Raw genomic sequence first — 174862 nt, 5'->3', positions numbered from 1 at the left:
TTTGGGGCCTATAGCTCAGCTGGTTAGAGCGCACGCCTGATAAGCGTGAGGTCGATGGTTCGAGTCCATTTAGGCCCATTACATTTTCAAACTGGTCCGTTGGTCAAGCGGTTAAGACACCGCCCTTTCACGGCGGTAACACGGGTTCGAATCCCGTACGGATCATGCAAACACTCTTGAGAGTGTTTTTTTATTACCCAAAAATAATCTTTTTTATCATTTTTCAACTACGAAGGGTCAAAATTTGTTATAATCAGTCCGTTGCAAGTTCCCGAAAGGATTCGCAGCTGCGAAGATGCCTTGTAACCGAAACATATATTAGGGGGAATACAAAAATGACAGAGAAACACTTATTTACATCAGAGTCCGTTTCAGAAGGACACCCAGACAAAGTAGCCGACCAAATCAGTGATGCCATCTTAGATGCGTTGCTTGCCGAAGATCCAATGGCTCGGGTTGCTTGTGAAACGTCAGTTACCACCGGATTGGTTTTAGTTTTTGGAGAAATTTCTACTTCTGCTTACGTAGATATCCAAAAAGTCGTCCGTGAAACCATCAAAGAAATCGGCTATACACGAGCAAAATTCGGCTTTGACGGCGATACGGTTGCTGTTTTAGTAGCGATCGATGAGCAATCACCAGATATCGCTCAAGGCGTTGACGATGCTTTAGAAAGTCGCGGAGAAACGGATAAAGAAGATATCGGTGCCGGTGACCAAGGCTTGATGTTTGGTTTTGCCGTTGATGAAACACCTGAATTGATGCCTTTACCAATCGCATTGAGTCATCGGTTAGTCCGTCGATTAGCAGAGTTGCGTAAAAACAATGAACTAAGCTACTTGCGTCCAGATGCAAAATCGCAAGTAACTGTTGAATATGATGATAACGATCAACCACAAAGAGTGGACACCGTCGTTATTAGTACCCAGCATGATGATGCGGCTGATAATGAAACGATCCACCGTGATGTCATTGAAAAAGTGATCAAAGAAGTGATTCCTGCCGATCTTTTAGACGAGCAGACAAAATATTATATTAATCCTACTGGTCGTTTTGTGATCGGCGGTCCTCAAGGGGATGCCGGTTTGACAGGCAGAAAAATCATCGTTGATACTTATGGCGGCTATGCTCGTCATGGTGGCGGTGCGTTTTCTGGAAAAGACGCAACCAAAGTTGACCGTTCAGCCAGCTATGCGGCTCGCTACATTGCCAAAAACATCGTAGCAGCAAAGCTAGCCAAAAAAGTGGAAGTCCAATTAGCCTATGCGATCGGTGTGGCACAGCCCGTTTCGATCAGCATCAACACTTTTGGTACCGGAACCGTCAGCAACGAGCGCTTGATCCAAGCGGTACGAGAAAACTTTGATTTGCGACCAGCAGGAATTATTGAAATGTTAGATTTGCGCCGTCCGATTTATCGTCAGACTGCCGCTTACGGACATTTCGGTCGTACAGATATCGATTTGCCATGGGAACGCACCGACAAGGTGGCGGCACTTTTGGCAAGTGTGAAGGATTAAAAGAGGCGACCTCTATTGATGACTATCAATAGGGGTTCTTTTTTTTGGAGTAAAAGGAGGAGTTACATGCGAACCAATGTAAAATTAGTCACTATTGCGGTCTTTGTCGCAACGTTTATGACCGCGATCGAAGGAACGATCATTACGACAGCGATGCCTACCATCGTTAGTTCATTGAAAGGAATCGAGATCATGAACTGGGTCTTCTCGATCTATCTTTTGACCAGTGCGATGTTGACCCCGATCTACGGCAAGTTTGCCGATAACATCGGCCGCAAACCAGTCTTTCTATTTGGTACGCTGCTGTTTATTATCGGGTCGGCTTTTTGTGGGATGGCCAACACAATGTTGACGTTGATCATTGCCAGAGCATTGCAAGGATTAGGCGCAGGGGCCATGATGCCCGTTGCCCTAACGATCATTGCGGACCTGTATCCCGTTGAAAAGCGGGCGAAAGTCTTAGGGCTCAATAGTACTGCTTGGGGGATCGCCAGTGTCGTTGGTCCCTTAGCCGGTGGATTGATCGTAGATACGATCGGGTGGCATTGGATCTTCTTTATCAACGTGCCCATCGGATTAGGGTTGATCGCCTTAATTTGGTTTTATTTTCATGAAGAAAAAAAGGCCTTTGCTGCAGTCAACATTGATTATGCAGGCAGTCTCTTGTTGATGTTGACGTTAGTAGGGCTCCTGCTAGGCTTCCAATTGCTTGGAGATTATGGGGTAAGTCTGCCTGTTATCGGTCTGTTCGTTTTTTCTGTCCTCACGTTTATCGGCTTCATTCGTGTGGAGAAAAAAGCAGCAGATCCGATTATTGATCTGAAGCTGTTCCACTCAAAATTGTTTGTGGTGGTCAACATCGTAGCAGCTTTGGCTAGCGGCTTCCTGATGGGGATCGATGTTTATATCCCAATGTGGATGCAAGGGGTCTTAGGCATGAGTGCGGGGATTGGCGGGCTTGTGTTGGCACCGTTGTCGATTTTATGGATGATTGGTTCCTTCTTAGCCAGCCGTTGGTTGACACAGCACAGTGTCAGCTGGGTCTTGACGGTTAGCTTGTTGATCACGGCTACCGGTGCTTTGTGGTTGTTTTTGACACCGGCACAGACTTCATTCTGGTTGTTCTTGGTGATTTCTTCTATTACGGGCGTCGGATTAGGGGCAACGATGGTGGTTTGTACCGTTACTGCCCAAACCAGCGTTGCACCCACCCAAGTCGGCGTGGCGACTTCTTTTAATACCCTGCTGCGAACGATCGGGCAAACCATTATGGTGGCGGTCTTCGGTATCGTTTTAAACACCAGCAATAGCGTGGGCTTGGCACAGGCGCAAGTCACTGATAGCAGTGTCATGAATCAGCTGGTAGATCCAGCCGCCGCGCGTCAGCTGCCAACAGCCTTATTAGGGCAATTACGGGAGATTCTTTATAGCGGTCTACACTGGGTTTTTGGGATCGGTGTTTTGTTGATTGTTTTAGCGATTGGTTTGACCCGCACGATTTCGCGAGAATCTGGTACAATATAAAAAAAGGATCGCAGGTGATTGTATGGCTTTTTTACAAGCAAATATCTATTCAAATGTTCTTGAAATGGAGGTAATGATCGATGTGATCTTGCCTCAAAGTACCAAGAAAAAAATCGGCACCCAAAGCCAATCGACGGGCACAGATCTCCCGGTGCTTTATTTATTGCATGGGATGAACGGAAATCATAGTGTCTGGCAGCGACGGACGTCAATCGAGCGATATGCCGCAGAGTATCAACTAGCGGTCATCATGCCGTCTACAGATCTGGGCTGGTATACCGATACGACCTACGAAATGAAGTATTGGACATTTATCGCCGAAGAATTACCACAAATTTGTCATGAACTGTTTCCTCAACTGACGCAAAAACGAGAAAAAACTTTTGCAGCAGGTCTCTCGATGGGGGGCTATGGTGCAGTAAAACTTGGGCTGCGCAAGCCTGACCAGTTTGCGGCGGTAGCGTCTTTGTCTGGCGCATTAGCGCTGGCTGAAAGCATGGATTCCTTGCTGCAGCTGCGAAGCCAAGCTTATTGGGAAGGAATCTTTGGCCCTTTAGAGCAATTCAAAGGGTCAGAAAATGATTTGATCCATCTGATTGAGACCATCGATCCAAGCACCGCGCCGCGCTTTTTTATTAGCTGCGGAACCGAGGATCAACTGTACCCGGCAAGTGAGTATGCGGTGGACAAGCTGCAAAAACGCAAAATAGCCGTAACGTTTGAATCGGGAACTGGGGATCATGATTGGAATTTCTGGGATCAATGGATCCAACGAGTCCTGCAATGGCTTTTTAGTGAATAAAAAAACCATCAGTCGATCGACACCTTAACGTGCCGAGGACTGATGGTTTTTTCGTTCGATACAAAATAAGATCGGCGGCTGGTTGCGCTGATTGATAAATTGATAGGAAAGGACATTGTATTCCTCTTGCGGCAGCTGCTGACAAAAGGAGTGGACTTCTTTCAGCTCTGCTTCGCCGCCAGCGTGTCCATAATAGCAGACGAGGATGATTCTACCTTTCGGGGCTAAACGTGTCAGTAAAGCTTCTAAAGCCGTTTTCGTTGTATCAGGCAGCGTGATGATCGCTTTGTCCCCTTTCGGCAAGTAGCCTAAATTGAAAATGGCGGCGTGAACCGGACCGCTCACAACATCTGCCAACGTCTCATGGCCTTGATGGATCAGCTGGACTTGCGCCAACAGCTCTTTTTCAGTCAAACGTTTTTTGGTGGCTTGGAGGGCTTGTTCTTGAATATCAAAAGCAAACACCTGACCAGTCGGCCCAACTAAGGAAGCCAGTAATTCCGTGTCAAAGCCGTTGCCCATCGTGGCATCAACAGCGGTATGTCCCGGTTGCACAACTTCTTTTAAAAGGGTGTGGCTATAGCGCATGGCGGTCGGCAGCATTGACAAGCTCCTTTCGCACGTTGAATTTCCCTTGATAGGAGTTGCGGCGTAGCATTTCTTGATCAATCTCATTCAAGACTTCCCATTTTTTCAAACTCCACATTGGACCTACCAGAGAATCCCATGGTGCATCGCCTGTCAAGCGATGAATGATGATCTCTGGGGGGATTATTTCTAACTGATCGCAGATCAATGACACATAGGTATCGCGCCGCATCAATTGCAAACGTCCCTCATGATAATCCCGCAGCATCCGAGTATTGCGCATCAAATGCAGCAGGTGCAGTTTGATGCCTTGGATATCAGAATCTTGAATGGTGCGGCGGACGTTTTCTTGCATCATCTCGATCGTCTCGCCTGGCAGGCCATTGATCAAATGGGTACAGACACGAATATTGTGTTTGCGCAGGCTGGCGACGCCGTCTAAGTAGGTTTGATAATCATGGGCGCGGTTGATGGCATTGCTCGTGGTTTCAAACGTCGTTTGCAGTCCTAATTCGACCCATAAATAAAAGCGTTGATTGAGCTCTGCCAGATAGTCAACGACATCTGCTGGTAAGCAGTCTGGTCGGGTCCCAATGGAGATCCCGACAACACCAGGTAGTGTCAGTACTTGCTCGAAGCGCTCGCGGATCACTGCCACCGGTGCGTGGGTGTTCGTAAAATTTTGAAAATAGACAATGTATTTGTCCACTTGCGGCCACTTTTTGTGCATCATGGCGATCTCTTTTTCAAACTGCTCTGGTAGCGGGGCTTCAGGTGCTACGATCATATCGCCAGAGCCGGACACACTGCAAAATGTACAGCCGCCTTTGGCAACGGTGCCGTCACGATTGGGGCAGTCGAAGCCCGCATCGATGGGAACTTTAAAGATTTTTTCGCCAAATTCTTGCCGCAAAGCAAAGTTCCATGAATGGTATCGTTTGTTTTTATCTTCTGCATAAGGAAATGGATTCATTTTTTTACCTTCTTTTATAATTGTTTACGGGTGAAGCGCCAGACAAAACGTTTCTGCAAGTAGTAAGGGTAGGTCAACAGTAGCCAAGACAGGCCAACACAAAAACCGCCTAACACATCACTGGGAAAATGCACGCCAACATAGATGCGGCTGATGCCGATACAACTGATCAATAGGCCTAACAGAATACGGAGTCCCCATTGCCAAAAAGGCTGCTTGAAGAAAACCGGGACCAAGAAGAGCAATGTCCCATAAAAAACCATACTGCCTGTCGAGTGTCCGCTAGGGAAACTAAAACTTGATTCCGTGACTAAGTGTTCAAGGGTTGGTCGCTCCCGTAAAAAAACCAGTTTGATCAATGGATTAAAGAGCCCGGCAATCCCGATGGTGCCGATACTGAGCCATAGTGCTTCTGCATAATATTTATTGATCACTAAAACGGCTAAAACAGCAAGAAAGAGCAAGATGATCGTGGTAGGATTCGCAAATTTTGTGACCCATAGAAAAAACGGTGTCCAAAACGGATAGCCGGTGCGGATGATGCGAGTCAAGGTTTCGTCAAAGGAGACCAACCAAGTAGGATAAAATTTCACGAGATAGCCGAGAAAAACGAACAGCAGTAAAAAGCAGCTGCCGGCAAATTGAAAATAAAGTTTTTTATGCATGGAAAAGCCTCGTTTCTAGAGAATTTCTGTCCCTTCAAGCAAAGAGACATCTAGAAGGTATTATAGCATTTATCGCAAGACGGAAAAAGCAGGGAACCATTCAGGGAGCATCCCACTGTCAAGGAATATTTTTCGTTGGGTTAAATACAAACTCTTCATTTCAATAAATGTTCGTTTGATTACAAAGAGTTTACAGTTTCTGAAATCGGCTCAAATACCTTTTATAAATTCTTAAGAAATTGTATACTAAACCTACGTTCACTATAAGGAAAAAACGGAGGAATAACGGACATGAACACGAGTCAATCAAGAAAAGTACATCGTCAAGCAGACCAATCGGGCGATAAGTATCGAGTGATCAAAAAAAGTGCAGTTGTTTTAGGAACGACACTGACTGCTTGCTCTGTTGTAGCTCCATTGGTGTCATCGGTTCAAGCAGAAGCCGTAGAGACCTCGATCGCCCAAGTTTCTACTAGCAATTTTGCCGCGCCGAATACTTCCGCATTTATTGCCGAAATCGCTACTTACGCTCAGCCCGTGGCACAAGCCAACGATTTATATGCTTCTGTGATGATCGCACAAGCCATTTTAGAAAGTGGTTGGGGCCGAAGCAGTTTATCAAAAGCACCGAATTATAATCTATTCGGGATCAAAGGCAGCTACAACGGTCAAACCGTTTATATGAGTACTTTGGAGTACTTAAACAATCAATGGTTGACTATGAATGAACCCTTTAAGCGCTACCCATCATACACGCAATCATTCGAAGATAACGCACGTACTTTACGCTCAACCTCTTTACAAAGCGGCGTTTCATATTATTCTGGCGCTTGGAAAAGCAATACGACTTCATATCTTGATGCAACCGCATGGCTAGCAGGCCGCTATGCGACTGCACCCAATTATGCTTCTTCCCTGAATGCAGTGATCCAACAATTTGGTTTGACACAATACGACACACCTGCTTCTGGCAATGCCGGTGGTGGTGCCACAGCTAGCGCATCAACCAATACTACGACTACAACGGCGGCTGTCAGCACGAGCGGCAGTCAAACGTATACAGTCGCTTCGGGCGACTCTGTATGGTCGATCGCTAACAAACATGGCATCTCCATGGACCAGTTGCGCAGCTTGAACAACATCAAAAATGATTTTGTTTATCCAGGGCAAACGTTGAAAGTCAACGGCAGCACCCAAAGCACTTCGGCAACTTCTACGGTATCGATCGTCAATCGTAATACTTCAGCAACTACATCAGGCAATACCTATACCGTAGTTTCTGGTGATTCAGTCTGGTCGATCGCCAATAAACATGGGATCTCAATGGATCAATTCCGCAGTTTGAACAATATCAAAAATGACTTTGTCTACCCAGGACAAAAAGTTGTCGTCAGCGGTGGTTCGTCTACGAATACCAGCAGTACCACGACCGTCAGCACTGCATCAACTGCTAGCCAAAGCAGCGGCGGTACCTATACAGTGGCAGCGGGTGATTCAGTCTGGTCGATCGCCAACAAACATGGGATCTCCATGGATCAATTTCGCAGTTTGAATAATATCAAAAATGATTTTGTCTACCCAGGACAAAAAGTTGTCGTCAGTGGTAGTTCCGCAACGAGTACAAGTACAACAACGAGCACGACCGTCAGCAGCCAAACCAGCAGCAGTGCTGCAGGCAACACCTATACGGTGGCAGCGGGTGATTCAGTCTGGTCAGTTGCCAATAAACACGGGATTTCGATGGACCAATTCCGCAACTGGAACAACATCAAAAATGATTTTATCTATCCAGGACAAAAGGTGGTCGTCAAGCAAGGCGGCACGGCAGCTACTACCAGCACTTCAGCGACCAATGGTACTTACAAGGTCGCATCGGGTGATTCCGTTTGGGGGATCGCAGATAAGTTTGGCATCACGACGGATCAATTTATTCAATGGAACAATATTCAAAATAACTTTATTTACCCAGGACAAACAGTTAGGGTAAAATAGATTGCTATTCCTAATGATTTTTGTTAGGATAAGTGCAAAGAAACTTTCACGTTTGAGAAGGAATAGTAGAAGTACGGTGGGACTTTTAGAGAGTGCATGGTTGGTGGAAATGCACAGCACACCTTTCGAACTCGTCTTCGAGTGATATCTGACTGAACCTGATTTGGCTAGGCAGATACGGCGATGGCCGTTAAAACATCGAGGTCTGCTTTTTTGAGGAGCAGATAAACTTAGGTGGTACCACGTTGATAACGTCCTATAAAAATCATAGCGATTTTTATAGGACTTTTTTTAAGTTTTGCTGGTTGATTTGACGAGCAAAACACCAATTTTTAGGAGGAGTCCATCGTGAATTACAATCACAAAGAAATCGAAAAAAAATGGCAAAAATATTGGGCAAAGAAAAATGAGTTCAACACCCATGATGAGCCGGACAAACCAAAATTTTATGCGCTAGATATGTTCCCATATCCATCCGGACAAGGATTACATGTCGGACATCCAGAAGGCTATACGGCTACGGATATCTTGAGCCGTTTCAAACGCAGCCAAGGGTACAATGTACTGCACCCAATGGGCTGGGATGCCTTTGGTCTGCCTGCCGAACAATATGCACTAGATACAGGAAATGATCCAGCGGAATTTACGAAGAAAAATATTGAGACCTTCCGCCGTCAAATCAATGCGCTAGGGTTCAGCTATGACTGGAATCGTGAAATCAATACGACAGATCCTGAATATTACAAGTGGACGCAATGGATCTTTACCAAGCTTTATGAAAAAGGGTTAGCTTATGAAGCCGAAGTTCCGGTAAATTGGGTACCAGAGCTTGGAACTGTGATCGCCAATGAAGAAGTCATTGACGGCAAGAGCGAACGGGGCGGCTATGATGTGATCCGCAAACCGATGCGCCAATGGATGCTAAAAATCACGGCATATGCTGATCGTTTGTTGGACGATTTAGAAGAAGTTGATTGGCCAGAAAGCATCAAAGAAATGCAACGCAATTGGATCGGACGTTCTGTCGGAGCCAACGTAACGTTTAAAGTGGCAGGGATGGAAAAAGACTTTACCGTCTTTACGACTCGTCCAGATACCTTGTTTGGTGCGACCTACGCTGTATTGGCACCAGAACATGAGCTAGTGGCCCAAATCACTACCCCAGAACAAAAAGCAGCCATTGATGCCTATGTAGAAGAAGCATCGAAAAAATCTGATTTGAACCGAACAGATTTGGCCAAAGAAAAAACCGGTGTCTTCACTGGTGCCTATGCCATCAATCCCGTGAATGGCAAAGAGATCCCGATTTGGATCGCCGATTACGTTTTGGCTTCTTATGGAACAGGTGCGATCATGGCGGTTCCTGCCCATGACGAACGTGACCACGAATTTGCCAAAACATTCGGTTTAGAGATCATTCCTGTATTGGCAGGGGGCAACGTGGAAGAATCTGCCTATACCGAAGATGGACTGCATATCAATTCAGACTTTTTGGATGGGCTAGACAAAGAGACAGCCATCGAAAAAATGGTCGCATGGTTGGAAGAAAACCACGTTGGGAAAAAAGAAGTCAGCTATCGTCTTCGCGATTGGTTGTTCTCTCGTCAACGGTATTGGGGGGAACCAATCCCAATCATCCATTGGGAAGATGGGACGACCACAGCGCTTTCTGAAGATCAGCTGCCATTGCGTTTGCCAAAAACCGACAATATCAAACCAAGCGGTACTGGGGAATCGCCATTAGCTAATGTCACGGATTGGGTCAATGTCACCGATCCAGAAACTGGGAAAAAAGGACGTCGCGAAACCAATACGATGCCACAATGGGCAGGAAGCTCATGGTATTTCTTACGCTTTATCGATCCTCATAATAAGTCTGTTTTGGCAGACTATGATAAATTGAAACGCTGGATGCCAGTCGATATTTATATCGGTGGGGCGGAACACGCTGTCTTGCATTTGCTTTATGCTCGCTTCTGGCATAAATTCTTGTATGATATCGGTGTCGTACCAACGAAAGAACCATTTGAAAAATTGTTCAACCAAGGGATGATCCTTGGGGAAAACAATGAAAAAATGTCGAAATCCCGCGGCAACGTAGTCAATCCAGATGATGTCATCAATCAATACGGTGCAGATACTTTGCGTCTATATGAAATGTTTATGGGACCATTGGATGCATCGATCGCCTGGAATGAGAATGGCCTTGAAGGCAGTCGCAAATTCTTGGATCGCGTGTGGCGCTTGATCGTCGATGAAAATGGCAAAATGCGCGACCGCATCACGACATTCAACGATGGAAAATTGTCGAAGGTGTATAACCAAACAGTTAAAAAAGTGACGGAAGATTATGAACAGCTGCATTTCAATACGGCGATTTCCCAATTGATGGTCTTCGTCAATGAAGCGTATAAAGCTGATGCCTTACCTTACGAGTATGTCGAAGGATTTGTGCAGCTATTGGCTCCAATCGCACCACATATCGGTGAAGAGCTCTGGTCGATCCTCGGAAATGACAATGGGATCTCTTATGTGCCTTGGCCAACCTATGACGAAAGTGCCCTAGTGGAAGATGAGATCGAAGTCGTCTTTCAAGTCAACGGCAAAGTTCGTGCCAAAGCAATGGTTCCAGCAGACGCAGAAAAAGCAGTGCTTGAACAATTGGCCCAAGAAAACGAACTTGTCCAAGAACAGCTCCAAGGAAAAACGATCCGCAAAGTGATCGTCGTACCCAATAAATTGGTCAATATCGTTGCAAACTAAACGCTAAAAAAGTAGCTGCCTAACAGGTCAATGGTCTGTTAGGCAGCTTTTTGGTAGCGACAAAGAAAAAAAGTGTTACTGAGTGGTTCTCAGCAACACTTTTTTGTTATTTTTTGCGAATGATACCATAGAACAAAGCGGCTGTTGCGACCAATGGAATCAAGATCACTAGTAGAAAGCCGTTTGGATACGTAGCGCGAGTGAAAATTTCTGATGAAGCATCACTTCCGCCAAATAGATGATTGGAAATCATGAACTGAGCCATCATAGCAACGATTGCGACAAAACCAATTGCAGCACCAGTACCGACGAATAATTTTTTCTTTGCGTTGTTCATTACATTTGCCCCTTTTATAGTCTCTATGTATCATTATACAAAATTTGGATACGTGTTCAATCTGATTTTGTCAAATAATTGATTCGTAATACACTTGAAATGTTTCTGACATATTTAAGGGCTAAAAAAGCCAAATTTCCGCTTGTTAGCGATCATATTATTCGCTGATCCTCACAGACTCTCGTATAATAAAGAAAGAGAAAAGAAAGAGGGGACGTACATGGAGTATCAATCATTTGAAGGCCAAACGGCTTTTTTTGAAGATTATGCACGGATTGCCAAACCTGGCTATGAAGAAGAGGCAGTCACTGCCGATGTCTTGGAACAGTTGAATCAACAATTAACAGAAGAAGAGCTGTTTTACCGTTTAGCAGCCGAAGATGCCGAAGAAGGGCAAGTCTTTTTGTTTCCTTTCAGCAAGCGAATGTTTACCGAAGACCTTGACGCTGCCATTTCAACAGAATTCCGTTATGATGGCGCACCCTATGTCTATGAGACTTACGAAGATGAACAACCTTAATCACACAGGAAAAAAGCTTTCAGATGATTTAATGGATCATCTGAAAGCTTTTTTTGTTGAGACAACTTGTTGCTATTGGTGCTTGGCTTGCTGCTGCGCTAAGGTCAAGTCACCGATGTAAGGGACTTTTTTTCCAGCGACTTTCAAGTATTGTTCGGCGCCTTTGCCCGCAATAATCACGATATCACGACCGTCTGCTTCAGCGATCGCCAATTTGACGGCTTGAGCCCGATCCATCTCATGAATGATGGCAACTTCAGGATTGGTGATAGCATCTGCAATTTCTTTTGCGATCGCAGCTGCTTCTTCAAAATCAGGATCATCGCTGGTCAGGTAGACTTTGTCCGCATATTCTCCTAGCGCTCGTCCCATATCTGCTCGGCGAGATTGGGCTTTTCCGCCAGCACTGCCAGTGACAAAAAGCAGGCGACCATCTGGGCGTAATTGACGGGCAAGTTCACTTAATGATTGGAAGCTCAGGTAATTGTGGGCATAGTCAACGATCATGACGGCGCCATTTTCTTTTTCTAAAACGATCATTCGTCCAGGGATGATCACTGTCGGCAGGACTTTCTGAGCGTCCTTACGAGAGGCACCCGCTAAGCAGGCAGCCAAAATCGCCGCTGCGGCATTCTCATGGTTGAAAGAACCTAAGATCCCCAGTTGATATTCACCAGAGACCTGCAAAACATCAGAAGCAGCTGTCAGGGCAAAACTCTTTAGGTCCATTCCTTCTTGGACGACATAATCGGCGTCTGAACGTCCGTAGGTGATATAAGGAACTTGATGGACTTCACAAGTTTCTCGCAGCAAGTGGTAGTGATCGCTTTGACGATTTAAAATCATTTGTTTGCTGTTGCGAATCAGTTCCCGTTTGCAGTAAAGATAATCATCATAAGTTGGATGTTCCACCGGTCCAATGTGATCAGGCGAAATATTCAAGAACGCGCCAATATCAAAGGTAATGCCGGCTACCCGTTTGGTTTTATACGCTTGAGAAGAAACTTCCATTACAAGATGGGTCATGCCGTTTGCAACAGCCTCAGCCATCATTTTATAAAGATCCAGTGTTTCGGGAGTCGTCAACACTGCTTCATTAAAGGTTTTTCCATCGACTGAGTTTTCCTCAGATGAAAAGAATGCTACTTTTTGACCCGTCGATTCTGCTAAAATCGCCCGAGCAAAATAGGCGCAGCTGGTTTTGCCTTTGGTGCCAGTGATGCCGATGGTCACCAGCTGTTCTTGCGGGTTGCCATAAAACGCTTGAGCGATCACTGCCATCGTTTCTCGAATGTCCGTAACAATGATCCCGTAGGTTGCGAAGTTGTCATAAGGTGTTTCTGAAATGTAGCACTGAATGCCTTGATCAATGGCGGCGGCTAGGTAGCTTTCTTTAAAAGAAGCCCCTTTACAGAAAAAAAGCGTTGCCGCATCGGCCGTTCGCGAGTCGTAACTTAAGGAGGTAAAGGCAATATCAGTCATTTCTTGCGGCACGGTATAAACCCAATCAGTGGGGGTGATGATTTCTTTTAATAGGTTTTCCTGCAATAAGAGTTTGCGGATCTGTGGCACGGTAATGAGTTCCTTTTGCATCGTTGTTCTCCTTCATTCCTCTAAAGATTTCTCTTATTATAGCATAACTCCTAAAAACCGCCGTTTAGGAGGGAAAAGTTTTCTTTTTTTTCTTCTTATTTTGAAGAAACTTTAAGATGTTGCAAAAATAGATTGCGACCAACTCTTTTTCGAATTAAAATGGAAGGGATATGTTTGTAGAAAGTTGGAGATAATGGCGATGGATAATCACATGCGTTCAGTGTCAAAAGAATTAACTACACAAGAAAAAATGGCTCAAGGATCTGCTTGGATGACAATGGGCAATATCGGTTCACGTTTGCTTGGCGCCATTTACATTTTACCTTGGTATTATTGGATGGGGGCAAATGCCGATAAAGCAAATGCGTTATTTGGGATGGGCTATAATGTTTACGCCTTATTTTTAATGATCTCAACTGCTGGGATCCCATCGGCAATTGCCAAGCAGATTTCTTTTTATAATTCTCGCCAAGAATACCGCACTAGCCAGAAGCTCTTTTTAAGGGCCTTCCAATTGATGGCAGGCTTTGGCGTGGTGACCGCCGGAATCATGTATTTGGCAGCCCCATGGTTGGCAACGGCTTCAGGAGGTGGGGAAGAATTGATTCCTGCAATGCGCTCATTGAGCATTGCACTATTGGTCTTTCCTTGTATGAGTGTTATGCGAGGATACTTCCAAGGAAACCAAGACATGAAACCTTTTGCGATCTCGCAAGTTGTCGAACAAATCGCCCGCGTCTGCTATATGCTTTTGGCGACCTTCATCATTATGCGGGTTATCGAAGGCGAATACACGGCGGCTGTGACGCAATCGACCTTTGCCGCCTTTATCGGTGTCTTAGCCAGTATTTTGGTTTTAGGCTATTACTTCCAAAAGCAACGGGTGCGGATGGACGTCTTAGTCGATATGAGCAAAGAAGAAACCGTGTTGCAAACCAAAGAATTGGTTTTAGCGACCATCAAAGAAGCGATCCCTTTTATTATCGTTGGTTCTGGGATCACGATTTTAAAATTGGTGGATCAATACACCTTTGTGCGGATCATGAGTAGTTTTACTGAATTTTCAAATGATCAGCTCTTAGAATTAATGGCGATCTTCGGTAGCAACCCTGATAAGTTGACGATGGTGGTTATCGGATTAGCTACTTCCATGGCTTCAACAGGCTTGCCTTTGATCAGTGAAGCAGTCGCCAAAAAAGACAAAAAGAACTTAGCTAAATTGATCAGCAACAACTTACAATTGTATTCCTTTGTAATGTTCCCAGCGACCTTTGGGATGATCGTGCTGTCTTATCCCTTATACACCTTGTTTTATCGTCCAGATGCGTTAGGAGCGAGCGTTTTAGTCGCTGCCTGTCTGTCTGGTCTGGTCTTGGGCTTGTTTATGCTTAGTTCTAGTATGCTGCAAGGAATGTACCACAACAAAGAAGCCGTTGTTTTCTTCTTTGTAGGGTTGCTGGTGAAGTTGATCCTGCAGTATCCAGCGATTCGGTTGTTCCAAGTTTATGGCCCATTAGTTTCCACGACGATTGCTTTAGGGATCGTCTGCTGGCTGAACATTCGCAAGATGATTCGCAAAGGCCATTTCAATGTAAACTTAACGTTGCGACGGACGTTATTGATTGGCGCGATGACGATCATTATGGTGATCGCAGCGTTGATCGCCCGCCAACTCTTTGGTCTCATCTTTAGCTCTGAAAGAAAAGTCCAAGCCTTTATCTTGAGCTTGCTAGTAGCAGGAGTCGGTGGCAGTGTGTACATCTACATTGCGCTGAAATTGCGTTTAGCTGAAAAACTACTCGGCTCATCAATGGTTCGTTTACGCCAGAAATTACACATCAAATAAAACTAGAAGCAGCCGCTGAGCCTCCTTTGTGAGACCTTGGCGGCTGTTTTATATGAAAGGAAGAAACCGATGCGTTTAGACAAGTTTTTAGCGGATATGGGTTATGGCTCCCGCAAAGAAGTGAAACAGTTGATCAAAAAAGGTCTCGTGACCGTCAATGGACAAGTCATCAAGAGTGACAAAGCGCAAGTACTAGAAACACAAGATACCGTTTGTTTTGAGGGGGAACCCATCGTCTATCAAAGCCAGTTTTATTATTTGCTGAATAAACCCGCTGGAGTGATTTCGGCAACCGTCGATTCCTATGAAGAGACGGTCTTAGATTTGTTTTCTGAAGAAGCGTTTCGCGAAGATTTGTTTCCAGTAGGACGGTTGGATAAAGACACCGAAGGCTTTTTGCTGATTACGAACGATGGCGGATTGGCGCATCAATTATTGTCGCCTAAGAAGCATGTGGAAAAAGAATATTATGCCCAAGTCGAGGGAATCATGACAGCGGAGGATCAAAAAACCTTTGCCAAAGGCATCATATTAGACGGCGAGTGGACCTTGCCGGCTGAACTGCAGATCCTCAACGTCGATGAAGACGAAACGCGCAGCGAAATCAAACTGATCCTCCATGAAGGCAAGTTTCATCAAGTCAAACGGATGGTCCATGCAGTAGGAAAAGAAGTCGTTTATTTGAAACGGATTCGCATGGGAGGCCTGTCCCTGCCAGATGATTTGGCATTAGGCGAGTATCGGGAATTGACTCCTGAGGAATTGGCGAAGCTGCAAGAGCGAGGATAAGACGATCGGCGAGCTAAAGAAATTCTTATGAAAGTTGTTATTCGGCTGCAATATTTGTAAAAAAAGCCCGTTTTATAGGTGATTTACATGAAAGTTTGCAACAATAGACTTTAAACTGTTGGAAAAACCCTCTTTTTTTTCATGAATAAGCATGTTAAAGTAGCCAAGCTACTAAAAAAAGAAGGAGTTACCTCATTGAAGAAAAAGATTTTTTTATTGCTCGCCCTTACGTTGCCGCTTTTCCAGCCAGCTATCAGTTATGCTGCTGAAACCAAGAGCAGCGAGGAACTGACGGTTTTGACCACAGAACTAGCCTCTTATGAAGACGAAGTCACCACCAGCCAACAGAAAGTCACAGCGTTGGAAAGTCAATTAGCGGATTATCAGGAAGAATTAAGCCAATTGGCAGAAGAAAGCAAGGAAGTTCAAACGCAGATCACTGCACTGAATGATCAAAAAGCCCAGCACCAAGGAAGCCAAGCGCAAAGCAGTCTGGTAGTCGATGGACCGCAAGCCACGATCCAGCAACTACGCAAGTTTAGTGAACAACAAGCGGCTTTACGGGAAGTGAACCAACAATTGGCGGAAAAAGAAGCCGAACAGCAACGAATCACTTCGTACCAAACCTTGACGCAAGCCCAATTAGTACATAGCGAAGAACAATTAGCAACAGCCAAAAAAGAATTGCAGTCCCAACAAGAGCAGCTGCAGCAGACGCAAGCCCAAGTGCAAGACCTACAAGAAAAAGTGGAGCAAGAAGCAAAAGCAGCTGAAGAAGCGAAACAAAAAGCCAAAGAAGCAGCGGAGAAAGCGGCAGCCAGTGAATTTTCACTGCCAATCACTGGCTCCGTGTCGATCTCCAGCGGTTTTGGTACTCGAGCAGACCCGACTGGTTTTTCAGGGACGCAGCATGACGGGATCGACTTCACAGGTCAAGCGGGGGAGAAGATCGTCGCCGCTCGTGATGGACAGGTAGAAGATGCTGGCTATGGCCCAAGCACTGGAAATTACGTGATTTTGGCTCACGATAATGGCTTTTACTCGTATTATTTTCATTTAACAGCTGTCAGTGTCTCAAAGGGGGCGACCGTTGCAGTCGGCGACCAAGTCGGTACGATGGGGACGACTGGAAATTCGACAGGCGTCCATCTGCACTTTGGACTGAGTAAGACGTTGTGGTCAGATTTCGTTGATCCAGCAGCTTACTTACCGCTATAAACCAAAATACCAAGTAGAAGCATGGAGAAAATCATCTGAAACCAAAAAGCATGACTGACAAGAGGGATTCCTCAAGTCGTCATGCTTTTTGGTTGCTTACCACAAGCCCGGTTGAGCGATGATCACTAACTGTTCTTTGGTAAAAGGATGCTCTAGATGCAATTCGTAGCCATGCAGCAGCAAACGTGGCGCTGGTTTGTTTTGGTAAAGCGGGTCGCCAACGACTGGATGACCGATGCTGGCAAGGTGGACGCGAATTTGGTGGGTCCTACCAGTTTCTAACACACAATACACATTGGTTGTCTTTTGTTGGGCGTGGGCGATGGTTACATGGGTGACGGCTGACTGACCGTTGCGGGAGTCAATGATCCGCTTGCGACGATCGTGACGGTCACGACCGATTTTTTTGGCGATCGTTTGATCTTGCGTAAGTTTCCCAAAAACAGTGGCTTGATAGCGACGGAAAATCTGTTTGTTTTCCAGCATTCGGCCCAAGATCGGCAACACCAAAGGATTTTTTGCAAATAAAACCACACCGCTGGTTTCTTTGTCTAGACGATGGACCACATAAGGCTGCTGCTGTTTCGGCGCAAGGTAAGCAGCTGCATCATTCAACAGAGTATCTGCTTCTAATGGCTGATTTGGGTGCGTCTTGACCCCGGCAGGCTTGTTCAGCACCAATAAGTGTTCATCTTCAAAAAGTACGTCGACTTTGTCCGCTTGGCCTAACTGGATCGACTGGTAGCTGTAATCACTGTCTTCAATGATCAAAGTGATTTGATCGCCGCCACGAACTTCTTGATGAAACATCGCGGGCTGCTGATTGACGGCCACATTTTTCCGTGTGCGCAGAAAATGGCGCACTTTTCGTGGAACGAGCCACTCCTGTTCCAACAAATCGCGAAGCGGCATGGGCGGGTGATTTTCGGGTAAAGTCATGGTGTATTCCATAATAACGTCCTTTCTTTGCTATTCGCTACCGACTATTATAGCATCTTTAAGCTTTTCTTATAAAAAAAACAATAAAAAACAGAGTATTCAATGCTAGAATAATAAAGCATTCTTTTCGAATGAAATTACGTCTAGAGCCGTATAACAAAGAAAGTCATTTATGCTACACTTAACCAAAGGAGCGTGAAGTAATGGATTGGAAACACATCCTTCACAAAATAAAGACCGGTTGGCTGACCTTTTGGCGCTGGTTAAAACCGTATTTGCAGCAATTTCATCAATGGCGCAAGCGGGTTTGGAAAAAATACCACGTAAATAAAATTTTTATTTTACTTAGTTTAGTTGCTATCTTAATCATGAGCGGGTATTTATTTTATATCGCCAAAAATACGAAAGTCAGTGAATTAGAGTCAGGTCTGAAAGAATCGACGGTGATTTTTGATGCCAATGGTGATGAAGCAGGGCAGTTGTACTCGCAAAAAGGCACGTACGTTTCTCTTGATGCCATCTCCAGTGATGTGGTCAACGCCTTGATCTCAACTGAAGACCGCAACTTCTATAATCACCACGGGTTTGATATCAAAGGGATCGCTCGGGCAGCCCTACGTATGCTGGTCAACCGCAGTGCCGAAGGCGGTGGGGGAAGTACCATCACCCAGCAGCTTGCTAAAAATGCCTATCTGTCCTTGGATCAAACCTTTAGTCGAAAAGCCAAGGAGCTTTTCTTAGCGATCGAGATCGAGAAGAAATATTCTAAAGATGAGATTTTAGAAATGTATTTGAACAGTTCCTATTTCGGTAACGGGGTTTGGGGCATTCAAGATGCCTCGCTAAAATATTTCGGTGTCAATGCTTCTGAACTAAGCGTGGGAGAAGCTGCGACGTTGGTGGGGATGCTCAAAGGTCCTTCGATCTATAACCCGATCGACAATCTGGAAAACGCCACGAACCGTCGCGACACTGTTTTGAGTTTGATGGTGGATAACGGCAAGTTGGACCAGTCCGTTGCTGACCAAGAATCACAAGTTGCCTTAGCCAATTTACTTTATGATGGATTTGGCAATTCAGAATCTGGCTATAAGTATCCTTATTATTTCGATGCGATCATCGACGAAGCCGAATCCTATGGGTTGGACGCCGATGATGTCATGAATCGCGGCTACAAGATCTATACAGCCCTGGATCAAAACTACCAAGCACAAATGGAAGCTGCCTATAAAAACGATGCCTTGTTCCCTGAAAATGCCGCTGATGGCACGATGGTGCAATCTGGCTCTGTTGCACTTGATCCGAATACCGGTGGGGTGCAAGCGGTGGTGGGTCGTCGTGGTGAGCACGTCTTTAGAGGATTTAATTTTGCCACGCAAATGAAACGTTCACCAGGTTCCACGATCAAACCGATCAGCGTCTTCGCCCCTGCCCTAGAAGCTGGGTTTGAACCGGACAGTGTCCTGAAAGACGAGCCCCTTGATTTTTATGATGCTCAAAACTTTGACGGGACCTATGCTGGCGAAGCAGTCATGTATCAAGCCCTCGCCCAAAGTTTGAATCTGCCAGCAGTTTGGCTGCTGCATGAGATCGGCTTAGATCGCGGGTATAGCAAAGCACAAGAATTCGGTCTTTCCTTGACCGAATCCGACAAATATTATGGCTTAGCATTAGGTGGTTTGGAAAAAGGGGAATCTCCAATGACGATGGCAGCAGCGTATGGCGTTTTCGCTAATGGCGGGTATTACTACAAACCGCATTTGATCACCAAAATCGTTGATTCAACTGGTGCCGTGATCGTTGACAATACGTCTGTGCAAGGCAAACGCGTGATTTCTAAAGAGACCGCTGATAAAATGACGAGCATGATGCTAGGAACCTTCTCTAACGGGACGGGGGTTAGTGCTAGTCCGTACGGCTTTACGATCGCCGGTAAGACGGGTACGACAGAGACCAACTTTGATGCTTCTAAGGTCAATGACCAATGGATCGTCGGCTATACTCCTGATATGGTTCTGTCAACCTGGCTAGGATTTGAACATGTGAGTGAAGATCATTACTTAACGGGAACTAGCGGACAAGTTGTTGGGAAAATATTTAAAGCAGAGGCCGAAAGCTTACTGCCTTATAGTCAAGGCACCCAATTCCAAGTTGCAGACGCTTATTGGACAGGCGGAAAATTAATGGCAGCCGATGAGGTACCAGATCCTGATAGCAGTACGTCACAAAATAGCAATGATTGGCAACAAACCATCGATGACTTTGCCGAAAGCGCCAAAGAAGGTATGAAGGAATTCGGCAGCAAGATCAAAGAAGGAACGAAAGAATTGTTTGGCGGCTTGTGGAATTCCATTAGTGGAAATTAAAGGAATTAGGCAACTGCTAGTCTAGAACCTGAGAAGAATGGTATACTAGAAAAAAAGAGGAGGCGTCAAAATGGCAAATATTTATGATACAGCAAACCAATTAGAACGTGAATTACGGGAGTCAGAACAATTTCAAGATCTGAAAGGTTCTTTCGACCGTTTGAAAGCAAATGAAGAAGCGTACGCGTTATTCAAAGAGTTTCAAGAGTTGCAACAAAGCCTGCAACAAAAAATGATGGCTGGCGAAGAAATGACGGAAGAAGAAGCGCAAAAAGCCCAAGAATTATCGCAAAAAATTCAACAAGACGGCATCGTTTCTGACTTGATGCAAAAAGAGCAAGCCTTCAGTTTAGTGGCCAATGACTTGAACCGCATCATCATGGGTCCTGTAAGAGATCTATACGAAGCGTAATCGCCAACAAACAAAGACCAAAGAAGCAAGTGAAACTTCAGAGAAATCGGCTGCAACTGCAAGAGTCGTTTCCAAAGAAGTTTCAAAAGCGCTTCTTTGGTTTTTTTTATGAAAAAGGCGAACAAATTTTCGTATTTTGCTGACGAAATGACTGATAAATGTTATGATAGAAGCATTAAGGAGGGAGAAAGAAATGCGATTTTTACATAGTGCAGACCTGCATATCGACCGGTCATTTGAAGGGGTCCATCTGTTATCTGAAAAAGTGAAGACCCAACTCCCTGCTATCAATCAAAAAATCATCCGTAATTTGGTGGATGTTGCTTTAGAAAAAGCGGTCGATTTTGTTTTGCTGGCTGGGGATACATTCCATCAAGTACGGCCGAGTCTAAAAGTGCAGCATGACTTTTTTGCCCAACTGCAACGACTGGGAGAAGCAGAGATCCCAGTCTATATGATTTTCGGCAACCATGATTATTATGATCCGCAACGGTATTGGTTTGCTTTTCCAGAAAACGTCATTCTCTTTTCATCGGAAGAAGTTCAAACGGTACAAGGAACAACGAAAAACGGTGAAACCTATGCAATCAGTGGATTTAGCTACCAACATCCTTGGATCGCTGAAAATAAAGTAACAGAATTTCCCGCAAGAGCAGCGGTGGATTACCATATTGGGCTTTACCACGGGGATCAAGCCGGTGAACGGTATGCCCCCTTTTCAATCAGTGAAATGAAGCAAAAAGGCTATGATTATTGGGGCTTGGGGCACATCCATGTACCTAAGACGCTCTCAGAGCAACCACCGATCCTCTATCCCGGTACGCCTCAAGGAAAGACCAAGAAAGAGCAGGCGACTGGGGTGATTTTGGCAGAATTATCGCCACAAGGACCAACAATCGAGCGCTTGGAGATCGCGGAAATCGCTTGGCAAAAGCAAGTGGTCTCCTTAGCGGATGTGACCGCCTCGAATGCCGTATTGCCAGCGATCATCGAGCGCTTAAAAAGTCCTCGTTCGCGCTTGCTGCATCTGGTGTTGACCGATGTGCAGCAGCTGCCGCCAGATTGGTTTCCAGCTGCGGAAAAAAATGAATGGCTGACCTACCTCAATGAACGGTTGGCACAAACAGAGCCGCTGCAAGTAATCTATGCCCTTGAAGTCGAGCAAGTCAATGAAGACAAGATCGCATTGGCGGTACCACAAGACTATATGCTGCAGTTTTTAGCGATGTATGAGTCACCAGAGATCTTTGCGGACCGACTGTCCGATCTATTGCAGCATCCGCTGATCCAGCGGGGGATCACCCATGAATTATTTCAAGAAGAAGTCTTGCAGCAAGCCAAGCAATTGTTGAAAGACGACTTTCAATGGGAGGAGCAGTCATGAGAATTTTAAAAGCAGAGATTACCGGTTTTGGGAAATACCATGAACAAAGCTTTGCCTTTCATCCGCAAAATCAGCTGCTCTTTGGGCACAACGAGATCGGAAAATCGACGTTGTATCAATTTATTGCCGCCATCTTATTTGGCTTTCCGAAAAAGACAGCCAAGAAAAAAGACTATACCCCCAAAAACGGTGCAGCTTACGGTGGCAAGTTATGGTTGGCTCTGGAACCCTTCGGCGAAGTGATCGTGGAACGCTATCGGCATGTAGAGCGCGGTCGTGCCAAAGTCCATGTCGCTGGTCAGACGGTCGATGAGCAATGGCTGGCACAACACCTGCAGCCCCTCAATCGAGCATTGTTCTTCGATGTCTTTACCTTTCAGCAAGAGCAATTGACCCAGATCGATAAGCTAGAAGAAAATGAGCTGCACCAAGCGTTGATTTCTCTGGGAATCAGCGGCAGTCAAAAAATGCTGCAGCAAGTGGCACAATATGAAACCATCAATCAGCAGCAATACAAGCCACGGGGGCAAAAGCTGCCTTTGAATCAGGCGTTAAAACAATTAGAAAAACTGCAAAAAACGATTGCGGAAAAAGAAAGCGAAGAAAGCTGCATCCAACAGCAGTATCAGCAGATCGCCCAGTTGCAAGAACAGATCCAAGACTTGCGACACCAGTTTCAAGCATTGAATGAAGCCTATCAGGAAAATCAGCAGCAGCTGAGTCATTGGGGGCTTTATGAAGAGTGGCAGCAAATGGCACCAGCAGATACGTTAGCCGATCCTCAGCAAGTCCAAGCCATCAAACAGTTTTATCAGCAGTATCAGCAGCTGACGGAAGAAATTCGCAAAAAAGAAGCTGAATTAGATCAGTTGGAGCAAGGAAAAGAATCAGATAAGTATTTCTTTTACCTTGATCACGAGCACCAAATCAATCACTTGCTGCAGCAGCAAGTGACGATGGCGCGTTTGGCAGATCGTGAAGCAGCGGCCAATCATCAAGAAGCCGTCGCCATCACGGAGCTGAATCGCTTGGTCGAAAAGCGCCAATGGAGCAGAGAATCGCCGCCGCTAGTAACGGCTTCGATCCATGAACAAACCACACGTTTACTACAAGAACGTGTGCAGTTAGAAGAGCTCGAAAAGCGCATGATGCGTTTAGAAGAAAAAGCGCAGCCTTTGCAAGCCACCGCAGCTCGCTTAGAACAGCAGCATCCTCAATTGATTGGCCGCAAGCCGGTTTCTCGCCCGCTATGGCCGCTAGGGATCGTCGGTGGGCTGCTAGTAGTGATCGGTATCTTTTTGCCGAGTCCGTGGCGCTGGCTTGCTCTAGGTGTAGGGATCGCAGCGATCATTGGCAGTGTTTTGCCGTTGATGAAAGCAGCGCCAAACAAACAGCAAGGCATCAAACAGGAATGGCAGACGGTTCTCATGCAGCTGGATCTGCTGGGAGAAGAGTTGGCGCAGCTGGGAAATGAACAGCAGCAAAAGCAGCAGCAGATCGATCGTGCCCACCAAGCCCTGACACCCTTTTTTGGTAATTTGCCGGTGGAAAGCTGGCAGTCGTATTTATTAGCCTATGATGAAGATGTTGCTAGCTATCAAGCCTACTCACAGCAGCGCAAACAAGCCTATCAAGAACGGCAAGCCGTCGCAGAAGAACTGGCACCCTTTGACGAGCAGTTCCGACCTTATGCTGAGTGGCTGCCGTTGCAAAACAAAACCTTGTTAGAAAAAGCAGCGATCTTGCAGAGGTTTAATGAAGAGATGCAAACAATCAAGCTTTCACGACTGCAACAACCTAGCACGCTGCTGGCCCAACAGTTGACCCGCACCCGCAATGAACGCGACCAGCTGCTTTCCCAGGCCAGTGATCTCTTGCAGCAACAAGGCTTAGATCACCCTGCAGAAATCAGCCTCTGGTTGAAGCAATGGGAAGCGGCGCAACGCACGCAGCAGCGAGCAGAAGAATTGGCGGTGATGTTAACACCGATTTATCCTAAACCAGTGACGCAAGCAGAATTGCTGCAGCAAAAAGACCAGATCAAGCAGCAGCAAACACAGCTTCAGGCACAAATACAGCAGTTGACGGAGCAAAAACAGCGTTTGGAATTAGAAGCAGCAGCTAGTCAAAAAAATGGCACCTTGAATCAGCTTTATCAAGAAGAAAGTGAGCTAAAGGCGGTCATTGAAGAACTTGCTGTGGCATGGGGGAGTCGTCAGTTGGCGGCTTCGATTTTAACGGATGTCACGACCGAGTTGTCAGAACAGCAATTGCCGCAGCTATTGTCGGCTGCTTCAACCTATTTTGAACAGCTATCAAACGGACGTTATCAAAAGATTCTTTTGGAAAATGGCTTGTTGGTAGCGGCAAATGCCAGCGAGACGTTTTCGATCATCGACCTGTCCACAGGCACGAAGGATCAGTTAATCATGGCGTTACGCTTCGGTTATCTAGCACTGCAAAAAAATCACCCATTGTGTCCAATCATTATTGATGATGGTTGGCTGCATTATGATAGTGTTCGTAAGGAACGGTTTGCCGCACTGTTAAAAGAGTTTGGGCAAAGTTATCAAGTAATTTGTTTGTCTTCTGACCAAGAAATGGTAAGCTATTATCAGAAGTACCAGCAGCCTATCCAGGATCTGAGTAAAGGAAGTGAAAGATTTGGCTGATCGGCCAAATAAGCCCATGAAAAAAATTCGTGAATTAACTGTTGATGAAACGTTTCAACTTTTCTTGCTGATCAAGAATGCCGATGTGCGGATCGCGAAAAACGGCAAAAAATTTATTGCCTTCACCTTTCAAGATACATCCGGCACGATCGACGGAAAGTTCTGGGATGCATCAGATGAAGAAATCGCCCGTTTTGAACCCGGGAAAGTAGTACTGCTAGATGGAAAACGGGAGGTCTACCAAGGCAATCCGCAAGTCAAAATCATGCATTTGCGTTTAGCGAAACCGGAAGAGCCCCATGAACCAAGCCAATACATGGAAAAAGCACCCTTGCGAAAAGAAGAGATGGAAGAAGAAATCAGTCAAACCTTGTTTGAGATCACGAATCCTCACTGGAATCGAATCGTCCGTTTCTTACTGAACAAGTATAAAAAGGAATTCTTTGACTTTCCAGCTGCGAAGCGCAATCACCATGCCTTCGCCAGTGGATTGGCGTATCATACGACCACTATGCTGCGGTTAGGAAAAGCAATCGTCAAAGAGTACCCTGAATTGAATGCTTCACTACTGTATGCGGGTATCATTTTGCATGATTTAGGAAAAGTGATCGAGTTGACAGGTCCGATGACGACAGAGTATACCTTGGCGGGGAATCTAGTAGGGCATTTGGTCTTAGTGGATGAAGAAATCACGCAAGCCTGTATGGCTTTGAAATTTGATGACAAAGAAGAAGATATCGTTGTTTTGCGGCATATGGTTTTAGCCCACCATGGCTTATTAGAATATGGGTCACCTGTTCGCCCCCGCATAATGGAAGCGGAGATCCTCCATCAAATCGATAATTTGGATGCTTCCATGCAAATGATGCTGACGTCGATTCGTTTAACGGAACCTGGTCAATACACAGACCGAATTTTTGGCATGGACAATCGGAGCTTTTATGTACCGAAAGAAGTGTAGCGGTGACCTTGTAGCACGATCAACCAAAGTGAATGACGGAAAGAACAAAAAACCACGCTAGGCTTGCTTAGCGTGGTTTTTCAGATGTTGGAAAAAGTAGCTGAATCGGCAATATTAACCTAATTAGCATAAAAAAAGAAGCGCCGTTACGACGGCACTTCTTTTTTCGTTTATTCAGCAGAAGAATCTGTAGCACTTTCACTCGTTGCAGTAGAATCATCGGTTGCATCAGTAGCAGAAGAATCTGCCGCTGAGCTGTCCGTTGCATCGGTAGCAGAAGAGTCAGCAGTTGAATCTTCTGTTTCAGCCGCTGTGATGTAATCAGAAAGCAAGTCTGCTAAGTCAGAGTCTTTCATTTTCACATTAGCTGCTTGCAATTCTTGACCGATCGTTGCTGCCATAAAGGTTGAATCATTCAACAAAGTGTTTTGAGCAATTTCAGTCAATTCATCTTTGTATTTATCCATATCATTGCCTTTGTCTTGGTTTTTCACCATTTTCACGATATAGTATTCCGTCGTGTAAGTTGACGTGTTGGTTGCAGAGATCACTTCAGAGATTTCACCATCTTTTAAATCAAAAGCGGCTGTTTTTACTTCACTTGGTACAGCTGATGAAGTAGAATCGAATTTGATCGTTCCGCCATCTTCTTTTGTTGCCGCATCCGTTGATTTTTCTTTAGCGATTTCGCCAAAGTCTGCATCATCTTTTTTCGCTTCTTCTAAGACGTCTTTGGCATCATCTTCACTTGCTACTTTGATGATTTGTGCTTCTACTTCAGGGTGGAAAGAATCCCAAGCAGTTTTCATGTCTTCATCAGTGATATCCATGTTGGCTTTTAAGCCTTCACGTAACGCAAGTTGTTGTTTCAATTCTGCACGGTAAGATTTCACCGTATAACCAGAGGCAGTCAATGTTGATTCAAAGGAATCACTGCCGCCATATTGTTCAGCCACATTATTGAATTGTTCGTCGATCATTTCTTCTGTTACGTCATCACCGTATTTTTCATCAAACACTTTTAAGACGATCATTTGACGCAACGCTTGTTGATTTTCTGAACTTGTTTTTGCTTGGTCATAAAAATCTTGAACAGTGATTTTACCGCCCTTCATTGTTGCGATTTCCTCACTTGAGTTACCACAAGCCGCTAATGCAAAAAGACTCATTGCACTGACTGCTACTAAAATTAATTTTTTCTTCATTCGTTTAAGCACTCCTAATTCTAAAAAGATTCATAATAATCACTGCACCTACTATACCACTTCTAGAAATGGTTGGAAAGAAAACAGCGGATGTTTCAAACAAAATTCATAAAAACTACAAATTTTCGATTTGTTTGTCATCCTCGGCGCTTTGGGCTTGAATCGTCGTGATGTGCTGATTCAATTGTTCCATTTGGGTTTTTATCCGAGCAAGGCGCGGTTGTGCTTGGAATTTGAAGGCTTCCAAATCTTTCGTGAAAGATTCGGTCACAACTGGGATCGTTTCGTCGATCGTTTTGCGGGTTACCATCACAGCATCTTTGAGCTGTTTGACACTGTCATTGAATTCTAAGGTCGCTTCTGTCGTGTCATCTAAATAGCGAATCAATTCTTCACGGGTTTCATTGCCGCTTTTTGGTGCAAAAAGCAAACCGCCTAAGCCGCCGGCGATGGAACCGAACAAAAGTCCTTTAAGAAAATTACCGATCATTTAGTTCACCTGCTTTCCAATTTTTTCGGCGATTGCCGCCAGCTCTTCCCCCGTGTAATTCTCTGCATGATTGCCAAAATGGATCTTGAAATCATCGTCTTTGCTGTAGCGAGGAATCAAATGGACATGGGAATGGAAGACGGATTGGTACGCCAATTCTTTATTGTTGTTGATGATATTTAAGCCTTCGATCTCAGGGAATGCTTTTTCGATCGCCCGAGCAATCTTAGGGATACGGGCAAAAACCGCAGCTGCCAACGTTTCATCGTACTCGAAAATATCCGTCACATGCGTTTTGGGAATGACCAATGTATGACCAGGGGTGACTTGGGAAATATCTAAAAAGGCATAGACTTGCTCATCCTCGTAGACTTTGTAGCTAGGAATCTCACGATTATTGATTTTACAAAAAATACAATTTTCCATTGTAAAAAACCTCCTTGATCTATTACCTCTACTTTACCATATTTTGCTTTTTTTCGTCTGGTTTCCTCTTTGAAAAAGTCGGAACAAGGCAACTGTTCCTTCAACAAAGGCGCTTTTTTAAAGAAATGCGAAAAGCAAGCGAGAAACGCTTGCATTTAGATTCCAACAACCCTAGACTTAATATCAGAAATCATTTGGAAAGAAGGAACCTATGAAACCGATCATTAAAGAAACCTTACAGAAAAAAACAACGACTTCAGCGAAGCTTCGCTACTTAGCCTATGCCTATAAAGAGTGGTTGATCGCGATCACGCTGTTTGTGGTGTTTGCTGGTTCAATCACTTATTCTCTGACACGTCCGCAAGAAGAAGTAGTCAATGCCGCCATTGTCACTGAAACAGCAATGGACCCTGCGGTGCAAAGTGAATTGGAAGCAGCCGTTGAAGCATGGGCAATAAACCAAGGGTATCAAAAAGAAGAGCTGAGGATTAGCCTGGTTTCTTATGCCGAACCAGCCGCTGTCCAAGCCTTTACCACCCGTCTTGCCGCTGGTGCCATCCAAATGGTCGTCTTTCCAGCCAGCGAAGCACAAACGTGGCAAGAGCGCTTTGGCAGCCAAGAACTAGCGCAAGAAATCATTACAGTGGGAGAAAATGAATTTATCCTGCAAGTCACGAATAAAGAAAAATAAACAACTGTTTTGCCAGCTGACTGAATTGAACAAAAAGAGCCTACGTTGACAAAGAGCCATAATCAGGCGAATCGGAGGGAAAAAATGACTTTACAAGTAGCAAACGTGACAGGCGGCTACAATCAGCTGCCAGTCTTAAAAAATATTGATTTTACGATCGGCGATGGGGAGCTCGTTGGCTTGATCGGCTTGAACGGGGCAGGGAAGAGTACGACGATCAAAGAAATCATCGGTTTACTGCAACCTCATAGCGGCACCATCACGATCGACGGCTTGACCCTTAAAGAAAACCCAGAGCAATACCGCAAACAAATCGGGTATATCCCCGAAACTCCTTCTTTATATGAAGAATTGACCTTAAGAGAGCACATTGAAGTGACGGCGATGGCCTACGATCTTCCACAAGAAGAAGCCATGAAGCGAGCAGAACGCCTGCTAAAAACCTTTCGCTTAGAAAACAAACTCGATTGGTTCCCGGCAAACTTTTCAAAAGGGATGAAACAAAAAGTTATGGTACTGTGTGCCTTTTTGATTGAGCCGAGTGTCTACATCATTGATGAACCCTTTCTAGGATTAGATCCTTTAGCGATCAATGCGTTATTGGAACTGATGAATGAGATGAAACAAACCGGGGCATCTATTTTGATGTCCACCCACATTTTAGCAACCGCAGAGAAGTATTGTGACAAATTCATCCTCTTGCATAACGGTGAGATCCGCGCACAAGGGACATTGGCGGAACTAAGAAGCCAATTTCAAGCACCAGAAGCCTCCCTTGATGATCTGTACCTCGCACTGACAAAGGAGAGTCAAGCATGAAGCAGTTTTTCTCGCAACGCTTACAGCGGCATCAAAAACAGATGACACGCTATTTGCGCTATGTCTTCAATGATCATTTTGCTTTGATCAGCACCTTCTTAGTCGGAGGTCTGGGGCTCTATTATTCTGAATTGCTAAAAACATTGCCGCGGCCGTTTCCATTAGGCGGCGTCATCGTGGTCGCTGTTTGGCTCTTTGTTTTACCGCTGGGACGCTTAGTGACACTGACGAAACCGGCAGATTTGATTTTTCTGTTAGCCAAAGAAGGGCAAATGACAAGTTATCTCAGCCAGGCGTTACGTTATTCCCTCTGGCTGCCCTTTGGGGTTTTATTTTTAGCCGTAGGGGCAACGATGCCTTTGGTCGTGGTCACAGCAAACAGCACCTTTGCCTCATTCCCATACTTTTTAGGGATGATGTGGCTCTTAAAACTGGGGGATCTTTCACTACAACGGATTCGTTTGTATCAAGAAACTCAGCAGCAAGTCAAACAGCAGCGAGGCATCTGGTTCGCAAGTGCGTTAGCTGCCACACTTGCCAGTATTTATGTAGCACCTTGGCTAGGATTGGGGACCAGCATCTTCCAAGCAATCTGGTTCCTCTTTGGACTGAAAGCCAATAGCCAGCTTTTGGATTGGGACTATATGATCCAAGCCGAACAGTCGCGCTTAATGCGTATCTATCGGTTTATCAACTTATTTACAGATGTTCCCCAAATCACGACGGAAGCCAAACGGCGCAGATACCTCGACTGGCTGCTGGCAAAGATCAAACCAGTGCACAGCAATACGTACCTCTATCTTTACTTGCGCCGAGTGATCCGTGGGGGGCAATATGGCGGGCTTTATGTCCGTTTGACTTTGATTGGTGGGTTCGTCTTATTCTTTGTCGATGAGCTTTGGATCAGTCTGCTGATCGGCTGCTTGTTTCTTTATTTGATCGGTTTCCAACTGATTCCTTTGATCAATGAGTTTCAATACATGGTTTTGACACATCTGTATCCCGTGCCAGAAAAACAAAAAGCCGCAGCGATCAAAAAAATTCTTGGGGCACTCTTACTGGTGACCGCAGTTCTTTTCGGTGTGATCTGTTGCTTGCGCTTGCCTTTTGTTTGGCAAGGCGGTATCGCGTTTCTTGGCTTCTTAGGGTTTGCGGGTCTTTTTTTAGGCATCTACTTGCCAGGGCGATTAAAGAAAATGCACGCCTGATCCACAAGTGGCCTCTCTTACAAAAAGCGAACGCATATGCGCTTGACGGCGACCCATTAGGAAGCTAGAATAAGAGGTACTGCGAAATAAGGAGAGAAGCTAGGATGGATATTCGCTTGGATCAAGATTGGCGTATGCGGCCAATCAAAGGCGACACCGGGAAAGCCTATATCGGGCTCAAGGACAACGACAAAGTCTTTATCAAACGAAATACGACCCCGATGCTTGCGGCACTCTCTAAAGAGGGCATTGCACCCAAACTCGTCTGGACGAAACGGACGGGAAATGGGGATACGCTCTCCGCACAAGAATGGCTGGATGGACGGGTCTTAGATCCCGATGAAATCGGCCAAAGAAATGATGTCATTGATGTGTTGTATCACTTGCATCATTCAAAAACGTTGGCACAGATGCTAAGCAAAATCGGCGGACAAGTCAGATCGCCTGAACAGATGCTGATGGATTATCAGGATCAGCTGCCTTCTGCGGTCGCCCAAAACCGTTTTATTCATTTGGTCACCGAGTATTTAAAAACCAATATTCCAGCTTTTGACGAGCAGAAAGCCGCGGTCGTCCATGGCGATGTCAATTATCGAAATTGGCTAGTTTGTCAAAACTATTTGTATTTAGTCGATTGGGATTCCGTGATGTTTGCAGATCCGGCAATCGATATCGGCACTATTTTAGGTCACTATGTGCCATTATCTGGCTGGTCTCATTGGCTCGTGCGCTATGGTATCCACAGCAGCAGCGAAGTGATCGAAAAGATTTATTGGTACGCATTGTTGAGTATGCTGCAAGAGGTCAAAAAATATTATCTGCGAGGCGATTACAAAGCCATGAATGCAGAGATTTTACAATTAAAACGAATTTATAGCGAATGAAGAGAAGATGGAGCGAGGCAATTTGGTTCCATCTTGTTTTTTCGGAAAGGAAGAAACATGAGAGTAAGAAAACGTGCAGGTGCAAAAGAGCTGATTGACGCTCATCCAGAATACGTCGTTGCAGAGCCTACTGAATGGAAAGGGCGTTGGCATGAACGCTTTGGCAATGATCACCCGCTGCATATCGAAATTGGAATGGGAAAAGGCCAATTTATTACGGAAATGGCGAAAGCTCATCCCGAGATCAATTATATTGGTGTGGAAATGCAGATTAGTGTCGTTTCGATCGCATTGGATAAAATGATCGAGCAGGAGATCCCGAACTTGCAACTGCTGCATGTCGATGGTTCCGCATTGACCAATTATTTTGCAGACAATGAAGTAGACCAGATCTATTTGAATTTTTCTGATCCATGGCCTAAGAAGAAGCATGAGAAGCGCCGTTTGACTTCCAAAGCCTTTTTAGCAGTCGACGAGCAGATTTTACGTCCCAACGGCGAGATCCATTTCAAAACGGATAACCAAGGATTGTTTGAGTATTCCTTAGCGAGCTTTTCTCAATACGGCATGATTATCAAACAAGTTTGGTTGGACTTGCATAACAGTTCCTTTGAGAACAATATCATGACTGAATATGAAGAAAAATTCTCAAGCCGCGGGCAGCGGATCTATCGGGTGGAAGCCCAATTTGTGGCAAAAGAACCACAGAAATAAACGAATGATGAAAGATGAAGCAAATTTGCTTCATCTTTTTTTTCTATTCTCAAAGCGTTTGCGTATTTCTTTTTAGGAGGGATAAGTCGTGGATATTCGAGCATTCTCAGACGAGTTGATTCTTTATGGAAGACAAGAACGCATGCAGGATCTGGCCATTTTGCCTAGCGGTACACAGATGGAGGTGATTTTCAGTAAAAGCTATCTCAGAAAGACCTATCAAGTACTGACCAACGAAGAAGCTCAGCAGCTGATCACCCGCTTCAAATTTTTAGGAGGAATGGAGGTGGGAGAACGGCGCAAAGCTCAGTTAGGCGCAGTCAGCTATCTGTTAGGCGATCAGCTACAGCGGTTGCGCGTCTCAACGGTGGGTGATTATCAAGGGCGTGAAAGTCTCGTGATGCGGTTTCTTTATCCTTTGAACAAGGAGCATCTGCGCTATTTTTTTGCAGAAGACGTCCAGCAGATCCAACAGACAACCAAACAAAGAGGCCTATATTTATTTTCTGGTCCCACTGGCTCAGGAAAATCGACCCTCATGTATCAATTAGCACGGGCAACCAAGGGACAAGTCATTACCATCGAAGATCCTGTGGAGATTGAAGAGCCGCATTTTTTGCAGCTGCAGACCAATTTGAAAATCGGACAAGACTATGATGAATTGATTCGCTTGTCTTTACGGCATCGTCCGGACCTGCTTTTGATTGGCGAGATCCGTAACAAAGAGACGGCGCAAGCCGCTGTACGAGCCGCTCTGACAGGTCACCGAGTATTTGCCACGATCCATGCACGAGGCGTAGCAGAAACCAAGACACGGCTGCTGGAATTGCTAGGGGCAGACGATCTTCTGGCGCACGCGTTGCAAGGGATCGTTTATCAGCGATTGTTGCCGAATGAAGTCAACGTACCCCATGGGTTGCTGGCGTATCACTTTTATGAGGGGCAAGTGGAAAAACAGTGGCAGCACGTATTAAAACGAGTGAAAGAAAGTGGGTGGATCACCGATGAAGTTTATGAAAAAGAAGCCCCAGCTACCACGCCGTGCAACTGAAGCCCTCTTGGTCACCTTCACGGTGTTATTGGAGAGTGGCTTTTCCCTACAAGAAAGCCTCCAAGTGTTGCTGCGCAGTCGCCAGTTTTCTGAACCTGTGATCGAACAGCTGATTGCCCATCTTGCCCAAGGGCAAAGCTTGGCAGCAGCAGTAGCGCCGTTGTCTTTATCGGCTACCGAAAAAAGTCAGCTTTATTTAGCAGAAAGTCATGGGAATCTCACGACGACCTTGCGGCGGATGGTCGACTACCACAAATTGGTCAACAAGCAAAAACAGCTGCTGTACAAAGTAGCGGCCTATCCGCTTTTGCTACTGGTCTTTTTAGTGGCGGCTCTCTTTGGCATGCATCGCTTTTTAATGCCTCAATTGTTAGCCTCTGGCATGATCGACGAAGGTCATTGGGGCATTCGCGCCATCACTTGGGCACCAGCAGTACTTATCCTCTTCTTGTTGGTAAGTGTGCTGCTTTTTGTGATCAGCCGCTGGGTGTTTGCCCGCCGCACTGCCTTGCAAAAAGCTGTATTCTTCAGCCACCTGCCATTGTTCGGAGCATTGTACACGAGTTATCACACGAGTTTTTTCGCATTGGAATGGGGCAAGTTGTTTCAGCAAGGGTTAGATATCCAACAGATCATTGAGTGTATGGAGCACACCAATAAAGCTACCTTGATCCAAGAATTAGCGCGAGAGTTGCGAGTGACCTTGACACTTGGCGGAGAACTCCCAGAAAAACTTCGTCATTTCTCGTTTCTCACACCAGAATTTTCTTTGATCGTCTTTCAAGGAGAAGTACGGGGAAAGTTAGGAGAAGAGCTTTTTTTATACAGTCAATTATTGATGGATCGCTTGTTTCAACGAATCGAAAAAGCTATTCACTGGGTTCAGCCTCTGATTTTTTTGTTGGTTGCTTTAATGATCGTTGGGATCTATGCCGCTATGTTTTTACCAATCTATGGAAATATCCAAGGAGTGATCGAATGATAGAAAAGAAAGTCGCATCTTCTCGCAAGCAGGGGATTTGGCGTGTCAAAAAAGGCTTTACATTGGTTGAAATGTTGGTTGTTTTATTAGTGATCAGTATTTTGGTTTTGTTGTTTGTCCCAAATCTTGCCAAGCAAAGAGGAATCATTGATGAGAAAGGAAATGCGGCCATCGTGAAAGTGGTGGAAACCCAGATCGAACTCTTTCGTCTGAATGAAAATCGGGAGCCCTCGAGAGAAGAATTGATCGCTGAAGGGTATGTATCTGAGGAGCAATATGCGATTTATGAGCAAGGGGACTAAGGGCTGTCGACGGTGCTCTTTTGCTGGTTTTACATTAATAGAAAGCCTTTTGGTCCTCATGGTCAGTAGTATGTTTCTCTTTTTTCCCGTCGTGGCCATCGAGTACTATCAACGATCTGCTGAAGTCTTAGGCTTTTGTGCACGCTTAGAAAAAGGCCTCTATACCATACAGCAATCGGCCATCATCGATAACACACAAACCCGAGCCGTTTATCAAGCAGCGCCAACGCCAACTGTTTCATTTTATGGCGCTGCAACTGAGCCGGTCACCAAGATCGAAGTCCCTCCTCAACTAGCGATGCAGGCGTTTCCCGATATTCTTTTTAGTAGTCAGTCCGGCAACAATAGTAGTCTGCGAAGGATCGTTTTCTATTGGCAGGAGAAAAAGCAAACCATCAGCTATAAGTTTTTATTTGGGAGCGGACGCTATGAAAAAATCGTTGAATAGCGGGTTCATCTTAGCAGAAAGCCTGATTGGCTTTGGGGTGTTGGCAACCTGTGTGTTATTGTTTTTAGCGATGCAGACCGCTTCACTGACGCAAAGTGCGGCATTGCAGGAAAAAGCCCAAATGCTGCGGGTGCTGTATGAAGAAGTCCAGAACCACTCCTTTGATGCGTCAACCATTACCTACACGACGCAGCGTCAGACGGTCTATCAAGTTCGCTTTTGGCAAGCAGCGCAGCATCAACAGGCACGCATCCAAAGTGGCGAACAGCTCTGGGAGATTGTGTATGAAGAGTAAAGGCTTTACTTTGTTGGAGTGTCTGTTGTCTTTATGGGTATTGGCGATCTGCTTATTGATGATCAGCGGGATCGTCAAGCACCTCGCACCGGTCAATCAGCAGATCATGGCTCGCAAAGATCAAGAATGGCATGTTTTTTTGTTTCAGTTGGAACGGGAATTAAGTACCTGTGTCTATCTATCAGTCAGCGAGAACACGCTATATTTGCGAAGCAGTCAAAACAATTCGGTAACGATCGATCGCATCAACCGCGTGTTGCGGAAACGGGACAACAATGGCTATCAACCGTTGTTGACAGAAGTGGCAGATGTGTCTTTTGAGAAAATTGGCGCAGCGATCCGCTTTACCGTTTCCTTTGAGAATGGAGACCAGAAAATTGGACAATGGAAAATACACTCACAAGAGGCGGCATAAAGGCGGTATTTTACTCACAGCATTGTTGTTTGTGCAGCTGTTGAGCTTGATGTTATTGCTGGTGTTAGAAAACAGCCGCACAACAGCCCTTTTTTATACAAAAACCATTGAAACCTATGAAGCCCGTATTATGAGTGAACTTTTCCATGCGGAATTCTTGCAAAACGAGTTGGAAGATCGAGGGACACGGTTTTATAATGTAGGAAAGTTGACTTATGAACGGCAAGGACAGAGCTTACAGATCGAATGCTATGTCAAAAGTCGGCGATTTACTTTTACCTTTTTGTTGCCTGAAGAGCAGCCTGAAATAGACACAGATGACCAAGAAGAATAGTACAGGAAAAGGATGGTTGTTTCGACCATCCTTTTTCATACAGAAATAGAAAAAGAATGTTTACAGCTTCACAAATTATTCTAAACGAAAGCGATTGATTATTTTGGATGAATCGGCTAAAATTAAACAGGTATATATGTTGTTATAGTTTTGAAAAGAGGTGCAAGATGTCCGCAGAAAAAATGGAAACGTCTTTTCATTTGACCGTTGAAGCGATCCAACTGCTTCAAAACGCATTGGAAACGTCTTTTTTTGATGCTTACGTAGAGACGATCGAAAATTTTGTTGATCAATACCAAGTTCGCGTGATCGATGGGGTACCAGATGAAGCAACTGCTGCTCGTTTAGAAACCATCTATCAAGAAATTCGAGCAATGGAACTATCGGCAGAAGAAAAACGCAAGCTTGCGCAGTTGGTTTTGTTGAAAGGCAGCCAAACGGAGCGCCTACAGGCCAATCACCAACTGACACCAGATAGTCTTGGGTTTTTATTCGTCTATTTGATCGAGCAGTTGAGTAGTGCCGACCAACCAGTGAAACTTCTTGATTTATCGGTAGGCATGGGGAATCTCTTATTGACAGTCTTGCTGAATCTGCAATTAGCGAAGCGTCCAGTAGAAGGAACCGGTGTGGATATTGACGAAACCTTGTTGGCGATCGCAGCTGCGACTGGCGAATGGACCAAAGCGCCCTTGCATTTGTTCCATCAAGATGGCTTGCAAGAGCTTTTGATCGAACCGATGGATCTGGCGATCAGCGATCTACCGGTGGGCTATTACCCACAAGATGACAAAGCCCGCAGCTTCATTACGGCGGCTCCAGAAGGGCACAGTTACGCCCATCATTTGTTGATGGAACAAGCGATGAACTATGTCAAAGCTGGCGGTTACGGTTTGTTCTTAGTACCAAGCAACTTCTTGGAAACGGAACAGAGTGAATTTTTGAAAAAATGGCTGAAAGAAAAGGTTTATTTGCAAGGAATGATTCAGCTTCCTGAAGAACTCTTTAAAAATGAACATTCACGTAAAAGTATTTTGCTTTTACAAAACCATGGAGGGACAAGCAAACAAGCAGACGAAGTCTTGCTGGTCAAGCTAGCCTCACTGAAAGAACCAAAGAACATCACAAAACTTTTTGAACAATTTGCGGCTTGGAAAGCAGCAAATCTGTAATATAATTCGGATAAGGAGATCATCATGTCAAAAACAATCGCAATCAATGCTGGAAGTTCAAGTTTAAAATGGCAATTATATCAAATGCCAGAGGAAACAGTTGTCGCTAAAGGAATCGTTGAACGAATCGGTTTGAAAGATTCTATCTTTACCATCAAATATGGGGAAGATCAAAAATTCGAACAAATCATCGACATCAACGATCACGAAGTAGCTGTAAAAATGTTATTGGATCAACTGATTGAATTAAACATTTTAGGTGCCTATGATGAAATCACTGGCGTCGGTCACCGCGTCGTTCACGGCGGAGAAGATTTCCCTGATTCAGTTGTGATCACAGACGAAGTGATGGAACGCATCCAAGCATTGGCTGAATTTGCGCCATTACACAACCCAGCAAACTTGATGGGGATCACTGCTTTCAAAAAAATCTTGCCAGAAATCATCAGTGTCGCTGTTTTTGATACTTCTTTCCATGCAACGATGCCAAAACACAATTACCTATACAGCTTGCCATTAGAGTACTATAACGAATTTAAAGTACGTAAATACGGCTTCCACGGTACAAGCCACCGTTATGTTTCTGAGCGTGCAGCAGAAATGTTAGGTAAACCAATCGAAGAATTAAAAATCATCACTTGCCATCTAGGGAACGGTGCGTCGATCACTGCGGTTGACGGCGGAAAATCAGTAGATACATCAATGGGCTTCACGCCATTAGCTGGTGTAACGATGGGCACACGTTCAGGTGACATCGATCCTGCTGTTTTGCCTTACTTAATGGAAAAATTAGATTTGAATATCGATGAAATGGTGGATGTTTTAAACAAAAAATCTGGTTTATTAGGCTTAACTGGTATTTCCAGCGACATGCGCGATCTAGAAGCAAACTACGACAAAGAAGAAGTCAAAGTTGCTTATGACGTCTTTACTGACCGCATCCGTAAATACATTGGTGGCTATGTAACGACCATGAACGGTGTTGATGCGATCGTCTTTACTGCCGGTATCGGTGAAAATGATGCCCACGTCCGCAGCGAAGTTATCAAAGGCATGACTTGGTTTGGTTGCGAATTAGATGCCGATCAAAATGCAAAACGCGGCGAAGAATTAGTGATCTCAACTGAAGAGTCAAAAGTCAAAGTACTTTTGATCCCAACAGATGAAGAATTAATGATCGCTCGCGATGTGGAACGTTTACGCGGCTAAGCGAAAACCTTCCTTAGAATAGAAGCTGAAACACATGCAAGAGAAATGCTTGCATGTGTTTTTTTGTAGGAAAGTCCGCAAAATGGGGCTAGAGAGAAAAATTGGTGAAGACCATTTTCTAATTTTTTAAACAGATAATTTAATAATTATACATATGAAAATTGGCTCATACTGCACCTAGGTGGAGGGCTTCTCATTTTGCTTTCATTTGAATTTAAATTTCCCTCCTTTTTTACAAGGTGTTCTCAGGGAAATACCCTTGTAAAAGTTGCCAAATGGGAATAAACTGGCATTTGTGAATTTTCAGAAAAATTCCGCTATTTTATTTTCATTAATTTTTATAAGGGGCCATTACATATGGAAAAAGAAAAAACATTCTTAGGTCAGCCGCGAGGGCTGTCGACTTTATTCTTCACGGAAATGTGGGAACGATTCAGTTATTATGGTATGCGGGCGATTTTGGTGTACTTCATGTACGATGCAGTTGCCAACGGCGGCTTAGGGTTGCCAAAAGGAACGGCTGTGGCGATCATGTCGATTTACGGTTCCTTAGTGTATATGTCAAGTATTGTTGGCGGTTGGATCTCGGACCGTCTGTTAGGATCAAATAAATCCGTCTTTTATGGTGGAATCTTGATCATGTTAGGACACATCGTCTTGGCAACACCTTTAGGGATTCCAGCGTTGTTTGTGTCCATGATGCTGATCGTCATCGGAACCGGACTCTTGAAATCCAACGTGTCGGGTATGGTGGGGCATTTATACAGCAAAGACGATATCCGTCGGGATGCTGGTTTCTCGATTTTCTACATGGGGATCAATATTGGCGGCTTGTTAGCACCGATCATCGTCGGGATCTTAGGACAAGAGGTCAACTACCACTTAGGCTTTTCGATTGCTGCTATCGGGATGTTCATCGGTTTGGTGCAGTATTATGTGCAAGGAAAAACCACGTTGAAAAGTGTAGCGATCGCGCCAACGAATCCCTTATCGGCAGCCGAAAAGAAAACCTTCTTCCGAGCAGTCGTTCTGGTTCTTCTCGCATTGGCAGTGTTGTTTGGCGCAGCAGCTGCAACTGGCCATCTGACGGTTGATTTCTTCATCAACTTTATCAGTGTTCTAGGTATTTTCTTACCGATCTACTACTTTACCAAAATGCTCCGTTCGAAAGATGTCACACCAGATGAAAAGAAAAAAGTGTTGGCCTACATTCCGCTGTTTTTGTCAGCGATCGTCTTTTGGTCATTGGAAGAACAAGGCTCATCGATCTTGGCATTGTTTGCCGCTGACCGTACGCAATCAACGTTATTCGGCATCAATATTCCAGCAAGTTTGTATCAAACCTTAAATCCACTTTTTGTCGTCTTATTGACACCTGTCTTTGTCTGGTTGTGGACCAAACTAGGCTCTCGTCAGCCACGGACAGAAGTGAAGTTTGCCATTGGTTTGGTCTTAGCCGGTTTGTCCTTTCTATTGCTAATGCTGCCAAGCCTCTTGTTTGGAGTAGAAGAACGGGTCAGCCCATTATGGTTGGTATTGAGCTTCTTCATTATGATTGCAGGGGAAATGTGTCTTTCACCGGTGGGCTTGTCGGTGACGACCAAACTAGCGCCGAAAGCCTTCGAAGCACAAACCTTGGCGATTTGGTTGTTAGCAGACGCTTCTTCACAAGCCATCAATGCGCAAATCGCTCGGTTCTATACACCACAAACAGAAGGGATGTACTATGGCATCGTCGGCGGAGTAGCCGTTGTTGTCGGTATCATCTTGTATTTAGCTAGAAAACCGATCCGCAACTTGATCGGCAACATTCATTGATCAAAAAATAAAAACTTGATTTTCCGCCTATGCATGGATTGAACAACCCATGCATATCGTAGGAAAATCAAGTTTTTTTGTTGCGAATCAATGTCTTAGTCAATCAAGGGGCTCAGGGACTGGCGCGTGATCTGCTGCTGTGCAATGACCAGGGCTTCTTGGAAGTGCTGCTGTAAAAAGTAGCGGTCATGGCTGACCGCCAACAGGGTCCCTTGATAATCTTGCAGCATTTCTTCAATTTCTTCTCGGGCATAGCTGTCGAGGTGATTGGTTGGTTCATCCAAAATCAGGACGTTGATTTTTTCTAAAAAGAGTTTCAGTAACGCCAAACGGATTTTTTCACCACCAGACAAATCTTTGATTCGTTTGGCCACATCACTTTGATAAAACCCACTTTTGGCCAATTGCCGGCGAGCCGTTTCTTCGTTTCCTGTCAACGTGTGGACGTAGGCCAACAAGCGGCTCTCGGGGTCGGCAAACTGCAGCTGCTGGGGCAAATAGCCAATTTGTAAGCTGCTGCCGCGCTTGATAGTACCGCCGCTAGGAAGCTCCTGACCGAGAAGTAATTTGAGTAAGGTTGATTTTCCGGTACCATTGTCGCCGATGATGGCTAGATGCTCCCCACGGTAGATTGCAAAAGTGCTGTCTTTGAATAGGAGCTGATCGGCGTATTGCTGGTGCAAATCGTGAACGATGAACACCTCTTTGCCTGATTTTCCGCCATTTGTCAAGCCTTGCAGCCGATTTTTCGGGGGCGCTGGCGGTTTGACCAGCGTTAGTTTCGCTAGGCGGCGTTCCAATTCTTTGGCTTTTTTGAAGAAGGATTCATTGTCTCCTTCATGGGCCCACTGACGAAACCGACGAATCATGACTTTCAGCCGCTGGACTTCTTTCTGCTGCAGTTCGTAATTTTTGGTCAGTTCCGCCAAGCGAGCTTCTTTCAAGACACGAAATCGGCTGTAATTTCCAGGATACTCAACCAAGGCGCCTTCTTCCAGTTCCCAGGTCTTGGTGGTGACTTGATCGAGAAAGTGCCGATCGTGAGAAACGACTAGAACCGCTTTTTTCGTATTCTGTAAATAATTTTCCAACCAGCGGATACTTGAAAGATCCAAGTGATTGGTTGGTTCATCCAGTAACAGCAAGTCAGCATCGGCAACTAGCACTTTGGCTAAAGCGACTTTGACCCGTTCACCGCCGCTAAGCTCTGTTAAGCGTGCGTCCTGCCGATGGGGAATTCCTAAGCCTTGTAAAATCGCGGAAATACGGTCTTCCAATCCATAGCCGCCCAGCTCTTCAAAGCGCTGCTGCAATTCGCCATAACGGATCAGACACTTCTCTAAATCAGTATCGGGTTCTGCCATCAAGGCTTCGTAATGGCTCATTTGCTGCTTGAGTTCTTGAATGTTAGCTGCAGAATGGAGCAGGTAGTGGGTAACGGTTGCTTCAGAAACTGTCAGCTCTTGCTCGACCGTCCCGATCCTCAAGCCTTTTTGGCGGCTGATAACGCCGCTATCAACGCCTTCACTGCCAGTCAAGATTTGTAAAAAGGTTGATTTGCCCGTTCCGTTGATGCCGACTAGGGCAATTTTTTCCCCAGCTTCGATTTGGCAGGATAACTCCTCAAATAACGGATTCCCGCCGATGTTTTTTTTTATAGCAATTGCTTGTATGATCATGATCTCTCTCCTTGAGACCACTCAAAAAGGCCATGGATATCCATGGCCAGTGTTATTTAAACTCAGATTCTCTTGAGAAAAATACCTTGAGATGGCCATTGATTTTACGTAAATTTAACTGTTTTGGACAGACTCGTCCCGTCAACAGCAACTGTAAAACCAATTGCATGGCTAAATGCGATATGGTATCGTTGGTAATTTTCATTACTTGTTATTTTAGTCATGCGCATCATGGTCGTTTTCCCTCCTTTGTGTCTTTGTCTTTTCAGTGTACCTGAAAGTATCAGAAAGTTCAACCAGGACTGGCGGTTTCTTAGCGTTCCTCGATGCGTAATTCTGTCAGAGAGCTTTCTTTCATCTGACCGATGACCAAAGGAACGGTCTCATGAACCACATCGCTGTATTCTAAGCCGAACCAGCGTTCAGGTGAAATAGTATGGCGTTTGATAAAAAGCTTCGTCTGCATGACTTGCTTCTGCCATTTGCTTAATGCAGTTGCATTCGACAGCTCTTCTTCGATCATCACGAATTGGAAATCACCCACATTGCGTCCAGGCGTTAAGGAATAGCGTTGCGGCTGTAGCGGCAAGCGACCATCTTTCATCAATTCTTGAATGATTTGGCGAATGTAGAGATTGACTTCTTGCGGCACCCGAAAGCCGAGATAAAGCTTTAGTTTAACGATAAAATCGGTATCTGCCATCGAAACTTCATATTTTTTCGTATAAGGTTCATCGGTGACTTCCACATTGACGAACCAATACACTTTGGCACGCTTCGGCCGTTTGTCTAAAATGGAATAGATGAACTGCTGACCGATCTGATCGTCTTGCAATTTAGGAACCATGAAGACGACGTTCGTCTGAGATAATGGCAAAGAATCATCTTCCCGCAACTGTTTCAATTGAGGGATGTAGGTAGAAAGTGCAACTTCTTCGGCAGCATTTTCTTGAATACGATTGCCCCATTCCCAAATCAGCATCACACCGATGATCACGCTGGCTAATAAGATGGCAACGTAACCGCCATGGAAAAATTTCGTCGCACTAGAGATAAAGAAAATGCCTTCGATCGCTGCGAAAAAGAGCGTGATGAACGGTGCCAAGAAACGGGTCTTCTTGTTTTGGTGCAAGTAGAAATACAGCAAAATGGTGGTCATCAACATCGTTACCGTAATGGCCAATCCATAAGCGGCTTCCATCCGAGTAGAGGTCTGGAAGAATAAGACCACGCCGGAACAGGCGATCCACAGCAAGGTGTTCAAGGCAGGAATATACATTTGCCCGATAGACGCCCCCGGATAGATGATTTGCATCCGCGGCAATAGTTTCAACTTGATGGCTTCAGAAACCAAGGTAAAGGAGCCAGACAGCAGAGCTTGCGAAGCAATGATGGCAGCGAGTGTGGCGAAGCTGACACCAAAGACTGTCCACCCTTGCGGCAACGCTTGGAAAAATGGATTCAAGTTTTCGATTTCTTGATAAGTCGGGTTTTGATAGACTTGCAGCAGCCACGCCGCTTGACCAAAGTAATTCAGCATCAAGCAGATTTTGATATAGGGCCAGCTGGCATAAATGTTTTTTTTGCCCACATGACCTAAGTCCGAGTAGAGGGCTTCCGCACCAGTAGTCGCCAAAAAGATATTGCCGAGAATAAAGAGACCAGCGCTGTTATCGGGACTAAAGAGCAGATTGATCGCATACCGGGGATCAAGGGCCCGAATCACCGAAAGGTCACCAGCAAAGTTCATCACACCGACGATGCCCAAGAAGGTGAACCAGCCTAGCATGATCGGTCCGAAGGCTTTGCCGACAAACTCAGTCCCAAAGCGCTGTAGGGCAAAGAGGACCAATAAGATTGCTAAGGTGATGCCGACGATGATCGATTGGTCATTGCCGAAGCGATCAAAAAAGGCTGGGATCCCCCGTAATCCTTCGATGGCAGTGGTTACGGTCACGGCTGGCGTCAATACCCCATCTGCTAGCAGGGCTGCGCCCCCGATGATCGCTGGAATAATCAAGTAGCGGCTGTTTTTACGAACTAAGGTATAAAGGGAAAAAATCCCGCCTTCTCCATGGTTATCCGCGTTTAATGCGATCAAGACGTACTTGATCGTCGTTAACAGGGTCAGCGTCCAAAAGACGAGTGAGACGCTGCCTAAGATAAAATCGGGCGTTAAGGTGCGGAGTCCGCCATTATCCTCCACCAGGGCTTTCATTACGTAAAGTGGGCTCGTACCGATATCACCGTAGACCACCCCCATGGCGACTAAAAGTCCGCCGGCGGTCACTTTTTTCATTTTACTTGAACTCATTGACTGTTTTCCCTCCATTTTAAACTGCAAAAAGACCTAAGCGGCCCCTTGCCACTTAGGTCTTGCAAGAAACATCTTAAACCAGCGGATTCCCGCTTGCTGTTGATCTAAGATCATGGAACGATCCATGTGCTACTCCCCTAAAGTGTTCTTATTATCTTTGTTTTTGCAGCTCCTGTCAATTGATTTGATAAAAATGGCAATAAACATTTTTCTTTTACTGCTTTTCAGCGTAAGATAACAATAGGTATGGAATAAGGAGGCAGGAAAATGATTGAGATCAAGAATCTGACGAAACAGTATGGACCCAAAAAAGCATTGTCTGATCTTTCCCTGACGATTCGTCAAGGGGAGATCTTTGGCTTTCTGGGACACAACGGGGCAGGGAAGTCGACAACGATCAAAAGCTTAGTTAGTATTTTGCAACCGACGAGTGGGGAAATCTTTTTTGACGGTCAATCCCTCGTGGAACATCGGGAAGCGATAAAAAAACAAATTGCCTATGTGCCGGACACGCCAGATTTATTTTTACAGCTAACAGCAGGGGAGTATTGGGACTTGATTGCCGCAGCGTATGAGGTGCCAGCAGCGGAAAAGGCCGAGCGTTTGCAAAAATTAGGGCGCTTGTTTGATATGCTGTCTCATGAAGAAGAGACCATCGCCAGCTTTTCCCATGGAATGCGGCAAAAAACGCTGCTGATTGGGGCATTGATCCCCGATCCGGACATTTGGATCTTGGATGAACCATTACAAGGCTTAGATCCTCAAGCGGCGTATGATTTAAAAGAAATGATGAAACAGCACGCTGCCAAGGGTAAGACCGTGATTTTTTCCACCCACGTCTTGGACACCGCCCAGCAGTTGTGCGATCAATTGGCGATTTTGAAAAAAGGTGAGTTGCTGTACAATGGCTCAGTGGCAGATTTGCTGGCACAGCATCCGTCGCTTTCTTTGGAAACGATCTATCTGCAAATGACTGGGAGAAGTCAAGAAGAAGCGATTCTTGCAGAAGCGGAGGAAGCGTAGATGCGAAAACAACAATTTCTGACGCTGACCTCCGTTAATTTGCGGTATGCCAATCCCCAACTGACAGACAAAGCCCGCAAAAAAGGCAAGGCTGGTTCGACCTTGACCAGTTATCTGTTGTTTCAATATGCGCTTTCTGGAGTGGTGTTTCTGCTAGTCTATGGTTTGACGATGATCACATTGGATTTTAGTCAGATGCCGGGCTTTTTTACCTATTATGTCGCTTTGTTCGGAATCTTAGGCTTTTCCCAAGGGATTTCGTCCATTTACAATGTCTTCTTCGAAAGTCAAGATCTGCCAGCGTATTTGCCGCTGCCCTTTCGACAGAGTGAAATTTTTCTGGCAAAGATCGTGGTGGTATTTCTTACCGTTGCGCCGTTTATTTTTCCTTTGTTGGTCTTATTTCTCCTGACAGGGATTCGGGCAAACGTCTTTTTCTTGCTGACGATCTTATGGGCGTTCTTGCTGTTCGGCTTGTTTTTAGTCTTGATCTTCAGCATTTGCAGCTTGATCGTCTTCAGCCTGACCCGCACCAAGTTTTTCTTGAAGCATAAAAAATTGGTCACTAGTTTATTGCTAGGTGTGACGATGCTGGTTGTTGTGATCGGGGTCTTAATGATGAATCAGGTGAATACTTATGAGACAGACGTGGTAGACCGGGGAGCGATCAGCTTTTTATTGCCTTTTTATTATGTGATGGTGGCACCGTTTCAAACGACCGGTTTGCTTAGCTTGCTAGGGATCATCGCCACAGCAGGCGTGCTGCTTTTTGCCCTCTATCGATTGATCTTGCCGAAGTTTTATGAGCAAGTGGCAGCCGCGGCGCCTAACCAAGGGAGTGTTCGTCGGAAGCATAAACCCAATCAAGGTTTGGGCCAGCTGTTGTTTAATTACAATTCGCAGTTGATCCGTGATCCGAATTTGATCATGCAAGTCTTTTCTTCCTCGTTACTGATGCCCATCATTTTTTTAGTGTCCTTTGTGTTTACTGGGGCGGTTCAGTTAAGTGAATTGGATGAGCGATTTATCGGTGTTGTTTTCGTGGCGGGGATCGCCTTGGCGGCACTGATGGTCAACCCGACTTCTTTTATCAGTAATTTGATTTCATTGGATCAGGAGAATTTCTTGTTTGTCCGCTCCTTGCCGTTATCGATGAAGCGCTACTTGCGGGAAAAATTCCGCTTTGGCGTCGTTTTGCAGCTGAGCTTAACGGCAGTCATCGTGCTGGTAGCAGTGCTTTTATTCAAAATGCCGCTGATTTTGGCTATCTCTTTCCTAGTAGGAGCACTTTGGAGCAGTTTTCTTTTGTGCTTGAAATATTTTGCTCGTGATTATCGATTGCTGCTTTTGGATTGGACCAATATCAGTCAATTGTTTACGAGAGGGGCGGGGAGTCTTGGGTTAGCCATTGGAACAGTCGCAACGCTATTTCTTTCCGTCATTGTTATCATCCTTTATGGCTTTGCTGCGACTTCGATTGATTTTTTGTTATTGAATGGTCCGGTTTTCTTTGTGATCCTCTTGACCAGCGTCCTTTGGATAGCCCACTATGACCATAGATTTTGGCGTCGTTTTTCCTAAGGGAAGCGATGCTTTGCTTTTTTTTATTTAAGGATGGATAAATTAACTATTTATTCAGAAAATTCAGAAAAACTATTTACAATCAAAAGGAAACATGGTTAGATAGGAGTACCTATTACTTTGCTTTCATTTTTTGCTGTACAAGTTTGGATAACCGACTTGTCAAAGAGCTGTGACCAAAGGCAAAAAGACCAATGAGACCTAAGTGCTCGTTGACTCTTTTGCTTTTGTCACGGTTTTTTTTGCACAAAAAAACCTGCCGTTCGTCGGCAGGTCGTCTAGCTATCAAGCTTTGGTGTGGTCTTTTTCTGGGATTTTGTTTTCTAGATCTGTCCGCACAACTAACACATCACAGCCAGCATGGCGAATGACATACTCAGACACGGAACCGATAAAGATTCGTTCCACGGCATTTAAACCAGTGGCACCGATCATAATCAAATCGATGTTGTGATCTTCGGGCAATTGTTTGGCAATGATTGGTTTTGGCGAGCCGTATTCAATCACTGTTTTGACTGCAGTTACTTGGTGTTTGCGGGCATAATCCTCATAGTCTTTCAAAGTTTGTTTGGCCATTTCGGTTGCTTGCTCAGCAAGCATGCCGTCAAAAGAAGAAACGGTTTGAAAGGCCCGAGTGTCGATCACATGTGCTAAAACTAATTCAGAATCATTCCGCTGTGCCACATTCACGGCTTTTTTGAAGGCTAATTCTGACTCGCTAGACCCATCGACGGCTACCATGATTCGTTGATATTGTTGTAACATAAGAAACACTCCCATCTGTTATCTTCTACTTTTATTGTAATGCTTTTTTCTGGAAAAAGAAAACCTAATCTTCCTTTTTTTTCATTTTTTGTGCCAGCAAGATGCTGAATGAAGCGGAAGAGAGCAGCAACAACGCCAAATAAAACAAGGCAATCAGCTCTCTATCGACAAAGCCCACAACCAATGCCACTACGCCTAAAAGGAAATGAATGAGGCTATAGGTTTTTAAGAAGACTTTATTCGCCTCAGTAGTAGGGATCAAAGTGAAAAAAATCGCTTGTTTGGCATAAAGCAAATAACTGGTGCCGAATAATACGAGTGCCACGATCGTAAATAATAGAAGAATCATAAACATACGCCATCCTATTCTAAGTTGATAGGTTTAGTATAGCGAACCCTAGAAAGAATAGCAAAAGCCACCCTTACTCTGATGTCAGGCAAGGACGTTTCACTGTTGCTATCGGTTAGAAAACGCAAAAAAGCCATCTGTTAAAAACAGATGGCACATTCTAAAAAGAATGGGTAATATCCGTTGATGCCGTTCTTTTTCCCATAGTATTGATCCCGCAAATTCTAGCAGGTGGGTTCCACGGTCTAAGCTTCGAACTACCAAAGGAAAAGGCATGTTACCAGCATTGACACAAGACGGATCCCAAGATATCAATAAAAATGTTCGGTCAACACACAAAAGGGACAACTCGTACATCACAGAATTCCCATCCTTATAGTAGCATAGGAATGACGAAGGTGCAATAAAGTTGTTTGAAAACGATACCAAAAAGTCACTATTTTTTCTAAGCACCTAGTTTTTTTTCTTTCGTTGCTGCAATTGTTGGTACCGTTGGCCCAACGCTTGCTCATATTTACCGGTGGCTTTCGGTTGATAATAGTGGGTACCTTTTAGCTTATCAGGTAAATATTGCTGATCGACCCATGCATCATCAAAATTATGTGGGTATTGATAGCCAACTCCTCGATTCAAGCTTTCGGCGCCTTTGTAATGACTGTCTCGTAAATGATCCGGGACATCGCCAGCTTTACCGCTACGAATATCTGCGATCGCTGCATCCAATGCCATGTAGGCCGAGTTGGATTTTGGTGACAAACATAGATCGACCACCGTATCGGCCAAAGGGATCCGAGCTTCCGGCAAGCCCAAACGTTCAGCGGCTAACACAGCATTGACGGTTCGAGCAGCGGCTGCTGGGTTAGCTAAACCGATGTCTTCATAACCGATGACCATCAAGCGCCGACAAATGATCGCCAAATCGCCTGCCTCTACTAAACGACCTAAGTAATGCAGCGCACCATCCACATCGCTGCCGCGAATCGATTTTTGAAAAGCAGAGATCACATCATAGTGCGCATCCCCATCTTTATCATGGGTCAATGCTTTGCGCTGTACGCACTCTTCGATGATCGCTAAGGTCAAATGAATAATGCCGTCTGGTCCTTTTGGTGTGGAACGGGCAGCGAGTTCTAAGCCATTGAGGGCGCTTCGTAAATCACCGTTGGTCGCTCGCGAAAGATGCAAGCGGGCATCATCGGTCAATACGATGGTTTCTGATCCAAGTCCGCGAGTTTCATCTGCTAAAGCTTGATCAATGGCGGTCAAAATATCTTCTTCTTGGAGCGGTTTGACTTCAAAAATCTGTGTCCGACTGCGAATCGCTGGATTGATCGTAATGTAGGGATTTTCCGTCGTGGCACCGATCATAATAATCTTGCCGCTTTCTAAATGGGGCAGTAAAAAGTCTTGTTTTGTCTTGTCTAGTCGATGGACTTCATCAAGCAATAAAATGACAGTACCGCTCATTTTGGCTTCCTCTGCCACGATTTGCAGGTCTTTTTTTGTATCTGTGGCGGCGTTCAGCATGCGAAACGCATAGCGTGTCGAGCCGGCGATCGCACTGGCAATGCTGGTTTTTCCGGTTCCCGGCGGTCCGTATAGAATCATCGAAGAAAGCATTTTGGCTGCGACCATTCGGCGAATGATTTTCCCCGGGCCAACCAAATGCTGCTGTCCGACGACTTCATCTAAGTTCCGTGGCCGCATTCGATAAGCAAGTGGCTGCTGCATAAAACGATCCTCTCCTTTTCCTGTAAGTATAACATAAGAACGTACATTCTCATAAACAAGCTGATTTGCGTCCTTACGAAAACAAAAGGGCGCGTATTTTCCACTCAGTCAGCAAAAAACAGGTTCGTTGAAAAGAAATCGTTGAGATCACCGCAACTCTGTAGTCAAAGATAGTAAGTTGACCGAGAATTGTGTAGAATAAAGAGGGTGATGAGAATGGATGAATTAATGGCACTATTTGCGACACAGCCGACAACGACCATCGCACGTGCCTTATTAGGAATGTATTTGGAACATGAGACCCCAGAAGGAACATTAGGTGGGTATATCGTGGATTGTGAAGCGTATCTAGGTCCCGATGATCTGGCGGCTCATAGTGTGGGCATGCGAAACACACCAAGGGTTCGGGCGATGTATCAGGAACCCGGCACGATTTATTTATATACGATGCATACGCATCGAATTGTCAACTTTATTACGCAACCAAAAGGCATCCCACAAGGAATCATGATTCGCGGGCTAGAACCGGTGGATGGGATTGACTTGATGGAACAACAGCGACAAAAAACGGGACCGGATGTAGCCAATGGCCCCGGGAAACTAGTACAGGCACTACAGATTCCAGCTGAGCTTTACGGCGAATCGATTTTTACGAGTCCGCTGCATTTGGTTCCTGAGCGCCGACGTACCCCAAAAGAAATTTTGGCATTGCCTCGAATTGGTATCCCGAACAAAGGGGAGTGGACTCAGATGCCGCTTCGATTTGCGGTAGCTGGTAATCCTTATTTAACAAATATACGAAAAGCCGCTGTTCAGCAAGATCATGGCTGGCTAGAAAGAAGGAATAGTGATGGCGAAAGAAACGATATTGACTTACTTAGATCAGCGATTAACGAAAAAAATCTCCGATTATGATGTGGCGATCGATTGGGATGCCAAAAATCATACCATCGAATTGGTGTTGCGCTTGTTTGCCGAAAATCCTCAACAAGTCCAAATCGACGATGCGCAAGGTGTGGCATCAGAGGAAGCGATCATTGAATTTGAAGATGGGATTTTGTTGTATGATCCACAAAAATCAACGTTTGATGAAGAAGATTATTTAGCGACGATTCCTTATGCAGGAAAAAAAGGGATCCAAAAAGCGTTGTTAGACGGATTGGTTGATTACATTCAAGAAATTTTAGAAGAAGGCCAAAGCGATCTGCTTGATTTCTTGAACGATGACAGTGAAGAAGCGATCTTTGAATTGCGATTCAACGAAGAAGCATTTGTGGAGAAAATGACGAACTATCAAGCCGGGGCTGGGGAAACCATGATCCCGTACCCTAGTTACTAAGGAGAACGAACATGAAATGGAATGAAGTAACCGTAGCGACAGCTAGCGAAGCAGTGGAAGCAGTCGCCAATATTTTAATGGAACACGGAGCAAGTGGGGTAGCGATCGAGGACGTTTTAGATGTCGAAAATTTTAAAAGCGATGCGTATGGCGAAATTTTGGATAAAGAAACCTATACGACCTTAGAAGAAGGTGCGCAAGTCAGTGCCTATTTCCCAGAGACGATTTTTTTGCCAGAAGTGCTGCCGACGATCAAAGCAGCCATCGACCGTCTGCCGGAGTATGGTTTGGCAATCGGCAAAAACACCATCACAACGAGCGAGGTCGTGGAAGAAGCATGGGCAACGGCCTGGAAAAAATATTACCATCCAGTCCGTATCTCCCGCTATCTGACGATCGTGCCGAGCTGGGAAAACTATCAACCGCTGCAAGAAGATGAAAAGATCATCACCCTTGATCCGGGAATGGCCTTTGGGACCGGCACGCATCCTACGACACGCTTGACATTACAAGCCCTAGAAGTCTACTTGCGGGGCGGTGAAACCGTCTTAGATGTCGGGACGGGCTCAGGGGTGTTAAGTATCGCCAGCAAATATTTAGGTGCCAAAGACGTGTTTGCTTATGATCTAGATGAAGTCGCTGTGAGGTCCGCCCAAGAAAATATGGCGATGAACCCCATTGCTCACGATGTGACCGTGCAAGCCAATGACCTTTTGCAAGGGGTGACGGTCCCTGCTGATCTTATCGTTGCCAATATTTTAGCGGATATCATTTTATTGATGATCCCTGATGCATGGCGTTTATTGAAGCAAGAGGGCACCTTGATCGTTTCTGGGATCATTGAGACGAAAAAACAATTAGTGATCGATGCCATGATCGCACAAGGCTTTGAGATCGATCAATTGTTCAATCAAAAAGACTGGTATGCGATCGCCTTTAAAAAACCAGAGGTAGAGTAAGATGCAGCGATATTTTTTACAGGAGCCTTATGAAGCAAAAGCGGTGTTTGCCGTTTCGGGAGAACCCTTCCACCATATGATCCGAGTGATGCGCATGACTCCCGGCACGAAAGTCGGTTTAGTTTTTGAGGATCATTTGGCGATCATCGCCAAGATCAAAGAGGCCGATGAAGAAACGGTTTACTTAGAGGAAGTCGAAAAAGAACAGCAGGACAAGGAATTGCCGCTGCAGGTCACGATCGCTAGCGGCTACCCGAAAGGCGACAAGCTGGACTTGATCGTTCAAAAAGGCACGGAACTTGGGGCGGCAGCATTTATCGGTTTTCCTGCGCAAACTTCGGTCGTGAAATGGGATCAAAAGAAGTTACAGAAAAAGCAGCAGCGGCTGCAAAAAATCGCCCAAGAAGCGGCGGAGCAATCCCAACGGCAGATCGCACCAGCCATCACACTACTGGATAACGCCAAAGCATTTTGGCAAAGCCTCAGTCAGTACGATGCGGTCCTAGTGGCTTATGAAGAATCAGCCAAGCAAGGAGAAGTAGCGATGCTGCTGCAAGTGATCACCGAATTGCCCGTTGGTAGCAAAGTTTTAGCGATCTTTGGCCCAGAAGGCGGTCTGACCCCCTCCGAAATCGAAGGAGCCCAGGAAAACAACGCTAAATTATGCGGGTTAGGCCCTCGGATTTTACGAACAGAAACAGCACCGTTTTATTTTTTAAGTGCTGTCAGTGTGCTAACGGAATTAAAGAGGATGTGAGTTGATGAATAAGAACCAAGAAGCAATCAGTGTCCGTTTGTTGACGGCCGATCTGACCGACTGGGTCTTGAAGGATTTTATCAATCAATATAAAACGGCTTTAAAGGAAGTCGTCGTTTTGCCTAGTGCCATTCGGCGGGCGAAAATCTTGGCACAAGGCTCTTCCTTACAAATCGGCGCAGTGATCGATTACCCCCTTGCCCAAGGAACACTGGCAAAGGTAGCGTTTGAAATCGGTCGGGCGTTTATGGAAGGTGCCGATTTTTTGGAAGTCTGGCTACCGGCTTCTTCCTTCATGGAAAATGATCGTGGCTTTGCGGAATTGACTGAAACGATTCGCTCCTTGACCTTGACAGGAGGGGAGATCCGCTTAGCTGTGCAAACCGAGATCATGAATGAATTGACGAAGATCCAAGTGGCACAACGCTTGAAAGAAGAAGCATGGCCAAAGATCGTGTTAGGACAAAAACAACCACTAGCAGAAGCATTGCACGACGTGAGCTTGTTTTCCTTAGATGGTGGCAGTCAACTGTCGATCCAGATCAATCCTGACACAATAGATGAACAAGCTATGCAATCACTACAGGCTGCTGGCGCTGAGAAAATCGGGCTCTCGTATCATGTTTTTGAAGAATTGCTTAAGGACCAGCCGGCACCCGATGTGCTTTGAACAACAGCGATTGAAAAATAGCTGAAAAATTTGTATAATAATACTACTAAATAAGAACTGCAGGTTAGACAGGAGTCCCATGCTTAGAACGTTTGTCCGCAAGGCTTTGGGTGCGTGACGAAACGTTAACAGCGACTTCTGTCTGCCTTTTTGATAGCACAAAAAAGAAGAGCAGGAGGCGGAATGAATGGCAAAAGAAGTTATATTGACCGGGCCCAATGTCATCAAATTGGTCGCTCATTATATGAGTGAAGAACATGTTGCCTTTGTCCAAAAAGCATTAGATTACGCGACAGAAGCCCATAAAGAACAATTCCGTAAATCCGGCGAGCCGTACATTATTCATCCAATCCAAGTTGCGGGGATCTTGGCAGAATTGCAGATGGACCCTCATACCGTTGCAACAGGTTTTTTGCATGATGTCGTCGAAGATACCGATGTGACGTTAGCCGATCTGAAAGAAGAATTCGGTGCCGATGTAGCGATGCTAGTGGATGGCGTGACCAAGCTGGGTAAGATCAAGTACAAATCTCATGAAGAACAATTAGCAGAAAATCATCGGAAAATGTTGATCGCCATGGCGCAAGATTTACGGGTCATCATGGTCAAACTGGCTGACCGTTTACATAATATGCGTACGTTGAAACATCTGCGGGAAGACAAACAACGCCGCATCGCCCAAGAAACGATGGAAATCTATGCCCCATTAGCTCATCGTTTAGGGATCAGCCGAATCAAATGGGAACTAGAAGATATTTCTTTGCGTTACTTGAATCCACAGCAATATTACCGAATCGTGCATTTGATGCAGACCAAACGAGAAGAACGGGAATCCTACGTTTCCGAAACCGTGGAAGAGATTCGGATCGCTACGGAGGAACTAGATATCTATGCTGAGATCTATGGTCGACCAAAGCATATTTACTCGATCTATCGCAAAATGAAAGACCAAAAGAAACAGTTCAATGAAATTTATGATTTGTTGGCGATCCGAGTGATCGTTGACTCCATCAAAGATTGTTACGCGGTTTTGGGAACGATCCATACAAAATGGAAACCAATGCCTGGGCGGTTCAAGGACTATATCGCTATGCCAAAAGCCAACATGTACCAATCGCTGCATACGACGGTCATTGGTCCCAAAGGCAATCCTGTCGAGATCCAAATTCGGACCCATGAAATGCATGAGATCGCTGAATTTGGGGTTGCTGCGCACTGGGCCTATAAAGAAGGCAAGACCGAAAAAGTCCGAGCCGACAAGATGACCCAACAAGTTGGCTGGTTCCGTGAAATCTTGGAACTGCAAGATGAAAGCTATGATGCTTCTGAATTTATGGAAGGTGTCAAAGGCGATATTTTCAGCGACAAAGTCTATGTATTTACGCCAAAAGGTGATGTGACGGAGTTGCCTCAAGGCTCCAGTCCACTGGATTTTGCCTATAGCATCCATACCGACATCGGCAACAAAACTACTGGTGCCAAGGTCAACGGCAAAATGGTCCAATTAGACTATAAGCTGAAAAATGGCGACATTATTGAGATTCTGACATCACCGAATTCCTTTGGGCCAAGCCGCGACTGGGTCAAACTAGTGGCTACCAGCAAAGCGAAGAACAAAATCAAACGATTTTTTAAAGCCCAAGATCGTGATGAGAATATCATCAAAGGACATGAGGCAGTGGTTCGTACCTTACAAGATATGGGCTTTGTGCCAAAAGAATTCTTGACGAAAAGCAAAATGGCGGAAGCTTGCGAACGATTCAATTATCAAACAGAAGATGACCTGTTTGCCTCTGTCGGCTATGGGGAAGTCAGTCCCACGACCTTAGCCAACCGTTTGACCGAAGAAGAACGGCGCGAGAAACAAATCGAGAAGCAAAAGCAGCAAGTCCAAGAGATGATCAATCAACCGGCGAAAAAAGAACCAGAAAAAATGAAGGTTCGTCACGAAGGCGGCATTGTCATTGAAGGGGTCGATAACTTGTTGATCCGCATCTCCCGCTGCTGCAATCCGGTTCCTGGGGATTCGATCGTCGGCTATATTACTAAAGGGCGGGGAATCTCGATCCACCGCAGCGATTGCCCCAATGTTCAAAACAAAGAGGCAGCGAACCGTTTGATCGATGTTGAGTGGGAAGATGCCACCGACATCAACAAAGAATACGATGCCGATCTTGAGATCTACGGCTATGATCGGTCTGGGTTGCTCAACGATGTCTTGCAGACGGTCAATAGCGTCACGAAACGCTTAGTGAGTGTCGAAGCCAAAACCAATAAAGACAAAATGGCAACGATCCGTATCACGGTGGCGATTCAGAATTTGACTCATTTGAAATCGATCGTTGATAAAATCAAGCAGATTCCAGATGTTTACAGCGTCAGACGTACGAAGGGGTGAGAAAGAATGCGGGCAGTGATCCAGCGAGTCAGTCAAGCAAGCGTGTCGATTGAGGACAATATCGTCGGTGCGATCCAACAAGGGTTCATGGTTTTGTTGGGGATCACCCATGAGGATACAGGCGACGATGTGGCTTATCTCGTAAGAAAAATCAAAAATCTGCGGGTTTTTGAAGACGAAGAGGGCAAAATGAATCGGTCACTGGAAAGCATAAACGGCGCGGTCTTGAGTATTTCACAGTTCACCCTTTATGGGGAGACCAAGAAAGGCAATCGCCCTAGTTTCATTCAAGCGGCACCGCCAAGTATTGCGACCCCGCTTTACGAAGCCTTTAATGAAGGTTTACAAGCCGAAGGCATCACTGTTGCTACTGGAAAATTTGGCGCAGATATGCAAGTCGCCTTGGTCAATGATGGCCCGGTGACGATCGTGATCGATACGAAAGAAAAATAGGGAATACAAAACGAAGGATTTTCTCGCTGGAAAAGAGTCGGAGAATTCCTTCGTTTTTTTTATACTCTCGAAAGCGCTAAGCATTTTTGATGGAATCCAAGTGAAATCTAAGTTGAAATCGGGAAATCTTACAAAACTGTTAGCAAAAATTCCATTCTTTTATTTGTTATTTAACATCTTTTTCTTGTTCTTTTATAAGGGTTATTAAATGGAAATATCTTTTTCACCCGTTTTTTAATATTTTAAATTCGAAAAACGATCCTTTATTGCGATTGTTCTTGAGGGAGAAGTATGGAATAATTGTTAAAAAATAATGTCACTGGAGGAAATAACAATGAACTTTTGGCAGCGTGCAATAAAGAGTATCACCAGAAGAAAAGGGAAATCATTTATTTTATTTTTAGTTCTATTTATTTTAGGCAATGTGATCGCTGGTGCTGTAGCAATTCAACAATCCACTGCCAACGTGGAGCGAGAGACGAAACGCAAAATGGGGAACGTTGCTACGGTGGAAATGGATTGGGAAGGTTTTGAAAAAGACCATGCGGATGCTTCGGAGGAAGAGCAGTCACAAGAAGATTTTTATCCGAAACCACCAGCGCTGGATCTTTATGAGCAAATCGGTCAATTAAGCTATGTGAAATATTTTGATTACCAAAATCAAGCGTGGTTAGAAACAACAAAATTGAAAGCCTATACGCCGGAGGATGGATCGGTCGGCATGGGTGGCAACTACTTCTCTTTGAAGGGCGGAAATTTGGTTGAGCCATTAGACATGCAAGAAGGCTTGATTCGCTTGGAGGAAGGCGAGGGATTGACAGAAAAAGATGTCAGTGAATTGACGAACGCGGTATTGATCAGTAAAGAGATCGCAGAATTGAATAACCTGAGTGTCGGTGATCAATTGGTATGGGATACACGGGCAGAAGTCATGATGGAAGGTGGTTCAAGCGAGGGAGTAAGTGATGATAGTGAGGATGCGACGGACGAAACGGCTGAGAGTGGCAATCGTGTCGCGACCTTTGATTATCCCGTGACCATTGCAGGGATCTTTTCTGTAATTAAAAAGGATCAAAGCAATCAAAGTAGTTCATCAGATCAAAGTGATTCACAAAATAGTGATCAGGTATGGCAAGTGATGGAACAAATCAATACCTTTTATGCTAGCAATAATTTAGTGCAAGATTTTAACAAATTGCAGTCTGAAAAACTTTGGGGTCAAGAAGTGATCGAAGAAGAGTCAGACGCCTATTATCAACCGATCTTTGTCCTAAATTCAACGGATGACGTCGAAGCCTTTAAACAAGAAGCCGGTGCGTTATTGCCCCAATATTATCGTATCATTGCTAATACGGATCAATACGAGCAGATCGCCGGTGGCTTTACTCGGTTAGGGGTGATCGCAAATTACATCGTGATCATTGCGTCGATCGCAACCATCTTTATTATTTCCTTAGTGGTCTTGCTTTTCTTACGAGATCGGAAACAAGAATTGGGCATCTATCTCTCCTTAGGGGAAAGCCGTGGGAAAGTCATTGGACAGATCGTGATTGAAGTCTTGCTGGTTAGTTTAGCCGCACTGCTATTGTCCTTAGTGACCGGGAACTTATTAGGTGGTGCCGTTTCAAATACCTTGATGCAAAACGATTGGATGAGCAATCAAAATGATATGGGCGGTGTTTATTCTGGCGGTTTGATGGCAGCTGATATTGATTACATGGATATCAAGAATGCCTATCAAGTGTCCTTCTCAGCAGGCTACATCATTACGTATCTGCTGTTAGGTTTAGGAACCGTCTTGTTCTCAGCTATTTTACCGCTGTTGTATATTTTACGCTTGAATCCAAAGAAAATCATGATGTAGGAGGAACCAACGATGACTTTATTAGAAACCAAAGCAGTCGATTACTATTACCAAGACGGCGATCAGCGCCGCTATATACTGAAAGAGACCTCTGTTTCTTTTGAAAAAGGGACTTTCTATGCCATCTTAGGGCAATCTGGTTCGGGAAAAACGACGTTTTTATCCTTGATCAGTGCGTTGGATAGTCCGAAAAGCGGTCAAGTACTTTATGAAGGCACCGATATCGAAAAAATTGGGCATGAAAATTATCGCCGCGACGACATCAGTATCATTTTCCAAAGCTATAATCTGATTCCCTATTTAAGTGCAGTTGAAAATGTCTTAGTGCCGATGGCGATCACGAAAAATCAGCTGCCAGACAATCAGCGAGAAGTGGCATACAATTTACTGGATTATATAGGCATCACCAAAGAAAAAGCCGATCGGCTCGTCAATCAATTATCTGGTGGAGAACAACAGCGGGTAGCGATCGCCCGGGCGTTAGCCACCAATGTCGATATCATTTTAGCGGACGAACCAACCGGGAATTTGGATGAAGAAATGGAACAAGAGATCATCGATATCTTTAAGGAGCTGGCACACGTCCACAACAAATGTGTGATCGTCGTGACCCACGCTAACGAGATCGCTCAACAAGCGGATGAAGTCTTGTATTTACGTAAAGGTGTGTTGAGTAAACATGAGTGATTTTTTATCAAATTTTAGCCCGGACAACTATGATGGCAAAAAGAAATCCGCTGGCAATAGCGAGAAAAAAACTAGCGAACCTGTCGGAGATCAAAATGCAAGAGGCGCGGAGCAAGCGAGCAAACCAGCGGAGCCAACGACGGTTCACCAATCAGAAGAGCCGACAGCTAGTGAGCCGATGAGTCGCTCGGCAGCCCGTCAACAAACACAGACGACTGAAGCAAAAGCGGCGAGTTCTGGGACTGAGAAGGTAGCATCAAAGGAACCAGTCAGCCGTTTTGGTAAAGAAGAAACGGAATTTGATCCGACCTACAAAAAGCGTCAGCAGAAAAAAATCTTGCTGATTGCTTTACTGACCGCCTTGGCGGTTGCCGTGATCGGGATCGTCTATTATCAGATGACCCATGTGAAGGTGCCGGATTTCACTGCCCAAGATCTGTCAGAAGCGCGGACGTGGGGCATGGAAGAAGGCGTCGCTATCAAAGTGGAGCAAGAATATGACTTTGACAAAGACGTCAACCAAGTAATCGACCAAAGTGTCGACCCTGAGAAAAAAATCAAGAAGGGTGCCACACTGACACTGACGGCGAGTCTCGGGCCTGATCCTGAAGAACGCTTAGAGCTACCGGATTTTTCAGCGATGCAAGTGACCGAAGCAAAAGATTGGATCGCTAGCAATAAAGCCGAAAACCTCTCTTTGATCGAACAATTTGACGACAATGTAGCAGCAGAAGCTTTTATCAAACAAGAGGCGGCCAACAAAGAGCTTGATTTAGCCGAATACAAACGCAAAGACCGTTTGAGTGTCTACTATTCAAAGGGCAAAGAAGTCTTTGAAAAAAATATTGAAGTACCTGATTTTACAGGCAAAGCCAAAAGTGAAGCTTCTGAATGGGCGAAAAAGAATGACTTGAAATACAAAGAAGAAACCGTCTTTTCTGACAGTGTCGCCCTGGATCTGGTCGTTTCACAAGAACCAGTCAAAGGCAGCAAACTTGCGAAAAAAGAAGAATTTGTGGTGAAGGTCTCAAAAGGCCAAGCTTTGACCGTTCCAGATTTTTCACAATACACGATCGAAGAAGCCCAAGGACTAGAATCAAAAATCCCGCTGCAAGTCAGCACGGTCTATTCCGATCAAGTGGCGTATGGTAGTTTCTTGAGTCAGTCGGAGGAAGCGGGCAAAGAGTACAGCGAAAGCGATACTTTGCCAACTGTCAAAGTCGTCTACTCATTAGGCAGACCGTATTTGAAAGACATCCGTTTCCAAGCAACGGAAGGCGACTTGCCAAAACTATTCTTTGATGAATACAAATCAAAAGGCGCCAATGTCTATTACGAAATCTACTATGTCGATTCGGCGGAACCAAAAGGAACCGTCGTTGAAATGAGCCGCTACGGCGAGTTCATTCCCCTAGAAACGTGGATCACCATCGGTATCAGCCGCGGCAATCTGCAAGGCAGTACCCAAACACCGCCGGCAGAGGATGGCGGGGAGGCGGATGAACCGGTCAGTACCGCTGGTTCATCTGCTGCCGAATAATCTCGCAACCGACACTTTTTCACACAGCATCAAAAGGTAAGCACCCTTCTTTGGAAGGGTGTTTTTACTTACTAATTGTAAAAAAAACACGAGCGAGCCGCTTGAAATCACTGGATCGATAAAGTAAACTTGATGGTAACGAGAAAAAATGGCTCCGCAGTGCCATCTATAGAAGGGACGAAACAAATGATAAAAAAATTACTCGCGAATGTTGGCAGCTATAAGAAGGATAGCTTGCTGACCCCTGTGTATGTAGCAGGAGAGGTTGCCTTAGATGTCATTATGCCCCTGATCATGGCAATGATGATCGACCAAGGGATCGAAAAAGGAGACGCCGGTGTGATTCTAAGAGATGGCGGCTTGCTTTTTTTATGTTCCTTGATCGCGTTACTTTTAGGAACGCTTGGCGGACGAACGGCAGCGATCGCTTCGGCTGGTTTTGCCCGCAACCTGCGGCACAATCTATTTCGCCGAATCCAAGATTTTTCCTTTTCAAACATTGACCGCTTTTCTTCCTCCAGTTTGATCACCCGCTTGACCACTGACGTGACCAACGTCCAAAATGCTTATCAAATGATTATTCGTATTCTGGTCCGCAGTCCGTTAGTTCTGATTTTCTCACTTGCAATGGTTAGCACCATCAGCCCAGAACTTATGACGATCTACTTAGTTGTTTTACCGATCTTAGCGATTGGCCTTGCCTTAGTGATTCGTTTTGCCCACCCGCTATTTCTAAAAGTATTCCGCATTTATGACCGCTTGAATAATGTGGTGCAAGAGAATCTACAAGGGGTTCGCGTTGTGAAATCGTATGTCCGGGAAGAACAACAAGAAGAACTGTTTGGCGAAGTGTCCACCGATGTTTATCGGAATTTCACTCTCGCGCAACGAATCGTCTCTTTTAACATGCCATTGATGCAATTTGCAGTCTATACATGTATGTTGCTCTTGTCATGGTTTGGTGCCCAGTTGATCGTGGAACAAAGTAGCCTGACGACTGGTGAATTAGTCAGCATGTTCAACTACACGATGCAGATTTTGATGAGCTTGATGATGATGTCGATGGCTTTCGTGCAGATTTTGATCGCACGAACGTCGGCAGAACGGGTCGTGGAAGTATTAGATGAAGAAAGTGACTTGAAAAATCCCGCCGAACCAGTCAAAGAAATCAAAGACGGCTCCATCATTTTTGAAAATGTCGGCTTTAGTTACGCCAATGACAAAAACAAGTTGGCGCTGATTGATGCGAATCTACGCATCGAATCCGGTGAAGTCATTGGGATCATTGGTGGAACCGGGAGCGGGAAATCCACCCTCGTCCAGCTGATCCCCCGCTTATATGATGTGATTGAAGGGCGTGTCATCGTCGGCGGTCATGATGTTCGCGACTATGATTTAGAAGCATTGCGGGACCAAGTAAGTATGGTCTTGCAAAACAATGTACTCTTTAGCGGCACCATCAACGACAATTTACGTTGGGGCAATGAAGAGGCGTCGGATGAAGAGATCCAGCGCGTGGCGACGATCGCACAAGCCGATCCTTTCATTCAAGAGTTTCCTGATAAATATGAAACGCAGATCTCACAAGGAGGGAACAATGTTTCCGGTGGGCAAAAACAACGGTTGACGATTGCCCGTGCCTTATTAAAGAAACCGAAAATCTTGATTCTCGATGATTCTACTAGTGCCGTCGACACCAAAACCGATCGCAGTATCCGCGAAGGCTTGAAACGAGAAATTCCGGGAACGACGACGATCATTATTTCCCAACGGATCAATTCGATCGAAGACGCCGACCGGATCATCGTAATGGATGATGGCAAAATCAATGGCATCGGTACCCACGAAGAATTGTTGGCAAACAATGCCATCTATCAAGAAGTGTACCATTCGCAGCAGAAAGGATTTGGTGAAGGTGAAGAATAGACAAGCAGCAAATCCCAAGCGTACATTAAAACGTTTATTGCGAACGATGTTTGGCGACTACAAAGGACAACTCCTATTCGTCGTTGTTATGATCTTGTTAAGTGCTTTTGCCAACGTTCGTGGTTCGTTGTTTTTACAAGTCGTGATCGACGATCATATCACACCGCTTTTAGGGCAAGCCAATCCTGATTTTGGCGGCTTGTTTCGGGCGATCGTCCAAATGGCGATCATCTACCTGATTGGGATCTTGGCCGCACTGATCTATAACTTTATGATGGTCAAGATCAGTGAGGGCACGCAAAAAAAAATCCGTGACCAAATGTTTACACATATGCAGTCTCTACCAGTCGGCTACTTTGATGCCCGCTCAGATGGCGACATCATGAGTCACTTTACCAACGATACGGATACGTTGCGTCAAATGATCTCCCAAAGTATTCCAAACTTGATGATGGCGGCGGTAACCTTTTGTTCTGTCTTTATCGCCATGTTCTCCATCAGTGTTCCATTGACTCTGTTCGTGATGCTGTCGGTTATTTTGATGCTGAATGTGATCCGCATCATTTCTCGCCGCAGCGGCCGCTTCTTTGGCGCACAGCAACGAGATTTAGGCGCTGTCAACGGGTATATCGAAGAAATGATGCACGGACAAAAAGTCGTCAAAATCTTCAATCATGAAAAAATCGTCATGGAAGAATTTGATGCCTTAAATGATCAACTGCAAGAAAGTGCCACTAAAGCCAATGTCAATGCCAATACCTTGATGCCGATCATGATGAACTTACTAAATGTCCAATATGTCTTGATCGCCATCATTGGTGGCCTGTTTGCCATCAATGGTGTTTCTGGACTGACGGTCGGGATGATCGCTTCTTTCTTGCAACTGAGCCGTTCATTGAATGGCCCTATCAGCCAAGTATCACAACAAATCAACTTTGTGATCATGGCATTAGCCGGTGCTGAGCGAATTTTCAACCTATTAGATGAAACGCCAGAAATCGATCATGGCTACGTCACACTGGTCAATGCCAAATGGTCGCAAGGTCAACTAGTTGAAACCAAAGAACGAACAGGCACGTGGGCGTGGAAACATCCCCACGAGGATGGAACCATTACCTATACGGAAGTGACGGGAGACGTGCGATTTGAAGATGTTGATTTCGGCTATGTCGATAATCAACTGGTCTTACATGAGATCAATCTGTATGCAGAGCCTGGGCAAAAAGTTGCCTTTGTTGGTGCAACAGGTGCTGGTAAGACAACGATCACCAATCTGATCAATCGATTCTACAACATCCAAGACGGGAAGATTCGCTATGATGGTATCAATATTGAAAAAATCCATCTGGAATCCCTCCGTCGCTCATTAGGAATCGTTTTGCAAGACACCCATTTGTTTACTGGAACGATTCGCGAGAATATTCGCTTCGGAAAACTGGATGCCAGTGATGAAGAAGTGCTGGCAGCAGCGAAACTAGCCAATGCCGACATGTTTATCAACCATTTGCCAGAAAAATACGACACCGTGATCACGGGCGATGGCGAAGGGCTTTCCCAAGGTCAACGGCAGCTGTTGGCAATTGCTCGCGCAGCGATCGCTGATCCGCCAGTGATGATCTTAGACGAAGCCACCTCAAGCATCGATACCCGTACAGAGCGTATCGTCCAATCAGGGATGGATCGTTTGATGTCTGGACGGACCGTGTTTGTGATCGCCCATCGATTGTCTACAATCCAAAACTCCGATGCCATCATGGTGATGGATCATGGCCGTATCATTGAGCGGGGGACCCATGAAACGCTGTTGGCAGAAAAAGGCACCTATTATCAGCTATATACTGGGAAAATCGAATTGGATTGATTCTGCCATTGCTACGGCTTGAAGCTGCAGCGACTGGCGATCTGCCTATTTTCCCCTTGTTTGCAACGACCGATTGGCAGTAAGCCAGTCGGTTTTTTTGCGCAGCTCGAAAAAATGGTATACTGTCACTGAGACAGCCGTAGAACGGCGGCAGCACGTAAGCAGTTGTGCTGCGGAAAATGGATTCCATGAGGTGAAAATATGAAACTAGCATTGGCAAAGATCGTTTTAGACGAAGAATGGTATGAGGTGGTCCAATCGGAAAAAGGGCTAGTGTATTTTGGTCGGCAGCAGGATCATCATGAATTACTCAAATTCTTTCCATTGGCTGAAATCAGTAGTATAGCTGACCTTGATCCAGTAATTGAAACGCAGCTGCAAGCTTATTTTGCAGGGGAACCAGTGACGTTTACTTTTGCGTTTGATTTTGTAGGGACACCGTTTCAACAAACCGTTTGGCAAGCACTGACCCAAATTCCTTATGGTGAAACCACTACGTACAGTGACTTGGCGCTGCGCATTCAACGTCCGACCGCTGTCCGAGCTGTCGCCAACGCAGTGGGGCGTAACCCAATGATGATCGTGGTTCCTTGTCATCGGGTGTTAGGAAAAAACGGCCGCTTGACGGGGTATCGGGGCGGGTTAGCAACCAAACGCCGACTACTGCAACTGGAAGGGATTCCGTTTAAAGAATAAGGAAAGTAAACTATTTATAGTAAAAAATACTAAAAAGCAATTTCATTTCCTTTTTTCTCTGGTATAATAAAATTGATTCCGGTTACAAGAAGGGGTGGAGGAAATGAACATCGTTGATTTGCAAAATGGTTCTGATATTCGAGGGATTGCGATCGCAACAGAAAAAGAACAGGTGACGCTGACGGAGCAAGCGGTTCGGCAAGTTGCTTCGGGCTTGCGCAACTGGTTGGAAACAAAGGGCAGCGGACCTTTTCGCGTGGCAGTCGGTCGTGACAGTCGCTTGAGTGGCGAAGCACTGCAAGAAGTGTTGATGGCACAGCTGCAGCAAGAAGGCGTGGCAGTGATCGATTGTGGCTTGGCAACGACACCAGCCATGTTTATGAGCACACAGTTTGCGGATTTCGACTGTGATGCTGGTGTGATGCTGACAGCGAGTCATTTGCCTTATTACTTTAATGGAATAAAAATTTTCAGCCGCCAAGGCGGTGCCGAAAAAATGGATATCCACTATATTTTGACCCACACTACCGTTCATGAGGCAGCGGAAAAAGGAAGCTATCAGCAAAAAGACCTGCTGACGCCTTATGCCCAAGATCTACTGCAAAAAATTCGCCAAGGGATGGGAACCAATGAGGAAAAACCTTTGGCTGGATTAAAGATCATTGTTGATGCAGGCAATGGTGCCGGCGGCTTTTTTGCTGAAAAAGTGTTGCTGCCGCTAGGGGCAGATACGAATGGCTCGCAATTTTTAGAACCGGATGGGCATTTTCCCAATCATATCCCTAATCCAGACAATAAAGAGGCGATGGCAAGTATTCGTGAAGCCGTCTTACGAGAACAAGCCGATCTAGGCATTATTTTCGATACCGATGTCGACCGCTCGGCTGTCGTGACCAAAAGCGGTGAGCCCTTGAACCGCAACAATATGATTGCTGTATTAAGCAAGATCATCTTAGCGGAACACCCTGGCACGCGTATCGTCACTAATTCACCAACCTCTAATCATTTAAAAACCTTTATCGAAGCACTGGGAGGGCAGCAAGTACGCTATATTTCTGGCTACCGCAATGTGATCAACAAAGCGATTGAATTGAATGAAGCAGGACTGGACACACAGTTAGCCATCGAAACCAGCGGGCATGCCGCGTTTAAAGAAAATTTCTTTTTAGATGACGGGGCGTACGTGATCGCCAAGCTCTTGATGATGCTGCCACAATTGCAACAGCAAGGCACGACACTGGATGAGCTGATCGCGGCGTTGCAACAACCCGCCGAGACCCAAGAATTGCGCTTTGCGATCCAAAAAGCCGACTATCAAGACTATGGTCGCCAAGTGATCGCGGATTTAGCCGATCATTTGCTGCCAGGCTGGCAGATCGATCCAGAAAATGAGGAAGGCATTCGCATCAACTTGACAGCGCCCTATGGCCAAGGCTGGTTCTTGCTGCGAATGAGCTTGCACGAACCACTGCTGGTGCTGCAGATCGAAAATGATGAAGCGGGTCATCTACCGGCAGTCGTTCAAGCAATCGGTCGCTTCCTATCGCAGTATGAAGCCATCGATCAAAGTAAACTGACACAGTTTTTAGCACAGCAACCAAAAATTTGAAGAAAAGCAGGGAACTAAAATGGTGATCTTGATGCTGCTGATCATGGCAGTGACGTATGGTGTGAATTTTTTCTTGTTTCGTTATTTGAACAAACGACCAAAAATCGATGTCGTTGAACGGTTATCAATGCTATTAGGTGTCAACATGAGTGTGCTTTTTTTCGATGGGATTTTATTGTTTATCGGAAAACTACTAATTGAGACTGTTGAGATCATCGAGTAACCTAGTCGTCCGTTTTTTGTTTGCCTCTTCACTGATTCCTCAGGACAGTGAAGAGGTTTTTTAGGGTTTGCTAAAAACGGCGATTAATGTTCGCATTCGTTTTTGATATTTGATAAAGTAAAGAGGAGAAAATTACGCAAAGTGAGGGAATTCACGGATATGGCAAAAATAATGGTAGTAGAAGATGAAGCGGTGATTCGCCAACTGATTATCGAAGAACTAGAAAAATGGCAGTTTGAGACCTTTGGCACGACGGATTTCCATCAAGTGTTGACTGACTTTGAAGAACAAGAGCCCCAACTGATTTTACTGGATATTAATTTGCCGGTTTTTGATGGCTACTATTGGTGTCAAAAAATCCGCGAAGCTTCCAAAGTACCAATCATTTTTATTTCCAGTCGCAATACCAATATGGATATGATCATGGCCATGAATATGGGGGCGGACGATTTTGTGACAAAACCTTTTGAGATCGACGTTCTGATTGCAAAAATCAATGCCTTATTGCGCCGTTCCTACAACTATGTAGAAAGCAGCAGCGAGACGTTAGTGCATAACGGTTTGACCCTCAATATCGACAACAGCAGCATGTATATCAATGGCGAAAGCATCGATCTTAGCAAAAACGAATACCGCCTGCTGTATATTTTGATGAAAAATCACGGCAAGATTTTAAGTCGTGAAAAACTCTTGCGGGCCTTATGGGATGACGAGCGTTTTGTAGATGACAATACCTTGACGGTCAATATCAATCGTTTGCGACGAAAAATCGAACAAGCGGGGATGAATGGCTACATTGAAACCAAGGTTGGTCAAGGGTATATCGTACCATGACAAAGTGGCGGGTTTTGCGCAGTTTTTTGAAAGATCGTTGGCTGCTGTTTATTGGCTGGCTGGTCTTTTTCGTGTTGACGGTCTTAGTTTTTTGGCTGACTCCTCATTCCCCGATGGATTGGGGTACAGTCGGCTATCTCTTTTTGATGCAAAGTGTCTTGATGGTGTTCTTTTTGGCAATCAGCTACTTATCTAAGCGGCGTTTTTGGCAAAAAATCACCCCCAAGCCCGGAGACAGCTTGCTGCAAAACTACTTGCAAGGAGCACGCTCGGCGGAAGAAGAACGGATCGAATCTTACATCAATCAGTTGATCCGAGAGCACCAAGAATTGATGCAGCAAGTCGTCAGCAATCAAGAAGAACAAAAGGAATACATCGATTCGTGGGTCCATGAAATCAAAGTACCTTTAGCCGCATCACGATTGCTTTTGCATTCGATCGAATTTGATATTCCAGATGAAAAATTCATCTTACTAGAAAATGAATTGAACCGCATGAACGAATATGTCGAGCAAGTCTTGTACGTCGCCCGTTTGGACAGCTTTTCAAAAGATTATCTGGTCCAAGAAATTTCATTGAAAGCCGTCATCCAGCCGGTTTTACGCAGTCAGGCAAATTATTTTATCCAAAAGAACCTGCACTATGCCGTTGAAGGTGAGGATCAGCAAGTGTTGACCGATGAAAAATGGCTCGGCTTTATCTTTCGACAATTGGTCAGCAATGCCGTTAAGTACACACCACAAAATGGGCAGCTGACAATTCGGATCGAAAAAGATGCCCAAGGAACCTATCTCCACTTGCAAGATAGTGGGATCGGCATTCCTAAAGAAGACATGCGTCGCATCTTTGATAAAGGCTTTACGGGCGAAAATGGGCGCCAAACGGACACCCACTCGACGGGATTAGGGCTCTTTTTAGCGAAAAGTTTAGCGAAGGAATTAGGCATCGAGCTAACGGCTTCGTCGACAGTTGGAAAAGGAACCACCATGACGCTGTTCTTTCCCTTGTTGAGTTATTATGAGGAAAAACGCTAATCTGCTTTTTTTCGAGTATCTTTTTGTGTTTTTTGACAAAAATCACTTGTCCCTAGAACGTTTTCACTGATACACTAAAGCCTGTGTTTAAAATTGAATGGTAAGGATGAATGAAATGGAGATACTCGTTGCATTAGTACCAATGTTTGCGTGGGGCAGCATTGGTTTAGTAAGTGCCAAACTTGGCGGGGATGCGAACCAGCAAACGCTAGGAATGACGATTGGTGCCTTTTTCTTTTCTCTGGTCGTATATTTTGTGACGATGCCAGTGATTGATGGAAAGGTGATTTTGATCGGTCTTTTGTCTGGTCTCTTTTGGTCCGTCGGTCAAAACGGTCAATTCCATGGCATGAAATATTTAGGTGTGTCTGTTGGACTGCCGCTTTCAACCGGCATGCAGCTGATTTTAAATACGGTCGCCGGTGCATTGTTTTTTGCGGAATGGACCCAGACCCGCGATTATGCACTAGGTGTTAGCGCATTGATCTTGTTGGTGATCGGGGCGTATCTGACCGCTCGTCAAGATGGCGAAAGTCCGGTAGAAGCTGGCAGCAAGATGCTTGATTTTCCTAAAGGATTTCGGGCATTGATCTCATCAACGATCGGTTACGGTGCCTATACGATTTTGATTACTTGGGCAGGATTGGACCCCTTGGCGATCATTTTGCCACAAAGTGTCGGGATGCTGATCGGTGCCAGCCTATTTGCTTTAAGGAAGACGAAGGTCGACCGTTTTGTAGGGAAAAATACTTTGTCAGGGTTGTTATGGGGCATCGGAAATGTCTGCATGCTGATCACGGTTCAGCAAGTCGGACTAGCGGTGGGCTTCTCATTGTCGCAGATGGGAATCATCATTTCAACGCTAGGCGGGATTTTTATTCTCGGCGAAAAGAAAACCAAAAAAGAACTGCGGTATGTGGTGATTGGTTGTCTGCTGGTGATTATCGGCGGTGTTTTGCTGGGGTATATGAAAGCAACATAAACGTATATTTTTGAGGAGGAGTTATGGATTTATTTCGAAAAAAAGTCATACAACGGGAAAGTGTGACGAATTTAAAAAAAGAGTTGAAGTTAAAAGATTTGATTATGTTGGGGATCGGCGCCATTATTGGCACAGGTATCTTTGTTGTTACAGGGACTGCTTCTGCTGAGTATGCCGGACCGGCATTGATTCTTTCCTTTGTTGTAGCTGGTATCGTTGTTGTGTTATCAGGGCTTTCTTTTGCGGAATTTGCTTCTCGGATCCCCGTTTTAGGGGGCGCCTATTCGTATCTGTATGTCGTTTTTGGTGAATTTACCGCGTGGCTGGCAGGCTGGTTTTTGATTTGCGAGTTCTTATTGGCCGTTTCTTCGGTGGCATCTGGCTGGTCAGGCTATGTGCAAGGCTTTTTGGCCAGTGCGGATATCCATTTACCAACCGCGTTGACGGGCGGTTATGACCCAAGCAAGGGGACCTACATTGATTTGATCGCTGGTTTAGTCATTATTTTTGTAACCTTGTGGGTCAGCCAAGAAGCGAAAAAAGCGTTACGTTTGAACAATGCCATGGTATGGGTCAAATTCGGCGTGATCCTCTTGTTTATCGTCTTTGGTGCCTTTTTCGTGGAACCAGACAACTGGCAGCCCTTTATGCCCTTTGGTTTTTCAGGCGTTTTTAATGGTGCAGCGTTAGTTTTCTTTGCTTTTCTTGGCTTTGATGCCGTCGCAATGGCGGCGGAAGAAGTCGAAGATGCCAAGAAAAATGTCCCTCGAGGAATCATTGGTTCCATTGCGATCGCAACTGTCCTTTATATCATTGTCACACTGATCATGACGGGAATCGTTCCGTTTGCTGAATTAGGAGTCAATGATCCGGTAGCTTTTGCGATGCGTTATGTCGGTCATGGGGTTGTCGGATCAATCATTTCTGTGGGTGCGATCTTGACCTTATTAACAGTGACGATCGCTATGATGTACTCCTTGGCGCGTCTGTTATATGCCATCAGTAAAGATGGGTTATTGCCAAAAGCGATGCAAGCCATTGATCCAAAGCATCAAACACCAAAGAAAGCGACCTACATCGCGGGTGTTTTTGCTTTCTTCTTTGCGGCAGCTTTCCCATTGAATATCTTGGCAGAATTGACCAACATTGCGGCATTGTCGTATATGATCTTAATGTCCTTAGGAATCATCAAGCTGCGGAAGATGATGGGCCCACCTGCTAAAGGCGAATTCAAAGTACCACTGGTACCGTTATTGCCTTTGTTGTCCGTTGCCAGCTGTCTCTTCTTGATGACCCGTCTACAAACGGCGACCTGGATCGTTTTTGGGATCTCCTTAGTGATCGGAATCGCGATCTATTTTGTATATGGCTATCGTAACAGCGAATTAAATGAGAAAATTGACGAATAGGATTGTGAAAAGGCAAAGACCCGGATGCGGTTTTTGTCTTTTTTTATGTAAATATAGCCGAGCTTCCTATAAGCAGCGTTTTAGGAGGCTTTTTTTGTTATTCAAATAGTAGTCATTTCTGGTGCTGATCATTGCAATGACAGTCTTTCTTGATCAAAAGTCCTCTATGAATCTGCTTTTTTTGAGAAATTTTCCAAATGACAGATTCGCTAAAGGTTCATCCAGTATGCTTTTGTTAGAGAAAAAAGAGAGGATGTTGGCAATTGAATTATATGAAACGGGCATGGCTGAGTGTGACGAGAAAGCGAGGAAAATCTGCAATATTGTTTGCTGTTATTCTAATTTTAGGAAATGTAATCGCTGGAGCAATTGCGGTCAATCAGTCGACTCAAAATGTCGAAAAGCAGATCAAAAACCAATTAGGTTCCCTCGCAACGATCGATATCGACTATGAAGCCTTGATGGCAAATAGTGAGGGCGGCACAAGTATGGAGGAGATTCAGCCGCTGCCGGAGGAGCTGATCAAACAAATTGGCGAGCGCTCGGAAGTCAAACAGTATGACTATTTGCGAGAAGCAATGATTGCTGTTGATAAATTCAAACCCTATAGTTTTAGACCAGAAGTTGAAAACGAGAATATCATGGTTTCTGGAGGTATGGATTCTTGGGTCTATTTAACAGGAACCAATCTCTTACAACCGTTGGATTTTGAAGAAGATACGGTGAATTTAACACAGGGACGCTTCTTTACAGAAGAGGAACAGCGTACCGGAAAACGTGTAGGGTTGATTTCTGAAGAGGTGGCTCAGGAAAACGGCTTGACCGTTGGTGACACCATGGTATTAGATGGACAGTTTATCGATTATTCATCTGGTGGAGATCCAGAGAAACAAAAAGGCAATGATTATCCTATCGAAATCGTCGGGATCTTTAAAAATACCAGCTTAGAAAAAGCGAATGAACAAGGACAAGAGGGGGGAGTCAGCTCGTTTGCTTTTGATGATCGTCCCTTCAATCGGATCTATATGCCAAATGATGCTGTGAAAACGATTGTTGAAGAGGAACGTGCGGGGCGACAAGCGGCGTTTCCAGCGACAGACCCCGGATCTGACGAGGATTTCTTTACCCCGCAATTTATTTTGAATCAACCAGAAGATGCAGAACAATTCAAACAAGAGGTGACACCACTCTTGCCAAATGGCTATAAGGTCAATGCTTCTACGGATGAGTATGACCGTGTGGGAACCAGTATGAATCGCTTATCACAAATTTCCTCGTATGTCGTAGTGATTGCGGTGATTGCTTCCTTGATTATTATCTCCTTGATCATTGTGTTGTTTACCCGTGATCGTAAATATGAGTTAGGCATCTACCTTTCGTTAGGGGAACGCCGGAAATACGTGTTTGCACAGATTGTGATCGAACTCCTGTTGATTGGTGTCAGTGCAATGCTGATCTCCTTGGTTACAGGGAATATGCTGGGCAAGATGGTTTCTGAATCTTTGTTAGCCAGCAGTATGCTAGAGGCAAACCAGGCAGGGATGGAACAATTCTTTGTGGGGGCACCGAAAATCGACCAAGCGACGATCAACGAGGCGTTTCGCGTTCAATATACCTTATCTTATGTGATCGCCTTTTTAGCGACTGGGATCGTGACGATCTTGCTTTCGGCAGTGGTGCCGCTGTTGTACATTTTACGGTTGAATCCGAAAAAAATCATGCTGTAAGGAGCGATGAACATGGCAATTTTAGAAACAAAAGACATGACGTATTACTACCAAGATGGCGAGAATCGCCGGAAAATTTTAGATAAAACCAATATCTCCTTTGAAAAAGGCAAATTTTACACGATCTTAGGAAAATCAGGCTCAGGAAAGACCACTTTTCTTTCCTTGATCAGTGCATTGGATCAGCCAACCGATGGGGAAGTGTTTTTTGAAGAAAAAAATATCAAAACGATCGGTTATGAAGAATATCGCCGCAACAAAATCAGTCTGATTTTTCAAAGTTACAACTTGATCCCTTATTTGACGGCTTTAGAAAACGTCCTTGTTTCGATGGCGATTTCAGACAACAAACTCCCGGATCAGCACGATCAAATTGCGTATCGTTTGCTGGACTATATCGGCATCAATTCCACGAAAGCCGATCGTTTCGTCAATCAGCTTTCCGGTGGGGAACAGCAGCGGGTCGCCATCGCTCGTGCTTTAGCGACCAACGTTGATATCATTTTAGCCGATGAACCTACCGGGAATTTGGATGAAGGCATGGAACAAGAAATCGTGGATATTTTTAAAGAACTAGCGGCGATCCACAACAAGTGCATCATCGTAGTGACCCATTCGACCGAGATCGCCAAGCAGTCAGATCAGACTTTTTACTTAAAAAAAGGTGCGTTGACGGCCTATGAGTGATTTTTTATCGAAGTTTGAAGAAGAACCGAAACAGCCAGACAAGGAATCAGCAGCAGCCGAAGTGCCTTCTTCCCGTGCTTCCCGAAAAGAAAAAGGTTCAGCTTCTTTAGAAGAGGGGATCGAACATGATCCCTCCTTCAAAAAGAAGCGGCGAAAAAAACGACTGCTAGGGTTAGCTGCCTTGCTTGGACTCTTTATACTCAGCGGCTTTTTATTTTTCCAATTGGCGTATGTCCGGTTGGATAACTTTGTGGACAAAGAGATCTCAGAGGTCAGAGAATGGGCAGCGGAACATGATCTTGCGGTTGATGTCACACCAGCCTATGATGAAGCCCCAGCCAATCAAGTGATCGCCCAAGCAGAAGCTGCCAGAAGTCGAGTCAGAAAAAGAAGCACTCTGCATCTAACCGTGAGCCAAGGACCTGATCCAGAAGAGAAATTGGCATTGCCAGACTTTATGGAAATGACGAGGGACGAGGCAGCAGAGTGGATCGAAAAAAATCAAGCAAGCAATTTGACGATCGTCGATGAATACCACGATGAGATCGAGGAAAAAGCACCGATTCGAGTAGAATTTACCAATAAAGAAGTCTCACGAGAGAACTATCATCGTCGAGATGTCGGACGAGTCTTTTATTCCAAAGGCGAAGAAACCTTTGAAAAAGATATTGAAGTACCAGACTTTAGTGATAAAACCCGTGCAGAGGTAGAAACATGGGGGAAAGCCCATGAGCTGGAGCTTGAAGTCAAAGAACAGGCTTCGGATACTGTGGAAGAAGGCAAAGTCATTGAACAAAGCGTGGCACCAAAAGAAAAAATCGCGAAACGGGATGCGTTTCAAGTAACGATTTCCCTAGGGAAAGGGGTCACCGTACCAGACTTTTCAACGATTTTACCAGATGATGCCCAGGCCGCTGTTGAGGGTGTCACTGTGCGGATGCGGATGCAGTTTACTCAGAGTCTGCCCTATGGACAATTGATCTCGCAAAGTGAGACCGCCGGGACCGTCTTAACCAGCAAAGATGACAAAGGCATTGAAGTCGTCTATTCGGCAGGTCAACCTTATATCAAAGATTACCGTCGAAGCGAGATCCTTGAAGGGGATCTGCAAAAACTCTTCTTTGATGAATTCCGTTCAAAAGGGGCGAACATCAGCTATCAAGTCCGTTATGTCAATTCAGCAGAACCCTACGGGACAATCGTGGGGATGAGCAAGTTCAATCAGTTTTTACCGTTAGAAGATACGATTACCTTCGATATCAGCTTAGGCAATCAGACAGCCCCAGCGGCATCTGATTCTGAATAGTCGCTTTCTTTTTTAGTCAACCTGCAAAAGGAGGAAACCCATGCGTCATCAAGAGAATTTTCAAGACCTTAGGAAAAAGCTGTTTGTGTTTTTACTAAGCGGTATGGTAGCATTGTTGCTACACATGTGGATTCATCAATCCAGCGAACACGTGCGGATCGTTTCAACAGAACGTTTTATTGGAGAACAATTGGAATGATCCTACAGGAATGATTATGCTTACCGAAAAGTGATTGAAAAAAGAAATGATGAGTGCAAAAGGGGGACTGACCAATGCGGATTTTATTCGTAGAAGATGAGCCATCGATCGCAGAAGCTGTTGCCAGCTTATTGAAGAAACAACATTATTCCGTCGATTTGGCCTTTGACGGCGAAACCGGATTAGATTATGCAGCGAGTGGTGTATATGACATTCTCGTTTTGGATATCATGCTGCCCAAAATCGATGGAATCACATTGCTAAAGACGTTACGCAAGCAAAATATTCGCACGCCGATCATTATGTTGACGGCCAAAAGCGAAGTCGATGACAAAGTACTCGGCTTGGATGCAGGGGCAGATGATTACTTGACGAAACCCTTTCAAATGAAAGAGTTGCTGGCACGGATTCGTTCGCTAGGCAGAAGAAAAGATTTGGATTATCAAGAAGACCAGTTAGCCTTTGGCAACGTGGGCTTAGATCGTAATGAGCTGCAGTTAGCCACGCCTAGCAATCAAGTGGTGTTGTCACCCAAAGAAATGAAACTGATGGAACTGTTCTTATCTAGACCCAAAGTGATCTTATCAAAAGAAACCATCATCAATAAAATTTGGGGCTTTGATCCCGATGTGGAAGAAAACCGCGTTGAAATCTATGTGTCTTTGCTGCGGAAAAAACTGACGCTGCTTGAAGCGGATATCGGCATTCGCACGATCCGCAATGCGGGGTATATTTTGCAGAGCAAGGAGCCGCCATGTTAAAAAAATTGCGAAATAAAATGCTGTGGTTCAATATGGCGTTGATCTCAATCATTGTCTTAGGTGCCTTTACCTTTATCTATATTTTGAATGCCACCCAAATTGAAAACGAGATCCAATCATTGATCTCGCAAGAAGCAAACACCCTAGCTGCGGTACCTTTGGATGAGGAGGAAGTGCGGCAATCACTGACAGAGCCTGAGTATCCAATGATGTTGACCATCACGAATAGTACCAGTGAGCTCAGAGAGATCGCTCTACTTGACATTAGCCAAATGGATGTCGTGATTCAAAGTATTGATGAGAGCGTCGATCAAAACGAGCTTTATGAAGCCTTGGTCGATGCAGCGGCGAAACAAGGGGAGATTCCTAACGAAGTGAAGGTGAATGGTCGAAATTGGCGGTATGCGCTCTTTTTAGTGACTTCTTTCAATCAATACTCAATCGATTACGATGCAATAGGGGAATATTCCACCAGTATCAATAATTACGAGCCATTTTATCAAGTGCTGTTCTTTGACGTCACCGACTACAAAACCAGTCTAAGCAACTTAAGAAACACGCTTTTGCTCATCGGCGTTTTAGCTTTAGCCAGTATTTATATCGCTAGTTTTTATGTGGCCAATCGAGCCTTGCGACCGGTGGAACTGGCTTGGCGCAAACAAAAAGAGTTTGTTTCTAACGCTTCCCATGAGTTGAAAACACCACTGGCGATCATTCAAGTCAATGCTGAGGTATTAGCTGGCAGTCCAGAAGAAACCTTGGAAAGCCAAATGAAATGGCTGGAAAACATTCAGTTAGGTTCCGAACGGATGGATGAGCTAGTAAATAGCTTATTGCTGTTGACCAAATTCGAAAGTGCCGAACAAGAAATGGTGCGTTCTTTGATCGACGCCAGTCAAGTCGTGCAAAGTGTTTATCAAAGCATGGAGGCGATTGCGCTGGAAAAAGGGATCCACTATCAGGAACAGATCGCTAAACAGGTGCGCCTTGAAAGCAATGAGCAAGCCTTGCGGCAATTGACCATGATATTGGTAGACAATGCCTTGAAATACACGCCCGCTGGAGAAACAGTCACAGTGGCCCTAATCGAACGGCAACGAAAGACAGTGCTGCAAGTCTCCAACGGTGGTTGTCCGATCCCCGAAGAAAAAATTCCCTATGTCTTTGACCGCTTCTACCGCGGGGATCCTTCTCGCAACCATCAAGACGGTGGCTATGGGTTAGGTTTAGCCATCGCCAAAGCCATCACAGAAATGCTGCAGGCGCAAATCAGTTTGACGGTGGATCAAGACGGCGTCAATCATTTTGAAGTTTCATTTCATTGAGATTGGATCGCTGCTTTCACTTAAATAAAATTTTTCTAAAAAAGAGGACTCCATGAATGGAAGTCCTCTTTTAATAGGTGAAATTTACTTGTTGCTAGTTAAATCCAATAAGCGGTCTTTCAAGTCTTCTTCTAGATGACCCAATTCCACTTCGGCAGCACGACGTTTTTCTTTTCCTTCTTTTTGGATCCGTAATGTTTCTTGGATCGTTTCCACAAGGTCGTTTTGTGTTTTTTGCAATGTTTCGATGTCGACGATGCCGCGCTCGTTTTCTTTCGCTGTTTCAATAGCAGAAACTTTCAACATTTCTGAGTTTTTCTTCAATAGATCATTGGTGGTTTCAGAAACTTGACGCTGTGCCGTAACTGCATCTTTTTGACGCAATAAAGTCAAGGCAATCACCACTTGGTTTTTCCATAGTGGGATCGCTGTATTGACAGAAGCTTGGATTTTTTCTGCTAACGCTTGGTTCGTGTTTTGGATCAGGCGAATTTGCGGTGCCTGTTGGATCGTGATTTGACGTGCCAAGCGCAAGTCATGGGTCCGTTTGTCTAAACGATCTAGGAATTGCGTGTAATCGTTGGCGATCTGTACGTCCATTTGATCATTCGTTTCTTCTGCTTTTTTCATGGCTTCAGGAATGATTTTGGTTTGCAATTCTTGCATCTTCAACTCGCCAGCGGCAATGTAGATGTTCAATGCATCGAAGTAATCTTTGTTCTTTTGATACAACTGTTCCAACATCAGGTTGTCTTTTAGCAAACCGTCTTTTTCTTTATCCAATTTGACGGCGATCTTGTCGATTTGGGCACCGATTTTTTGATATTTAGCGGTGATTTCAAAAATGGATTGTTTTACTTTACCAAACATCCGCTTGAATAAGTTGCCTTCACCTGCACGCAGTTCATCTGGATTGGCTTCTTGTAAGCGATACATCAACTCAGTCAATGAGTCGCCCACAGGGCCGATATCAGCTGCTTGGACATGGTTCAACATAGATTGGGAAAACTCCCCAAGTTTGGTTTGGGCAGCTGCACCATAGGTGATGACTGCTTGCTGGTCAGTTGCATCGATCTTGCTGGCTAATTCTTGGGCCTGTGCTTGACGCTCTGGCGGTAATTTGTCAATCAAACGCGGTGCTGTTTGCTGTTCTTTCAGCTGACTGATCTCCGCTTGTTGAGTAGTGGTCAAAGTGTCGACAGGGGTTGAAAATGGGTTGTTCAATAAATCGTCAAGCGTATCCGTTACGGGTTTTACTTGATTTGGTGTGTCACTCATAATAACTCCTCCTAATAATTGTCTGCTTTCGAAAAAAATCTAGCCTGGGCTAGATTTTTTTTTAGATTCTTTTTTTGTTGCCAATCAGAATCTATCCCTATTCATTATCTCGTTTTATGCTTTGTTTGGCAATGGATAACTCAATATCCATGTCATCAAGATCGTCTGCTACAAATTGGGAGTAGTCTTTGGCGATCAAGGAAGCCATTTGCTCGATAATTTGTGTGCTTTCTTCGATTTTATCATAGGTCTCACGACTTTTGATCTCATGGCTATTGATTTCAATGAACTTATCGGTCAAATCGACCATATTGGGCAAGTGGGTATAAAGGAAATGACTTGCCAAAGGCAGTTTAGTTGGTTCTTTTACGAGTTCTTTGAAAAGAGCTTTTGAGGCACGCAAGGCATCGTGACGCAAGTCAATGGCTTTTAACTTGTTATTGCTAGTGATATTTTTTTGGTATTTATCGATTTGGTGTTTCGTCTGATTCATCGTTTCACGGAACAATTCGATCTCACGAGCAGTCATTCCGCTTTTCAAGTAATGGGCTTCTCGTTCTCTCGTTAAAGAAGGCAAAACTTGTGGATCCGCTGCCGGAACTTTACGTCCTCTGATACCGACGTAGACTAAAATCGCACCGACGATTAATAATAGGCTCGCAAATGAATCGCCTACTACGTTAAAAATAATACTGATGAGGACGATCGCACCAACGATCAGCCAGATGTTTTTTTTCATTTTTCCTCCTCCTAAAAATCTCTTGGACAAGTAGATTGGGTTATTCGACATCTTTATTTTAGCATGTTCACTAAAAGAAAAATATCAGACTTGGGGTGGATTTTCCGATTTTTAGTAAATTCATAAGCTTTCTTGCCATTTCTTAAGAAGATATTTTTTCTAAATTATGCTAAAGTGTTTGATAGATAAGACGTATGAGGAAAGTTAGGTGTCGATAGATGTTAGAATTTAAAGATTTTGAAGAAAAAACGATCCAACGGAATGAAATTTTCCATGGCAAAATCATTGATGTGGTGGTTGATGATGTCTCCTTGCCCAATGGTGGAACCAGTAAACGCGAACTAGTCTTCCACCCAGGTGGGGTGGCCGTGATCGCCTTGACGAGTGAGAACAAAATGCTGTTCGTTCGCCAATTCAGAAAGCCATTAGAGCGAGTGATTTTAGAGATACCAGCAGGCAAAATCGATCCAGGAGAAGGCGCACGTCCAGATTTGACTGGCGCCCGGGAATTGGAAGAAGAGACTGGCTATCGCGCAAAAACGCTAGAGCATGTTTCTTCTATGTACCTTTCACCAGGCTTTGCGAATGAAATCTTGCACGTCTATTATGCGAAAGAGCTGGAAAAAGTGGCAAATCCCTTACCGCAAGACGAAGACGAAGTGCTGGAAGTCTATGAATTGAGCTTAGAGCAAGCACAAGCCGCTATCGCTGATGGAACGATCTGTGATGCGAAGACCGTGTTTGCGATCCAATTTTGGGAGTTGCTGGAATTGAAACGGAGGAACGGACTTGCCTAAAGAACCATTGATCACCCGCAGTGAACTTCGACGCCGACGCGAAGAAGAACAAGCGGCGTCTGAACGTAATCAGCAAATCGTAGAAAAGCAAAGCAAGAAAGAATGGAAACAAAAAGAAAAACAAATCGATAACCACTACCGAAAAGTGCGCAAGAAAAACAAAGAAATCACGAAGACCCGTGCCGGTGAGAACCAGAAATCTCGGGATCTGAACCGTTTTTTAATGAAAGCCATTGTGATCGTCACTTTATTGTTAGTCGTCGTCGGTTTGGCGATCTTTTTGTTATGATTCATCTAGTACTAAGAAAAAGCCGCCCCTGCATCTTCTGCAAGTGCGGCTTTTTTGTTATTCGGTCGGCTTTTTCAAAATAGCTAAAAACATGGCCGCTGGCTGATTCATGAACAAATGATCCGCTTCATGAAAAACGGTAAAGGAAGTGTCGGTAAACCCAATCGCCTCTGTCAGTTGAGTCAATGCAGCAGGGTCAAACCCATTATGAACCAGCGGGTGAGACACGGCGGGATTTTTGAGGAAATCCACTAGGTAAAGGGTTCCTCCTGGCTGCAGCAAGGCGTATAGTTTTTCCATCATAGCGGCTGTGTCAGGAATATGCAGCAAGACGAGGGATAGCAGCACAGCGTCTGCTTTTGCTTGTAAGGATTCTTGCAGCAGATCGTGGACAGTTGCAGAAGCATTGGCCAGCTGCAGTTGGTTGATTTTTTTTTCAGAAACCTCGATCATGCCAGGGGCAGTATCCCAGATGGCTAAGTGCTGGACATAAGCTGCTAAGGGCAGACTTACTAGGCCGGTACCGCCGCCGATATCGATCAGAGTTTGGTGCTGGTTGTCTTTAAAATAAGGTTCAAGGGTTTGGGTGACTAATTGTGCTAACGCGATCCGTTCAGGGGTATCGTATTTTGCTGCCATGGCGTTGAAAATTTCAGACATAAGTGCCTCCTTTGATAATGACAAAAAACTGTTCGTTTCGTCAAAACTAGTTTATCATGAAAGGAGAAAAAACACGTCAGTAGATACGTGGGAATTTCTGTTGTTTTTCATTTTAAAGGATGAAAAATAAACGAGAAGCAGGAGGCAAACACATGAAAATTGGTATTATTGGTGCAATGGAGGAAGAAATCAAGGCGTTGCGGGAACAGTTGATTTCACCGCTTTCTTGGGAACGCGGCGGCGCACTATTTATTTCAGGAAGTATCGGCAATCATGAAGTGATCGTCGTTCGTTCAGGTATTGGTAAAGTTCTGGCATCGATCACCACTAGTTTACTGATCCAACAATACGGGGTCAATATGGTGATCAATACTGGATCAGCTGGTGGGATCGGTGCCGGTTTACAAGTAGGGGATTTAGTGATCTCAGATAAAGTGGCCTATTTTGATGTCGATGTGACGGGCTTTGGTTATGAATATGGCCAGTTGCCTGGTGGGATGCCTTTGTATTATGAAGCCAGCCGCTATTTGATCAGTGAGATGACAAAAGCCGCAGAAGCGACCCATCATACCGTGAAAAAGGGACTGATCGTTACTGGTGACAGCTTCATTCATGACCCGCAAAAAGTACAGGAGATTTTAGGACATTTTCCAGATGCCTTGGCTTGTGAGATGGAAGGAGCCGCGATCGCACAGACTGCGCAGCAATTCAATATTCCTTTCTTAATCGTGCGCGCGATTAGCGACACCGCCGACCACGCAGCAACCGTCTCTTTTGATGAGTTTATCTTAGAAGCTGGCAAGCGTTCCGCTGAAATGGTCTTGGCATTCGTTGAAACATTAAAGTAACTTAAAAAACAGGAGAGCCGATCCGTAAGAGGAGGAAGGAAGCATGAGAGCATTACTATCCATTGATTATACGTTTGATTTTGTTGCAGATGAGGGACGATTGACGACGGGTGCTGCTGGGCAAGCGATTGAAGCTGCCTTAGTGGCTCGGACGCAAGCCTTTATCGAAGCCGGTGAGTATGTCGTTTTTGCCATTGATCGTCATGAGGAAACAGACAACTATCATCCTGAAAACCGCTTGTTCCCACCCCACAATCTTGCGGGCAGTGCGGGGCGACATCTTTATGGTCGTTTAGCCCCGCTTTATGAAACCTATCAGGAAGCGCCAAATGTCTATTGGATCGACAAGCGCCATTACTCAGCGTTTAGTGGTACCGACTTGGACATCCGACTCCGGGAAAGAGGGATCACGGAATTGTACCTGACCGGCGTTTGTACCGACATCTGTGTCTTGCATACAGCAGTGGATGCCTATAATTTAGGCTACCAACTGGTGATCGATGCAGATACCGTTGCTAGCTTTGACGCGGTCGGACATGAATGGGCACTACGCCATTTTGAAAATACCCTTGGTGCGAAAATCATTTCTGCGAAGGAGGAAGCATAAATGGGATGGATGGATCAATTAAAAGCAAATTTCAGTTTCAGTGAACTGACTAGCCTTTATCAAGCGTATCAAAAAGGGGATCTTGATGTGAAGGCGTTGTTGAACAATGACTTCTTACAAAAGTATACGGATTTTCAGAACTTGGATGAGTTTATGGCTAAATTAGGCATCCAGAATGAAAACCAAATCTTCGACTTTCTAAAAGACCGCCCCAATCGGCAAAAAGCCGATCAAGTCGTCAATGAGCATTCCCAATTTGATTCTGTGATCAGTATGATGAAAAAAGCTTTACAGAAATAAACAATTGGCGAAGAAAAAGCGCAAGCAGAAAAATCTGCTTGCGCTTTTGTTTACCAGATCTGCACACGATCTTCTGGTGCACGATACATAGGGTCACCAGGTTTGATATCAAAGGTTGTATAAAATTCATCGATATTTTGGACTTGGATATTGGCCCGTAGTTTAGCTGGTCCGTGGACATCGATCGCCAGTAAGAGCTGTTGGTATTGTTCTTTGGCTTTTGTACGCCAAATCTTCGCCCAATTGGTGAAGAAGTCTGTTAAAGAAACATCGCTTTCTTTTTGCGCTGCTTCTAGCGCACAGCTTAGTCCGCCTGCATCGGCGATGTTTTCAGAAACAGTCAATGTTCCGTTGATGGTACCGCCGGCAAAGGGCAGGCCATCAAACTCGTCGATCATCGCTTGAGCTAAGCGTTCAAAGTGGGCCAGATCTTCTTCTGTCCACCAATTGTTTAAATTACCATATTCATCAAATTTTGCCCCGTTGTTGTCAAAGGCGTGGGAGATCTCATGAGCAATGACCGCGCCGATCCCCCCATAATTTGCGCTGGTGGATTGCTCCAAACTATAAAAGGGCGCTTGTAAGATTGCTGCTGGGAAAACGATCACGTTCTTAAATGGGTGATAGTAGGCATTCACGGTAGCGGCGGACATTTCCCATTCCTCGCGATCCACGGGCTGCTGCCATTTTTTGAAGGTATCTTCTCGGAACAAACGATTGAAATGAAGGGCATTTGCCAACAGACTTTTCTCTTCATCGGTATGCAATTGATCATAAATAGCAGGAACTTGATCAGGGTACCCGACATGGATGCCTAAACGATTCAATTTGATGATCGCTTTTTGGCGGGTTTCTTCACTTAACCACGTGTTGTTGCGCAAACGATCTTGGTAGACAGCAATCATTGTTTCCACCATGTGTTTGACGTCTTTTTTCGCCATTTCCCCAAAGTACTTGCGTCCATAATAATCACCGATCACTTGACTAAAATGACCCATCGTTAAGTAATAAGCCGCTTTTTGTTGGGGAGCCGCTTCATCGATCCCTGATAAGTAGCGACTGTAGGTTCCGCCTAACTGACGCAATTCTTCACTCAGATAGCTAGTATAGCGCAAGCTTTGGTTGACGATCATCCAGCCTTTCAAGAGTTCAAAATGGCTATCAGAAACAATAATGTCAAAGGCTTCAAAGTAAGCGGGTTCCGTTACGATCAGCTCTTCTGGTGTACCTGGTAAAAGGGCTGTCAAGAGTTGTGTAAAATCGATCTTGCTAGCTTGCTTTGCAAATTCCTCCAAGGAGCGAGGATTGTAGTTTTTACTATAATCCGCACTTTCTTCCGCACTGCGGACATGAGGGGCGATCAATTTATCAAATGCGATCGCTTGCTCTACCAACGATTCCGCTTCTGCTTGGTCTTTTCCGTAAGCAACTAAAACGTTGACGGCCATCTCAAAGTAGACTTGCAGCATTTCGCCTGCTTGGGGATTTTCTGTGTAATAGGTTTTATCCGGCAAAATAGTAGCAGGCGGATAGACCGACAAAGTATTCATTTGCGCATTTTTCATGTCTGCATCGACATCCAGTTGGAAAGGCAAGGCAATACCCTCTAAAACGAAACTTGCCAGTTGCTGATTCAATTCCTCATAAGAACGCAACGCTTCGATTTTTGCTAATAGTGCATTTGCTTCAGTAGCGCCAGCTGCCTCTCGTTGGGCAAAATCGCTGGCTAAGCGGTAAAAAGCCACAGCATCCTTCATGCGGCCTTTTGGCGTAGCATGGGGATCGTGTGCCATATTTTCAAATTCTGCGATCATTAAGGAATCGATTCCGTCAACGAGATCTTGGAATCCACCCGTAGCGGGTTTATCTGCTGGAATAACAGCGGTCTCCAGCCACTCGCCATTTACATAGTCATAAAAATCATCTTTTAACAAGGTTGTCATGTCTTTCGCTCCTCTCGCTTTCTACTATTATGAAACAAAATCTGTAAGGACGCAAAGAAAAGTTTTCTAGACGAAAAAGGGTTTTGATCCAAGTAGGAGGAGAATCTAAGGTATAATAAGAAAAAAGGCAGGTGAACGAGATGGAACAAGTAGAGTGGAAAGGGATCGCCGAAGAGCGGTTTCGTCCGTATAAGCAGTGGGTCACTCCTTCAGGGTATTTATGCGGCACCTATGCGGCAGCCGTCTTTTTGGCCTACTATCAAGATTACATCGATGAAACGATCATCCCGAAAGCGTTTCGCCGAAAAAAACAGCGGGATCTGACAGTAGTGACGGAAATGCTGCGTGTGCTGATTCAGCCTCATGGGTTGCCGACGATCGCTTGGCAAGTCAGTCATGGTTTGACTCGGTTTTTCGATCAATTCCAATTGCCTTACCGCGGACGTGCGACCGTTGTTGGCGGTTGGCATCGAGCGTGCAAACGAATCGACGAAGGCAAACCGGTGATCATCGGTATTTTGAAGCCTTTAGGCAGCACATATGGCAATCATTGGGTCGTGGCTTACGCCTACGCCGAAACCGCCAGCGGAGAACGCTATTTTAAAGTTCATGACAACTGGGGCAACTACAAAAAAGTAATTCCCGCCAGTTGGGTAAACGGTACCGTCACACTTCCTTGAACGAGACGGTTAAAAAAACAGTCACTTTGTGCTAGAATAGAAGAAAACAACCACATTCATTGGAGGCAATCATGGGCGAAAGTTATAAAGATAGTTCGTTGAAAATTTTTAGTTTAAATGGAAATTTACCATTAGCAGAAAACATTGCGAAAGTTTTCGGTACAGAACTAGGGAAGTCAAAAGTGACACAGTTTAGTGATGGAGAGATTGCCATCAATATTGAAGAAAGTGTGCGGGGCGACCATATTTATATCATTCAATCGACGAATGAACCCGTCAATGATCACTATTTAGAGCTATTGATCATGATCGATGCGATGAAACGGGCTAGTGCGAAGACCATCAATGTCGTTTTGCCTTATTACGCATATGCGCGGCAAGACCGAACCGCCAACCCGCATGAGCCGATTACTGCAAAATTGATTGCCAATATGCTGGTGGAAGCAGGGGCTTCTCGGATCTTGACGCTTGATCTGCATGCCGTCCAAGTTCAAGGATTTTTCGACATCCCAGTGGATAATCTCTTTACGATCCCATTGTTTGCTCATTATTATCGCGAACAAAAAATGACTGGTGACGACTATGTCGTTGTTTCACCAAAAAACAGCGGTGTCCAACGGACCCGTAGTTTGGCAGAATACTTAGATACAGCGATCGCGATCGTCGATCAAGATGAAGCCGATGGCGGCTATGTGATTGGTGATGTCGTTGGGAAAAAATGTATTTTAGTTGATGACATTTTAAATACCGGCCATACATTGGCAAAAGCGGCAGACTTGTTGAAGGAAGCTGGTGCCAGCGAAGTGTATGCTTGTGTGTCTCATGCCTTACTTTCGCCGCCAGCTAAAGAAATTTTGGATCAATCAGCGATTGAAAGGATTTGTGTCACCGATTCTTGTTGGACCAGCGAAGAACGCCATCCAGAAAAACTGCACTACATTTCTTGTGCTGAATTGATGGGGGAAGCCGTTCGCCGCATTCATGAAAATACACCAATGAGTCCATTGTTCCGCCTGGAAAGCAAAGAGTATAAATAAAAATATGAAAAGCACCCGCTATCCTTAGGGACAGCGGGTGCTTTTGCGTGTGGGGGAAGTGGACCAAACACAGTGGATCAGTTCAACTGATTGCGGTTCAAGACCGTTTCTCGTTTGATCAGCTTATGTGGTACGACCAGCTGTACGCCGTTTGAATCTTCATGATTCAATTGCGCCATCAGCCGTTCGGTAGCGATTTTTCCTAAGGACAACACGTTGATATCGATACTAGTCAAATACGGGTGTGTCAAAGTAGCAAAGATCGAATTATTGAAACTGATGATGGATAAGTCATCCGGGACTTTGTAGCCATACATCGTCGCTAATTGAATGATCCGCACAGCGAACAGATCATCGATCACGACGATGGCCGTTGCTTGGGATTCTTTGATCGTTTCTTCAAACGTGACGTAATCTTCCGCTTTTTCAAAGGTCAATGCTGGATAAAAGGGGAGATTTGCCAGCATCATGGCTTTTTGGTAGCCGAAAAAACGTTCGAAATACAGATTTTCATGGGTCGTATTAGTAGCAAATAAAATCTTCGTATGCCCTTGGGCGATCAGATGCTCGGTTGCTTGCTTGCCTAACAACTGGTTGTCATTATCGACAAAAACGATTTTGTCTTCATTGCTGTATGGTTGACCAATCAAGGTAAAAGGGACTTCTTTTTCGACCAGATAGTCGATGATGGGGTCTTTTTCATCGGAATAGACCAAGATAAAGCCATCTACTTGTTTTTGCAGGTGCATCCGTTCCACGTTTTTTAGTAATGTAGCAAAGTCACGGGCGGAGGCAACGGCAACCGTCATTTGATGATGGCGGGCCTCTTCATTGATGGCTTCGATCGTTTCTAAATAAAAGGGGTTTCCTAGTCGTTCTTTCGAATCAAGAGGCGGCAAGATCACGCCGATGGCACTGGATATCTGTTTGCCGAGATTTCGAGCTGCAAGATTGGGGACATAGCCCATTTCTGCCATTACTTTGCGCACTTTCTTCTTGGTATCTTCAGAAATGCTGGGATGATCGTTTACGACACGAGAAACCGTGGATGTAGCGACGCCAGCCTTTTTGGCGACATCTTTGACCGTAATGCTCACTGATTTCCCTCCTTTTTTAGCTTATAGTATCACAAAGTGTCGGCACAAGGGTAGAGCCAATCAAAAGAAAGAAGAAATGCAGACATTTCTTCTTTCAGAAGGCTTGTTTAGTTGATCGCTGTACTGATTTCGTCTTCTAAAACATAGTCTTTGCCATACACCTTGATTGGCAATGCCTCACCGCTGATTTTTTTCAAAGTCACCGTTGACTCATTGACGGAAACAAAGAGCAGACGTCCACGATAGTTGATGTGGAAGGCATAGCGGCTCCACGTTTTAGGTAAGAATGGGGCAAAACCTAAGTGGTCGTGATCGGTTTTCATTTGAGCAAAGCCTTGAACGATCGCTAACCAGCTGCCGGTCATAGAAGTGATGTGCAAGCCATCATCGGTATCATTGTTGTAATTGTCCAAATCAAGACGAGCAGTCCGCTCATACATTTCCAACGCTTTTTCTTCCATGCCTAATTCCGCTGCTAAAATCGCATGGATACTTGGGGAAAGGGAAGATTCATGCACTGTCATCGGCTCATAGAAATCAAAGTTCCGTTGTTTTTCTTCTTTGCTGAATTGATCGCCAAAGAAGTAGATCCCTTGCAAAACATCGGCTTGCTTGATAAAGCAAGAGCGCAAGATATGATCCCACGACCAATTTTGGTTCAATGGCAAATGTTTTGGATCAAGATCGGAAACGGGCATCAAGTCTTTGTCTAAGAAGGTATCATGCTGGACGAAGACTCCAAGCTCTTGGTCTTCTGGGAAGTACATATTGTCGATGATGTCTTGCCATTTGGCTTGTTCTTCGTCTGAGATCGTGATAGTCGCTTCGTCTTTGAAGGCTTCATAGCTGGCTAAGGTATAAGCTAAGACCCAAGTAGCCATTTTGTTGGTGTACCAGTTGTTATTGATATTGTTTTCGTATTCGTTTGGTCCAGTGACGCCATGGATCATGTATTTTTGCTGACGTTTTGAATAGTGGACACGATCTGCCCAGAAACGTGAAATCGCGCTTAACACTTCTAATCCTTCTTTTTTCAGGTAACTTGTATCGCCAGTATAATTCGTATAGTTGTAAATGGCATAAGCGATGGCACCGTTTCGGTGGATTTCTTCGAAAGTGATCTCCCACTCATTGTGGCATTCGATCCCAGTGAAGGTCACCATTGGGTAAAGGGCACCTGCTAAGCCTTGTTTTTGCGCATTGATATGGGCTTGCGGCAATTGGTTGTGACGGTATTTCAACAAGTTGCGGGTCACTTCTGGTTTTGCTAATGCCAAATACAATGGAACTGCATAGGCTTCGGTATCCCAGTAAGTCGCACCGCCATATTTTTCACCAGTAAAGCCTTTCGGTCCAATGTTCAAGCGCTCGTCTTCGCCATAATAGGTTGAAAACAATTGGAACAGGTTGAAACGAATCCCCTGTTGCGCCGCAGCATCGCCTTCAATGATCACATCGGCTAAATCCCAGCGGGCTTTCCAAGCAGCGACTTGTTCTGCACGCAACGCATCATAATCTGCTTTGTATAAAGTGCCTAATTCGGTGACTTTTGCTGGATGATCATGAGCGGGAACATCACGACTCGTAATGATCAAGACTTCTTTGATCAATGAGAAGGTGTCACCGGCTGCCCCAGAAAAGGCAAAGGTATCAGCGACGCAAAGTTCGCTTTTCACGGAATCAGTCGGTGTTTGGCTATGACGCATAGCAGAAGTGACAGTGAAGCGTTCAATGTCAAAATTATTTTCTACAGTCCGAGTGGTCAAGTAATGGAAGGTTTCGGTTTGGCCATGATCTAATTCTTCCCAGAAACGTTCGTCGTAGTTGCTGTCTTCGTTATGGACGTTGTTATCTAGTTTAGAAACGACTTTAATCTCAGCGTCGCCTTCAATGATCTCAGCATCCATCTTAATGAGGGCAAGTTCACGTTTTACGATGCTCAAGAAGCGTTCAAAAGAGAATTTAACCGTTGCACCTGCCAAAGTGACAGTAAAGTTGCGGCGTAAAATCCCGGTTTCCATGTCTAGTTCTAAACGGAAATCACTTGGGCTGATTTTTGCTAAGTCGACTAATTGGTCATTGACAAATAGGTCCATTGCAATAAAGTTGACCGCATTGATCACTTTGCCAAAATAGTCAGGATAGCCGTTTTTCCACCAGCCAACACGGGTTTTGTCTGGGTACCAGACACCTGCGATATAGGTACCTAAGTGATGATCGCCGCTGTATTGTTCTTCAAAGTTGCCGCGCATTCCCATGTAGCCATTCCCGATGCTTGTTAGCGACTCTTGCAGTCGACGATTTTCTTTATCTAAGGTAGATGTCGCGATTTTCCATGGATCGATCTCGAACAATCGTTGGATTTTTTTCATGAAAGTCCCTCCAGAATCTTTTTGATATCTCTATCATAAGCGCAAACGATTGCATCGTCAAGTGAAAGTTGTTGCGTTTAAAGAATTTCCTATTAGGAAACATCGAGAAAGAAAGATTCAGTTATATAAAGGTGGAAAAGCGAATAGAATCCCTTTTGATATTTCTGGGTTTACAAAATCTTTTTTCTCCGTTAGAATGAAATTATTAAGAAACCGATTGCGTAAATCGATTCAGGGAAGGAAGAAGGAAGATGAAAAAATTATTGAGCTTCGAATTTTGGCAAAAATTCGGAAAAGCGCTAATGGTGGTTGTCGCTGTTATGCCAGCCGCTGGTTTGATGATCAGTATTGGGAAAACGATCCCAATGATCAATGCCGACTGGGCATTCTTGATCACCACAGGAGGCGTCATTGAAAACATTGGTTGGGCAATTATTGGTAACTTGCATTTATTATTTGCATTAGCTATTGGTGGTAGTTGGGCTAAAGAGCGAGCTGGTGGGGCATTTGCTGCCGGGATCGCCTTTATTTTGATCAACCGGATCACTGGTTCGATCTTTGGCGTGACGAGCGCGATGTTAACCGAAGAAGGCGCCTTTACCCATACGTTGTTTGGGACAAAGATCATGATCGACGGTTTCTTTACTAGTGTATTAGAAGCACCTGCTTTGAACATGGGCGTCTTTGTCGGGATCATCGCCGGTTTTGTGGGGGCAACAGCTTACAACAAATACTATAATTTCCGCAAATTACCGGATGCGCTTTCCTTCTTTAACGGCAAACGCTTCGTCCCTTTCGTGGTGATTGCCCGTTCAGTAGTCGTCGCATTAGTGTTATCAATCGTTTGGCCTTACATTCAAGCCGGTATCAACAACTTCGGTTTATGGATCGCGCAATCACAAGAAAGTGCGCCCGTTTTAGCACCTTTCTTGTTTGGAACCTTGGAGCGGCTGCTCTTACCATTCGGGCTGCATCATATGTTGACGATCCCGATCAATTACACCGAATTAGGTGGAACCTACACGATTCTTTCTGGGGCACAAGCCGGCACCCAAGTCTTTGGACAAGACCCATTATGGCTTGCTTGGGCAACGGATCTAGTGAATATGCGCAATGCTGGCGATACGTCACAATATCAATTTTTATTGGAAAACTTTGTTCCTGCCCGCTTTAAAGTTGGACAAATGATTGGTTCATCTGGGATCTTGATGGGCTTGTCTTATGCCATGTATCGCAATGTCGATGCGGACAAACGGCACAAATATACCTCTATGTATTTATCAGCTGCCATTGCTGTCTTCTTGACAGGGGTAACGGAACCGTTGGAGTTCATGTTTATGTTTGCTGCCGTACCGCTTTACATCGTTTATGCAGTCGTACAAGGGGCGGCATTTGCGATGGCGGATATCGTCAACTTACGGGTCCATTCTTTTGGGAATATCGAGTTGTTGACACGTACCCCAATGGCGATCAATGCCGGCTTAGGACAAGATTTGATCAACTTTGTGTTAGTGACCATCGTCTTTGGTGTCGGGATGTATTTCTTGGCAAACTTCTTGATCAAAAAATTCAACTTTGCAACACCAGGTAGAAACGGCAACTATGAAACAGAAGGGGCCAGCGATGCGCCAGCAACTGCTTCGGCGGATGGCAACTTGAACCCAGATTCGCAAGTCGTGAAAATCATTCATTTATTAGGGGGACGTGAAAATATCGCCGACGTTGATGCATGTATGACCCGTTTACGAGTTTCTGTGAAAAATCGGGAAGCGGTCGGCGATGAAAAAGCGTGGAAAGCCGCAGGGGCTTTAGGCTTGATCGTAAAAGACAACGGTGTGCAAGCAGTCTATGGACCGAAAGCAGATGTCTTAAAATCAGACATTCAAGATATCTTAGATTCTGGTGTCACGATTCCCGAACCGACTGCTAGTCAAGCACCAGCTGAAACCACTACCCATCAAAGCCAAGGCGTGACAGCTGAACTAGCTGCCGTTGCCACTGGAGAAGTGATGCCGATCACCTCTGTCAAAGACCAAGTGTTTGCGGAAAAAATGATGGGTGACGGTTATGGCGTGCGTCCAGAGCAGACGACAGTTGTCGCACCAATCAGCGGGAAAGTCACCAACATCTTCCCAACGAAACATGCGATCGGCTTGCTTTCTGATGAAGGCATCGAAGTATTGGTTCACATGGGCTTAGATACCGTTGACTTAAACGGTGCACCCTTTACGGTAGCTGTCACTGAAGGACAACAAGTGGCGGTCGGTGACAAGTTAGCGGAGATGGATCTCGCTGCAGTAAGTGCTGCTGGCAAAGACACCACCATCGTTGTAGTGTTGACCAACAGCGATCAAATCGATTCCTTTGAATTGACCCAAATCGGCAAGCAACAAGCAGCCGCAGTTGTTGGAATCGTAAAACTATAATAAAATGACAAGCGGGTCGACTCTTTTGTTGACCCGCTCTCTTTTATTTTTAAAAGGAATCGTACAAGCAAACCGAGAGAAGGAGCCTTATTCATGAAGGTATTAACATTGAACACCCATAGCTGGTTAGAAGAAAATCAGCTAGAAAAATGCAAAATGATCGCACAAGAGATTGCAACAGGCGACTATGACATCATCGCCTTGCAAGAAGTCAACCAAACGATCGCTGCTCAAACCATCGTTCCTGATGGGCTTTATTGCCCGACAGATACGCTGGTGGAAATCAAGGAGGACAATTTTGCTTTACGCCTAGTGGAAGAACTGCAACTGTTAGACTGTGACTACTATTGGTCATGGACCTACAGTCACGTAGGCTATGACATTTACCACGAAGGCAATGCCTTATTGTCCAAACAGCCCATCATTGCCAAAGAATATCTTGCTTCACAAGCCACGGATGTCTGGGATCATACCACGCGCAAAAACCTGAGCGGCGTGACTGAAGCCGATGGGCAGATCGTACAAGTCGTTAGCTGTCACTTTTCTTGGTGGCAAGACGGTAAATTTGCCTACGAGTGGCAACAGACAGAAGCATTTTTAGCAGAACGGGCAGATACCTTATTGATTCTAGGAGATTTCAACAACGATGCCGCCAGTTCTGGTCATCAACTCGTCCTTGACAGCTCCTTACAGCTGCAAGACAGCTTTTTAACGGCTGCTGAAACGACCGGGGAAGCCTCTGTCGTTAAAGCCATTGATGGTTGGCAAGACAATCGAGAAGCATTGCGGATCGATTATGTTTTTGCATCTAATGACCTGCAAGCAACGGAATATGAAGTCGTTTTTGACGGAACGCGTACTCCAATCGTCAGCGATCACTTTGGAATCAAAGTGGTTTTTGCTTCAAAAACAGATCCAAACTAACATGAGCGACAGCAAAAAAGCAGCGCCAACCGGCACTGCTTTTCTTTTTGGGGAAGTTAAATCGCTGATCGAACAAGGAGGAAAAAGAATAAACTCAATAAAAGAATGAATGCTAATGCCCCATAGGTAAAACTCTTTTCGCCCCCGGTTGCGTTTTCCTCCTGACTCGAAAGACTTCTTCTTGTAAAAAAGACGAGTCCTGCGCCGATGACATTCGCTGTCAGTAACTGTTGAAAGAAGATCAGGAATAAATACTGACCCAAAAGGCCTTTTTTACTCATGGAAAACCGTTGAATAAAGTACAGGCAAGCCCCTTGCAGCAAAAGGAGACTACTTAACAAGACCCCTAAAGCGGCTAACGGTTGCGAGTTGAGGTACTGGGCAAAGGTCATCCCATGGTTGAAGGCAGTCAAGGAAAGATAAAGATAGTAAGCACCGGCGATCAAAAGCCAATAACTCAGTAAAATCAATGGAAACGCCCATTTTCGTTTAGTCATGGTTGCCCTCCTGTAAAGTGAATAGTCCGTAGGAACGGATCAAATAATCAATCAAGCAGCTCAGTCCGATCAAAGACTGGCTAGGGATTTTCTTGCGACCGATTTGAAAAAAATCGCAATAATAGGTCAGGTGAAACGTTGAATGGCGAGCAAAATAATTATCTCCTGGCGCACTCAATGTCAAAACGGGAATCTGACGAATCGCAAAAGTCGTCAGATTCTCTTTGACGTTTTCTGTTTCGCCGCTCAGTGAGGCGATGATCACACAATCTTCGACAGTGATCATCGGCATGACCATATCAAATTCCGTTTTGTTCGGCAATACGATCACTCGTTTTTCCATAGAAAGCATCATTTTGGAAAACTCCTCCAGTGCTTTCTTTTGGGAAAACCCAGTTGGGTAGCAGTAGATGGTTTTGCTGCGGTCAAACAAGCGGTTGAGGGCAGCTAAGTCTACTGTTTTTACATAGTTTAGGGTGGCGAAAATATCCTCTTGTTGCTTTTCAAAAATCGTTTTTTGCTGCGAAATCGTTGTTGCCTGTTCTTGCTGATGCCGTAGAAAATATTTGAACTCGGAATAGCCAGAAAAACCAAGTTTTTTCGTCAACCGTAAAATAGAAGACTTTGAGACGTGAACCTGCTCGGATAGCTCGACGATCCCCATAGATAGAACGGTATCGCCGTGGGAAAGAATATAGTTCAGAATGCCACGATCAAGTTCACTTAACTCTGCTTGGTGCTGTTGAATCAAATACTGTAATTTCACAAAAACCCCTCCTTATTGATTAAGTATAGCTGAAAAGCCAGGAGGGGAGGCGAAGAACGCTGGCTAGTGTAATTCTGGCCAAAAGGCTTGATTTGCTTCGATCAATTCATCGAGTAATTCTTTAGCTACACGGGCATTTGGGACCACTTTTGAAAGAATCAGTGCTTGCCACAGCTTCTGGTAAGAACCCTCTGCCCAAGCTTCCACGACTAATTTTTCTACGGCGACTTGTTGTTCCATCAATCCTTTTTGGAAGCGAGGGATCTTGCCTTGTGTGATTGGTTCTGCCCCGTTACTGCCGACGATACAAGGCACTTCCACCATTGCCTGTTCATCAAAGTTGACGATCGCTCCTTCGTTAGGCACGATCAACAGCATTCGTTCTTGCGTGTTATAAGCAATCGCTCGTGCAAGGTCAACAATGTAGCTGGCGTGTTCATCCACTTCAAGCGTGGTGTCAGTCGCTGTCTGGTTTTCTACGATGCGTTGGCATTCACCAAAGACGTGTTTTTCGCGACCAGCCATGACTTCATTTGCCCGTGTAAAAGATGGGTTGGTGTGCGCCACTTCATCTTGAGGGAAAAAGTAATACTTCAAGTAGGTATTTGGCAAAGTGGATGGATCAACCTCGTACACTTCTTTTGCTTTGGCAAAGGTGTGCATCCAGCTGGCATCAGCATGTTGGCTCGCTTCGATTTCTTCTGGCAATGAATAGCCGTATTTTGCTACATGCGCTTGGATCTGCGGCAGCAAGTCATTGCCAGCTTTGTCTCGTATATCTGTCCACCAGCCAAAGTGATTCAAGCCATAATAGCGAACGACCAATTCTTTGCGAGAAGCTAAACCGATCTCTTGCGCCATCCGTTCTTCGATTCCCACTGGCATATCACAAATATTAATGATCTTAGCATCAGGGCGCAATTTACGAGTCGCTTCTGCGACGATCGCTGCAGGATTGGAATAATTCAACATCCACGCATCAGGGGAATATTTTTCCATATAATCGACTAACTCCAATACACCGCCGATAGAACGCATCCCATAAGCGATCCCGCCAGGACCACAAGTTTCTTGGCCGACCACACCATATTTCAAAGGGATTTTTTCATCCTTTTCGCGCATCGCATACAAGCCAACTCGGATATGCGCCATCACAAAATCGACATCCTGAAACGCGGTTTCGGGATCAGTGGTTGCTAAAAAGCTGATTTCGGGTGCGCGTTCTTTCAATAAAATCTCGCAAGCTTGTGCCACTTTTTCTTGTCGTTCTTCCAAATTGTCGTAAAACTTGATTTGGCGAATCGGGAAACGATCCAAGTGTTCTAAAAGCATCAAGACGATTCCTGGGGTAAAGGTACTGCCGCCTCCAGCGATCACGATTGAAAATTTTTTCATTTTTGCTTCCTCCTTAGTCTGATACAGCTAATAATTTTTCGAATTGTTCTCTTACTTGTGGCACATCCAGGCCAACGATTACTTGGAAGGCGTTGCCGTTACGAACGACGCCATGGGCACCAGCGCCTTTAAAGATGTCATCTGGCAGCACTTGGTCTTGATCTTTGACGGTGATTCTTAGGCGAGTGGCACAATTAGTGACTTTATCGATATTGTCGCGACCGCCAAACCCTTCTAAGTAGACTGCGGCTTGTTCGGTGTAGCGATTGGCACCGGCAATCACTTGAGTTCCAGTGTTGGCTTGTTTTTCTTTGTAATCTTTTTTGGTGTATAGTTTGACTTCGCTATTGTTTTCTTCCCGTCCTGGTGTGGCTAACTTAAATTTGAGGATCAAGAAGCGGAAAACAAGGAAATAAAGCGCAGTAAAGGCTAACCCAATCACCAACTGCGTGAAGATCATACTGCGATGATTTTGAAATAGCGGAATCCAGACCTTCGCTAACAGATCGATCAAGCCGCCCCCCATATCTCCAACGACCCCGAAGGCAAACATCGTTGCCGCCATGGTCGCTGCTAAAACAGCGTGCACCGCAAAGAGGGGTGGTGAGATAAAGAGGAAGGTGAATTCCAATGGCTCAGTGATACCAGCTAAAACGGCAGTTAAAGTGGCAGGGATCAAAATCGCTAAGACTTTCTTTTTATTCTCAGGCTTGGCTGTGAAATAAAAAGCAGCAGCGATCCCCGGTGCAGCAAAGATCTTAGAATTGCCATGTAAAGCAAAGCCCCCTTCAGGGAAAAGCTCTTTCAATGGTCTGGTGGATTGGGCAAATTCTTGTAAATGTGCCATCCAGTATTTGGAGATTCCTTCTTCGACGACAGCAGGACCAAAAACAAAGGGGGTATACACGAAATGATGAAGACCGGTGGGGATCAATATTCGCTCTAAGAAAGTATAGAGCCAGACCCCAAAGACCCCAGCACTTGCTAGAAACCCTTGCATGGACCCAATGCCAGCTTGGACTTTCGGCCAAATCAATGCAATCAAGAAAGCGACTGGCAACATCAAAAAGAATCCAAGGATCACGACAAAGGAAGAGCCTTGGAAGATTCCGAGAAAATCAGGAAGCTTCGTATCGAAAAACTTGTTGTGAAGATAGACGACGATCGCCGAAATAAAAATTGCTCCGATAATACCAGTATCTAATGTTTTGATGCCGGCGATCATTTTCAAGCCACTCTCACCGCCGGGATCAGCTGCAAAGTTGACACCGAAGAAGTGACCAAAGTACTCGATCATGCCAGAGATAAAATAATTACAAGTAATATAGACGACAAAGGCTTCCATTGCCGCTCGCGCATTGGCTTTTTTTGCGAGACCGATCGGTAATCCAATAACAAATAGTAATTCCATTTGGTTGAAGACCGTCCATGCACCGTTTTCAATGATCGTCCAAATGTTGAACCAAGTAGAGCCTTCAGTGGCGATGCTCCCCACAAGCATCGGATTTTTAAAGATAATACACAGCGCGACCATGATCCCCGAAAATGAAAACAAGAGGACCGGGGTAAACATCGCACCGCCAAACCGCTGAACTTTTTCCATCATAATTTCTTAACATCTCCTTTCAATTTTTACTACAATCTCAGTATAGAAAAGAAAGATAGCGGTTACAATAAAGTGAGGCGGCATAGGAACGTAGAAGCAAACAAAGAGAAAAGGCAGCAACTGCGGGGAAATTTCCCATAAAAAAACAAACCTGCGAAAAACAGGTTTGTTTGCTAAGTACGTGTATTTAAATTTCGACGTTGCCATAACGATTGGCAAGGGCGGTGCGGATCAAGCGCTCTGCCAAATGCTCATTTCTTGCGAGAAGCGGTCCGTGGAAGTAAGAGCCGAACACATTGCGGTAAACCACGCCTTCGGTTTGGTCTTCGCCATTGTTTCCTTGTCCTTGGATGACTTTCCCCAATGGTTTTTCCCCTTTACCTAAGAAAGTACGGCCATTATGGTTTTCAAAGCCATAATAGGTCTCATCGAATTCTTCATTGTGGATCACGATGTCACCGATGAACCGGTTGTTTTCCTGGCTTAAGGTGTAATGATCCAAGGCACCGATCCCCTTGATTTTCTCGCCGTTGGCACCGATGTAGTAATGACCCAGCAATTGATAGCCGCCGCAAATTGCCAGCATCACGCCATCATTTTCGATATAGCTGGTCAGGGCTTCTTTTTTTGATTGGATATCTTGTGAAACGATCACTTGTTCAAAATCTTGCCCGCCACCGAAGAAGACGAGATCATATTTTTCAGGATCGAAGGGCTCGTGAATGCTGACGACTTCTGCGTTGAAGGTCACGCCTAGTTTTTCGGCCACGTAGCGCAGCATCAAGAGATTGCCATTGTCGCCATAAGTATTCAAAAGATTTCCATACAAGTGGGCAACATTCAGTTGATACTTAGTCACTACTCATTCCTCCTTTGATATAGCCTTTTTCCGCAAGCTTTTTGCGTAGCTGCAGGACTGCAGTGTAAGTCGCTAAAATATAGACTTTTTCTGTTGGTAAGTCTGCAATTTGCTTGATGACGTCATCAAGTTCAGGGGTTTCAATGATTTTCTCTTCAGGGATCCCCGCAACTTTTAACCGCAACGCCATATCTTTGTGACGATCACCACCAGCGATCACTTGAGGAATCCCCATATCGGCAAACGCTTCATGGTCGCCATCCCAAATCCAGCTGACGTCGATCCCATCTGCGTAGTTGGCATTCAACAAGCTGACTAGTGAGAAAGGATAGGGCGACAGGCCGATCATATCGATGACTTGGTTCAAACCAACAGGGTTTTTAACTAAGACTAACGTACATTCTTTGTCCCCGATGCGGATCACTTCTTGGCGGCCAAAGACTTTTTCGTCATAGGCCAAACCAGATTTGATTTTTGCAGGTGCTACGCCATAATATTCCGCAACCGCAGTTGCCGCCAGCGCATTGTAGACATTGTACATCCCACCAACTTCGATGCGATAGTCATTGCCATCGATCACAAAATCAGCAGAGGTGTTGTCCATTGCGGTCATTTCCGTCAGTTTATAATCCAATTCTGGTCGATGGAAGCCGCAATTTGGGCAGTAGTATTTCCCAAGATTGGCATAGGTGATCATTTTATAATGCAAAATGTGATGACACTCAGGACACAACACGCCATCCGTATTGTAATGGGCCATCTGCTCTTCATCTGGCAAATGATCAAATCCATAGTATTTCCGCGGATTGACAGTTGCCACCGAATTGAACAGTGGCGAATCCCCATTGCAGAGGATCGTTGCTTCCGGTGAGTTTGCCGCACCTTCAACGATCATTTTATAGGTCGTATAGATCTCGCCATAACGGTCCATTTGATCGCGGAAAATATTGGTGAAAACGAACAATTCCGGTTTGATGTACTTCGTTACTTTGCTGAGACTGGCTTCATCGATTTCTAAAACCGCAAATTTTTTGCCTTTTTTAGGGCGTGCCGATAGAAAGGTTGAAACGATCCCTTGGACCATATTGGCGCCGGTGGGGTTCGTTAATACTTCATCAAATTCTTGGCGCAAAATATTGACAGTCAAGGCAGTCGTCAATGTTTTGCCGTTGGTGCCTGTGATCACGACGACTTGGTAATCTTTCGCCAAATGATCTAATATATGTGGATCAACTTTTAATGCTAATTTACCAGGCAGGCTTGAGCCACCTTTGAAAAAGTTCTTTAATACCCATTGAGAGGTCTTACCGACTGAAACAGCCAGATGACTTCGTATTCCCATAATGTAACCCTCCATTAGAGCGAATGCTTTCGTTGTGCAAATTCAATTTATCATACCATATACCAAGAAAAAGGTTAAATTGCTTTTGCGATTCTTTAAATTTCTACAAAGACCATTCTGATAAATGGCTCTTTTACTTGCGATGATCAAAGGCTTGAAAAGCAAAACAGCAAACCTTCTGCCAGGTTTGCTGCTGCTTTAACCGATAATGATTTTTTCCGTTGGGTACTCGTAGCCTAAGTCACGTGTTTCTTTTGGTACGAATAACATCAAGGTGTACAGCATACCGACACGGCCGATAAACATCAAAAGAGCAATCACGAGTTTGCCGATGGTTGATAAATCGCCCGTGATTCCTAAAGAAAGCCCTGTGGTTCCAAAGGCCGAGGAAACTTCAACAATGATGGCGATCAAAGGGATATCCTCGATGGCGGTCAAGAATAAGACACAAAAGAAGCACATGCCCATCGAAAGCATGAAGACCACCACTGATTTACGGACGTCATCTTGATCGATCCGGCGACCGAAGATATTGATATTGTCCTCACTTTTCAAGAAGGCATAGAGGTACAGCCCAATGATGGCAATGGTCGTCGTCCGAATCCCCCCACCAACAGAGCTGGGACTACAACCAATAAACATCAGCAAGGAGAAAACGATCAACGTCGTGGTTTGGAAGTTGCCTAAGTCATGGATCTGCAGGCCAGCATTCCGCGTTGTCATGGAATAAAACATGCTGTTCATCCACATACCACTAAAGCTGTAATCTTTGAATAAATAATCTTTCTCAAGGAAAAAGATCGCTAATGTACCGCCGACAAAGAGGATCACGAAAGCCAAAACAGCAATTTTTGTGAATAAAGAAAAGCGAAACGGCAAGCGGCGGCGTTGTTTTTTCATTTTAAAAAGGACCCATTCCCGAAAGTCCATGATCACTGGAAATCCGATCCCCCCGATAAAAATCAAAATCATGATACACGTCAGGAAGAAATAATCATGGGAAAACGGCAAGATGGAATTGCCCGTCACATCAAACCCTGAGTTGGTCACAGCAGAGATCGCTTGATAAAACCCATAAAAGATCGCGTCACGCCAATTGTCATAATACCCGTAAAGATGAAAATAAACAGCGAAGATCGTACCTGCTACCAACTGACAAACTAAAATGATGGTAAACGTCGTTCGAATCATCCGAACGATCCCGCTAAGCTTTGGCTGGTTCATATCTGTCATGATCAATTGGCGCTGCTTTAAACTGATTTTGCGCCGTGAAACGATCGCAAAAAAGGTCGAGATCATCATGATCCCTAAACCACCAACTTGAAAGAGGACTTCCAATAAAATGACCCCGCGGTCGTTAAATACGTCATTGATCGGGAAGGTAGTCAACCCTGTGACACTGACCGTGCTGACCGCCATAAAGAACAGATCGATAAACGCGACATGAGAGCCCGGTTCCCGAAAGAAGGGAAGTGAAAAAAGCCCCAAAGAGACCACCGTCATCACGATATAATAAAAAACAATCACTTGGATTGAAGATACATTCTGGGAAATAAACGTCTTGCTCCTGCGCTGCGTCAAGCGAGCAAAGCGGGTAAAGTTCATAACAAAAACCCCTCACTAATTAAACTATCCCCAGTATACCAAAGAACCAAGTAGATTTGAAAGAAAGCAGGATAGAATTTATGTGGGGCAGAAATTGCGCAAGGAAACGTTTCTGGAGTGATTCTTTTCATTCGGGCAAAGGAGCCGCCAATCAATCCTTGTGTTTGGCAGCGATGGTCTGCCTTTGAATGATCTTCAATCATTGTAAGGATTTTTGAAAAGGTAGGCACGATTGAATGGTGTAAAGCAGTAGTCTCTTTTTTGAGAGGCACTACCCTTCAATCGATTTTTTAGCAAGAAAAAGGATGCGGAAGTTGTATATACATGTTAAAATAATAATGTGAGAAAAACGCTTTCTTTAATAAAGAAAGCCAGAATGGAGAGAAGTAGATGAATGCCAACCCTTATGATATCAAGTTAGTAGCTGTCGATATGGATGGAACCTTTATGCGCACGGATTATACGTATGATGTTCCCCGCTTCAAGGCCGTGTTGGCCCGCATGAAAGCAGTCGGCTGTCAGTTTGTCGTTGCCAGCGGCAATCAGTATTACCAGTTGCGGGCTCAATTTCCCGGCTATGATCACGAGCTGAGTTTTGTTGCAGAAAACGGAGCACTTGTCAAAGACAAAGAAACAGTGCTTTTTGCAGCGGACATTCCCCGAGAAACGGTTTTCGCAACCTTAGATTTATGTAAAAAATACCCCGAGGTTAAAAATGTAATGTGTGGGCTCAATAGTGCTTATTGTGAACGGGGAACGGTCAGTGATGCTTTTTTTGAATTAACAAATAAGTATTACCACAAATTGCAATGGGTCGATGACTTTGCCCAAGTAGAGGACACGATCCTGAAATTTGCCCCAACCGTTCCTGTCGAAAAAACGGCCTATTATTCGGAACTATTTCAAAAAGAACTAGCTGGTTTGCTAGTGCCAACAGGCAGTGGGCATGGTTCCGTGGATCTGATCGTGCCTAACTGCCACAAAGCATCAGGATTGGCACGCTTGGTAGAGCGATGGGGGATCACTCCTGAGCAATGTGTCGCTTTTGGCGATGGCGGCAATGATTTGGAAATGTTAGCCTATTGCCAGAGAGGCTATGCGATGGACAATGCGCCAGAAAACGTCAAAGCCGTTGCCACCGCTGTCTGTCCCTCAAATGATGAGGATGGAGTATTAGTCACATTGGATCAGCTGTTCCCGATAGTCTAGGCGTTCTTTAAGATTCTTAAAAATAGGTAAGTATTCCGATCAATTTTCACAATTTCAGAAGAAAACGCTGGCAATTTATGAGAAGATAAAAGAAATAAAAGATAACAGCGACGATCCGCACGGAACAATAGAGAGAAAAGCGCATCAATTTTTTTGAAAATCGAGACGGAAATGGGGAAGATCATGAAGAACGTGAAAATTATTTTTTTTGATGTTGACGGCACACTGATCGACATGAGCAAAAAGCAAATCTCTAAAAGAATGTTAGCCACATTAAAAGCCTTGAAGAAGCAAGGGATCCTGTTGTGCATTGCGACTGGCAGAAGTCCCATCGCGTTGCCGCAATTTGAAGGCGTGACCTTCGATGCGTTTTTGACCTTTAACGGATCGTATTGTTTTAATCAAGCCGAGGGGATCCACCAAAACCCCATTCCTAAAAAAGATGTTCAGCAAATCATAGAAAATGCGACGGCCCTCAAGCGTCCAGTAGCAATCGCAACGAAGGATCGTACCGTTGCCAATGGCAAAGATGCTGATTTAGTTGAGTATTTTTCCTTTGCTCACCAAGAAGTGATCGTGGCAGAAGATTTTGAAGAGTTGATCCAACAGCAAGACATTTTCCAAGTGATGTTAGGTTCAGGGAAAGAAGACTACGCCAAAGTGATGGCAAATACTACAGAGGCGAAAATCACCGCCTGGTGGGATCGGGCAGTCGATATTATTCCAGCCAGCAGCGGGAAAGGAAGCGGCATTGCCAAAATGCTGGCTTACTATGGCTTGGATAAATCCGAAGCCATTGCCTTTGGGGATGGCAACAATGATATTGAGATGCTGGAGGCAGTCGGCTGGGGTCTAGCAATGGCCAATGCTTCGGATGAGTTAAAAGCGATCGCCGACGAAGTGATTGGTCACGTAGCCGAGGAAGGCATTTATCAATACTGCTTAGAAAACGGGTTGCTGGGTGAAGCCGTGCAGTGATGGGCAATGCGTCAGTTGCTGTTGCCCGCTAATAACATGCGCAGCCAGGATCGCTACTGCGTGTCAGTTTGATCAAATAAAAAAACTGTTTCCGAAATGCATTAGGGAAACAGTTTTTTATTGATATAAAGTTGTTTAGCAATTTGTACGGTTTACAGCGCCTCTACTGCTTCGATCGCCTGATAGACTTTTTCGGGTGTGATCGCAGGATCGATCAAAATAAAGGTTTCTTCTTCCTTGACAGCATAGGTCAGAACCGAGGCGAAGTAATCCCGATCAAGGCGTGTCACGTGGAGATCCTTCAGCTTCATCGGCAAGTGCAAAGCTTCGTAAAACGGCCGTAATTCTTCAATCACATCAAAATCATTGGTATAGGCAAGCTGGACCCAAATGCAGTAGGCGACTTTATTGCCGTGCAAGACACTATGGGTCTCATTCAAATAAGACAAGCCGTCATGCAGCGCATGCGCACCGGACGTGCGGCCAAACTCTACTGCAAAACCGCCAACTTCACCTGCCAAAGCAATGATCGCGTCGGTGATGCGGGCAAAGGCGGGTGTCAGCTGCCCAGCTTCTAGGTCTTTGACAGCTTGGATCGCATCGGCAATCAGCAAGTTTTTGATCAAAAGAGCGCTTTGGAAACCTAGCCGTACTAAGGCAGTCTTGTCGTCTTCTGCCATGTTGCGGACGATGGCTTCCATTTCATAATATTTGGCTAAGGTATCAGCGATCCCTGCGATAAAGTAATCAACAGGTGTGGCTAGTAAAAAACGGGTGTCGACGATCGTCATGTAGGCACCTTTTTTGGCATAGTCGATTTTACAAATCGTATGATCGGGGTAATAGGCGACGATCACCGGGGTAAAGGGCGCACAGTTGGAAACCAATGTAGGGATCACGATCAGCTCTGCGCCAAGGGTTTGGGCGGTGATTTTTGCTGTATCAGCGACCTTGCCGCCGCCGATTGCCACCACGGCATCTGCTTGCTGGATCGCTTCAGCTAAGGTTTGCGCATTTTCATAACTCGATGATCCATCGTAGCGGTAGATCGGGTAGTCAAATGAATGAGGGTAATAGTTCGAAAACACATCGAATGACTGCTCCCCAGTAATTACTGCTACCTCTTGGAACTCTCGTAAATACTCCGGCAAATCAGTTAAGACCCCATCGCCCGTAATATAACGGTTTGGACCTGGACGGACTTCATTAGCTAACATCAAACAAACACTCCTTTATAATCGTCAGAATTTTCTAATCAGTGTAGCGCGAAAATGCCCTAACTGTCAATTTCCTTTTTGGGAAAAAACAGAAAACAGCCGATCTGCTGACGAGGCAGATCGGCTGTTAGTGATGAATTGTAAGGAACGTTCCCCAAAATGTTAAGCCCAGTTTTGGCGAATAAAGCCGGCTCGACCGGAGCCTTCGCTATAAGCATTGTAATGGGCTGCATTTTTTTTGTAAAAATCTTGATGATAATCTTCTGCAGGATAAAAAGGTTCTGCTGGTTCGATCTTCGTTACGATCGGACGGTCAAAGCGGCCGCTAGCTTGCAACTGCGCCTTTGATTTTTCCGCAATCGCTTTTTGTTCTTCACTATTGTAAAAAATCACTGGACGATAGGAATCACCACGGTCGGCAAACTGACCAAACGCATCCGTGGGGTCTGTCTGCTGCCAATAGATGGCAACTAATTCTTCATAAGAGATGACTTCAGGATCAAAGGTGATTTCAACTGCTTCGGTGTGACCGGTGGTACCTGTCGTTACTTGTTGGTAGGTTGGGTTAGGGACATGGCCGCCAGTAAAGCCCGAAACCACTTTGAGGATGCCTGGCTGTGAATCAAAAGGCTTCACCATGCACCAAAAACAACCACCAGCAAAAATTGCCGTATCATTCATAGGTATTCCTCCTTTGCTTCTATGGTATGCTTCTAGTAGAGAAAAACAAGAGATATGCTTAGATAACTTACTAACGAAGAAAGGAACCGCCCATGGAAAGCATGTTAATTTTACTACGGGGGAATTCTGGCAGCGGAAAAACCACTATTGCCAAAGCTGTTCAGCACGTTTTTGGGGAAGAGGCAGTGCTGATTTCACAAGATGTTTTTCGGCGAGAAATTTTTTGTGTCAAAGATACCCCTAATAATTTAGCCAGCGGTTTGATGAAAGAAGCTGTCCTATATGCGAAGGGGAAAGTGCCGATGATACTTGTTGAGGGGATTTATTCTCGTGAAAAATACCAAGACTTTCTCGACTTTCTAATGAAACTCTTTCCCCAAAAAAAGCTAGTTTATTATTTTGATCTTTCTTTCGAGGAAACGGTCAAAAGACATCAGACCCGAATGCAGCGAGACTATTTTTCCGAGGAAGCGATGCGCAAATGGTGGCTTGAGCGAGACTTGCTTTTCCCAAAAGGATCTTCAGAGGAAAGACTGATCAAAGAAGGCCTAACGATAGCAGAAACGGTCGATCAGATCATCGCAGATTATCAAGAAACAAGAAGGAGTGATTGAATATGGCGCGAATCATTGAACAAGGAACAGACCAAGAATTGGCTGCGTTAGAAACAGCATTAACAGCATACACAAAGCATCAAAAACCATTTACACAAACAGAGACCTATCAGAACTTTAGCAGTGTAATCAAAAAAGAGGGTGTGGTGATTGCTGGCGGTATTGCCTACGCCTCGATGTATCATATCGGCTATCTTGACACCCTGTGGGTCAAAGCATCCGAGCGGGGAAAAGGGTATGGCAAGCAGATTCTTACGGATCTTGAACAGCAGTTGAAAGCATTTGGCTGTGAAAATTGCCAGACGGCGACTTTTGATTTCCAAGCACCAGATTTTTATCAGCGAGTGGGCTATGAAGAAATCGGGAGAATCGCCCATACGCAAAATCAGCTAACAGAAATTTTTCTAGTAAAGAAATTACGTGATTGAATCCCGAAGAAACCGTTGAACAAGGACGAAACCAAGGAAAGAGAGGCACAACCAATGTTAGATAAATCAATTCCATATGCAGAAATCTGGATGAAGCGAGCACACAAAAGCACACCGATCCAGCCCATTCAATCCGATAACTATTCGCTACGCAGCTACCAAGCAGGAGACGAAAGGCACTGGGCACGGATCGAAACATCCGTCGGAGAGTTTGACAATGAGGAAGAGGCATTGGCGTATTTTGAAAAAGAATTTATGCCCGAGCAAGCACAGCTAGGACAGCGAATGTTTTTTGCCCTTGATCAAACAGGTACACCGGTCGGCACGGCTACCGCTTGGAAAAAAGCCAAGCAAGACGGTACACCGGTTCCGCTAGTCCATTGGGTAGCAGTAATGCCGCAAGCTCAACGTCAAGGGATCGCTCGCGGCTTGGTCACGCAAGTCGTTTCTGTCTTAGAGGCAGCCAACGAGCCGATGTATCTTCATACGCAAACGTGGAGCCACGCAGCAATCAAGCTCTACCAGCAGCTCGGTTTTGTGATCATTGCAACGGATATCAATGGGAATGAAAATCCAGAATATCCACTGGCTTGTCAAGTATTGGCAGAAGTGGCCAGAAAAGCCAGAAATGATTAAGAAGTACCGGCAGCAAAAAATCCGTTAACTTTTCGTAAAACTCTTGCGTAAAAGGCGGCGTGTGTCGAATTTAAGTCTGTAAAAATTCTCCTTTTTCAAGTATAATACCAAAGGAGTATGAGGAAGGATGGGCGAGATGGCACAGCTTTTTTTTAAATATGGCGCAATGAATAGTGGGAAAACGATCGAGATACTGAAAGTTGCTCACAACTATGAAGAACAAGACAAACCAGTCGTGATCATGACAAGTGGATTGGACACGAGAAGCGGCGTGGGAAATGTTTCGAGTCGCATCGGCTTAGAGCGAGACGCGATCCCGATTTTTGATGAAACGGATCTATTTCATTTGATCAAAGACCTCGGTTATAAACCTTATTGTATTTTGATCGACGAAGCACAGTTCCTAAAGAAGCATCACGTGCTGGCTTTCACCAAAATCGTGGATGAGTTAGGTATTCCTGTAATGGCCTTTGGCTTGAAAAATGATTTCCGCAATGAATTATTTGAAGGCTCAAAATACTTGCTGCTTTACGCAGATAAAATCGAAGAGATGAAAACCATCTGCTGGTTCTGTCATAAAAAAGCAACCATGAACTTGCACTATATCGACGGAAAACCCGTTTACGAGGGCGATCAAGTACAAATCGGCGGCAATGAAGCGTATTATCCAGTTTGCCGCAAGCATTACTTTCACCCGGGAATGAAAAAAGAAGGAGAATAATCAATGTACGATCAGTTACAAGCAATCGAAGACCGTTACGAAGAATTAGGCGAATTACTAAGTGATCCAGCCGTGATCTCTGACACCAAACGCTTCATGCAGCTTTCAAAAGAAGAAGCCAATACACGGGAAACGGTGGAAGTCTACCGCCGTTACAAAGAAGTCGTTGAAGGAATCAAGGACACTGAAGAAATGCTTGGGGAAAACCTAGATGCAGAAATGGCTGAGATGGCCAAAGAAGAACTCTCTGACTTGAAAAAAGAAAAAGACGTTTTAGAAGAACGCATCAAGATTTTGTTGTTGCCAAAAGACCCGAATGATGACAAAAACATCATCATGGAGATCCGTGGTGCAGCAGGCGGCGACGAAGCAGCCTTATTTGCTGGCGATCTTTTCAATATGTATCAAAAATATGCGGAAAACCAAGGCTGGAAAGTCGAAGTCATGGATGCCAACGTCACTGGGATCGGCGGCTACAAAGAAGTCATCATGATGATCACTGGCGACAACGTCTTTTCAAAATTGAAATATGAGAGCGGCGCCCACCGAGTGCAAAGGGTACCGTCTACCGAATCACAAGGCCGAATCCATACGTCTACGGCAACGGTCGTGGTTATGCCTGAAGCAGAAGAAGTCGAAATCGATATCGCAGACAAAGATATTCGGACCGATATTTACCATGCCTCTGGTGCCGGTGGTCAGCACGTTAACAAAACAGCTTCTGCTGTTCGTTTGACTCACTTGCCAACAGGGATCGCTGTTGCGATGCAAGATGAGCGTTCACAGCTGAAAAACCGTGAGAAAGCGATGAAAGTCTTGCGGGCACGGGTCTATGACCAAATGCAGCAAGAAGCACAAAGCGAATACGATGCAAACCGTAAATCAGCAGTGGGTACCGGCGATCGTTCTGAACGGATCCGGACTTATAACTTCCCGCAAAACCGCGTAACAGATCACCGTATCGGGTTGACTATTCAAAAATTGGATCAAATTTTAGCTGGAAAACTCGATGAAATTGTTGATGCACTGATCGTTTACGATCAAACATCAAAATTAGATGAGATGCAAAATGGCTAAAACCTATCGAGAAGTCCTTTCACGGGCTTCTTCTTTTTTAGAAACGAAAGGACTGGACGGGTATGCGATCCAATACCTGTTTTTACAGCGAAAAAACTGGCAGCAACTCGATTGGCTGCTGCAGATGGACCAACCCATCCTAAGGGAAGATGAGGCACAGATCGCAGCAGATCTTGAACAGTTGCTACAGCATGAACCCCCGCAATATTTATTGGGGTATGAAGAATTTTATGGTCATCGCTTAAAAGTGACCCCTGCAACCTTGATCCCGCGTCCAGAAACCGAAGAGCTGGTGGAAAACTGTCTGGCAAAACTACCAGCAGATCAGCCGCTACGAGTCGTTGACATTGGCACGGGTACAGGAGCGATCGCCATTGCCTTAAAATTGGCACGTCCCCAGTGGTCGGTAAGTGCCGTGGATCTTTCAGCAGAGGCGTTAGCCGTTGCTAAAGAAAATGCGACAGCCTTAGGTGCAGAGATCCGCTTTTTCCAAGGAGATACCTTGGAGCCTGTGGCAGATCAGCAATGGGATCTGATCGTTTCCAACCCGCCGTATATCAGCGCTGAAGAGTGGCCGCTGATGGATATCAGTGTACGGGAAAAAGAGCCTAAAATGGCGCTTTTTGCTCAAGAACAAGGATTGGCGATCTATAAGCAATTAGCACAGCAAGCACCGAAGTGTTTGGCACCAAGTGGGCAAATGGCGCTGGAAATCGGCTTCCAGCAAGGACAAGCTGTTCAACAGCTTTTTGCAGCCGCTTTTTCCAACAAAGAAGTTACCGTAGTAAAAGATCTTGCGGGTCAAGATCGGATGGTGTTCGTCAGTCATCCACAAGATGTGGATAAATAAATTTTTTTTGCTACAGAAAAAGTGCAAAAACCTTATGAAATGAACAATTTGGGAATAAATGGAGTTATAAACAAGGTTATCCACACTTGACAAACGACTTATCCACAAAATGTGGATAAGAAACGAGAAAATGTTGATAAGTGTGGAAACTTCTCAAAAAAGGATGTGGATAAATTGTGGAAACAAAAATTTTTGATCAATCACAGTTAAACGAAGCAGCAGCTATCTTAGCTGAGGGGGGATTAGTGGCGTTCCCGACGGAAACTGTCTATGGACTAGGGGCTAGCGCGCTTTTGCCAAAGGCTGTTGCGCAAGTGTATCAAGTCAAAGGACGACCTAGTGACAACCCTTTGATCGTTCATATTGCCGAGCCAGAGCAGTTGGAACCGTTTGTGGATAACAAGCATCCTTTTGCTGATAAATTGATGGAAACTTTCTGGCCTGGGCCCCTAACCTTGATCTTTTCGATCAAAAAAGACAGCTTACCTAGCATCGTTACTGGCGGCTTATCCACAGCGGCGTTTCGGATGCCCAACAACACCAAGACGTTAGCGTTGATCAAACAAGCCCAACAGCCATTGGTTGGTCCTAGCGCAAATACATCTGGTAAACCAAGCCCAACATCAGCTGCGCATGTTCAGCATGATCTGGCAGGCAAAATCGCTGGCATCTTGGACGATGGGGTGACACAGATCGGTGTCGAATCAACGGTCTTAGATTTGAGTGACCCAACGGCACCGCCGATCATCTTACGCCCTGGTGCAATCTCTAAAGAACAGCTTGAAGCAGTCTTACAAACAAAAGTCCTCGTCGATCAGCATTTAGTAACAGAAAGTGAAGCACCCAAAGCGCCAGGCATGAAATATAAGCACTATGCACCGAATACCAACGTCATGATGGTCAATGACCAAGATTGGTCGGCAGCCATGGCTTGGGCGAGAGAACAGCAGCTTAAGGTAGGTGTTTTAGCTGGACCGACGATCGCCGAGCAGGTCCGCTTCGAAGCTGCAGCCATCTATTTATTTTTTGATGACAGTGTGGAAGCTGCGACAAAAGGGCTGTTTGCGGGGTTACGGGCGTTAGATGAATCGATTGCTGAGCTAGATGTCTTATTCGCACCCACGTTTCCAGAAAGCGGCTTAGGGGCTGCTTATATGAATCGGTTGAAAAAAGCTGCAAATCAAAGTTTCTTTCAAGAAAATTAGCAAAAAACCAGAATTCATTATAGGTAGCTTATGAAGAAATGTGATACAATGCTACCATTAAGGTAAAGGGGTGTTGTAAGCATGGATTATCAAACGTTTGATCCCGAATTGTGGCAAGCGATCGAAAAAGAAACGAATCGTCAACAAAACAATTTGGAATTGATTGCGTCTGAAAATATCGTTTCAGAAGGTGTAATGGCTGCGCAAGGTAGTATTTTGACAAATAAATACGCTGAAGGTTATCCAGGTCGTCGTTACTATGGCGGTTGTGAATTTGTTGATGTGGTAGAAAACTTAGCAATTGAACGGGCGAAAAGTATTTTCGGTGCGGCATATGCCAATGTTCAACCGCATTCTGGTTCTCAAGCCAACACAGCAGCTTATTTAGCGTTGATCGAAACAGGCGATACAGTATTAGGGATGGATCTTTCCGCAGGCGGTCATTTGACCCATGGCTCACCAGTGAATTTCAGCGGCAAGACCTATAATTTTGTTAGTTATGGTGTTGATCCTGCAACAGAAGTCATTGACTACAATGTCGTTCGTATTTTGGCGCGCAAGCATCAACCGAAACTGATCGTTGCCGGTGCCAGTGCTTACTCACGTACGATCGATTTTGCGAAGTTCCGTGAAATCGCTGATGAAGTTGGCGCAAAATTGATGGTGGATATGGCGCATATCGCTGGTTTAGTAGCGGCTGGTCTTCATCCAAACCCAGTTCCTTATGCGGACATCACGACTTCTACGACCCATAAAACATTACGCGGCCCTCGAGGCGGCTTGATTTTAACAAATGATGAAGATTTAGCGAAAAAAATCAATAGTGCCGTTTTCCCTGGTATTCAAGGCGGCCCATTAGAGCACGTGATTGCAGCGAAAGCTGTTGCATTTAAAGAAGCACAAGATGCGTCGTTCAAAGAGTACTCTGAACAAGTCATTCGCAATGCGCAAGCAATGGCGAAAGTCTTCAACCAAGCACCACAAGCCCGCTTGGTCTCTGGTGCAACAGACAATCACCTATTATTGATCGATGTGCGTGGCTTTGATTTGAACGGCAAAGAAGCAGAAGCATTGCTGGATCAAGTCAATATCACCGTCAATAAAAACTCGATTCCTTTCGAATCATTAAGTCCTTTCAAAACGAGTGGGATTCGCGTGGGGACACCAGCGATCACTAGTCGTGGCTTTAAAGAAGAAGATTGTGTCGAAGTGGCGAAATTGATCGTCAAAGTTTTAGAAAAACCAAATGATGAAGCCGTCTTGGCAGAAGTAGCGGCGCAAGTCAAAGAATTGACGGACAACTATCCACTTTACAAAAACAAATAAAATGGGACTGTGACAGAAGTTAAGGTCAGACAAGATGTCTCACGCGTTTTTCCTGCGCTCCAGCTCTTTGATCACCAAAAGTGAAAAAGGGGCTAGAATGAACGCAGAGGCGTGTTACATGCCGTCTTGTCTCCTTCCTTCTAACACAATCCTTTTTTTGAGGAAAAGCAGTATTGCCTGTGGCAGATGGTTGTAACAAGAGCCGATTTGCTTTAAAATAAGAGAAAAACCAAAGGAGATTTTTTTAAATGGGTAAATTTCAAGTAATCGATCACCCGCTGATCCAACACAAATTAACAATGATCCGCGACAAGAACTGTGGAACAAAGGTTTTCCGTGAAGTTGTTAATGAAATCGCAATGTTGATGGCGTATGAAGTGTCTCGCGACATGCCGCTTGAAGATCTAGTGATTGAAACACCAATTGAAGAATCAACACAAAAAACACTATCTGGTAAAAAGGTAGCGATCATTCCGATCCTGCGCGCAGGTCTAGGCATGGTTGATGGTATCCTTGAATTGATCCCAGCCGCAAAAGTTGGTCATATCGGGATGTACCGTGATGAAGAAACGCTAGAACCACACGAATACTTCGTAAAATTACCTGAAGATATCGATGAACGTCAATTATTTATCGTTGACCCAATGTTAGCTACGGGCGGTTCAGCGATCATGGCGATCGACGCACTGAAAAAACGCGGCGCTTCAAACATGAAATTCGTCTGCTTAGTTGCTGCACCAGAAGGCGTGAAAGCATTGCAAGATGCCCATCCAGATGTTGATATCTACACTGCAAATCTTGATGAACGCCTAAATGAACACGGCTATATCGTTCCTGGTTTGGGCGATGCTGGTGACCGTCTATTCGGTACAAAATAAATCAATACAAATAAGACAAAGGCAACTGAAGTTTTGCCTCGTCAATGATGCCATGGAAGAAGATCGACAGCCAAAACGGTTCGATCGGTTATCCATGGCTTTTTTTGCGCTTTTCAAAAAATCAGACAATGAAAAAAGGAGAAAATCAACTGATTTTCTCCTTGCATTAAACGGGTTATAGTTTGGTTAATTGTTTGTAATTGATGATCAATACACCATTACTTTGCGAAACTAATTTCTGGTTTTCTGGGGTTTCGTTCAGCTCGACCACCGCAGAGTTTTTCAACTGCTTTGTGATGGTACCAGTTTGTTTCTTCCCATGGAACGTGAACATGACAGGAGTAGCGACCTCAAACGTTGAACCTTCTTGTGACGGGACAATTGTTGTTTCGAATTTACCAAATGTTGCCATGTAAAAACCTCCTTGATACTTCTATTATATCACAATTTTCGGAAAATTTCAGTAAGTAGATTTTTTTCAGCAGACCTCTTTACAAAACAACCGTTTTTGCATATAATTTTCTTTGTGCCATACAACGCCAGCTTAGCTCAGTTGGTAGAGCAACGCACTCGTAACGCGTAGGTCACAGGTTCGAATCCTGCAGCTGGCATAAGAAATGAAAAACCATGAATCTTCTTTTAGAGGATTCATGGTTTTTCTTTTGCAGGCGATAAGTAATCTCAATTTTTCTTGGTTTCCCCGATAATTGTTCTTATTCGCCCATTAGCATTATATGGCATGTCCTATTTCGCACACGATTTTGATCGAAGTCAACAAAATAGATATAGCCTACGGAGCCGATCTCTAGCTTGCCATTACTTAAAATAAAGCTTTCGCTTGCACCGAAAAAACTCGAGCGAATATGCGCATCGCCGTTTAAAATCGTTGCTGGATCTGTTGGGTAGTTTGGATCGTCCAGACTCATCAAAAATTCTAAATGCTTTGGTCCAGGATAACGATAATCGGTATTTTCTGATAGTTCACGAGGAATAATTTTATCGAGAATTCGGTTTAAATCAACTTGAAGAAATTCATCTCCGTTAAAGTCTGTATCATGCATGTATTCTTCAAAGATAACAGAACAAGTCGTATGGGGAGACTGTACGAGACAGATTCCATTTGAAATTCCACTTTTTTCAACCATTGCTTTCACTTCTTCTGTGATGTTGTGGTAAGACACTCGATTCCCGTTAGAAGTTAACGTCAGTTGCTCTTTTAAAAATTTCACAGTGTTAATCCTCCTTTTTGTGCTTCACCGCTTGTCTGATCATTTCTGTAAGGGTTTGAACTGGATCATCTGCTTGCACAATACCGCTTGTCCCTCCGGTACCATCAGCACCTGACGACAAAGCTTTTTCAACATCGGCAGCACTAGATATACCAGCAGCCTGCAAAATCAGGATTTCTGGATCAATTTCCCGAACAACACGATTTGTTTCCGTCATGTATTGAAGATCACTGGTTTGTCCTGTCCCAATTAGTTCGGTTGGCTCGCAAACCATCACATCGGGTTTTAGGGAAGCCGCGGCTCTCGCTTCAGTCAATGAATTCGCACAGACAATTGTTAAGAGACCCAATTCATTTGAGCGCTGAATCGCTTTAGTCAGTTCTTGCAATGTCATGGGGTGTTCAGCATGGTTTAAAAAGGTAGCTTCAGCTCCGGCTTCTGCCACTGCTTCGGGTAAAACATAGCCCATTCCACGACCGATTTCGATTCCGTCTAAGTGTTGGACAGTGACGAATAAATGTGTTGTTGCCTGTTTAATTAAAGAAACGTCTGCATGCTGAACAGTAAATAGAATGTCGATGTCATACAAAGATGACAACTCATCAGCAGCTTTTGCCAATGCCAATGCTTGTTTTCCATAAAGATAGGCTTTGGGATTGATGACAAAGAATGGCGATCTTAAAGTTCTTTTTTTCATTAGCTTTCTCCTTCACGATAAGGTTTGGTATGAAAGACTGTAAAATAGTGCTCGAGTGTCTTGGACATTCCATTGCTTGCTGAATGAAGTAAATCGAAATAGTCATTTGGTTGATTTTTGTGAATTTCATTCATAGCAGCAGTGACAAAGTCAGTAAAAATATTTATTTTCCGGATACCTTCTAAGGCACATTTTTCAAGGTTTTCATCGCCAGAAGAGGATCCGCCATGCAGAACAAGAGGAACATTGACGGCATGGTGTATTTCCTTTAAAACGTCAAAATTTATTTTGGGTATCCCTTGATAATGTCCGTGAGAGGTGCCAATAGAAACTGCCAACGAATCAACCCCGGTTAATTTGGCAAATGTAACAGCCTCAGAAGGTTCTGTGTAAATAGATTGACTATTTACGGCTGATTCCAGACTGTTTTCCGACCCAACGTGCCCGATTTCGGCTTCAACAACGACACCATTTTTATGAGCGTAATCGGCGATCTCCTTTGACCGACGGACATTTTCTTCAAATGGCTCCTCAGAAGCATCGATCATTACGGAAGTAAAACCTAAATGAATGGCTCTTTTGATGACCTCTTCATCGGTACCATGATCTAAGTGCAAAGCGATAGGTACAGTGCTTTTCTTTGCCAAAAATTTTCCAATCATGGCAGCCTCTTCTAAAGTCAACATGTTCATATGGGACTGAGCGAAGGCCAATATCAAAGGCTTGTTTAAACGTTCAGCAGTCTCCGCGTATGACCTTGCACTAGTTAAGTCGAAAAAATTTGCTGCAGGTAATGCATAATTGTGTTTTTCTGCATGTGCGAATAGTTCTTTTGTTGTGACCAACATAGGGCATTCTCCTTATTCTTTGATTTTCTTTTCGATTTCCGCGTACATTTCTTCTGTACCAATCCCTGTTAAGAGTGGCAGCCCCATAATTACGCGATCTTTGATTGAGTCTGGAACAACCGTTGTACTCACCACGATGTCATAGTTATCAATTTTATTCATCTCATCTGCCACTTTGGATTGATACAGTTTCACTTGATCAGTCATCCCTTTTTCTTTCAGCCATTCTTTTACCTTATTTGTTACAATTGTTGAAGTTGCAACACCTGTACCGCACATAATCAATAGTTTTTTCATTATCATTTCCTCCTATAATTTCGATGTTTGTTTCTTGGGACGAATTTTATTTACATAAATCAATCCAAACAAAACAGAGACGCCAATTATGGCTAAACCGCCCCAGCTTAATATTTTGGTTAAGCCGACATAAAGGAATGTGGTCCATAAACCACCTTCAGCCATAGCAGTGATCATAGAGTTTCCTTGTAGATCAAAGTTTGCGGATCGAGCAGCAGTAGTGACAAGCGGTGCTGCCCACGAAGTAATATAGAGAATGCTTACCATATAAATCGTTCCAGCAATTACTGTTCGAATGATGTTTCCTCCAAAAACAGCAGCCATCAAGCAAATCAGAAAGGGAATGGTTGCTAAATCACCAAAAGGCAAGGTCGTATTGCCAGGTAGAACTACGGCTAACAAAATAGTGATCGGAACTAGCAGCAATGAGGAAGAAAGGACAGCTGGATGACCAACCGATAATGCTGCATCCATACCGATGTAAAGCTCTCTTCCAGGAAACCGTTTTTTGACGAATTCATTTGCAGATTCAGAAATAGGCGTTAGACCTTCCATCAGTAAAGCAACCATTTTAGGCATCAAAACCATCACAGCGCCTGTTTGGACGGCTAATTGGCCGACACCTGCTGTGTCATATCCGGCAAGTATTCCCATGATGAGACCAATCAAAAAGCCCATAACAGTAGAGTCACCAAAGACACCAAATTTTTTCTGAATGGTTTCTGGATCTGCTTTCCAATCTTTTAGTCCCGGAATACGATCAAAGAGCCAATTCATCGGAAGTGCAAAGATGAATCCTGGTGCGGCGGTACCATGAGGAAAAGTGATATTAGGAAATCCGTAGAACTTATTAATGATCGGACCTAAAATATCTCCCATTAAAAGAATCATCATCAAATAGATGACGGTGGCCGCGATCCCCATTGCAAAGTCTCCAGTGAGGGCATAAATCAGAGAAGAGATGAAGGCTGCGTGCCAAATATTCCAAATATCTACATTCAATACTTTAGTCAGCCCTAAAATGATGAGTAAAACATTTAGGACCACACCAATCGGAATCGCAAGGCTTCCTAAAATCGTCCCGTAAGAAATTGCCGCTGCGGCAGGCCATCCGACATCAATCGTTGTCAAATTTAATCCTAGACGTTCAACCATATGTTGGGCGGCAGGACCCAAGCTGCTGCTTAGAAGGTCAATCACCAAATTCAATCCAACAAACCCGACACCAACAGTTAAGGCTGAAGTAAAGGCTTTGCCAGGCTTGGTTCCCAAAATTATTCCAAAAATAAAAATTAAAATAGGCAAAACAACGATTGAACCTAGATCAACGAACCACTGTAATGCATTTAACATAATTGTTCCTCCTTTTTATTGCAGTCCATTTTTTTCAATAATCGAAAGATACGCTTCTTTAGTCGTTACTGAGGATAGGGCTTCCAAAACCCCTGGTGTTTGAAACATAGAGATAAGATTTTGTAGCATACCCAATTGCTCATGTGGTTCCTTCAATGCAAGCATGAACAACAGAGATACATCGATTTTCTTTTCTTGCGAACCCATTTCAATAAATGAAAGGGGAGAGGCAAGTGACATAAAAGCGACTTGGGATCGTAAAACAAATTTGCTGTCCGTATGTGGGATCGCTACCCCAATGCCGTTAATTTTTAAACCTGTAGGAAAGGTTTCTTCTCGCTGTACGATATTTTGATAGAACTGATCATTTACACAATGAGTTTTGATGAGTTCGTCTGCTAATAGTCGAAAAGCTTCCTCTTTTGTTTTAGAATCTTTTTCAAGTAACACGATTTGGTGATCAAAAAACATGATCAATTTCCTCCTCTTAACAATCTTTGATACAGTTCTTCTTGCGTTTGACTATTAACGATCCATTGAATTTCTTCGGCTGAGTTAAACAATCCGTAAATCGAAGCGATCAACTCTTTTGCCTCGATCATGTTTTCTTCAGCAATCGCAATCAAAACAATTAGTTGGATTTTTGTGTCTCCCCAAGTAATTGGCGCATCGAGGGTGAGAAAAGCAAGTTTTGTTTCTTTCACTGTATGTGGATCAGCATGTGGAATGGCTACTCCCGTCTTTAAGCCAGTGCTTCCTAGTTCCTCTCGTTCAAATAGAGAATGCTTAAATTTTGTTGTAACAAGCTTTTTTTTCAGATAATCATCTGCTAAAAAATCCAGTACATCTTTTTTTGTTCGAAACTTTTTTTTGACAAAAAGGAAAGTAGGATCTAAATATTTTTGTAATAAAGTCGTTTTCTGGTATTTTTTTGAGTAAAAATTTTTCTCATTCTCATTAAGATTAGATATCTTTGCTGAGATTCTTCCTATTTCTTCGGTAGTAGGAAGCGGCGAAATATAAATAACTGGCGGTGCTGTAATGTCTAATGGAATAGTTGATATGATCAGATCAACAGCTTCAAGAGATGTACTGGCCAGTTTACTCAAAGGAATGATCTCCAATACGGTATCAGCAGCGATCGTCTGTTTGATACGGTTAAAAATCAACTCCGATGTAGCAAAACCAGATTGGCAAACAATTAGTATATGGTTAGTAATTTTTATCTTTTCAAAGGCTAGCTGAAAATGGATCGTCAGAAAAGAAACTTCGTCTTCTGTTAATAAGATTTGAAATCGCTCCTCTAAATCTCCAATTGCATATTTGGTCAATGTATACATTGTTGAGTATTGTTTTTTGATACTTTTTATCAGTGGGTTTTTCAATAAAATTCCTGTCTTTGATCGATGGATCATGGGAACGATATGAGCCAATAATGTTTGCAGCAATAATTTATCTTGTGTCAGATCTGCGTTTAACATATGTGACATTTTTTGAATAATTTGTTTCGTACAATTTGTGATAGTAGATTCGTGAGGCTCATCCATTTGACCAAAAGGCTCGATGCCGTGTGCTAATAACAAGGAACACACATATTGAATATCTGTATCACTAAATTGAACAGGTAGTTGCTGTTGGATCATTTCAGAAAAATCAACCGCGATCATATAGAATTTCATTCGTCTAAGTTCGTCAAATACTAGATGCTCTTGTTTTTCAATGTGTTTATCTATAAGAAGTCTTGAAAGAAAAATTCGCAATGAAAGCTTCAAAGATTCAATAGAATAATTATTGACTGGATGGCCGATTGTTTGAGTCATGTCTGAGACAAATTTCTTCGTTAAATCGAGAACCTTAGAGTCAAAGAGATTGTTGACCAAAAGATTTTCACTGGCTTTGGCGTCGGTATACTTCTCTAAAAAAGATTTGAATACGTTTTGAGCAGCAGATTCAACTGAGGTTAGCTTGAGTCCGCTAGTAGTCATTTTTGTTGATACTTGATGGAATCGACAGAAAGCAACGATTTCATCAACATCTTTCTTTATTGACTGGTTGCTAATATAAAAATATTCAGAGAATTCCTGATAATGCATTGGTTTTACTGAAAACAGATAGTTAGCGAAAATAAAGATTTTACGATAATTAGGTGAAAATAGTTCGAGTTTAGTCTTTTTTTTTGCTAACAATCGATAACCATTCTGTTTTGCTGATTCAGAACCAGATAAAAAGATTCCTTTTCTTGGTACTTTTTTGATAGCTAGTCCCGAATCTTTTAGTTTCTTTTCTAAAGTCGTTAAATTGTTATAAACCGTTTTTTGGGATACATTTAACTGCTTTTGAAAAAAAGAGGCAGGGCGAAACTCCGTTTGTTCTAATAGTAGTTGCAACAGTAGTTGTTCTCGATTATTTAAAATCATTGGTTCACCTCCGGAAGCGCTTCCTTAATTGTATTCTAGTGAAATTATGTGGTGGCGTAAATAACATTTCATTACCACATTAATGTGGTAAATAGGCTCGTCGTGCATCAATTTATATTCTGAGCAACTTAAGGGAAGTAGTCACAGGCTGCTATTTCTTTGAAACGAAAATAAGGTGGCAATTTTTGACTGATTTAAAGTTGCTTTGTTCGGTTACATTGAGCAAAGAATAATTAAAATAAAGAAGAATACTTAGAATAAGGTGTTTTATTAATAAGAAGAATAGACGAATTCAGCGAGTTTTAATAGAAAAATATGTCTCTGTACTTCCTATCTAGTACATATACTATCGTCTTATTCTGATTGATCAGATATGCATCAGAACAGAGTGCTTCTTTCGTTGTAATTCTAAACAATTTTAGATTGTTTTTAACCCTCTTTTCCCGAAAATCATTAAAGTTTCTAAATTTTTTGTGAATGCTCATGGACAATCCTTTCTTTTCTCCTCAATTATCACTATAATGGATAAAGATTCTACAGAAGAGAGTGTGGACATGGAAAATTCACGAATAAAAACGAACGATAATCGAATTGACTACGGTGTGATTCTACCCGTATTTTTATTATGTCTGATTGGTTTGGCGTCCCTATATGTGGCGCTGACACACGATCCGAATAATCCGAATATGATGCGAATGTTAGGGTTTCAAGCTTTATGGTATGTGTTAGGCGTTGTTGCCGTGATCATTATCATGCAGATCAAATCAAAATGGCTCTGGAAATTGACGCCCTATATTTATGGAGCTGGGCTAGCCGTTATGTTGGCGCTGCTGAAATTTTACAACCGGACGATGGCTGCCTCGACAGGGTCGAAAAACTGGTTTAGTTTTGGTCCCTTTACCTTGCAGCCTTCAGAATTGATGAAGATCGCCTATATTATGATGTTGGCGTTAGTCGTCACGCAGCACAATGTCAAGCATCGGGAACGGGATCTGAAAACAGATGGGTTGCTGATTGCAAAAATGTTAGCCGTCACGATCCCAGTATTGATTCTGATTACCTTACAAAACGACTTTGGTACGATGTTGGTCTTTCTAGCGATTTTCGGTGGGGTCTTCTTGATGTCAGGAATCTCATGGCGAATCATCGTGCCAGTGATTGCAGCATTTGTGATTCTCGGTGGTGGAACGATTTTCTTAGTGACCACCGATGTTGGTCGTGAGTTTCTGTACAATACAGGAATCTTTAAAGAATACCAATTCGCCCGTATCGATTCGTGGCTAGATCCTTTTCATGATACCCAAGGGCAATCCTTCCAATTGGCGTATGCTCTGATGGCGATCGCTTCTGGCGGGATGTTCGGGAAAGGATTTAATGTCAGCGATGTGTATGTACCGGTCCGAGAATCCGATATGATCTTTTCGGTGATCGGTGAGAATTTTGGGTTTATTGGCAGCGCATTTGTCATTTTATTGTATTTTATTTTGATCTACCGGATGATCCGGGTATGTTTCGATACCAACAATGAATTTTATGCCTACTTGGCAACTGGGATCATTATGATGATTCTCTTCCATGTGTTTGAAAACATTGGCGCAAACATCGGTCTCTTACCGTTGACGGGGATTCCACTGCCGTTTATCAGCCAAGGAGGATCTGCCCTATTAAGCAATATGATTGGGATCGGTTTGATTTTATCGATGCGCTATCAAGCTGAGACCGCACCAAAAACACTTTAAGGAGTTCACATGATTACATTTTATTGGTACCCAAAATGCAGTACATGCCGAAATGCGAAGCGTTGGTTAGAAGAGCACGAGATTCCCTTTGAAGCGATCGATATGGTGGCCACACCGCCTCAACCGGAACAATTGCTGGCTTGGATTCAATCAAGCGAAGCACCGTTAACCCGTTTCTTTAACACAAGCGGCATGAAATACCGTGAATTGCAATTAAAAGAAAAAGTGCCGACCATGACTGCCCAAGACGCAGCCGATGTGCTGGCAACCGATGGTATGTTGATCAAGCGCCCACTACTCGTTAGCGGCGACCGCTTTTTGATTAATGGATTTAAAGAAAATGAATATGAAGGAGTCTTACAAGAATCATGGAAAAGAAATGCTTAAGAAAAAAAGATAATTTGTGGGTTTTGTTTAACGGGAAAGAATATTGTGTCGGTTTAACAAAAGAAGCGCAAGAAGAACTTGGTGCGGTCACGTTTGCTTCGATTAAAAAAGCAGGAACTGCTTTAAAACAAGGAGAGACCCTTGTTGAGCTGGAAGCGGAAAAAGCAGTCAGTGAATTTCCAAGTCCATTGACGGGCGTGATTTCTTCCGTAAATGAAAAAATCGATCAATCCATTGATACCTTAAATGATGAAGACGAAATGAACGCTTGGCTTGTCAGCTTCAAAGAGGTTGACCCAAGTCAATTTGAAGCCTTGTAAGTCAAATCTGTAAAAACGACTATTTTTTCAAAAAGAATTGACAGTCGGATAAGACGTTGCTATAATTTGCTCAATAAATGAATGCTTTGAAAAGAAGAGTACATGTTCTTAACGTACACAGAGAGCCCTGTTTGGTGCAAATGGGCAACGGAGAGAGGATGGAAGATGGTCTTTGAGCATGATAGGTGAGTGGAAACAAGCCTATCACGGGAGGCACCCGTTACAGTGCAGCAGTATGCGAAGCAATTCAAGTACTGAGCGAGGCTGTTGATGCGAATCGACAGTAAATCAAGGTGGTAACGCGGAAGTTGTGCTTTCGTCCTTTGTAACAGTATAATGTACAGAGGATGAGAGCTTTTTTTGTGTTTAACCAACCAAAGAGGAAAGATGGGAATAACATGGCATTAATCGAATTGTCGCATGTAAAAAAGTCATTCGGCAAAAAGCAAACGGCTGTCCACGCCGTCAATGATGTTTCACTGCAAGTGGAAAAAGGCGATATCTATGGAATCGTCGGCTACTCTGGTGCTGGGAAAAGTACATTAGTTCGTTTGTTGAACGGCTTAGAATTGCCGACAGCAGGAGATGTAGTCATTAACGGTCAAAATATTTTGGCATTGAAAAACAAAGAATTGAGAAACTTCCGCAAAAAAATCGGCATGATTTTTCAGCACTTTAATCTATTATGGTCTCGAACGGTGGCGGAGAACATCGAATTGCCATTGGAGTTGGCAGGCGTTGAAAAAGCAAAACGACGGCAACGGGCGCAAGAGCTGATCAAGTTAGTTGGGTTGGAAGGACGGGAAACTGCCTATCCGGCACAATTGTCTGGCGGACAAAAGCAAAGAGTCGGGATTGCTCGTGCATTAGCGAATGAACCAGAAATTTTGCTGTGTGATGAAGCAACGAGTGCGTTAGATCCACAAACAACAGAAGAAGTGTTGGATCTCTTGCTTTCCATCAATAAAAAATTGCATTTGACGATCGTGCTGATTACCCATGAAATGAACGTCATTCGCAAAATCTGCAACAAGGTCGCGGTGATGGAGCATGGGCAGATCGTGGAAGAAGGATCAGTACAATCGGTTTTCCGTAACCCGCAGCAAGAAGTGACCAAACGTTTTGTTCAGCAAGATTTGGAACCAGAAGAAGATGTTGAAGAACTACGGCAAGCCTTCTTACGAGAAAATCCGCAAGGGCATTTAGTGACCTTGACATTCACACAAGACAACGCCAATGAACCAGTGATTTCACAAGCGATCCGCCGCTTTCAGATCGATGTCAATGTCGTTTACGGAAAGATCCAACAAACCAATGAAGGATCCTTCGGCGGCTTGACGGTCTTATTGACAGGTGAAGCAAGTGAGGTCGAAAAAGCGATCGCCTTTTTCAAAGAGCAGCAAGTGGGCGTGGAGGTGATTGAACGTGGATAAGTCATTTGTAGAAACCTATTTTAATTTTGAAAAAGTCGACTGGACCAACATGCAGCAAGCCACTCTGGACACTTTGTTTATGACTTTTTTCTCAATGGTTTTAGTGGTTGTGATCGGTTTGCTTCTAGGATTGGCGCTTTATTCACTAGGGCGTAAACAAACGGCGGGAGCCAACATTTTCTATAATGTGGTTTCCATCATCAGTAACGCCTTTCGCTCAACGCCATTCATGATTTTGATGGTCTTGATCATTCCGTTTACAACATTATTAGTCGGTTCGTTCCTAGGGGCAAAAGCAGCGATCCCAGCATTAGTTTTATCGGCTGCGCCGTTTTATGCTCGGATGGTGGAAATTGCTTTTCGTGAAGTCAATCCTGGTGTGATTGAAGCCGCCGAAGCGATGGGCGCCAGTTACTGGGAGATCATTTATAAGATCGTGATTCCAGAAAGTGTTCCGGCATTGATTTCAGGACTGACGGTCACAACGATCTCAATGATTGGTTATACCGCCATGGCAGGTGCGATTGGTGCCGGTGGGCTAGGCGCTTTGGCTTGGCAAGAAGGATTTCAACGTGGAAATTACACTGTTACGCTTGTTGCAACAGTGATTATTTTAATTATCGTTTTCATTATCCAAGGGGGCGGCGATTTCCTTGCGAAGGCCACCGATAAACGGTAAATGAAACGAAGAACAAAAAGTGGAAAATATGGGAGGAAATGGATATGAAAAAGATTTTTGGTATTGCAACAACCTTATTGTTAACTGCCGCTTTAGCTGCTTGTGGAACGGGCTCAAATTCAGGAAGCTCTGATTCATCTGCGGCTGAGGGAGAATCAACAAAATTAGTGATCGGTGCATCGGTTACGCCTCATGCGGAAATTTTAGAACAAGCCAAACCTTTACTAGCAGAAGAAGGCATTGATCTTGAAATCAAGACCTTCGATGATTATGTGTTGCCAAACAAAGCATTGGAAAATGGCGATATCGATGCCAATTACTTCCAACACATTCCTTACTTGAACAAACAAATCGCAGACAATGGCTATGACTTTGTTAATGCCGGTGCGATCCATATCGAGCCAATGGGTCTTTACTCAAAACGAATCTCTGATATTTCAGAACTAGAAGATGGTGCAACGGTTCTTACTTCCACTTCTGAATCTGACTGGGGTCGTATCCTAACGATTTTACAAGATGCTGACTTGATCACCTTAAAAGACGGCGTTGATACAGAAACGGCAACCTTTGATGATATTGCTGAAAATCCGAAAAACTTAGAATTTAAACATGACGTCGATCCATCTCTTTTGGCGACTGCTTATCAAAACGACGAAGCAGACCTAATTGCCATCAATGCGAACTTCGCATTCGGGATCGATTTGAACCCAGCGGATGATTCTGTTTTATTAGAAGCGGATAATTCTCCTTATGTCAACGTGATCGCTGTCCGCAGTGGTGACGAAGATAGCGACAAAATCAAGAAATTGATCGAAGTGCTTCATTCAGACGAAATCAAAGATTTTGTTGAGGAACAATGGCAAGGTTCAGTGAAAATCGTTGATGCTGACGCAAAATAATTCACTGATAGTAAAATGATTTTAAAAAGAGCGTACCGCTATTCAAGTGGGCGCTCTTTTTGTTGCGGAAAGGCAATGATGGGTTGGAAGAAAGAGACGTCTTGCCAAATGCATTCATAGAGTAAGGGCAACTCGGGATGCTTCTTTAAAAGTTTTTCGTAGTGGGGAAGCTGTGTCAAGAAAGCACGGACCAAGCGTTGTGAACGTTCAGATAAGCGAGGATTTAATGGCGGGTAGACAAATAAATTGCCCTCCAATAATGCCCCCAGCAGATGGGCTTGGAAAATTTTCGGCAAAAGAACCTCTAACGGCTGCTCGATTGGATACTGTCTCAAAACTGGGGTGATGATTTGGCATAAGAGGCCAGATTCTTCTGCAGGTACATAGAAAGGCTCCAGTGTTAGAAGCTGTTTCCATAAAAACAAATAGCTGCGTTCGCCGACTAAGTAGAAACTTGGAACAAAGTGTTTGGGAAAAACTTGTTGAGTAAACGTGATTGATGTGTTGGGATAAAAAGCAGTTTTCCGTAACTGATGGATTTGTGTCAGCTCCTGAAACGCTTGATTGGGGGAGATAAGCGCTGGGTTTGCTAAGAGGGTAAGGCGAAAAAGCACATAGCGCAGTTGTCGTTCGTTGCCAGTGATTAAAGGATAACTGCGGCGATCGATAGCTAGTTGATAAGGTGCTAAAAAGTTAGAAAAGGATGAAAAGCGCCGATGCAAACTGGATGGGCTGAGATAATAGCGTTTGTAGAGATCTGCAAAGGAAATAGTCGGCATTTTTAACAAGAGCAAGAGTAGCTGATAATTTGCACTTTTAGTGAATAATGCAGCAATCATTTCCATATGGGGGAGGGAGCAACTGGCTGATTGCTGCAAATGGCGGTCTGCACGAATGTGCCCTTGTTGTACATCATAGTGGAAGAATGGGTCCTCGTTTAAATAGCTTGACAGCAGCCGGCGGATCGTTTTGACAGAGATTTTTTGGGCGGCAGCAGCTTTATTCAAAGGCAGGGGATTTTCGGTTAAAAGTGTTGTGGAGAGTCGCAGCATTTGCATAATATCTTTTTCAAGGATATTTTTCAACATCATGCACCTCTTTCAGCTAAATTTTGCAACTGTCCTTATTATAAGGGAACTTCATTCGTTATTTTCACTCGCAAAAAATAGTCAATAAAACGTAATAAAAAACGATGTTTTTGTCGAGTATTTATTTGAAATTGCTGCTAGACAGAATTAAATGAAAGGAGGTATGCAAAAAAAAACCACCTTCTAAAATAAAAAGGGTGGTTTTTTATATAGGTGTCGTTATAAAAAGAGAATGGCGAATGGGCGTTAACGAGTCTCGCTAGGCAATAAAATCGTTTGCCGCTGCCCATCATCATACACATAGACTTTTTGGGGATACAGGTCGGAATACCGGTACGGTAGATCAACACCAAGTTCGATTTGACTTTGGGCTTGAGAAAAAAGCAGGGTGACACGACCATGATTGTTTTGGACTTCAAAGGTGAGCAGATTTGTCAACGGAATAAACCCTTTTAAATCAAGATCAATGATTAACCAGATACTATCGATCAGTTCGCTAGGTAGTGTTTGAACAATACCGCCAGAAGCGTAACGACTGCGGTGATCATCAAATGTTTCAAACATAATAAACCCCTCCTTCAAGTAGGCTTGCCATTAACATCAAATTTGTCTATTTATCATAATGAAGAACCGTCAAAAATGCAACTACTTCTGCTTTTCTTTTTGGTCAGCGACGCATTTTAACTATTTTCTTAAAAATTTGTTGGGTTGGCTGGACCAAGCTTTCCCAAAGACGTCTTTCAATGGGAAATAGTCAGTTGCAGCATACCAGCTCTTCGTAAGAATGAAAAGGACTCTTGAAGGGAAATCCCTTCAAGAGTCCTACATTTCTTAGAAGTGTCTGTTGATTGAAGACGTGGTCTTAAGAACGGTGTTCTATGATTACTCTTCGTCTTCACCGATAACTGCTGGTTCAGCAGCTTCGCCGGCTTCTTCATCTTCAGAGATTTCTTGTGGTTCAGTAACCGCAACGATTTGTTCTTCTGGATCGGTCACGATCGTGTACTCGTCGTTCTTAGGCAGATCAGCCACTGTTAATGAATCGCCGATCTCTAATGATGTCACATCGATCTCAACACGTTCAGGCAATTTGTCTGGTGTTGCTGATACAACGACTGTATACAAGTTTTGTGCTAGAACACCACCAGCTTTGACACCAGCAGATTCACCAATTAAGGTTACTTCTGCTTCTACTTCTGTTTCTTCATTCATATCGACAGATAGGAATTCAACGTGGGTTAAATTGCGTGTGAAGGTATCTGATTGATACTCTTTGATCAGTGTATTGACTTTTTTGCCTTCTAAACTGATCGTGATTACGGTATTCAATCCATTTTCACGCAAGATTTTTTCTAATTCTGCTGCATTGACAGCAATCGGTGTGCTTTCTACTTTGTACCCATTGACAATTGCAGGTACTTTTCCTTCGTGACGCAACTTGTTCCGTAAAGAACGTGGGCGAACTTCTCTTTTCGTAACTTCTAATGATACTGACATAACTCAATTCCTCCTAAAATTTTCTCGTTAGTAACGAGATTTTTTAAGCAAATTTTGTTAACTCTGCACATTAAGTGGTACGTGAGTGAAAACACGCAAAAGGGCAGTTGTGTACACAACTGCCCCAGAAAGTTTTGGTTCAACTTTTCTCCACCAGGTCATAACGCTGTGTATGAGAAACTATATTTACTTTACTCTTTAACCTTACGCAAAAAGACAAAGAAAGTCAAATCATTTGAAATCCTGGCAGTTTCCTTTCGCTAGATCCTAAGCTATAATAGCCACTATGGAGAAAAATTTATGCGTTTAGATAAAGTGATCGAGCAACAATTGAATACATCCCGGAAAGAGATGAAACGGTTGTTTCAGCAAGGAAAAGTCTTTGTGGATCATAGGATTGAGCGAAGGCCCGAGCGCAACGTCGATAGCAGCTTGCATCAAATCATGGTTGCGGGGCGGCAGTTGGAAACACAGGAACGCTATTATATCGTCAACAAGCCCAAGGGTATCGTTACAGCCAATCTGGATCAACAGCACCAGACAGTGATCGCTTTGATTGCACCCGAAGATCAACATCCTGATCTTTATGCCGTCGGTCGATTGGATCGGGACACGGAAGGGTTGGTATTAGTTACGACGAATGGTCAGTTAGGCTATGACTTGCTGCATCCCACCAAAAAGGTGACCAAGCGATATGAAGTGGTGGTCAATGACTTGGTGACTCCTGAGGATGTGGCGGCATTTGCTGCAGGGATCACCTTTCATGGTGGTGTCACTTGCAAACCAGCTGCCCTAACGATCATCGATGCCCGAGCGGATCATTCCTTTGTTTCGTTAGAAATTGCTGAAGGCAAGTTCCATCAAGTGAAAAAGATGTTTTTAGCCCGAGGGAAAAAAGTCATTCAGCTGAAACGAACAGCGATGGGTTCGCTGGTTCTACCAGATGATTTAGCAGTGGGCAGTTATCGCTCGCTGACGCAAGAAGAATTAAAAGGACTGGCGGCGCATTTCCGCTGAGAAAGAGGGAGAAAATGAAGTATAAAACATTATTATTTGATGTCGATGACACGATCCTCGACTTTCAAGATACCGAAGATCAAGCCTTAAAAGCACTGTTTGAAGCTCATGGCTTGGAAATGACTCCAGAGCGCAAACAAAGCTATCAAACGATCAATCATGATTTGTGGCAGCAGTTTGAGCAAGGGAAAATCACGAGAGACCAAGTCATCAATGAGCGTTTTGGCTTGTTTTTTGAAACGCAAGGCATTCAGGTCGATAGTCCAGCAGTTGAATTGGCGTACCGAGAATTTCTAAATGAAGGACATAAACTGTTAGACAACAGTGATGAGATCTTAGCGGAGTTGGCGCAGCATTTTGACCTATACGTGGTTACGAACGGGGTTTCTGAAACCCAGTACCGTCGCTTGGAAGATGCCAAATTGAAGCCCTATTTCCGTGATATTTTTGTTTCAGAAGACACGGGTTATCAAAAACCAATGAAAGAATATTTTGACTACGTGTTTGCCCGCATACCAAACGTTAAAAAACAAGAAACAGTCATTATTGGCGATTCACTGACTTCAGATATCTTAGGCGGACAATTGGCAGGGATCGACACGATTTGGTTTAATCCAAAGAAAAAAAACAGTGGTGAGATTCAGCCTACCGTTGAGATCGAACGTTTGCAGCAATTACTTCCTTTATTGCAGCACTGATTCTACAGAAACAGTAGTAATTTGCCGAATTTTCGCTATAATAGAACCAGTGTGAATTTTTTAAGATGAAAGAGGTTAATTGAATGACGAATGGCAAGCCCATTATTATTGGTGTGACAGGTGGATCAGGTAGTGGAAAAACAAGCGTGAGTCGGGCGATCTTTAATCATTTCCCCAACCATTCTATTATGATGCTTGAACAAGACTCCTACTATAAAGACCAAAGTGATCTGAGCTTTGAAGAACGGTTGAACACCAACTATGACCATCCTTTTGCATTTGATACTGATTTGTTGATCGATCACTTGCAGCAGCTGCTTGCATATCAAACGATCGAAAAACCTGTCTATGATTATGTCGCTCATACTCGCAGCGAAGCAACGATCATTCAAGAACCCAAAGAAGTCATTATCTTGGAAGGGATCTTGATTTTAGAAGATGAGCGATTACGTAATTTAATGGATATTAAACTTTATGTTGATACAGACGATGATATTCGGATTATTCGCCGAATCAAACGTGATATGGAAGAACGTGGCCGGACGTTGGATTCTGTGATCGAACAATACTTGACGGTCGTAAAACCGATGTATCATCAATTTATCGAACCGACAAAACGGTATGCTGATGTCATCGTACCAGAAGGCGGCGAAAACCACGTAGCCATTGATTTGATTACGACCAAAGTGGCAACCTTTTTATCCTAAGGTTTCTTGAATCCATCGATTTGAACGTTTCTTTTGAGAAGAAACAACTGGTTCATGTAAAACTGCTGATAAGTGCTCTTTCTTGAAAGATGTTTATCCGCAGTTTTTGATTTTATAAAAAAAACAGTAGTATTCCGACTAATTTTATGGTAAAGTAATCCTCATGCGACGAGTCGAGAAGGTCTAGCATTAGCTGACCAGATTGATAGCAGAGGCACACCGCGTAAGCAACCTACCGGATTTGTAGGGTGTCGGAATATTCCTTTTGTGGAGATAGGGTATTCTACTAGCAATAGTACTGTGAGTGAAAAAAGCTGTGAACAATTTTGTTCACAGCTTTTTTTTGTTTATTTACGTGAGAGAACAGCGATAGATGGTGGAAGGCTCTCCCCAAGGATGGTAACCAGTGCCAATCGGTTCAAAAGCAAACTGCTCATAAAAAGTAGAAAGATCCGTACATAGATACAAAGAATCAAAGCCAGCTACAGCAGCGCGTTGTTTGGCTGTTTCGATCAAAAGGCGGGCACCACCTTGGCCACGCCACAAAGGGTCCACATACAAGGCGCAAAGCCAAGGGGTCAAATCCATCCGACTGATGAAGTCGTTGGGGATCAAGCCGCCACAGCCGATGATTTGATAACGTCCGTCTGCTGCGATTTCTTCGTTGACCAGCAGCAGCCATTGCGGCAAACTGCTTGTTGAAAAACTATGGGTCAGGCTATCCTCATAAACCATGAGGGAATCGGGACCAGCCCACTGCTTTTGGAAGTAACGAATCGCTTCTGCTAAGTAGTCAGGGTGTTCTTTAAGGGTGATGACCTGCATTTGTTTTTCTCCTTTATCCTTCTTTAGGTAAGCGAATCTGAAAAATAACCCCTCGTGGCTGCAAATCTTTGACCTGGATTTGTCCTTTGTGCTCTTCGACGATTTGCTTGGCGATCGCTAAGCCTAAACCATAGCCGCCGGTCTCCTTGGAGCGAGAACGATCCTCACGGTAGAAGCGGTCAAAGATGCGAGCTTTCTCTTCATCGGAAATAGTTGGTCCAGTATTTTTGACCTCGATCAGCCATTGCTTGTTAGAAATCTCCGATAAGAGCGTAATTTTATCACCACTGCTGGTATATTTTAAGGCATTATCTAGGAGAATCACGAGGACTTGATGAATTTTCTTTTGATCAAAGCAAGCGGTCGTTTTGGCAAAATTTTCGACAATAAAATGTTTTTGATCCAGTTCGGCAATTTCTTTGAAAGGTTTGACTAAGTCATCGATAAACGGAACTAATTCGACGGTTTCTTTCGTTAACTGCAGTTGATTGGAATCACTGCGGGCAATCGTTAGTAGATCAGCCGTTAATCCAGTTAGCCGTCGGGTTTCCGCTAACGCTTGGGCGATGCTTTCAGATTCTTCAATGATCGTATGATTGGGCTTGGTAAACAGGCGCTCCAGACTATTTTGAATGATCGTCAATGGTGTGCGCAGCTCGTGAGAAGCATTTTCGACAAATTCTTGTTGTTTCTTCCACGAGGCTAAAATTGGGCGCATGTTCAAGCTGGAAAGCAAGTAGCTGATCCCGATCGAGAGAATCCAGAAAAAAATCATCGATAAAATCAAGATGGTTTGGAAATTGTTCATGGCATTTTTGATTTGATTGGTGTTCGCTAAGACTTGGATATAGCCGACCCCGGCGTCATTGGTTGGGGCTTTGGTGGTGATTGAGCGAAACAAAAGTGTCTCTTCTTCCTCTGACAAGGACTGATCCACCACTGAAAAAGACGTGATACTGTCTAAATGGCTCGTATCTAAAGATAGACTTGCCAATTGTGAAAAACGGCCGCCTAAAGTCTGTTTGTTTAAAATCTCGCCGTCCTCAGACCAGAGGATCAACTGGGTGTTGAAGCGATTGGTACCAGGGATCTTCGGCATTGCACTATCTGGTGGCAATACCTCTAGATTGGATTGTGAAGCGCTGATCTCAGCTTGGATCAAGCGGGTATCTTTGACTGCTTGTTCCAAAGAAATATCGGTTTGACGATAAGCCGATTGGTTGAATAATTGGAGCACGATCGTTCCTAAAAGTAAGAAGACCAAAGCAAAGGCACTGACATTTAGGAGAAAGGAGTGCAGCCGTTGTCTCTTAGAGCGTTCTTTATTCATAGACTAGGCTCCTTGCATAATATAGCCGACATTTCGCAACGTACGGATCTCTTTGTCGATTCCTGTCTGGCGCAAGTGTTTTCGCAGATTGCTCATGTAGACTTCTACGACAGTCAGGGTCGTTTCTGAATCGAACCCCCAGATGCGATCAAAAATCTGTTCCTTGGTCAAAATAATGTTTCTATTTTGTAGAAAATAGAGCAGTAGCTCAAATTCTTTCCCTTGAATCGGTAAAAGCTCCCCTTGATAGCTGACCTCGTTGGTGCCAAGGTTACAGAGCAACCCGTTATATTCCAGTGTATTTTCATTGAACAAACCTAAGGAGCGTTTTAGCAACGCTTTGATCCGCATCAATAATTCTTCCCGATAAAAAGGCTTGGTCAAATAATCATCAGCCCCTTTTTGAAAGCCGGTTACTTTGTCTTCTAAGCCGTCTTTGGCTGTTAAAATCAGGACGGGTGTTTGGAGTCCTTTTTTTCGTAATGCTGAAAGCACCTCATAGCCGTTCATCTCAGGCATCATCAAGTCAAGAATAATCAAGTCATAGATCCCCGTTTCCGCCTCGTACAAGCCTTCACTGCCATCATATGCTTGCGTGACTTCACCGATTTCGCTGACGATCTCTTTCATATTTTCAGATAATGTTTTGTCATCTTCGATTACTAATAATTTAATCATGTTCCCACCTCTTTAAGGATAAGAATAGCACGAATAGCATAAAAAATGCTTAAAAAAACTGTTTTGTCTTAAGCTGCATTTAAGATAGCTGCCGTAAATTCAGTGCATGGATTTCAAGGGAGGAACATTTTATGAAATTAAAAAAAGTCTTTCAAAGAAAAGAGACGAAATATCTATTGACTAAGGAGCAATTTCCAGCATTTCTTGGCGAGTTGCAGCAAAAAATGGCGATCGATGAATATGGGCAACACACGATTATGTCCTTGTATTATGATACCCAGGATTACCGCTTTATTCGTCATTCGATGGACAAACCGAAATACAAAGAAAAATTTCGGGTCCGCAGCTATGGGGTACCGACAGAGCAACAGTTGATTTTTTTAGAGATCAAGAAGAAAGTCAGTGGCGTGGTCTACAAACGCCGCGTTCCGATGCCCTATGCTGACTATTGCCGCTGGTTGCAAACGGGGGTCTTGCCGTCAATGGAGGAAGCCCCGCAAATCGCCGCGGAGATCCACTGGTTATTTAAGAAAAACCCGGACCTGCTACCAAAAGTCTTGATTGCCTATGATCGCCTGTCGCTGTTTGTTGATGATGATAGTGAATTTCGCGTGACGTTCGATCAAAACATTCGCTTTCGCACCTGCGATCTCATGTTAGGTTCCGGTAGTGACGGTGCACTAGTAGCACCGGAAGTCGGAGTGTTGATGGAAGTCAAAGCCCTCGGCTCTTATCCAATATGGTTTGTGGAACTGCTGAACAAATACAGTGTGCGCAAAGGCAGCTTTTCAAAATATGCCCAAACCTATCAACGGCATTTATTCAAGAAGGAGGAACGGTTACATGTTATCTAGTCTATTTTCTGGCGATACGAGCACCCTTGAATGGAGTAGCTTATTGATCTGTATCGCCGCCTCATTGCTTTTAGGATTATTAGTGGCAGCGATCCATATGATCCGCAATGTCTATACGAAAAACTTCGTCATTACCTTGGCAGTCTTACCGATTCTCGTTCAATCGGTGATCATGCTAGTCAACGGCAATCTTGGCACAGGGGTGGCGATCTTAGGTGCCTTCAGTTTGATTCGTTTCCGCTCGGTTCCCGGGGGTTCTAGAGAGATTACCAGCGTCTTTTGGTCGATGGGGATCGGTCTGGCAACTGGGATGGGGTATGTCGGCTATGTTGTCATTTTTTCCATTATCGTGGCGCTTTTCTTGACCCTTTTATATACGATGCCCTTTGGCGATCGACAAGCCACGAGTGAACGGGAACTGAAGGTCACAATTCCGGAAGATTTGGATTATCCACAATTATTCGATGATCTCTTTGAAAAATATACGCATTCTGCCAAACTGACATCGGTTCGAACGACGACGATGGGAAGCTTGTATGAATTGCGCTATCAGTTGCTGTTAAAAGACCAAGCGCAAGAAAAGCAAATCATTGATGAAGTTCGGGTTCGTAATGGCAATTTACCTGTTGTTTTAGGCAAGCTCACCGCTAACCGCGATGAGCTGTAGAAGGAGGAACCTTTTATGAAAAAACTCATTTATCCACTCTTGCTCTCATCGCTGCTCTTAGGCGCTTGCGGGCAAACCGATAGTACTAGCACGAGCAGCAGTTCCAGTTCCGCAGCAGCAGTTTCCGGTTCTGCCGCAGTGACCAACGTTTCAACGACCCTTGATGATTCTGTGGACTATTACGGTAGTTACGAAGAAGAAGATGTTGATGCTTCCTACGATGAGGCAACTGCTACGCAACTTGAATTGAATGGCAGCGACACGACGGCTGTTGATGGCGTTTCAGTGGAAGACCAAACCGTGACGATCACCCAAGCCGGCACCTATGTCGTCAGCGGGTCGTTAAGTAATGGCCAACTGGTTGTCAACGTCAACAAAGAAGAAAAAGTCCATCTGATCTTTGCTGGTGTCACGATCACCAATGAAGACGGGGCGGCCGTCGTCATCGAACAAGCAGAAAAAGTCATCACGACCTTAGCCAGTGATACGACGAATACTCTGACGGATGGCAGCAGCTACACCTTGGCTGAAGGCGAGACAGAACCAGATGCTGCCTTTTATAGTAAAGAAGATTTGTCCATCAACGGCGATGGGACGTTGGTGATCACAGGAAATTACAGCAACGGATTGCGCAGCAAAGATGATTTGGTTTTAGCAGGTGGTACGATTGAAATCACAGCGAAAAACAACGCCATCAAAGGAAAAGATTCCGTATCGATCTTGGCGGGGAACTACACACTGAACACCACTGAAGGAGATGGTATCCAAGCGAATAATACGGAAGATGCGGAAAAAGGCTACGTTGCGATCGATGGTGGTACCTTTACGATCCAAAGTGGTCGTGACGGGATCCAAGCAGAAACAAATTTAAGCATCCAATCAGCTGATATCACGATCAAAACGGCTGACGGAGCCCAAAGTCAGTCGCTAGTGACGGATGAAAGTTACAAAGGATTGAAAGCTGGCGGTGTGATGACCATCAGCAGCGGCACCTTTACGATCGATAGTGCGGATGATAGCTTGCATGCCAATGATACGATCAACATTGCAGGTGGCACGATCACTGCCAGCAGTGGCGATGATGGGATCCACGCCGACAATGAATTGACGATCTCCGACGGAACGATTTCTATCGAAGAATCCTATGAAGGATTAGAAGCAAGTGTAATCACGATTGCAGGTGGCACGACACACGTCGTGGCTAGCGATGATGGGATCAATGCCGGTGGTGGCAGTGATACGGATGAAACAACGGGACAATTTGGTCAAGACAGTTTTGGCGGCGGCCCTGGCGGCGGCGATACCGCGGATGACAGTAAACAGATCACGATCACTGGTGGAACGTTGGTCATTGATGCCGAAGGGGATGGCCTGGATAGTAATGGCAATGTCACCATGAGTGATGGCGTCGTCATCGTAAATGGTCCAACGACCGGTGGCAATGGTGCTTTGGACTATAACGGCACATTTGAACTCACCGGCGGCGTCTTGTTAGCGGCAGGCACGACCGATATGGCCATGAACGTTAGCGGTGGTAGTCAACAGTCGATCGGAATCAGTTTCGATCAAACCCAATCAGCCGAGACCCTAGTGACCTTAAAGGACAGTCAAGGTCAGACGATCTTGTCCTATGCCCCAAGCAAAAGCTACCAACACGTGGTTCTTTCCAGCCCAGATTTGACCGATAGCAGCTATACGTTGGTCAGTGGTGGGACGAATGATGCACAAGCAGTCTCCGGTTATTATGCTGGCGGAACCCTCAGTGATGGGACAGAGTTAGGAACATTGTCCGTCACGGATACTATCGCTAACTTGACCCAATCAGGTGCAACAGCGACAACCAATCAGATGGGCGGTGGTTTTGGTCGTTAGTTGAAGTTTCACCGATCATCACCAAATGGTTATCAATAAATCGAACAGATCGCAGGCAGTCGTTGCGGTCTGTTTCTATGATTCAAAAAATCAGGAGACGGTTTAAGGTCAATTTAAGCTAGGATCCTTATAGTCGAAAGACAATAAATAGCTATTCAGGAGGAACAAAGATGAATTTTTTGAAACGAGGTCTCCAAAGTTTATGGGCGAAAAAAGGCCGGAGCCTGTTGCTGATCGCCGTATTTTCTGCAATCTTGATTTTTGTATTGGCGGGTCTGACGATTCGCAGTGCGGCACTAGTAGCGACTGAAAATGCCCAGAAAAGTGTTGGCGCAACTGTGACGTTGCAAGCAAACCGCGAGCAGGCTTTTCAGCAAAGGAGCTCTTCTTCTGACAGCGATGACCAAAGCACCCGACCAGATCCAGGGAGTTTTCAATCGACACCAGTAGCGATTACTGATGCCCAAGCGATCGCCGATTTAGACGGGGTTGCCTCATATAGTTTTGAAGTCAGCACCTCTGCTGATGCCGTCAGCGGGATCGAACCGATCTCCAGCAGTGACTCATCGACAGAGTCAGAAGCAACCGATAGCAGCGAGACGGGGCAAATGGACGGTATGCCAGGAGGAATGCCTGGCGGTAATATGAGTACGGGTGATTTCCAAATCACTGGTGTATCAAGCAGTGCGGCGTATACGACTTTTTCGGAAGGAACAGCGACGATCACGGATGGAGAAGGAATTACTTCTGAGGATGAAGGTACGAACCAAGTCCTGATCGAATCCTCACTAGCTGAAGCGAATGATTTGGCGGTCGGAGATACGTTTTCGATCACTGATGCAGAGGACAATGAAGTAGACGTGACGATCAAGGGAATCTATGAAACGAGTGAAGTTGGCAACAGCATGAGCCAAATGTTCAACTTTCTCAATCCAGCCAACACGATCTTTGCTTCTTATACCCTTGCCAATACGTTGAGCGGCAATGAGGACACCATTGACTCGGCAACCTATACCTTGAGTGATCCGTCTGAGATGACAGCATTCGTGGAAGAAGCGGAAGGGTTGATCGATACAGAAACCTACAGCATTCAAACCAACGATCAAATGTATCAGTCGATGCTGACACCATTGAATAATGTCGCTAGCTTTGCAAAAAATATTATTGTGTTAGTTGCTGCTGCCGGTATCATTATTTTGACGTTGATCGTGATGATGTCGATTCGGGAACGTCGCTATGAGATTGGTGTATTGCTCTCTTTAGGCGAGTCACGGGCTAAAGTGATCCTACAGTTTTTCACAGAGATTTTTGTCTGTATGGTATTTGCTTTAGGGATCGCGGCCGCTAGCGGCAATCTTGTCGGTAATGCCGTCGGAGAGCAATTATTGGCACAACAAACAGAGACAACGACTGATCAAGCAGCCACTGAAAACGCTGGTCCTGGAGGCGGGGAGATGCCGCAAATGGGCGGAAATCGTGGTGGTTCTTTCCCATCCTTCACCCAATCAGCAGAAGTGGAGTCCTTAGAAATCACCGTTTCCCCTCAACAAATTGGTCTATTGGCATTACTCGGTCTAGGGATCAGTTTTGGCTCGATCTTACTCTCTTCCGCGGGCATTTTGCGGTTGAATCCGAAAAAAATCTTGGTTTCTTAGGAGGAACGACATGACATTACGAACAGAACAATTAGGATATTGGTATCAAAGCGAAGCAGAAGCGCTGTTTCGTGACGTTGATTTGATCTTTGAACCTGGCAAGATGTATGCGATCTTAGGTTCTAGCGGATCGGGGAAAACAACTTTCCTGTCACTGATCACGGGCCTAGATACACCGAAAGAAGGAAAGATTTTCTACAATGAAGAAACGTTAGCAAAAATCGGATTGCGAGAATACCGCCGCAAAGATGTTTCCATCGTGTTCCAAGCGTATAATCTATTGCCTTATATGTCGGCACTGGACAATGTGATCACAGCCATGGCGATCGCGAAGTCGCAGCAAGCCGATAAAAAGGCCTATGCTTTAGCCAACTTAGCCAAAGTTGGCATCACGGAAGAGCTGGCACTGAAAAAAGTGACCCAATTATCGGGTGGGCAACAGCAGCGGGTCGCTATCGTTCGCGCGTTGTGCTGTGAACATGAGCTGATCGTAGCCGATGAACCGACTGGAAACTTGGATGAAACGACATCTAAAGAAATCGTCAAACTGTTTCAAGAAATTGCCCATGAGCAAAAAAAATGTATCATCTTAGTGACCCATGAACAAGAGGTAGCAAAGGCTTGCGATGTCGTTTATGAGTTGAAGGAACGAGCATTTTCTAAAATTGAAAGGTGAGCTTTGCGTATGGTAACTGCTAGTTAGTGAGACAAAGATCGTCATTCTTATTCCCTCATTGAGCAAGACTGAAATGAAAATACCGCAAAGTCTGCTTGCATCTTCTAGGTGCTCCTCTTACAATAGAAGTAATTGTAAAAGAAGGAACTTTTGAGAGGAGCAAGCAGATGCGGCTTTTTATTGACGGCGACGGTTCGCCGGTGAAAAATGAAGTGATTGAACTGGCTCAGCAGTATCAGCTGCCGATAGTGATCGTGACCAGTGTCGATCATTATACGACCAAAGACTATCCCGCCCATGTCCACTTTGTCTATGTCGACAAAGGCTCGGATCGCGCGGATTATGAAATCGTGAAGGAAATAGAACCCGGCGATTTTCTCGTCACCCAAGATTATGGCTTAGCTTCGTTAGTCTTGCCCAAAAAAGCACGAGTTTTTCACCATAACGGTATAGAGTATTTGCCAGAAACGATCGATTTTTTATTAGGTCAACGCTACTTAGGTGCGCAGATGCGTAAAGCAGGCAAGCGCACAAAAGGACCGAAGCCCTTTACGAAAGAGGATCGGGAAGCCTTCAAACGAATCTTTGAAAACGAATTGCGACAGATCCTTGCAAAATAAGCACCCTCAAGACCCAGCTTCTGCATGAACCACGGGAATTGAAGGTGCTTATTTATTTCTTGCGAAAACGATCATAGAAGTATTTGCTGACTAAAGCCACGATCGCGAAAAATGCTAAGGTATATCCGAAGATCCCCATCTGATGGACGAAGGCTCCTTGTTGCGGGCTGGCGACCACCAATAAGGAAGAGCCAAGGATGACCGCAGCTAGAATAATACCGATCACCAGTCGATTGACCATCTGATCAAAGCGGTCCAATAGCTGTTTTTGTTCGCGGATCTCTAAATTCAACCGGTGTTTACCAGTGGCAAAAGTGTCTAAGACAGCCAAGGTCCGATCAGGAAGGTGGCTAAGTGCCCGCAAGCTTTTTGCGGTTGCCAAGGCGCTTTTTTTCACCTCGTCTTCAATACTCAGCTGCTGTAAGAAATATTTTTGAGCAAAAGGCTGAGTGACTTCCATCATTGATAATTCGGGGTCTAAGGCTTTGATCACACCTTCCAAGGTGCCAAAAGCCTTAATCAGCAAGGTGATGTCTCGATGCATCTGCAGTTGGTTATCATGGCAGATCGTGATGACTTCCCCCATCACTTTTTGCAAGTCGATATCCTTTAGCGGCATATTATAGTAGTTTTCAACAAATTTTTGAAGATCCTGATAGAAGGCGACTTCATCAAAGGAACTGCCGCTGCTGTTGCACAAACGCAAGACAGCTTTGCCGACTTCTTGGGTGTCTTGGGTATACAAAGCAATCAATGCATCAGCTAAGCGACTGCGTAATGACTGATCCAAGTGTCCCATCATCCCAAAATCTAAGAAAATCACTTGGTAAGGCGGCATAATCGCTTCTTCTTGCCACTTCAATGAATAATCAACACCGCCGAGGACACCGACGCGCTGTTTGACTTGGAATGGTTTTGGTCGATTGGCTTGATCTGTGAAGACATGTAAAAAAAGATTGCCAGGATGCGGATCAGCGTGAAAGAAGCCATCTTCAAAGACTTGCTTCATAAAGTTTTCGACTAATAGCGTTCCCACTTGTTTTTTCACTGCTTTCACGGACTGATTGTCATAAACGATATCTTGATTGCTGCGGGTCAGCAAGCAGTTCAAACTTTCACCGGCCATGTAATCCATGACTAATACTTTTTGGGTGCACCATTCGGGATAAACTTTTGGCAATGCCAATTGCGGGTTTTGGTGATTGTTTCGGTAGAATTCCTGCGCATTTTTCATCTCTTGCAAAAAATTCGTTTCATTGGCAAGGGATCGTCTGACTTCGCTTAACACGCTTTTTAAATCCACCACATTGGCTTCTGGAATTGCGCGAACCAACGGCAGGGCTTTTTCAAAAAGATCGAGATCTACTTGAATCGCCGCAATGATTCCCGGATGCTGCACTTTGACGATCACTTCTTTGCCGCTGATCAAGTTTGCTCGGTGGGCTTGTCCGATGGAAGCTGAGGCGACTGGGATTTCATCAAAAGCGGAAAAAACTTTCGTTAGTGGCTGCTGTAGTTCTGCTTCCAGCAGTGCTTTGACCTTGGGAAATGGATCGCTTTTGACATTGTCTTGTAACTGCTTGAAGGCATCAACGAAAGTGCTGGAAAGTAGGTCATTGCGGACCGAAAGCATCTGCCCGATTTTGATAAATGTTGGTCCTAATTCTTCAAACGCTTGACGCACCATTTCGGGATGCTGCTGTTTGCTGATATTTTGAACGACTTTGTATTTCAAAAAGACTTGAAGGATTTGTTTTAATCGTCCTTTTCTAGAAGGAGCAGTTTGTTCTGTCATAGGTCCCACCTCTTTAAACGTGCCGTGATATATTCATAGTACTGACAAAATGAAAAACATTCAACTAACGACTGTGTAAGCTTAAAGAAATTTCTGCAAGATTTAATGCCGGTTGGTCGATTTTGTGCTAAAATGTGGAAGACTTAGTTTGGTAGAATCAATGAATACAGGAGGAAATTCTTTTGAAAATCATTTTATTATACGGGGGACGCAGTGCAGAGCATGAGGTATCACTGTTATCCGCTTTTTCAGTTGTTAATGCTGTATATTATAATTACTACCAAGTTCAATTAGTAATGATCACTAAAGAAGGACGCTGGTTAAAAGGCCCATTATTGTCTGAGGCGCCAACGTCACCAGATACTTTGGCATTGACCAACGAAGAGACCAAAGGGGAAGAAATTTCACCTGGGGCCATCTATGAAGAAGACGCGATCGTCTTTCCATTGCTCCATGGACCAAACGGCGAAGACGGCACGATCCAAGGGTTTTTAGAAACCATCGGAATGCCTTATGTCGGAGCCGGTGTCTTGACTAGTGCCTGCGGGATGGACAAAATCATGACCAAGTACATCTTGCAAGCTGCGGGAATTCCGCAAGTTCCCTATGTACCAGTCTTGAAAAATGCGTGGAAAGAAAATCCGAAAAAGATTTTCGATCAATGTGAAGGCAGTCTGCTTTATCCGATGTTTGTCAAACCTGCCAACATGGGCTCAAGTGTCGGTATCTCGAAAGCCGAGAACCGTGAAGAACTGCAAAATGCGCTACAAGAAGCGTATCGATATGATACCCGAGCGATCGTTGAACAAGGAATCGAAGCCCGTGAGATCGAAGTCGCTGTTCTTGGAAACGAAGACGTGCGGACCACCATGCCGGGAGAAATCGTAAAAGATGTTGCGTTTTATGATTACAATTCCAAATACATTGACAACCGAATCGAGATGCAGATTCCTGCGCAAATTCCCGAAGAAACACAAGCCAAAGCCCAAGAGTTTGCGAAAAAAGCCTATACGATGTTAGGCGGCAGTGGATTGAGCCGTTGTGATTTCTTTTTGACCAATAAAAACGAGCTCTTTTTAAATGAGCTAAACACGATGCCGGGATTCACTGAATTCAGCATGTACCCATTGCTATGGGAAAAGACCGGATTGCCTTATGGGGATTTGATTGAAGAATTGATCCAATTAGGGATGAATCGTTTCAATCAAAGACGTTCGTTCTTGACCAACGTAGAAGCAACCGAAACGGAAGCAGAAAACGAAAACGAAGCAGAATAAATAGCAGGAAGAAAGCCAGCTCAACTCAAGGAAAATACTTGAAGCGATCTTGTGCTTTCTTTTTTTGTAAAAAAGGAGCGAAACTGATGAATTTTACTGTAAAAGAAGCCGCTGCCGTATTTGGTCAGCCAATTGAAAATGAGACACCACTTGCCTCTGTGGAGTTTGACAGCCGTCTAATCAAAGAAAACAGTCTTTTTGTTCCCTTGGCGGGGACTCGGGATGGACATGAATTTGCCCAACAAGCCAAAGACAATGGTGCGATCGCGACATTGTGGAGTCATCCCACCATACAACCACCGCAAGGCATCCTTGTGATCCCCGTCAAGGATACTGTCAAAGCGTTCCAACAGTTAGCACGAGCCTACAAAGAAAAACTTGCGCCAAAAATCATCGCTATTACCGGAAGTAATGGGAAAACAACCACAAAAGATATGGTAGACGCGGTTATGGCACAAAAATACCAGACCTACAAAACTCAAGGTAACCATAACAATGAACTAGGCGTGCCTTTGACTATCTTGCATGCACCAGAAGATACGCAAGTGTTGATTTTAGAAATGGGAATGGACCATGCAGGAGAGATCGAAGTCCTTTCGCGCTTAGCAGAACCTGATGCAGCGGCGATCACTTTGATTGGCGAAGCCCACATTGAAAACTTAGGGTCCAGAGAAGGGATCGCCAAAGCCAAAATGGAGATCACCGCAGGATTGAAAAAAGACGGCTTCTTTATGATGCCGGCGGATGAACCATTGTTAGACCCCTTTGTTCCTAACTTGACGCAGCCCATTGAAACTTTTGGCTTAACAGAGGGAGATCTGCAAGGAGACATCGTAGAGGAATCGCAAGATCAAACGATTTTTACGGTAGCAGGTACGACTTTTACCTTACCGGTATTAGGCGGTTATAATGTCAAAAATGCCTTGATCGCGATTGGGTTAGGACGTCATTTTGGTGTAGCAGATGAAGCCATCAAGGAAGGCTTGGCGCATTTTCAATTAACGAAAAATCGGACCCAATGGGTAACTGCCGGTAACGGAGCAGCGATTTTGAGCGATATATACAATGCCAATCCGACTGCCATGGGTCTTGTATTGGATAGTTTCCGCAAATTGCCGTTAGAAGGACGACGGATCGCCGTATTGGCAGATATGCTTGAATTAGGACCAGATTCTGCACAAATGCACGAGCAGATGGCCGCACATTTAGATGACTCGTTCCAACTAGTTTTTCTTTATGGCAAAGAAATGCAAGCATTGCAAAAACGACTAGTTCAGTCACCACTGGCTGACAAGGTGCGCTATTTTGCGACAGATGAAAAACCGCAACTGATCGCCTCCTTAAAGGAAACTTTAGAACCTTCCGACAGCTTGGTAATCAAAGGGAGCAATGGCATGGGCTTGAGCGAAGTCGTTGATGCACTAAAAGGAATGTAAAGCGGAGTTGAAATCTTGCTGAAACTTTCAAAACGTGTTATACTTATCTAACGCCGAAAGATGAAGCACAGAATGATTACTGTAAAAAACATTGACGTTTTGAGATAAAATGATGGCTGAGACAAACAACACTTGTTTTAGCCTTTTATAATGCCTTCGTGAAGCGGTTTTTCGGTACCGAGAGAAAGATAAGAGTAAATGGGACTACTCTTGTGTTTCTGAAGAACTAACCTACGCTTCGATGATAGAAAAACAGGCATCGAAAAGATGACCAGCCTAGGAGGATCCATTTGAAATTTAAAGATCTAGAATTATCCAACGAATTATTGACTTCTGTTGAGCGTGCCGGCTTTGAAGAAGCAACACCCATCCAAGAAGCAACGATTCCATTAGCCTTAGCAGGCAAAGACGTGATCGGTCAAGCACAGACCGGTACTGGTAAAACCGCCGCATTTGGTTTGCCAATGTTAGAAAAAATCGACCCAGCGAACCATCAACTACAAGGATTAGTGATTGCCCCAACCCGTGAATTAGCGATCCAAACCCAAGAAGAATTGTATCGTCTTGGTAAAGACAAAAAAATTCGCGTTCAAGCAGTTTACGGTGGAGCCGATATCGGCCGTCAAATCCGTCAATTAAAAGATCGTCCCCATATCGTAGTTGGTACGCCAGGACGTATGTTAGACCATATCAACCGCCACACCTTAAAATTAGGTACGGTTGAAACGCTTGTATTAGATGAAGCAGACGAAATGTTGAACATGGGCTTCTTGGAAGATATTGAAAAAATCATCAGCCAAGTGCCAGATGTTCGTCAAACGTTGCTATTTTCAGCAACAATGCCGCCAGCAATCAAAAATATCGGCGTGAAATTCATGAAAGAGCCTGAACATGTTCAAATCAAAGCCAAAGAAATGACCGCTGATTTGATTGATCAATATTATGTTCGCTCAAAAGATTATGAAAAATTCGATGTCATGACTCGTTTGTTGGATGTGCAATCACCAGAATTGACGATCGTTTTCGGTCGTACGAAACGTCGTGTTGATGAATTGGCACGTGGTTTAGAAGCTCGTGGCTACAAAGCTGAAGGCATTCATGGGGACCTTTCTCAACAAAAACGGATGAGCGTTTTACGTTCATTTAAGAGTGGTCAATTAGATATCTTAGTTGCCACAGACGTAGCAGCTCGCGGATTAGATATTTCTGGTGTTACACACGTTTACAACTACGATATCCCTCAAGATCCTGAAAGCTATGTTCACCGGATCGGACGTACAGGTCGTGCCGGAAAAGGCGGAATGTCAGTGACTTTCGTTACACCAAACGAAATGAGCTACTTGCATGTCATTGAAAACTTAACGAAAAAACGGATGACACCAATGCGCCCACCAACCGAAAAAGAAGCATTTAAAGGTCAATTAGGTGCCGCAATCGAATCTGTTGAAACAAAATTGGATGAAAATGGTTTGGATAAATACTTGCAAGCAGCCGACGATCTTTTGGAACGTTATTCTGCACAAGATTTAGCAGCACTGCTTCTAAAAACAATGGCGAAAGATCCAGCTGATTTAGAACCAGTCAAAATTACACCAGAACGCCCATTACCTCAAGGAAAAAAATCATTCAATAAAAACGGACGTCGCAGCAATAACAGCAATGGCGGCAATCGTAACCGCAAAGAAAACGGTGGGAACCGTGGCGGCGGCAACGGCAATAAAGCCCGTGGTAACTATTCAAAAGATGGTGCCCGTAAAAACAATCGCCGTAGCAACGACAAAAAACGCGGTTTCGTTATCAGAAATAACCAAGACTAATTGAGTTTGTGGACCTTGTAAGGAAACTTGCAAGGTCTTTTTTATATAAAAAACAAATACGAGCAATTGAAAATCTTAATCTCCGTATAAACTCGTCAGATTTGAATGGTAATTCGCCATTTTTTTGGTAGAATGGTAACTAGCTAAACAAGGGCCAATTCCAATTTGGAAACCCCTATCTTAAGTAAAGGTAGCGAGAAGAATGATTAAAGGAATCGGAATCGATGCAGTCGAGCTGCCTCGAATGAAAGAATTAATTGAAAAAAAACCTCAGTTTATAACGCGTATTTTAACAGAGAAGGAAGCAAAATTATTTGCCCGTTTGCCCCTGAAACGTCAGGTAGAGTTCATCGGGGGGCGCTATGCCTGCAAAGAAGCGTTCTCCAAAGCTTGGGGGACGGGGATCGGCAAAGTTTCTTTTCATGATATTGAAGTCTTGACCAATGAATTCGGTGCACCGATCGTTACCAAAGCACCGCACCCTTTAGAAAAAACGTTTGTCAGTATCACCCATACAAATGATACTGCCTTTGCACAAATTATCTTAGAAGTATCGGATAGTGAGTAACCTGAGTGGAAGTCGTCACTTGGTGAAAAAACTACGATACTTTATGGACGAACAGCCGACTACATAAAACCAACTTAATTTGTTTGTCTGATCAAGCATTAGTAGAAAGAAGGAACTGGAAATGGTGGTTGCTTACCATAGACCAACGAAAGCGATTATTGATACGACCGCGATTACCGAAAACATCAAAAATGAGATTGCTCACTTACCAAGCGAGACGTTTCTTTTTGCGGTGGTAAAAGCCAATGGGTACGGGCACGGAGCGGTACAAACTGCTCAAGCAGCCAAAGAAGGCGGTGCAGCCGGTTTTTGCGTTGCGACGATCGATGAGGCAATCGAATTGCGAGAAGCAGGAATCACTGACCCGCTGCTGATTTTAGGGGTTGTGAACGTGCAAGATATTCCCTTACTTGCAGAATACGATTTTTCTTTTCCAGTCGCTTCGATGGACTGGTTGGTAGAAGCCGGTACTTATTTGGAAGAGAATCCTATAAAGACACCGCTTAAAGTACATGTCAAAGTGGATACCGGCATGGGGAGAATCGGTTTTTTGACCCCAGAAGAAGTGCTTCAAGCCGTTCTTTGGTTGGAAACTCATCCCACATTTGATTGGGAAGGAATCTTTACCCATTTCTCCACAGCCGATCAAGCTGATACAACTTATTGGGAAACACAGCACCAGCGGTTTAAAGAAGTCTTAACTGTTTTGCCTTATTTGCCGACATATATACATACAGGCAATAGCGCGACCTCCTTGTGGCACAAAGAGGCCGTTGGGAATATGGTCCGTTTTGGGATCGCGATGTATGGATTGAATCCGTCAGGTCATGCATTGAAGGAACCATTTTCCTTAAAACCAGCCCTTTCACTTGTTTCTGAACTGATCCAAGTGAAATTACTTGAAAAAGGAGCGGGGATTGGCTATGGTGAGACATATATCACGCCCCGTCAGGAATGGATCGGCACTGTGCCTATCGGTTATGCGGATGGCTGGTTACGAAAAATGCAAGGCTTCTCACTCTTAGTAGAAGGCGAACCTTGTGAAATCGTCGGTCGGGTGTGTATGGATCAACTGATGATTCGTTTGCCGCGAGCCTTTGCTGTCGGTACAACGGTCACGTTGATTGGTGAGAATCATGGGAAACGAATTACGATGCAGGATGTTGCAGACCAGTTAGAAACGATTCACTATGAAGTAGCGTGCACCCTCTCAGCAAGGGTTCCGCGAGAATATAAAAGTTAGGGTGGTCCTATGGTAAAAAGGGGAGATATTTATTTTGCCGATCTTTCACCAGTCGTTGGATCGGAGCAAGGCGGAATACGACCGGTCTTGATCATTCAAAATGACTTGGGCAATCACTTCAGTCCCACCGTGATCATTGCGGCGATCACGGCAAAAATGGCGAAGCCGAAATTACCAACCCACATTGGGATTTCCGCTTCTTGCACAGGGATTGGCAAAGACTCCGTCATTTTGATGGAACAGATCCGCACGATCGACAAAAGTCGGTTGAAAGAAAAAGTTTGTCATTTAGACGATAAAGTGATGTGTGAAGTCGATGCTGCTTTGATGATCAGTATTGGTGTGGAGCCGACCTTTGCTACATCAACGATCGAGGTGTAAGACAAGCAATGGGGTATGTAGTATTAATAGTAGTTGTCATTTTATTGATTCTCTTTACTTATAAACATATTCGCCGTTTTCTTTCAGAAACCAAAAAGCGCAACGAAACCATGGAACAAGGGTATTACCTTGTCAGTCATACATATGAAGAGAAACGGGAACAGACCCATTATTACGGCGTTTTTCAACAAGGAGACAAAGAACTGATATTAGAAATGTCACTCCAGCTTTATTTACAGCTACAGCCACCGCAACGGGGGATGTTGACCGCCAAAGAAGGCCGAGTCCTTTCTTTTGAAGGGTGATCATGTGAAGAAAGCAGTGCCCATGAGAGAGTATCTCTTCAAGGAAAAGCAAACAAGCAGGAAAGAGCTGCTCCATTTATTTCACAGGAGTTGGTTCATTCACTGCTTGTTTTTTATGACTAAAATGTTTGTGAGAGCTATTTCAAGCAAGATGGCGTGATGGATGGGAACATTGAGCATCGAAAAAATGATCAACCAGCGCAGTAGAGCAACGGTTTTGCTTTGACAAACAACCAAGGTACGGTTGCTTTTCACAAAGAATTCAGTTATAGTATGTAGCGACTAGTTTGAAAAGAGGGAAAAAAGTGAACCCATCGATTTATGGACTTACCAAATCAGATCTATCTTTGTGGATAACTGAACAAAATGAAAAGAAATTTCGAGCCAACCAAGTGTGGGAGTGGCTCTATGAAAAACGAGTAACCAGCTTTGAAGAAATGACCAATTTACCGAAACCTTTGATTGAGAAACTGACGGCAGCCTTTGTGATCAATCCCCTGAAGCAGATGGTGGTACAAGAAGCCAGTGATGGGACCGTCAAGTATTTATTTCAATTGCCCGACAATCACATGATTGAAACGGTCTTGATGCGTCAAGAGTATGGCATGTCGGTTTGTGTGACGACCCAAGTCGGTTGCAACATCGGCTGTACCTTTTGTGCCAGTGGGTTATTAAAGAAACAGCGGGATTTAACAGCAGGCGAGATCGTGGCTCAAATCATGTTAGTACAACACTATTTTGATGAACGCAACGAGGGAGAACGGGTCTCTCACGTAGTCGTCATGGGGATCGGCGAACCCTTTGATAACTATGACAATGTGATGCATTTCTTGCAGATTATTAACGACCCAAAAGGTTTAGCGATCGGTGCGCGGCATATTACCGTGTCAACCAGCGGCTTGGCGCATAAAATCAAAGAGTTTGCGGAGAACGGCTTGCAAGTGAACCTAGCGATTTCGCTGCATGCCCCAAATAATGAAGTCAGAACCTCCATGATGCGGATCAATCGGAGCTTCCCGATTGAAAAACTGATGGCAGCGGTCGATTATTATTTAGAAAAAACCAATCGTCGCATCACGTTTGAGTATATCATGCTGGATCATGTCAACGACCGACCGGAACATGCTCGTCAGTTGGCAGCATTATTGAAGGATAAAAAGAAATTGTCTTACGTCAACTTGATTCCTTATAACCCAGTGAGTGAGCATGACCAATATGCTCGAAGTAAAAAAGCCGATGTGTTAGCTTTTTATGACATTTTAAAGAAAAACGGCATCAACTGTGTGATTCGTAAAGAACATGGGACAGATATCGACGCAGCATGCGGACAGCTGCGAAGCAAACAAATGAAAAAAGAAGCTTCTGCTTCTTAAACAAAAAAAACCAAAAGAAGGACTGCACAAGCGCAGTTCTTCTTTTGGTTTTTTATTATCTAAGCAATTAAAAAACGCCTTAAAGAAAGCGTATTCCTGTAAAGAAAATTCAAAAAACATTGTTTTACAAGAAAAAAATAGATTATACTAAAAGCTGGTATTCATTAAAAATAACTTACTGTGAAAGGATGATTTGATGGAATGGATTAAATTAATTGGTATTCTAGTTATTTTAGTCGGCTTTTTGCTGAAGCTAGATACTATTGCTGTCGTAATCGTTGCTGGTTTTGTCACCGCGCTTGTATCGGGAATTTCTGTTGTTGATTTTTTAACAATGTTAGGAGAAGCGTTTGTCAATAATCGACTCGTGACACTGTTCTTGTTGACATTACCAATGGTCGGCTTGTCGGAACGTTTTGGCTTGAAACAGCAGGCCGTCATATTGATTGAAAAAATCAAAGGCTTGACACCAGGGAAGTTTTTGAGTTTGTACTTATTTATTCGGGAACTTGCTGGCTTTTTCTCTATTCGGATCCAAGGACATACGCAATTTATCCGCCCAATCGTTAACCCGATGGCGCAAGCTGCTGGGGAAAATAAATTTGGGGAACTGGATGAAAAAGATCAGGAAAAAATCAAAGCTCGGGCTGCCGCTAATGAAAATTTCGGGAATTTCTTTGCCCAAAATACCTTCGTGGCTGCTTCTGGTGTGCTGTTGATCGTAGGAACGTTGCAATCACTTGGATATGATGTGGCAGCTAGTTCGATCGCGCAAGCATCATTGCCGATCGCATTGATCGTCTTAGTTATTGCCACGTTATCGAACTTGCTCTTTGATCGCAAATTAGCAAAAAAATATGGCAAGAAGGAGGAGAAATAGATGGAAGGAATCGTTAACGGATTACTAGAATTCTTTTATATCTTGATTGGGCTGCTGTCGATCATGACGGCTGTCCGGGTTTTTCGTGAAGCAGACCATCCTACACGATTAGGCACCTCTGCCTTTTGGTTACTGCTAGGGGTCGTCTTTGCTTTCGGAAATTTTTTGCCGTATCTTGTGGACGGAATTTTGATCGTTTTGATGGGCTGTTTGACCTTCTTCAAACAAGTACAGATCGGTAAAATCGTCGACGTTGATGATGAAAAAGCCGAAGCGTCAGCAAAACGGATCGGTAGTACGATCTTCGTACCATGTATCAGCTTGGCATTGATCGCTGTGGTGATTTCTTATACACCATTAGGGGGCCAAGTGGGGATCGGGATCGCGTCGATCTTAGCACTCTTGTTGGCAGTCGTGCTAACTTCCGCTAAACCAAAAACAGTGTTAGACGATTCCGACCGGATGCTTCGCCAAGTCGGAACTGCCGGTATCTTGCCGCAGTTATTAGCAGCACTAGGTGTCATTTTTAACGCTGCTGGTGTTGGTGATGTGATTTCTCAAGGAATCTCTGGCGTCGTGCCAGAAGGCAATCGTTTTATCGGTGTCGTGGCTTACTGTTTAGGAATGATGATCTTTACTATGATCATGGGAAATGGCTTTGCAGCATTTACCGTTATAACTGCCGGTATTGGCGTACCTTTCGTAATGGCGCAAGGCGGCGATCCAGTTGTTGCTGGCGCTTTAGCAATGACCGCTGGTTTTTGCGGCACGTTGCTGACCCCGATGGCAGCCAATTTCAATGCACTGCCAGTGGCTTTGTTAGAGATGAAAGACCCTAATGGTGTCATTAAAGCACAAGCCCCAATTGCTTTATTATTGTTAGTGATCCACATCGCTTTAATGTACTTTTGGGCATTTTAGTGGTAAAACAGAGATGGAAGGATGATGGAAATGAAACTATTAATTACCGGATTTGATCCATTTGGCGGAGAAGCAATCAATCCTGCCTTAGAAGCAGTGAAATTACTGCCAGATACAATTCATGGTGCACAGATCGTGAAAGCAGAGATCCCCACTGTATTTGGGAAATCAGCGGCGATCGTCGAAGAGAAAATTGAAGAGGTCCACCCAGATGTCGTCTTAAACATCGGTCAAGCGGGCGGCCGGTTTGCCATCTCACCAGAACGAGTGGCAATCAATGTGGATGATGCCCGGATTCCTGATAATGAAGGCAATCAACCCGTCGATGAAGCGATCCAAACAGAAGGAAAGCCTGCCTACTTCACACAACTGCCAATCAAAGCAATGGTAGAAAATATGAAAAAAGCAGGAATACCTGCAGCCGTTTCTAATACTGCTGGAACTTTCGTCTGCAACCACATCATGTATCAAGTACAATACATGATCGATACAAAATACCCTGAAATGAAAGGCGGTTTTATTCACGTGCCATTTATTCCTCAGCAAGTCGTCGATAAAGCAGGACAGCCTGCAATGAGCATCGAAGACATCGCCAAAGGATTAACTGCAGCAGTGGAAGCTATCGTTGATTATGCCGACAAAGAAGATTTAAAAGCGATTGGCGGCGCGATCCATTAATCATTGAAGGACATCCTTTCGAGGACAAAACAAAAGTTCTTAAAATGAAAAGACCTGATCAGTAAGCATGCGATCAGGTCTTTTTTGTCTGAATTTGATAAGAAATCATCCTTGTTTTCTGCATGTTTACTTTTCTATCAGACATTTCTCATTTTGATGACTGAAATGAAAAAAGCAGACAGAAAATGAATGTAAGTTACATTTAACCATGTTTTTTTATTATTTTTTTCGCTTTATTTCTTATAAATAAAGAAAGGAAAAATAGCATTTAACGAATGTTTGATGAGAGTAAGGTAAGTAAATACCAAGAAAACTTTCTTCCAAAGGTGTTTTTTATCGAAAAAGGGATTGCTTTTTTAATAATTATTAATTAAAATCTTATCTAACTTCAGAAATCGAATGATTATTCTGAAAATTAATTCAATTAAGGGGTAGGACAGGATGAAAAATAAATGGGCCTATGGTTTAGTAGCTGTGTGTGGCGTGGTGTTAGCCGGCTGTACAACAGGCGGAACAAATAGTTCAAGCAATGACACAGCAACTAGCGGCGATAGCAACGCAGAACAAGTATTTAACGTAGTGGTTTCACAAGAAATGCCAAGTGCGGATCTTTCATTAGCAACCGATACGATCAGCTTCAGTGCATTGAACAATGTATATGAAGGCCTGTATCGTTTGGATGCTGACAGCACACCACAACCTGCTGGTGCAGCTGAAGCAGCTGAAGTCAGCGAGGATGGACTAACTTACAAGATCAAATTGCGTGAAGATGCGAAATGGTCAAATGGTGACCCTGTTACAGCAGCGGATTATGTTTATGGCTGGCAACGGACGGTCAAACCTGAAACTGCATCAGAATATGCGTATCTATTTTCACCAGTCAAAAATGCGGATGCCATCACAGCTGGCGATACGGATCCATCAGAGCTAGGCATCAAAGCAGTGGGGGATTACGAATTAGAAATCACCCTAGAAAAAGCAACACCTTACTTTGATTACTTATTAGCATTCCCATCATTCTTCCCACAAAATCAAAAAGTAGTGGAAGAAAATGGCGATCAATATGCATCAACAAGCGACAATGCCGTTTATAATGGACCATTTGTCCTGACTGGTTTTGATGGACCAGGAACGGATACAGAATGGGCTTATGAAAAGAACGATCAGTATTGGGACAAAGACACTGTTAAATTACAAACGATCAACGTAAGCGTCGTGAAAGAATCCTCAACTGCCTTGAATCTTTTCCAAGATGGTCAAGCAGATGATGTCATCCTAACAGGTGAACTGGCGCAACAGATGGCTAACGACGAAGCATTCGTTTCTCAACCAGAAGCAACGACTTCTTACTTAGAATTGAATCAACGTGATGAAGATTCACCTTTCCGTAACGAAAATTTGCGTAAAGCAATCTCTTATGCGATCGACCGTGATGCCTTAGTAACATCGATCTTAGGTGATGGTTCAATTGCTTCAAGTGGTTTGGTTCCAGAAGGCATGACTTTCAGCCCTGGCGATCATACAGACTTCACAGAAGCAGCTGGCAGCGTCATTAGCTACGATCAAGAGAAAGCAAAAGAATATTGGGAAAAAGCCAAAGAAGAATTAGGAATCGATTCATTAGAATTTGATATCTTAGCTTCTGATACAGACTCAACCAAGAAAATCATTGAGTACTTGCAAGACACGATCGAAAAAACATTGGACGGTGTGAAAGTCACGTTAAGTCCAGTTCCATTCTCTGTTCGTTTGGATCGTTCAAATGCGGGTGATTTTGATACAGTAATGGGCGGTTGGGGTGCTGACTATGCCGATGCAAGTAGCTTTACTGACTTGTTTACGACAGGTAACTCATACAACCGTGGTCAATGGAGCAGTGAAGAATACGATGCAGCTGTAAAAGCAGCAGGTACGACCAATGCCAATGACCCTGACAAACGTTGGGAAGATTTAGTCAATGCAGAAAAAATCATTATGAATGAACAAGGTGTCATTCCAGTTTATCAAAAAGCGGAAGCACATTTACGTGCAACAAAAGTCAAAGGTGTTGTTGCTCACGCAGCGGGCGCACAATACGACTACAAGTGGACATCAATCGAATAATCACGAGTAGTTGACTTGAAATGCCGAAGAAAAGGCTGGGACAATTTCTTGTCTCAGCCTTTTGCTTCTCATTTCAATGAGTAAAAATATAAGAGTGAAATTAACTAGTAGCAATCATTAAAAAGAGCAATGAAAGGAATAACAAGAAGACACCAGGCCATAACCAAAAGGCGTAACTCTGTTTGCCGACTTGGGATAATTTCAGATAATCTGTTTTATTTTTGGAAAAAGCTTTCTTCATGGAATATTGAAAATGGTCAAAGAAACCAGAAGCAAATACCCATAAAAAACCGCCAATGATCAAAAAGAACAGCGCCCACAAGAAAAGGGCATCTGAAAGAGCTGCTATGGAAAATTCATTTTTTATGGCTAACCATCCGCCAGAAATTGCGAGGCATAGGAGGGGTATGAGCCCACTACTTTTTTTTATTTTCATGATCTGACTCCTTTTTAATGATTCGTACTATGTTAATTTACATAATTATTGAATAGAAGTCAAAATACTTAAGGGGGAAACTGCGTGAACAGCTTTTTGAAATATTTATTGAAACGAGTGTTCTACATGGTCTTAACATTATGGCTGATTGCCACGATCACCTTTTTCTTGATGCAATTTTTGCCAGGAACACCATATACGAATGCTGAAAAATTAAGTCCAGAACAAATTGCCTTGCTAAATGAGCAAGCAGGATTGGACAAACCGATCATTACCCAATATTGGCTTTATTTGACCAATCTACTAAAAGGTGACTTTGGGATCTCTTTCCAATTTAAAAACCAGCCAGTAGCGAATTTATTATCAGGAAGAATCGGACCTTCACTGCAACTAGGACTACAAGCGATCATCTTTGGTACCTTCTTTGGGATTATTTTAGGAACGATCTCTGCAATGAAGCAAAATACTTGGGTCGACACAACGTCTACCTTAGTGGCGATCTTAGGGCGTTCGATCCCTAACTTTGTCTTTGCCGTTTTGCTGCAATATATTTTTGCCATCAAACTAGGGATCTTGCCGATTGCCAAGTGGGAGACCTTTGCCAGCACGATCTTACCGACCGTCGCCTTAGCGATGTCGCCGTTAGCGGATTCCGCTAGGTTTATTCGAACCGAGATGGTGGAAGTGCTGCATAGTGATTATGTCGAGTTGGCACGAGCAAAAGGTTTGAGCCGCTGGGAAATTGCCTTCAAGCACGGTTTGCGGAATAGTTTGATTCCGTTATTGACGTTGTTAGGACCGCTAGCTGTCGGTTTGATGACTGGTTCCCTTGTCGTAGAAAATATTTTTGCGATCCCGGGTATCGGTGAACAGTTCGTAAAATCAATCATGACCAATGACTATCCGACGATCATGGCGGTAACGATCCTTTATTCCGCAATGTTGGTCTTTGTGATTCTTGTTGTTGATATTTTATATGGAATCGTTGATCCGCGGATCCGAGTTTCAGAAGGGAGTCGTGGCTAATGGCAGAGAAACCTTACACAGCAAATGATGTTGCTGCCATCGATGCAGCCAAATTTCAACCGTTACAAAAAAATACCAATGAAGAGCGTGAAGCGATCGCAACCCCCTCATTAACCTTTTTCCAAGATTCGTGGCGTCGTTTGAAAAAGAACAAAGCCGCTGTTTTCTCAATCGTTTTGTTGCTGATCATTATTACGATCTCAATCATTACCATTTTTGTCTCGCCACATGATCCGACCGCGCAAAATGTGACCTTTACAAATCTGCCGCCGAAAATTCCCGGTATCAACATCAATGGCTTAAACGGCTATGCGATGGTGGGAGGCGAGCTAGTAGATAAGTATGCAGCTGCCAATGTACCTGACGGGACATATTTCCTTTTAGGAACGGATGGATTAGGTCGTGACTTATTGAGTCGTCTATTTGTAGGGACACGTATCTCCTTATTGATTGCGTTTATCGCAGCGATGCTAGATATCATCTTTGGTGTAACCTATGGTTTGATCTCTGGTCTTTTAGGTGGACGAATCGATAATGTGATGCAACGTTTCCTAGAAATCTTATCAGGTATTCCCAACTTAGTGGTAATGATCTTAATGCTGGTAGTTTTCGAACCTGGGATCTTCTCGATCGTGGCAGCAATGGCGATCACTAACTGGATTCCAATGGCGCGGATCGTACGGGCCCAAACAATGAAACTAAAAGATCAGGAATTCGTTTTAGCCGCAACAACGCTGGGGGAAAGCCGTCTCAAGATTGCGATGAAACACGTATTACCAAATATTTCCAGCGTGATCATCGTACAAATGATGTTCAGTATTCCCTCGGCGATTTTCTTCGAGGCCTTCCTAAGCTTTATTGGGCTAGGATTAAAACCACCTTCAGCATCTTTAGGGATGCTACTAAGCGATGGCTACAAAACCTTCTTGTTCCTGCCTTACCAAATGTGGGTACCGGCTGTGACCTTGTCTGTGATTATGATTGGGTTCAATTTGCTGGCAGACGGTTTGCGTGATGCCTTTGATCCGAAAATGAAAGAGTGATTGCTATGAAAAAAGTCTTAGAAGTGAAAAACTTAGAAATTTCTTTTGACACCTTTGCTGGGAAAGTCCAAGCAATCCGCGATGTCAGTTTCGATCTATACAAAGGAGAAACCTTGGCGATCGTGGGCGAATCCGGGAGCGGCAAGTCCGTGACAACCCGCAGTATCATGGGGTTGTTAGCCAGCAATGCCAATGTCGATAATGGCCAGATCCTCTTCAATGGGACGGACATTTTGAAAAAATCCGAAAAAGAACTGCAAAAAATCCGTGGCAAGGAAATCGCCATGATTTTCCAAGATCCAATGACTTCACTAGACCCAACGATGCCGATTGGCAAGCAAGTGGCAGAGTCATTGATGAAGCACAACAAAATCAGTAAAAAAGAGGGCTTGCGACAAGCGTTGGAATTACTGAACCTTGTCGGCATCCCGAATGCTGAGAAACGCTTGAAAAATTATCCGCATCAATTTTCGGGTGGTCAGCGGCAGCGGATCGTTATTGCGATCGCGCTGATCTGTTACCCACAGATCTTAATTGCAGATGAACCGACGACTGCATTGGATGTAACGATCCAAGCACAGATCTTAGAGTTATTAAAAGATATTCAGAAGAAAATCAATTCGTCCATCGTCTTTATCACCCATGACTTGGGTGTCGTTGCCAATGTGGCTGACCGAGTAGCCGTGATGTATGGTGGGAAAATCGTCGAAGTGGGCACCGCAGAAGAAATCTTCTACAACCCGCAACATCCATACACCTGGGGCTTGTTGGGTTCGATGCCAACGTTAGAAGGGACAGGCGATCGTTTGTACGCGATTCCTGGTTCACCGCCGGATCTGTTGGACCCGCCAACCGGGGACGCTTTTTATCCACGAAACGAATTTGCTTTGCAGATCGATGCAGAACAGCAACCGCCGTTCTTTGATGTTTCACCGACCCACAAAGCAGCAACGTGGCTGTTAGCGCCGCAAGCACCGAAGGTAACTCCGCCGGATGAGATCTTGATTCGCTGGAAAAAATTCCAAGAAAAAAATACTCAGGCATCTGTCTAAAGGAGGAGAAACGGTTGGAAAAAGTTTTACTTGAAGTAAAGAATCTCAAACAATATTTTAACGTTGGCCGCAAAGACGAAGTCAAAGCCGTCGATGATATCTCCTTCCAAATCTATGAAGGAGAAACCTTTGGTCTAGTAGGTGAATCCGGAAGCGGAAAATCGACCACTGGACGGACGGTGATTCGTTTGAATAATCCTACCGGAGGCGAAGTTCTTTTTGATGGACAAGATGTTATGAAAATCAAAGGCAAGAAACCGCTGGCTGATTTTCGCCGGGAAGTTCAAATGGTCTTCCAAGATCCTTATGCCTCCTTGAATCCACGGATGAAAGTTCGCGACATTATTGCCGAAGGGATCGATATCAACGGATTAGCTAAAAATGAAAAAGAACGTAATGATCGGGTGGATGAACTCTTGCGAACCGTCGGACTAAACCCAAGTCATGGGACCCGTTATCCTCATGAATTTTCAGGGGGACAACGTCAGCGGATCGGAATCGCCCGAGCATTAGCCGTCGATCCAAAATTCATCATTTGTGATGAACCGATCTCGGCATTGGATGTTTCGATCCAAGCCCAAGTTGTCAACTTGCTGCAAGATCTGCAAGAAGAACATAAATTGACGTACTTGTTTATCGCCCATGATTTATCGATGGTCAAACACATCAGCGATCGGATCGGCGTGATGCACAACGGCAAACTGCTAGAAGTAGGAACCAGTGATGAAATCTATCATTACGGGGTCCATCCGTATACTGAAAGTCTTTTATCAGCGATTCCGCTGCCAGATCCTGACCATGAGCGTCAACGCAAACGGATCAAATACGTCAGCGAACCAAACGATAACCAAGAACGAGCAATGGAAGAGATCGCACCAGGACATTTCGTTTATGCCACGAAACAAGAAGCCAAGATCTACCAAGAAAAGTTAGCACAAAAAAAGGGGAACTAGCGTCAAAGGTATAGGGAGTGTTAGGAGGAGATGAAACTGGGTGTTTTAAAAGCATACAAATTTCGGATCTATCCTAATGGACAGCAAAAACAGTTTTTCATCGAAACCTTCGGCTGTGTTCGGTTTACGTACAATCAACTGCTGGAGGCGAAGATGGAGGAGCTGGCCAACAATGAAGCAAAGCAAGGGTTGACGCCAGCCAAACTAAAAAAGGAGTATCCTTTTTTGAAGGAGACCGATAGTTTGGCATTGGCGAATGCACAAAGGAATCTGGACCGAGCGTTTCGAAATTACTTTCAAAAGCGGGCTGGCTTTCCAAAAATGAAAACCAAAAAAAGTATTTGGCAATCGTATACTACGAATAATCAGCAGCACACCATTTACTTTGAAGAGGATCAAATCAAGCTGCCAAAGCTCAAAACACTGGTTCCAGTAAAAAAGCATCGGGAGATCAAAGGGAAAATCAAATCGGCAACGATCTCAGCGAAAAACAATGAAGAGTTTTATATCTCGATTCTTTGTTTGGAAGAGATCACACCACTCCCGAAACAGCAAGCGTCTATCGCGGTTGTTTATGATCCGCAGCAGCTGATCAAAGCCAACCAATCGGTACCGGTCACTTGTGAGCATGCGATCCAAACAAAACAGAAGCTGACACGAGCAGAACGCAAACTTCAGGTGAAAGCTACGGCGGTCAAACGGAAAAAAATCCTTTTGACTCAGGCACGAAATTATCAGAAGCTAAAAGGAAAAGTCGCTCGCCTCTATCGTTTTCACTGCTGTCAAAAGCGGGAATTCATCGATCAAGTCAGTTATCATCTCGTAAAACAGTACGATACAATCTATTTGGAACAAATTGCTGAAGAAACGGTTCTAAAAGCCGGTCATTACAGCATCAGCGATTGGCATCAGTTTGTTCGCAAAATCCAGTACAAAGCGCAGTGGTACGGCAAAGAACTGCGTTTTGTCACGTTGGACACGCAAGACCAACAGAAGCTAGAGCGGCTCTCAGGCGAAATGAGCAGCTGATCTGCTTGAACTGGAAGGAACGCCAGGGATCGCCTAGGGTATAGAAAAAATCTTTATGATTTTTGTTTCTAGGAACCACGTTCACTAATTATGATTAACCAGCAACCCCCTGCCAAACTATGGTTTAGCAGGGGGTTGTATTTTTTTTACATTTTATCACCTAAAAATGCGTCATTTAAGCGATAGATCTTTGAGGGACGCCCGATGCCAACGGGCTTTTCGCCGACCTCCGTAAAATATTGAAGCATGGATTTTTTAAAGTTGGAATGATCGATCATTTTAAAATCGATCCCTAAAAACTTGGCGAATACTTTACGGGCTTCCGTGATCGTAAAGTCTTTGCCTAACACAAGAAGCACTTGCGGCTCGTGCTCCATCTTATTGGCAACCCGTTTGAAGGCTTTGAGAATGATCGCGCTGTGGTCAAAAGCCAGCGTATCTTTTCCAACAGAGGCACCAGTCACCAGGTCAAGAATGATCTCGATCTCACCGCTGGTCAAATAGATTTGATTGGCTTTTCTTTCCAGAGAAAACCAGCGTACCTGATTCGCATCGTCCCCAGCACTTAAGGGCTCTTCACCAATAAATGCCAAATAGCTGACGGTGATTACCCACCCACGTGGATCACGACCAGGGGTGCTGAAGGTGTGCAGCTGTTCGATGTTTTGTTTGGAGATAGTGACCCCGATCTCTTCTTGGGTCTCACGGATCACACTTTGACCTGTCGATTCATTCGGATTGACGAAGCCCCCCGGCAATGCCCAAGAATTGCGGAAGGGATGGCCTTTTCTTTGGATCAGCGCAATTTTGAGTTGTTCTTCTTCTTTGTTGTAACACATCAACACCATATCGACGGTTACGGAGGGTTTCTCGTATTTCGGCTGATCTTGTGCCTGATACCACGTAAGAAAGTCTGCTTCAGAAGCTTCTTTCTCATAGTAGTGTTTTTCAGCTGATTTTGAGGTAAATTCTTTCATTGGTTTCTCCTGCCTTAGATAAAGTAAGTAACTGAGCGCGATGGTTTTCCTTAACGGAAAAAATAAGGAACGATCAAATTAATGAAAAACAGTGCGAGATAAAGCCAAGAAGACCGAGGGTGTTCTTTGAGTGCTAAATAGCCCCAAAGAGCGATCCATAGCAGAAAAGCTACCCGTAGGATTGCCAGCGCTGTCGCAAAAAGCGCCGCGTAATCATGGCTGTTGAAGTAAGCAAACAAAAAGGGGTAACCTGTGGTTGAAAAGAGCAAGTGCCCCACAGAAAGCGCGGTTAAAAGCAAAAAATGCTGTTTGTTTTTTCGAGTCATAGCGTTCCTTTCTATAAGAGAAGTCTTCCTCATTATAGCAAAAGAAGTACCTGTTAATCAAAGAGAGATAAAACACCTTTATTTCTTATGAGATTCGTTGTCAGGATCAGATTCTTCCCCTAGAACATTGAAGTGAACGGCTATCTGCGCTATGATAACTAGTAGAAAAGAAATACTCAAATCTGCTGGTTTATTTGCTGCGTTTTAAGGACGAAAACGATTCCTTTGCTTCTTTTAGAGCATGAAGAAAGGTCTTATTATGTCCGCTTTTTTGATTAAATTTATAGCATTTTTGGGTTGCGAACTGTATACTACCTAAGTATACACTTTACTAGTGAAAAGGAGGACTTGCGTCCATGGCTGAAAAAGAAACATTCTATATTACGACGCCAATTTATTATCCAAGCGGCAAGCTGCATATCGGGAATTCTTACACGACGATCGCTTGTGATGCGGTAGCACGATACAAACGATTGATGGGCTTTGATGTCTTTTATTTAACGGGTGTCGATGAGCACGGTCAAAAAATCGAGAAAAAAGCAGAAGAACTTGGCGTAGATCCGCAAGAATACGTCGACAAAATGGCAGCTGACGTCAAGAAATTATGGAACACACTAGACATCAGTTATGACAAATTTATCCGTACAACGGATGACTACCATAAAACAGCCGTTCAAAAAATCTTCCAGCAATTGCTTGATCAAGGCGATATCTATCTTGGGGAATACGAAGGCTGGTATTCTGTTTCTGATGAAGAATACTTTACTGAAACGCAATTAGCAGAAGTTTACCGAGATGAAGAGGGCAAAGTCATCGGCGGCAAAGCGCCAAGCGGTCATGAGGTAGAATTGGTGAAGGAATCTTCTTATTTCTTCCGTATGAGCAAATACGCCGATCGTTTGGTTCAATACTATGATGAACATCCAGAGTTCATTCAACCAGAATCACGCAAAAATGAAATGCTGAATAACTTCATCAAACCAGGTTTAGAAGACCTGGCTGTTTCCAGAACGACCTTTAAATGGGGCATTCCTGTCACGGCTAGTCCTGAACACGTGGTGTATGTTTGGATCGATGCGTTATCTAACTATATTACGGCATTAGGCTATGGCTCAGAGGACGATTCCTTGTTCCAAAAATACTGGCCAGCTGACGTGCATATGGTTGGGAAAGAAATCGTGCGTTTCCATACGATCTATTGGCCAATCATGCTGATGGCCTTAGACTTGCCCTTACCGAAAAAAATCTTTGGTCATGGCTGGTTGATGATGAAAGACGGCAAGATGTCGAAATCAAAAGGCAATGTCGTTTATCCAGAAATGTTAGTGGAGCGCTACAGCTTAGATGCGTTGCGTTACTATCTATTACGGGCGGTTCCTTTTGGTAGCGATGGTGTGTTTACACCAGAAGATTTCGTTTCTCGTTTGAACTACGATCTAGCCAACGACTTAGGCAACCTGCTGAATCGGACGATCGCCATGATCAATAAATATTGTGATGGCTTAGTGCCCGATTATGCCTCAAAAGTAACGCCTTTTGATAGCGAGCTGTCAACGACTGCGGCCAATGTGGTTGGTCGTTACCATGAAGCCATGGATAAAATGGAATTCAGTACGGCATTGTCAGAAGTTTGGACATTGATTTCCCGTGCCAACAAATACATTGACGAAACCCAACCATGGGTGTTAGCCAAAGAAGAAGAAAAGCGCGCGGAATTAAACAGTGTGATGGTTCATTTGGCGGAAAGCTTACGCATCGTTGCGATCTTATTGCAACCGGTGATGACAGAAACACCAGCCAACATTTTCCAACAATTAGGATTGGCTTCTGTTGCCATGGATCTGAAAGATTTACGCTTTGGTGAATTTCCAAGTGGCACGAAAGTCGTTGCCAAAGGCACACCGATTTTCCCTCGGTTGGAACTTGAAACAGAAGTAGCCTACATCCAAAAGAAAATGGCTGAAGGGACACAAAGTCCAGAAGAAACAGTCAAATGGAATCCAGAAGAAACCACATTGCAATCAGACAAAGCCGAGATCAAATACGAAGACTTCGACAAGATCGAATTAAAAGTGGCAGAAGTCGTTGATTGTCAAAAAGTCAAAGGGGCCGACAAGCTGCTACAATTCCGCTTAGCTGCGGGAGATGATCAAGATCGTCAAATTTTATCGGGGATTGCTGAATTTTATCCAGAACCACAAGATTTGATCGGCAAAAAAGTCGTGATCGTTGCCAACTTGAAACCACGGAAAATGCGGGGGCAAGTCAGCCAAGGAATGATCCTTTCTGCAGAAGACAATGATGGTCGTCTGCAAATCGTGGAAGCGCCAAAAGGCATGCCAAACGGCTCGGTCATCGCTTGATTTTTAGGAGAAATTCTTTGTTGAATTTCAGCGAAAATAAAATTGCCAGACCCGAAAAGATTTTGTATAATGTAGGTTATTGATATGAACATGAGGGAGTAATTGGCGGATTTTATCTGCGGCAGTATCACCATCCTGAAAGAAATTTCTGGTGCTGTCTTAAACAGTGAGACTTATGTATGCTTAGACAGTGCATACATAAGTCTATTTTTTTTCATATCATGTACAATAAAGGAAGAGTAAGTATAAAAGGAGGAGAAACATGTCAGAAGAAAACAAAAAGGAGCAGCTATCGCAGGCGTTTTATGCGCAAGAAGCGCAGCATGTTCTGGAAGAAATGCAAACAGATGCCAATGGATTAACGAACGATGAAGCGCAAAAACGCTTATCTGAGTATGGTCCCAACGAATTAGAAGAAGGCAAAAAGAAATCGATGGCACAAAAATTCTTTGAGCAATTCAAAGATTTGATGATCATCGTTTTGCTAGCGGCGGCGATTATCTCAGCAGTCGTTTCCCATGAAGTCGTGGACTCAATTATTATTTTAGCAGTTGTCATTATCAACGCGATCATGGGTGTTGTTCAAGAGGCAAAGGCAGAGCAGGCCATCGAAGCACTAAGAGAAATGTCCACACCAAATGCCAATGTCCTGCGTAATGGTCATACCGTCACCATCAAGAGCGATGAATTGGTTCCGGGGGATATTGTCCTATTAGAAGCTGGCGATGTCGTACCGGCAGATTTACGCCTCTTAGAAGCAAGTTCGTTAAAAATTGAAGAAGCCGCTTTGACCGGTGAATCCGTACCAGTCGAAAAAGAATTGACTGTCATCGAAGGGACGGATGTCGGGATCGGCGATCGCGTCAATATGGCCTATTCAAACAGTAATGTGACCTATGGCCGCGGAAAAGGGGTCGTGGTCAATACAGGAATGGGAACCGAAGTTGGGAAAATCGCTGGCATGCTAGCTAGCGCCCAAGAAACCGAAACACCATTGAAACGTAACTTAAATGAACTAGGAAAATTCCTGACGATCGCCATCATTATCATTGCAGTGATCATGTTCTTTGTTGGAACGATCTTTAACAATACGTCATGGGTCGACATGCTATTGACTTCGATCTCATTAGCAGTAGCGGCGATCCCAGAAGGGCTGCCAGCGATCGTAACGATCATCTTAGCCTTAGGTACGCAAGTAATGGCGAAACGAAATGCAGTGATCCGTAAATTACCAGCGGTTGAAACCCTTGGGGCAACCGATATTATCGCTTCTGATAAAACTGGTACTTTGACGTTGAATCAAATGACCGTGGAAAAATTGTATGTCAATAACAAACAACATGCTGCTTCAGAAGATATTCCGTTAGACAACATGGCATTAAAAGTCATGAACTTTGCCAATGATACAAAATTTGGTGAAGAAGGCAACTTGATCGGTGATCCGACCGAGACCGCATTGGTGCAATTCGGGATGGATCAAGGATTCCATGTGCGGGATCTCGTCAATCAAGCACCACGGGTAGCGGATCTGCCCTTTGATTCTGACCGAAAACTTATGAGTACGATCCACCAACAAGAAGACGGCCGCTATTTAGTTGCTGTCAAAGGTGCACCGGATGTCTTACTAGGCAGAACCTCAAAAGTACTATTGGATGGCCAAGAGCTACCAATGACGAATGAAGAAAAAGAAAAAATCTTATTCAACAATACCGATATGGCAAAACAAGCGCTGCGGGTATTGGGAATGGCCTACAAATACGTAGATCAAGTGCCAGAAAACTTAGAATCAGGAATCGTCGAAAATGATTTGGTCTTTGCTGGCTTAGTCGGAATGATTGACCCAGAACGGGCAGAAGCAGCCGATGCGGTACGTTTAGCCAAAGAAGCTGGGATTCGTCCCATCATGATCACTGGAGACCACCGGGATACAGCTGAAGCCATTGCGGGACGTTTAGGGATCATCAAACCGGGCGATGATGATGCTGTCTTGACCGGCGCTGAACTCAATAAAATGAGCGAAGAAGAGTTTGCCCAAAAGGTAGCCCACTACTCAGTCTATGCGCGGGTATCGCCGGAACATAAAGTCCGCATCGTCAAAGCTTGGCAGCAAGAAGGCAAAGTCGTTGCCATGACAGGTGACGGGGTCAACGATGCACCATCACTGAAGCAAGCCGATATTGGTGTTGGCATGGGGATCACAGGTACCGAAGTTTCTAAAGGTGCTTCCGATATGGTCCTAGCAGATGACAACTTTGCTACGATCGTCGTAGCAGTGGAAGAAGGACGTAAAGTTTTCTCCAATATTCAAAAAGCGATTCAATACTTGCTAGCCGCTAACCTAGGGGAAGTTTTGACCTTGTTCTTAGCAACCTTGTGGGGTTGGGACTCGCTATTGCCGATCCACTTGCTTTGGATCAACCTAGTAACCGATACCTTCCCAGCAATTGCCTTAGGAATGGAGCCTGCTGAAAAAGATCTAATGAAGCATGCACCGCGGGGACGCAGTTCCAACTTCTTCTCAGGTGGTGTGATGAGTAGTATCATCTACCAAGGGATCTTAGAAGCGGCAACCGTGCTGTTTGTTTATTGGTCAGCGATCCAATGGCCCGTCCACAATACGTATGATGCGATCCATGCCGATGCCTTAACGATGGCCTTTGCCACGTTAGGATTGATGCAATTGTTCCATGCCTTCAACGTCAAATCGATCCATCAGTCGCTCTTTAAAGTAGGAGCATTTAGAAACAAAGCCTTCAACTGGGCGATCCTGTTGTCCTTTGCGTTGATGCTAGTGATCTTCATTGTGCCAGGATTAAACGATATCTTCCGTGTCGCACACCTTGACTTGTATCAATGGGGCATCGTTTTAGGCGCCTCCTTTGCGATCATTCCAGTCGTTGAGATCGTCAAAGCGATCCAACGAGCAATGGGACGCAAATAAGCCAAAAATAAACAGAAAAACAACGAATGGTCTGCTGTCCTTCTCCATGGGCAGCAGGCCCTTTTTTGCTGGCTTATTTTCGATAAACCCTATGGCTGTTTCTTGACCTTTTCATTTGCAGCAAGAAACGGTAAAATAGAAGATAATAACAAAGAAAGTAGGGGACCCACTGTGCGACCAAACTTAGGTTTTTATGTACAAACAATCAACGATCTTGTCAAAGAAACAGAAGCAATCGGGGAGAAAATGAATCCCAATTATGAAGAGATCCGCAAAGCGATCGACGAGAAGAAAGAAGCAGAGGTAACACCTGAGCGGCTAGCTGAGATTACCAGAATTTTTAAAGAAGGCACGGACAAATACCGCTTGATGCTGGAAAAAATCAGCAAATTGCGTCCACCAGCGAATGTGATGGGGATCCATAAAAAATTCGAGCGAGCGTATATGAAATATGTTGCCGGCTGTGATGAGATGATTTTGAGTCTGGATAACAAAATCGACCAAGAAGCCTTTGATGCAGCTGAAGCTAAGCAAGATGAAGCAACGGACGAAATTTCTTTTGCTATCCAACGGATGACCGCTTTATTGTTAAAAAAATGATAAACATTCAAGTTAAACAAGAGTTATTTAATTTAACTGTTATGTTTTTCACATGTAAAGTTTTTTTATCGGAGGTATAATGAATTCACAACCAACAACCTTTTTATTTTTCATTTTACTCCTTTTGCCATCAGGACTAACCAACCTGATGGTTTTTTTTGTTTTTTAATGAAGTGTTTCCATCAAAAGCGGGGATAGTTTGTGAACAAAATATAAAGTTGAAATAGCAAGGAATAGCAAGCTTGCGCTTTTTTGTCGATCAATGCTATACTTAGGGCACTATTAAACGAAATGAGGGATCCTCCATTGAAAAATTAACCAATTTGTTGAAAGCTGCATGAAACTGTTCCTCCAAGGGGATAGTCTGCAGATTTTCAGGATTGGTTGACTTTTTCAATGGGGGATCTTTTTGTGTACCTCTAAAAACTGATTCTGAAAATAGCTTTAGTCTACTCTATTCCGTGAATAGAGACGAGGTATATTTATGTCTAATATCAGTATTAATCATTTAACTTTTGGCTTTGATAGCCAGGAACGGTTGCTTTTTGAGGATGCCAACTTGAACCTTGATACTCAATGGAAATTAGGGTTGATTGGCAGAAATGGTCGCGGCAAAACGACCTTGCTGCGTTTGCTGCTCAATGAATTGCCGTATAGCGGCTCGATTACCCATGAGCAGCAATTCGTTTATTTTCCCTTAACCGTCGCTGACGATCAGCAACTGACGCTTTTTGTTTTACAAGAATCAGGTGAATTTGAGCAGTGGCGTTTGGAACGAGAATTGAACCTGCTGCAACTTGATCCAGAAGTTCTTTGGCGGCCCTTTGCCACTTTATCTGGCGGCGAGCAAACGAAAGTTCTATTGGCGCGTTTGTTCGTTGATGAAGAGAATTTTGCTTTGATCGATGAGCCAACCAACCATTTGGATGTGACCGCTCGCCAACATGTTGCCCGCTATTTGCAGCAAAAAACCGGGTTTATCGTTGTGAGCCATGATCGACAGTTTGTCGATGAAGTCGTCGATCATGTATTGGCGATCGAAAAAAGCCGCTTGGTGTTGTACAAAGGGAATTATTCAGTTTATGAACTGCAAAAGCAGCAAAAAGATGCCTATGAGCAAGAACAAAACAGCAAGTTGAAAAAAGAAATCGGTCGTTTGAAGCAGACGGCAGCCGAGAAAGCGGAGTGGTCCCGAGGACGCGAACGGGACAAATTAGGGTCGCCGACCAAAAAAGGCAGTGGGGCAATCTATGATACGGGGGCGATCGGTGCCCGAGCGGCACGGACCATGAAGCGCTCGAAAGCGATCGTTAAACGGATGGAAGATCAAATTCAAGACAAGTCTGCGTTGTTAAAAGACATTGAGTGGATCGATCCTCTGAAAATGACCCCGCTTGTTAGCCATCATGACGTGTTGCTGGAAGCAGAGCATTTTCAGCTCGGCTATGAGAAGCCTTTGTTTAAACCGCTGACGTTTGCGATCCGTCAAAAAGAGCGCTTGGGGATTCAAGGGGCCAACGGATCTGGCAAGTCCAGTTTGATTGCGAGTATTTTAGGTACTTTCGAAGGACAGCAGACAGGGACGATCAAAACAGCCCATGGGATCACCATCAGTTATGTTCGACAAAACTACGAGGACAATTGTGGGATGCTGACAGAGTTTGCCCAAGAACATGGCTTGAATTATCAAGATCTGCTAAATAATTTGAAAAAACTTGGCTTGGAAAGAGCTGTTTTTCAAACGCCGATCCAGCAAATGAGCATGGGGCAGCGTAAACGCGTGGAACTAGCCAAATCATTAGCAACACCAGCAGAATTGTTTATCTGGGATGAACCTCTGAATTATTTGGATGTCTTCAATCAGAAGCAATTAGAGGAAGTAATCCATTTGGTGGAGCCTTCTATGCTGATCATTGAACACGACCGTTATTTTCTTGAGCAAGTCTCAACGAAATTGCTGACGTTGACGATCGATGAAGTCGAATAACTGAAGGGGAAAAAGGACGATTGTTTTCTTTGGGAAAACCGTCCTTTTTTTGTTATTTTAATCGGAGAGATACTGACGATTTTAGTAAGTATTTAATAAGGGTGCTTTTGATAAAAAAGCTGTGTAAAAATAGTGTTATTATACACAGGTATGTATATTTGATAAAATTCATTCATTTTTTCATGAAAATTTTCGAAAAATGACGAAATGTTCGGGATTAGCGGGTAGAATTCCCTTTGAATCACTCATCGTTTTCTCATTGTTTGGTAAATTAATTAAAAATTCTTTCATAATTCCCATTGGTTTTTACAAAACATTTACAATAATAGTATCGAATAAAAACATTCGTTTGTTATGATTAAAATCGAATTTCTTTGAGCGTTTGACCGAAACATCAAGAGTTCGTTTTTTTTGTGACTTGAAATGCCAGTCAACTATTCGGAGGAAAAAGAGAAAATGGAGGGGCAGTTTTGATAGAAGTAGTCGGGTTGAAGAAGGTTTTTGATAATAAGTTCGAAGCCTTGAAAGCAGTAGATTTTACAATAGAAAAAGGCGATTTGGTTTGTTTGTTGGGACCTAGTGGTTGCGGGAAATCGACGATATTGAATTTGATCGCGGGGTTGTTAAGTCCCACCGATGGTGATATCCGCTTTAATGGTACTTCCGTTGTTAAGACGGAGCCGAAAGACCGCAATATCGGGTTTGTTTTTCAGAACTATGCCCTTTATCCCCATATGACTGTGTTAGAAAATGTCATGTTTCCCTTGACAGTCGGAGAGAAAAAGATCAAGAAAAATGAAGCACAAAAAATTGCTGAAAAGTTCATGAAGCTGACCAATATTGAAGAATTAAGTCAGAAAAAACCAGGAACCCTTTCCGGTGGACAACAGCAACGGGTCGCCATTACTCGTGCTTTGGTGCAAAGTCCAGAAGTGTTACTGCTGGATGAACCATTGAGTAACTTAGATGCCCGTTTGCGCTTGAAGATCCGTGAAGAAATTCGTCGGTTAGTCAAAGAAGTAGGAATCACTACGATCTTCGTGACTCATGACCAAGAAGAAGCTCTTTCTATCAGTGATAAGATTATTTTGATGAATGAAGGGATCATTCAACAAAATGATGATCCGCAAAACCTTTACTTAGAACCAAACAATCTTTTCGTAGCGAAATTCATTGGTAATCCAATCATCAACATCTTGCCAGTAGAAGTCAAAGAGGGACAAATGATCCATCCAGCATTCACGATCCCAGTTGACCGCTTTACCGACATTCGCTTCAAGAAACCATTGACAGACGGCCAATATACGTTAGGTATTCGTCCAGAAGATGTGCTGACCACCTTACAAACGGGGTTGTTCCAAACAGAAATCAAGAGTGTGGAGCTGATCGGACGAGAACGAATCTTGAACTTTGATCTGGCTGCAAAACATATGAAATCGATCGTTAGTATTGAAGAGATCATTGAAGAAGGCGCGCAAGTGTCATTTGATTTTCATTACAAAAAAGCCTTTATCTTTGATGAAAAAGGAGAGCGGGTCTACTAATGTTCAAAAAAAATTATAACCCTGAGAATCAACCAAAGGCGTGGCTGTTTTTACTGCCTTCATTGGTCATTATTTTCTTATTCAGTGTGTATCCGCTGTTTCGTTCTTTCATCATGAGTTTCCAAAAAGGAACCTTGATTAACCAACAGTATGCTGGGCTTGAGAACTATCAAAGGGTTTTAACGGACCCCGTATTCTTTCGAGCACTGCAAAACACAGCACTGTTTGCTTTTGCGGTCGTGCCGATCTCGCTGATTCTCTCATTAGCGATTGCTTGGATCATTTTTGAAAAAGTCAAATACAAAAGTTTTTTTGAAACGATCTTCTTTATGCCCTATGTCACAAGTACGATTGCGATCGGGATCGTGTTTCGTTACTTTTTCAATGGCTCTTACGGGATCATTAATTATCTGCTAGGTCTTGTCGGCATTGCGCCAGTCAACTGGCTAGATAACGTCAACATGAGTATGACGACCTTGATCATCTTCGGCGTTTGGACGAGCCTCGCCTTCAACATTATTATCTTGTTGGCAGGAATGCGCAACATCGACAAAGAACATTATAAAATCGCAAAAATGTTTGGCGCTACCGATGGCGAAATTTTTCGGAAAATCACCTTTCCGCAATTGATCCCGACCTTTGCTTTCTTGTTGACGGTCAATCTGATCAGTGCCTTTAAAGTTTATACTCAAGTATATGCTTTGTTTGGCGGCCAGCCAGGGATCGCTCGTAGTGCAACGACGGCAGTCTTTTATATTTATGACAAATTCCATATCGCCGGACGTCCGGGGATTGCAATGGCGGCAACCGTGATCTTGTTTATCATTATTTTGCTCGTCACCTTTATCCAAAATAAACTTTTGAAGAAAGTGGGCGAATAAACGAATGAAAAAAATTGTCACGATTGTTTCGATGCTGTTTTTAGCAATTTTAGCAGTGATCACGCTGTTTCCCTTTGTCTATATGATTTTAGCTGGTCTAATGACCTACAGTGAAGCAACCAGTATTCCACCGACGATCATGCCAGAGTCCTTCCAATGGAGCAACTACGGGGAAGTCTTTACCCGAGCACCGTTTTTACGCTACTTCTTCAATACGGTCTTTGTTTCAGCGGTCACTACCATAGCGACGCTGATCACGGCAATTTTAGCTGCTTTTGCATTAACGAGTCTTGAATTCAAATACAAGCGTCTCGTGATTGGTTTGATGATCTCCTTACTGATGGTTCCTTATGAATCCATCATCTTTACCAATTACAATACGATTGCTCGAATGGGCTTATTGAATACGTATAGTGCCTTGATCATTCCGTTTCTGACCAGTATTTTTTACATCTATTATTTAAACGGTTATTTACAAAGTATTTCTAATACCTTTTATAAGGCAGCCAAAATTGACGGTGCCAGCGACCTAGCTTATATCCGCCGAATTTTGATCCCCATGTCTAAACCAGCCTTGGTGACAGTCGGGATTCTGACGTTCATCTCTAGCTGGAATTCTTTCTTATGGCCGTTGTTAGTGACGAATGAGAAAAAATACCGTCTCTTAAATAATGGATTGGCTGCCTTTACCACAGAAAGCGGCAGTGACGTTCATTTACAAATGGCGGCAGCGACCTTGACCGTCATTCCAATTCTGATCATTTACTTGATCTTTAGAAAAGAAATTATCAAAGGAGTGGCTAAAGATGGCATCAAAGGATAAAACAACGATCACCTTCCATAGCGGAATTTTAACGATTGGAGGAACCGTCATCGAAGTTGCGTACAAAGATGCCCATATCTTTTTTGATTTCGGTTCGGAGTATCATCCAGAAACACCCTTACCAGATGAAGAATTACAAACGTTAGTTGCGCATCGCTGGATACCAGAACTGAAAAATGTCTACGATCCACGCTTAGACTACACGTACCAAGGAAGCGAAACGAAAGAATACCAAGAAACAGCAGTTTTTCTTTCCCACGCCCATCTGGATCATTCCAAGATGATCAACTTTTTAGACCCAAATATTCCTATGTACACCTTGAAGGAAACCAAAGCGATCCTCGAAGTGTTGAATCAAAAAGGGGACTTCTTGCTGCCCGTTCCTCATGAGGAAAAAAGCTTTGTCCGTGAATTGATCGGCTTAGAACCTCATGATGTGATTCGGGTCGGGGAAATCGAAGTCGAGATCATTCCAGTCGATCATGATGCGTACGGTGCGGCAGCTTTGTTGATTCGCACGCCGGATCATTTTATCGCTTATACCGGTGATTTGCGTTTGCATGGCTATCATCCAGAGCGTACCAAAGAATTCTGTCAATTAGCCAAACACACGGATCTATTGATGATGGAAGGGGTCAGCATCAGCTTCCCAGAAAGAGAACCGGACCCCAAAGCGATCACGGTGGAAAGTGAAACAGAATTGATTGAGACCTTCGTGCGTTTGGTCAAAGAAAATCCCCAACGACAAATTACCTTCAATGGCTATCCAGCCAATGTTGAGCGCTTTATGGCACTTGTTGAAGCCGCGCCACGGACGGTTGTTTTAGAGGCGACCCAAGCTGCTTTATTGAAAGAAATTTTCAATAAAGATGTACCGTTCTATACGATCGATGATCAAGTACCAGCGACTCTCGATCCAGCCTTCGCCATTTCTTATCAGGCATTATGTGCCGACACGAGCCAGTACCTTTGGCAAGCAGTCGCGCATTTTGAAAACTTGCAAACAGGTGGATTGTATATTCACAGTGATGCGCAGCCGTTAGGCGATTTTGATCCAGCTTATCAAGTCTTTTTGGATAAACTGGCAGCACTGGAGATCGAATTTGTCCGTTTGCCAAACTCGGGACATGCGAAACCAGCTGATTTAGATCAGATCATTGCATGGATCGAGCCCCAACGATTGGTTCCAATCCATACGCTGAAACCAGAAAATCTGGTGAATCCGTATGGTGAAAGAATATTGCCGCAACGCGGTGAAAAAATTATTTTAGAGTGATAGAGGAGAGGAAAAAATGAAAACAAAGAAACTTGCATTTGCAGCAGCTGCAGCCGCGACATTGGTATTAGGGGCTTGTGGAAACAACAACGATTCATCTGGTTCTACCGAAAGTGATGAAATCGTTACAGAACTAAGCGAAGATACGACTGTCACCTTTTGGCATGCAATGAATGGTGCGCAAGAAGAATCATTGACGAAATTGACGGAGCAATTCATGGATGAAAATCCAAACATCAAGATCGAATTGCAAAACCAATCCAGCTACTCTGATCTACAAGCAAAGGTGAATTCAACCTTGCCTTCACCAAAAGATCTACCAACTATCACCCAAGCATATCCTGGTTGGTTATGGAATGCTGCCCAAGATGACATGTTGGTTGACCTTGGCGAATACATCAACGATGATACTATCGGTTGGGGTGACCAAGAAGAAATCCGCAGTGCCCTTTTAGAAGGCGCGCAGATCGACGGCGTGCAATACGGGATTCCTTTCAACAAATCAACAGAAATGCTGTTCTACAATGCAGACATGTTAGACGAGTATGGTATTGACGTACCGACAAACCTTGAAGAATTAAAAGAAGCTTCTCAAGAAATCTTTGAAAAATCAAACGGTGAAGTAGTAGGTGCTGGTTTTGACTCATTAAACAACTACTACGCCATCGCAATGAAAAACCAAGGTGTTGATTTTGACAAAGACTTGCAACTAGACAGCGATGAATCAAAAGAAGTCATCAACTACTACCTGGATGGTGTCAAAGAGGGCTACTTCCGAATCGCTGGTTCTGATCAATACTTGTCTGGACCATTTGCCAACGAGCAAGTCGCAATGTATGTCGGCTCAATCGCAGGGGAAGGTTTTGTTAAAAAAGATACCGAAGGCAAATTTGAATATGACGTAGCAGCTCGTCCAGAACCAATCAACTTGCAACAAGGAACTGACTTGTACATGTTCAACAGCGCAACACCAGAGCAACGCACCGCTGCTTTTGAATACATGAAATACTTAACTTCTCCAGAAGCGCAAAAAACATGGGCGATCGATACCGGCTACATGCCAGTTGTTGAATCTGTTCTGGAAAGCGATGAATACAAAAACAATCCTGAAACAAAAGTAGCTGCCAAATTAGAAGATGCAACCAAAGAATTGTTCTCGATCCCAGTGATTGAAAATGCTGATCCTGCTTACAATGAAATGCGTTCAATCATGGAAAACATTTTGTCTAATACAGATCAAGATGTCGATCAATTGATTGAAAACGCAAAACCACAATTAGAAGATGCTTGGAACCAATAATTCTGAATTTCTTCGTCAAAATAGGGTATAATCAGGGAAACACCTGAGATGAAACACCAAAGGGTTTGTATCATAAGGTTTGAAGACGCAAGGAAGCAGAATTTGCTGGCTTTCGAGGGTTTTCGACTTATGCGCATGCCC

Annotated in this window: 164 protein-coding genes, 3 tRNA genes, 1 other RNA gene, 1 riboswitch and 2 other annotated features; of the genes, 120 read left to right on the top strand and 48 right to left on the bottom strand. The window is 44.2% G+C overall.

The annotated features are described in order from the left end of the window. Positions 1 to 4: 4 nt before the first annotated feature. From A5877_RS07380 to A5877_RS07360, 5 genes are all read left to right on the top strand, one after another. Positions 5 to 78: transfer RNA gene (locus A5877_RS07380), tRNA-Ile, on the top strand. Between the two features lie 15 nt (positions 79 to 93). Beyond that, positions 94 to 165, top strand: a tRNA-Glu gene (locus A5877_RS07375). 91 nt (positions 166 to 256) lie between these two features. Continuing rightward, a riboswitch (SMK box riboswitch) is annotated at positions 257 to 338 on the top strand. After that, entirely contained in the window at positions 336 to 1520 is a 1185-nt protein-coding gene (metK, locus tag A5877_RS07370) for a methionine adenosyltransferase (protein ID WP_005233362.1), read from the top strand. Its footprint overlaps the riboswitch before it by 3 nt. A 66-nt stretch (positions 1521 to 1586) precedes the next feature. After that, positions 1587 to 3044 (top strand): MDR family MFS transporter, encoded by a 1458-nt coding sequence (locus A5877_RS07365; protein ID WP_086298745.1) that lies wholly within the window; start codon positions 1587 to 1589, stop codon positions 3042 to 3044. A gap of 22 nt (positions 3045 to 3066) precedes the next feature. After that, positions 3067 to 3846 (top strand): alpha/beta hydrolase family protein, encoded by a 780-nt coding sequence (locus A5877_RS07360; protein WP_086316636.1) that lies wholly within the window; start codon positions 3067 to 3069, stop codon positions 3844 to 3846. Positions 3847 to 3870: 24 nt separating this feature from the next. On the opposite strand, the gene A5877_RS07355 is transcribed toward A5877_RS07360, so the two are convergent. From A5877_RS07355 to A5877_RS07345, 3 genes are read right to left on the bottom strand one after another with little or no spacing between them, the layout of a single operon-like run. After that, positions 3871 to 4449 carry a class I SAM-dependent methyltransferase gene (locus tag A5877_RS07355; protein ID WP_176273436.1) on the bottom strand — a complete coding sequence of 193 codons (579 nt, stop codon included), beginning with the start codon at positions 4447 to 4449 and terminating at the stop codon, positions 3871 to 3873. Further along, positions 4424 to 5407, bottom strand: a complete 984-nt coding sequence (locus A5877_RS07350) for a TIGR01212 family radical SAM protein (RefSeq protein ID WP_086316635.1) — start codon at positions 5405 to 5407, stop codon at positions 4424 to 4426. Before A5877_RS07350 ends, A5877_RS07355 begins: the two co-directional genes overlap by 26 nt. A gap of 14 nt (positions 5408 to 5421) precedes the next feature. Further along, positions 5422 to 6072 (bottom strand): phosphatase PAP2 family protein, encoded by a 651-nt coding sequence (locus tag A5877_RS07345; RefSeq protein WP_008382009.1) that lies wholly within the window; start codon positions 6070 to 6072, stop codon positions 5422 to 5424. Positions 6073 to 6363: 291 nt separating this feature from the next. Between A5877_RS07345 and A5877_RS07340 the strand changes: the two genes are divergently transcribed. Next, complete coding sequence (locus A5877_RS07340; protein WP_008382011.1) at positions 6364 to 8064, top strand: LysM peptidoglycan-binding domain-containing protein; 1701 nt, start codon at positions 6364 to 6366, stop codon at positions 8062 to 8064. A gap of 42 nt (positions 8065 to 8106) precedes the next feature. Beyond that, positions 8107 to 8326 (top strand) — a binding site (T-box leader). Positions 8327 to 8412: 86 nt separating this feature from the next. Then, positions 8413 to 10827 (top strand): leucine--tRNA ligase, encoded by a 2415-nt coding sequence (gene leuS, locus A5877_RS07335; protein ID WP_008382013.1) that lies wholly within the window; start codon positions 8413 to 8415, stop codon positions 10825 to 10827. A gap of 106 nt (positions 10828 to 10933) precedes the next feature. Here leuS and A5877_RS07330 read toward each other — a convergent pair whose 3' ends face one another. Continuing rightward, positions 10934 to 11164 (bottom strand): hypothetical protein, encoded by a 231-nt coding sequence (locus tag A5877_RS07330; protein WP_005233376.1) that lies wholly within the window; start codon positions 11162 to 11164, stop codon positions 10934 to 10936. 220 nt (positions 11165 to 11384) lie between these two features. Here A5877_RS07330 and A5877_RS07325 point away from each other — a divergent pair, with 220 nt between their 5' ends. Next, the gene (locus A5877_RS07325; RefSeq protein ID WP_086316634.1) at positions 11385 to 11684 is read left to right on the top strand and encodes a DUF5960 family protein; all 300 of its coding nucleotides are present in this window, start codon (positions 11385 to 11387) and stop codon (positions 11682 to 11684) included. 72 nt (positions 11685 to 11756) lie between these two features. Here A5877_RS07325 and murE read toward each other — a convergent pair whose 3' ends face one another. Further along, positions 11757 to 13277, bottom strand: a complete 1521-nt coding sequence (gene murE, locus A5877_RS07320; RefSeq protein ID WP_016620002.1) for a UDP-N-acetylmuramyl-tripeptide synthetase — start codon at positions 13275 to 13277, stop codon at positions 11757 to 11759. A 199-nt stretch (positions 13278 to 13476) separates the two neighbouring features. On the opposite strand from murE, the gene A5877_RS07315 reads away from it, so the two are divergent. The 3 genes from A5877_RS07315 to A5877_RS07305 all read left to right on the top strand — a co-directional run bounded on the left by A5877_RS07315 (position 13477) and on the right by A5877_RS07305 (position 17130). Further along, on the top strand, positions 13477 to 15123 hold the full coding sequence (locus tag A5877_RS07315) for a polysaccharide biosynthesis protein (protein ID WP_008382016.1): 1647 nt from the start codon (positions 13477 to 13479) through the stop codon (positions 15121 to 15123). A 69-nt stretch (positions 15124 to 15192) separates the two neighbouring features. Further along, positions 15193 to 15912, top strand: coding sequence for a pseudouridine synthase (locus tag A5877_RS07310; protein WP_042890486.1), 720 nt, complete (start codon positions 15193 to 15195; stop codon positions 15910 to 15912). Between the two features lie 141 nt (positions 15913 to 16053). Further along, positions 16054 to 17130 carry a M23 family metallopeptidase gene (locus tag A5877_RS07305; protein ID WP_016620004.1) on the top strand — a complete coding sequence of 359 codons (1077 nt, stop codon included), beginning with the start codon at positions 16054 to 16056 and terminating at the stop codon, positions 17128 to 17130. A gap of 96 nt (positions 17131 to 17226) precedes the next feature. Here the strand turns inward: A5877_RS07305 and A5877_RS07300 are convergent, their stop codons facing one another. Then, entirely contained in the window at positions 17227 to 18081 is an 855-nt protein-coding gene (locus A5877_RS07300) for an RluA family pseudouridine synthase (protein ID WP_086316633.1), read from the bottom strand. Between the two features lie 191 nt (positions 18082 to 18272). Here A5877_RS07300 and A5877_RS07295 point away from each other — a divergent pair, with 191 nt between their 5' ends. From A5877_RS07295 to A5877_RS07275, 5 genes are all read left to right on the top strand, one after another. Continuing rightward, entirely contained in the window at positions 18273 to 20435 is a 2163-nt protein-coding gene (locus tag A5877_RS07295) for a PBP1A family penicillin-binding protein (RefSeq protein WP_086316632.1), read from the top strand. A gap of 70 nt (positions 20436 to 20505) precedes the next feature. Next, positions 20506 to 20847, top strand: coding sequence for a YlbF family regulator (locus A5877_RS07290; RefSeq protein WP_005227708.1), 342 nt, complete (start codon positions 20506 to 20508; stop codon positions 20845 to 20847). Positions 20848 to 21040: 193 nt separating this feature from the next. Next, positions 21041 to 22231: a DNA repair exonuclease gene (locus A5877_RS07285; protein ID WP_254907447.1), complete on the top strand. Its 1191-nt coding sequence runs from the start codon at positions 21041 to 21043 to the stop codon at positions 22229 to 22231. Beyond that, positions 22228 to 24903: an AAA family ATPase gene (locus tag A5877_RS07280; RefSeq protein WP_176273434.1), complete on the top strand. Its 2676-nt coding sequence runs from the start codon at positions 22228 to 22230 to the stop codon at positions 24901 to 24903. Before A5877_RS07285 ends, A5877_RS07280 begins: the two co-directional genes overlap by 4 nt. 16 nt (positions 24904 to 24919) lie before the next feature. Continuing rightward, the gene (locus A5877_RS07275) at positions 24920 to 25864 is read left to right on the top strand and encodes a 3'-5' exoribonuclease YhaM family protein (protein ID WP_034872173.1); all 945 of its coding nucleotides are present in this window, start codon (positions 24920 to 24922) and stop codon (positions 25862 to 25864) included. Positions 25865 to 26034: 170 nt separating this feature from the next. Here the strand turns inward: A5877_RS07275 and A5877_RS07270 are convergent, their stop codons facing one another. The 3 genes from A5877_RS07270 to A5877_RS07260 form a co-directional block, all read right to left on the bottom strand. Further along, entirely contained in the window at positions 26035 to 27069 is a 1035-nt protein-coding gene (locus A5877_RS07270) for a peptidylprolyl isomerase (protein ID WP_061053367.1), read from the bottom strand. A 115-nt stretch (positions 27070 to 27184) separates the two neighbouring features. Next, positions 27185 to 27559 (bottom strand): YtxH domain-containing protein, encoded by a 375-nt coding sequence (locus A5877_RS07265; protein ID WP_005227717.1) that lies wholly within the window; start codon positions 27557 to 27559, stop codon positions 27185 to 27187. Continuing rightward, complete coding sequence (locus A5877_RS07260) at positions 27560 to 27985, bottom strand: HIT family protein (RefSeq protein WP_005233401.1); 426 nt, start codon at positions 27983 to 27985, stop codon at positions 27560 to 27562. A 211-nt stretch (positions 27986 to 28196) separates the two neighbouring features. Between A5877_RS07260 and A5877_RS07250 the strand changes: the two genes are divergently transcribed. The 15 genes from A5877_RS07250 to A5877_RS07180 all read left to right on the top strand — a co-directional run bounded on the left by A5877_RS07250 (position 28197) and on the right by A5877_RS07180 (position 40327). Beyond that, positions 28197 to 28676, top strand: a complete 480-nt coding sequence (locus A5877_RS07250) for a hypothetical protein (RefSeq protein WP_086316629.1) — start codon at positions 28197 to 28199, stop codon at positions 28674 to 28676. 84 nt (positions 28677 to 28760) lie between these two features. Continuing rightward, positions 28761 to 29495 (top strand): ABC transporter ATP-binding protein, encoded by a 735-nt coding sequence (locus A5877_RS07245; protein WP_005233406.1) that lies wholly within the window; start codon positions 28761 to 28763, stop codon positions 29493 to 29495. Beyond that, entirely contained in the window at positions 29492 to 30703 is a 1212-nt protein-coding gene (locus A5877_RS07240) for an ABC transporter permease (RefSeq protein WP_086316628.1), read from the top strand. The genes A5877_RS07245 and A5877_RS07240 overlap by 4 nt, the downstream gene beginning before the upstream one ends. Before the next feature lie 104 nt (positions 30704 to 30807). Beyond that, a complete protein-coding gene (locus A5877_RS07235) occupies positions 30808 to 31587 on the top strand; it encodes a phosphotransferase family protein (protein WP_005233409.1) in 780 nt (259 codons plus the stop codon). A gap of 57 nt (positions 31588 to 31644) precedes the next feature. After that, positions 31645 to 32301 (top strand): tRNA (guanosine(46)-N7)-methyltransferase TrmB, encoded by a 657-nt coding sequence (trmB, locus tag A5877_RS07230; RefSeq protein WP_005233410.1) that lies wholly within the window; start codon positions 31645 to 31647, stop codon positions 32299 to 32301. An 88-nt stretch (positions 32302 to 32389) separates the two neighbouring features. Beyond that, complete coding sequence (gene comGA / locus A5877_RS07225; protein WP_086316627.1) at positions 32390 to 33352, top strand: competence type IV pilus ATPase ComGA; 963 nt, start codon at positions 32390 to 32392, stop codon at positions 33350 to 33352. Next, on the top strand, positions 33306 to 34334 hold the full coding sequence (comGB, locus tag A5877_RS07220) for a competence type IV pilus assembly protein ComGB (RefSeq protein WP_016620014.1): 1029 nt from the start codon (positions 33306 to 33308) through the stop codon (positions 34332 to 34334). Before comGA ends, comGB begins: the two co-directional genes overlap by 47 nt. Next, positions 34331 to 34636 carry a competence type IV pilus major pilin ComGC gene (comGC, locus tag A5877_RS07215; protein WP_005233413.1) on the top strand — a complete coding sequence of 102 codons (306 nt, stop codon included), beginning with the start codon at positions 34331 to 34333 and terminating at the stop codon, positions 34634 to 34636. Before comGB ends, comGC begins: the two co-directional genes overlap by 4 nt. Next, on the top strand, positions 34620 to 35084 hold the full coding sequence (comGD, locus tag A5877_RS07210) for a competence type IV pilus minor pilin ComGD (protein WP_005233414.1): 465 nt from the start codon (positions 34620 to 34622) through the stop codon (positions 35082 to 35084). The genes comGC and comGD overlap by 17 nt, the downstream gene beginning before the upstream one ends. Then, positions 35065 to 35379 (top strand): hypothetical protein, encoded by a 315-nt coding sequence (locus A5877_RS07205; protein WP_005233415.1) that lies wholly within the window; start codon positions 35065 to 35067, stop codon positions 35377 to 35379. The genes comGD and A5877_RS07205 overlap by 20 nt, the downstream gene beginning before the upstream one ends. Next, the gene (gene comGF / locus A5877_RS07200) at positions 35369 to 35794 is read left to right on the top strand and encodes a competence type IV pilus minor pilin ComGF (RefSeq protein ID WP_005233416.1); all 426 of its coding nucleotides are present in this window, start codon (positions 35369 to 35371) and stop codon (positions 35792 to 35794) included. Before A5877_RS07205 ends, comGF begins: the two co-directional genes overlap by 11 nt. Next, a complete protein-coding gene (gene comGG / locus A5877_RS07195) occupies positions 35757 to 36128 on the top strand; it encodes a competence type IV pilus minor pilin ComGG (RefSeq protein ID WP_008382038.1) in 372 nt (123 codons plus the stop codon). Before comGF ends, comGG begins: the two co-directional genes overlap by 38 nt. Before the next feature lie 167 nt (positions 36129 to 36295). Then, the gene (locus A5877_RS07190; RefSeq protein WP_008382040.1) at positions 36296 to 37300 is read left to right on the top strand and encodes a class I SAM-dependent methyltransferase; all 1005 of its coding nucleotides are present in this window, start codon (positions 36296 to 36298) and stop codon (positions 37298 to 37300) included. 24 nt (positions 37301 to 37324) lie between these two features. After that, the gene (locus tag A5877_RS07185) at positions 37325 to 38509 is read left to right on the top strand and encodes an acetate/propionate family kinase (protein ID WP_005233419.1); all 1185 of its coding nucleotides are present in this window, start codon (positions 37325 to 37327) and stop codon (positions 38507 to 38509) included. A 357-nt stretch (positions 38510 to 38866) separates the two neighbouring features. Next, positions 38867 to 40327: a peptide MFS transporter gene (locus A5877_RS07180; protein WP_005227746.1), complete on the top strand. Its 1461-nt coding sequence runs from the start codon at positions 38867 to 38869 to the stop codon at positions 40325 to 40327. A 95-nt stretch (positions 40328 to 40422) separates the two neighbouring features. Here A5877_RS07180 and abc-f (A5877_RS07175) read toward each other — a convergent pair whose 3' ends face one another. Beyond that, positions 40423 to 42006 (bottom strand): ribosomal protection-like ABC-F family protein, encoded by a 1584-nt coding sequence (gene abc-f / locus A5877_RS07175; RefSeq protein ID WP_086316626.1) that lies wholly within the window; start codon positions 42004 to 42006, stop codon positions 40423 to 40425. 313 nt (positions 42007 to 42319) lie between these two features. Continuing rightward, positions 42320 to 44320: a KUP/HAK/KT family potassium transporter gene (locus tag A5877_RS07170; protein ID WP_008382045.1), complete on the bottom strand. Its 2001-nt coding sequence runs from the start codon at positions 44318 to 44320 to the stop codon at positions 42320 to 42322. Between the two features lie 270 nt (positions 44321 to 44590). Between A5877_RS07170 and A5877_RS07165 the strand changes: the two genes are divergently transcribed. Together A5877_RS07165 and A5877_RS07160 are read left to right on the top strand one after the other, a co-directional pair. After that, positions 44591 to 45346: an ABC transporter ATP-binding protein gene (locus A5877_RS07165; RefSeq protein ID WP_008382046.1), complete on the top strand. Its 756-nt coding sequence runs from the start codon at positions 44591 to 44593 to the stop codon at positions 45344 to 45346. After that, the gene (locus A5877_RS07160) at positions 45347 to 46927 is read left to right on the top strand and encodes a hypothetical protein (protein WP_008382047.1); all 1581 of its coding nucleotides are present in this window, start codon (positions 45347 to 45349) and stop codon (positions 46925 to 46927) included. A 285-nt stretch (positions 46928 to 47212) separates the two neighbouring features. Here A5877_RS07160 and A5877_RS07155 read toward each other — a convergent pair whose 3' ends face one another. The 4 genes from A5877_RS07155 to A5877_RS07140 form a co-directional block, all read right to left on the bottom strand. Continuing rightward, positions 47213 to 47692, bottom strand: a complete 480-nt coding sequence (locus tag A5877_RS07155) for a universal stress protein (RefSeq protein ID WP_008382048.1) — start codon at positions 47690 to 47692, stop codon at positions 47213 to 47215. A 64-nt stretch (positions 47693 to 47756) separates the two neighbouring features. Then, entirely contained in the window at positions 47757 to 48047 is a 291-nt protein-coding gene (locus tag A5877_RS07150) for a hypothetical protein (protein ID WP_005233435.1), read from the bottom strand. 167 nt (positions 48048 to 48214) lie between these two features. Then, positions 48215 to 48409: non-coding RNA, 6S RNA (gene ssrS / locus A5877_RS07145), on the bottom strand. Positions 48410 to 48494: 85 nt separating this feature from the next. Then, positions 48495 to 49772: a replication-associated recombination protein A gene (locus tag A5877_RS07140; RefSeq protein WP_086316625.1), complete on the bottom strand. Its 1278-nt coding sequence runs from the start codon at positions 49770 to 49772 to the stop codon at positions 48495 to 48497. 216 nt (positions 49773 to 49988) lie between these two features. Between A5877_RS07140 and A5877_RS07135 the strand changes: the two genes are divergently transcribed. The 25 genes from A5877_RS07135 to A5877_RS07020 all read left to right on the top strand — a co-directional run bounded on the left by A5877_RS07135 (position 49989) and on the right by A5877_RS07020 (position 77018). Then, positions 49989 to 50687 carry a DNA-3-methyladenine glycosylase gene (locus tag A5877_RS07135; protein WP_005233451.1) on the top strand — a complete coding sequence of 233 codons (699 nt, stop codon included), beginning with the start codon at positions 49989 to 49991 and terminating at the stop codon, positions 50685 to 50687. Beyond that, positions 50623 to 51111: a DUF3013 family protein gene (locus tag A5877_RS07130; RefSeq protein ID WP_034872159.1), complete on the top strand. Its 489-nt coding sequence runs from the start codon at positions 50623 to 50625 to the stop codon at positions 51109 to 51111. Before A5877_RS07135 ends, A5877_RS07130 begins: the two co-directional genes overlap by 65 nt. A gap of 11 nt (positions 51112 to 51122) precedes the next feature. Then, on the top strand, positions 51123 to 52070 hold the full coding sequence (gene prmA, locus A5877_RS07125; RefSeq protein WP_005233456.1) for a 50S ribosomal protein L11 methyltransferase: 948 nt from the start codon (positions 51123 to 51125) through the stop codon (positions 52068 to 52070). A 1-nt stretch (position 52071) separates the two neighbouring features. Continuing rightward, positions 52072 to 52827, top strand: coding sequence for a 16S rRNA (uracil(1498)-N(3))-methyltransferase (locus A5877_RS07120; protein WP_008382053.1), 756 nt, complete (start codon positions 52072 to 52074; stop codon positions 52825 to 52827). A gap of 4 nt (positions 52828 to 52831) precedes the next feature. After that, positions 52832 to 53497, top strand: coding sequence for a hypothetical protein (locus tag A5877_RS07115; RefSeq protein ID WP_008382055.1), 666 nt, complete (start codon positions 52832 to 52834; stop codon positions 53495 to 53497). Positions 53498 to 53684: 187 nt separating this feature from the next. After that, positions 53685 to 55895 carry a bifunctional (p)ppGpp synthetase/guanosine-3',5'-bis(diphosphate) 3'-pyrophosphohydrolase gene (locus A5877_RS07110; protein ID WP_005233463.1) on the top strand — a complete coding sequence of 737 codons (2211 nt, stop codon included), beginning with the start codon at positions 53685 to 53687 and terminating at the stop codon, positions 55893 to 55895. Between the two features lie 6 nt (positions 55896 to 55901). Beyond that, positions 55902 to 56348 (top strand): D-aminoacyl-tRNA deacylase, encoded by a 447-nt coding sequence (gene dtd / locus A5877_RS07105; RefSeq protein WP_008382058.1) that lies wholly within the window; start codon positions 55902 to 55904, stop codon positions 56346 to 56348. Between the two features lie 313 nt (positions 56349 to 56661). Further along, on the top strand, positions 56662 to 58212 hold the full coding sequence (locus A5877_RS07100) for an ABC transporter permease (RefSeq protein ID WP_016621953.1): 1551 nt from the start codon (positions 56662 to 56664) through the stop codon (positions 58210 to 58212). A gap of 12 nt (positions 58213 to 58224) precedes the next feature. Next, a complete protein-coding gene (locus A5877_RS07095) occupies positions 58225 to 58899 on the top strand; it encodes an ABC transporter ATP-binding protein (protein WP_005227776.1) in 675 nt (224 codons plus the stop codon). After that, entirely contained in the window at positions 58892 to 60439 is a 1548-nt protein-coding gene (locus A5877_RS07090) for a PASTA domain-containing protein (RefSeq protein WP_086316624.1), read from the top strand. Before A5877_RS07095 ends, A5877_RS07090 begins: the two co-directional genes overlap by 8 nt. Positions 60440 to 60625: 186 nt before the next feature. After that, complete coding sequence (locus tag A5877_RS07085; RefSeq protein WP_042890682.1) at positions 60626 to 62365, top strand: ABC transporter ATP-binding protein; 1740 nt, start codon at positions 60626 to 60628, stop codon at positions 62363 to 62365. Continuing rightward, positions 62355 to 64226 (top strand): ABC transporter ATP-binding protein, encoded by a 1872-nt coding sequence (locus A5877_RS07080; protein WP_034878270.1) that lies wholly within the window; start codon positions 62355 to 62357, stop codon positions 64224 to 64226. The genes A5877_RS07085 and A5877_RS07080 overlap by 11 nt, the downstream gene beginning before the upstream one ends. A gap of 201 nt (positions 64227 to 64427) precedes the next feature. Beyond that, positions 64428 to 64922 (top strand): methylated-DNA--[protein]-cysteine S-methyltransferase, encoded by a 495-nt coding sequence (locus A5877_RS07075; RefSeq protein ID WP_005233483.1) that lies wholly within the window; start codon positions 64428 to 64430, stop codon positions 64920 to 64922. 103 nt (positions 64923 to 65025) lie between these two features. Next, positions 65026 to 66531: a phosphoglucomutase gene (locus A5877_RS07070; RefSeq protein WP_005233485.1), complete on the top strand. Its 1506-nt coding sequence runs from the start codon at positions 65026 to 65028 to the stop codon at positions 66529 to 66531. 19 nt (positions 66532 to 66550) lie between these two features. After that, positions 66551 to 66754, top strand: coding sequence for a hypothetical protein (locus A5877_RS07065; RefSeq protein WP_005227790.1), 204 nt, complete (start codon positions 66551 to 66553; stop codon positions 66752 to 66754). A gap of 159 nt (positions 66755 to 66913) precedes the next feature. Further along, positions 66914 to 67588 carry a two-component system response regulator SapR gene (locus A5877_RS07060; RefSeq protein WP_005227794.1) on the top strand — a complete coding sequence of 225 codons (675 nt, stop codon included), beginning with the start codon at positions 66914 to 66916 and terminating at the stop codon, positions 67586 to 67588. Then, positions 67585 to 68622, top strand: a complete 1038-nt coding sequence (locus A5877_RS07055; protein ID WP_016621950.1) for a two-component system sensor histidine kinase SapS — start codon at positions 67585 to 67587, stop codon at positions 68620 to 68622. Before A5877_RS07060 ends, A5877_RS07055 begins: the two co-directional genes overlap by 4 nt. A gap of 115 nt (positions 68623 to 68737) precedes the next feature. Continuing rightward, positions 68738 to 69604 (top strand): GRP family sugar transporter, encoded by an 867-nt coding sequence (locus tag A5877_RS07050; RefSeq protein ID WP_008379298.1) that lies wholly within the window; start codon positions 68738 to 68740, stop codon positions 69602 to 69604. A gap of 23 nt (positions 69605 to 69627) precedes the next feature. Beyond that, on the top strand, positions 69628 to 71013 hold the full coding sequence (locus A5877_RS07045) for an APC family permease (protein ID WP_005233503.1): 1386 nt from the start codon (positions 69628 to 69630) through the stop codon (positions 71011 to 71013). Positions 71014 to 71285: 272 nt separating this feature from the next. Then, entirely contained in the window at positions 71286 to 72740 is a 1455-nt protein-coding gene (locus tag A5877_RS07040) for an ABC transporter permease (RefSeq protein ID WP_060792591.1), read from the top strand. Positions 72741 to 72752: 12 nt separating this feature from the next. Further along, on the top strand, positions 72753 to 73427 hold the full coding sequence (locus A5877_RS07035; protein ID WP_008379303.1) for an ABC transporter ATP-binding protein: 675 nt from the start codon (positions 72753 to 72755) through the stop codon (positions 73425 to 73427). After that, on the top strand, positions 73420 to 74733 hold the full coding sequence (locus A5877_RS07030; protein WP_061053358.1) for a PASTA domain-containing protein: 1314 nt from the start codon (positions 73420 to 73422) through the stop codon (positions 74731 to 74733). The genes A5877_RS07035 and A5877_RS07030 overlap by 8 nt, the downstream gene beginning before the upstream one ends. Positions 74734 to 74773: 40 nt before the next feature. Continuing rightward, on the top strand, positions 74774 to 74932 hold the full coding sequence (locus A5877_RS17185; RefSeq protein ID WP_005233508.1) for a hypothetical protein: 159 nt from the start codon (positions 74774 to 74776) through the stop codon (positions 74930 to 74932). 74 nt (positions 74933 to 75006) lie between these two features. Next, positions 75007 to 75693 (top strand): response regulator transcription factor, encoded by a 687-nt coding sequence (locus tag A5877_RS07025; protein WP_016612966.1) that lies wholly within the window; start codon positions 75007 to 75009, stop codon positions 75691 to 75693. Then, positions 75687 to 77018 (top strand): cell wall metabolism sensor histidine kinase WalK, encoded by a 1332-nt coding sequence (locus tag A5877_RS07020; protein ID WP_086316623.1) that lies wholly within the window; start codon positions 75687 to 75689, stop codon positions 77016 to 77018. The genes A5877_RS07025 and A5877_RS07020 overlap by 7 nt, the downstream gene beginning before the upstream one ends. An 84-nt stretch (positions 77019 to 77102) precedes the next feature. Here the strand turns inward: A5877_RS07020 and A5877_RS07015 are convergent, their stop codons facing one another. After that, positions 77103 to 78296, bottom strand: a complete 1194-nt coding sequence (locus A5877_RS07015; protein WP_005233515.1) for a toxic anion resistance protein — start codon at positions 78294 to 78296, stop codon at positions 77103 to 77105. 97 nt (positions 78297 to 78393) lie between these two features. Further along, positions 78394 to 79035 carry a 5-bromo-4-chloroindolyl phosphate hydrolysis family protein gene (locus A5877_RS07010; protein WP_008379306.1) on the bottom strand — a complete coding sequence of 214 codons (642 nt, stop codon included), beginning with the start codon at positions 79033 to 79035 and terminating at the stop codon, positions 78394 to 78396. 218 nt (positions 79036 to 79253) lie between these two features. Here A5877_RS07010 and A5877_RS07005 point away from each other — a divergent pair, with 218 nt between their 5' ends. After that, positions 79254 to 79832 (top strand): NUDIX hydrolase, encoded by a 579-nt coding sequence (locus A5877_RS07005; protein ID WP_008379307.1) that lies wholly within the window; start codon positions 79254 to 79256, stop codon positions 79830 to 79832. Next, positions 79825 to 80121: a cell wall synthase accessory phosphoprotein MacP gene (macP, locus tag A5877_RS07000; protein ID WP_005233519.1), complete on the top strand. Its 297-nt coding sequence runs from the start codon at positions 79825 to 79827 to the stop codon at positions 80119 to 80121. Before A5877_RS07005 ends, macP begins: the two co-directional genes overlap by 8 nt. A 57-nt stretch (positions 80122 to 80178) precedes the next feature. Here the strand turns inward: macP and A5877_RS06995 are convergent, their stop codons facing one another. Continuing rightward, positions 80179 to 80781, bottom strand: coding sequence for a class I SAM-dependent methyltransferase (locus A5877_RS06995; RefSeq protein ID WP_008379308.1), 603 nt, complete (start codon positions 80779 to 80781; stop codon positions 80179 to 80181). Positions 80782 to 80933: 152 nt separating this feature from the next. Here A5877_RS06995 and A5877_RS06990 point away from each other — a divergent pair, with 152 nt between their 5' ends. The 3 genes from A5877_RS06990 to A5877_RS06980 are packed head-to-tail and all read left to right on the top strand — an operon-like array spanning position 80934 to position 82536. Continuing rightward, entirely contained in the window at positions 80934 to 81629 is a 696-nt protein-coding gene (locus A5877_RS06990; protein WP_005227823.1) for a 5'-methylthioadenosine/adenosylhomocysteine nucleosidase, read from the top strand. Positions 81630 to 81672: 43 nt separating this feature from the next. Next, entirely contained in the window at positions 81673 to 82236 is a 564-nt protein-coding gene (locus A5877_RS06985; RefSeq protein ID WP_008379309.1) for a cysteine hydrolase family protein, read from the top strand. Next, positions 82237 to 82536, top strand: a complete 300-nt coding sequence (locus A5877_RS06980) for a hypothetical protein (protein ID WP_005227832.1) — start codon at positions 82237 to 82239, stop codon at positions 82534 to 82536. Positions 82537 to 82586: 50 nt separating this feature from the next. Here the strand turns inward: A5877_RS06980 and A5877_RS06975 are convergent, their stop codons facing one another. Then, positions 82587 to 84479 carry a M13 family metallopeptidase gene (locus A5877_RS06975; protein ID WP_086316622.1) on the bottom strand — a complete coding sequence of 631 codons (1893 nt, stop codon included), beginning with the start codon at positions 84477 to 84479 and terminating at the stop codon, positions 82587 to 82589. A gap of 140 nt (positions 84480 to 84619) precedes the next feature. Between A5877_RS06975 and A5877_RS06965 the strand changes: the two genes are divergently transcribed. Next, the gene (locus tag A5877_RS06965) at positions 84620 to 85159 is read left to right on the top strand and encodes a C39 family peptidase (RefSeq protein ID WP_005233534.1); all 540 of its coding nucleotides are present in this window, start codon (positions 84620 to 84622) and stop codon (positions 85157 to 85159) included. A 71-nt stretch (positions 85160 to 85230) separates the two neighbouring features. Then, complete coding sequence (locus A5877_RS06960) at positions 85231 to 86196, top strand: ribose-phosphate diphosphokinase (protein ID WP_005233536.1); 966 nt, start codon at positions 85231 to 85233, stop codon at positions 86194 to 86196. A 77-nt stretch (positions 86197 to 86273) separates the two neighbouring features. Here A5877_RS06960 and A5877_RS06955 read toward each other — a convergent pair whose 3' ends face one another. Both A5877_RS06955 and A5877_RS06950 read right to left on the bottom strand, forming a co-directional pair. Further along, positions 86274 to 87293: a LacI family DNA-binding transcriptional regulator gene (locus A5877_RS06955; protein WP_005227844.1), complete on the bottom strand. Its 1020-nt coding sequence runs from the start codon at positions 87291 to 87293 to the stop codon at positions 86274 to 86276. Between the two features lie 107 nt (positions 87294 to 87400). After that, positions 87401 to 89665 (bottom strand): glycoside hydrolase family 65 protein, encoded by a 2265-nt coding sequence (locus A5877_RS06950; RefSeq protein ID WP_086316621.1) that lies wholly within the window; start codon positions 89663 to 89665, stop codon positions 87401 to 87403. A gap of 251 nt (positions 89666 to 89916) precedes the next feature. On the opposite strand from A5877_RS06950, the gene A5877_RS06945 reads away from it, so the two are divergent. Together A5877_RS06945 and A5877_RS06940 are read left to right on the top strand one after the other, a co-directional pair. Then, a complete protein-coding gene (locus A5877_RS06945; RefSeq protein WP_086316620.1) occupies positions 89917 to 92091 on the top strand; it encodes a PTS transporter subunit IIBC in 2175 nt (724 codons plus the stop codon). Positions 92092 to 92184: 93 nt separating this feature from the next. Then, positions 92185 to 93015: an endonuclease/exonuclease/phosphatase family protein gene (locus tag A5877_RS06940; RefSeq protein ID WP_086316619.1), complete on the top strand. Its 831-nt coding sequence runs from the start codon at positions 92185 to 92187 to the stop codon at positions 93013 to 93015. Positions 93016 to 93071: 56 nt separating this feature from the next. Here A5877_RS06940 and A5877_RS06935 read toward each other — a convergent pair whose 3' ends face one another. The 7 genes from A5877_RS06935 to A5877_RS06905 all read right to left on the bottom strand — a co-directional run bounded on the left by A5877_RS06935 (position 93072) and on the right by A5877_RS06905 (position 101085). Next, positions 93072 to 93512, bottom strand: a complete 441-nt coding sequence (locus tag A5877_RS06935) for a hypothetical protein (protein ID WP_086316618.1) — start codon at positions 93510 to 93512, stop codon at positions 93072 to 93074. Further along, positions 93505 to 94278: a MurR/RpiR family transcriptional regulator gene (locus A5877_RS06930; RefSeq protein ID WP_086316617.1), complete on the bottom strand. Its 774-nt coding sequence runs from the start codon at positions 94276 to 94278 to the stop codon at positions 93505 to 93507. Before A5877_RS06930 ends, A5877_RS06935 begins: the two co-directional genes overlap by 8 nt. Positions 94279 to 94341: 63 nt before the next feature. Continuing rightward, on the bottom strand, positions 94342 to 95673 hold the full coding sequence (locus tag A5877_RS06925) for a 6-phospho-alpha-glucosidase (RefSeq protein WP_086316616.1): 1332 nt from the start codon (positions 95671 to 95673) through the stop codon (positions 94342 to 94344). Positions 95674 to 95686: 13 nt separating this feature from the next. After that, the gene (locus tag A5877_RS06920; RefSeq protein WP_086316615.1) at positions 95687 to 97279 is read right to left on the bottom strand and encodes an alpha-glucoside-specific PTS transporter subunit IIBC; all 1593 of its coding nucleotides are present in this window, start codon (positions 97277 to 97279) and stop codon (positions 95687 to 95689) included. A 187-nt stretch (positions 97280 to 97466) separates the two neighbouring features. Beyond that, positions 97467 to 98138: a type 1 glutamine amidotransferase gene (locus A5877_RS06915; protein WP_005233555.1), complete on the bottom strand. Its 672-nt coding sequence runs from the start codon at positions 98136 to 98138 to the stop codon at positions 97467 to 97469. After that, positions 98131 to 99480, bottom strand: a complete 1350-nt coding sequence (locus tag A5877_RS06910) for a Mur ligase family protein (protein ID WP_086316614.1) — start codon at positions 99478 to 99480, stop codon at positions 98131 to 98133. The genes A5877_RS06915 and A5877_RS06910 overlap by 8 nt, the downstream gene beginning before the upstream one ends. A gap of 198 nt (positions 99481 to 99678) precedes the next feature. Beyond that, complete coding sequence (locus A5877_RS06905) at positions 99679 to 101085, bottom strand: TrkH family potassium uptake protein (protein WP_008379338.1); 1407 nt, start codon at positions 101083 to 101085, stop codon at positions 99679 to 99681. 390 nt (positions 101086 to 101475) lie between these two features. On the opposite strand from A5877_RS06905, the gene A5877_RS06895 reads away from it, so the two are divergent. Together A5877_RS06895 and A5877_RS06890 are read left to right on the top strand one after the other, a co-directional pair. Beyond that, positions 101476 to 102294: a Cof-type HAD-IIB family hydrolase gene (locus tag A5877_RS06895; RefSeq protein WP_016612950.1), complete on the top strand. Its 819-nt coding sequence runs from the start codon at positions 101476 to 101478 to the stop codon at positions 102292 to 102294. A 183-nt stretch (positions 102295 to 102477) separates the two neighbouring features. Then, entirely contained in the window at positions 102478 to 103272 is a 795-nt protein-coding gene (locus tag A5877_RS06890) for an HAD family hydrolase (RefSeq protein ID WP_369076018.1), read from the top strand. Positions 103273 to 103424: 152 nt separating this feature from the next. On the opposite strand, the gene A5877_RS06885 is transcribed toward A5877_RS06890, so the two are convergent. Together A5877_RS06885 and msrA are read right to left on the bottom strand one after the other, a co-directional pair. Continuing rightward, on the bottom strand, positions 103425 to 104489 hold the full coding sequence (locus A5877_RS06885) for an iron-containing alcohol dehydrogenase family protein (protein ID WP_005233563.1): 1065 nt from the start codon (positions 104487 to 104489) through the stop codon (positions 103425 to 103427). 162 nt (positions 104490 to 104651) lie between these two features. Further along, entirely contained in the window at positions 104652 to 105170 is a 519-nt protein-coding gene (gene msrA, locus A5877_RS06880) for a peptide-methionine (S)-S-oxide reductase MsrA (RefSeq protein WP_008379347.1), read from the bottom strand. 92 nt (positions 105171 to 105262) lie between these two features. Between msrA and A5877_RS06875 the strand changes: the two genes are divergently transcribed. From A5877_RS06875 to upp, 9 genes are all read left to right on the top strand, one after another. Further along, positions 105263 to 105784 (top strand): AAA family ATPase, encoded by a 522-nt coding sequence (locus A5877_RS06875; RefSeq protein WP_008379349.1) that lies wholly within the window; start codon positions 105263 to 105265, stop codon positions 105782 to 105784. A gap of 2 nt (positions 105785 to 105786) precedes the next feature. Then, positions 105787 to 106212 (top strand): GNAT family N-acetyltransferase, encoded by a 426-nt coding sequence (locus tag A5877_RS06870; protein ID WP_005233566.1) that lies wholly within the window; start codon positions 105787 to 105789, stop codon positions 106210 to 106212. A gap of 54 nt (positions 106213 to 106266) precedes the next feature. Then, the gene (locus tag A5877_RS06865; protein ID WP_008379353.1) at positions 106267 to 106848 is read left to right on the top strand and encodes an N-acetyltransferase; all 582 of its coding nucleotides are present in this window, start codon (positions 106267 to 106269) and stop codon (positions 106846 to 106848) included. 136 nt (positions 106849 to 106984) lie between these two features. Further along, positions 106985 to 107569, top strand: a complete 585-nt coding sequence (locus tag A5877_RS06860) for a thymidine kinase (RefSeq protein ID WP_005227882.1) — start codon at positions 106985 to 106987, stop codon at positions 107567 to 107569. A gap of 3 nt (positions 107570 to 107572) precedes the next feature. Beyond that, complete coding sequence (prfA, locus tag A5877_RS06855; RefSeq protein WP_005227884.1) at positions 107573 to 108646, top strand: peptide chain release factor 1; 1074 nt, start codon at positions 107573 to 107575, stop codon at positions 108644 to 108646. Continuing rightward, a complete protein-coding gene (gene prmC / locus A5877_RS06850; protein ID WP_016621930.1) occupies positions 108639 to 109496 on the top strand; it encodes a peptide chain release factor N(5)-glutamine methyltransferase in 858 nt (285 codons plus the stop codon). Before prfA ends, prmC begins: the two co-directional genes overlap by 8 nt. Before the next feature lie 176 nt (positions 109497 to 109672). Continuing rightward, positions 109673 to 110701, top strand: a complete 1029-nt coding sequence (locus tag A5877_RS06845; RefSeq protein WP_086298302.1) for an L-threonylcarbamoyladenylate synthase — start codon at positions 109673 to 109675, stop codon at positions 110699 to 110701. A gap of 81 nt (positions 110702 to 110782) precedes the next feature. Next, on the top strand, positions 110783 to 112027 hold the full coding sequence (gene glyA, locus A5877_RS06840) for a serine hydroxymethyltransferase (protein WP_008379359.1): 1245 nt from the start codon (positions 110783 to 110785) through the stop codon (positions 112025 to 112027). Positions 112028 to 112275: 248 nt separating this feature from the next. Next, positions 112276 to 112905 carry a uracil phosphoribosyltransferase gene (gene upp / locus A5877_RS06830; RefSeq protein WP_005227894.1) on the top strand — a complete coding sequence of 210 codons (630 nt, stop codon included), beginning with the start codon at positions 112276 to 112278 and terminating at the stop codon, positions 112903 to 112905. 175 nt (positions 112906 to 113080) lie between these two features. Here the strand turns inward: upp and A5877_RS06825 are convergent, their stop codons facing one another. Next, complete coding sequence (locus A5877_RS06825; protein WP_005227896.1) at positions 113081 to 113317, bottom strand: hypothetical protein; 237 nt, start codon at positions 113315 to 113317, stop codon at positions 113081 to 113083. Positions 113318 to 113443: 126 nt separating this feature from the next. Here A5877_RS06825 and A5877_RS06820 point away from each other — a divergent pair. Next, positions 113444 to 113516, top strand: a tRNA-Thr gene (locus A5877_RS06820). Positions 113517 to 113618: 102 nt separating this feature from the next. Here the strand turns inward: A5877_RS06820 and A5877_RS06815 are convergent. The 7 genes from A5877_RS06815 to A5877_RS06785 are packed head-to-tail and all read right to left on the bottom strand — an operon-like array spanning position 113619 to position 119746. Next, entirely contained in the window at positions 113619 to 114134 is a 516-nt protein-coding gene (locus A5877_RS06815) for a YjbQ family protein (protein ID WP_086316613.1), read from the bottom strand. Positions 114135 to 114138: 4 nt separating this feature from the next. Next, positions 114139 to 114831 (bottom strand): triose-phosphate isomerase, encoded by a 693-nt coding sequence (locus A5877_RS06810; protein WP_086316612.1) that lies wholly within the window; start codon positions 114829 to 114831, stop codon positions 114139 to 114141. Beyond that, on the bottom strand, positions 114831 to 115679 hold the full coding sequence (locus tag A5877_RS06805; protein ID WP_061053343.1) for a class II fructose-bisphosphate aldolase: 849 nt from the start codon (positions 115677 to 115679) through the stop codon (positions 114831 to 114833). Before A5877_RS06805 ends, A5877_RS06810 begins: the two co-directional genes overlap by 1 nt. 12 nt (positions 115680 to 115691) lie before the next feature. Continuing rightward, positions 115692 to 115976, bottom strand: coding sequence for a PTS sugar transporter subunit IIB (locus tag A5877_RS06800; protein ID WP_010749080.1), 285 nt, complete (start codon positions 115974 to 115976; stop codon positions 115692 to 115694). 12 nt (positions 115977 to 115988) lie between these two features. Further along, positions 115989 to 117329, bottom strand: a complete 1341-nt coding sequence (locus A5877_RS06795; RefSeq protein WP_016612941.1) for a PTS galactitol transporter subunit IIC — start codon at positions 117327 to 117329, stop codon at positions 115989 to 115991. A 15-nt stretch (positions 117330 to 117344) separates the two neighbouring features. Then, a complete protein-coding gene (locus A5877_RS06790; protein WP_005233600.1) occupies positions 117345 to 117800 on the bottom strand; it encodes a PTS sugar transporter subunit IIA in 456 nt (151 codons plus the stop codon). 2 nt (positions 117801 to 117802) lie between these two features. Then, positions 117803 to 119746, bottom strand: a complete 1944-nt coding sequence (locus tag A5877_RS06785) for a transcription antiterminator (RefSeq protein ID WP_086316611.1) — start codon at positions 119744 to 119746, stop codon at positions 117803 to 117805. Between the two features lie 554 nt (positions 119747 to 120300). On the opposite strand from A5877_RS06785, the gene A5877_RS06775 reads away from it, so the two are divergent. The 6 genes from A5877_RS06775 to A5877_RS06750 all read left to right on the top strand — a co-directional run bounded on the left by A5877_RS06775 (position 120301) and on the right by A5877_RS06750 (position 125203). After that, on the top strand, positions 120301 to 121485 hold the full coding sequence (locus tag A5877_RS06775; RefSeq protein ID WP_086316609.1) for an FtsW/RodA/SpoVE family cell cycle protein: 1185 nt from the start codon (positions 120301 to 120303) through the stop codon (positions 121483 to 121485). Positions 121486 to 121494: 9 nt separating this feature from the next. Continuing rightward, complete coding sequence (locus A5877_RS06770) at positions 121495 to 121872, top strand: arsenate reductase family protein (protein ID WP_008379379.1); 378 nt, start codon at positions 121495 to 121497, stop codon at positions 121870 to 121872. Further along, entirely contained in the window at positions 121854 to 122192 is a 339-nt protein-coding gene (locus A5877_RS06765) for a glycine cleavage system protein H (protein WP_086316608.1), read from the top strand. Before A5877_RS06770 ends, A5877_RS06765 begins: the two co-directional genes overlap by 19 nt. 77 nt (positions 122193 to 122269) lie before the next feature. Further along, positions 122270 to 122519: a binding site (T-box leader), on the top strand. Positions 122520 to 122590: 71 nt separating this feature from the next. Next, positions 122591 to 123625: a methionine ABC transporter ATP-binding protein gene (locus A5877_RS06760; RefSeq protein ID WP_008379383.1), complete on the top strand. Its 1035-nt coding sequence runs from the start codon at positions 122591 to 122593 to the stop codon at positions 123623 to 123625. Then, a complete protein-coding gene (locus tag A5877_RS06755) occupies positions 123618 to 124304 on the top strand; it encodes a methionine ABC transporter permease (protein WP_086316607.1) in 687 nt (228 codons plus the stop codon). The genes A5877_RS06760 and A5877_RS06755 overlap by 8 nt, the downstream gene beginning before the upstream one ends. Positions 124305 to 124348: 44 nt before the next feature. Continuing rightward, positions 124349 to 125203: a MetQ/NlpA family ABC transporter substrate-binding protein gene (locus A5877_RS06750; protein ID WP_010749087.1), complete on the top strand. Its 855-nt coding sequence runs from the start codon at positions 124349 to 124351 to the stop codon at positions 125201 to 125203. Positions 125204 to 125241: 38 nt separating this feature from the next. Here the strand turns inward: A5877_RS06750 and A5877_RS06745 are convergent, their stop codons facing one another. From A5877_RS06745 to A5877_RS06735, 3 genes are all read right to left on the bottom strand, one after another. Continuing rightward, on the bottom strand, positions 125242 to 126294 hold the full coding sequence (locus A5877_RS06745; RefSeq protein WP_086316606.1) for a helix-turn-helix domain-containing protein: 1053 nt from the start codon (positions 126292 to 126294) through the stop codon (positions 125242 to 125244). A gap of 243 nt (positions 126295 to 126537) precedes the next feature. Beyond that, positions 126538 to 126855 (bottom strand): DUF960 domain-containing protein, encoded by a 318-nt coding sequence (locus A5877_RS06740; RefSeq protein ID WP_005233624.1) that lies wholly within the window; start codon positions 126853 to 126855, stop codon positions 126538 to 126540. 318 nt (positions 126856 to 127173) lie between these two features. Next, positions 127174 to 127788 carry a 50S ribosomal protein L25/general stress protein Ctc gene (locus A5877_RS06735; protein WP_005227923.1) on the bottom strand — a complete coding sequence of 205 codons (615 nt, stop codon included), beginning with the start codon at positions 127786 to 127788 and terminating at the stop codon, positions 127174 to 127176. Between the two features lie 300 nt (positions 127789 to 128088). Here A5877_RS06735 and A5877_RS06730 point away from each other — a divergent pair, with 300 nt between their 5' ends. The 3 genes from A5877_RS06730 to udk all read left to right on the top strand — a co-directional run bounded on the left by A5877_RS06730 (position 128089) and on the right by udk (position 130210). After that, positions 128089 to 128805 (top strand): 16S rRNA pseudouridine(516) synthase, encoded by a 717-nt coding sequence (locus A5877_RS06730; protein ID WP_086316605.1) that lies wholly within the window; start codon positions 128089 to 128091, stop codon positions 128803 to 128805. A 14-nt stretch (positions 128806 to 128819) separates the two neighbouring features. Then, on the top strand, positions 128820 to 129503 hold the full coding sequence (locus A5877_RS06725) for a YjjG family noncanonical pyrimidine nucleotidase (RefSeq protein WP_008379392.1): 684 nt from the start codon (positions 128820 to 128822) through the stop codon (positions 129501 to 129503). Between the two features lie 83 nt (positions 129504 to 129586). Continuing rightward, a complete protein-coding gene (udk, locus tag A5877_RS06720; protein ID WP_005227927.1) occupies positions 129587 to 130210 on the top strand; it encodes a uridine kinase in 624 nt (207 codons plus the stop codon). A 351-nt stretch (positions 130211 to 130561) separates the two neighbouring features. Here the strand turns inward: udk and A5877_RS06715 are convergent, their stop codons facing one another. From A5877_RS06715 to A5877_RS06705, 3 genes are read right to left on the bottom strand one after another with little or no spacing between them, the layout of a single operon-like run. Then, positions 130562 to 131035, bottom strand: coding sequence for a GNAT family N-acetyltransferase (locus A5877_RS06715; protein ID WP_061053337.1), 474 nt, complete (start codon positions 131033 to 131035; stop codon positions 130562 to 130564). 13 nt (positions 131036 to 131048) lie between these two features. Then, complete coding sequence (locus A5877_RS06710; protein WP_061053336.1) at positions 131049 to 132365, bottom strand: cell wall metabolism sensor histidine kinase WalK; 1317 nt, start codon at positions 132363 to 132365, stop codon at positions 131049 to 131051. A gap of 3 nt (positions 132366 to 132368) precedes the next feature. Further along, a complete protein-coding gene (locus tag A5877_RS06705; protein WP_005233644.1) occupies positions 132369 to 133043 on the bottom strand; it encodes a response regulator transcription factor in 675 nt (224 codons plus the stop codon). Positions 133044 to 133174: 131 nt separating this feature from the next. Here A5877_RS06705 and A5877_RS06700 point away from each other — a divergent pair, with 131 nt between their 5' ends. The 6 genes from A5877_RS06700 (at position 133175) to A5877_RS06675 (ending at position 139387) form a co-directional block, all read left to right on the top strand. Beyond that, entirely contained in the window at positions 133175 to 133897 is a 723-nt protein-coding gene (locus A5877_RS06700; RefSeq protein WP_005233646.1) for a polyphosphate polymerase domain-containing protein, read from the top strand. Further along, complete coding sequence (locus A5877_RS06695; RefSeq protein WP_005233649.1) at positions 133887 to 134564, top strand: DUF4956 domain-containing protein; 678 nt, start codon at positions 133887 to 133889, stop codon at positions 134562 to 134564. Before A5877_RS06700 ends, A5877_RS06695 begins: the two co-directional genes overlap by 11 nt. Before the next feature lie 15 nt (positions 134565 to 134579). Continuing rightward, positions 134580 to 136436, top strand: a complete 1857-nt coding sequence (locus A5877_RS06690) for a carbohydrate-binding domain-containing protein (RefSeq protein ID WP_016621916.1) — start codon at positions 134580 to 134582, stop codon at positions 136434 to 136436. A 170-nt stretch (positions 136437 to 136606) separates the two neighbouring features. Then, positions 136607 to 138091: an ABC transporter permease gene (locus tag A5877_RS06685; RefSeq protein WP_061053335.1), complete on the top strand. Its 1485-nt coding sequence runs from the start codon at positions 136607 to 136609 to the stop codon at positions 138089 to 138091. A 10-nt stretch (positions 138092 to 138101) separates the two neighbouring features. Next, positions 138102 to 138767, top strand: a complete 666-nt coding sequence (locus A5877_RS06680; protein WP_086316604.1) for an ABC transporter ATP-binding protein — start codon at positions 138102 to 138104, stop codon at positions 138765 to 138767. A 167-nt stretch (positions 138768 to 138934) separates the two neighbouring features. After that, positions 138935 to 139387 carry a YaiI/YqxD family protein gene (locus A5877_RS06675; protein ID WP_086316603.1) on the top strand — a complete coding sequence of 151 codons (453 nt, stop codon included), beginning with the start codon at positions 138935 to 138937 and terminating at the stop codon, positions 139385 to 139387. A gap of 52 nt (positions 139388 to 139439) precedes the next feature. Here A5877_RS06675 and A5877_RS06670 read toward each other — a convergent pair whose 3' ends face one another. Continuing rightward, positions 139440 to 141182: an AarF/ABC1/UbiB kinase family protein gene (locus tag A5877_RS06670; protein ID WP_061053333.1), complete on the bottom strand. Its 1743-nt coding sequence runs from the start codon at positions 141180 to 141182 to the stop codon at positions 139440 to 139442. 182 nt (positions 141183 to 141364) lie between these two features. Here A5877_RS06670 and A5877_RS06665 point away from each other — a divergent pair, with 182 nt between their 5' ends. From A5877_RS06665 to A5877_RS06610, 12 genes are all read left to right on the top strand, one after another. Continuing rightward, the gene (locus A5877_RS06665) at positions 141365 to 142459 is read left to right on the top strand and encodes a D-alanine--D-alanine ligase (RefSeq protein WP_061053332.1); all 1095 of its coding nucleotides are present in this window, start codon (positions 141365 to 141367) and stop codon (positions 142457 to 142459) included. A gap of 86 nt (positions 142460 to 142545) precedes the next feature. Beyond that, entirely contained in the window at positions 142546 to 143895 is a 1350-nt protein-coding gene (gene murF / locus A5877_RS06660; protein WP_061053331.1) for a UDP-N-acetylmuramoyl-tripeptide--D-alanyl-D-alanine ligase, read from the top strand. 290 nt (positions 143896 to 144185) lie between these two features. After that, complete coding sequence (locus A5877_RS06655) at positions 144186 to 145712, top strand: DEAD/DEAH box helicase (protein WP_010749100.1); 1527 nt, start codon at positions 144186 to 144188, stop codon at positions 145710 to 145712. Between the two features lie 202 nt (positions 145713 to 145914). Further along, positions 145915 to 146280 (top strand): holo-ACP synthase, encoded by a 366-nt coding sequence (gene acpS, locus A5877_RS06650; RefSeq protein ID WP_061053330.1) that lies wholly within the window; start codon positions 145915 to 145917, stop codon positions 146278 to 146280. A gap of 121 nt (positions 146281 to 146401) precedes the next feature. Continuing rightward, positions 146402 to 147523, top strand: a complete 1122-nt coding sequence (gene alr / locus A5877_RS06645; protein ID WP_061053329.1) for an alanine racemase — start codon at positions 146402 to 146404, stop codon at positions 147521 to 147523. Positions 147524 to 147532: 9 nt separating this feature from the next. After that, on the top strand, positions 147533 to 147904 hold the full coding sequence (locus A5877_RS06640) for a type II toxin-antitoxin system PemK/MazF family toxin (RefSeq protein ID WP_005227961.1): 372 nt from the start codon (positions 147533 to 147535) through the stop codon (positions 147902 to 147904). 8 nt (positions 147905 to 147912) lie between these two features. Further along, complete coding sequence (locus A5877_RS06635) at positions 147913 to 148209, top strand: hypothetical protein (protein ID WP_016612926.1); 297 nt, start codon at positions 147913 to 147915, stop codon at positions 148207 to 148209. A gap of 305 nt (positions 148210 to 148514) precedes the next feature. Then, positions 148515 to 149582 (top strand): 23S rRNA (adenine(2503)-C(2))-methyltransferase RlmN, encoded by a 1068-nt coding sequence (gene rlmN / locus A5877_RS06630; protein ID WP_010749104.1) that lies wholly within the window; start codon positions 148515 to 148517, stop codon positions 149580 to 149582. Between the two features lie 196 nt (positions 149583 to 149778). After that, positions 149779 to 150462: a DUF969 domain-containing protein gene (locus A5877_RS06625; RefSeq protein ID WP_005233676.1), complete on the top strand. Its 684-nt coding sequence runs from the start codon at positions 149779 to 149781 to the stop codon at positions 150460 to 150462. Beyond that, entirely contained in the window at positions 150463 to 151383 is a 921-nt protein-coding gene (locus tag A5877_RS06620) for a DUF979 domain-containing protein (protein ID WP_005233677.1), read from the top strand. It abuts the gene before it with no gap. A gap of 30 nt (positions 151384 to 151413) precedes the next feature. Beyond that, complete coding sequence (gene pcp, locus A5877_RS06615; RefSeq protein ID WP_008379428.1) at positions 151414 to 152061, top strand: pyroglutamyl-peptidase I; 648 nt, start codon at positions 151414 to 151416, stop codon at positions 152059 to 152061. Between the two features lie 441 nt (positions 152062 to 152502). Next, on the top strand, positions 152503 to 154164 hold the full coding sequence (locus A5877_RS06610) for a peptide ABC transporter substrate-binding protein (RefSeq protein WP_005233679.1): 1662 nt from the start codon (positions 152503 to 152505) through the stop codon (positions 154162 to 154164). Between the two features lie 100 nt (positions 154165 to 154264). Here the strand turns inward: A5877_RS06610 and A5877_RS06605 are convergent, their stop codons facing one another. Next, the gene (locus A5877_RS06605) at positions 154265 to 154600 is read right to left on the bottom strand and encodes a DUF3899 domain-containing protein (protein ID WP_005227990.1); all 336 of its coding nucleotides are present in this window, start codon (positions 154598 to 154600) and stop codon (positions 154265 to 154267) included. Positions 154601 to 154684: 84 nt separating this feature from the next. Between A5877_RS06605 and opp3b the strand changes: the two genes are divergently transcribed. Genes opp3b through A5877_RS06580 form a run of 5 tightly spaced genes read left to right on the top strand, consistent with a single transcriptional unit; the run spans position 154685 to position 159703 of the window. Continuing rightward, entirely contained in the window at positions 154685 to 155626 is a 942-nt protein-coding gene (gene opp3b, locus A5877_RS06600) for an oligopeptide ABC transporter permease (RefSeq protein ID WP_005233681.1), read from the top strand. Next, entirely contained in the window at positions 155626 to 156669 is a 1044-nt protein-coding gene (locus tag A5877_RS06595) for an ABC transporter permease (RefSeq protein WP_005233683.1), read from the top strand. Before opp3b ends, A5877_RS06595 begins: the two co-directional genes overlap by 1 nt. Continuing rightward, complete coding sequence (locus tag A5877_RS06590; RefSeq protein ID WP_216593164.1) at positions 156669 to 157721, top strand: ABC transporter ATP-binding protein; 1053 nt, start codon at positions 156669 to 156671, stop codon at positions 157719 to 157721. Before A5877_RS06595 ends, A5877_RS06590 begins: the two co-directional genes overlap by 1 nt. A gap of 14 nt (positions 157722 to 157735) precedes the next feature. Further along, positions 157736 to 158674, top strand: coding sequence for an ABC transporter ATP-binding protein (locus tag A5877_RS06585; RefSeq protein WP_005233685.1), 939 nt, complete (start codon positions 157736 to 157738; stop codon positions 158672 to 158674). 30 nt (positions 158675 to 158704) lie between these two features. Continuing rightward, positions 158705 to 159703, top strand: a complete 999-nt coding sequence (locus tag A5877_RS06580) for an RNA-guided endonuclease TnpB family protein (RefSeq protein ID WP_008379437.1) — start codon at positions 158705 to 158707, stop codon at positions 159701 to 159703. Positions 159704 to 159849: 146 nt separating this feature from the next. On the opposite strand, the gene A5877_RS06575 is transcribed toward A5877_RS06580, so the two are convergent. Then, on the bottom strand, positions 159850 to 160680 hold the full coding sequence (locus A5877_RS06575; protein WP_005233702.1) for an NUDIX hydrolase: 831 nt from the start codon (positions 160678 to 160680) through the stop codon (positions 159850 to 159852). A 50-nt stretch (positions 160681 to 160730) separates the two neighbouring features. After that, entirely contained in the window at positions 160731 to 161006 is a 276-nt protein-coding gene (locus A5877_RS06570) for a hypothetical protein (RefSeq protein ID WP_034872151.1), read from the bottom strand. Positions 161007 to 161362: 356 nt separating this feature from the next. Between A5877_RS06570 and metG the strand changes: the two genes are divergently transcribed. From metG to A5877_RS06525, 9 genes are all read left to right on the top strand, one after another. Beyond that, positions 161363 to 163369, top strand: coding sequence for a methionine--tRNA ligase (gene metG / locus A5877_RS06565; RefSeq protein ID WP_005233704.1), 2007 nt, complete (start codon positions 161363 to 161365; stop codon positions 163367 to 163369). Positions 163370 to 163631: 262 nt separating this feature from the next. Next, positions 163632 to 166310: a cation-translocating P-type ATPase gene (locus A5877_RS06560; protein ID WP_086316602.1), complete on the top strand. Its 2679-nt coding sequence runs from the start codon at positions 163632 to 163634 to the stop codon at positions 166308 to 166310. Between the two features lie 171 nt (positions 166311 to 166481). Beyond that, a complete protein-coding gene (locus A5877_RS06555; protein WP_005228008.1) occupies positions 166482 to 166910 on the top strand; it encodes a hypothetical protein in 429 nt (142 codons plus the stop codon). A gap of 484 nt (positions 166911 to 167394) precedes the next feature. Beyond that, entirely contained in the window at positions 167395 to 168897 is a 1503-nt protein-coding gene (gene abc-f, locus A5877_RS06550) for a ribosomal protection-like ABC-F family protein (RefSeq protein WP_086316601.1), read from the top strand. Positions 168898 to 169367: 470 nt separating this feature from the next. Next, positions 169368 to 170441 carry an ABC transporter ATP-binding protein gene (locus A5877_RS06545; protein WP_005233711.1) on the top strand — a complete coding sequence of 358 codons (1074 nt, stop codon included), beginning with the start codon at positions 169368 to 169370 and terminating at the stop codon, positions 170439 to 170441. Then, positions 170441 to 171322, top strand: a complete 882-nt coding sequence (locus A5877_RS06540; protein WP_008379450.1) for a carbohydrate ABC transporter permease — start codon at positions 170441 to 170443, stop codon at positions 171320 to 171322. Before A5877_RS06545 ends, A5877_RS06540 begins: the two co-directional genes overlap by 1 nt. Positions 171323 to 171326: 4 nt before the next feature. After that, on the top strand, positions 171327 to 172145 hold the full coding sequence (locus tag A5877_RS06535) for a carbohydrate ABC transporter permease (protein ID WP_005228015.1): 819 nt from the start codon (positions 171327 to 171329) through the stop codon (positions 172143 to 172145). After that, positions 172129 to 173421 (top strand): MBL fold metallo-hydrolase, encoded by a 1293-nt coding sequence (locus tag A5877_RS06530; protein WP_086316600.1) that lies wholly within the window; start codon positions 172129 to 172131, stop codon positions 173419 to 173421. Before A5877_RS06535 ends, A5877_RS06530 begins: the two co-directional genes overlap by 17 nt. A 16-nt stretch (positions 173422 to 173437) precedes the next feature. Beyond that, complete coding sequence (locus A5877_RS06525) at positions 173438 to 174721, top strand: ABC transporter substrate-binding protein (protein ID WP_086316599.1); 1284 nt, start codon at positions 173438 to 173440, stop codon at positions 174719 to 174721. Positions 174722 to 174862 lie beyond the last annotated feature (141 nt).

This window comes from Enterococcus sp. 3C7_DIV0644 (assembly GCF_002141235.1).
In the GTDB taxonomy this organism is placed as follows: domain Bacteria; phylum Bacillota; class Bacilli; order Lactobacillales; family Enterococcaceae; genus Enterococcus_D; species Enterococcus_D entomosocium.
This window is presented reverse-complemented; position numbering and strand designations above follow the sequence as displayed.

Coding starts and splice junctions, on each gene's coding strand:
- A5877_RS07250 (WP_086316629.1), top strand. CDS start 28,197: ATGAAACCGATCATTAAAGAAACCTTACAGAAAAAAACAACGACTTCA.
- A5877_RS07140 (WP_086316625.1), bottom strand. CDS start 49,772: ATGCAGCAGCCACTTGCTTATCGAATGCGGCCACGGAACTTAGATGAA.
- A5877_RS06685 (WP_061053335.1), top strand. CDS start 136,607: ATGAATTTTTTGAAACGAGGTCTCCAAAGTTTATGGGCGAAAAAAGGC.
- A5877_RS07150 (WP_005233435.1), bottom strand. CDS start 48,047: ATGTTTATGATTCTTCTATTATTTACGATCGTGGCACTCGTATTATTC.
- A5877_RS07110 (WP_005233463.1), top strand. CDS start 53,685: ATGGCAAAAGAAGTTATATTGACCGGGCCCAATGTCATCAAATTGGTC.
- murF (WP_061053331.1), top strand. CDS start 142,546: ATGAATTTTACTGTAAAAGAAGCCGCTGCCGTATTTGGTCAGCCAATT.
- A5877_RS06575 (WP_005233702.1), bottom strand. CDS start 160,680: ATGAAAGAATTTACCTCAAAATCAGCTGAAAAACACTACTATGAGAAA.
- A5877_RS07205 (WP_005233415.1), top strand. CDS start 35,065: ATGAAAAAATCGTTGAATAGCGGGTTCATCTTAGCAGAAAGCCTGATT.
- msrA (WP_008379347.1), bottom strand. CDS start 105,170: ATGAATGATACGGCAATTTTTGCTGGTGGTTGTTTTTGGTGCATGGTG.
- A5877_RS07265 (WP_005227717.1), bottom strand. CDS start 27,559: ATGATCGGTAATTTTCTTAAAGGACTTTTGTTCGGTTCCATCGCCGGC.
- A5877_RS07115 (WP_008382055.1), top strand. CDS start 52,832: ATGAATAAGAACCAAGAAGCAATCAGTGTCCGTTTGTTGACGGCCGAT.
- A5877_RS06800 (WP_010749080.1), bottom strand. CDS start 115,976: ATGAAAAAACTATTGATTATGTGCGGTACAGGTGTTGCAACTTCAACA.
- A5877_RS06580 (WP_008379437.1), top strand. CDS start 158,705: ATGAAACTGGGTGTTTTAAAAGCATACAAATTTCGGATCTATCCTAAT.
- A5877_RS06640 (WP_005227961.1), top strand. CDS start 147,533: ATGGTAAAAAGGGGAGATATTTATTTTGCCGATCTTTCACCAGTCGTT.
- A5877_RS06885 (WP_005233563.1), bottom strand. CDS start 104,489: ATGTTAGCTAATGAAGTCCGTCCAGGTCCAAACCGTTATATTACGGGC.
- A5877_RS07025 (WP_016612966.1), top strand. CDS start 75,007: ATGCGGATTTTATTCGTAGAAGATGAGCCATCGATCGCAGAAGCTGTT.
- A5877_RS06985 (WP_008379309.1), top strand. CDS start 81,673: ATGAGAGCATTACTATCCATTGATTATACGTTTGATTTTGTTGCAGAT.
- A5877_RS07165 (WP_008382046.1), top strand. CDS start 44,591: ATGATTGAGATCAAGAATCTGACGAAACAGTATGGACCCAAAAAAGCA.
- trmB (WP_005233410.1), top strand. CDS start 31,645: ATGAGAGTAAGAAAACGTGCAGGTGCAAAAGAGCTGATTGACGCTCAT.
- A5877_RS07130 (WP_034872159.1), top strand. CDS start 50,623: ATGGCGAAAGAAACGATATTGACTTACTTAGATCAGCGATTAACGAAA.
- metK (WP_005233362.1), top strand. CDS start 336: ATGACAGAGAAACACTTATTTACATCAGAGTCCGTTTCAGAAGGACAC.
- A5877_RS06750 (WP_010749087.1), top strand. CDS start 124,349: ATGAAAAAGATTTTTGGTATTGCAACAACCTTATTGTTAACTGCCGCT.
- A5877_RS07280 (WP_176273434.1), top strand. CDS start 22,228: ATGAGAATTTTAAAAGCAGAGATTACCGGTTTTGGGAAATACCATGAA.
- A5877_RS06875 (WP_008379349.1), top strand. CDS start 105,263: ATGGAAAGCATGTTAATTTTACTACGGGGGAATTCTGGCAGCGGAAAA.
- A5877_RS06620 (WP_005233677.1), top strand. CDS start 150,463: ATGGAAGGAATCGTTAACGGATTACTAGAATTCTTTTATATCTTGATT.
- A5877_RS07240 (WP_086316628.1), top strand. CDS start 29,492: ATGAAGCAGTTTTTCTCGCAACGCTTACAGCGGCATCAAAAACAGATG.
- A5877_RS06965 (WP_005233534.1), top strand. CDS start 84,620: ATGGAACAAGTAGAGTGGAAAGGGATCGCCGAAGAGCGGTTTCGTCCG.
- A5877_RS06770 (WP_008379379.1), top strand. CDS start 121,495: ATGATTACATTTTATTGGTACCCAAAATGCAGTACATGCCGAAATGCG.
- upp (WP_005227894.1), top strand. CDS start 112,276: ATGGGTAAATTTCAAGTAATCGATCACCCGCTGATCCAACACAAATTA.
- A5877_RS07365 (WP_086298745.1), top strand. CDS start 1,587: ATGCGAACCAATGTAAAATTAGTCACTATTGCGGTCTTTGTCGCAACG.
- A5877_RS06925 (WP_086316616.1), bottom strand. CDS start 95,673: ATGAAAAAATTTTCAATCGTGATCGCTGGAGGCGGCAGTACCTTTACC.
- A5877_RS06870 (WP_005233566.1), top strand. CDS start 105,787: ATGGCGCGAATCATTGAACAAGGAACAGACCAAGAATTGGCTGCGTTA.
- A5877_RS07005 (WP_008379307.1), top strand. CDS start 79,254: ATGTTAGAATTTAAAGATTTTGAAGAAAAAACGATCCAACGGAATGAA.
- A5877_RS07065 (WP_005227790.1), top strand. CDS start 66,551: ATGGTGATCTTGATGCTGCTGATCATGGCAGTGACGTATGGTGTGAAT.
- A5877_RS07190 (WP_008382040.1), top strand. CDS start 36,296: ATGTCCGCAGAAAAAATGGAAACGTCTTTTCATTTGACCGTTGAAGCG.
- A5877_RS06595 (WP_005233683.1), top strand. CDS start 155,626: ATGGCAGAGAAACCTTACACAGCAAATGATGTTGCTGCCATCGATGCA.
- A5877_RS07010 (WP_008379306.1), bottom strand. CDS start 79,035: ATGAAAAAAAACATCTGGCTGATCGTTGGTGCGATCGTCCTCATCAGT.
- A5877_RS06765 (WP_086316608.1), top strand. CDS start 121,854: ATGGAAAAGAAATGCTTAAGAAAAAAAGATAATTTGTGGGTTTTGTTT.
- A5877_RS07055 (WP_016621950.1), top strand. CDS start 67,585: ATGACAAAGTGGCGGGTTTTGCGCAGTTTTTTGAAAGATCGTTGGCTG.
- dtd (WP_008382058.1), top strand. CDS start 55,902: ATGCGGGCAGTGATCCAGCGAGTCAGTCAAGCAAGCGTGTCGATTGAG.
- A5877_RS07295 (WP_086316632.1), top strand. CDS start 18,273: ATGGATTGGAAACACATCCTTCACAAAATAAAGACCGGTTGGCTGACC.
- A5877_RS06775 (WP_086316609.1), top strand. CDS start 120,301: ATGGAAAATTCACGAATAAAAACGAACGATAATCGAATTGACTACGGT.
- A5877_RS07330 (WP_005233376.1), bottom strand. CDS start 11,164: ATGAACAACGCAAAGAAAAAATTATTCGTCGGTACTGGTGCTGCAATT.
- abc-f (WP_086316601.1), top strand. CDS start 167,395: ATGTCTAATATCAGTATTAATCATTTAACTTTTGGCTTTGATAGCCAG.
- prfA (WP_005227884.1), top strand. CDS start 107,573: ATGTACGATCAGTTACAAGCAATCGAAGACCGTTACGAAGAATTAGGC.
- A5877_RS07045 (WP_005233503.1), top strand. CDS start 69,628: ATGGATTTATTTCGAAAAAAAGTCATACAACGGGAAAGTGTGACGAAT.
- A5877_RS06635 (WP_016612926.1), top strand. CDS start 147,913: ATGGGGTATGTAGTATTAATAGTAGTTGTCATTTTATTGATTCTCTTT.
- metG (WP_005233704.1), top strand. CDS start 161,363: ATGGCTGAAAAAGAAACATTCTATATTACGACGCCAATTTATTATCCA.
- A5877_RS06920 (WP_086316615.1), bottom strand. CDS start 97,279: ATGATGGAAAAAGTTCAGCGGTTTGGCGGTGCGATGTTTACCCCGGTC.
- comGD (WP_005233414.1), top strand. CDS start 34,620: ATGAGCAAGGGGACTAAGGGCTGTCGACGGTGCTCTTTTGCTGGTTTT.
- A5877_RS06725 (WP_008379392.1), top strand. CDS start 128,820: ATGAAGTATAAAACATTATTATTTGATGTCGATGACACGATCCTCGAC.
- comGF (WP_005233416.1), top strand. CDS start 35,369: ATGAAGAGTAAAGGCTTTACTTTGTTGGAGTGTCTGTTGTCTTTATGG.
- acpS (WP_061053330.1), top strand. CDS start 145,915: ATGATTAAAGGAATCGGAATCGATGCAGTCGAGCTGCCTCGAATGAAA.
- A5877_RS06670 (WP_061053333.1), bottom strand. CDS start 141,182: ATGACAGAACAAACTGCTCCTTCTAGAAAAGGACGATTAAAACAAATC.
- A5877_RS07060 (WP_005227794.1), top strand. CDS start 66,914: ATGGCAAAAATAATGGTAGTAGAAGATGAAGCGGTGATTCGCCAACTG.
- A5877_RS07185 (WP_005233419.1), top strand. CDS start 37,325: ATGTCAAAAACAATCGCAATCAATGCTGGAAGTTCAAGTTTAAAATGG.
- A5877_RS06700 (WP_005233646.1), top strand. CDS start 133,175: ATGAAATTAAAAAAAGTCTTTCAAAGAAAAGAGACGAAATATCTATTG.
- A5877_RS06570 (WP_034872151.1), bottom strand. CDS start 161,006: ATGACTCGAAAAAACAAACAGCATTTTTTGCTTTTAACCGCGCTTTCT.
- A5877_RS07350 (WP_086316635.1), bottom strand. CDS start 5,407: ATGAATCCATTTCCTTATGCAGAAGATAAAAACAAACGATACCATTCA.
- A5877_RS06530 (WP_086316600.1), top strand. CDS start 172,129: ATGGCATCAAAGGATAAAACAACGATCACCTTCCATAGCGGAATTTTA.
- murE (WP_016620002.1), bottom strand. CDS start 13,277: ATGCAAAAGGAACTCATTACCGTGCCACAGATCCGCAAACTCTTATTG.
- A5877_RS07120 (WP_008382053.1), top strand. CDS start 52,072: ATGCAGCGATATTTTTTACAGGAGCCTTATGAAGCAAAAGCGGTGTTT.
- A5877_RS06690 (WP_016621916.1), top strand. CDS start 134,580: ATGAAAAAACTCATTTATCCACTCTTGCTCTCATCGCTGCTCTTAGGC.
- A5877_RS07325 (WP_086316634.1), top strand. CDS start 11,385: ATGGAGTATCAATCATTTGAAGGCCAAACGGCTTTTTTTGAAGATTAT.
- A5877_RS07075 (WP_005233483.1), top strand. CDS start 64,428: ATGAAACTAGCATTGGCAAAGATCGTTTTAGACGAAGAATGGTATGAG.
- A5877_RS06715 (WP_061053337.1), bottom strand. CDS start 131,035: ATGCAGGTCATCACCCTTAAAGAACACCCTGACTACTTAGCAGAAGCG.
- A5877_RS06785 (WP_086316611.1), bottom strand. CDS start 119,746: ATGATTTTAAATAATCGAGAACAACTACTGTTGCAACTACTATTAGAA.
- A5877_RS06910 (WP_086316614.1), bottom strand. CDS start 99,480: ATGGGAATACGAAGTCATCTGGCTGTTTCAGTCGGTAAGACCTCTCAA.
- A5877_RS07020 (WP_086316623.1), top strand. CDS start 75,687: ATGTTAAAAAAATTGCGAAATAAAATGCTGTGGTTCAATATGGCGTTG.
- A5877_RS07100 (WP_016621953.1), top strand. CDS start 56,662: ATGTCACTGGAGGAAATAACAATGAACTTTTGGCAGCGTGCAATAAAG.
- A5877_RS06995 (WP_008379308.1), bottom strand. CDS start 80,781: ATGTCTGAAATTTTCAACGCCATGGCAGCAAAATACGATACCCCTGAA.
- A5877_RS07260 (WP_005233401.1), bottom strand. CDS start 27,985: ATGGAAAATTGTATTTTTTGTAAAATCAATAATCGTGAGATTCCTAGC.
- A5877_RS07275 (WP_034872173.1), top strand. CDS start 24,920: ATGAAAAAAATTCGTGAATTAACTGTTGATGAAACGTTTCAACTTTTC.
- A5877_RS06980 (WP_005227832.1), top strand. CDS start 82,237: ATGGGATGGATGGATCAATTAAAAGCAAATTTCAGTTTCAGTGAACTG.
- A5877_RS06935 (WP_086316618.1), bottom strand. CDS start 93,512: ATGACTAAACGAAAATGGGCGTTTCCATTGATTTTACTGAGTTATTGG.
- A5877_RS06860 (WP_005227882.1), top strand. CDS start 106,985: ATGGCACAGCTTTTTTTTAAATATGGCGCAATGAATAGTGGGAAAACG.
- A5877_RS07235 (WP_005233409.1), top strand. CDS start 30,808: ATGGATATTCGCTTGGATCAAGATTGGCGTATGCGGCCAATCAAAGGC.
- A5877_RS07285 (WP_254907447.1), top strand. CDS start 21,041: ATGCGATTTTTACATAGTGCAGACCTGCATATCGACCGGTCATTTGAA.
- A5877_RS07030 (WP_061053358.1), top strand. CDS start 73,420: ATGAGTGATTTTTTATCGAAGTTTGAAGAAGAACCGAAACAGCCAGAC.
- A5877_RS06525 (WP_086316599.1), top strand. CDS start 173,438: ATGAAAACAAAGAAACTTGCATTTGCAGCAGCTGCAGCCGCGACATTG.
- alr (WP_061053329.1), top strand. CDS start 146,402: ATGGTGGTTGCTTACCATAGACCAACGAAAGCGATTATTGATACGACC.
- prmA (WP_005233456.1), top strand. CDS start 51,123: ATGAAATGGAATGAAGTAACCGTAGCGACAGCTAGCGAAGCAGTGGAA.
- A5877_RS06790 (WP_005233600.1), bottom strand. CDS start 117,800: ATGTTTTTTGATCACCAAATCGTGTTACTTGAAAAAGATTCTAAAACA.
- A5877_RS07305 (WP_016620004.1), top strand. CDS start 16,054: ATGAATAAGCATGTTAAAGTAGCCAAGCTACTAAAAAAAGAAGGAGTT.
- A5877_RS06760 (WP_008379383.1), top strand. CDS start 122,591: ATGGCATTAATCGAATTGTCGCATGTAAAAAAGTCATTCGGCAAAAAG.
- A5877_RS07345 (WP_008382009.1), bottom strand. CDS start 6,072: ATGCATAAAAAACTTTATTTTCAATTTGCCGGCAGCTGCTTTTTACTG.
- A5877_RS06680 (WP_086316604.1), top strand. CDS start 138,102: ATGACATTACGAACAGAACAATTAGGATATTGGTATCAAAGCGAAGCA.
- A5877_RS06825 (WP_005227896.1), bottom strand. CDS start 113,317: ATGGCAACATTTGGTAAATTCGAAACAACAATTGTCCCGTCACAAGAA.
- A5877_RS06560 (WP_086316602.1), top strand. CDS start 163,632: ATGTCAGAAGAAAACAAAAAGGAGCAGCTATCGCAGGCGTTTTATGCG.
- A5877_RS07360 (WP_086316636.1), top strand. CDS start 3,067: ATGGCTTTTTTACAAGCAAATATCTATTCAAATGTTCTTGAAATGGAG.
- A5877_RS06905 (WP_008379338.1), bottom strand. CDS start 101,085: ATGAACTTTACCCGCTTTGCTCGCTTGACGCAGCGCAGGAGCAAGACG.
- A5877_RS07095 (WP_005227776.1), top strand. CDS start 58,225: ATGACTTTATTAGAAACCAAAGCAGTCGATTACTATTACCAAGACGGC.
- A5877_RS07315 (WP_008382016.1), top strand. CDS start 13,477: ATGGATAATCACATGCGTTCAGTGTCAAAAGAATTAACTACACAAGAA.
- pcp (WP_008379428.1), top strand. CDS start 151,414: ATGAAACTATTAATTACCGGATTTGATCCATTTGGCGGAGAAGCAATC.
- A5877_RS06745 (WP_086316606.1), bottom strand. CDS start 126,294: ATGATGTTGAAAAATATCCTTGAAAAAGATATTATGCAAATGCTGCGA.
- A5877_RS06960 (WP_005233536.1), top strand. CDS start 85,231: ATGGGCGAAAGTTATAAAGATAGTTCGTTGAAAATTTTTAGTTTAAAT.
- A5877_RS06695 (WP_005233649.1), top strand. CDS start 133,887: ATGTTATCTAGTCTATTTTCTGGCGATACGAGCACCCTTGAATGGAGT.
- A5877_RS06705 (WP_005233644.1), bottom strand. CDS start 133,043: ATGATTAAATTATTAGTAATCGAAGATGACAAAACATTATCTGAAAAT.
- A5877_RS07310 (WP_042890486.1), top strand. CDS start 15,193: ATGCGTTTAGACAAGTTTTTAGCGGATATGGGTTATGGCTCCCGCAAA.
- A5877_RS06740 (WP_005233624.1), bottom strand. CDS start 126,855: ATGTTTGAAACATTTGATGATCACCGCAGTCGTTACGCTTCTGGCGGT.
- A5877_RS07135 (WP_005233451.1), top strand. CDS start 49,989: ATGGATGAATTAATGGCACTATTTGCGACACAGCCGACAACGACCATC.
- A5877_RS07290 (WP_005227708.1), top strand. CDS start 20,506: ATGGCAAATATTTATGATACAGCAAACCAATTAGAACGTGAATTACGG.
- A5877_RS06675 (WP_086316603.1), top strand. CDS start 138,935: ATGCGGCTTTTTATTGACGGCGACGGTTCGCCGGTGAAAAATGAAGTG.
- A5877_RS07300 (WP_086316633.1), bottom strand. CDS start 18,081: ATGGAATACACCATGACTTTACCCGAAAATCACCCGCCCATGCCGCTT.
- A5877_RS06605 (WP_005227990.1), bottom strand. CDS start 154,600: ATGAAAATAAAAAAAAGTAGTGGGCTCATACCCCTCCTATGCCTCGCA.
- A5877_RS06730 (WP_086316605.1), top strand. CDS start 128,089: ATGCGTTTAGATAAAGTGATCGAGCAACAATTGAATACATCCCGGAAA.
- prmC (WP_016621930.1), top strand. CDS start 108,639: ATGGCTAAAACCTATCGAGAAGTCCTTTCACGGGCTTCTTCTTTTTTA.
- udk (WP_005227927.1), top strand. CDS start 129,587: ATGACGAATGGCAAGCCCATTATTATTGGTGTGACAGGTGGATCAGGT.
- A5877_RS07090 (WP_086316624.1), top strand. CDS start 58,892: ATGAGTGATTTTTTATCAAATTTTAGCCCGGACAACTATGATGGCAAA.
- A5877_RS07085 (WP_042890682.1), top strand. CDS start 60,626: ATGATAAAAAAATTACTCGCGAATGTTGGCAGCTATAAGAAGGATAGC.
- A5877_RS06795 (WP_016612941.1), bottom strand. CDS start 117,329: ATGTTAAATGCATTACAGTGGTTCGTTGATCTAGGTTCAATCGTTGTT.
- A5877_RS17185 (WP_005233508.1), top strand. CDS start 74,774: ATGCGTCATCAAGAGAATTTTCAAGACCTTAGGAAAAAGCTGTTTGTG.
- A5877_RS07035 (WP_008379303.1), top strand. CDS start 72,753: ATGGCAATTTTAGAAACAAAAGACATGACGTATTACTACCAAGATGGC.
- comGC (WP_005233413.1), top strand. CDS start 34,331: ATGATAGAAAAGAAAGTCGCATCTTCTCGCAAGCAGGGGATTTGGCGT.
- A5877_RS06945 (WP_086316620.1), top strand. CDS start 89,917: ATGAAAAAATTATTGAGCTTCGAATTTTGGCAAAAATTCGGAAAAGCG.
- A5877_RS06975 (WP_086316622.1), bottom strand. CDS start 84,479: ATGACAACCTTGTTAAAAGATGATTTTTATGACTATGTAAATGGCGAG.
- A5877_RS07170 (WP_008382045.1), bottom strand. CDS start 44,320: ATGAGTTCAAGTAAAATGAAAAAAGTGACCGCCGGCGGACTTTTAGTC.
- A5877_RS06710 (WP_061053336.1), bottom strand. CDS start 132,365: ATGAATAAAGAACGCTCTAAGAGACAACGGCTGCACTCCTTTCTCCTA.
- comGB (WP_016620014.1), top strand. CDS start 33,306: ATGAAGTTTATGAAAAAGAAGCCCCAGCTACCACGCCGTGCAACTGAA.
- A5877_RS06625 (WP_005233676.1), top strand. CDS start 149,779: ATGGAATGGATTAAATTAATTGGTATTCTAGTTATTTTAGTCGGCTTT.
- A5877_RS06805 (WP_061053343.1), bottom strand. CDS start 115,679: ATGTTGGTCACAACAAAAGAACTATTCGCACATGCAGAAAAACACAAT.
- A5877_RS06940 (WP_086316619.1), top strand. CDS start 92,185: ATGAAGGTATTAACATTGAACACCCATAGCTGGTTAGAAGAAAATCAG.
- A5877_RS07050 (WP_008379298.1), top strand. CDS start 68,738: ATGGAGATACTCGTTGCATTAGTACCAATGTTTGCGTGGGGCAGCATT.
- A5877_RS06890 (WP_369076018.1), top strand. CDS start 102,478: ATGAAGAACGTGAAAATTATTTTTTTTGATGTTGACGGCACACTGATC.
- A5877_RS06950 (WP_086316621.1), bottom strand. CDS start 89,665: ATGAAAAAAATCCAACGATTGTTCGAGATCGATCCATGGAAAATCGCG.
- A5877_RS07340 (WP_008382011.1), top strand. CDS start 6,364: ATGAACACGAGTCAATCAAGAAAAGTACATCGTCAAGCAGACCAATCG.
- A5877_RS06535 (WP_005228015.1), top strand. CDS start 171,327: ATGAAAAAAATTGTCACGATTGTTTCGATGCTGTTTTTAGCAATTTTA.
- A5877_RS06990 (WP_005227823.1), top strand. CDS start 80,934: ATGAAAATTGGTATTATTGGTGCAATGGAGGAAGAAATCAAGGCGTTG.
- abc-f (WP_086316626.1), bottom strand. CDS start 42,006: ATGATCATACAAGCAATTGCTATAAAAAAAAACATCGGCGGGAATCCG.
- A5877_RS06540 (WP_008379450.1), top strand. CDS start 170,441: ATGTTCAAAAAAAATTATAACCCTGAGAATCAACCAAAGGCGTGGCTG.
- A5877_RS07270 (WP_061053367.1), bottom strand. CDS start 27,069: ATGAAGAAAAAATTAATTTTAGTAGCAGTCAGTGCAATGAGTCTTTTT.
- A5877_RS07040 (WP_060792591.1), top strand. CDS start 71,286: ATGAAACGGGCATGGCTGAGTGTGACGAGAAAGCGAGGAAAATCTGCA.
- A5877_RS06610 (WP_005233679.1), top strand. CDS start 152,503: ATGAAAAATAAATGGGCCTATGGTTTAGTAGCTGTGTGTGGCGTGGTG.
- A5877_RS06810 (WP_086316612.1), bottom strand. CDS start 114,831: ATGAAAAAAAGAACTTTAAGATCGCCATTCTTTGTCATCAATCCCAAA.
- A5877_RS07015 (WP_005233515.1), bottom strand. CDS start 78,296: ATGAGTGACACACCAAATCAAGTAAAACCCGTAACGGATACGCTTGAC.
- glyA (WP_008379359.1), top strand. CDS start 110,783: ATGGATTATCAAACGTTTGATCCCGAATTGTGGCAAGCGATCGAAAAA.
- A5877_RS06895 (WP_016612950.1), top strand. CDS start 101,476: ATGAATGCCAACCCTTATGATATCAAGTTAGTAGCTGTCGATATGGAT.
- A5877_RS07180 (WP_005227746.1), top strand. CDS start 38,867: ATGGAAAAAGAAAAAACATTCTTAGGTCAGCCGCGAGGGCTGTCGACT.
- A5877_RS07070 (WP_005233485.1), top strand. CDS start 65,026: ATGAACATCGTTGATTTGCAAAATGGTTCTGATATTCGAGGGATTGCG.
- A5877_RS07155 (WP_008382048.1), bottom strand. CDS start 47,692: ATGTTACAACAATATCAACGAATCATGGTAGCCGTCGATGGGTCTAGC.
- A5877_RS07355 (WP_176273436.1), bottom strand. CDS start 4,449: ATGCTGCCGACCGCCATGCGCTATAGCCACACCCTTTTAAAAGAAGTT.
- A5877_RS06735 (WP_005227923.1), bottom strand. CDS start 127,788: ATGTCAGTATCATTAGAAGTTACGAAAAGAGAAGTTCGCCCACGTTCT.
- A5877_RS07245 (WP_005233406.1), top strand. CDS start 28,761: ATGACTTTACAAGTAGCAAACGTGACAGGCGGCTACAATCAGCTGCCA.
- A5877_RS06865 (WP_008379353.1), top strand. CDS start 106,267: ATGTTAGATAAATCAATTCCATATGCAGAAATCTGGATGAAGCGAGCA.
- A5877_RS07160 (WP_008382047.1), top strand. CDS start 45,347: ATGCGAAAACAACAATTTCTGACGCTGACCTCCGTTAATTTGCGGTAT.